This window comes from uncultured Winogradskyella sp. (assembly GCF_947496485.1).
GTDB lineage: Bacteria > Bacteroidota > Bacteroidia > Flavobacteriales > Flavobacteriaceae > Winogradskyella.
Genome location: NZ_CANMCZ010000001.1, coordinates 403,700 through 634,385 on the forward strand (window position 1 = coordinate 403,700; position 230,686 = coordinate 634,385).

Annotated in this window: 194 protein-coding genes and 1 tRNA gene (2 of these 195 cut by a window edge); 79 read left to right on the forward strand and 116 right to left on the reverse strand. The window is 33.0% G+C overall.

Annotation, left to right across the window (positions count from 1 at the left end):
• The 26 genes from Q0822_RS01690 to Q0822_RS01815 all read right to left on the reverse strand — a co-directional run.
• A protein-coding gene (locus tag Q0822_RS01690) for a 6-bladed beta-propeller (RefSeq protein WP_299119324.1) crosses the window boundary here: on the reverse strand, positions 1 to 283 show its 5' portion. It extends 818 nt beyond the left edge of the window; only the first 283 of its 1,101 coding nucleotides appear in the window; the start codon lies at positions 281 to 283; its stop codon lies off the left edge, out of view.
• Between the two features lie 15 nt (positions 284 to 298).
• Positions 299 to 1,777, reverse strand: coding sequence for a DUF1501 domain-containing protein (locus Q0822_RS01695; protein WP_299119327.1), 1,479 nt, complete (start codon positions 1,775 to 1,777; stop codon positions 299 to 301).
• Positions 1,778 to 1,796: 19 nt separating this feature from the next.
• The gene (locus Q0822_RS01700) at positions 1,797 to 4,634 is read right to left on the reverse strand and encodes a DUF1553 domain-containing protein (protein WP_299119329.1); all 2,838 of its coding nucleotides are present in this window, start codon (positions 4,632 to 4,634) and stop codon (positions 1,797 to 1,799) included.
• 53 nt (positions 4,635 to 4,687) lie between these two features.
• Positions 4,688 to 6,604, reverse strand: coding sequence for a hypothetical protein (locus Q0822_RS01705; RefSeq protein ID WP_299119331.1), 1,917 nt, complete (start codon positions 6,602 to 6,604; stop codon positions 4,688 to 4,690).
• A 137-nt stretch (positions 6,605 to 6,741) separates the two neighbouring features.
• Entirely contained in the window at positions 6,742 to 8,751 is a 2,010-nt protein-coding gene (locus Q0822_RS01710) for a T9SS type A sorting domain-containing protein (protein ID WP_299119333.1), read from the reverse strand.
• A 174-nt stretch (positions 8,752 to 8,925) separates the two neighbouring features.
• Positions 8,926 to 12,399, reverse strand: coding sequence for a glycosyl hydrolase (locus Q0822_RS01715; protein WP_299119336.1), 3,474 nt, complete (start codon positions 12,397 to 12,399; stop codon positions 8,926 to 8,928).
• Positions 12,400 to 12,504: 105 nt separating this feature from the next.
• Positions 12,505 to 14,250, reverse strand: a complete 1,746-nt coding sequence (locus Q0822_RS01720) for a sulfatase (protein WP_299119339.1) — start codon at positions 14,248 to 14,250, stop codon at positions 12,505 to 12,507.
• 205 nt (positions 14,251 to 14,455) lie between these two features.
• Positions 14,456 to 15,589, reverse strand: a complete 1,134-nt coding sequence (locus tag Q0822_RS01725; protein ID WP_299119341.1) for a glycoside hydrolase family 88 protein — start codon at positions 15,587 to 15,589, stop codon at positions 14,456 to 14,458.
• Positions 15,590 to 15,596: 7 nt separating this feature from the next.
• Positions 15,597 to 17,864, reverse strand: a complete 2,268-nt coding sequence (locus Q0822_RS01730) for a glycoside hydrolase family 3 N-terminal domain-containing protein (protein ID WP_299119344.1) — start codon at positions 17,862 to 17,864, stop codon at positions 15,597 to 15,599.
• Positions 17,865 to 17,895: 31 nt separating this feature from the next.
• Positions 17,896 to 19,239, reverse strand: a complete 1,344-nt coding sequence (locus tag Q0822_RS01735; protein ID WP_299119347.1) for a family 43 glycosylhydrolase — start codon at positions 19,237 to 19,239, stop codon at positions 17,896 to 17,898.
• Positions 19,240 to 19,328: 89 nt separating this feature from the next.
• On the reverse strand, positions 19,329 to 21,182 hold the full coding sequence (locus Q0822_RS01740) for a DUF5060 domain-containing protein (protein ID WP_299119348.1): 1,854 nt from the start codon (positions 21,180 to 21,182) through the stop codon (positions 19,329 to 19,331).
• A gap of 6 nt (positions 21,183 to 21,188) precedes the next feature.
• Positions 21,189 to 23,294, reverse strand: coding sequence for a BNR-4 repeat-containing protein (locus Q0822_RS01745; protein WP_299119351.1), 2,106 nt, complete (start codon positions 23,292 to 23,294; stop codon positions 21,189 to 21,191).
• A gap of 48 nt (positions 23,295 to 23,342) precedes the next feature.
• Complete coding sequence (locus tag Q0822_RS01750) at positions 23,343 to 26,870, reverse strand: sulfatase-like hydrolase/transferase (RefSeq protein ID WP_299119354.1); 3,528 nt, start codon at positions 26,868 to 26,870, stop codon at positions 23,343 to 23,345.
• Positions 26,871 to 27,065: 195 nt separating this feature from the next.
• Positions 27,066 to 28,478 carry a sialate O-acetylesterase gene (locus tag Q0822_RS01755; RefSeq protein WP_299119357.1) on the reverse strand — a complete coding sequence of 471 codons (1,413 nt, stop codon included), beginning with the start codon at positions 28,476 to 28,478 and terminating at the stop codon, positions 27,066 to 27,068.
• A 5-nt stretch (positions 28,479 to 28,483) separates the two neighbouring features.
• Positions 28,484 to 29,680 carry a Gfo/Idh/MocA family oxidoreductase gene (locus Q0822_RS01760; RefSeq protein ID WP_299119361.1) on the reverse strand — a complete coding sequence of 399 codons (1,197 nt, stop codon included), beginning with the start codon at positions 29,678 to 29,680 and terminating at the stop codon, positions 28,484 to 28,486.
• Positions 29,681 to 29,683: 3 nt separating this feature from the next.
• A complete protein-coding gene (locus Q0822_RS01765; protein ID WP_299119364.1) occupies positions 29,684 to 31,027 on the reverse strand; it encodes a Gfo/Idh/MocA family oxidoreductase in 1,344 nt (447 codons plus the stop codon).
• 4 nt (positions 31,028 to 31,031) lie between these two features.
• On the reverse strand, positions 31,032 to 32,402 hold the full coding sequence (locus Q0822_RS01770; RefSeq protein ID WP_299122238.1) for a DUF1080 domain-containing protein: 1,371 nt from the start codon (positions 32,400 to 32,402) through the stop codon (positions 31,032 to 31,034).
• 213 nt (positions 32,403 to 32,615) lie between these two features.
• The gene (locus tag Q0822_RS01775; RefSeq protein ID WP_299119367.1) at positions 32,616 to 33,782 is read right to left on the reverse strand and encodes a DUF5627 domain-containing protein; all 1,167 of its coding nucleotides are present in this window, start codon (positions 33,780 to 33,782) and stop codon (positions 32,616 to 32,618) included.
• A gap of 38 nt (positions 33,783 to 33,820) precedes the next feature.
• Positions 33,821 to 35,554 carry a RagB/SusD family nutrient uptake outer membrane protein gene (locus tag Q0822_RS01780; RefSeq protein WP_299119371.1) on the reverse strand — a complete coding sequence of 578 codons (1,734 nt, stop codon included), beginning with the start codon at positions 35,552 to 35,554 and terminating at the stop codon, positions 33,821 to 33,823.
• Positions 35,555 to 35,581: 27 nt separating this feature from the next.
• The gene (locus Q0822_RS01785; protein WP_299119372.1) at positions 35,582 to 38,653 is read right to left on the reverse strand and encodes a SusC/RagA family TonB-linked outer membrane protein; all 3,072 of its coding nucleotides are present in this window, start codon (positions 38,651 to 38,653) and stop codon (positions 35,582 to 35,584) included.
• Positions 38,654 to 38,697: 44 nt separating this feature from the next.
• A complete protein-coding gene (locus Q0822_RS01790) occupies positions 38,698 to 40,608 on the reverse strand; it encodes a RagB/SusD family nutrient uptake outer membrane protein (protein ID WP_299119375.1) in 1,911 nt (636 codons plus the stop codon).
• A gap of 9 nt (positions 40,609 to 40,617) precedes the next feature.
• Complete coding sequence (locus tag Q0822_RS01795; RefSeq protein ID WP_299119378.1) at positions 40,618 to 43,758, reverse strand: TonB-dependent receptor; 3,141 nt, start codon at positions 43,756 to 43,758, stop codon at positions 40,618 to 40,620.
• A 280-nt stretch (positions 43,759 to 44,038) separates the two neighbouring features.
• Positions 44,039 to 45,457: a D-xylose transporter XylE gene (xylE, locus tag Q0822_RS01800; protein WP_299119381.1), complete on the reverse strand. Its 1,419-nt coding sequence runs from the start codon at positions 45,455 to 45,457 to the stop codon at positions 44,039 to 44,041.
• Between the two features lie 73 nt (positions 45,458 to 45,530).
• Positions 45,531 to 46,856: a xylose isomerase gene (xylA, locus tag Q0822_RS01805; protein WP_299119384.1), complete on the reverse strand. Its 1,326-nt coding sequence runs from the start codon at positions 46,854 to 46,856 to the stop codon at positions 45,531 to 45,533.
• Positions 46,857 to 46,872: 16 nt separating this feature from the next.
• Positions 46,873 to 48,363 (reverse strand): FGGY family carbohydrate kinase, encoded by a 1,491-nt coding sequence (locus tag Q0822_RS01810; RefSeq protein ID WP_299119388.1) that lies wholly within the window; start codon positions 48,361 to 48,363, stop codon positions 46,873 to 46,875.
• Between the two features lie 20 nt (positions 48,364 to 48,383).
• A complete protein-coding gene (locus Q0822_RS01815) occupies positions 48,384 to 49,952 on the reverse strand; it encodes a ThuA domain-containing protein (protein WP_299119391.1) in 1,569 nt (522 codons plus the stop codon).
• Positions 49,953 to 50,269: 317 nt separating this feature from the next.
• Between Q0822_RS01815 and Q0822_RS01820 the strand changes: the two genes are divergently transcribed.
• From Q0822_RS01820 to Q0822_RS01830, 3 genes are read left to right on the forward strand one after another with little or no spacing between them, the layout of a single operon-like run.
• Entirely contained in the window at positions 50,270 to 51,169 is a 900-nt protein-coding gene (locus Q0822_RS01820) for an aldose 1-epimerase (protein ID WP_299119394.1), read from the forward strand.
• Positions 51,170 to 51,200: 31 nt separating this feature from the next.
• On the forward strand, positions 51,201 to 52,328 hold the full coding sequence (gene galK / locus Q0822_RS01825; protein WP_299119397.1) for a galactokinase: 1,128 nt from the start codon (positions 51,201 to 51,203) through the stop codon (positions 52,326 to 52,328).
• Position 52,329: 1 nt separating this feature from the next.
• On the forward strand, positions 52,330 to 53,370 hold the full coding sequence (locus Q0822_RS01830; protein ID WP_299119399.1) for a UDP-glucose--hexose-1-phosphate uridylyltransferase: 1,041 nt from the start codon (positions 52,330 to 52,332) through the stop codon (positions 53,368 to 53,370).
• A 168-nt stretch (positions 53,371 to 53,538) separates the two neighbouring features.
• Here Q0822_RS01830 and Q0822_RS01835 read toward each other — a convergent pair.
• From Q0822_RS01835 to Q0822_RS01865, 7 genes are all read right to left on the reverse strand, one after another.
• A tRNA-Met gene (locus Q0822_RS01835) sits at positions 53,539 to 53,611 on the reverse strand.
• A gap of 177 nt (positions 53,612 to 53,788) precedes the next feature.
• A complete protein-coding gene (locus Q0822_RS01840; protein WP_299119402.1) occupies positions 53,789 to 54,631 on the reverse strand; it encodes a Two component regulator three Y domain protein in 843 nt (280 codons plus the stop codon).
• Between the two features lie 131 nt (positions 54,632 to 54,762).
• Positions 54,763 to 54,945, reverse strand: a complete 183-nt coding sequence (locus Q0822_RS01845; protein WP_299119405.1) for a CPXCG motif-containing cysteine-rich protein — start codon at positions 54,943 to 54,945, stop codon at positions 54,763 to 54,765.
• Positions 54,946 to 54,957: 12 nt separating this feature from the next.
• On the reverse strand, positions 54,958 to 56,292 hold the full coding sequence (locus tag Q0822_RS01850; RefSeq protein ID WP_299119408.1) for a TolC family protein: 1,335 nt from the start codon (positions 56,290 to 56,292) through the stop codon (positions 54,958 to 54,960).
• A complete protein-coding gene (locus Q0822_RS01855; protein WP_299119410.1) occupies positions 56,279 to 59,545 on the reverse strand; it encodes an efflux RND transporter permease subunit in 3,267 nt (1,088 codons plus the stop codon). The genes Q0822_RS01850 and Q0822_RS01855 overlap by 14 nt, the downstream gene beginning before the upstream one ends.
• A gap of 3 nt (positions 59,546 to 59,548) precedes the next feature.
• On the reverse strand, positions 59,549 to 60,697 hold the full coding sequence (locus Q0822_RS01860) for an HlyD family efflux transporter periplasmic adaptor subunit (RefSeq protein WP_299119412.1): 1,149 nt from the start codon (positions 60,695 to 60,697) through the stop codon (positions 59,549 to 59,551).
• A 67-nt stretch (positions 60,698 to 60,764) separates the two neighbouring features.
• The gene (locus Q0822_RS01865; protein WP_299119415.1) at positions 60,765 to 62,675 is read right to left on the reverse strand and encodes an ABC-F family ATP-binding cassette domain-containing protein; all 1,911 of its coding nucleotides are present in this window, start codon (positions 62,673 to 62,675) and stop codon (positions 60,765 to 60,767) included.
• Between the two features lie 85 nt (positions 62,676 to 62,760).
• Between Q0822_RS01865 and Q0822_RS01870 the strand changes: the two genes are divergently transcribed.
• Positions 62,761 to 63,132 carry a DUF983 domain-containing protein gene (locus Q0822_RS01870; RefSeq protein ID WP_299119418.1) on the forward strand — a complete coding sequence of 124 codons (372 nt, stop codon included), beginning with the start codon at positions 62,761 to 62,763 and terminating at the stop codon, positions 63,130 to 63,132.
• A 62-nt stretch (positions 63,133 to 63,194) separates the two neighbouring features.
• Here the strand turns inward: Q0822_RS01870 and Q0822_RS01875 are convergent, their stop codons facing one another.
• The 9 genes from Q0822_RS01875 to Q0822_RS01915 all read right to left on the reverse strand — a co-directional run bounded on the left by Q0822_RS01875 (position 63,195) and on the right by Q0822_RS01915 (position 74,287).
• Positions 63,195 to 64,238, reverse strand: a complete 1,044-nt coding sequence (locus tag Q0822_RS01875) for an FAD-dependent oxidoreductase (RefSeq protein WP_299119421.1) — start codon at positions 64,236 to 64,238, stop codon at positions 63,195 to 63,197.
• 113 nt (positions 64,239 to 64,351) lie between these two features.
• Positions 64,352 to 65,260: a gliding motility protein GldN gene (gene gldN, locus Q0822_RS01880; protein ID WP_299119423.1), complete on the reverse strand. Its 909-nt coding sequence runs from the start codon at positions 65,258 to 65,260 to the stop codon at positions 64,352 to 64,354.
• Between the two features lie 63 nt (positions 65,261 to 65,323).
• Positions 65,324 to 66,892 (reverse strand): gliding motility protein GldM, encoded by a 1,569-nt coding sequence (gldM, locus tag Q0822_RS01885; RefSeq protein ID WP_299119426.1) that lies wholly within the window; start codon positions 66,890 to 66,892, stop codon positions 65,324 to 65,326.
• A gap of 51 nt (positions 66,893 to 66,943) precedes the next feature.
• Positions 66,944 to 67,573 carry a gliding motility protein GldL gene (gene gldL / locus Q0822_RS01890; RefSeq protein ID WP_299119428.1) on the reverse strand — a complete coding sequence of 210 codons (630 nt, stop codon included), beginning with the start codon at positions 67,571 to 67,573 and terminating at the stop codon, positions 66,944 to 66,946.
• Between the two features lie 81 nt (positions 67,574 to 67,654).
• Positions 67,655 to 69,007 (reverse strand): gliding motility lipoprotein GldK, encoded by a 1,353-nt coding sequence (gldK, locus tag Q0822_RS01895; protein ID WP_299119431.1) that lies wholly within the window; start codon positions 69,005 to 69,007, stop codon positions 67,655 to 67,657.
• Between the two features lie 159 nt (positions 69,008 to 69,166).
• Positions 69,167 to 70,333, reverse strand: a complete 1,167-nt coding sequence (locus Q0822_RS01900; protein WP_299119433.1) for a formimidoylglutamase — start codon at positions 70,331 to 70,333, stop codon at positions 69,167 to 69,169.
• Positions 70,334 to 70,339: 6 nt separating this feature from the next.
• Positions 70,340 to 72,853 (reverse strand): type I DNA topoisomerase, encoded by a 2,514-nt coding sequence (gene topA / locus Q0822_RS01905; RefSeq protein ID WP_299119435.1) that lies wholly within the window; start codon positions 72,851 to 72,853, stop codon positions 70,340 to 70,342.
• Positions 72,854 to 73,011: 158 nt separating this feature from the next.
• On the reverse strand, positions 73,012 to 73,446 hold the full coding sequence (locus Q0822_RS01910) for a hypothetical protein (protein ID WP_299119438.1): 435 nt from the start codon (positions 73,444 to 73,446) through the stop codon (positions 73,012 to 73,014).
• A gap of 43 nt (positions 73,447 to 73,489) precedes the next feature.
• Positions 73,490 to 74,287 (reverse strand): hypothetical protein, encoded by a 798-nt coding sequence (locus Q0822_RS01915; protein ID WP_299119440.1) that lies wholly within the window; start codon positions 74,285 to 74,287, stop codon positions 73,490 to 73,492.
• 170 nt (positions 74,288 to 74,457) lie between these two features.
• Between Q0822_RS01915 and miaB the strand changes: the two genes are divergently transcribed.
• The 9 genes from miaB to Q0822_RS01960 all read left to right on the forward strand — a co-directional run bounded on the left by miaB (position 74,458) and on the right by Q0822_RS01960 (position 82,132).
• On the forward strand, positions 74,458 to 75,903 hold the full coding sequence (gene miaB / locus Q0822_RS01920) for a tRNA (N6-isopentenyl adenosine(37)-C2)-methylthiotransferase MiaB (protein WP_299119442.1): 1,446 nt from the start codon (positions 74,458 to 74,460) through the stop codon (positions 75,901 to 75,903).
• 7 nt (positions 75,904 to 75,910) lie between these two features.
• Positions 75,911 to 77,176, forward strand: a complete 1,266-nt coding sequence (locus Q0822_RS01925; RefSeq protein WP_299119445.1) for a sigma-54 dependent transcriptional regulator — start codon at positions 75,911 to 75,913, stop codon at positions 77,174 to 77,176.
• Positions 77,177 to 77,185: 9 nt separating this feature from the next.
• A complete protein-coding gene (locus Q0822_RS01930) occupies positions 77,186 to 77,383 on the forward strand; it encodes a hypothetical protein (RefSeq protein WP_299119448.1) in 198 nt (65 codons plus the stop codon).
• Positions 77,384 to 77,887 (forward strand): LptE family protein, encoded by a 504-nt coding sequence (locus Q0822_RS01935; RefSeq protein ID WP_299119451.1) that lies wholly within the window; start codon positions 77,384 to 77,386, stop codon positions 77,885 to 77,887.
• A 3-nt stretch (positions 77,888 to 77,890) separates the two neighbouring features.
• Positions 77,891 to 78,817: a hypothetical protein gene (locus tag Q0822_RS01940; RefSeq protein WP_299119454.1), complete on the forward strand. Its 927-nt coding sequence runs from the start codon at positions 77,891 to 77,893 to the stop codon at positions 78,815 to 78,817.
• Between the two features lies 1 nt (position 78,818).
• Complete coding sequence (gene secG / locus Q0822_RS01945) at positions 78,819 to 79,169, forward strand: preprotein translocase subunit SecG (RefSeq protein WP_299119457.1); 351 nt, start codon at positions 78,819 to 78,821, stop codon at positions 79,167 to 79,169.
• A 169-nt stretch (positions 79,170 to 79,338) separates the two neighbouring features.
• Positions 79,339 to 79,614 (forward strand): co-chaperone GroES, encoded by a 276-nt coding sequence (locus Q0822_RS01950; protein ID WP_299119460.1) that lies wholly within the window; start codon positions 79,339 to 79,341, stop codon positions 79,612 to 79,614.
• 107 nt (positions 79,615 to 79,721) lie between these two features.
• Positions 79,722 to 81,353: a chaperonin GroEL gene (gene groL, locus Q0822_RS01955; protein WP_299119463.1), complete on the forward strand. Its 1,632-nt coding sequence runs from the start codon at positions 79,722 to 79,724 to the stop codon at positions 81,351 to 81,353.
• Between the two features lie 140 nt (positions 81,354 to 81,493).
• A complete protein-coding gene (locus tag Q0822_RS01960; RefSeq protein WP_299119466.1) occupies positions 81,494 to 82,132 on the forward strand; it encodes a DUF6090 family protein in 639 nt (212 codons plus the stop codon).
• 140 nt (positions 82,133 to 82,272) lie between these two features.
• On the opposite strand, the gene Q0822_RS01965 is transcribed toward Q0822_RS01960, so the two are convergent.
• The 8 genes from Q0822_RS01965 to xrtF form a co-directional block, all read right to left on the reverse strand.
• Positions 82,273 to 82,914 (reverse strand): hypothetical protein, encoded by a 642-nt coding sequence (locus Q0822_RS01965; RefSeq protein ID WP_299119468.1) that lies wholly within the window; start codon positions 82,912 to 82,914, stop codon positions 82,273 to 82,275.
• 3 nt (positions 82,915 to 82,917) lie between these two features.
• Positions 82,918 to 83,442, reverse strand: coding sequence for a hypothetical protein (locus tag Q0822_RS01970; protein WP_299119470.1), 525 nt, complete (start codon positions 83,440 to 83,442; stop codon positions 82,918 to 82,920).
• Positions 83,443 to 83,615: 173 nt separating this feature from the next.
• Positions 83,616 to 83,987: a heavy-metal-associated domain-containing protein gene (locus Q0822_RS01975; RefSeq protein ID WP_299119473.1), complete on the reverse strand. Its 372-nt coding sequence runs from the start codon at positions 83,985 to 83,987 to the stop codon at positions 83,616 to 83,618.
• Positions 83,988 to 84,120: 133 nt separating this feature from the next.
• Positions 84,121 to 86,355, reverse strand: coding sequence for a TonB-dependent receptor (locus tag Q0822_RS01980; protein WP_299119476.1), 2,235 nt, complete (start codon positions 86,353 to 86,355; stop codon positions 84,121 to 84,123).
• Positions 86,352 to 87,083 (reverse strand): MauE/DoxX family redox-associated membrane protein, encoded by a 732-nt coding sequence (locus Q0822_RS01985; protein WP_299119479.1) that lies wholly within the window; start codon positions 87,081 to 87,083, stop codon positions 86,352 to 86,354. Before Q0822_RS01985 ends, Q0822_RS01980 begins: the two co-directional genes overlap by 4 nt.
• A 70-nt stretch (positions 87,084 to 87,153) precedes the next feature.
• Entirely contained in the window at positions 87,154 to 87,561 is a 408-nt protein-coding gene (locus Q0822_RS01990; RefSeq protein ID WP_299119481.1) for a hypothetical protein, read from the reverse strand.
• A gap of 50 nt (positions 87,562 to 87,611) precedes the next feature.
• Complete coding sequence (locus Q0822_RS01995; protein ID WP_299119483.1) at positions 87,612 to 88,040, reverse strand: exosortase F system-associated protein; 429 nt, start codon at positions 88,038 to 88,040, stop codon at positions 87,612 to 87,614.
• Entirely contained in the window at positions 88,033 to 88,584 is a 552-nt protein-coding gene (gene xrtF, locus Q0822_RS02000; protein ID WP_299119486.1) for an exosortase family protein XrtF, read from the reverse strand. The genes Q0822_RS01995 and xrtF overlap by 8 nt, the downstream gene beginning before the upstream one ends.
• Before the next feature lie 94 nt (positions 88,585 to 88,678).
• On the opposite strand from xrtF, the gene Q0822_RS02005 reads away from it, so the two are divergent.
• Positions 88,679 to 89,137 (forward strand): GAF domain-containing protein, encoded by a 459-nt coding sequence (locus tag Q0822_RS02005; RefSeq protein WP_299119489.1) that lies wholly within the window; start codon positions 88,679 to 88,681, stop codon positions 89,135 to 89,137.
• Between the two features lie 8 nt (positions 89,138 to 89,145).
• Here the strand turns inward: Q0822_RS02005 and Q0822_RS02010 are convergent, their stop codons facing one another.
• Positions 89,146 to 90,399 carry an ABC transporter permease gene (locus Q0822_RS02010; protein WP_299119493.1) on the reverse strand — a complete coding sequence of 418 codons (1,254 nt, stop codon included), beginning with the start codon at positions 90,397 to 90,399 and terminating at the stop codon, positions 89,146 to 89,148.
• A gap of 82 nt (positions 90,400 to 90,481) precedes the next feature.
• A complete protein-coding gene (locus Q0822_RS02015; protein WP_299119496.1) occupies positions 90,482 to 91,732 on the reverse strand; it encodes an ABC transporter permease in 1,251 nt (416 codons plus the stop codon).
• 144 nt (positions 91,733 to 91,876) lie between these two features.
• Here Q0822_RS02015 and purH point away from each other — a divergent pair, with 144 nt between their 5' ends.
• The 6 genes from purH to rodA all read left to right on the forward strand — a co-directional run bounded on the left by purH (position 91,877) and on the right by rodA (position 99,152).
• The gene (purH, locus tag Q0822_RS02020; RefSeq protein WP_299119498.1) at positions 91,877 to 93,406 is read left to right on the forward strand and encodes a bifunctional phosphoribosylaminoimidazolecarboxamide formyltransferase/IMP cyclohydrolase; all 1,530 of its coding nucleotides are present in this window, start codon (positions 91,877 to 91,879) and stop codon (positions 93,404 to 93,406) included.
• Between the two features lie 170 nt (positions 93,407 to 93,576).
• Positions 93,577 to 94,605, forward strand: a complete 1,029-nt coding sequence (locus tag Q0822_RS02025) for a rod shape-determining protein (RefSeq protein ID WP_299119500.1) — start codon at positions 93,577 to 93,579, stop codon at positions 94,603 to 94,605.
• Between the two features lie 10 nt (positions 94,606 to 94,615).
• Positions 94,616 to 95,437: a rod shape-determining protein MreC gene (mreC, locus tag Q0822_RS02030; RefSeq protein ID WP_299119503.1), complete on the forward strand. Its 822-nt coding sequence runs from the start codon at positions 94,616 to 94,618 to the stop codon at positions 95,435 to 95,437.
• Positions 95,430 to 95,936 (forward strand): rod shape-determining protein MreD, encoded by a 507-nt coding sequence (locus tag Q0822_RS02035; protein WP_299119505.1) that lies wholly within the window; start codon positions 95,430 to 95,432, stop codon positions 95,934 to 95,936. The genes mreC and Q0822_RS02035 overlap by 8 nt, the downstream gene beginning before the upstream one ends.
• Entirely contained in the window at positions 95,933 to 97,867 is a 1,935-nt protein-coding gene (gene mrdA, locus Q0822_RS02040; protein WP_299119508.1) for a penicillin-binding protein 2, read from the forward strand. The genes Q0822_RS02035 and mrdA overlap by 4 nt, the downstream gene beginning before the upstream one ends.
• Positions 97,868 to 97,871: 4 nt before the next feature.
• Positions 97,872 to 99,152 (forward strand): rod shape-determining protein RodA, encoded by a 1,281-nt coding sequence (gene rodA, locus Q0822_RS02045; RefSeq protein WP_299119510.1) that lies wholly within the window; start codon positions 97,872 to 97,874, stop codon positions 99,150 to 99,152.
• Between the two features lie 18 nt (positions 99,153 to 99,170).
• On the opposite strand, the gene Q0822_RS02050 is transcribed toward rodA, so the two are convergent.
• Both Q0822_RS02050 and Q0822_RS02055 read right to left on the reverse strand, forming a co-directional pair.
• Entirely contained in the window at positions 99,171 to 100,517 is a 1,347-nt protein-coding gene (locus tag Q0822_RS02050; protein WP_299119512.1) for a gluconate:H+ symporter, read from the reverse strand.
• Between the two features lie 92 nt (positions 100,518 to 100,609).
• The gene (locus Q0822_RS02055; protein ID WP_299119513.1) at positions 100,610 to 103,246 is read right to left on the reverse strand and encodes a valine--tRNA ligase; all 2,637 of its coding nucleotides are present in this window, start codon (positions 103,244 to 103,246) and stop codon (positions 100,610 to 100,612) included.
• A 187-nt stretch (positions 103,247 to 103,433) separates the two neighbouring features.
• Here Q0822_RS02055 and Q0822_RS02060 point away from each other — a divergent pair, with 187 nt between their 5' ends.
• Positions 103,434 to 103,859, forward strand: coding sequence for a DUF1573 domain-containing protein (locus tag Q0822_RS02060; RefSeq protein WP_299119516.1), 426 nt, complete (start codon positions 103,434 to 103,436; stop codon positions 103,857 to 103,859).
• 46 nt (positions 103,860 to 103,905) lie between these two features.
• Here Q0822_RS02060 and Q0822_RS02065 read toward each other — a convergent pair whose 3' ends face one another.
• Complete coding sequence (locus tag Q0822_RS02065; RefSeq protein ID WP_299119518.1) at positions 103,906 to 105,267, reverse strand: aspartyl protease family protein; 1,362 nt, start codon at positions 105,265 to 105,267, stop codon at positions 103,906 to 103,908.
• Positions 105,268 to 105,369: 102 nt separating this feature from the next.
• On the opposite strand from Q0822_RS02065, the gene Q0822_RS02070 reads away from it, so the two are divergent.
• The 4 genes from Q0822_RS02070 to Q0822_RS02085 all read left to right on the forward strand — a co-directional run bounded on the left by Q0822_RS02070 (position 105,370) and on the right by Q0822_RS02085 (position 109,110).
• Positions 105,370 to 106,560 (forward strand): pyridoxal phosphate-dependent aminotransferase, encoded by a 1,191-nt coding sequence (locus Q0822_RS02070; RefSeq protein ID WP_299119520.1) that lies wholly within the window; start codon positions 105,370 to 105,372, stop codon positions 106,558 to 106,560.
• Positions 106,560 to 107,573 carry a UDP-N-acetylmuramate dehydrogenase gene (murB, locus tag Q0822_RS02075; protein ID WP_299119522.1) on the forward strand — a complete coding sequence of 338 codons (1,014 nt, stop codon included), beginning with the start codon at positions 106,560 to 106,562 and terminating at the stop codon, positions 107,571 to 107,573. Before Q0822_RS02070 ends, murB (Q0822_RS02075) begins: the two co-directional genes overlap by 1 nt.
• Before the next feature lie 197 nt (positions 107,574 to 107,770).
• Complete coding sequence (locus Q0822_RS02080) at positions 107,771 to 108,304, forward strand: sigma-70 family RNA polymerase sigma factor (RefSeq protein WP_299119525.1); 534 nt, start codon at positions 107,771 to 107,773, stop codon at positions 108,302 to 108,304.
• Positions 108,305 to 108,315: 11 nt separating this feature from the next.
• On the forward strand, positions 108,316 to 109,110 hold the full coding sequence (locus Q0822_RS02085; RefSeq protein WP_299119526.1) for an anti-sigma factor: 795 nt from the start codon (positions 108,316 to 108,318) through the stop codon (positions 109,108 to 109,110).
• A 70-nt stretch (positions 109,111 to 109,180) separates the two neighbouring features.
• Here Q0822_RS02085 and aqpZ read toward each other — a convergent pair whose 3' ends face one another.
• A complete protein-coding gene (aqpZ, locus tag Q0822_RS02090) occupies positions 109,181 to 109,867 on the reverse strand; it encodes an aquaporin Z (protein ID WP_299119528.1) in 687 nt (228 codons plus the stop codon).
• Between the two features lie 225 nt (positions 109,868 to 110,092).
• Between aqpZ and Q0822_RS02095 the strand changes: the two genes are divergently transcribed.
• From Q0822_RS02095 to Q0822_RS02120, 6 genes are all read left to right on the forward strand, one after another.
• The gene (locus Q0822_RS02095) at positions 110,093 to 110,296 is read left to right on the forward strand and encodes a membrane or secreted protein (RefSeq protein WP_299119530.1); all 204 of its coding nucleotides are present in this window, start codon (positions 110,093 to 110,095) and stop codon (positions 110,294 to 110,296) included.
• 6 nt (positions 110,297 to 110,302) lie between these two features.
• Complete coding sequence (locus Q0822_RS02100; protein WP_299119534.1) at positions 110,303 to 111,415, forward strand: glycosyltransferase; 1,113 nt, start codon at positions 110,303 to 110,305, stop codon at positions 111,413 to 111,415.
• Positions 111,406 to 111,951 carry a sigma-70 family RNA polymerase sigma factor gene (locus Q0822_RS02105; RefSeq protein ID WP_299119536.1) on the forward strand — a complete coding sequence of 182 codons (546 nt, stop codon included), beginning with the start codon at positions 111,406 to 111,408 and terminating at the stop codon, positions 111,949 to 111,951. Before Q0822_RS02100 ends, Q0822_RS02105 begins: the two co-directional genes overlap by 10 nt.
• 94 nt (positions 111,952 to 112,045) lie before the next feature.
• Positions 112,046 to 112,918: a lipoyl synthase gene (gene lipA, locus Q0822_RS02110; protein ID WP_299119539.1), complete on the forward strand. Its 873-nt coding sequence runs from the start codon at positions 112,046 to 112,048 to the stop codon at positions 112,916 to 112,918.
• Positions 112,918 to 113,934, forward strand: a complete 1,017-nt coding sequence (gene gap, locus Q0822_RS02115) for a type I glyceraldehyde-3-phosphate dehydrogenase (RefSeq protein ID WP_299119542.1) — start codon at positions 112,918 to 112,920, stop codon at positions 113,932 to 113,934. Before lipA ends, gap begins: the two co-directional genes overlap by 1 nt.
• Positions 113,935 to 113,964: 30 nt before the next feature.
• Positions 113,965 to 116,202, forward strand: coding sequence for an ATP-binding protein (locus Q0822_RS02120; RefSeq protein WP_299119544.1), 2,238 nt, complete (start codon positions 113,965 to 113,967; stop codon positions 116,200 to 116,202).
• Here Q0822_RS02120 and lpxK read toward each other — a convergent pair.
• Positions 116,199 to 117,200 carry a tetraacyldisaccharide 4'-kinase gene (lpxK, locus tag Q0822_RS02125; protein WP_299119546.1) on the reverse strand — a complete coding sequence of 334 codons (1,002 nt, stop codon included), beginning with the start codon at positions 117,198 to 117,200 and terminating at the stop codon, positions 116,199 to 116,201. The genes Q0822_RS02120 and lpxK overlap by 4 nt on opposite strands.
• A 129-nt stretch (positions 117,201 to 117,329) precedes the next feature.
• On the opposite strand from lpxK, the gene Q0822_RS02130 reads away from it, so the two are divergent.
• The 3 genes from Q0822_RS02130 (at position 117,330) to msrA (ending at position 120,000) form a co-directional block, all read left to right on the forward strand.
• Positions 117,330 to 118,424 (forward strand): Nif3-like dinuclear metal center hexameric protein, encoded by a 1,095-nt coding sequence (locus tag Q0822_RS02130; protein ID WP_299119547.1) that lies wholly within the window; start codon positions 117,330 to 117,332, stop codon positions 118,422 to 118,424.
• A gap of 2 nt (positions 118,425 to 118,426) precedes the next feature.
• The gene (locus Q0822_RS02135) at positions 118,427 to 119,212 is read left to right on the forward strand and encodes a C4-type zinc ribbon domain-containing protein (RefSeq protein ID WP_299119549.1); all 786 of its coding nucleotides are present in this window, start codon (positions 118,427 to 118,429) and stop codon (positions 119,210 to 119,212) included.
• A gap of 125 nt (positions 119,213 to 119,337) precedes the next feature.
• Positions 119,338 to 120,000, forward strand: a complete 663-nt coding sequence (gene msrA / locus Q0822_RS02140; protein ID WP_299119551.1) for a peptide-methionine (S)-S-oxide reductase MsrA — start codon at positions 119,338 to 119,340, stop codon at positions 119,998 to 120,000.
• Positions 120,001 to 120,039: 39 nt separating this feature from the next.
• Here the strand turns inward: msrA and Q0822_RS02145 are convergent, their stop codons facing one another.
• Positions 120,040 to 120,840, reverse strand: coding sequence for a methyltransferase domain-containing protein (locus Q0822_RS02145; RefSeq protein WP_299122240.1), 801 nt, complete (start codon positions 120,838 to 120,840; stop codon positions 120,040 to 120,042).
• A gap of 41 nt (positions 120,841 to 120,881) precedes the next feature.
• Between Q0822_RS02145 and Q0822_RS02150 the strand changes: the two genes are divergently transcribed.
• On the forward strand, positions 120,882 to 121,562 hold the full coding sequence (locus tag Q0822_RS02150) for a hypothetical protein (RefSeq protein WP_299119554.1): 681 nt from the start codon (positions 120,882 to 120,884) through the stop codon (positions 121,560 to 121,562).
• A gap of 150 nt (positions 121,563 to 121,712) precedes the next feature.
• Here Q0822_RS02150 and Q0822_RS02155 read toward each other — a convergent pair whose 3' ends face one another.
• Positions 121,713 to 122,132, reverse strand: a complete 420-nt coding sequence (locus tag Q0822_RS02155; RefSeq protein WP_299119557.1) for a (4Fe-4S)-binding protein — start codon at positions 122,130 to 122,132, stop codon at positions 121,713 to 121,715.
• Positions 122,133 to 122,239: 107 nt separating this feature from the next.
• Between Q0822_RS02155 and kynU the strand changes: the two genes are divergently transcribed.
• The 12 genes from kynU (at position 122,240) to Q0822_RS02215 (ending at position 133,016) form a co-directional block, all read left to right on the forward strand.
• On the forward strand, positions 122,240 to 123,511 hold the full coding sequence (gene kynU, locus Q0822_RS02160) for a kynureninase (protein ID WP_299119559.1): 1,272 nt from the start codon (positions 122,240 to 122,242) through the stop codon (positions 123,509 to 123,511).
• Positions 123,504 to 124,904 (forward strand): NAD(P)/FAD-dependent oxidoreductase, encoded by a 1,401-nt coding sequence (locus Q0822_RS02165; RefSeq protein ID WP_299119562.1) that lies wholly within the window; start codon positions 123,504 to 123,506, stop codon positions 124,902 to 124,904. Before kynU ends, Q0822_RS02165 begins: the two co-directional genes overlap by 8 nt.
• A 6-nt stretch (positions 124,905 to 124,910) precedes the next feature.
• Positions 124,911 to 125,315 carry a RidA family protein gene (locus tag Q0822_RS02170; protein WP_299119565.1) on the forward strand — a complete coding sequence of 135 codons (405 nt, stop codon included), beginning with the start codon at positions 124,911 to 124,913 and terminating at the stop codon, positions 125,313 to 125,315.
• 134 nt (positions 125,316 to 125,449) lie between these two features.
• Positions 125,450 to 126,496 (forward strand): hypothetical protein, encoded by a 1,047-nt coding sequence (locus Q0822_RS02175; protein ID WP_299122275.1) that lies wholly within the window; start codon positions 125,450 to 125,452, stop codon positions 126,494 to 126,496.
• Between the two features lie 5 nt (positions 126,497 to 126,501).
• The gene (locus tag Q0822_RS02180) at positions 126,502 to 127,242 is read left to right on the forward strand and encodes a DUF6090 family protein (protein WP_299119568.1); all 741 of its coding nucleotides are present in this window, start codon (positions 126,502 to 126,504) and stop codon (positions 127,240 to 127,242) included.
• Positions 127,243 to 127,283: 41 nt separating this feature from the next.
• Complete coding sequence (locus Q0822_RS02185) at positions 127,284 to 127,985, forward strand: DUF6090 family protein (RefSeq protein ID WP_299119571.1); 702 nt, start codon at positions 127,284 to 127,286, stop codon at positions 127,983 to 127,985.
• A 43-nt stretch (positions 127,986 to 128,028) separates the two neighbouring features.
• Entirely contained in the window at positions 128,029 to 129,468 is a 1,440-nt protein-coding gene (locus Q0822_RS02190; protein WP_299119574.1) for an aldehyde dehydrogenase, read from the forward strand.
• Between the two features lie 41 nt (positions 129,469 to 129,509).
• Positions 129,510 to 129,809 carry a hypothetical protein gene (locus Q0822_RS02195; RefSeq protein ID WP_299119577.1) on the forward strand — a complete coding sequence of 100 codons (300 nt, stop codon included), beginning with the start codon at positions 129,510 to 129,512 and terminating at the stop codon, positions 129,807 to 129,809.
• Positions 129,810 to 129,866: 57 nt separating this feature from the next.
• Positions 129,867 to 130,649, forward strand: coding sequence for an SDR family oxidoreductase (locus Q0822_RS02200; RefSeq protein ID WP_299119580.1), 783 nt, complete (start codon positions 129,867 to 129,869; stop codon positions 130,647 to 130,649).
• Positions 130,650 to 130,760: 111 nt separating this feature from the next.
• Positions 130,761 to 131,297 (forward strand): 3-hydroxyanthranilate 3,4-dioxygenase, encoded by a 537-nt coding sequence (locus Q0822_RS02205; protein WP_299119582.1) that lies wholly within the window; start codon positions 130,761 to 130,763, stop codon positions 131,295 to 131,297.
• Positions 131,290 to 132,375: an amidohydrolase family protein gene (locus tag Q0822_RS02210; RefSeq protein ID WP_299119584.1), complete on the forward strand. Its 1,086-nt coding sequence runs from the start codon at positions 131,290 to 131,292 to the stop codon at positions 132,373 to 132,375. Before Q0822_RS02205 ends, Q0822_RS02210 begins: the two co-directional genes overlap by 8 nt.
• Positions 132,375 to 133,016: an O-methyltransferase gene (locus Q0822_RS02215; protein WP_299119587.1), complete on the forward strand. Its 642-nt coding sequence runs from the start codon at positions 132,375 to 132,377 to the stop codon at positions 133,014 to 133,016. The genes Q0822_RS02210 and Q0822_RS02215 overlap by 1 nt, the downstream gene beginning before the upstream one ends.
• Positions 133,017 to 133,072: 56 nt before the next feature.
• On the opposite strand, the gene Q0822_RS02220 is transcribed toward Q0822_RS02215, so the two are convergent.
• The 6 genes from Q0822_RS02220 to Q0822_RS02245 all read right to left on the reverse strand — a co-directional run bounded on the left by Q0822_RS02220 (position 133,073) and on the right by Q0822_RS02245 (position 139,593).
• Positions 133,073 to 134,575 carry a S8 family serine peptidase gene (locus Q0822_RS02220; protein WP_299119591.1) on the reverse strand — a complete coding sequence of 501 codons (1,503 nt, stop codon included), beginning with the start codon at positions 134,573 to 134,575 and terminating at the stop codon, positions 133,073 to 133,075.
• 116 nt (positions 134,576 to 134,691) lie between these two features.
• On the reverse strand, positions 134,692 to 134,982 hold the full coding sequence (locus tag Q0822_RS02225) for a twin-arginine translocase TatA/TatE family subunit (protein ID WP_299119594.1): 291 nt from the start codon (positions 134,980 to 134,982) through the stop codon (positions 134,692 to 134,694).
• 98 nt (positions 134,983 to 135,080) lie between these two features.
• Positions 135,081 to 137,378, reverse strand: coding sequence for a M1 family metallopeptidase (locus tag Q0822_RS02230; RefSeq protein ID WP_299119597.1), 2,298 nt, complete (start codon positions 137,376 to 137,378; stop codon positions 135,081 to 135,083).
• 63 nt (positions 137,379 to 137,441) lie between these two features.
• The gene (locus Q0822_RS02235; RefSeq protein WP_299119599.1) at positions 137,442 to 137,948 is read right to left on the reverse strand and encodes a DUF6702 family protein; all 507 of its coding nucleotides are present in this window, start codon (positions 137,946 to 137,948) and stop codon (positions 137,442 to 137,444) included.
• A 48-nt stretch (positions 137,949 to 137,996) separates the two neighbouring features.
• Entirely contained in the window at positions 137,997 to 138,794 is a 798-nt protein-coding gene (locus tag Q0822_RS02240; protein WP_299119602.1) for a hypothetical protein, read from the reverse strand.
• Positions 138,781 to 139,593, reverse strand: a complete 813-nt coding sequence (locus tag Q0822_RS02245) for a carboxypeptidase-like regulatory domain-containing protein (RefSeq protein WP_299119605.1) — start codon at positions 139,591 to 139,593, stop codon at positions 138,781 to 138,783. Before Q0822_RS02245 ends, Q0822_RS02240 begins: the two co-directional genes overlap by 14 nt.
• 139 nt (positions 139,594 to 139,732) lie before the next feature.
• On the opposite strand from Q0822_RS02245, the gene pepE reads away from it, so the two are divergent.
• On the forward strand, positions 139,733 to 140,440 hold the full coding sequence (gene pepE, locus Q0822_RS02250) for a dipeptidase PepE (RefSeq protein WP_299119608.1): 708 nt from the start codon (positions 139,733 to 139,735) through the stop codon (positions 140,438 to 140,440).
• 1 nt (position 140,441) lies between these two features.
• Here the strand turns inward: pepE and Q0822_RS02255 are convergent, their stop codons facing one another.
• Entirely contained in the window at positions 140,442 to 140,870 is a 429-nt protein-coding gene (locus Q0822_RS02255) for a GNAT family N-acetyltransferase (RefSeq protein WP_299119610.1), read from the reverse strand.
• A gap of 153 nt (positions 140,871 to 141,023) precedes the next feature.
• Here Q0822_RS02255 and Q0822_RS02260 point away from each other — a divergent pair, with 153 nt between their 5' ends.
• Positions 141,024 to 141,797: a M48 family metalloprotease gene (locus tag Q0822_RS02260; protein ID WP_299119613.1), complete on the forward strand. Its 774-nt coding sequence runs from the start codon at positions 141,024 to 141,026 to the stop codon at positions 141,795 to 141,797.
• A gap of 45 nt (positions 141,798 to 141,842) precedes the next feature.
• On the opposite strand, the gene Q0822_RS02265 is transcribed toward Q0822_RS02260, so the two are convergent.
• Complete coding sequence (locus Q0822_RS02265; protein WP_299119616.1) at positions 141,843 to 142,238, reverse strand: ankyrin repeat domain-containing protein; 396 nt, start codon at positions 142,236 to 142,238, stop codon at positions 141,843 to 141,845.
• Positions 142,239 to 142,502: 264 nt separating this feature from the next.
• Here Q0822_RS02265 and gpmI point away from each other — a divergent pair, with 264 nt between their 5' ends.
• Positions 142,503 to 144,020: a 2,3-bisphosphoglycerate-independent phosphoglycerate mutase gene (gene gpmI / locus Q0822_RS02270; RefSeq protein ID WP_299119619.1), complete on the forward strand. Its 1,518-nt coding sequence runs from the start codon at positions 142,503 to 142,505 to the stop codon at positions 144,018 to 144,020.
• Positions 144,021 to 144,061: 41 nt separating this feature from the next.
• Positions 144,062 to 144,460: a BT0820 family HAD-type phosphatase gene (locus tag Q0822_RS02275; RefSeq protein ID WP_299119622.1), complete on the forward strand. Its 399-nt coding sequence runs from the start codon at positions 144,062 to 144,064 to the stop codon at positions 144,458 to 144,460.
• 13 nt (positions 144,461 to 144,473) lie between these two features.
• On the opposite strand, the gene Q0822_RS02280 is transcribed toward Q0822_RS02275, so the two are convergent.
• Positions 144,474 to 145,739 carry an acetyl-CoA hydrolase/transferase C-terminal domain-containing protein gene (locus Q0822_RS02280; protein WP_299119624.1) on the reverse strand — a complete coding sequence of 422 codons (1,266 nt, stop codon included), beginning with the start codon at positions 145,737 to 145,739 and terminating at the stop codon, positions 144,474 to 144,476.
• Between the two features lie 126 nt (positions 145,740 to 145,865).
• Here Q0822_RS02280 and map point away from each other — a divergent pair, with 126 nt between their 5' ends.
• Both map and Q0822_RS02290 read left to right on the forward strand, forming a co-directional pair.
• Positions 145,866 to 146,684 carry a type I methionyl aminopeptidase gene (map, locus tag Q0822_RS02285; protein ID WP_299119627.1) on the forward strand — a complete coding sequence of 273 codons (819 nt, stop codon included), beginning with the start codon at positions 145,866 to 145,868 and terminating at the stop codon, positions 146,682 to 146,684.
• 1 nt (position 146,685) lies between these two features.
• Positions 146,686 to 147,450 carry a class I SAM-dependent methyltransferase gene (locus Q0822_RS02290; protein ID WP_299119630.1) on the forward strand — a complete coding sequence of 255 codons (765 nt, stop codon included), beginning with the start codon at positions 146,686 to 146,688 and terminating at the stop codon, positions 147,448 to 147,450.
• A gap of 99 nt (positions 147,451 to 147,549) precedes the next feature.
• Here Q0822_RS02290 and Q0822_RS02295 read toward each other — a convergent pair whose 3' ends face one another.
• From Q0822_RS02295 to Q0822_RS02305, 3 genes are read right to left on the reverse strand one after another with little or no spacing between them, the layout of a single operon-like run.
• A complete protein-coding gene (locus Q0822_RS02295; protein ID WP_299119633.1) occupies positions 147,550 to 148,530 on the reverse strand; it encodes an FAD:protein FMN transferase in 981 nt (326 codons plus the stop codon).
• A gap of 1 nt (position 148,531) precedes the next feature.
• Entirely contained in the window at positions 148,532 to 148,909 is a 378-nt protein-coding gene (locus Q0822_RS02300; protein WP_299119634.1) for a Na(+)-translocating NADH-quinone reductase subunit F, read from the reverse strand.
• A 20-nt stretch (positions 148,910 to 148,929) separates the two neighbouring features.
• Positions 148,930 to 149,796 (reverse strand): DUF4846 domain-containing protein, encoded by an 867-nt coding sequence (locus tag Q0822_RS02305; protein WP_299119636.1) that lies wholly within the window; start codon positions 149,794 to 149,796, stop codon positions 148,930 to 148,932.
• A gap of 67 nt (positions 149,797 to 149,863) precedes the next feature.
• Here Q0822_RS02305 and Q0822_RS02310 point away from each other — a divergent pair, with 67 nt between their 5' ends.
• Complete coding sequence (locus Q0822_RS02310) at positions 149,864 to 150,244, forward strand: cupin domain-containing protein (protein ID WP_299119639.1); 381 nt, start codon at positions 149,864 to 149,866, stop codon at positions 150,242 to 150,244.
• 41 nt (positions 150,245 to 150,285) lie between these two features.
• Entirely contained in the window at positions 150,286 to 150,732 is a 447-nt protein-coding gene (locus Q0822_RS02315; RefSeq protein ID WP_299119642.1) for a Na(+)-translocating NADH-quinone reductase subunit F, read from the forward strand.
• A gap of 95 nt (positions 150,733 to 150,827) precedes the next feature.
• On the opposite strand, the gene nqrF is transcribed toward Q0822_RS02315, so the two are convergent.
• The 6 genes from nqrF to Q0822_RS02345 all read right to left on the reverse strand — a co-directional run bounded on the left by nqrF (position 150,828) and on the right by Q0822_RS02345 (position 156,974).
• Positions 150,828 to 152,138, reverse strand: a complete 1,311-nt coding sequence (gene nqrF / locus Q0822_RS02320; protein ID WP_299122242.1) for an NADH:ubiquinone reductase (Na(+)-transporting) subunit F — start codon at positions 152,136 to 152,138, stop codon at positions 150,828 to 150,830.
• A gap of 12 nt (positions 152,139 to 152,150) precedes the next feature.
• Positions 152,151 to 152,888 carry an NADH:ubiquinone reductase (Na(+)-transporting) subunit E gene (gene nqrE / locus Q0822_RS02325; RefSeq protein ID WP_299119643.1) on the reverse strand — a complete coding sequence of 246 codons (738 nt, stop codon included), beginning with the start codon at positions 152,886 to 152,888 and terminating at the stop codon, positions 152,151 to 152,153.
• A 63-nt stretch (positions 152,889 to 152,951) separates the two neighbouring features.
• The gene (locus Q0822_RS02330; RefSeq protein WP_185788214.1) at positions 152,952 to 153,596 is read right to left on the reverse strand and encodes an NADH:ubiquinone reductase (Na(+)-transporting) subunit D; all 645 of its coding nucleotides are present in this window, start codon (positions 153,594 to 153,596) and stop codon (positions 152,952 to 152,954) included.
• 5 nt (positions 153,597 to 153,601) lie between these two features.
• Entirely contained in the window at positions 153,602 to 154,396 is a 795-nt protein-coding gene (locus Q0822_RS02335; protein ID WP_299119651.1) for a Na(+)-translocating NADH-quinone reductase subunit C, read from the reverse strand.
• A 2-nt stretch (positions 154,397 to 154,398) separates the two neighbouring features.
• Complete coding sequence (locus Q0822_RS02340; protein ID WP_299119654.1) at positions 154,399 to 155,625, reverse strand: NADH:ubiquinone reductase (Na(+)-transporting) subunit B; 1,227 nt, start codon at positions 155,623 to 155,625, stop codon at positions 154,399 to 154,401.
• The gene (locus Q0822_RS02345) at positions 155,625 to 156,974 is read right to left on the reverse strand and encodes a Na(+)-translocating NADH-quinone reductase subunit A (RefSeq protein WP_299119656.1); all 1,350 of its coding nucleotides are present in this window, start codon (positions 156,972 to 156,974) and stop codon (positions 155,625 to 155,627) included. The genes Q0822_RS02340 and Q0822_RS02345 overlap by 1 nt, the downstream gene beginning before the upstream one ends.
• Before the next feature lie 162 nt (positions 156,975 to 157,136).
• Between Q0822_RS02345 and Q0822_RS02350 the strand changes: the two genes are divergently transcribed.
• The 3 genes from Q0822_RS02350 (at position 157,137) to apaG (ending at position 160,285) form a co-directional block, all read left to right on the forward strand.
• Positions 157,137 to 158,387, forward strand: coding sequence for a DUF5103 domain-containing protein (locus tag Q0822_RS02350; RefSeq protein ID WP_299119658.1), 1,251 nt, complete (start codon positions 157,137 to 157,139; stop codon positions 158,385 to 158,387).
• 72 nt (positions 158,388 to 158,459) lie between these two features.
• Positions 158,460 to 159,836: a pyridoxal-dependent decarboxylase gene (locus Q0822_RS02355; RefSeq protein ID WP_299119661.1), complete on the forward strand. Its 1,377-nt coding sequence runs from the start codon at positions 158,460 to 158,462 to the stop codon at positions 159,834 to 159,836.
• 62 nt (positions 159,837 to 159,898) lie between these two features.
• Positions 159,899 to 160,285, forward strand: coding sequence for a Co2+/Mg2+ efflux protein ApaG (apaG, locus tag Q0822_RS02360; protein ID WP_299119663.1), 387 nt, complete (start codon positions 159,899 to 159,901; stop codon positions 160,283 to 160,285).
• Here apaG and Q0822_RS02365 read toward each other — a convergent pair.
• Entirely contained in the window at positions 160,282 to 161,289 is a 1,008-nt protein-coding gene (locus Q0822_RS02365; protein WP_299119666.1) for a DUF6695 family protein, read from the reverse strand. The genes apaG and Q0822_RS02365 overlap by 4 nt on opposite strands.
• A 141-nt stretch (positions 161,290 to 161,430) precedes the next feature.
• Between Q0822_RS02365 and pruA the strand changes: the two genes are divergently transcribed.
• Complete coding sequence (gene pruA, locus Q0822_RS02370) at positions 161,431 to 163,056, forward strand: L-glutamate gamma-semialdehyde dehydrogenase (protein WP_299119668.1); 1,626 nt, start codon at positions 161,431 to 161,433, stop codon at positions 163,054 to 163,056.
• A gap of 146 nt (positions 163,057 to 163,202) precedes the next feature.
• A complete protein-coding gene (locus Q0822_RS02375) occupies positions 163,203 to 164,906 on the forward strand; it encodes a T9SS type A sorting domain-containing protein (protein ID WP_299119670.1) in 1,704 nt (567 codons plus the stop codon).
• An 86-nt stretch (positions 164,907 to 164,992) separates the two neighbouring features.
• Here Q0822_RS02375 and Q0822_RS02380 read toward each other — a convergent pair whose 3' ends face one another.
• On the reverse strand, positions 164,993 to 166,048 hold the full coding sequence (locus Q0822_RS02380) for an Omp28-related outer membrane protein (RefSeq protein WP_299119672.1): 1,056 nt from the start codon (positions 166,046 to 166,048) through the stop codon (positions 164,993 to 164,995).
• A gap of 102 nt (positions 166,049 to 166,150) precedes the next feature.
• Between Q0822_RS02380 and Q0822_RS02385 the strand changes: the two genes are divergently transcribed.
• The 4 genes from Q0822_RS02385 to Q0822_RS02400 all read left to right on the forward strand — a co-directional run bounded on the left by Q0822_RS02385 (position 166,151) and on the right by Q0822_RS02400 (position 171,247).
• Positions 166,151 to 166,636 (forward strand): TlpA disulfide reductase family protein, encoded by a 486-nt coding sequence (locus tag Q0822_RS02385; protein ID WP_299119676.1) that lies wholly within the window; start codon positions 166,151 to 166,153, stop codon positions 166,634 to 166,636.
• A 44-nt stretch (positions 166,637 to 166,680) separates the two neighbouring features.
• Positions 166,681 to 168,330 carry a DUF6029 family protein gene (locus Q0822_RS02390; RefSeq protein WP_299119679.1) on the forward strand — a complete coding sequence of 550 codons (1,650 nt, stop codon included), beginning with the start codon at positions 166,681 to 166,683 and terminating at the stop codon, positions 168,328 to 168,330.
• A 138-nt stretch (positions 168,331 to 168,468) separates the two neighbouring features.
• The gene (locus Q0822_RS02395) at positions 168,469 to 170,391 is read left to right on the forward strand and encodes a choice-of-anchor J domain-containing protein (RefSeq protein WP_299119681.1); all 1,923 of its coding nucleotides are present in this window, start codon (positions 168,469 to 168,471) and stop codon (positions 170,389 to 170,391) included.
• A 124-nt stretch (positions 170,392 to 170,515) separates the two neighbouring features.
• The gene (locus tag Q0822_RS02400) at positions 170,516 to 171,247 is read left to right on the forward strand and encodes a T9SS type A sorting domain-containing protein (protein ID WP_299119683.1); all 732 of its coding nucleotides are present in this window, start codon (positions 170,516 to 170,518) and stop codon (positions 171,245 to 171,247) included.
• Positions 171,248 to 171,312: 65 nt separating this feature from the next.
• Here Q0822_RS02400 and Q0822_RS02405 read toward each other — a convergent pair whose 3' ends face one another.
• Both Q0822_RS02405 and rsmG read right to left on the reverse strand, forming a co-directional pair.
• Positions 171,313 to 173,868: a hypothetical protein gene (locus Q0822_RS02405; protein WP_299119686.1), complete on the reverse strand. Its 2,556-nt coding sequence runs from the start codon at positions 173,866 to 173,868 to the stop codon at positions 171,313 to 171,315.
• Positions 173,869 to 174,015: 147 nt separating this feature from the next.
• On the reverse strand, positions 174,016 to 174,645 hold the full coding sequence (rsmG, locus tag Q0822_RS02410) for a 16S rRNA (guanine(527)-N(7))-methyltransferase RsmG (protein ID WP_299122243.1): 630 nt from the start codon (positions 174,643 to 174,645) through the stop codon (positions 174,016 to 174,018).
• Between the two features lie 143 nt (positions 174,646 to 174,788).
• Between rsmG and Q0822_RS02415 the strand changes: the two genes are divergently transcribed.
• Both Q0822_RS02415 and Q0822_RS02420 read left to right on the forward strand, forming a co-directional pair.
• Positions 174,789 to 175,883 (forward strand): acyl-CoA desaturase, encoded by a 1,095-nt coding sequence (locus Q0822_RS02415; RefSeq protein WP_299119689.1) that lies wholly within the window; start codon positions 174,789 to 174,791, stop codon positions 175,881 to 175,883.
• Between the two features lie 31 nt (positions 175,884 to 175,914).
• A complete protein-coding gene (locus tag Q0822_RS02420; protein ID WP_299119691.1) occupies positions 175,915 to 177,099 on the forward strand; it encodes a pyridoxal phosphate-dependent aminotransferase in 1,185 nt (394 codons plus the stop codon).
• Between the two features lie 65 nt (positions 177,100 to 177,164).
• On the opposite strand, the gene Q0822_RS02425 is transcribed toward Q0822_RS02420, so the two are convergent.
• The 6 genes from Q0822_RS02425 to trkA form a co-directional block, all read right to left on the reverse strand.
• Entirely contained in the window at positions 177,165 to 177,419 is a 255-nt protein-coding gene (locus tag Q0822_RS02425; RefSeq protein ID WP_299119693.1) for a hypothetical protein, read from the reverse strand.
• Positions 177,420 to 177,553: 134 nt separating this feature from the next.
• The gene (locus tag Q0822_RS02430; RefSeq protein WP_299119695.1) at positions 177,554 to 177,802 is read right to left on the reverse strand and encodes a hypothetical protein; all 249 of its coding nucleotides are present in this window, start codon (positions 177,800 to 177,802) and stop codon (positions 177,554 to 177,556) included.
• Positions 177,803 to 177,972: 170 nt separating this feature from the next.
• Positions 177,973 to 179,394 (reverse strand): DUF5723 family protein, encoded by a 1,422-nt coding sequence (locus Q0822_RS02435; RefSeq protein ID WP_299119697.1) that lies wholly within the window; start codon positions 179,392 to 179,394, stop codon positions 177,973 to 177,975.
• A 2-nt stretch (positions 179,395 to 179,396) separates the two neighbouring features.
• Complete coding sequence (locus Q0822_RS02440; protein ID WP_299119700.1) at positions 179,397 to 179,966, reverse strand: hypothetical protein; 570 nt, start codon at positions 179,964 to 179,966, stop codon at positions 179,397 to 179,399.
• Between the two features lie 56 nt (positions 179,967 to 180,022).
• Positions 180,023 to 181,516 (reverse strand): potassium transporter TrkG, encoded by a 1,494-nt coding sequence (locus tag Q0822_RS02445; RefSeq protein ID WP_299119702.1) that lies wholly within the window; start codon positions 181,514 to 181,516, stop codon positions 180,023 to 180,025.
• Positions 181,517 to 181,528: 12 nt separating this feature from the next.
• The gene (trkA, locus tag Q0822_RS02450; protein WP_299119704.1) at positions 181,529 to 182,878 is read right to left on the reverse strand and encodes a Trk system potassium transporter TrkA; all 1,350 of its coding nucleotides are present in this window, start codon (positions 182,876 to 182,878) and stop codon (positions 181,529 to 181,531) included.
• A 204-nt stretch (positions 182,879 to 183,082) separates the two neighbouring features.
• Here trkA and ubiE point away from each other — a divergent pair, with 204 nt between their 5' ends.
• Complete coding sequence (gene ubiE, locus Q0822_RS02455) at positions 183,083 to 183,814, forward strand: bifunctional demethylmenaquinone methyltransferase/2-methoxy-6-polyprenyl-1,4-benzoquinol methylase UbiE (protein ID WP_299119708.1); 732 nt, start codon at positions 183,083 to 183,085, stop codon at positions 183,812 to 183,814.
• A gap of 1 nt (position 183,815) precedes the next feature.
• Complete coding sequence (locus Q0822_RS02460) at positions 183,816 to 184,535, forward strand: porin family protein (RefSeq protein WP_299119710.1); 720 nt, start codon at positions 183,816 to 183,818, stop codon at positions 184,533 to 184,535.
• On the opposite strand, the gene Q0822_RS02465 is transcribed toward Q0822_RS02460, so the two are convergent.
• Positions 184,522 to 185,259, reverse strand: a complete 738-nt coding sequence (locus tag Q0822_RS02465) for an RNA methyltransferase (protein WP_299119712.1) — start codon at positions 185,257 to 185,259, stop codon at positions 184,522 to 184,524. The two genes, Q0822_RS02460 and Q0822_RS02465, sit on opposite strands and share 14 nt — an antisense overlap.
• Before the next feature lie 147 nt (positions 185,260 to 185,406).
• On the opposite strand from Q0822_RS02465, the gene Q0822_RS02470 reads away from it, so the two are divergent.
• The 4 genes from Q0822_RS02470 (at position 185,407) to Q0822_RS02485 (ending at position 190,815) form a co-directional block, all read left to right on the forward strand.
• The gene (locus Q0822_RS02470) at positions 185,407 to 188,004 is read left to right on the forward strand and encodes a BamA/TamA family outer membrane protein (protein ID WP_299119714.1); all 2,598 of its coding nucleotides are present in this window, start codon (positions 185,407 to 185,409) and stop codon (positions 188,002 to 188,004) included.
• Positions 188,005 to 188,121: 117 nt separating this feature from the next.
• Positions 188,122 to 189,189, forward strand: coding sequence for a class II fructose-bisphosphate aldolase (gene fbaA, locus Q0822_RS02475; protein ID WP_299119715.1), 1,068 nt, complete (start codon positions 188,122 to 188,124; stop codon positions 189,187 to 189,189).
• A gap of 220 nt (positions 189,190 to 189,409) precedes the next feature.
• On the forward strand, positions 189,410 to 190,270 hold the full coding sequence (gene accD / locus Q0822_RS02480; protein WP_299119717.1) for an acetyl-CoA carboxylase, carboxyltransferase subunit beta: 861 nt from the start codon (positions 189,410 to 189,412) through the stop codon (positions 190,268 to 190,270).
• Between the two features lie 11 nt (positions 190,271 to 190,281).
• The gene (locus Q0822_RS02485; RefSeq protein WP_299119720.1) at positions 190,282 to 190,815 is read left to right on the forward strand and encodes a hypothetical protein; all 534 of its coding nucleotides are present in this window, start codon (positions 190,282 to 190,284) and stop codon (positions 190,813 to 190,815) included.
• 57 nt (positions 190,816 to 190,872) lie between these two features.
• Here the strand turns inward: Q0822_RS02485 and Q0822_RS02490 are convergent, their stop codons facing one another.
• On the reverse strand, positions 190,873 to 191,715 hold the full coding sequence (locus Q0822_RS02490; RefSeq protein ID WP_299119723.1) for a hypothetical protein: 843 nt from the start codon (positions 191,713 to 191,715) through the stop codon (positions 190,873 to 190,875).
• A gap of 73 nt (positions 191,716 to 191,788) precedes the next feature.
• The gene (locus Q0822_RS02495; RefSeq protein WP_299119726.1) at positions 191,789 to 192,895 is read right to left on the reverse strand and encodes a sensor histidine kinase; all 1,107 of its coding nucleotides are present in this window, start codon (positions 192,893 to 192,895) and stop codon (positions 191,789 to 191,791) included.
• A gap of 191 nt (positions 192,896 to 193,086) precedes the next feature.
• On the opposite strand from Q0822_RS02495, the gene rpsO reads away from it, so the two are divergent.
• Complete coding sequence (gene rpsO / locus Q0822_RS02500; RefSeq protein WP_299119728.1) at positions 193,087 to 193,356, forward strand: 30S ribosomal protein S15; 270 nt, start codon at positions 193,087 to 193,089, stop codon at positions 193,354 to 193,356.
• A gap of 187 nt (positions 193,357 to 193,543) precedes the next feature.
• Positions 193,544 to 195,793, forward strand: coding sequence for a polyribonucleotide nucleotidyltransferase (locus tag Q0822_RS02505; RefSeq protein ID WP_299119730.1), 2,250 nt, complete (start codon positions 193,544 to 193,546; stop codon positions 195,791 to 195,793).
• A 57-nt stretch (positions 195,794 to 195,850) separates the two neighbouring features.
• On the opposite strand, the gene Q0822_RS02510 is transcribed toward Q0822_RS02505, so the two are convergent.
• Both Q0822_RS02510 and Q0822_RS02515 read right to left on the reverse strand, forming a co-directional pair.
• Positions 195,851 to 196,486 carry a hypothetical protein gene (locus Q0822_RS02510; protein WP_299119733.1) on the reverse strand — a complete coding sequence of 212 codons (636 nt, stop codon included), beginning with the start codon at positions 196,484 to 196,486 and terminating at the stop codon, positions 195,851 to 195,853.
• Between the two features lie 36 nt (positions 196,487 to 196,522).
• A complete protein-coding gene (locus Q0822_RS02515) occupies positions 196,523 to 197,014 on the reverse strand; it encodes a hypothetical protein (protein WP_299119735.1) in 492 nt (163 codons plus the stop codon).
• 138 nt (positions 197,015 to 197,152) lie between these two features.
• Between Q0822_RS02515 and Q0822_RS02520 the strand changes: the two genes are divergently transcribed.
• The 5 genes from Q0822_RS02520 (at position 197,153) to rpe (ending at position 201,921) form a co-directional block, all read left to right on the forward strand.
• Positions 197,153 to 198,151, forward strand: a complete 999-nt coding sequence (locus Q0822_RS02520) for a hypothetical protein (RefSeq protein WP_299119739.1) — start codon at positions 197,153 to 197,155, stop codon at positions 198,149 to 198,151.
• 99 nt (positions 198,152 to 198,250) lie between these two features.
• Complete coding sequence (locus Q0822_RS02525) at positions 198,251 to 199,672, forward strand: glycosyltransferase family 2 protein (RefSeq protein ID WP_299119742.1); 1,422 nt, start codon at positions 198,251 to 198,253, stop codon at positions 199,670 to 199,672.
• A 56-nt stretch (positions 199,673 to 199,728) separates the two neighbouring features.
• Positions 199,729 to 200,103, forward strand: a complete 375-nt coding sequence (locus Q0822_RS02530) for a hypothetical protein (protein ID WP_299119746.1) — start codon at positions 199,729 to 199,731, stop codon at positions 200,101 to 200,103.
• Positions 200,104 to 200,202: 99 nt separating this feature from the next.
• Positions 200,203 to 201,066: a sigma-70 family RNA polymerase sigma factor gene (locus Q0822_RS02535; RefSeq protein ID WP_094967995.1), complete on the forward strand. Its 864-nt coding sequence runs from the start codon at positions 200,203 to 200,205 to the stop codon at positions 201,064 to 201,066.
• Positions 201,067 to 201,258: 192 nt separating this feature from the next.
• On the forward strand, positions 201,259 to 201,921 hold the full coding sequence (gene rpe / locus Q0822_RS02540) for a ribulose-phosphate 3-epimerase (RefSeq protein WP_299119747.1): 663 nt from the start codon (positions 201,259 to 201,261) through the stop codon (positions 201,919 to 201,921).
• A 19-nt stretch (positions 201,922 to 201,940) separates the two neighbouring features.
• Here rpe and Q0822_RS02545 read toward each other — a convergent pair whose 3' ends face one another.
• From Q0822_RS02545 to cysD, 24 genes are all read right to left on the reverse strand, one after another.
• A complete protein-coding gene (locus Q0822_RS02545) occupies positions 201,941 to 202,360 on the reverse strand; it encodes a CBS domain-containing protein (protein ID WP_299119749.1) in 420 nt (139 codons plus the stop codon).
• A gap of 102 nt (positions 202,361 to 202,462) precedes the next feature.
• Positions 202,463 to 204,799, reverse strand: a complete 2,337-nt coding sequence (locus Q0822_RS02550) for a tyrosine-protein kinase domain-containing protein (protein WP_299119753.1) — start codon at positions 204,797 to 204,799, stop codon at positions 202,463 to 202,465.
• A 4-nt stretch (positions 204,800 to 204,803) separates the two neighbouring features.
• Positions 204,804 to 205,565, reverse strand: coding sequence for a polysaccharide biosynthesis/export family protein (locus Q0822_RS02555; RefSeq protein ID WP_299119755.1), 762 nt, complete (start codon positions 205,563 to 205,565; stop codon positions 204,804 to 204,806).
• A 67-nt stretch (positions 205,566 to 205,632) separates the two neighbouring features.
• Complete coding sequence (locus Q0822_RS02560; RefSeq protein ID WP_299119758.1) at positions 205,633 to 206,751, reverse strand: MraY family glycosyltransferase; 1,119 nt, start codon at positions 206,749 to 206,751, stop codon at positions 205,633 to 205,635.
• 110 nt (positions 206,752 to 206,861) lie between these two features.
• A complete protein-coding gene (gene wecB / locus Q0822_RS02565; RefSeq protein WP_299119760.1) occupies positions 206,862 to 207,953 on the reverse strand; it encodes a UDP-N-acetylglucosamine 2-epimerase (non-hydrolyzing) in 1,092 nt (363 codons plus the stop codon).
• Between the two features lie 24 nt (positions 207,954 to 207,977).
• On the reverse strand, positions 207,978 to 208,676 hold the full coding sequence (locus Q0822_RS02570) for a WecB/TagA/CpsF family glycosyltransferase (protein WP_299119766.1): 699 nt from the start codon (positions 208,674 to 208,676) through the stop codon (positions 207,978 to 207,980).
• A 1-nt stretch (position 208,677) separates the two neighbouring features.
• A complete protein-coding gene (locus Q0822_RS02575; RefSeq protein ID WP_299119769.1) occupies positions 208,678 to 209,880 on the reverse strand; it encodes a delta-aminolevulinic acid dehydratase in 1,203 nt (400 codons plus the stop codon).
• Positions 209,861 to 211,999, reverse strand: coding sequence for a bi-domain-containing oxidoreductase (locus Q0822_RS02580; protein ID WP_299119771.1), 2,139 nt, complete (start codon positions 211,997 to 211,999; stop codon positions 209,861 to 209,863). Before Q0822_RS02580 ends, Q0822_RS02575 begins: the two co-directional genes overlap by 20 nt.
• Positions 211,999 to 213,165 (reverse strand): glycosyltransferase, encoded by a 1,167-nt coding sequence (locus Q0822_RS02585; protein ID WP_299119773.1) that lies wholly within the window; start codon positions 213,163 to 213,165, stop codon positions 211,999 to 212,001. The genes Q0822_RS02580 and Q0822_RS02585 overlap by 1 nt, the downstream gene beginning before the upstream one ends.
• Positions 213,152 to 214,285: a glycosyltransferase family 4 protein gene (locus Q0822_RS02590; protein ID WP_299119776.1), complete on the reverse strand. Its 1,134-nt coding sequence runs from the start codon at positions 214,283 to 214,285 to the stop codon at positions 213,152 to 213,154. The genes Q0822_RS02585 and Q0822_RS02590 overlap by 14 nt, the downstream gene beginning before the upstream one ends.
• Complete coding sequence (locus Q0822_RS02595) at positions 214,245 to 215,408, reverse strand: O-antigen ligase family protein (protein ID WP_299119779.1); 1,164 nt, start codon at positions 215,406 to 215,408, stop codon at positions 214,245 to 214,247. Before Q0822_RS02595 ends, Q0822_RS02590 begins: the two co-directional genes overlap by 41 nt.
• The gene (locus Q0822_RS02600; protein ID WP_299119781.1) at positions 215,405 to 216,493 is read right to left on the reverse strand and encodes a hypothetical protein; all 1,089 of its coding nucleotides are present in this window, start codon (positions 216,491 to 216,493) and stop codon (positions 215,405 to 215,407) included. The genes Q0822_RS02595 and Q0822_RS02600 overlap by 4 nt, the downstream gene beginning before the upstream one ends.
• A 1-nt stretch (position 216,494) precedes the next feature.
• A complete protein-coding gene (locus tag Q0822_RS02605) occupies positions 216,495 to 217,634 on the reverse strand; it encodes a CapA family protein (protein WP_299119783.1) in 1,140 nt (379 codons plus the stop codon).
• Positions 217,627 to 219,549 carry an asparagine synthase (glutamine-hydrolyzing) gene (asnB, locus tag Q0822_RS02610; protein WP_299119784.1) on the reverse strand — a complete coding sequence of 641 codons (1,923 nt, stop codon included), beginning with the start codon at positions 219,547 to 219,549 and terminating at the stop codon, positions 217,627 to 217,629. Before asnB ends, Q0822_RS02605 begins: the two co-directional genes overlap by 8 nt.
• Positions 219,550 to 219,552: 3 nt before the next feature.
• Positions 219,553 to 220,578 (reverse strand): sugar-transfer associated ATP-grasp domain-containing protein, encoded by a 1,026-nt coding sequence (locus tag Q0822_RS02615; protein ID WP_299119785.1) that lies wholly within the window; start codon positions 220,576 to 220,578, stop codon positions 219,553 to 219,555.
• Between the two features lie 10 nt (positions 220,579 to 220,588).
• Positions 220,589 to 221,740 carry a hypothetical protein gene (locus tag Q0822_RS02620; protein WP_299119786.1) on the reverse strand — a complete coding sequence of 384 codons (1,152 nt, stop codon included), beginning with the start codon at positions 221,738 to 221,740 and terminating at the stop codon, positions 220,589 to 220,591.
• Positions 221,737 to 222,594 (reverse strand): UDP-N-acetylmuramate dehydrogenase, encoded by an 858-nt coding sequence (gene murB, locus Q0822_RS02625; protein ID WP_299119787.1) that lies wholly within the window; start codon positions 222,592 to 222,594, stop codon positions 221,737 to 221,739. Before murB (Q0822_RS02625) ends, Q0822_RS02620 begins: the two co-directional genes overlap by 4 nt.
• Before the next feature lie 2 nt (positions 222,595 to 222,596).
• Complete coding sequence (locus Q0822_RS02630; RefSeq protein WP_299119789.1) at positions 222,597 to 223,889, reverse strand: flippase; 1,293 nt, start codon at positions 223,887 to 223,889, stop codon at positions 222,597 to 222,599.
• A gap of 14 nt (positions 223,890 to 223,903) precedes the next feature.
• Positions 223,904 to 225,136 carry a UDP-N-acetylglucosamine 1-carboxyvinyltransferase gene (locus Q0822_RS02635; RefSeq protein WP_299119791.1) on the reverse strand — a complete coding sequence of 411 codons (1,233 nt, stop codon included), beginning with the start codon at positions 225,134 to 225,136 and terminating at the stop codon, positions 223,904 to 223,906.
• A gap of 188 nt (positions 225,137 to 225,324) precedes the next feature.
• On the reverse strand, positions 225,325 to 226,629 hold the full coding sequence (locus Q0822_RS02640) for a flippase (protein ID WP_299119794.1): 1,305 nt from the start codon (positions 226,627 to 226,629) through the stop codon (positions 225,325 to 225,327).
• Positions 226,629 to 227,549 (reverse strand): hypothetical protein, encoded by a 921-nt coding sequence (locus Q0822_RS02645; RefSeq protein ID WP_299119797.1) that lies wholly within the window; start codon positions 227,547 to 227,549, stop codon positions 226,629 to 226,631. The genes Q0822_RS02640 and Q0822_RS02645 overlap by 1 nt, the downstream gene beginning before the upstream one ends.
• A gap of 226 nt (positions 227,550 to 227,775) precedes the next feature.
• On the reverse strand, positions 227,776 to 228,564 hold the full coding sequence (cysQ, locus tag Q0822_RS02650) for a 3'(2'),5'-bisphosphate nucleotidase CysQ (RefSeq protein WP_299119799.1): 789 nt from the start codon (positions 228,562 to 228,564) through the stop codon (positions 227,776 to 227,778).
• 8 nt (positions 228,565 to 228,572) lie between these two features.
• Positions 228,573 to 229,829, reverse strand: a complete 1,257-nt coding sequence (locus Q0822_RS02655; protein ID WP_299119801.1) for a GTP-binding protein — start codon at positions 229,827 to 229,829, stop codon at positions 228,573 to 228,575.
• 14 nt (positions 229,830 to 229,843) lie between these two features.
• On the reverse strand, positions 229,844 to 230,686 hold the 3' portion of the coding sequence (gene cysD, locus Q0822_RS02660) for a sulfate adenylyltransferase subunit CysD (RefSeq protein WP_299119804.1). It continues 63 nt past the right edge of the window; the window shows 843 of its 906 coding nt (coding positions 64–906); its start codon lies beyond the right edge, outside the window; it ends in the stop codon at positions 229,844 to 229,846.

The window sequence follows — 230,686 nt, forward strand, 5'->3', positions numbered from 1 at the left end:
TGTCATAAATCAGAATATTATTCTTAGTGTTATCCCCTACCATAATTAAACGGCCTTTAGAGTCCATAACCATTTCATGGCAATTTTTTACAGGTGTTACAGCTCTATCTAAATCTCCCCATGATTTATGTACTTTATATTTAAAATCTCCATGACCTATAATGGTATCATACATTTTCGGCTTGGACTTTAAAATATTAAAATGAGGAACAATCGCTAAACCTAAACCTGCTTTTGCTGTGGTGTTGATAAATGTTCTACGACTGATTTTAGACTTTGTCATGATGATTATAAATTATTAAGCGACATTTTCTTTTGATGATTTCATTTCTTTTCCGAACAAATCTAATATAGGCTGCCCTTTTCCATCTGGTGTGGTGTAAAATGGCCTGCCTTCGATTTCGTAATGGGTTTGAGAATCGATACCCAAAGCATGATAAATAGATTGATGCACCTGATCTATAACCACTTTATTTTCTACTGAAACACATGGTCTTTCATCTGCTGTTTTTCCGTAAACCAATCCTTTTTTAACACCGCCTCCCCACATTAATATTGAACCACCATCTGTAAAATGACGATGCATTCCATAATGTCGAATATGCTCTATTTTATCTGGTTGTCTGCTTGCTTGATCTTTAACTTCTTCTCCTGGTCTGCCTTCCATAATGGCATCTCTACTAAATTCACTCGCCAAAATAACCAAGGTTCTATCCAAGTGACCAGATTCGTCTAAATCTTTTATTAATTGCGAAACAGGTCTGTCTATTAAAGCTTTCATTTGTTTTGCTCTGGTATGTCCGTTAGCATGTGTGTCCCAACCTAAAAATGGTTCATATTCTGTTGATACGCTAATAAATCGTCCTCCGTTTTCAACCAAACGTTTTGCTAATAAACAACCTAATCCAAAACGACCTGTGTTGTAGGTATCATATTTTTCTTTAGGTTCTTGAGATAAATCAAATACTTTGGCTTCTGGCGAATTTAAAAGTCGGTACGACTGTTCCATAGAACGCATTAACGATTCTCTTTGATAGTCGCTAGCTTGCTCCATCACTTCACTTTTATTGGCCAGTTCTTTATAAAGTTTGTAGCGTGCTTCAAAACGTTTCAAGGACATGCCTTGTGGTGGACGTACACTATCTAAACCCTCTGATGGGTCTGGAATTAAAAATGGACCATATTCACTTCCTAAAAATCCGGCTGAATGAAATGCTTTTAATTCTTCGGCTTCGCCCATTGTAAAACGTTGTCCCATTGAAATAAAAGGTGGAATTACAGTATTTGCTGGTCCTAATTCTTTTGCAATCCATGCTCCAATATGAGGTGCTTGAACCGATTGCGGTGGCTCATAACAGGTATGCCAATGAAATTGATGTCTTGTATGCAAAATATGTCCTAAATCAGCTGCTTTATAGGATCTTATAATAGCTCCTTTATCCATTACATTTCCAATAGATTGTAACCCTTCAGAAAACTCTAGTCCATCAACTACTGTGGGATGTTTTGGAAATGTACTTAATACTTTATTGGTCTCTAAACCTTTTTTGAAAGGTGCATACGCTTTAGGATCAAATGTTTCGGTATGTGCCATGCCGCCTGCCATCCAAAGTAAAATAACACTATCTGCTGTAGCTGCTCTTTTCTGAACTTCGGGCGAACAGGAACTTAAAAAACTTGCTAAAGGAATGCTTGTTGCAGAAGCCGCCAAACTTGCTGCAGTCATCTTTTTTATAAATTCTCTACGCGAATTAACCTTGCTATTTTTATCCTTCATAACTCAAAAGCGATTCTTACTAGTTTATAAATTGAAATTCAGGCGACATCAAAACCGACCAAATCACATCTTGTACTTGTGCTGTACTTGGTTCATTCCCTAAAGCCTTATTTAAAATCTTTTGTTCTTCAGAAGATGGGTGCCTTCCTAATAATTTCTGATATAGCGCGTCTACCATTTCATTACTATCGTTTCCATAGGTATCGCGCCATTGTTTTGCTCCTTCTTGTAAAATGCGATTGAAAAAAGCACCATTTGTAAGTTCTAAAGCTTGCAACAATGTTGCTTGTTCTTCTCTTGTCGTAGCCACGATTTCTCGATTAGGTCTTCCTAAAGCTTTTAAAAACGGATGTTGTTTAACCAAACTGGCTCTTGCAAAGGTCTCCTTATGTTCTTTAAATGTAAATTCCAACAGCTTACTCCAATTATTTGTTCCGTAATCTCGAACTTCTACCCATTTACTATCATCAAAATTTAAATATACCCAGTTACTTTGAGGTGTTTTGTTTGTACTGACCCATGTTTTATCTGAAAACACCTTGATGGTTTTTCCATCTTTAAAATTTACTTTCATAGCAAATAATATACTGGCAGGATTATCAATCTTTCCTAAGTTATTGCCCTCTATCGCAATCACGTTATTTCCCTTAGTCAAGAGTTTAGTAATATCGAATTTTCCAACATCAGCCCAATTATTGCCCTCTCCTACTGGCTTTCCGTTAATGAATAATTTATAAGCATCGTCTACAGAAATTAAAACCGAAGCTTGTATCATATCATCTTTTATGAGCTTGAATTCCTTTCTAAAATACCGTTTACCAGGTAATGGTAATACCGTGTTTGTTAAATCTTTTTCATGATGCCAAATGCGTAACGCTCGCATTTTTTCTTCATTAGGATTAAATTCTACCGCTACATAAACTGGTGCAATTACCTGACTAATAGCATCCGAAAATTGTTCCGCACTTAAGCGTCTTAAAACAGGGCCTTCAAAAACGTAATCTTGCTTTAGATTTTCTGATGATTTATAATTGACTGTAGGTAATTGATATGCCTTAGACGTTATAATTCGTTTAATTAGATGCTTTAAGTCTGTACCTGAATCAATAAAATCTGCTGCTAACCAATCGAGCAATTCAGCGTTCCAAGGTTCGTTATCCATTTCATCAACCGGTTCAATAATTCCTCGACCCATTAAACGTTCCCATATACGGTTTGTGATAGTTCTATACAAACGTCCGTTGTCTTTATTAATCATTACTTCAGACAACTTTAGTAATCGTTCTGCTAATGTTTCTGCTTCAACACTACCTAGTTCGGGATATAAAAAATTGACTTTTGCTATTTTACCAATAGGTTTATCACATCTATTAAGTTCTAAAGGCTCTTCCGCAAAAATCGAAGCAAAACCATAAGCTTGCTCTAAGGTTAGATTACTCACAAAGCTATTATGACAAGACGCACATTTTACATTGACACCCATTAACGATTGACCTATATTTTGAGCTGCTTGCATTTCTGTACGTTGACTTGAATTGACCACACCTCTCCATTGAATTCCTTTAATAAACCCTTCTGATTCTTTGTCTGGATTCAATAATTCGGTTACCATGTGGTCATAAGATTTATTATTCTTTAACGCAGTATACAACCATCCTGTAATTTGAAATCTACCTTTAGTTATAAAACCTGTACCACTATAATCGTTTCGTAGTAAATCATTCCAAAAACTTAACCAATGTTGTGTATAATTGTCGGAATCATTTAATAAGTCATCAATTAAATCTACTCGTTTATTAGAATTATTATCCGCTACAAACGCATCTATAACTTCAGGTTCTGGCAGTAAACCAATAACATCCATGTAGGCTATTTTAATAAACTTACGATCATCGATTAAGGCTTGCCAAGACACATCGTTGCCATCAAAATAATTACTGACAATTTTATCTATAGGATGCGATTCTTCAGAAACTTTTGGTAATTCTGGTTTAACTAAAGCCAATTCAGCTTCTGGAAATATTTTAATGGCTTGATCCGACCAATGTGCTCCTTCGTCTATCCAAAGCTTCACAAGTGCTATTTCATCTGACGTCAACAACTTACCCTTTGTTGGCATGACGTCCTTATGATTTGCTGGAAGCGAAATACGTTTGTAAATTTCACTTTCTTCTGACTTACCTAGCACGACTGCTAATCCTGATTTTCCTCCTTTAAAAACACCTGCTTTTGTTTCGAGAATGAGTTCACCTTTTTGTTTATTTTCACTATGACATTGGTAGCATCTATGTGCAAAAAGTCCTCTGACTTCTAAGTTTAATTTGTCTTTTTGTAATTCTGATAATGTATCTACAGTCTTAAGTTCGGCCAGTAAAGCTCCAGATTCCTTACTTGTATAATTATCTTTATTTCCAGGTAAAACTGAAGAAAGATAATCCTCTCCATGCGTTAAATTCGCACCTAAATGTCCTGCTATTGTCAATAAAACTACTGTCATGAAAAATACAATGCGATAGGCTTTTAAATTTACTGGTGATTTTTTTAAGCTTGATTTTAAAACTAAGGCTGTAATCAAAGCTAAAACTGCCGTGGCAATTCCTGTGTATTGATGATTATCTACTAAATTGCCTGTATAGTCTTCTTGAGTTTTTAAGAACCAACCAAAGAGTGCCGAAAACACAGCAAAACCTGCACCGATATATACCATAAAACTGATGCCATCTCTAAGTCCTTTTCGCTTTCCATTTAAGGTCAGTAATTCTAAAATAAACCCTGTAAATAAAAGCCCAATAGGAAAATGCACCAATAGAGGATGTAAGCGTCCAAGAAATTGAAGAATCCAATTTGAGTTTTCCATAAGTCAAGTATAATTAACTTATGATTATTTTGTATCCTGTACCTTACTGTATTTTAACTAACAGCTATTGAAATAAGCAATTCATTGACATCTTTTTCAAAGAATATTTCAAAAGGAATGGCTTCTACACCAGGTACCATATTAAATGTTCTAGAGCCTTCAATGTCTTTTATTTTTAGAGGCACGTTAGCTTTTATCGTCACTAAACCTTCTGGTTTTTGAATGGTGATTTCTGTATCGCTTACGTTAGTCACAACTTCATTATTTGGCGAGATTATAGGTAAAACAAATGCAGTTGGCTCAGTAATATCTTGTTCTGTGCTGACGCTTATTTGTATTTTATCCGCAGAACACTTGTATGTAATATCAAAATCAGAGGCCGTTTCTGTCACTTCTTCTCGATCTACATTCTTCAACTTAACATCGGCCAATAATTCAATCGTTCCATTTTCATCTTTAGAGGTTACAGTAGCAGGTAAATCGAATAAGTTTGTGTACCAAATTTCATCTTTAAAGGTTTCAATTCTCGGTGTTAAACAGATGTCTTTATTGGGCTGTACCTGTTGGTTGTTTTTTTCTACCAAAGCGTATTCTGCCATACTTGCTGCGCAAAGAAGCCCAACTTTATTATGATACAACACACCTAAAGCACCTCCTGAGGCTTGACGATAGTCGTTTTTATAATGATATTCTGCATCATAAGCACTTACGGTTCCTCTCCAATTTCCTCTCGCGAAAAGATATACATCTAAATCCTTAAAATGCTTAACACCATCTGCTATGGTTCTTGGCAGGTTATTATTTGAATTGATTTCTGGTAAATGGTCCCAATGGTCCAATAAGGCTGCTAAAGGCTTTGCATGTGTAAACGTATGGTGCACGCAAGGTGGAATACCAGCTTCAATAAATCCAGGTCCACCGTGAATTAAACCATCTGCTGTACAACGCTGCAATAATTCTGTGTTTTTTACGGCTGCGGTTCCAAATGCAGGATTGATGTGTGCCATCATCCCAAAGGCTGGTTGACTGCCATCACAAGTTCTACTTCCCCAATATGTCCATTTATACATTCTGTTGCCCCAACTATTATCCCAACCACCATCTGGTAACATAAACTCTAAATGGCTATTTAAAGATTTGGTTAGAATTTCAAGAAGCTCTTTGTCATTTTTTTTAAGCGCATACATGACTAAACTATTTAAAGTTTCTTCAACATTATACCCTAAATCAACACCGTGTAACCCTTTTTCACTCAACTTGTTAGAACTCTTTTTACACTCTCCAAATAACAAACCTTCATTTGGCGTAAAATAAGCTTTTACTTGTTGCGCCAGTTCTTTACTCTTTGCTTTAAAATCATCTCTTTTTACAACTTCTCCAACTAAATCCAGACCATAAACTGCTGTACCTGGATAATTAATATTGGTGAAATCAATGGTGAACGTATCGTAAATGTACTGTCCTGCTTTTTCTAAACGTTTTGTCCAAGCTGTTCGCGTGACTTCATCTAAAACATGACCATGATAGTGTAAGGCTTCTGCCAAAGCAATAGCTCCAAAAATAGTGATGCCTTTCCAAGATTTTGGATTTTTAATAACCGTCCAAGATCCATTGTCTTGAGACACATTATTTTCTGCCCAAAGCATAACTAATTTAGCCCCTTCAACATATTTTTCATCTCCTGTTTTGTCTGCCATATATAAAAAAGGATACACCGCATCCATACAACGACCATGAATATGCGAACAAGACGGACAACCCAAAGCACCATGTACTTCCAAATTTGACGGATTGTTAATTTGTACTTTTAACATACCATCACTCCAATCTTTTAAAAGCCCTGAAATTAAGTTTTTGAATTCTAATGAGTGCTCAGGATGGCTAGAACAAGCATTTAATAATCCTGACATTGGAAGTGATATACCAACTCCTGCAACGGTTGAAAGTCTTATAAAATTGCGTCTTTTCATTGAGATATGTAATTAGATGATATGGAAAAGTAACATTACTACAAAGAAAAACTATCCTGTTTTATCCTGTAACTATAAAAACAAAAAAGGCTCTCATATAAGACAGCCTCTTTTGAATTACTAATATGAAATTATAATTAATTTATTATCAATTTAGTCTGAACAGTTTTATTGTCATCCGTTGTAGCACTTACTATGTATAAACCAGAAGTTAAATTACTATTAGTTCTAATTTCAATTTTTCCGTTAGTCGTTGAACCCTTATAGATCACTTTTCCAAGCATATTGTATATTTTAACTTCTGCATCTCTACTATTATTTAATGCAACCGTAAAATTAGTGGTTGCTGGATTAGGATATACTTTTATTGAAGCTTCAGTTAATTCATTATCCTCAATACTTAAAGGCTCACTGGTTGGTATCGCCTCCCATACGCTTCTGAGATCTGACTCAGGAACTGGGATATGTGTTACCAACCCATTGACTTCATGATACATAAATCTACCACTAGTACCAGACTCAAATCTATAGGTATCATCCGTGTCGTTATAGTGTAAGGTCCATACTTTATCTCCAGAACTTGTTGTTGTCCCTGTGCTTAAAACCACATAAGGACCTCCTGGACCACCAGAACCTGGTGCACGTAATATGCCGTTGACTTCACTATCTATATTAACCAAAGTGCCTTGTTGCACAAATGTCCAATGTGTATTTTGAGGTTCACCTGAATCTGTCATTGTAACTGGTGTAGCTGATGCTCCTGCATCTGTTAAGAATTGGCCTGTAGCTACATTTCTGAATCTAAAAATATCGTCAGAAGGTGGTGGACCACTAGTATCTGGAATTTCTACCTTCTCATAAGTCGTATTTGCCCATCTCATTTGTGCTCTACCTCCTCTCACGCGATATGCGCCATATCTAATGCCGGATTCTGTACCTCTTTCTGGTTCTGGTATATTCCAATTGAAAGCTTCACCTCCTATTACAGCATCAGAATAATGTATTTTTAAATCAGGATCATTAGGATCTTCTCTAAAACCAACCTCCAATTCAATATCTACTATCTCGTCCTTTGCAACATTCTTAAGAAAAACCTCAGTTCTTCCTGCAGATCCAGAGCCTCCTCGAAAATTGATCTGTTCTCTCCAAATGTTAAAAGATACTTGTACTTGATTACCATTGCCATCATCACCATATACAGGTCTTGCTAAATATAAACATATCGCCGGATCATTTGGTCCACCACCACCTGTGTGCTTTCCTTTAGTCTGCATGAGATAGCTCCCAGAAGTACCAAAACTTCCAGTATCACCAACTTCTAGAATTCTTAAAGTACCTGTAAACCTGGCATAGCTTCCTACACCAGTCTCTTGAGACCTAGGTAAAGAACGCTCTATTCTAGGCTGTAAGGTACCTGGAGTATCCCAATGGTTAGAACCATCCGTTATATTATAAGCACCCCAAATTTCACCATAGACATTAGTTTCATAATAATCCGAATAACATGTTCTGTCATCAACAGTTCCTACATTAACAGCGTTTGGTATATCTACATTTCTAGTATTGTCGTTTTGGAATTCACCTGAAGCTGGACAAGTTAGATCAGGGTTTGTATCTTCATCTGGAGCTGTCTCTACAGGAATTGGTACATAAGGAACGAGTTCCCAATTACTTCTATCATCCGTTTCTGAAACGACTATATGTGTAACCATTCCATTTGCGTCATGATACATAAATCTACCACTATTGCCAGATTGGAATCTATAGGTATCATCAGTTTGATTGTGTTGTATCGTCCACACTTTATCAGCATCAGCTGCTGGTGCAGATGTAGCAGTACTAACAACTACAAAAGGGCCTCCTGGCCCACCAGCACCTGGTCCGCGTAATATTCCTAAAATTTCACTATCTATATTATAAAATGCACCGCTTTCTACAAAAGTAAAATGGGTGCTTTGATCTTCTTCACCTAAATTTGTCATAGTAACTGCTGTGGCACTTACTCCTGCATCTGTTAAAAATAGCCCAGTTTCCACATTTTTTAATCTAAAAATATCATCAGAAGGTGGCGCATCTTGCGCTGCTATGCCGAGTGAGCATAATGTAAAACAGAAAAATAATAAGGTTTTAAAAGTAATTTTTTTCATAGCTTTTGTGAATATTTGACTTATTCATATTCAAATTTTTCTTTAATATTATTCAATATAACTAAATAAGGTATCCTGAACTATGCTGAATTGAAAGATAATTACCTTTTATTTTGTTAAAAGTCAATTTTTGAGGATAAATGAAATGTCTAAAAGCATAGAATAAAGAGTCAATTAATTTAGTATTTTTATAACTACTGGTCCGATTAAACCAGAATCACCTAATTCAGTCTCATTTTTTTTAGGTGGATTAGTTGTCCAAGTTTTCTTTTTACCTTTTGGTCTTTGATTATCAAAAATGAGCTGATTTCGCCAGGTATTGGTTACTTTTATCTCTAATCGATTTTCACCATTTGTCACCAATTCACTGATATCAAAAGTAAAAGGTGGTGCCCATTTTACACCGACTTTCTTATCATTACACCAAAGCTCTGCAATATTTGAAACAGCTCCTAAGTCGATAATAGTTTGTTTACCTGAAGATTGTAAATTGAAGGTTTTGGAATATGTTGTGGTCCCTGAATAGTGTTTAACAGCATCATTCTCCAATTCGGTAAGTGATTTTAATTCTTGAATTTCAATAGACTTCGGAGTATCCCAACCGTCATTAAATAATAATTTCCAATCCGTTTGAAGTGATTGCTCATTTACTTCAATGGTTTTAGATGTTTTATTTCCATTTTGATAAAAAGTATATTCTCCTGCTTTTGAAGCAAGCAAATTATCGCCTTTCCAAGATATGCTCGGAAAATCTTCTGTATCATGGATGTTGTACCATCCTGTTTCCGCATTTAAAATAACGGCATTATCATAAGTTACTTTTGAGGCATAAGGCAATTTATCACCTTTTGAAAAAACCACAATTGTACTTCCACTTGGTGGAAAAGATAAGGTCACATTTGTTCTATCATTTGATGTACTCCAAACTTTTGCTTCTTGTTGTTCTCCATTAAAAGCATTCCATAATTGTGGATACGAATCTTTAATTCTGAAACTCAATGCAGCATCAACTGGTTCATCGTGATTTGAAGCGACAAAATAAATATGTGCGTCGGCCGTTTCTCGGTGAATCCATTTTATATCTAAATCATCTGGAACAATGACATCTTGAGAAATACGTTCAGCTTCTAAAACAGCATCAAGTGATTTTCCCCAATACACTTTTCCTTTTCCTACTTGTTTTACACCTTCAATAGTATTTCCCCATAACTCATCGGCTATTGCGGCTAATTCTTTTAAATCATTCTCATCATCCATTAAACTTGGTGAACCTAATGGTTTATCGCCAAGAATTACTGCTCCTGCCAGCACTAATTCTTTGAGTTTTTGAGCTGTAGATAGCAACATTTCTTTTGAATCTCTAAGCGTGATGATTCGATAATCTCCTGCATTCTCAACATGGATTTTACCATTTTCAACACTCAATTTATCGTGTAATATTTCAGCATTTAAATAATCAAAACGATAGCCTTTAGGAAATTGATCTAAGTCAAAAGGTGGACGCTCAAAATGGTCTCCATAGTATCGCAATACGTCTGCAACATATTCGCCTTGTTGTAAAACATACTGGTTTCGCGCTAAATAATCCGTCCAATCCTTCATATATGGCCACCAGGTTTGTTGACGTACTAATGGAAATCCAATATTACCGCCAAAACTAGAACCTGGAAACACATCAGTTTGTGGTGTATGGGAAAAGGTATGAAATACCAAATGATTGACACCCTTGGTAAAATTATAGTCGATTAAATATTTTACCGAAAATGGATGTTCATTCCATTTCACACCCAACTGTGTACATGCTTCAGCTGCTAAAACTGGCTTATTATACAGGTGTACTGCAGATGCTGCATTAAATATTGGTTTTGCATATTCTCTTTGGGCAGATGGTTCTTTAGGATACCAAAATTCGGTCATTGGAATATCACTAACGCCATAATAACGCATAGGATCAATAGGTAAAACTTCGCCTCCTGCACCTTCGGTATAGACTTCCGCGCCCAGATCGTGCGCCACCATTGCAAAATGGGTAAAGAAATTATCAATAAATACCTCATCCATGGTATGGCGTAAATCTCGTAAAAACTTAGTCGTTACTTCAGGACTTTCAACGATATAACCCATGGTTGCAGGTAAATAGGTTTTCATGCTATAACCTCTACGGTTTTCGAACTCGGCAAACATATCTTCAGAATTCATGGTCCAAGTAGGCACATGGCTTTCCCAACTATCAATCAATAATCCGTGTAATTTACCATCTCCAATTGGACCTCCATCTTTAATTAAGTTTCCAATCATACCGTTTCTTAAATGGTTTTCAATGGCAACTTTATCCAACTTACTAGATTCCCAACCCGTAGCTTCGGGCACTGCAGGTTTATTGGTTAATCGCATATTGATATGTCCAAAACGCACAATGGTCCAATTGCCTTTGGGAACGTCCCAAATTAATTGCCCTTCAGAAGTCATTTTATCAGAAAGATTAATAATTGCATTGGATCTAATAATGGTGTTTTGAGCATAATCAATTTGTATATCGTCTTTAAGACGACGCAATACTTTAGCCGCTTTAGCTTGATGATTATGAAGTTTTGGATTTGAACTTAATCGAATGAATTCTGGCGCAATGTTATGATTGCCTTGAAACGCAAATACAAATGTATTTGATGTGGTTTCTGGAATCGCCAATGTGAGATGCTTACGACGATCATTCCAATTGGCATCAGGTAGCTTTACAGTTGTAATTGTTTTTAGTTCGCCATCTACTAAGGCTTCAACTTTAAGTGCTACATCTACTTTTGGATATTGCGTACCTACAATGATGTGACGCAGTTGCGGAAAGGTAATCGTGCGTAATGTCACTGCATTATCAAAGACAGTTTTTACCCAAGAATTAGCATCGTTTACTTTTGTAATGCCTTGATTTCTATATTGTTTTAAAGGTTGATCTAAATACGTATTTTTCCGTGTAACGATGAGTTTAGAATTTGGATTAAAGATGGCTTCCCATGGGACTGCACTATTGTTGGTTTCAATTTTTGAAGGATTTAAAGATTCTAAATCATCACCTTCTGGTGTTGGGAAAGCTAATACTTGAATATCTTGATAGTCGTAATCTGGTGTTGTAAATAATGAATCTAATTCTAATACCTCATTATAGGTTTTTCCACCTGAAACTCTGTAAACTGACTCAACCATTTCACGTTGTGCCTCTTCCACAGGCACCCAAGGACCGCCAGTCATTGACCAACCTGGACAATTTTGCATAGTAAATTTTAAGCCTAAACGCTCACATTCGTCTGCTGCATGCCGAATCATATCTTCCCATTCTGGCGATAATATTTTGATGGGATCTACATTTGGGAATGGTCGTCCGTTTTTGTTAAACAGGTGTATACCTTTTAAACCAGCAGCTTTTATCGCTTCTAAATCTAAGGTTAAACCTTCCTTGCTAATGTTATTTCCGTTAATATGAAACCAAGTTTCGGGATAGTAGTTATCAGATGGTGATTTAAATTCGTTACTTAATTCCGTCAATTTTATTGACAATTGCTTATTGTCATCCTTATGATTTTGTTCATGAGATTCACAACAAATCAGGGATAGAGAAACTAAAAACCATAAAAAAAGAGGATACGAAATTTTCATATTAAAAGATTAATTACTAACGATTTTAAGGTAAAAAGATGCCTATGAAAAACTATCCTGTTTCATCCTGTACCGATTTATAAAAGAAATACTATTTAGAATTATCTATTGGATTTCAATAACTGAACTAGGCTTAAACCCAATACGATGTGCCTGTACTACTAATTTTGCACCTTGGGGTATGTCTATCGCGCTTTGATAAACTTCCCAAGATTTGGGTACTTTTTCTCCATTCTTAACCACTTTAAAACCTATAGAAGCGCCTTGGGTCTCACAGTTGATTGTCACTTTCCCATTGTCATTAGTAATGATAGGTTCTAAAGTTACAGGTTGAACATCATTGTCATACCACAATTTTTTAATCAATTCAGCTTCAGGCAAATCAGGATTATCTTCTATTACTCCAAGCCAATTATCCATTTCGGCACTCAGCTCATTTAGTTTGTCTTTATATTCGGGATGGTTTGCAAGGTTGTTTAATTCGAACGGATCAACCGAACAGTCAAATAATTCTTCTTTGGGTTTGCTTTCTCTGAACCATTGCTTTTGAGCTTCATTGAGTTTGCCTTCGTCTCGCAGTCTCAATAATTCTTGCATGGCTGGAATGCGTTCTCTATAGGTTATAGGCAGATAATAGCCTTGTTCTGGCCTGTAATTTCTTATGTATTTAAACTGTTTATCTCTTACCGCCCTGATGACATCGGTTTCGGCATCAAAACGGTCGGCAGCTGCATGAATATAATTGCGTTTCTCAGCTTTATAATCGCCTAAAAAAGATTGGCCTTGCATATACGATTTTGGTTCTTCGCCAATAAGCGACAATAAAGTTGGTGCAAAATCTACAAAACTAATTAACTGATTGTCTTTGGTACCTGCTTGCAATTTTTCAGGAAATCGAATAATCATAGGTGTGTTTAAACCTGAATCGTAGATTAATCGCTTTTCTCTAGGTAAGGGTCCACCATGGTCTCCGTAGAAAAATACAATCGTATTCTCTAGTAAACCGTCGTCTTCCAATTGTTTTAAAACTGCTCCCACTTGCCTATCCATTTCTGCAATATTATTGTAGAGTTTCCACATGTCACGTTGGGTGACCTCATTATCTGCTAGATAAGGTGGAATTTTAAACTTAGTATCCTTAGGAATATGCACAGGTGTTTCTTCTTCGGTCATACGATTATTAGCATGCGAAGCTCCTTTATTTTTCCAATTATAAGAGCTATCTCCAGCATGATACAATCGTGTTTCAATTTCTCGAAATCCATAAGGTTCAAACAAACCCGACTCATGTGTTTCGGTAAAGTTAATCACTGAAAAGAAAGGCTGATTATCTTTTCTATTTCGCCAATGCGCATAAGGACTACTCTCATCCCAAGCTGTAACTGGTGCTTTAAACTGGTAGTCGGTTTTATAATTGTTTGTACAGTAATAGCCTGCTTGTCGCAACCATTCACTTATCATTTTTACGTCGGATGGTGGCACTGCTTCATAAGCAGGTAGTCCTCTTTCTTTGGTATATGAATTCGTTCGCATGTGATTTGCTCCAATACTCGATGGATACATACCTGTTGCTATCGCTGCTCTACTTGGTGCACAAACACCAGATGTTGAATACAAGTTCGGATAAATAACACCTTCGTTTGCTAATTTACTCAGGTTAGGTGTTGCAACGGTAGTATCTCCAAAAGGCGGAATATAAGCTCCCATATCTTCGGTGACTAACCAAAGTATATTTGGGCGTTTGGGTAACTCCAAAGCGGCTTCATCCTTAATTTGTGTATTGGATTTTTCTTTTGGTTGACATCCAACCAAACAAATACATATTATTAGTAATAATTTAAGATATTTCACATTTTAACCATTTGAATAAAATAAAGAAGAGGCTGTCTGAAAAGTCAATAAAACTATAAACTGTCACATTGAGCATTGATTGAAAGCACACCACGAAGTAGACGAAATGTTTTAAAAATCAAAATTTTAGATTTCTCGACTACGCTCGAAATGACAGAACGAATTCTTTTTAGATAGCCACTTCTTTATTTTACTATTTTTCAATTTATTCTAACTTCAAAATCTCGCTTCCTGCCAATAAAAATGCACCTGTTCCAAAGTTTTGCCATGAATCTACTGAAGCTGGCTCTGGGAAAGCACCAATATTTTGTACCCAACCTACACGACCATCTTCGTGCTGGCACGCAGCCATAGCTTTCCATGCCTTTTTAACAGCAGGTGTATGTTTTTTATCTAACAGACCATTATTAATTCCCCATGCCAAAGCAAAGGTGTGGAATCCACTACCGCTAACTTCACCATGGTCGTATGATTCTGGACTTAATAAACTTGTGCGCCATAAGCCATCCTCAGGCTGAATTTCTAAAATTCTACTTGCCATTTCTTTATATAAATTCACGTAGAAATCTCTGTGCTCAAAATCTTTTGGCATATCTTCTAACAGTAATGCCAAGCCACCGATGACCCAGCCATTTCCTCTAGACCAAAATACTTTATTACCATTTGGTTCTTTCTTATCTTCATCATTACCTTTCCAAACAAAGCGCATGTCCCTTGCGAATAATTTTTCTTCTTTGTCGTACAATCTATTATAGGTTTCCATGTAGTACTTATGCATTTCGTCTAAGTACTTTGGCTGCTCTGTTTGCTTAGCATATAAATTGATTACGGGTGGCGCCATAAACAGGGCGTCGCACCACCACCATAGAATGGTTTTGTCTTCTTTACTTTTATTTGTTCCATCTTTCCAAGCATTATCTTCATAAAGATGCGTATCTAAAAATTTTTTAGTAGGTTCTAAATCTGCAAAATTTCTTCGTTTTTCATTCTCTGCAACATACAAATAGCTATACGAAATAGCAACATCATCTGCATGGTACAATCGTTCAAATGGTTCCCAATTATTTTTTACCGCTTGATTTTTGAGAGCAGCCATATACATCATATTTTTTGTTGTATGATGCGCTCGTGCAACACCTGTGTAATAGGCACCATTGGTCCAATCTGTAGGATGAATTGCAAAAATAGGATGTACTTCTTGCCATTCTAAAGCCTTTATCATTGATTTTTTAATCTCAGTTTCATTAAAAACATCCTTTTGTTCTGAGGTTGTTTTTTGAGCTTCAGAACAACTAAAAAGAATTAATGCAGCTACTACTGTTACAATTGATTTATTCATTTTAAATTTACTTTTTTAGTTTGAATGTAGTTTCTAAATAGTCTTGAGACGAGGTCCCAATTTTAACGGTATAATCACCTGCTTCTAACACTTTTTCCATTGAAATTCCTGTAAACTCTAACATTTTAGGTGTTATTGTAAAGGTGACGGTTTTACTTTCGCCAGCGTCTAATTCTATTTTTTCAAAACCTTTGAGTTCTTTATCTGGTCGTGTTACGGAACCTATTTCGTCTTTAATGTAAAGTTGAACAACTTCTTTTGCTTTCATGCTGCCCTCATTGGTTACCTTAACACTCACCTCAAGTTCTGTCTCTGGTGTTATTTCTCCACTAGAAATTGAAATATCTGAATATTCAAAATCACCATAGCTTAAACCATGACCAAAAGGATAAATTGGTCCGTCTTCTAAAAATAAATATTCTTTTTTATAGTTAATCTCTTTCATACTATAATGAAACGGTAATTGCCCAATAGACCTCGGAATTGTAACAGGTGATTTACCAGATGGTGACACCTCTCCAAATATAATTTTTGCTGTGGACTCATCTCCAAATTCACTTAAATCCCAGGTGTCTAAAATAGCATCAGCTTCCTTAGCAATTGTATTAATAGATAAGGTTCGACGATGTTTTAAAACAACGATTACAGGTTTTCCTAAGGCTTTGATTTTTTCAACAAGTTCGTCTTGCGGTCCAACTGGGTCAATAGTAGCACGGTCACCTTTAGTGCTGTTACTAAAATAGGCTTCCTTTGCTGTAAACTCATCACCACCTAAAAATAAAATAGACACATCTGCACCTTTAGCTGTATTTACCAATTTTGCAATGGCTTTTGGATCTCTATCTAACAATTTTGGCGCTCCGCCTTTTTCATTGGTTAGATTAAACCCTTTTTCGGCAACGAATTTGATATTTGAACCTGAAACTGATTCTAACATCGCTTTAGTATTATCTTTTAACAATGGCCCTAAAAGTGCCACTTTCATTGACTTTTCTTTATTTAATGGTAAGGCATCATTTTCATTTTTTAATAAAATAATAGATTCTAAATCAGATTCTTTAGCTAATGCTAAAGATGATTCTGCACGAACACCTTTTTTGGTTTCTTCTAAATCTATATAAGGGTTATCAAACAATCCTAAAATGAATTTTGTTCTTAACACACGTCTTACAGACCTATCGATAAGCTTTTCTAATTCTGGATTTTTCTTCACCATTTCTGGTAAGTAGGCATACGAATCCTCAGCATATAAATCAATATCAATTCCTGCTTCTAATCCCATTTGCGCTGCAGCTTCAGGCGATTCTGCTACACCCATAAAGTAAAATAAACGTGCAATATCGTTTGAATCTGATACCACATAACCTTCAAATCCCCATTGGTCTCGAAGTACACCAGTTAATAATTCTGGATTCCCGTGACTTGCCACACCATTTAAATCTCCGTGAGATGCCATTATACCCAAAGTTTTTGCTTCTTTTACAGCAGCTTCAAAGGGTGGATAAATTTCATCAATAAGCGTTCTTTCAGAAATTTCAATAGCTGCAAAATTAGAGCCACCTAATACTTGTCCGTAACCTGCAAAATGTTTTGCTACAGCTCCAATATGCGTTCCGTTTCCTAAGCCTTCGTAATTACCTTGAACACCAATTACAGCATTTTTAACCATCTGCGTTGTTAAGTACGTATCTTCTCCAAAAGCTTCACTCATACGTCCAAAACGAGGGTCGCGAACAATATCTGCTTCAGGTGAATGGCACATATGCATTCCTCTTAATCTTGCTTCTCTACCAACCACATCCCATTGTCGTCTTACTAATTCTGGATTGAATGAGGCCGCAGATGTCATAGGTCGACCAAATTTGGTACAGCCCTCTGCATCTACACCATTATAGGATTCTGTTACAAATAATGCTGGGATGCCCCAACGGTTGTTTTCTATAATATATTTTTGAAGTTCGTTATTTAATTTAGCGGCTGCCACAGGGTCAATATGCTCTCCCGGATTTTTGATTCCGGCAATACCTAATTTTAATTTTTCAATGACTTTATCGGAAAGTTTCAAGTTGCCATTTTCATCTGGTTTAGTACCAATATTGGCATGAAAAATTCGCATTTGTGCTACTTTTTCTTCAATGGATAACTTTGGAAGCAAAGCTTCTACGCGATCATCAATGGATAACGAAGCATCTTTATAATCTTTTTCTGCTGGTTCAGCGCAAGATAGTATCGCTAAGGCTAGTGCTGTAAATACTATGAGTGACTTTCTTTTCATTGTTGGTTAATATTAGTGTATGTATTTGTTATTACTTAAATCTAAATCTATTTATTTTTAAATTTTCTACGGAAGCAGCTTTAAATACCAGACATACTGTTTGACCATTTTGTAACTCTTCTATTTTGAAACTTTCAGTTTTAAACGCTTTGGTACTATTAGATTTGAACTTACAGGTGGCTAAAAGCTTTCCGTTTGGATTACTTTCCCTAACTTCAATCTGTGTATCTGTTTGTGATAGAAATTCAAATTCTATTGTACTTTTTTTATTTAAATTCTGAATGTTTGGATAGGTTACAAAACCATTAGTTGCCTTTGGATTTATGGAAAAACCACCAATAACGTTTTCTGTTTTATCTACATTTTCTGCCTTAAAATAATCTTCAGCTTCTATTGCACCATTATTTGCATCATACTGACCAACTCCGATACCATCGACTCTAATCGTTGCGATTTCACCATTATCCTTGTAATGCACATAACTTATAAAAGCGTCTCTAAAATAACGATTACCGGTTTGGCTAATATCACAATACACAAAATACGATTGATTATGCCACTCGAAAAAACTGCCGTGACGGCCTTGTAAAAAACCATTTGGCCATGTTGGACTATCATAGCCTTCGGTAAAACTACTTTCTTTGATAATGGTATCTACATAATCATAAGGTCCGTACAAATTATCAGATATGGCATAAAAACAGCCCCAAGATAAATAGTATTTTCCATTATACTTGTGCACAAACGGTTTATCATCCGTTGGCATATCATTATTTTTTCCATCTCTATTATAGGGTCCTCTCGGGTTATTGATAACAATCTTTTTTGGTGCTTCAGCAAGACTAATCATGTCGTCATTGAGCTTAGCAACATAATAATTCCAGACTCCAAAAAAGATATAATGGTCTCCATCTTCTTCAAAAATGGACATATCATACTCGTGCGTTGGCGTTAAATCGGAAGTTAATAATGGTTTTCCTAGTGGGTCTTTCCATGGCCCAATAGGTGTGTCACTAACTACAACTCCCGTTTGTTCGTTGCCTTCGGAAAAATACCAATAATACTTTCCATTATTATAGGCAGCATCTGTGGCCCAACATCTTGAATAATCCTTTCCAATATACGTGTCCTTTGGATGAAGTACACTTCGTTTGGTCCAATTCACTAAATCTGGTGACGACCAAACCCACCAATCGTCCATGATGAATTTATCATTCGTAATGGATTTATCGTGTGAAGCATAAACGTAAGCCGTATCATTAAAAATATGAATGTGTGGGTCATTTAACCCTTGATTTGCAACAATTGGGTTTTGAGCATGACAAAAAATGGTAACACAAAAAAGAAGTTGCGTATATATTAAACCATTTTTCAATATTCTAAATTTTGTAATAGATTTTAAAGATAAAATATGATGAAATGATGTTTATCCTGTACTATATGGTATGGGCTACTTAAAGCTTATTATTCAGATTTTTTTATCAAGATCACCCAGTCTTTTTCGGTTTCAGACGGTGGTATTCCAAGCTCAACAATACTTCCTCCTTTTAATGATGTTAAAGACCCATTTTGCAATTCTCCGCCGTTTCTTGGATCGAACCATTTTACTGTAAATTGATTGTCTGTATTACCTAAATTCAATCGGATATTTGAAGCTCCAGACTCTGTATATATAACATATATTTCTCCTTCTTTTGCTAAACAATAGGATACATCATCTGAAGTAAGGTTGTCATTAGGTGTCATTTCCCAAAACGGAATGTGATTATTAAAAAATTGAAGTGCATATCTGTTTTGGTCCCAAAATAAATCGCGACTTCTAAAATCTTGACAGGTTAAATCAGAATTTGGACTCGCATAACCAAAGTACCATTCTACACCATAGCCGCCTGCCATTAATGTTCCCCATAAAGCCCTTGAACGCGCGAAATTATGTTCTGCGTCTTCATCATCTGGAAGCAAAGCAATATTAGCTTTACCAGGTTCATCAACTGCTATTGCCCATTTTCTGCCAGTAGCATTTGATTTTTCGCGCCATTTTAAAACTCTTGGATGTACATCGTTAAATTCCGGATGACTAAGTTGTAATGACGCTCCTGTTAGTGGTGATTGGTCACCAATAAATTCTGCAAATCTATCATCCTTGTTTGGGTAGGTATGAATCACCAGATGACTGTTATAAGCATCTAATTTCGACACGTAATTCGCAACTTTTAATACCTCTGAAATAGGCTGATTATTTTCTTCACCCAAATTCCAATTCATAGATAGGTGATGGCCAAACCTGGCGATTAATTCTCGATAATATAGTTTACCTTCAATTCCGAAAATACCTTTATCCATCAAATGGTCTGTTTCGGTTTCGTGCGTTTTGAAATGTAAGAACATGCCTTTGGTTTCGGCATATTCGAAAACACGTTCCCATTGGTCTAATTTGGAAACATCAAATCTTGTTTTATGAAACATAGTTTCCCATGCTTCCTTATTCTTTTTTACACTGGCATAGGCTTCATAATCTTCAACAGGCACTTTTAAAAGATGCGGAAAAACATTTCTATCATCTCCATCTACATTGAACGTTAAGAATGAAAATACATTCAATTCTTCACTGGCTAAATAATTAATAGCACCAAGTAGATTCTTTCCTTTATTTTCTTGCCAAACAAAGGGTTCTGCAGATTCATTAAAATCTTTGGCATGCGGCTCCCATTGTTTCTGAAAACCTAATGCATTTGTAGATACATCAAAATCGGTAAATGCCAACAAATTTTCTGGTGCATCGACACCCAATTTTATAAAGTATTTCTGACTTTCGGCAAATTTTAAATACGATGCGCCAACATATTGTAAACGCCCTTTAGCGCGATTATCAATACCTGTTTTATCGGATTCTGAAATGTTGAACTTCCCTGTTTGTCCATTCATAAAACCAGCACTTTCCGCACCATCTAACGAAGCAGCAATCGCTATATTTTCACCTTTTTTAAAGGATACTGTATAGGTCCATTCTCCAACGGCATTAGGTGTAAATCGCACTTTCCAAACATTGCCTTTATCACTACTTGTTTCAGCAGCATTTCCATCAGCACCATAAAATCCTGGGATGACAAATGTATTGTCCTTGTTTTTAAACGTAACGTCTAGTCGATAATTTAAGAATGGATTGTTTTCTGCTAATTCACTAGTTTCAGGTCCTTCAAAATTAAAGGTGACTCTATGCCATTTTTTTAGTTCGCCATCAACTTTAATATCTTGTTTTTGTTTACAGGAATTAAACAATGTAAGACATAAAAAGAAAGTTGTGATATACCTGAGCATTGTATTCTATTTAATGACAATTTTTTTAAAAACTCTGTCTACTCCATTATATAGCTCTAAAAAATAAACTCCTTGAGTATTTTTAGAAAAATCTACTTTATTTTGAGACACGCCTCCTATTTCCAAAACTTGACCTTGCAGGTTAACTAATTTATATTCTAGATTATGAATGTTTGATTTTATATTAAAAACACCATCACTAGGATTAGGGTAAACTGAAATATTTTGAGCGTCAAATTCATTAATGCTTAGAGGTGCTATTAGTTCAAATTCAATTTTATCTGGTTCACTTGATAATGATCTTCGCTGTGTTAATCTTACGGTATTTAAACCTTGATTTAGCGTAATATCTGGAATTCTGGTTTCTAAATATACACTCCAGTCAAATGTTCTGGTTATTAACACATCATTGAACAAGGTTCCATTTATTTCAATATCCATAATGGAATCATCTCTATTTCTATTTGCAGCAAAAAGAATAAAATCATAAGTCCCTGCTTCAGTTACTTCAAATACGTGCTCAATAAACTGATTTGACGAAAACGAATCTATATATTCACCACCTGATGCCACAGGATTTGTACCTATATTAATATCAGTTGATGCTGTTGTAAAATCCTCTGCTTCCAACGATATATTATCAGTGGTATCTGGCACATCCTCTTCGGACAAGGTAAATTCCATAAAATATAATGGACGTTTGTCGCCGACGCCTGGTGTGTTATTACCCGTATTTTCCATTAAATACACGTACAATTTATCTCCTTCAACAAAGGCATCAAAATGTGAATAATTTATAGCGTCCGTATTGGTATATATAATTTTCCAGTCATTTTCTCCTTCTAAAGTGGTTTTAATATTTACTTTACCACCTAATAATTCCACCATAAAAACATGGTTCATATAACTATATATTTCGCCACGAACTGATGGGTGTGGAATCAAAACATCTACATTACTAGAGAAATTAGTATCAGTAGCCAACTTATAATAATGTACATTTCTATTATCAACGCGTTGTACAAAATGAATCGCGCCATTCTCAGTAACAGTCCAAGCCGGATCACTATTGCTTCTTGGATTAGTCTCCGTGCCGTAATCATCTCCTGGTTGTGCTATTTGAACAGGATCTAAATTTGGATCTATGTTATTTACTATGGGTAATGCAATAGGATTATCATCTACATCATACCACTGAGTTGACTGATTTTGTGGTATAACGTTGGTGTAAGCATAATATAGTCCACTATTTAACATATAGCCGTTGCTGGTATTTGCATCATTATTAGTAGAGTATCTTATTGAAAACCCAGAATAAAACTTGCCGTTTAAAAACCGTTCACCTCCATACATATTGTTTCTATTTGGCAATGGTAACGTCCCGTCATGGAATAACCAATTGTTAGACCATGATGTTCCATCATAATGTGCTAAAAGTATATCTCCATTACCTGATCCGCCTTTTCTATATCGAGCTATTAAACTTCCATCGTCTGCCCTATGAATCATAGGATAAGTCATCCTTTCATAATCTTGTCCGAGCTTTAAATAATTCTGTTTAGGGTTGAATAAACTCAAATTAAACTGTGCATCTGGAACAAATGCAGCATTGGCTACTGAGACAGAATAATTAAAAAAATCATTAGGCAAAGCTGCTGCAGTGTATGCGTGCATATCGTATATGATATGAATTGTATTGTCTATTGTACTGATACCTATTGCGGCTGTATTATGAGAATCGCCTCTAATACCTGTACCATTTAAAAGCTCTCCACTTTGTCCAACATGTTGATGTGGAAACTCGATAGTGACCCAACTAGAGTTTGGTACACTTAAATTTTTTCTTGATAACATTAAGTTACGCGCATCCATTCCACCTTTATACCAAGTCACAAATGCATACCCATTTACAACATCTACACAATCACCATGAGGTGAAATTCTTTGTGAGAATCTATAATTGACATCTCTAGTTCCTGCAAAGAACAAACCGCCCTCACCAGTTCCTGTTACTTCTGATAATTCTTCTAAGTTGGCTGCAAGTTGCTGTTCCTGTCCCCAATTTATGAATGAAAAAAAACACAGCATCCATATTAAGTAGCATTTTTTCATACTTTATTATAAAAAAATGCCAGTAATTATTTTACTGGCATTGATTGTTTAAAACGAATTTATTTTCAGCTGTATCGTATGCTTTCCTGGTGATAATCTAATAGATTCAAAAGCAGATGGTACTTTTTCTCCATTATGAATTAAGTCCTTTCCATCTAAACCGTTTAGAGAAAATTCGGCGACCATGTTTCCTGGAATTTCAATTTCATACGTCTGCAATCTAGCTCCATTATAAGTATATTTTCCTTTGATTGTACCTCTAACGGTTGGTACTTCAATTTCGCTCGATTTTAATTTGCTCATCTGTGGCTTTATCGTCGCAACACCAAATCCAGCCGTTTTAGGTTTAATTCCCCATAATCCGCGTGGAATTACATTTGCAGGTACAGCTCCCCAAGAATGGTTCCAATCTAAATTGTTTTTGTACTTATTGTCCCAAGCTTCTAGCGTAATCGTAGAACCGATTTTTATCATGTTATACCAACTTCTATCTGAAGTATCCGTTAATAAATCTAGTGCGTAATCAGCTTCACCAACATTATATAAACCATCCATTAAAAATTGAGCACCATATACACTACAAGCCAACCCTCTGGATTTCACATAATTTACAACAGATTCAAAATGCTCTTCTGGAACTAATCCAAAAGCTAAAGGCATCATATTAGCATGAAGCGATGCGTGGTCTGTCCCAATACCATCGACGTAGATACCGCGTTCTGCATCGAACATCTGTTCGTTCACTGCTTTTTTAGCTTTTGCAGCTCTATATTCAAAGTCCAAAGCTTCTTGTGTTTTCCCAAGAATCTTTGCAAACTCTGCCATGATTTTCATGTTCTCATAAAAGAATGAATTGATTACCGTACTATAAGGTTTAAACACAAAACCATCGCGTTCCCCTTTAGTTTTGCTTCCATTAAAGTTTGCTCCAGGCCAATCTACGATATCCGTTAATGGCTTTTTATAACCCTCTGGGAAACCTAATTTTTTCATGAACTCAGCATCAACTTTAGTCGATGTTATGAGACCATCCTCATTAGATAATTCGAATAGTGATTTGTGTTTTAATGGTTCGTAATAACGCTCAATAAGTTCGGTATTACCTGTGTACATATAATCTGCATATATTAATAACGGCACATGCTGTTGCCACTCTGTTGGCCATGTTGGGTTCTTCATGAAATACTCAATGGTACGTCTTGCCATAGCAAATTCTCTGTCCGTAGTATAATGGCTTAATTGATTTAAATACGCATCGGCTTCATAAGGAATACGTTCTCTATCACCATCTACATAAAGCCCATTAAATGTGGTAGCTTTAATTGAGTATTTACATAATTCCCAAACTTGATTTAAAATATCATTATTACTCTCAAAACTACTGGCTTCTTCATCCCAATAGGTGTGAAATGCTAGTTGCGTAAAGTCTTCTGCTTTAAGATTATTTTGAGCTCCTTCCACTTCTGCATATCTAAATGGTACTAAAGGTGGAAAACCATTTGGCAATGGTACTGCTTTATTTGCTCTTGTGTTCCGTTCATCTTCATGAACTTTAATCTGGTATTTCGTCTGACCAGGTTTTACATCCACTTTAATTTCTTGATAGCGAATATTACTTTTTTTAGGTGGTGTTCTATTTAAATTCCCATTATTATCGGCCATTTCACCTACATGTATGGTTAAGGTGTGTGGTGTTTTAGCGTTATAGGTAAAATCCATGGTTGCAAAAGCAGCCTTTCCAAAATCTATAAAATAAAAATCACCTCTTTTTTCAAACGTTGAAGGTTTAACTTCTGTAGTAACGAATTTATTTTCTGTTGAAATGATGTAACTATCACTTTTTCCAGTTGTAAATTGTTGCGCTTCGGCATAATCAACTAATCTGTTAGCTTCATCCCAAATTCTAACTTTCCAATAGTAGGTTTTTCCAATTTCTAGAGCGTTACCTTCATACTCAACATCTGTTGATTTTATAGATGCTACTCTACCACTATCCCAAACATTTCCGTTATTATTATCAATATCAGCCTTATTTGATGCTACCAAAATTTGATAAGCGCCTTGGTATTTTGCACCTAAAGGTACTGTCCACCCGAATTCTGGTTTTAAATCATAAATCTTTACATCTTTACTTGGTTCTCTTATCAATTCTACCGTTAAATCTGTTGGTGCTGCTCTGTATACATTACTGTTTTTCTTGATTAGTTCATCAGTTTTAGCTCTTAAATTATCAAGTACTTTTTTGTATTTCTTTTTACCAACTAGATTTTTAATCTCTTGTGGATCTTTCTCTAAATCGTAAAGCTCCTCAATGGACTTATCGTTTACATATCTGAAGTATTTCCATTTTTTAGTTCTTATACCTTCACTTGGAGGAATTTCACTAAAATCCCAAATATGCTCAATTAAAATGGTATCTCTTGCAATTGTATTTGTTTCCTTTTTAACGATAGGCATCAAACTTTTTCCTTGCCATGATTCTGGAGCTTTAACACCAGCCAAGTCTGCAATGGTTTGTGGCACATCAATATTTAATACCATATCATTAACATCTTGATGTGTATTTTCTCTTGGATCAAATACAATTAATGGCACACGAATAGAGTTATCGTACATTAACCATTTTCCTGCTAATTTACGTTCACCTAAAAAATAGCCGTTATCTCCCATAACTATGATAACTGTATTCTTATCAAGTCCTTTTTCTTTTAATTTTTCTCGAATTTTAGCGATTTCCAAATCGATTCCCGAAATCATTCGGTAATACCCTTTTAGACTGTGTTGGTATTTTTCTGGAGTATCGTAACGCCATGTCCAACGTAACCAATTGAATCCTTTCTTTACAATATCAGGTTGAGCATCAAAGTACTTATCGTCTCCTAATTCTGGCCCAGGAATGGTTGTGTTTTCAAGAAGTTTATCTGTAGTATTCTGCCAAAAATATTGTTCTGGAGCTCCATCATGAGCATGAGGAGCACTAAAACTTAATGACAAACAGAATGGTTTTTCATTCGTTGCATTATTATCAATAAAATCAAGTGCTTTTTGACCTGTATAGCGTGTTAAGTGAACAGTGTCATTATCTAGTGTTTTATAATAATACCCTCTTCTATCCTTATAACGGTTATTTCTGTCGTAAGATTCAAATTCATCAAACTGCTTGTCTAAATCATCATAACGCACACCATACTTACCATAAAACCCTGTGTGATATCCATTATTCTTGAGAAGTGTTGGATACGAATCATCCATGTATTCGCTTCTAATGTTTCCTGTTTGAAAGTTGAAGTTATGAGCACGCTCATGCAAACCCGTTAAAATACTCGCTCTACTTGCCGCACAAATAGGAGTTGTTACGATGGCAGAATTAAAGTACGTTCCTGATTCAGCTAGTTTGTCCATTTCTGGCGTCTCAACAAATTTGTTCCCTGCATAGCCGATAGCATCAAAACGTTGATCGTCAGTTAAAATAAATATTATATTCGGCTTTTCGCTTTTAGCCTGATTCGCTTGTGCAGAAATTTTGTTAAAACATACTAGTGTAATAAGGGCTAGTAAAAAGCTTTTCTTTTGCATAAAAATAGTCTTAGTTTGTATAGAAGAGATTTGAACTTCATAAATAATTCAATGAAATATATAGCTTATAAAGTTAAAATATATAAACCCAGAAGCTATCCTGTTGTGTCCTGAAATGAAATCTTATAAATTAATTCATATTGTAATAGCTCTAAGGAAGTATAAAAATAGAAGTTAAAAAAATCTACTTTACCACTAATCTGTTCTAAATATAGAAATTGGCAAACCCGATTTTGTTTTTAAATTACTTTCAAAACAGTCCTCAAATCCATAACGTATTGCTGCAGGATTTTTTACCTGATCACTATAAATAATTAAGGTCTTTTTGTTTTTACTAAAACTTACTTGAGCAGGATAAAACACTTTATCTTGAGAAGCTATTTCAAATCCTTTTACGTTTTCAGTTTTTAGAAAGTAATCGTTTTTTTGAAACTTAAATTGAAGTTTTATTTTATCGTCTTTAGTTGACATTTTCTTTAGGACAGCACTTTTATAATTTAAATCTTTCAACTTGTATTGCTCTGCAAGTGCCCATTTTGATAATCGTTTTGCAACTATTTCTTTCTTAGAAGGATGAATATCATTACAATCTCCTGCGTCTGTGGTGATGACTATGCCTGTATTTGGAATCTGTTGAGAAATTTTGAATTGTGCTTCTCTTATGAAATCAGCTCCCATATTTGTAGCATTTTTATTCTTAACGTAGTTAAAAGGAGCTATTTGTACAAAATAGAAAGGAAGATTTTTATCTTTCCATTGATGTCTCCATGAATCGATTAAATCTTTCATGTAACTTTCATATGTGCTAGGTTGCTTTCTATTTGATTCTCCCTGATACCAAAGTATGCCTTTTATCTTAAAATCCTGAAAAGGATGGATCATCGCATTATATAAAGCGGTTGGCTTTTTTTGTTTGTTCTGATCTGTATGTAAAGTATTAGGAATTTTGATATTCTCATACTTCAATACATTTTCTTTAGGTATCCAAGATTCTATTTTCGTGCCTCCCCATGATGATTCAATAATCCCTATTGGAACATTTAAATTTTCATAAAGTACTTTTCCAAAAATAAAGCCAATAGCACTAAATGATTTTGCAGATTCTAAATTTGATTCAACCCATTTACCTTTAACATCAAATTCAGGAGTAACACTTGCTGTTCTTGGGTTATTGAATAGTCTAATATTTTTATTGTTCGCATTTTGTAGATATTTATCTGCGTTTAAAACTTTCGATTTGCCTAAACCTTTCAAAGGCATTTCCATATTAGACTGTCCGGAACAAAACCAAACTTCTCCAATTAAAATGTTGGTTAATGTTATCACATTACTGCCTTCAATTTTTAATGTATGCATATCAAAGGAGCCTTTTTTTGTTTTAATTTTTGAAAACCAAAATCCTTCTGAATCAGCAACTGCTGAAGTTTTTTCACCCCAACTCGACGAAATATTTATAGCATTATTAGGACTGTCTTTTCCCCAAATTGAAACGGTTTCGTTTTGTTGCAAAACCATATTATCTCCAAAAAAAGCTGGAAGTTCTATTTGACTATGCAGTGTTAAACTAAAAAGAATAAAAACAGAGAAAAGACATCTTGAATGTGACATAAATATTATTCTAAAACTATTTTATTGTTCCATTTTACAATTTCATTGTTATACATGGCATCGAGTCCCATTTGCACGCAGATTGCAGTTTTTGCACCTGTAATGATATCTGATTTAGGTTGTTTATTATTTAAAATGCCTTCTCTAAAATCTAATAAGGCTTGTTTTGTTGGATTTAGGTGTTCCACATTTATTTGGTAGCCTTTCTCTTTATCCCATTGAACGGTTGCTCCGCTAACACCATCGACATCTCCAAGAACTCTATTCTTCTTTTGGCCTTCAGGATAAAACCAAGCATTTTTCATATCAATAATTATAGTGCCTTTATCTCCAATTACTTTTATTTGGTAACCATCTTTAGCATTATTCGTTAAGTACGTAAATTTTGCTTTAACTCCGTTTGGATAGCTATAAGTTAAATGCACATTATCATAAGTTTCTCTTCCATCTTTCCAGTAATCCACACCTCCAATACCCATGACTTGGTTTGGGGTTTCGTTAAGCACCCAATTCACAAAATCAATTTGGTGCGAAGCTAATTCTGCCGTAAGACCACCAGAATATTCTCGGTACATGCGCCAGTTTATAGCCTTTTCAAATTGAGGCTCAGGCACTGGACGTCTCCAGTTTCCATGTCTATTCCATTGACATTCAAAAGCTGTAATATTACCTACTTGCCCTTCTTTAATTAGGTCTACCACATGCGTATATAATCTTGAACTATGATATTGATGACCCGTTTGAAATATGTTTTTAGATTGCTTTGCTTTATTGACGAGTTGCTTTACACCATCATAGCCTTTTGCTAATGTCTTTTCGCAAAACACATGCTTACCAGCATCAAGTGCGTCAACCGCAATTTTTGAATGTAAATGAAAAGGTACTGCGACAATAACAGCATCGATATCCTTATTATCTAAAAGATTTCGGTAATCTGAATAACCTGCAACTTTTGAATTTGATTTTGCCAAACCTTTTTCTAATCGAAATGGTAAAACATCGCAACCAGCAATTACATTCACTTTATCAATAGAATTGATAATTGACATTAATCCGCTACCTCGAACCCCTGTACCAATGACACCAATATTAATCGTTTCATTGGCATTTACATAAGATAATACATTACCATACAAGTACGAAGATCCAGCTACTACTGCTGTAGCTGCGGCGGTTTTTTTAATGAATGTACGTCTTTTCAAATTTTATAGTTTAAGTTCCCAACCAGGTTCGTAAGTTCTAGACCACAATTTCATGGCTTCCCTGTTATACATTTTACCTGTTTTATCATCAATATCAAAACCATCATTAATTCTGTAGGCAATATTAGCATAATGCACCATAGCCATACTTTTACTAGCATCATCAATTGGTGCTGTTAATTTTGTTTTACCTCTAATGGTGTCAAAAAGATTTTGAACATGTTTCGTTGACGTATCTCCACCACCACCTAAAGCATTTCCTGCCTCTTTTGATGCTGAATTATATTCTTTAACTAATTTCCCTTTACGGTCATATAAGATATATTTACCTCTATCGACAAACACAGAGCCTTCTGTGCCATAAATTATGGTACCTCGTCCCCCACCATAAGTACTATAACTATTTCTAGATTTACCATCCCACTTAATGACTTTATTGTCAGCAAATTTAAACGTCGCCTCCATATCATCATACATTTCCCAACCATCATCTAAAAAATGACGCTTTTCTGCTTCAACATATACATGTTGAGGAAAATCGACTTGCAAAGCCCAACGTGCCACATCTAACTCGTGGGTTCCATTATTACCTGCCTCGGCTGTTCCATAATCCCAACCGTACCAATGCCAATTGTAATTCCATGTTTCAGAGGTATATTCTCGTCTTGGTGCTGGTCCTTGCCATAATTCCCAATCTAGACCTTCTGGTATAGCAGCACTTTGTTGAACTGGCACCTTACCTCGACCGTTGTTGTAAAAAGCTACAGCTTTATATGGTTTTCCTATGATTCCGTTATGGATTTCTTTTATAATTTCAATGGTATGACCAGACGAACGTTGTTGATTACCCATTTGAACCACTTTATTAAAGTGCTTTGCGGCTTTCACCAATTGTTCATTTTCGTGCATATTATGACTGCATGGTTTTTCTACATACACGTGCTTCCCTGCTTTCATCGCCATGATTGAACCTGGTGTATGCCAATGGTCTGGTGTCGCATTTATTAATACATCTACATTTTTATCGTCTAATACTTTTCTAATATCATTCTCTAAAGCAGGATTATAATTGATATGTTCTCTAAAGCCTTTTAAGGCTTTTAGGCGTTGGCTCTCCATAACATCACATAAGTAGAGTAATTTTGCGTTACTTTCTTTCGATGCTATTGGTGATTTAAAAGCATTTAACCGTCGTCCTAAGCCAGCTATCGCAACATTTAAACGATCGTTGGCTCCAATAATATTATTATAGCTTTTTGCAGACATGGCATTAATACCACCTGTTAAACTTACTCCAATAGCTGCTGCTGTTGTCTTTTTTATAAAATCTCTACGATTATTTCCCATTTTACTATTTCTTTATTTTTGGAACTTTGATTTTAATATTTCTGAAGGACACTTTATCTCCATGATCTTGTAAAAGAATTTGTCCTTTTTCAAGCAATCCAAAATTAGGCCATTTTTTGTATTTACTTTCTGAAACTAATTTTAGAAATTCCTCACTTCCTCTTTCGTACTCTAAAACCTTAACATCGTTAATCCAATGCTCAACATGATTATCTATTGATTTTATGTATGCGGTATTCCATTCACCAATTGGTTTAATTGGTTTTTCAGGATTTGCTTGAATTAAATCGTATAATGAACAAACCGTTCTACTGCCTTCATGAGAACCTAATTTAGCATCTGGATGCAATTCATCATCCAAAATTTGATATTCTAAACCAATCGATGAACCTGGACCCTTATTAATTTCGGTATCGACGTAATATTTAATACCACTATTGGCTCCTGGTGTTAGTTTAAAATCTACTTGTAATTCAAAATTGCTATAATCTTCTGTTGTTACGATATCACCACCTGCTTCAGATTCTCCGCCTCCAGATGCCAAGACAATAAGTTCCCCATTTTCTATGACCCAACCTTTATCAGGAAATGCATCTAATTTAGCACCTCTCCATCCATTAGTAGTTTTGCCATCCCAGAGCATTTGCCAGCCTGATTTTTGTTCATTTACAGTAAGGTTATTTTTTGTAACAACAGGTTGTAAAGTTGACTTTGTAGTATATTTAGAAAGATTTTCTGTTAGAATCTTAGCGTTCTTCCACATCACTTGCTTACCAAGTTTATCCTTATTTTTTCCTATTGAATGCACTTGTAAACCAAAAAAACCGCTAGCTGTTTTATCGTCAATTAAATAAGACGCTGGAACACTATTAATCCAAGTTTTTATAGTATCGCCTATGGCTTCAACCCTGTAGTGATTCCATTCATTTTGTTTAAAGGCCTTTTGCGCTTCTTGATTATTTTCTAGAGTATGTAGCCATTTACGTCGTTTTTCATCATAAATACCACCACTCCAAGAACGCTTTGATGGGTCTATCTCTACTTGATACCCATGAACCATTCCCTCTCTGTAATATGGTACACTATTACTGCGAATCTGAATCCCTGAATTCATGGTAGAATCGACTTTAAAATCAATTTCAAAAATAAAATCTCCATACATTTCATTAGTAGTTAAAAATGTATTTGGTGTATTCGCGGCTGTTGTTCCTATAACGACTCCATCTTCAACTATATATTTTGCTTCACCTCCTTTAATATTCCAACCCTCTAAAGAATTGTTATTGATAAGATCTACCCACGGTATTTTATCTTGTTCACTTTTACAAGAAAATAAAAAAACTATAATTAGAATACTATATTTTACTGATGCAATGGATTGTAATTGTCTCACTTTAAATTATTTTTAGTTAATACCATTTACCATTTGAAATTACTGTAAGAGAAAATGATGATTGGTATAAGATATGGCTTATTTATTATTTTTATTTAAAAAACCCTCCATTATATAGATTATAATGAAGGGCTTGATTTATTCTTAAAACTACTTAGTTAAAATTAGAGCCTATTGACTAAATACACAGAACTTTTAGTCCACTGTTAAATCAACTACAAATTCCTCAAATCTCACGTTTCTGTCTCTAATAACTAAAGTATCATTTACCTGATGATTTAATTCAAATGTTGATGTTGTTGTTGAAACTAATGAACCAAAAAAGAATTCCTGAGTGACTTCAACATCTTGTTCTACGTATTGAAAATCTAAGTAAATTACGTCTCGACTTTCCCCTCCCCATTCATCTCCATCTTCTACAAAGCTTCCTGTACCGGTTACGGTAATATTGCTATTTGGATCAGCATTAGAAACAGTAATTTCTTCATTATCGTTAAATGTCAATAGTAAAGATAACTGAACGTCAGTAGCAATACCAGGTCGTCTAACATCAATAGTAGTAGTTACTTCACTCCTTCCTGAAGTTGCTAATGGAATAAGTTCATCTTGCACAACAAATTCTGCTCTATAAACTGTAGAGCCATCTATGGTCTCTGATACTGTTTCTGTGGGATCCCCATTTTCAAAAACCGTAACCGATTCGTTAAAACCTAAAGCTGCATCCTCACCGCGTCTTAAATATATACCATCATATTTATTGATAAATTTAATACCGAAAAGCGTATAATCTTTTGGTAATGGATCCCAATCTTCATCTCTTATTTTAATAGGATTATCCACTAAAGGAACACCTGTTAAAAGCGAATCTAGTTCTTCATAATCTGTAATTCTTAAAGGAATTACATAATGCACTTCTTCAAACTCTGCAAATGCCAGGGGATCGTCAAAGAAGGCATCTGAAAGCTGTACCGGAATACGCCCATCTGTAGCACCAGAAGGAATTGTTACTGGGCTTTCCTGTTCAATAGTATAGTAAGAAGCTGGTAAGATCTTAACATTTACAGTATCTACGCCTAAAGCAGCCGCATCTATTAATTCAGGAGCTAACTCAAAATGTACTCTTCGATCTATATCATTATTGTAAACTCCTGACATGACGACACCGATTTCAAATCGTCCATTATTATCGTTATCGTTAAAACCCAAATCATACTTGCCTTGAATTAGCGTTCTTACGGGCGTTTGAAAAGGAAAATACACTGAAGTTGAGCCGAAGTCGTCAAAATCATTTTCCTGATTTTCGCAAGCTATGACACTAAAGACCAGAGCGGTTATTAATATTAATTTCAATTTTATTTTCATGTCTAATTTTTTTTAATTCTTATAAAATACACATTATCCTACCAGCCATTATTTTGCTCGAGTTCAGAAAACTTTAAAATCTCAGTATTTGGAATAGGCATATAAGTTGCAAATGGTTGATAATTTCTAACTTCCACAGATGGCAACTCAATATAATTATTTCCGTCAAAAAAATAACCTTTAGCTGGTTCATTTAACGGTAATCCCCATCTTCTGATATCCCAAAACCTATGTCCCTCAAAACTTAGTTCTATACGACGTTCATTTCTAATAAGCTCTCGCATATCCTCTTGAGATGTAATAGATGCTAGGTAATTATCTGGTTGTGAAATTCCTGCTCTATTACGTATTGCTGCTATCACATCACGAGCGGTAATACCATCAATTTGATTGTCTGGACCACCAATTTCATTAGCTGCTTCAGCTAATATTAAAAACAATTCAGTATATCTAAAATACACATTAGCATGACTTTGACCTTGAGCAGTTCCATTATTATTAATAAGAACATCTGGACGTAACAATTTTTTAAGGTAATATCCAGTAGTTGTAGACTGCTCAGGAATAGAATCTAACCTATCATTTCCTCCACCAACACCAGTATTAATTATATCGCCTCCAACTCCAAAAGAAGCGCCATTAACAATAACATATTTTTCTAGCCTAGGGTCTCTATTAGCATAAGGGTTTTGCGGATCGAAACCATTAGCCGCGGTTGCAGGAAAGCCGTCTTGCATTGGAAATGCCATTACAAAGTTATGTGTTGGATTAATCTCACCATTTCCATTCACTGAAGGTGGAAACATACGTTCTTCATAGTTAAACGTATTACCACCTATAGACCCACGCCAAAGGGATTCATTACTCTGTATATTATCATCAGATGTATAAAACTCATTACCACTTGGGTCTAAACCAGCAACACCTCCAATAGTATTTAAAACTTGAGCAGCATTAGTTGCTGCCATATCATAATAGCTTTGACTATCTAAAAACGACGGGCTCGCTGCAAAAAGTGCTAAACGTGCTTTTAATGCTCTTACTATTTTTCCTGAAAGACGTAAATCAAAAAAGTTATCATTTACTATTCCATATTTATCAAATTCAAAGTTTTCTAAATCTGAATACCATGGATCTACTTGTCCTGCGCTTAAACCATAATCTGTTGGTAATAAATTAAGTGCGGCATCAAAATCTGCCATAATAGCCTGAACAGAAGCTTCAAATGATAAACGAGGTACGTTAAAGTTACCATCTGGTTCAATAAACTCCGTAAAGTATGGAATACCGAGTAATTGTCCTGATTCACCTATACCAGCATGCGCTTGAAGCACATAATAATGATGTAACCCTCTTAATGCCAATGCTTCTCCCTTCAAGCGCATTTCAAACATGGTGTTTATTAATGCATCTCTGCTCCATTGTGTTTCTCCTGTTTCAATAACTTCTAAGAATCTGTTTACCCAGAATACACGTTCAAAACTACCCCAACGGGCTGCTGGGTTAAATTGCGCATTTAACTCACCAAGCGCCATTCGCTTATAGTTGTTATTTAAAATATTATTAACAGCATCATCAGTAGCTGCTTCAGAAAATGAATATTGATTAACCAAGCCCGTATATCCGTTTAATAACACACCTTCTGCTGCATTTGGATCCGAGAGAATAAAATCAAAATCCAACCTGTTTTCTTCAATAGGTTCTAAGGTATCACAGGCAATCATGCCAGTAAATACAGACACAATTAATATATATTTTATTAAATTCTTCATTGTATTTGTCTTAATTTTCTTATTCTATTAAAATGATGCTCTTATACCTAAGGTAAAAGTTCTAGCTAGTGGTGTTGTTCCTATCCTTAGCTGACGAATATCTCTATTTTTACCTATTTCAAACAAATTAGTTCCAGAAAGATTTAGACTTAAATCCTCAAGACCTAAATCTTTACAATAGGCATCCTCAAACTCATATGTTAACTGTGCACGGTTAATGCTAAAGTAACTCGTGTCGAACAGCCAAAACGTAGATTGTCTAAAATTATTTTGATTTGTTTGCGATGATAACCTAGGGTATGTTGCCGAACTTGCAGTTTCTGGTGTCCATCTTCCTAAAACGACTTCCGAGTATTTATCATTACCATCTACTGAATAATATTCGTTAAAACTATTATTTAACTTATTACCGTCAGCTCCAGATTGACCTACACCCAAAACAAAAAGGTTGAACCTTTTGTAATTTAAGTTAAGGTTTAGCGCATACGTCCATGGGCTACTTGATTGCCCGATTGCTCTTCTATCATCATTATCTATAATATTATCTCCATTTAAATCCTGATATTTTATATCTCCTGGTTGAACGTTACCAAATTGAGGCACAGGTAAACCAGCATTTAAATTACCATTTGTATCAAAATCTGATTCAGCATAAAAACCTTGATCAACTAATCCAAAAATTGTAGAAATCTCTCTTCCTTGTGTTTGCAGATAATCTTCAGTAAATAATTCAGATCTTATAACTCTTTCAGTTTGACTATATAGCACGTTTGCACCTACAGTAATTGAAAAATCTTCATAAGTTTTATTGAAATTCATACCGATTTCAAAACCTGTATATAAGTTTTTATTAAAATTATTATACGGTCTAAATGTATCATAAAAAGACGGGAATTGATCTTGTAAGAATGTTATTTGTTTGTCTAATTCTGTTTTAAAGTAATTAGCTTCTATCCAAAGCGAATTCATTAAATATGTTTCGAAACCTAAATTTAAATCTATACGCTCTTCAAATGTTAAATCAAGATTTTCTCCTTGTGTAATATCTATTCTTCGATTGGTATTACCATCAGCCCAACCAACATTGTTACCAAAAGAATAGTTTACATCATATAAATAGTAAGCGCTAGCATTATTATTAACAGTACCACCAGCATTAAGCGCAGTAATACCTCGATCTGACTTTAAAATACCGCCAGAAGCTTTTAACTTAAGGTAATTAATAACTTTACTATCCTTTAAAAAAGGTTCTTCACTTAAAATGTAAGCTATACCAGACGTTGGTGAAAATGCGCCTCTATTTCCTTTCGGTAGTTTTATTGAATTAATATAGGTTCCTGTAAAATCAAAAAATAGTTTCTTTTTGAAGTCATAAGCCATTTGAAAGCCTACGTGCGCATCAACATCTGTTTGAATAACATCATTTCGTCTTTGTGAATTATAAAAACCTAATAAAGTGGTATTTAAAGAATGGTCCTTAGCAAAAGAGGTATCATAGTTTATAAGTCCATAAAGACCAAAGCGAGATAAAAAACCATTGGTAGTAGTGTTTTGTTCTAGATCTTTTAAATCTATACCAAAATCAGCAAGACCTGTTATGTTATCACCATCCCAAATTGGTTCATAGGTTTTAAATTGATTCTCTGTAGTTAAATCATAAGAATCAAAAAAATCAAAACTTACATAGGTTTTAGCTGATAAGCCTTTTGCTATTCTATCTAAATCAAAATTAATGGTGTTATTAAACTGTGTAGAACGAAACACTCTATTTCGATAACCACCTGCAATAGCTAAAGCTATGGGTGCATCTGATCCAAACTGTTGAGTTGACCCTAAAAGATTTCCATTAAACGTGTTTGCCGCTAGTAATTGTCCTGCAAGTGTAGGATCACTAGTATCTATTAAATCAATTGGTAAAAATGGTGAATAAGCGTTTGGTTTTAACGTAGTTCCTGCGCTCAATAAATCGGCTCTAGACCCTTTGGTTGTGCTTATAACTGCAATTCCATCAAGACTACTAGTAATCCAATCATTTATTTTAAAATCCAAGTTACCCCTTACATTAAAACGGTTAGTTCCTGAATTTATATCTTCATTGATATCCACCCATGCATCCTCACGATTCCATCCCACGTTAACATAATATTGATTTTTATCATTACCACCTGAAAACTCAGTTATAATATTTGTAAAATTGACAAAAGGTTGAACGTATTCATTTGAATAAATATCTACATCTGGATATTTGTATATATTAGAACTTGTTCTAAATTCTTGTATAAGTGATGGTGCAAAAAAATCATCTAACCCGTCATTATTTCTTGCTTCATTAAAAAGTGTCATATACGCAGATGAACCTAAATAATTGGGCAAAGAGATAGGCGCTCTAATACCAGATTGAATATTAACATTGACTTCTTTTTTGTTAGCTTTACCACGTTTGGTATTAATAACAATAACACCATTTCTTCCTTGACTACCATATAAGGCAACAGAATTGGCATCTTTAAGTACAGTGATCTGCTCAACCTCTTCCATATTTAGAATATTAGGATCACGACCAATGACACCATCAATAACAAAAACAGCATCGCCTACACCTCCTATACCTCTAATATTATCAGAACCTCTAACCCCTAACTGGAGTCCGTTAATATAATCTCTAACCCGTTGGGTATTGTCATAAGTTAATCGGTCTTTTGTGTTAATTGAGGATACTGCACCAACAATCTCACGCCTATATTTAGTGGCAACTCCCATCTTTAATTCGTCATCTTTTGAAGCAAGGAAAGGAGATTTTTTCATGGTAATATTGCCAGTTAAATCAGACATAGTAATAATGGCTGATATGTAACCCTTTTTTTCAAGTACGACAGACTCATCATCTTGTAAGGTAATTTTAAACTGTCCGTTAACATCCGAAGATGTCTTATTTCCATTTGAGCTAAAAATATCTACTCCGCTTATGGGGTTACCTTGCTCATCAACTACAGTTGCTGTTACCTCTACACCATCAGTTTGAGCCATTGCAACATTACCAATGCAAAACAGCATTAAGCAAAATAGAGTAAGCAACCTATATAATTTATTTATCTTCATTTTTTTCTTTATATTAATTAAAGCGAATTTATCAAAGACTACCACTACCATCCTGGATTTTGAGGAAAGCCTTCGTAAATTTGTGTTTGCGCAACTGGAAATGGTAACCAATAATGCTTAGGGAACTCACAAATTCTATCTACAAGAAGTGTTTCTGTGAAATTACTTTGGTCTTGCGGAAAATCTAAGGCTAATTTTCTTCTATACTTATCTAAATGGGCTACTCCCCATCGTCTAATATCAACCCATCGATGTGATTCATAACTTAACTCTACAGATCTTTCTCTTCTTAATTCATCCATAAACTTATTGTTATCCCCGACTATAGCAGGATTTACATTAGGAATACCAGCTCTACTACGTAATAAATTAATCACGCCCTCTGCTGATAAGCCATAAGAACTAGGGATTGCTGTTGCACCGCTAGAAGCATGTAATGCTTCTGCATACATTAAATAAACATCTGTAAGTCTCATATGCATTCGTACTCCGGTGTATTGATTTATAATAGGATTCCATCTCGTATGATACTTATCGTCAACTTTAGGGTAAAATTTTGTCCACATATACCCTGTATTATTTACTATTTTAATGTTTTCAGCACCAGAACTACGGTGGACACCTTTATTACCAGAATTTTCAAACCAAAGCTGGGCTGTCTTATGCGGATCGTCAGCTCCAGGATCTATAACTTGTCCATCAATGATATGCCATTTATAAAAACGTGGATCACGGTTTGCAAAAGGCTGAGTGGGATCGTAAGTTGGTGGTCCAAAATTACCACTAAGATCATCTTCAATAGATAGCCCATTAGCCATACCAAAATTGTTATGAATAAAATTATGTGTAGGACTGATAACTTCATATCCAGCAGAATTGGTATGAATAGCTCTACTTACTCCTGATGCCATAAATCTTGTAGCCTGCCCTTGACTCCCACCAGTTGCAGAAAATATAAATTCTGTACTTCCTGGCCATGTACCAGGTGCTGGTGATCTCCAAAACACATCATCGTAGTTTTCCCAAGACGCTAATGCATAACGTCCTTGGTCGGCTAATTGAAGAATTCCTGAAAAAGCCTCGACCGCCATATCACATAACTCTGTATCATAGTCATATGGATTTACACTTACATTGTTACCTTTCATTAAGGGACTTGCGGCTAAAAGTAAGTTTTTACCTTGAAAAGCATATGCCGTACCTTTAGTAAGCCTACCTCTATTTTCACCTTGTGTTAGTTGTCCATAAGGCTCTTGATCCCAATTTACGGGTAATAATGTAATGGCTTTTATATAATCTTCATTAGCTCGTAAAGCACTTTCTTTGTAGGTCTCTGGGCGTGGTATTTCAAAATCATCTACTAAAACTCTATCAATATATGGATAACGCCCCCAAAATTTCATAATCTCATTATGGAAAAATGCTCTAAAAAAATAAGCTTGTCCAAGAATAACATCTTTTTCTGCTTGAGTGGCATTTACCATTAAATCCCTATTCTCAACATACTCAATTACAATATTAGCTTTACGGATACCACGTAAGCTGCCATCATATAACCCTGGTCTTTGTCTATTAAATGAGTTATTATTTTCTACATTAGCAGAGTTAGTACCTGTTGATCCATAATTAGAATTGTAGTGGTTATTTAAGTAACAAAAATTATCTCTAATCACATCAGTGAATCTTCCTGCATCAATATCACCACTTGCTTTTGTAGGCCTATCAACAAATCCATCATCTCCTAAAAGGAAATCTTGAAAGGTATGCGATTGCTGTTCATAAGACACTACTAAGGCATACATTTCTTCAACAAAACCTTGCGCATTTGTAAAGGTAGAAAAAACCACTTCTTCATCTATGACTGCATCTGGTTCTACATCTAAATAGTCCTGGCATGAAAACGAGAATACTAATCCTAAGATTAATACTATTTTTAGTTTATAACTTTTCATCATTTTTCTTTTTTAAAAATTCATATTAAAACCAAAGTTAAATCTTTTTAAGGTAGGATAATCCCCTCTTGACCGCGCTTCACCTGAAGTATTAAACTCTCTATCATCAGGCAAATTAGACCATAAAAACAGGTTATTTCCATTTGCAAAAATTTGAAGTTTCTTCAACCCAAGTTTTTCGCAGGTCTCTCTTGGTATATCATAAGATAAAGAAACAGCTCTAAGCCTTGTTAATGACGCATCTAACCAATTATCTCTAGGATTAGTGGCTCCCGGAACTCCAAATGATGGTTGAGTATCTGTATTATTAGGCGTATCTACGGTCCAATAATCTAAATCTTGCTCAAAAATTAACGGTGTTGAATTACTAAACGTTTGGTTACTGAACAATCTAGACGCATTTTGGGTACCATACAACTGCGCTGAAATACTAAACCCTTTGTATCGCGCGCCTAGAGTAAGGCCCCAAGTCCTTTGAGGTTGGTTTGGATAACCGAAAGGTGCATTATCGAAATTAGAATTATAAACACCATCTCCATCAAAATCTACAAGATCATAATACCCAGGACGTACTGTACTTTGATTTTCATTTAAAGGAGTTGAACTATAAATATCGTCCCAACTAGTCAATATACCTGCAGGAATCCCTGTGCTTCCTTGCCCAATATTAAAACCAGCATCATTTAGATAAGCAGCCCGCAATGCTGGATCATCTCTTACTATTACTTCATCTATAGCTTGAGTAAAATTAAAATCACCAGATAGTGTTAAACCGTTATCAAAAGTATAACTGGAACCAAGAACAATCTCATAACCCCTTATCTCAACGACACCTCTATTAACAAGCGGAGGGCTTGCTCCCACAAAATCTGGTGAAAGTTGAGTATTAACAATTACAATTTTACTACGATCTTCGGCAAAATAATCTAGCTCTCCGGTTAATAAACCATTAAATAAATTAAACTCAGCACCTATGTTATATTTAACAGCTTCCTCCCACTGAAGGTTTGGGTTTCCAACAACACTTTCTCTATAAAACGTGTAGGGCGAAAGTCCTTGATAAGCACTTGGTACTAAATATGCTGATCCACCAGATCCCCATTGCGTAAGATGATTCCATCTTCCTATTACATTACTTGCTTGGATAAAACTATCATCACCAATAAGACCATAGGATCCTCTAAATTTTAGTAAATTTAGCCAATCTACATTTTCCATGAAGGCTTCGTTTGAGAGTGTCCAACCTACTGCTACAGAAGGGAATAAGTCGAAACGAAATCCTCGTCCAAATTGTTCTGAGCCATTGTAAGCACCATTAATATCTAAAAAGTATCTTTTGTCGTAATTATAAGTGACCCTACCTACCCAATCTTCTCGGTATGTTGGAAAAGCGAAAAGCCCAGTGCCACTTGCAGCCTCCTGTCTTCTAACTAAGAACAGCCCTGTTAGGTTATGTTTTTCATTAAAAGTTTTGTTATAATTCAATGAAGCATCATAAACCATTCGACGTCTTCGTTGGTTATCCTCTACTTGTGAATTTCCTAAAGTCCATGGTGGTCGCACATAACCAAATCTGGTATTGCTATCTGGAATAAGAATTTCCTCTACACCATCACTACTGTAAACCCTATAAATTACACCTCCATCATTTAAACTTTGTTTACTTCTCTGACTATTATCTAGAGAAAATCGTCCTTGAAAAGACAAGCCTTCAGTAATAAAGTCTAATTTTTGTTTTAGTATAAAATCTGTATTGACTTGAAATTGTCTAAAAGTGTCATAACCACGAGCTGATAAAAACTCAACAGGGTTATTGTATACATTAAAATAACTAAAGGGGTTTCCATACAACCCATCTGGATATACAGGCGTGTAAAGACTTGGCGCTATTAAATAAAGTCCATTAGTTACATTACCTAAGCCACCAGGACTCTCTCTAACACCTAAAAAACCAGCTAGATTAACAGACAACTCAGTAGTATTTGTAATATTAAAATCTATGTTACTTCTAAAGTTAAATCTATCATATCGATACTCACCTAAATAGCCTCTTCCATTATCGTATCTACCACCATCAAAAATATCATTTACAGTTTGATACGCTAAACTGCCAAAATATTTAGCCGTTTTATTACCACCACGTACAGACAAATTAATTCTATAATCTTGTGCATAATCTTTCAACAATTCATCTTCCCAATCAACATTAGGATAAATATAACTTTCCTCTAAACTTGCAGGGTTACGATATCTATCTACAACAGCTAATGGTGTATAATTATTCCATGTATTGGGAGCTTGAGCTATCCCTCTTAAAATAGCACTATTTGCTTCTAAAAAAGCATCATAAGAATCTAATTTATTTGGTAATTGAGAAACGGTTTTAATGGTTGAATTAATACTTAGCGACAGTTGCGCTTTTCCTGTTTGACCTCGCTTAGTGGTAATTAAAATCACCCCATTAGCGCCTTCCACGCCAAAAACCGCCGTAGCAGAAGCATCTTTAAGCACCGATAAATTTTCTATATCGTTCATATCTATATCGTTCATTGACCTCTTAACACCATCCACAAGTACAAGAGGGTCGCCATCAGTATTCCATGAACTTTTACCACGAATATAAATCTTCAAATTATCTTCTCCAGGAACACCACTACCTTGTATAGCGGTAACACCTGGTAAATTACCTTGTAATGCTTCTTCAACATTGGCTACACCAGCAGCCCTTTCCATCAAATCCTCACCTTTTATCTGCGTAATAGCAGCTACCACACTCTCTTTTTTCTGGGTACCATAACCAATAACGACTACTTCATCTAAACTTGCCACATCCTCTTCTAAGGTTAAATTGATTGTTGTTCGACCATTGACTTGAATTTCCTGAGTTTTAAAACCTACATAAGAAAACAGTAAAATTTCATCACCCAAAGTTAACTCAAGGGAATAGTTTCCATCAAAATCTGTATATGTACCTGTAGTAGTTCCTTTTTGTACTACACTTACACCTGGTATAGGCATCCCACTAGCATCCTTTACAACACCAGAAACCGTATTCTGAGCCTCTAAATTTATAGCTGTAAAACTGGAAAACACTATTGCCAGTAGTAATGCTAACCCAGAACCAGGAAACTGCTTTTTAAATTTTTGTTTCATATATTCAGTTTAAATTTCAACGTATAGTTAGTTATATTTCATTATGATAATGCCACAAAGTCAAATCATAAAGATATGTTAACAAATTTCAACATAAAAAAAAGGTAAAGTATCCTGTACTATACTGTTAAAATTGTTTTTCTATCTATTTCTCATATTTACAATAGATTACACTAAGCGACCTTTTATTTGTTAGTATTTTTTTAATTAATGAACTGTCTTGTAAAATGAAGTTTCGACTTTGAATTTTTAAAAATCATCTTAAACTTTTGACTATATTTTATTTCTCCCAAAGACCTTCCATTTCTTCCAGTGCTTTTCCTTTTGTTTCAGGCACCAATTTCCAAACAAAAATCATCGCCAATAAAGACATAGCACCATAAATCCAATAGGCAAACCCATGATTAAACTGCTCTGTTAAATAAGTGTTATCGTCCATCATCGGGAATGTGAGTGATACTAAATAATTCGATATCCACTGAGCTGCTACAGCTATTGCCATAGCTTTACCTCTAATTTTATTAGGAAATATTTCGGACAGTAAAACCCAAGTTATTGGTCCCCAACTCATAGCAAAACTTGCTACATAAAGCATCATACATGCCAAGGCTAAATAGCCCGTTGCTCCACCATAAAACACAAATCCTAATGAAAACATGGCTATGGCCATCCCTAAAGCTCCAATGATCATCAATGGTTTTCTACCATAATTATCTACGGTTCTAATTGCTATTATGGTGAATAGAAAGTTAACAATACCAACTATAATAGTAAGTAGCAACGCACCATCTGTATTTGGATCTATATTCTTAAAAATTTCTGGAGCATAATATAGCACCACATTAATTCCAACAAACTGTTGAAAAATTGATAGTGTTATCCCAATAATAATCACCAACCATCCAAAAGATAAAAGCTTACCAGAGTGTTGTACTACAGATCCTTTTATTTCTTCTAATATTCGATTCCCTTCATCTTCTCCATTGACTTTTATAAGCACATCTAATGCTTCTTCTGGTTTATTTTTAAGCATTAATGAACGTGGTGTATCAGGCACAAAAAACAACAGTCCTAGAAATATTCCAGCAGGTATAACTTCTGATGCAAACATCCATCGCCATCCTACTTCATTTAACCAAGCGTCTGAACCTCCGCCTCTTGAAATAAAATAATTCACAAAATAAACCACCATAAAGCCACCAACAATGGCCAGTTGATTATAAGACACCAATTGACCTCTACTTTTAGCTGGTGCAATTTCTGAAATGTATAGTGGCGATAGCATAGATGCTAATCCCACACCTATACCACCAAGAATTCTATAAAAAACAAAGATTGTAGAGAATGTATGGTCTAATTCCCCTATTGGTTTGATAAACATCTCAGGCATTGCAGATCCAAGGGCAGATATTAAAAATAAAATTGCGGCAAGTATTAATCCTTTTTTTCTGCCCAGCTTTTTACTAACAAGTCCACCAGAAAGTCCTCCGATAATACAACCTATTAGGGCACTTGACACTATAAAACCTTTAAAAGCACTTGCAGCTTTTTCTGACAACCCTTTAGGAGTTACAAAAAAGCTATCCAAGGAACCTACTGTTCCTGAAATTACTCCTGTATCATACCCAAATAGCAGTCCACCCAGAGTAGCTACCAATGTTAGTTTTAAAAGATATCCTGATTTTGCAGATGTTCCCATAGTGTGTTTAGTTAGTTAGTTTTTATACTTATTTAGACCTTTCAAGTTATAAAAACCCGAAAGGTCTTCAAATTTAAATGTATTGATTAATTATGTTTTCGAACAATTCTTGCTTACCACTTTGTAATTGAAGTTCTCCGTTATCTTGCGCGATTTTATACAAATCTTGCATCGATAATTTACCCTCTTCAAAATCCTTTCCTTTTCCAGAATCAAAAGAGGCATAACGTTCTTTTCTCAATTTTTCATAAGGCGAAGACGTCATAATTTTATCTGCAATAAGTAATGCTCTTGCAAAGGTATCAGCTCCACCAATATGTGCATGGAATACATCTTCCATGTCTGTAGAATTTCTTCTGATTTTAGCATCAAAATTAATTCCTCCTCCTTGTAAACCTCCAGCTTCCAAGAATACCAACATAGCTTCTGTAGTTTCTTGAATATTGTTTGGAAACTGATCGGTATCCCAACCATTTTGATAATCCCCTCTATTGGCATCTATACTGCCTAACATACCTGCTTTGGCAGCAACTGCTAATTCGTGTTGCATTGTGTGTTGTGCTAAAGTGGCGTGATTGACTTCTATATTCATTTTAAAATCTTTATCTAAACCATATTCTTTTAAGAAACCAATGGCCGTAGCAGAATCAAAATCATATTGATGTTTCATTGGCTCCATAGGTTTTGGCTCTATAAAGAATGTGCCTTTAAAACCTTGCGCTCTTGCATAATCTCTTGCCATCGTTAAAAATTGAGCCATATGATCTAACTCTCGTCCCATATCTGTATTTAATAAAGACATGTAACCTTCTCGTCCTCCCCAAAAGACATAATTTTCTCCTCCTAATTTAATAGTGGCATCTAATGCCAATTTGACTTGACCTCCTGCTCTTGCAACCACATCAAAATCTGGATTGGTTGAAGCACCATTCATATAACGAGGATTAGAAAAACAGTTGGCTGTTCCCCATAATAGTTTAATACCTGATTCTGCTTGTTTACCTTTAATATAATCTGTAATCGTAGCCAAACGCTCTTCAGATTCGGCAAATGTTTTGCCTTCTTGAATTAAATCGTAATCGTGAAAACAGAAATAATCAAATCCCATTTTGCTTATAAATTCAAAAGCCGCATCTGCTTTATCTTTTGCAGCTTGAACTGGATCAGAAGATTGATCCCAAGCAAAATTTTGTGTTCCTGGACCAAAAGGATCTCCTCCTTGTCCGCAGAAGGTGTGCCAATACGCTATGGCGAATTTGAAATGCTCACGCATTGTTTTACCAGCAACCACTTGATCTGGGTTATAATATTTAAAGGCCAAAGGGTTGTCTGATTCCTTGCCTTCATATTTAATCTCACCGATTCCTTTATAATATTCTTTGTTTCCTATAATTGCCATTATAATTTATTTTGTGTTATACTTTATTTAATATTAGTTCTAATTCTTTTTTCCAGTTGTTGTAAGCTTCCAAATAAGGCGTCTTATCTTTAAAAGGCATAAATGTCATGACGTGGTCGTTATCCATTATTATTTTCCCAAATGCTTCAAAATCTCCTTTATGTAAATTTGAAGCTCGTGCAGCTCCAATAGCACCTGTAGTATTATAAATTTCTATTTCCTGTTCTATTAATGTCGCTACGGTATTTGTAAAAATTTCTGAACGAAATAAATTATCATTTCCGGCACGAATGACGCTTGGTTTTATACCATCTGATGTCATAATTTCCATACCATATACAAATGAAAATGCAATGCCTTCCAATGCTGCTCTGCACATATGTCCTTTGTGATGGTTGTTTAAATTCATATTGACGATTCGTGTCCCTATCTCTTTATTATCGAGCATACGCTCTGCCCCATTTCCAAAAGGAATTAGACACACACCATCCGAACCTACAGGGATTTCGGATGCCAAATTATTCATCTCTTCATAAGAACTCACTGATAGATTATTTAATAACCAACGGTATTGAATACCAGCACCATTTATGCATAACAGTTTCCCAATTCTTGCATCTTCACCTTTCTTGTAATTTACATGTGCAAAGTTGTTAACTCGAGCGCTTTCTTTTACTGATAAACTATTTGTAACGGCATAAACAACACCAGATGTGCCGCCCGTTGCAGCCACTTCTCCAGGATTAAACACGTTTAAGGAAAGTGCATTATTTGGCTGGTCGCCAGCTCTATAATAGATAGGCGTGCCTGCAGCCAAACCGCTTTCAGACTCCCCTTTTTTATCTACTAAAGATTGAATACCAAAGGTTTCAACAATGTCTGGCACAAGTTCTGTATCGAAACCATAATATTCTAAAAGAAAATCTGCTACACTATTATTTTTAAAATCCCAGAAGATACCTTCTGATAATCCAGATATTGTTGTGTTTATTGTATTTGAAAACTTGTACGCTATATAATCACCAGGCAACATAAACTTATAAATGCTTTTGTAAATGTCTGGTTCATTTTCTTTCACCCATTTTAATTTTGAAGCGGTGAAATTTGCTGGTGAGTTTAATAGTCGTGATGAACATTTATCGTTACCAATGTCTTCAAAGGCTTTATTTCCAATTTCTACGGCCCTACTATCGCACCAAATAATACTTTTGCGAAGTGGATTACCATCTTTATTAATTAAAACCAATCCATGCATTTGATAAGATATCCCAATGCCTTTTATTTGCTTCCTACTGACATTATATTGCTTTTTCAACCTTTTTATAGCATTACATACATGAAGCCACCAGTCGTTTGGTTTTTGTTCTGCCCACCCGTTTTTTTGTGCAAACATTCCCATCTCTTCATTAGGTTCTTGCACCACACCTAAACTCTTACCTGATTCAAACTCAACTAAAGCAGCTTTGATTGATGAACTTCCTATATCTAATCCTAAGTAATATTTCATTTATGGATAAACTCTAAAAATTAATTTAATTGCTTCTTAAACTTTTTGGGAATACGGTTTATAGATTTTATTTGAACATCTTTATAGTAAACCTCTGCTGCTTCAGATTGTATTTGAATACGTCCTTTTGTAAGCGGAACAATCTGGTTCTCTGCATTTTTATATTTCGAATTATATAATACCATGACTACTTTTCCATTGACCACATGTAAACTTGTTCCTTCAAAACAAATCAATTCAAGTGTATTCCACTCGCCACGGTCTTTTTCATTATCAAAAGCTTTGTTGCAATGGTTTAGAGGAAAGCGTTCTACACTAGAGTAAGGATTTAAGGTACCAGTTTTTGAATAAATAAATTCTTTTTCTCCCTCCTCTTTCTCCGAAGGAATATCTATTAACACATCCACTAACCCATAGTAGTCACCCACATCCGTTTCTTGGACTTGAAATTCTTGCGAAGCCATCCATACATTCCAAAAAGCAGTATAAGACCCATGGCAATGATATAAAATACCACTATCTCTTTTTCTTGTTAATCTTGGTTCCCAAACTTGTTCTCCCCATTTAAACTGTAATTTCAAATGGTAATTTTCATATTCTTGTTTTGAAGTTAATGCCCCATAAATTTCACCTGAAACATGAAGCACATTTTCACCATTTTCTTTTTTAAAAGTGAATACATTTTTTGGATCGTTGTTTAAACCTAAAGGCTCGGCATTTTTACCATCACTTTTCGGATCAACATGATCCAAGCCTTTAACTGAGGCGTGAGGCGCTCCAATAAAGACATCCCAATTTTTGGTGTAATCACCTTCAAGAAGATGCGTCCATTTTTTAGTTGAAAGCTTTTTTATTTGCTCCATATCTGCTGCCCAAAGTATAGCGCCTTGTATTAATTTTTCGAACCTTGAATTGTTATAAATCTCGTTAGTATGTCCCATTCCTGTATAAAACACACGTCCTCCATCATAATGATGATACCATGTAATTGGATGATTATCAGTATTCATTTTTTTTCCTTCATAAGAATCTTCATCTAAAGATGCTAAAACATTGACATGTTTGCCAACAGGTTTTAAAAAATTATACCATTCGTCTTTGAAAACTTCAGTATCCTTTAAATGATTAATTGCTGGATGTTCACTTGATTTATCGATGTAAAGTTTTGCATTTTGAACTTTAGGATGATCCTTAAAAGTAGCTCCAATCATTTCTGTAAACCAAGGCCATTGCATTTCGGTATTTGATGCCGCATGAATTCCAACAAAACCCTTACCACTGGCCATATACTTTTTTATTGTCTTTTTTTGATTTTCATCAAAGAGGTCTCCTGTAGTATTCAAAAAAACAAGGACATTATATTGCTTTAAGTTTTCTTCTTTAAAATCGTTTGAATCTTCAGAAAATGAAATTTTCCAATTATTCTTTTTAGCTAACTCGGTCATGAATTTAATTCCTGTAGGAATAGATTTATGCCGAAAAGCTTCTGTTTTTGAGAACACTAAAATGTTAGCATTGCTTTGTTGTGAATAGACTACTTCAAGAGAAAGTAGAACTAAAACGAAACAAATTAACCTTTTAAAATCCATTTAAAATAATTTGAAGAACAATGTAGCCTTGTAAATAATATATTATATCCTGTACTGTGCTGTCTTCTAAATGTTAATTATCAAATCCATACCTTGAGATATCATTTCTAATAATAAATTAGAATGGCACATAATATTGTATACTAAGAACGAAACTAATAGAATAGAATAGAATAGAGTTGAAGTAGGACAGAACAGGATAACATAATCTTTTTACAATATTAAATTTGATTTATAATCAAACAACAAGAAATATCTTAAAAAGGAAAATTAAACCATCTGATTTTAAGAAAACGGTTTAAATTAAACACTTAGGAATGTATAAAATAGAACATATAAAGGATAATCAATCTGATAATATTAAATTGATAAACACCAGAAATAACTCTTGCGCAAAAATAGTTCTAAACGATGGAGCAAGTCTACAGGAGTTATGCCTAAATAACACTTTTATTATTGAGGATTTATCTCCTTTAAAATATAAAGACACCTATGCTTCGTCTATTTTATTCCCATTTGCCAATAGAATTAAAGATGGTACTTATACTTTTAATAGAAAGAATTATCAGTTTTACATAAATCAGAAAGAAGAGAACAATGCTTTGCATGGTTTGGTTTATAATAAAACCTTTAAAATTTTGGATAAAAATAGCTCAGAGAATGAAGCTTCAATTAAATTGGAATATAATGAGGCAAAAGAATCTAAAGGATTTCCTTATACATATACGATTCAATTACAATACACTTTAAATGAAAATGGCTTAAAACTTTATGTTTTAGTAAAAAATACGGACACAAAACCGTTTCCTTTTACGTTGGGTTGGCATCCGTATTTTATAAGTGACAATTTATATGATAGTACTTTGACGTTCGACAGTGATAAAAAATTGATTTTAAATGAAAAAATGATAACAACAGGGATTGAAGATTTTAAGAACAATAACAATTTTGAAGTTAAAGACAAAAAACTAGACGACTGTTTTATTTTGAATACTAATACTATAGAATTTAAAACGCCAAGTTATAACTTGGAAATTAGTGCATCATCAAGTGAAACTTTTTTACAATTATACACGCCTCCTAAAACTAATACAATAGCCATTGAACCTACTACAGGTGTGTCGGATAGTTTTAATAATAAAATGGGATTGCAAGTTTTAGAATCCGGGAAGACTTATAGCATAGATTGGGAAATTAAAGTAACCTCAAAAAAATAGCATTTCTATTTTAAGTAAAAATTTATTAGCAATGTTGGACATTAACAGATTTAAAAGTGAAATAATTATTGAATCTCCTGGAAGAATAAATCTTATTGGTGAGCACATAGACTATAATGGCGGTCATGTGTTACCTGCTGCCATGGATAAAAAAATCATATTTAGTTTAAGGAAAAACAACAGTAATACTTGTGAAATTCTTTCAAGAAATTATAAGAACAGTTTTATCGTTGACTTAAATAATTTGCTTAGAAGTGATGTGGAATGGCATAACTATATTTTAGGAGTGTTGTTTCATATCAATAAGCTAAGACCAGGTTCTATTAAAGGATTTGATTGTGTAATCGAAAGTAATTTACCTTTAGGATCGGGAATAAGTTCTTCGGCAGCATTAGAATGTGGTGTTGCTAAGGGTGTAAATGAATTGTTTGATATTGGTTTGTCAGATATAGAAATCATCAAACTATCAAGAGATGCAGAGCACACATTTGTTGGTACTAAATGTGGTATCATGGATCAATTTGCAGTAGTAAAAGGTAAAAAGGATCACCTCATTCTTTTAAATTGCGAAACCTTAGATTATGATTTAATTGAAGCAGAATTTAGTCCGTATAAAGTTGTTTTACTTAATTCAGGCGTTTCACACAGTTTAGCAAGTAGCGAATACAATATAAGAAGAAATGAATGTAATTCTGCCCTAGAAGCCATTCAGGAAAAATATCCCAATTTTCAATTTTTAACAGAAGTACCAGCCAAAGTGGTTAAAGAATTTAAGAACGTTCTACCTGAAAAAATATACAATAGAGCCTTATATGTAACTCAAGAAAACAAAAGAACACTTAAAGCTTTTGCGTTTTTAAAAGCTAAAGATTTAAAAAATTTTGGAGAATGTTTATATCAATCGCATCAAGGTTTACAGCACTTGTATGAGGTAAGCTGCAAAGAATTAGACTTTTTAGTTAAACAAACTAAAGATTTAGATTATGTTTTAGGGTCTAGGATGATGGGAGGTGGTTTTGGAGGTTGTACCATCAATTTGGTTCATGAAGATAAGGTTGAAAAATTTATTGATAATGTCTCAGCGTTATACGAAGAAAAATATAGTATTAAATTATCATCAATTATAACCACCATAAGTGATGGTGTTAGAAAAGTATAATATGGATTCTACAATATACACTCAACCACATAGAAGATATAACATTTTAACAGATGAATGGGTTTTGGTTTCGCCACATAGAACTAAACGCCCTTGGCAAGGAAAAACAGACAAAACTGTGACTGTTAAAAAAGCGAAATACGATGAAAGCTGTTATTTATGTCCTACCAACAAAAGAGCAAGTGGAGAAATAAATCCAGATTATCCTAGCACTTATAGTTTTAAAAATGATTTTGCTGCTTTATTATCTAAAACAACAGAAAGCAATTTTGATGAAGGTTTATTAAAAGCGACAACAGAAACCGGAATATGTAAAGTAATTTGTTTTTCCCCAGAGCACTCTTTAACACTGCCATTAATGTCTGTATCAGAGATTGATGATGTGATAAGTTTATGGAAAAAAGAATATGCTGAACTTGGAGCAAATCCAAATATAAATCATGTACAAATATTTGAAAACAAAGGCGATATCATGGGATGTAGTAATCCACATCCTCATGGTCAAATTTGGGCACAACAATCTATTCCAGAAATAGTATTAAAAAAGCAAATACAACAAAAGAACTATTGGGATGCAAACAATGAAAGTTTAATATCTGATTATATTCAACAAGAAATTGAGTTAGACAAACGAATCATTCTAAAAAATAATTACTTTGTTGCATTGGTTCCTTATTGGGCCGTATGGCCATATGAAACGATGATTGTTCCAATAAAACATCATCAACATATTAGTCAGTTAAATAATGCGGAGCAACTAGCCTTTGCAGAAATAATTAAGGATTTAACAACTAAATATGATAATTTGTTCGAGACCTCTTTTCCGTATTCTTCTGGCATACATCAAAGTCCAACAGATGAAGAGCACCCAGAATGGCATTTTCATATGTCGTTTTATCCTCCACTTTTACGATCTGCAGAAATAAAAAAGTTTATGGTTGGATATGAGATGTTTGCAAATCCACAAAGAGATATTACAGCAGAGCAAGCAGCAGATACTTTAAAAGAATTGAGCAGAATACATTACAGTAAAACTAACTAGCAACATCTAAAACAACTCGAATGAATCTAGAATTTCGATAGATACCAGACTAAATCATATCTTATTATGTAGAAGATTAATAGTAAAAGTTCGTTGGACCTAAATCAGAAATTTCTACTATTTTCTGAAAAAGAAAAAACCAGACACTTTCGTATCTGGTTGTCTTTGTAGCGGGAACTGGACTCGAACCAGTGACCTTCGGGTTATGAGCCCGACGAGCTACCTACTGCTCTATCCCGCGATTTAATATCAAAATGATTGTCTTAGCTTTTAACTTTCGGTTCATAATACCGACTCAATCATTTTAGGACTGCAAAGATAATACTTTTTTTAGATTACAAAAGACTAAGTAAAAAAATAACGCTCTAAATTAATTTAAAGCGTTATTTCTTATTCAATTGATTATTGCTAAATCAATTCAATCATTATCATCTTCAGAATCTAAAGTGGCTAAAGCTCCTTTCATATTCGCTTTATCTAAATCGAAGTCCACAATATTTGGTAACTTGTCTTTTAAGACTGCATAATTTCCTTTAAATTCATTATTACTTAATAGTAAGGTTTTAAGGTTTGTTAATTGTGCCAACTCATTTGGTAAACTACCATAAAATGCATTATTAGACAGTACTAGTTCTTCTAATTGCTTTAACTCACCAATAGATGAAGGAATGGTTCCTAATAAATTGTTATCAAAAACACTTAATACTTTCAATGATTTTAAATTAGAAAGGTTTGAAGGTAACTTTCCTATTAACTGGTTACTGCTTAATATTAAGCTTTCTAACTTGGTTAGATTTACTATTGTCGATGGTATTTCACCAGAGAAATTATTATTAAATAACTCAATAGATTTTAATTGTGCTAAACTTCCGATTTGAAATGGTATTTCGCCTTTAAAATTATTAGAAAATAATTTTAACTCTTCCAAATTAGATAAGTTTACTATAGATTCTGGTAATTCACCTTCTAATTTATTGAATGATAGATCTAGTATTTTTAAACTCTTTAAGTTTGAAATTGATTCCGGTAGGTTCCCATACAAGCTATTAAAACTTAGGGTAATTGCTACAACATTATCGTTTTCTAATGTCACTCCATTCCAAGTCGAAACGGGTTGGTCTAAATCCCAAGATTTATTCCAAGAATCACCATTAGTAGCATTATATAAATCTATAAGAGCTGTTTTTTCGTCTTGCGAAACTTGAGCAAAAGAGACTACTGAAATTAAACAGAAAAATAAGGCTAGTTTTAAGTTTTTCATGATGATAGATTTTTGTGGAGGGGCACAATAACCTAACGAATATAGATGGAATGACTATAAACTGCAAATTTATTCGACGAACTACATTCTATTAATTCTTAAAAATTTAAATATCAGATGTTTAGCAATTTCTACTGTTCTATGTTTTCTGCCTGAAAATTAATAATTTCATAGTTTTCTACAGCTATAGAAACCTGAATTGGATTACAACAAATTTCACAGTCTTCTATATATTTCTGTTGACTTTGAGATGTGTCAACTAACATGGAAATCTGTTCCCAACAGTATGGACATTGAAAAAAATATTCATCCATTATGCTTTAATTTTAGAATTCAACATTCAGTAATTCTCCACTAATCTGAAGTACCTCTAACTCAGATAATTTGGCTTCAAACTTGGCTTGGTTTCTGCTTAGTTCTGCACTTAACAAATTAAGTTGTGCTTGTCTAAATTCAATAGAATTAACTTGACCAATCTTGAACTTTTCTTGAGTACGTTCAAAATTATTCTGCGCAGTTAAAATATTCTTTTCTTGAATGTCATAAATCTCTAATCTATTCATATAATTATCCCACGCATTATTAAAATCGCGCTCTATGTTAAGAAGAATATTTTCTTTTTGAAGTTTTTGAGTTTCAAGATTTATCTTGGCATTTCTTACTCTATTAATTGTTGATCCTCCATCAAATAAATTCCAGCTAAGATTTAAGCCACCTGACAAACCTGTATTTGTTGATGTAGCCACAAATGACGCCGCATTGTTATTATTTTTATTCCAACCGTATGAACCAGTTAAGCCAACTGCTGGCAAATAAGCAGATCTACCAGAACTAATATCTAGTTTACTAATTGCTATATTTTTTTCGGTTTGAAGCAAAGCAACATTTCGAGATTTTGCTTTTTCAAATAAGCTATCTTTTTGAAACTGTAGTGTAAATTGAACTTCTGTTTCAACATCAAAATCAGTGTTGTAAACTTCTCCAAGAACTAATTTTAAATCGCGCTTGGCATTTTTTAATTGCTGCTTGGTATTAATTATGTTAATACTGTCGTTGTTTATATCAACTTGAGCATTAAGGACTTCTAACTTTGTATTTTGACCATATTCAAATTGATATTCTGCACGTACCAATCTATCTTTTGTAACGTTGAGTGTTTCTTCTAATGTGTTTAAATTATCAGCTAATTGTGCCACATTATAATACACTGAAAATAGTTGTATTATAGTATTCTCAATGGTTTCTCTGGCTTGCAATTCTGATAATTGATATTGCTCTTTTAATCGCTTATAATTATAACGTCTCCCTAGACCGTCAAAAAGCATATAGTTAACATTTACACTAGCATTGTAACGTGAACTTTCTGCTCCATTTAAAATTGCGCTCGGTCTACTAGCATCTGAAAATTCTACTTCAGAATTATCTAGATTATAAGTTGCACCTGCGTTACCAGTAACTGTTGGTAAAAACCCTGTATTTAAAATACTTGTATTATTTTCTGCGACCGTTACCGCATTTTTCGCAATTTTTACGCCGTAGTTATTATCTAAGGCCAAAGCTACAGCCTGTTCTTTCGTTAATACTTCTTGTTGAGAAACCCCTTTAAAAGAAATACAGAACGTGAGGACTAAAACAATTATATTAAAACTATGCTTCTTCATTTCCTTGCGTTATAAAATGTTCTTTATTATACCTAATTCTGAGATTTTCTGATTTAATTTCTTCGTTCTTCTCTTTTATAGCGCGCTCTACTTCTTCTTTAGTAATTTCGTCTCCTGTAACTAGCCATTTAATATTCTTCTTTAAAAAGTTACTAAACGATAAGAAAATGGGCAGCACGATTAAAGTTAAAACCGTTGCGAAGCCAATTCCGTAAGCAATAGAAACTGCCATAGGAATTAAAAACTGTGCTTGTCTACTTTCTTCAAATATTAATGGCGCCAAACCTGCCACTGTGGTAATAGACGTTAAGAATATAGCTCTAAAACGAGATCGGCCAGCCTCATATAACGCATCATCAAATGCTAAGCCTTCTCTTAAATTACTATTGAATTTGCTTATAAGTACTAGTCCATCATTAACCATAATTCCTATAAGCGCTATGATCCCTAACATTGATAAAATATTTAAAGGAAAATCATGAATCCAATGTCCCCAAGCTACAGCTGGTAAACTAAGAGGAATCATTAATAATAAGAGCAAAGGTTGGCTATAGCTTCTAAAGGTAAAAGCAATAACAACATAGATTAGCATAAGCACCGTTAAACCAACAGGTGTTAATGAATTCATCAGTTTCACACGCTCTCTGTTTTGCCCTTCGTAGGATGGAGTTACTGTAGGGTATCTTGATAAAATCTCTGGCATAATATCATCTCTAATCTCTGCCATAATATCTGTAGCACTAGTCTTTTTTGTGTCTTTTATATCTGCAGACACTTGTATTTCTCTTCGACCCTCCAAATGATTAATTGCCACATCACCACGTGCAATACTATAAATTGCTATTTCTTTTAGAGGCACTTTTTGACCGTTTGGTGCCGTAATACGCATGTTATCTAAGTTGTTGATTGAAGAACGATTAGCTCTATCATAGCGCACCCACACTCTAATCTCATCTTGCCCTCTCTGAAAACGCTGCGCTTGTGCACCAAAAAATGCTGAGCGGACTTGTGTCATTACAGTTCTTAAATTTAGACCCAAAGCATAGGCACTTTCATTAAGCTCTAATCGAATTTCTTTTATTCCGGCAGGATCGTTATCTGTAACATCTTTGAGTAAGACGTTACTTTCTAGATTTTGTTTTAGCTCTGATTTAACTGCTTTTAATTCTGAAATATCGTTGCCTAATAGAGATACGGAAACTGGTAAACCCCCAAAATTACCACCACCACCATATACCAGACTCTCTATACCAATGACCGGACCCACACGTTCTCGCAATCGATTAGTAACCAAATCTGATGTAATTTCATTAGGTCGTTCTTCACCTGGCAATAAGTTAATAGTTAATGATGCTGAGGCAGAACCTGGTCCAACTCTTTTAATCATATTTTCAACGAGATGCTTATCATAGTCTTCACCTAGATATTCCTCATTAATTTCATTAGTTACTTCAATAGCTTTTGCCTCAATAAATGAAATAATGCTATCTGTTACCTTTTCATTAGTTCCATTCGGCATCTCAAGTGATACATCTATTCTATCACTTGCAATTCTTGGAAAAAATGCACCTCTAATTATTCCTCCTTGAAAACTCGCATTGGTTAACATAAAGAACACTATGAAAAACGAAATAGTCAAGAATTTATAATTTAATGCAAAACGCAATGTTGGACTATACATATTGTCACGTAACCAACGCATTATAAAATCACCGAATTTATTGATGTATCTTAATTTTGAGAACACCTTCTGAAACACATTTTGTTTTTGATCAGGATTTTGCGCTCTTAAAGCCTTAGAATGTGCTAAATGTGCTGGTAATATAATCAATGCTTCTACTAAAGAAACAAGTAGTGTTAACATTACAACTACCGAAACTTCACCAAAAAATTCACCTATTCGTCCATCTAAAAATAAGAAAATACCAAATGCTAATATTGTAGTTAATATAGCCGAGACAATAGCTGGAAGTACTTCCATTACACCATCTATTGCAGCTTCTTCAGGTGATTTTCCTTTTTCGTAATGTTGATAAATATTTTCAGCAATAACAATACCATCATCTACAAGAATACCAATAACAATTATCATCCCAAAAAGAGATAATACATTTATGGTAACATTAAAATATCCGGCAAACATAAACATTCCAAAGAATGCAACTGGCAGACCAAATGCCACCCAAAATGCTAATCGTGTATTTAAGAATAATGACAAAAATAGAAGAACTAATATCATTCCAATAATCGCATTCTCTGTAAGCAAAGCAGTACGTTGCACTAACGTAGTTGATAAATCTCTTACAACATTGAGTTGAACATTATCATATTTTTGATTAAATTCTTCAATATAGGCTTTTGTTTTATCTGCCGACGTGATTAAATCTTCAGTATTTGTACTCGTAATTGTGACATTAATAGATAAGTCTCCATTAAAGTAATTAGAATTAGGAGTTTCTGAAAACTGATCTCTTACTTCAGCTATATCTTTAAGTTGAATGGTACGACCAGTTGCATCAGCTTTTACAACTAAATTTGATAACTCATCTGCATAATATGACCTTGAGTTAGCCCTAATAAGATATTCTTCCGCATCGGTTTTAATAGTTCCACCAGTAGTAATAAGACTAGATTCATTTATAGCTTGTGCAACTTCAGAAAAAGTTAAATTGTAGGCTAATAAATTAGTTTCATTTAAAGCTATTTCAATTTCTTCATCTGGATATCCCGTTATTTGAATTTGTGAAATTCCATCAATACCTCTGAGGTCATTTTCAACCTGCCTCCCTATTTGCTTTAAAGTTGTCAATGGTATTTTAGAACCACTTATGGCAAAAGTAATAGTCGGTCTTAAAGCTTCTTGCTTTGCGACAATTAAAGGTTCCATACCAACAGGAAACGTAGGTACTCGATCCACAGCGTTCTTGACTTCGAGAAGCATAAAATCGATATCCTTCCCTTTCTCGATTTCAACATTTATATTTCCGCTGTTCTCTCTAGATGTAGATGTAACACGTTCTACACCATTTAAACCTTTGAGATTATCTTCTATTTTTAGAATTATACCTTCTTCAACTTCTTGAGGTGAAGCACCAGGATACGTAACATTAATGCTAATGTTCTTAGAATCTATTAAAGGAAAAAATGAAGATTTAAGATTTTTTGCTCCAAAGAAACCAAAAACAACAAAGGTCAAAACAACAACATTAACAGCAACACTATGTCTGATAAAAAAAGCAATTAGTTTTCTCATCGTTTAATTTGCTTTTTTAGACGATTCGGTATTTGCTTTGTCAGTAACTCTGAAAGGTTTGACCAACATACCTGCATAAGCTCCAGGAATTGGTTTAGATACCATAACGGTTCCATCGGGCACGTTCTTTAGTACAACTTTAGTATCAGAAAAATAAACAGGATTGACGTCAATCACATCTAAAATACTATCTCTAACAATAAAGATTTGATCGCCTTCTAGCACCAAACTTCTATTAACCTCAATCGCATTAGTTTCTTGTTTTGCATTAAGATTAGCTTCTAAATACATACCTTCTTTAAGTGTTTTATTTTCGACCTCTATGTATGCTGTAATAGTTTGTGTCGTTGCATCTATACTTCCATTAACACGAGATACTTTACCAGAATAAGTTTCTGTATTATCTAGATTTTTCAAAACTACTTTTTCGCCTACTCTTAATAGACTCGCGTAGTTTTTACCTAAAGCCACTTCCATTTCGTAAATAGATGGATCTATGTATTCGCCTAATTTTTGGCCACTTCTTATTAAGGAACCTTCTGTAACTAAAGCTTCAGTTAATATTCCGGGAAATGGTGCTTTAATATTGTATTTACCTAAGCGTTGTTCTAGATTCTTTACATTATAATAGTTTGAAACAATACCTCGACCTGTAATGAAATAATTTTCTTTTTCAGAAGTCATTTCGGGTAACTTAGGTGTTGTCTTATTTAAATCAAAACCACTAAGATATGTTTGCCATTTTTGAAAGATTTCAGGAAAATCTAATCGCAAATCTGGCATTATAGCAGCGATAGAATTATACAAATTACTCTTAGAAGATTGTACACTCGCATAATATTCTGAAGCATCAATACGAATCAGATTCTCACCTTTTCGATATTCTTGTCCTGGTTTAAAGAGTTTACCGCTCGTTTTGAAAACACCTTGAACTTCAGCATATAATTCTACTCGTCGCTGTGCAACTAAACTTCCATTTGCAGGAATTACAATCTGAACTGTTGAGTTTTGAACTGTATCCGTAAAGACCGTCTTTACGACTTTGGCTGGTGCTGGTCTTTTGTTTTTCTTGTTTTCGGCAATAGATTGACTTAGAAAATAAGCACCAACTATTAGAAGTATTCCTAATATAGAAAGAATAATTTTACGCATTGTGGGTATTGATGGTTGTTAAACCGCAAATTTACCCATAACTGAATGCTTTGCCGTTAAAATAATCTTAATTGTTAATGGTGTCTAATTGTTCTTGTACAGACTCCCAATCTTCCAATAATTGTTCTAATGAGTTTTTCTTGGATTGATAAGCATCAAAAAACTTAGGATTAGAAGCTGTTTTATCATAATCTGTCGCCAACTTTAAATCATCAGACTTAATATCCTTTTCTAGCTGGTTAATTTTAGATTCTATATTACTCAATTTGTTGTTTAAAGACTTTAATCTCTTTTGGTCCTCGTAACTCTGCTTGTTACTTTCTTTCGGCTTGTTTGCAATGACAGTTCGTTTTTCTGCTTCTCTTAAGTTTTCGATATTACGTTGTTCTAAATAGAAGTCAATATCGCCTAAATACTCTCTAATATTCTGATCTTTAAATTCGTAAACAGTATCTGTTAGACCCTGAAGAAAATCTCTGTCATGAGATACGAGAATTAATGTGCCTTTAAACTTTTTTAAAGCATCCTTCAACACATTTTTAGACTTTATATCTAGGTGATTTGTAGGCTCATCCATGATGAGTACATTTAGAGGTTGCAATAATAACTTTGCCAAGGCTAATCGATTTCGCTCTCCACCAGAAAGTACTCTCACATATTTTTCTGCTTCTTCTCCTCTAAATAAAAAAGAGCCTAATATATCTCTAACTTTACTTCTATTAGTTTCGTTAGCAGCATCAATCATAGTATCTAAAACAGTCTTGTTTCCATCTAAATACTCTGCCTGATTTTGAGCAAAATAACCAATTTGTACATTATGCCCTAGTTTCAAACTTCCTTGGTGCTCAATTTCACCGACTATGATTTTTGCTAAGGTGGATTTACCTTGACCATTCTGCCCTACAAATGCAGTTTTAGTGTCTCTTGCAATTGCTAAATTTACATTGTGTAAGACTTGCAAGTCATCATAATTTTTAGAGACGTTTTCGACTTCAACAACTACTTTGCCCGGTGTGATTGACACAGGGAAATTTAATGACATCACACTATTATCATCTTCATCGACTTCAATTCTATCGATCTTATCTAATTTTTTAATTAGAGATTGTGCCATGGTAGCCTTAGACGCTTTAGCTCTAAACTTTTCAATTAGCTTTTCTGTTTGCTGAATCTGTTTTTCTTGATTTTTTTGAGCTGCCAACTGTTGAACTTTCATTTCTTTTCGCAGTGCCAAAAATTTAGTATACGGTTTATTGTAATCGTAGATTCGTCCTAAAGAAATTTCAATAGTTCGATTAGTAACATTATCTAGAAACATTTTATCATGTGAAACAATAACTACAGCTCCACCATAATTTTTTAAGAAGTTTTCTAACCATATAATAGACTCTATATCTAAGTGGTTAGTTGGCTCATCTAATAACAACAAATCATTATTTTGAAGTAGAAGTTTTGCCAACTCTATTCGCATTCTCCAACCCCCTGAGAAGGTGTCTGTAAGCTTATCAAAATCTTCACGTTGGAAGCCTAATCCTTGAAGTATTTTTTCAGTTTCCCCTTGATAATTATAACCCCCTAAAATTTCGTATTGATGCTGAATATCATTTAAATCTATCATCAATTGATGATAAGAGTCACTTTCATAATCCTTACGCTCTGCTAATTGGGTATTTATATGTTCTAACTTAGTTTCACATGCTTTAATTTCTTTAAAAGCTTCATAGGACTCTTCTAAAACTGTTTTTCCAAAATCGAAGTCGATATCTTGTTTAAGAAATCCAATTTTTAAATCCTTATCTGCTGCAATTTGCCCAGAATCTGCTTCTTGCTCCTTAGATAAAATTCTAAGCATAGTAGATTTACCAGCTCCATTTTTTCCTATTAAACCAATGCGATCGCCAAGACCTAACTTAAAGGTAATCTCTTCGAAAAGATATTCTCCTTGAAATGAAATGGAAAGATTATGGATATTGAGCATATAAGTGATATAAGTTACAGAACATCAATTCTAAAAAAGTATCTTTGCTCTTTATTTTAAAAGTGCAAAAGTAAGCTATTATAGTATGATAAAAAAAGGAATGAAATTGTATAGCATTTTGTTTGGAGCTTGTCCGAAATGCCATCAGGAATCAATGTACACAAATAAAAATCCTTATGCACTTCCAGATACTTTAAGAATGAATGAAAAATGCTCTCATTGTAATCTTAAATACCAAATAGAGCCTTCTTTTTTCTATGGCTCTATGTACGTAAGCTATGGTGTCGGAATTGCTTTTGCAGTTGCTGCTTTTGTTATTAGCTATTTAATTTTTGAATCCTCACCAACTTCAGCTTTTATTGCTATTATAATTACTTTAATTGGGTTTATGCCAATTATCATGAGGTTAGCTAGAAATATTTGGATCAATCTATTCGTTAAATATAACCCATCCTAGTCTACCTAAAGAAAACGAAGAAATGCTTTCTAATATTCACATAAAATTTCTTGTTCTCTGAACTAAATAAATCGGTTTATATCAATTTCTGAGTCTAATATTTTATCATTTTCAATGAACTTGAAAAGCTTGTCTGCAACATAAGGTGCAATCATGACTCCTCTTGTTCCCAGGCCGTTTAACACATAAAGATTTTCATGTTTTGTATGCCTGCCAATTAAAGGTCTTCTATCTTTAACAGTTGGTCTGATGCCTGCGACATGATTTATAACTTCAAAATCACATTTTACAAATGTTCTTAGTTTTGAAAGTAGTTCTTCTTTTGCTGTTGCTGTAGGTGCACTTGATTTATCTTCATTGTTGTATGTAGAACCTACATTATATAAATCTTCACCGAGTGGAATAACAAATACTGATGATTTAATGGCGTATTCAATTTTTAAGTCTGGTGCTTTTATAGTCAAAATTTCACCTTTTGATCCTGTTAGAGGAATGTGGCTAAAAAATGGATTCTTCTTAACGCCAAAACCTTCAGCAAACACTATTTGTTTAGTCCTAAAATTATCATATCGAATTATAGATTTTTCTAATTGAATATTAATATGTTGAAAAGTCGCATCTTTCAGAAAACCCTTCTTTCTTAATAAATTTTTGTAACCAGAAATTAGTGTTTCGGTATCTACACGACCAGCATGCAACACTTCACCATATCCAAAAGGTGCATCAATTTGAGGATTTTTATTCTTAATTAATTGTGTTGAAAGAAATGCTTCTAGACTTGGTTTGTCTGATGCTGTAAACCATTTATTCTGCTCTTGTATTGAGTTAAGCCTTCTTAAAATTCTAAGCTTATAATCAAACTTAATGTTTAGCTCTTTTTCAATCTTTACATAAAGTGGAAGAGCAAGTGCTAATTGTTCCTTGGCTTTCCAAACTTCTGAAAAACGTTTTAATATTACTGGATTATATAATCCTGCCGCAACTATAGAAGACTTCTGCGAATTATCATCAAATACTACAAAAGATTTATTATGTGCTCTCAATTGTTCACAAAAGGCTATGCTCGCTAATCCACAACCTACAATAATATAATCTACTTCTTTCATTGTGGTAAAAATAACATATGATTAGACACGCTCAGCATGAGAATAGAACTAAATTAAACAAAAAAACGCTCACTTTTAAAGTGAGCGTTTCTATTTCTATCGATGTGTGTTAACTAGTAACTCCACATGTCTTGTTCAAAGTTTCTAATTTTATCTTTGATACGTTCTGATTCTAAAAGTTGCATTAAAGCGTTTTCAGCTACATACTCTTTTACCTCTCTATCACCATAAACATTTTCTTCTTTGTAGATTATTCCACCAAAGCGTCTGCTGTTTAATAAGTGATCAAAAGATAATGGTACTGCACTGTTTTTGTCATTAAATGCTTTAGCCTCATGCATAATATCTCTTACTTCTGGATAGAATACCCAAAACATAGGAATAGGCTCACTATTGGCGTCATCTTCAGAATCAATAAAGTTAACATCTGGTGCTGCAGGAGCAATACCCAAAATACGGTATTTTAATTCTCCTTGACGCTTATCAAAATACCAAAGACCTTTAATAAGAAATGAATTAATGTCAGCAGCTCCGATTTCTCTTCTGATAACATACTCTTCTGGTATCTCATCTTCACTCACACCGTTTTCATTCATATAGTCAATACCAGCATCAGTAATTTTAGTCATAGTTAAAGATGGCTTCAAATCTTCAAGAGTACGTTCTTCTGTAAAATACGAATCACCATACACCTTAGGTATCATACCGCTTTTAATGTTATCCATTAATACTTGGTACAACGATTTTCTGTCATCTCCTAAGTTATTCTCAATTGGAAAATACAAAGGAAAATTAACACGCTCATCTAGAACCACTTTTTCCCAGATCATTTTAGAAAATAAGATATCTCTATCTCCAACATAACCGTATTCTAATGGTTTGTCGTTATCTAGAAGTAGTTGTGCTTCTGTTTTCATGCCAATCTCTTCTGGTATTTTAGCATTAAGGACATTAGCCTGTGCAAACATGGTATTGGTTGCAAAAAGAGCCAGTCCGACATATATAAAGCTTTTAAATTTCATCTTATCTTAATTTTAATTTGGGATATTATATTACTAACGTATTTCTTATACGAAAATTATAGGTTAATTAGTTACTTCAACAATAACTGGCGATACATTTTTTAGTCTGTATGATGCGTTATTTGTTATTTTTGCCTTGATATCGAAAATAGTGATATTGTCTCCTCTACGTGCTTTTTTAATAGCTGCTTTGGCTTGACTATTCATTTTAGTACCAGCAACATTTACAGTTGGTTGTCCTGGAACTTTAATTTTGAATGACGTTACACCAATTGGTAAATCGAATACAAAATCATTTAATTCTGCACCAACAGTACCTATCTCAACATTACGCTTTGGTAATTTTACCACACCACTCTGTTTAGCAATTGTACCCGTAGGAGCTGGAATATCTTTAATTCTAAAAGTCTTTTTATCACTTGCTCTTGAACCATCATCTAGAGTAGCAGTAACATTAATAGTCACTTCTCTACCAGAACTTGGATTCATTACGTATTTACCTTTTCCTAAATCTTTAAGTCCAGTTGCGTTTGCTTTCACCTTATTATCTGGTACGCCAGCAAAAGAAATAGTCATTGGGTTTGATACACCACGATAAACAACATTCATCTTATCTGCTGAAATAGTAGCAGAATTTGGTCTTGGTACTACAACATAGTTTCCAATAATTGGAATATCTAACGGCTTACCATCTTCTAAGAAAGTAAATTTACCTTCAATATTATGCTCACCAACATTTCCAACATTAAAATCTAATTTTGCTGCACCAGTAGAATCAATAGCATTGGTTAAATCAATTTCTTGTCCCCCAACAGTTAATTTTGTTGGTGTTACATTAGCATACTTTCCTAATACTACTCTACCTTGGAATTTTTCACCTGCAAAAAATGCAGATTTGTCTGCCAATACGATAGCCTGGTATTTCTTTAAAGAAGTAGCGTCACTAACAAGATTTCCTAAAAATCCGTTATAAATATTAGTTTCAGTAGCTTTAACATCATTTTGCATAGCTGTTAATTTTGTATATGATGCAATTGCAGGAAATCCTTGGAAATGATAATCTAACCATTTCTTTTCTTTTCCTTCATTATTTTCTACTAATCCAGTATTAAAACGTTTTTCAATACTTGCAATAACTGGAAGCCATTTACCTTCATTTGGTATTACAGCTTTTAAGTCATTTTTAAATTTATCGATTCTTGCAACGATTTCATCACCTCTTTTAGTAAGACGATCTCCAGTAAACCAAAGCTCATCTAACTTATCACCTTTATCCATTTCTTCATAAGGTAACTTTCCATCTTCTAACTCATATTGTCCATTTTTCACAATATCGTTAGCTTTTACATTTTCTAAGAATTTATAAAAATCATCAGAAATAATGCTTATTTGTTTGGCCTTTTCATTTGCAGCTGCAAACTCCTCAGGCTTTTCTTCAGCTTGTGTACTTAATTGAGTAAGAATACCTTCATTTGAAGCAGACGCTAATTCATTCGCCCCTACAAATTTAGCATTCATTAAACCAAATGCCGATAAAACTTCTTTCGACATGGTCATTGCAATCATAGCAATAAATACCAAGTACATTAAGTTAATCATTTTCTGCCTTGCAGATAATTTTCCTCCTGCCATTTTAATTTAGTTTTTAAATGTTAATTAATAAATCTCGATTATAAAAACCAATTAGTTTTTGTTCATTGCAGATAACATACCACCATATACACCATTTAATGATGAAAGGTTAGATGCTAAGGATTGCATTTGCTCTTTTAATTTAGTAGCATTTTCAACAGCCTCTTCATTTATAGCTGCTTGACGATTTGCACTTTCCATTTGTACTTTATACAAACTATTTAAAGATTCCATTTGCGCTGCAGCTAATGATAATTCTTCGCTATATTTCTTTTGAGCTGTCATTGAATCCACAGTTGGTGAAATTCCTCTTGCTGCTCCTTCAAAATTTTTGATACTTGTGCCTAAGCTAGCCATAAGTTCTCCATCAATTTTAGCTTCTTTTAATAAACCATCTAATTTCTTAGACAATAAACCTTCAGCATCTTTTGGCTCTTCTTTTTTCTTTTTACCTGAAGTCTGTCCGCCAGCTAATTCAGGGTATACTAATGACCAATCTAAGTCATCTCCTTGTTTTTCAAAGGCTGAAATTGTAAATACAATTGCTTCTACAATCATACCAATAGTAAGTATAAGTGATCCGTAAGGCCAATGCTGAATCTTGAATAATGCGCCAATAATTACAATTGCCGCTCCAAGTCCATAGACCATGTTCATTGATGATAATTTCTTCTGTGCCATAATTTGTTTAGTTTTAAGTTTAAGTTAATGGATGTAACTTAAGTAGGTTAATTTAATTTGGTTATTATTTATTTTTATTTTTTAATTCGTTGCTGCATTTTTAGTGACTTCAGTTCCCATGTAATCCTGAACTGTTCTAAAGCCAATATAACTTCTTGCAGAATCTGCATATTCATAATCTCTTGAGCTTACTTGTAAGAAATAAGCAACATCTTTCCAAGAACCACCTCTTACCACTTTACGAGTGTTATCAGGATCGTTTACATTTGGATTTATTGATGAAGAATATTCATATGATGCAGGATCGTAAGAACCGTTTACCCATTCTGAAACGTTACCTGCCATATTATATAGATTAAAATCATTTGGATCGTAAGCATCTGCTTCTACAGTATATAAAGCCTGATCTGCTGCATAATCACCTCTTAATGGTTTAAAGTTAGCCATAAAACAACCTCTGTCGTTTTTAGTGTAAGGTCCACCCCAAGGATATGTTGCTCCTTGTAGTCCACCACGTGCTGCATACTCCCATTCTGCTTCAGATGGCAATCTATATGAGTTAACAGGTTGTTTACCTTTGCTTCTTTGGTAACCGTTATGGTTTAAAGTTCTCCACTGACAAAAAGCTTGAGCTTGTTTCCAAGAAACGCCAACTACTGGATAATTTCCATAAGCATCGTGCCAGAAATAATCATTGTGCATTGGCTCATTATATGAGTATGCAAAATCTCGAATCCATGCTGTTGTATCTGGATATACCTCTACTTCTTGCTGAATTACAACTTCAGAACGTTTAAGATTTCTGTTTCTAGCTGCTTTTTGGATATCCATATAAGTATATTGGAACTTAAATTGCTTAACATCCCAAGTACGTTGACCATTATATGATTCTTCAAGAGGTAAATACATACCATCCATCACTTCAGCATATAATTCGTCTGGGTAATCATCAGTATCGAAATATAAATCTGCATCACGATTAATTTTTCTTTGCTCATTACCATATGTATTTTGCATATAGCTTTCGTAAGCGTTAAGGTCTTCGGGATTTGCATCTTTATATGCAAATTCTCCAATGTCTCCATTACCAGGAGTCTTACCTTCTAAATCAGCCATTTCAGCTAACTTTAATCTTAGAACGGAATCTCTTACCCATTCTACAAATTGACGATACTCACTGTTTGTAATTTCTGTTTCGTCCATATAAAATGCACGTACAGTAGCGGTTTTTGTGGGTGCATCTTGCACACCAGCTAAGTCATCATCAGATTTACCCATAATAAAAGCTCCACCAGGAACTAAAGTCATTCCATAGGGTTTTTCTGGATGCCACGATTTTCCTTTTACACCTACCAATTGTCCACGGTCTCCAGAATTACAGCTGGCAACCAAAACTAGTACTGCGGTTAGTAAAATAAACTTTTTAATATTCATAGTAACTCGAGGTTAAATTAGTCATAATTAATTTTGAGGTCGTAAACATATTTATATATTTTCGAATAAACAACTTTTTTTACAATTTTTTTGCATTTCGTCCTAAAAATAAGCAGTTCATCGATGAAAAAAGGGTTGATAATCGATAAAACGTTCATTTTAGAAGCTATTCTTCCTGTAGGCTTTATACCAACGTTCTGGTATTTCACCTTGAGTTGCGCGTACATAATCGGCATGCATGCAAGGTAATAACGTATGCTTCTTTAATTTATTATTAACATCTGGTAAAAATGGTATCTCAATCCACCATCTACCAGTTTTTAAACTTTTATAGAAGGTAAGATCATCTTCTTCTACCAAAACATTATATTTTTGATAATGCTTTTCGTTTAAAAAATCGTCATCCTTTACTCTGCAATTTACCCCTTCCACAAAATACCATATCATTTGCGCCACCAACATAGAAGTTGCACTGTCATTTTTTGAATTATGGTATTCATATATTCCAAAAGAAGATACTTTATTGCTTATACCAGCATATCTACCAATAGCACATATCTCTTTACCAGAAAATCCATTAGGTGAATATTTTTGATTATCACTAACCTCTGCCGCTCTCACCGACTTTAAATCTACTGATACTATATGTGCATCTCGCATAAGCGGCTCTACCATATTAATGTCACTAGAAATTTCTCCTAAGCGATAAGCCTCAAAATACAACTTTTCTATGAGATCTATTTCTTCTTGGGAGTTAAAATAGGTTTGATAACCTATAGTAGAGTAATTAAACAGATTGTAAGGTTCTTCTACAATCACTTTACCAACATAACTGTTGTTCTTAATAGGGAGGTTAGCATCACCCAAATCAAAATTAGTATCAACATTTACAATATTCACCATAGGTAATACTGAATCGTATGCTCTGTAATTAGCATATGTTAAGTCTTGACTTCCGCCTAAAATAATAGGAATAATATCCTTTTCTACTAAAACTGTAATTGCTGTTCTTAAAGCAAAGTATGTATCCTCTACAGTTTCACCTGGTTCAATATCACCTAAATCAGCGATTGAGGTATACCAATTTCCAGGAAATAAAGTGTATAATGTTTTTCTTATTGAGTCGAAGCTTATTTCTGCACCTATATAATTGACATCATTTCTGTTCTCTTTAACTCCAATGATTACAATTTGCACACCTTCTAAGTCTGGAATGCCTTTTTGATGCGAATGAATTTTAATCTTTTTTCCAAGTGCTTGTTGTGCTATGAGTTCGTTATGAGCTAAAACTGCATCAGAGACAGGCGAAAGGAAATTAAAATTCATAATGTATTACTTCTTTTTGGTGGTCGTTTTTTTCTTTGTGGTTTTCTTTCTGGTAGTTTTCTTCTTAGGCGCATTCTTTTCAAGTAGTGCTTGCGCTTTTTCTAATGTCATTTTACTAACATCTACTGTTTTTGCCAATTCTACTTTTTGCTTGCCTTTTATAATATTGTGTCTTCCCCATCTTGCTTTCTCAACTCGAATACCTTCATCTTCCCAGTTATGGATAACCTTATCTATTTCTTTTTGAATCTTTTCTTCTATCAAGGTTACAATATCTTCCTCAGATAAATTATCCCAATCATACTTCTTATTTACATTGATAAACATGTTGTTCCATTTAATAAATGGCCCAAAACGTCCTTTTCCTTTAGTAACTTCTATATCCTTATATATATATATAGGAGCATCTGCTTTTTCTTTCTCCTTAATATATATGATAGCCTCATCTAATTCTACACTTAATGGATCTACTCCTTTTGGAAGCGAAACAAACTTTTTACCAAAACGTACATAAGGTCCAAAACGTCCATTATTAACTTCTACCTCATCATCCTTATAATGTCCTAAAGCTTTTGGCAACTTAAATAAGTCCATTGCCTCTTCAAATGTTATTGAGTTTAATTGCTGGTCTGGTGATAAACTTGCAAACTTGGGTTTCTCTTCATCATCCATAGTACCAACTTGTACCATTGGCCCAAATTTACCTAAACGCACACTGACTTGACGACCAGTTTTTGGATCCTCTCCAAGAATACGTTCTCCAGATTCGCGTTCGGCATTTTCTTTTACATCTTCAACTTGTGGATGGAAGCCTTTATAAAAATCCTTCATCATTTCTCGCCAATCTTCTTTGCCTTCAGCTATATCATCAAATTTATCTTCTACTTTAGCTGTGAAGTTATAATCCAAAATACTTTCAAAATGATTCACTAAGAAATCGGTAACAATAATACCTATGTCTGTCGGTACAAGTTTACCTTTATTAGAGCCTGTTTTTTCAGATAGTTCATTTTGTTTTATATCACCTTTTTCAAAGACTAATTGCTTGTATCCTCTTTCTTCTCCTTCATGACTTCCTTTTTCAACATAATTTCTATTTTGAATAGTCGATATGGTTGGTGCGTATGTTGACGGTCTACCAATACCTAGTTCTTCTAATTGTTTCACCAATGAGGCTTCAGTATATCTTGCAGGTGGTCTGGTAAAACGTTGCGTTGCTGTAATGTACTTATTCTCGAGTATTTCACCGATTTTTAAATCTGGTAAAATCCCTTCTTGTTCTGTATCTTCATCATCTGTACCTTCTAAATATACTTTAAGAAAACCATCAAAAGTTATAATTTCACCATTTGCAGTAAACTGATCGCTAACCTTATTATTAGCATCAATAGTTATTTTAAGATTTGTACGCTCTAATTTTGCATCGCTCATTTGAGAAGCGATAGCGCGTTTCCAAATCAAATCGTATAATCTCGCTTGGTCGCGTTCTGCATTTACTGTATGATTAGCAAAATCTGTTGGTCTTATAGCTTCATGAGCTTCTTGTGCTCCTTTAGACTTTCCTTTATAACTCTTCGGATTACTATATTCTGAACCAAATGCTGAAATGATTTCATTTTCAGCACCTTTTTTAGCCTCTTCAGAAAGATTAACACTATCTGTTCTCATATAAGTAATTAAACCCGCTTCGTACAAACGTTGTGCGTTACTCATAGTTCTACTTACAGAAAATCCTAGTTTACGTGATGCTTCTTGTTGAAGCGTAGATGTTGTAAATGGAGCTGCAGCTGATTTTTTAGCAGGTTTCTTTTGCAGATCTGAAACCTTATAAGTTGCACCTATATTATCGTTTAGAAATTGAAGGGCTTCTTTTTCAGAATTGAAATTCTTCGGCAATTTAGCTTTAAATGAATTTCCATCTTCATTAGAAAATTCCGCATCAACTCTATATGAGGCTTTGGCTTCAAAATTGTCTATAGCTCTTTCGCGTTCTACGATTAAACGTACAGAAACCGATTGTACTCTACCAGCAGATAACCCACCTTTAACTTTTCTCCATAATACAGGCGATAATTCGTAACCTACTATACGGTCTAAAACACGTCTAGCTTGCTGAGCATCTACCAAGTTATAATCTATACTTCTTGGGTTTTCGATCGCCTTATTGATGGCGCTTTTTGTAATCTCGTGGAATACAATTCGCTTTGTTTTTTCTTTATCAAGTTTTAAAGTTTCTGCCAAGTGCCATGCTATTGCTTCACCCTCTCGATCCTCATCACTTGCTAACCAAACCATATCCGCTTTTTTAGCTAAATCCTTTAGCCTTTTAACTACATCCTTCTTGTCTTTAGAGACTTGATACTTTGGCATAAAATCTCCTTCAACATCCACTCCTAATTCTTTAGAAGGTAGATCTGCAATGTGCCCAAAACTGGACTCCACTTTATAATCTTTTCCTAAAAATTTCTCAATGGTTTTAGCTTTTGCTGGTGACTCAACTATAACTAGATTCTTCGGCATTCTTTCTTTTTTTGAGGTTACAAATGTATATGAAAATTAAGTTACAATCCTAATTTGGTCTTAAATACGATACATTTAGTCGTGATTTTAAGGCTGTAATAAACAGAAAGAGCCTTACAAAAAGTAAGACTCTAACTAATTTTAAAAAATTTTATTTTCTAATATGAATAGGTTAATGATTCTGGAAAATCTTCAATATTTAATAGTATTTCATTCGCTCCTTCTATTCTAAGAGGTGTTAGATCGAATGATTGTTCTTTATTAAAAACTGCCAAACAAGCTTCATTATTAACCAAGGATAGTTTTAAATATCTCTGTGGAGGCAAGGACTCTGCTATATCTTCAGAATCTACCAAAGTTAATATCCAAGTACTGCCATCACAGCCACTTGAAGAGATATTCACAAGCAAACAGTCATCACTTATGTCTGCGCTAATCAAACTATAAAAAGCAGATTCTACAGTTTGGTATGTTGAATTATCTACAACCACTAAATCATCGCAGTTACTTGTTACAAGATCATCTTCGTTACATTGAAAATTCATTAATAACAAACCAAGCATTGAAAACGCTACTATTTTCCTGAAATTCATAAGGCTCTTTTATAATAAGATGTAAAAATCTAAAAAGGTTGCGCTAGAATGTTGAATTTTCTTCAATCTGTAGTGTATCAGTTTCATCATCAAAACCAACAACATCTCTGTAAATAAGATATGGAGGTAAAAATGTAAAAGACATAGTAACATATATACCTACAAAGCACATTAACATGCCTACAATACCAGCTAAGAAACCTGAAACTATCATCAAACCAAATGTTAAAAGCCATTTTCTATTGCCAAGATCAAAGCTTAATTTTATAATTTCTGAGACCGATTTATCCGGATTAAAAGCATAGACTACAAACATATAAGTCAATGGTACAAAAGCATATATTAAGGGCAAGAAACATAATAAGGCGGCAATAAGAGTTATACCTACATATGCTAAACCTAATTTAATAGTTTTCCCTAGATAATGTTTTTTAAAGAAATAAAAATAATCTTCTTTTCCCATTTGTTCTAAATCTTTCAACTTACATATTCTATAAAATCCAGCTTTCAGTCCCATTCCTAAAGCACTCATTGCCGCCATCAAGAATATATATAAAACGAACATAGAAATTGCTGCAATTGGGCTTAAGTCTGGCTGCGAGTAGGAGTTATAAGACCCATAATAATCATAAGAACTAGTATACGTATCTGCTAGCCCTAATACTAATAAAGGTATATACACAATCATTACTATTGGTATAGCTAAAACCATATTAAGTAATATAGTTACCAAACCATTTACCCAAGTTTTCTTAAATAATTCAATAGATTCATTAAATATGTTTCCGAAATCTAAATCTTTAGCATTTTGAATACGGCGTTGAATTTCTGTGATGTTCATGTTTGATAATTTTGGTTAGTACTTCAAAAGAAATCTTTTTTTATCAGATATTCAAAATTAAATAATTAAAACTGCCACTTTGTCACAATCTCTAAAATAATATTATCTTTGCATGCTTATTGAGCACAAGGTAATTTAAAGATAAAATTCTCATTTTCATGGGAAATGTTATGGAAAAAATAATAGACGAAAACAAACAAGGCGAAACCTTAATCTTAGATAAAAAAGAAGGTAATCAAAGAAAGCTTTTTATTGAAAGTTATGGTTGTGCTATGAATTTTAGTGATAGTGAAATTGTAGCTTCCATTTTATCTGAGCAAGGTTTTAATACAACTCAAAAATTAGAAGAAGCAGACCTGGTCTTAGTCAACACTTGTTCTATTAGAGACAAAGCTGAGCAAACAGTTAGAAAACGATTGCAACAATACAATGCTGTAAAACGCACCAACCCGAAAATGAAAGTTGGAGTGTTAGGCTGTATGGCAGAACGCTTAAAAACAAAATTCTTAGAAGAGGAAAAGATTGTAGATTTAGTAGTAGGACCAGATGCTTATAAGGATTTACCTAATCTACTGGCAGAAGTTGATGAAGGTAGAGATGCTATAAATGTTGTGCTTTCTAAAGAGGAAACTTATGGCGATATTTCTCCTGTGCGATTAAATAGTAATGGAGTCACCGCATTTGTTTCTATAACTCGTGGTTGTGATAATATGTGCACGTTCTGCGTTGTTCCCTTTACTCGTGGAAGAGAACGTAGTAGAGATCCACAAAGCATTATTGAAGAAATTAATGATTTATGGTCAAAAGGTTTTAAAGAAATTACGCTTTTGGGTCAGAATGTAGATAGCTATTTATGGTATGGTGGAGGACTTAAAAAGGATTTTGAAAAAGCCACGGATTTACAAAAAGCAACTGCTGTAAACTTTGCAAAATTATTAGAATTATCTGCAAAAGCGCAACCAAAAATGCGTATTCGTTTTTCTACATCTAATCCTCAGGATTTTACTATGGATGTTATAGAAACCATGGCTAAATATGATAATATTTGTAAGCATATTCATTTGCCTGTGCAAAGTGGAAGCGACCGTATTTTAAAGGAAATGAATAGGCTTCATACACGTGAAGAATATTTTGAACTTATAGATAATATTAGACGTTTGATACCAGAATGTTCTATAAGTATGGATTTAATTGCAGGTTTCCCTACAGAAACAGAGCAAGATCATAAAGACACATTAAGCTTAATGGAATACGTAAAATACAGTTTTGGTTATATGTTCACCTACTCTGAGCGTCCAGGAACTATGGCTGGCCGCAAGATGGAAGATGATGTACCTGAAGTAGATAAAAAACGTCGTCTTAATGATATTGTACAATTACAAAGACAACATAGCGAATACAGAACACGTCAGCACTTAAATACCACTGTTGAAATTTTAATAGAAAAAGCATCAAAAAAATCTGACCAACAATGGTCTGGTAGAACATCAGATAGTATAGTTGCTGTGTTCCCTAAAGAACACTATAAAGTTGGTGACTTAGTAAACGTTTATATTACGGATTGTACAAGTGCTACACTAATTGGTGAGGCAGTAGGTTATTCTAAAAAGAATTAATTATAATATGGAATCCATTCAAGCCATAAAACAACGCTTCGGCATTATAGGAAATAATCCTAAGCTTAATCGTGCCATAGAAAAAGCAATACAAGTCGCACCAACCGATATTTCGGTGTTGGTTACTGGTGAAAGTGGTGTTGGTAAAGAGAGTATTCCTAAAATTATACATCAGTTATCGCATCGCAAGCATGGCAAATACATTGCTGTAAACTGTGGTGCCATACCAGAAGGCACCATAGACAGTGAGCTATTCGGACACGAAAAAGGTGCTTTTACTGGTGCAACCTCAACACGTTCTGGTTATTTTGAAGTGGCTGATGGAGGTACTATATTTTTAGATGAAGTTGGCGAATTACCTCTAACTACTCAGGTACGTTTATTAAGAGTTTTAGAAAATGGTGAATTTATTAAAGTGGGCTCCAGTAAGGTGCAGAAAACGGATGTTAGAATCGTAGCTGCAACAAACGTAAATATGTTTGAAGCCATTAAAAAAGAAAAATTCAGAGAAGATCTTTACTATCGTCTTAGTACTATAGATATTAACTTACCAGCATTAAGAGAACGTAAAGAAGATATCCATCTTTTATTTAGAAAATTTGCAAGTGACTTTGCCTTAAAATACAAAATGCCAACAGTAAAACTTACTGATGACGCTATTAGCCTACTTTTAAAATACAGATGGAATGGCAACATACGTCAGTTGCGAAATGTTGCTGAACAAATATCAGTTTTAGAACAAACCAGAACTATAAATGCTGTTACGCTTCAAAATTATTTACCAAATACAGGAAGTAATTTACCAGCTGTAATTAATAATACTAAAGCCGAAAGTGATTTTAGTAGTGAGCGTGAGATTTTATATAAAGTTTTATTCGATATGAAGAGCGATCTCAATGATCTCAAAAAACTGACTATGGAGCTCATGAAAAATGGCAGTGTCTCTGATGTACAGAAAGATAATGAACACCTTATTCAGAAAATATACGGTGATGATAAAACCGATGATTTTGAAACAGAAGTGGAAAACTTAGAAGTTTTATCTATTCCAGAAGCTAGCGAAGTCATTGAAGAAAACAATTCAGAGATTGAAGATAAATACCACTTTGCAGAAGAAATTGAAGAAGAGGAAACCTTATCTTTACATGATAAAGAATTAGAATTGATTAAAAAATCATTGGAGCGACACAAAGGAAAACGCAAATTAGCTGCTGCAGAGCTTGGAATTAGTGAACGCACATTGTACAGAAAAATAAAACAATTTGATCTTTAAGAAAAAATTATGAAGGCAGTAGAAATATTTATGATTCGTAAATCGTTTAGACCTAATAGTTCTGAAGCTATCCGTATGGAAGCCGAAGATTTAATAAACGAAAAGCATTATAAAGGTTACCGTCTTATCAATGTAGATTTTGACGTTGCGGATAATGCTGGTTATATTTATGCTTTTATAACAATGAAAAAGCCAAATACGTATTAAATGAATAGATTCAAATATCTTTTTATCTTTCTCATTTGTCTTGCTATTACTAGTTGCAAGGTTAACTATTCATTTACAGGAATTACGGAAACACCAGAAACGTTTCAAGTTAATTTCTTTCAAAACAATGCAGATTTAATAGAACCTGGTTTAGACCAATTATTCACTAATGAACTTCAAGATCTTATTGTAAATCAAACTAGTGCACAATTAATAAATAGTGGCGGAGAAGTTATTTATGAAGGTGAAATTACAGAGTACAGAATCGCACCAATGACTGCTACAGCTCAAAACACAGCAGCCCAAAACCGATTAACTATTAGTGTAAATGTGAGATACATTAACACAAAAGACGAAGAAAAAGATTTTGAAAAACCATTTTCTTTCTTTTTTGATTTTGATGCAGACGCTCAATTAGTAGGAAGCTTAAAGGATACTGCTCACGAAGAAATTTTTGACCGTATAACACAAGATATTTTAAATGCGTCTTTAGCAGATTGGTAAATTATGCAGCTTCAAGAACTCACATATTTGTTACAACATCCCGAAGCAATTACAGCATCGCAGTCTAATGATTTAGCATTAAAAATAAATGAATATCCTTATTTTCAACCTTTAAGAGCTTTATACCTCAAAGGTTTAAAGCAAAAAGAAAGTTACAAATACAACAATGCTCTAAAAATTACGGCTGCACATACAGCAGATCGCAGTGTTTTATTCGATTACATAACTTCAGATGTTTTCAATCAAAATGAGGTCTCAGAGCAAATCAAACAAAATTCAGAGGCAATAAAATCTATAGAAGTTAATGAAGTTGATGATATTTCAGTAAACAAAAGTGTTACCATAGATGATGCTTTAAAAGCGCACATTAAAGCTACCGAAGGTGTTTTAGATCCAGATTTATTTAAGGCTAAACCCATTCCTAAACCCCAATTTGAGACACCAAAGATCGAAGACTCAATCATTGCGGTTGATGTACAAAATATTACTCCAGAAAAGAAACTTAATATTGGTAAGCCATTAGAGTTTGATAAATCTGAAAGTCATTCGTTTACTGAATGGCTAAAAATTACAAGTTTCAAACCTATTATTAGAGATGAAACCAAAATTAAAGTAGAAGATAAAACACCAAATACATCCACTACTCCACTAGAGAGTAAACTTGCCATTATAGATAAGTTCATAAGTGAGAATCCTAAAATAAAACCAATCTCAGATAATGCCCCAAAACCTAAGTTAGTTAACAATGACGATGCTATTTCTGATAGCTTAATGACGGAAACTTTAGCGCGCATATATCTGGAGCAAAAAAACTATGATAAAGCCATTCAATCTTACAAGATTTTAAGTTTGAAATATCCAGAAAAAAGTAGTTTCTTTGCAAACCAAATTAAATGGGTAAAAGAATTAAAAGACAATAACACAATATAAAATGGATACATCATTTATAGTATTTTTGGTATTAATCGTAGTCGTAGCATTTTTGCTAGTTGTAGTAATCATGGTACAGAATCCTAAAGGTGGAGGTTTATCATCATCATTTGGTGGTGGTGGCACACAACAAATGGGTGGTGTTAAGAAAACAGGAGATTTTTTAGATAAAAGTACTTGGTTTTTAGCAACAGCATTAATTGTTTTAATCTTAGCTTCTAATTTAACCATTGGATCTGGTGGAAGTACAGAATCAAAAGCTTTAGATACAGAAGAAGCTACTGAAATGCCTGCTTTACCTTCTGCAACTACTAACGAACCTGCAACAACAGAAGATACATCTGGAGAATAATAAGGTGTTATCTTTTCAATAAAAAACATAAAGCCAGCTTTTTTTAAGTTGGCTTTTTTATTCCATTTATTTGGTGGGTCTGAAACTTTGTCAGTCACCAATCATTGGCATAATTTTCGAAATACGCTTTAGCGTGAATTATTAATTAAACAACTAAAAATAAATTAAAATGGCTTTAAACATTAAACCTTTAGCAGACCGAGTTCTTGTAGAACCTAAGGAAGCTGAAACCAAAACAGCTTCTGGTATTATTATTCCAGATAATGCAAAAGAAAAACCGCAAAAGGGAACTGTTGTTGCAATTGGCAACGGAACAAAAGATGAACCTTTAACAGTTAAAGTTGGTGACACTGTGCTTTACGGAAAGTATGGAGGAACTGAACTTAAACTGGAAGGAAAAGACTATTTAATGATGCGTGAGAGCGATATTCTGGCGATTATTTAATTGTCATTCCTGCGCAGGCAGGAATCTCATCAATCAAAACTAAATTTCTAAATTAAACACAAACAGATTTCCGCTTTCGCGGAAACGCTAAAATTAAAATTTTAACGATGGCAAAAGATATAAAATTCGATATTGAAGCACGCGACGGACTCAAACGTGGTGTTGATGCTTTAGCAAACGCAGTAAAAGTAACATTAGGACCAAAAGGTCGTAATGTAATTATTGGTAAATCATTTGGTGCACCACAAGTAACTAAAGATGGTGTGTCTGTAGCAAAAGAAATTGAGCTAGAGAACGAACTAGAAAACATGGGCGCACAAATGGTAAAAGAAGTTGCTTCTAAAACTAACGATTTAGCTGGTGATGGTACAACAACTGCAACCGTATTAGCTCAGGCCATAGTAAAAGAAGGGCTTAAAAATGTTGCAGCTGGTGCAAACCCAATGGATTTAAAACGTGGTATTGATAAAGCTGTTGATGCAATAGTAAAAGATTTAGACAAGCAATCGAAAAAAGTAGGTAGTGATTCTGATAAGATCAAACAAGTTGCTGCAATCTCTGCAAACAATGATGATACTATTGGTGATTTAATTGCTACTGCTTTTGGTAAAGTTGGTAAAGAAGGCGTTATTACTGTTGAGGAAGCAAAAGGAATGGAAACTTATGTTGACGTTGTTGAAGGTATGCAGTTCGATAGAGGTTATTTATCACCATACTTTGTCACTGATGCAGATAAAATGATTGCAGATTTAGAAAATCCATACATCTTATTGTTCGACAAGAAGATTTCTAACTTACAGGAAATTCTTCCAATATTAGAACCAGTTGCACAATCTGGTCGTCCATTATTAATTATTGCTGAAGATGTTGAAGGACAAGCTTTAGCTACTTTAGTAGTTAATAAATTACGTGGTGGCTTAAAGATTGCTGCAGTAAAAGCACCAGGTTTTGGTGATAGACGTAAAGCAATGTTAGAAGACATTTCTATATTAACTGGTGGAGTTGTAATTTCTGAGGAAAGAGGTTTCTCTTTAGAGAATGCAGACTTAACTATGTTAGGTACAGCTGAAACCGTAACAATTGATAAAGACAACACAACGATTGTTAATGGTAGTGGTAAAGCTTCGGATATAAAAGCAAGGGTAAACCAAATTAAAACTCAGATTGAAACTACAACTTCTGACTATGATAGAGAAAAACTTCAAGAGCGTTTAGCGAAGTTAGCTGGTGGAGTTGCCGTACTATATGTTGGTGCTGCTTCTGAAGTAGAAATGAAAGAAAAGAAAGATAGAGTTGATGATGCTCTACATGCTACACGTGCAGCAGTAGAAGAAGGCATTGTTGCTGGTGGTGGAGTTGCTTTTGTAAGAGCTAAGAAAACTTTAGAAAAAATAACTACAGATAACTTAGACGAAACAACTGGTGTGCAAATTGTAAACAAAGCAATTGAATCTCCTTTACGTACTATCGTAGAAAATGCAGGTGGTGAAGGTTCTGTTGTCATTAATAAAGTATTAGAAGGCAAAAAGGACTTTGGTTACGATGCTAAATCTGAAAAATACGTAGATATGCTAAAAGCTGGTATTATCGATCCTAAGAAAGTAACACGTATTGCTTTAGAAAATGCTGCTTCTGTAGCCGGTATGATCTTAACAACCGAGTGTGCTTTAGTAGATGTTAAAGAAGATGCTCCTGCTATGCCACCAATGGGTGGAGGTGGAATGCCAGGCATGATGTAATGGCGAATCGCCGCAAATGAGTTATCTCACTCGTGCGAAATATAACGCGTAGATAAGTATAATAATAGAAAAGCCTTTGATGAAAATCAAGGGCTTTTTGTTTGGATTAAATTTCATAGCTTTATAAAAACTAACCCAATATGAAAAAAGAGATTCGGTACGCATTTGGTGAAATACTCATTGTTATTGTTGGTATTTCTATTGCATTCAGTATGAATAAATGTGCTGACAATAAAAAAGATGAGACTCTAAAAAATCAATATATAGAAAACATTAAAAGTGATATTAAGGTTGATAAAAAGAATCTCGAATCTAATGTTGAAAGTATAGGAAAGAAAATAGAAATTCTAAAGGAAGTATTACCTCTAATCAATACAGATAATCCAAAGAAAATGGCTGCAATTTACAAGGTCTATCCTGTATTTACCTCAACGGATTTTTTTCCTAAAGATGTGACATATCAGACAATGATAAATTCGGGGGACTTTAAACTAATAGACGACTTTGAATTAAAAGCAGCCATAGAAACACACTACTCTAATTATAAAATAATGCTCAAAGATTATGAGCGTTTAAATATTATACACAAAGAATACTTAGGTAAATACATCATTAATAATGCGGATTACGATGCTATGAGACAAGGTAAATTTGGGTATAGTAATGAAAAACTATTTAAGAATATCCTTCAAAGTATTAGCGGTGCACTAACCATTAAAAAAAAGGCTTCCGAACTTGGAATTAAAAATTGTGACAGTCTATTAAAGATTTTAGAGTAGAAATGTAGAGGTTCGTTAACAATTAGGTGTATGGTTAGTTGCGTGGTTAAGCACCTAATTTAGCAAATAAATCACAGATAGAATATTCCGCAGGAATGTTCGTAAGTCGCCAGTGACCAAGCAATTAATTATACACGGTGTTACCACACGTTTTTTATTTCCGCTTCATATTTATATGGGTTTTCTCGCTTAGTTTGGCCATCGTGGTAGATTAAAAATTCTACTTTGTTTTTATCTAAAACTAAAGTTTCTATCTTAATAATCCCAGTTACGCAAAAGTTATTTCCAAGGTTTCGTTGTTTGTCAAAAATCAAGAATGTTGATTCTGTAATCACTAAACTTTCTGAACAAGGTAAAATCCCATCATCTCGAATTTCCACGCTGTAATTTTCATTAATTTTAGATTTTACTAAAGATGGTTGGAATGGCATAGCTATTAAATACAATATTGCGATTGGTCCTTCCATAATTGGACTTAAAATTCCTAAAATGAATATAGGTATGGTTAAAATACCACTTAAATTTTTATAAAGACTGTTTTTGGTTAATCCGTAAAGCAAGATAGTTGAAATTAAAAAAACAAGTCCGATTGTTGGTATAGTATATTTTCCTTTTAATCTGAAATCAAAAAGTAAAAGTATAATACAAATAACAATTCCCACTAAAGAGTAAAATGAGATTTTTCTCATGATTTTTTCCAGTTTCGGAAAATTTACTTTCTTAATAATTAAAAATAAATTGATTACTAATGCTATTATAATTAAAACTAAAAACGTCGTCATTTCTCAAATGTTTTGGGAATAATTTTTACTTGTCTCGTTTTTAAATTCTTTATCCAATTTTTTTAATTGTTTAATTATTCCATCATTGTTGTTTTCTTTGAAATATAGTTCAAAAAGTGGTAGAACCTTATCTTTCCCAATCATAAAATGAGTTGTTGAAAAATCTTTTTCTTTTGTTTTTCCGAATATGTTTTTAATGTATTCTTTATAATGATGTCCAACAAGAAACATCTGTAGTTTTTCAGAATTGTCAGAAGTTGCATAAAGAGCAACCCATAAAATGGTGTTTTTTTTATAAACCGATATTGTCGGATTAGCTGGATAACTATCCCAATCTATATCTTTAAACTCTGTTTTAAACTTATTATAGTCTATTAGTTGCTTATCAGTAGTAGTTCCTGAATTATTTTCAAGGTCATTTGGTGCATAGATATCATAATAATACTCGTCTTTCAATTCTTTTTGTTTTTTATCATTACATGAATATAGTCCAATAACTGTTAGTATTGTAAAGATGGTTTTCTTCATTCCTTACTTCTTCTGTTTTGTTCTTCGGTTTTTTCAATGTGTGGTAACTTAGCGATATGAGTCCGCTTCAATGACGTTTCATAAAACGTTAACGAAGTTCGTTGAAAATTTTGACAACCTCAAATGTTTAAAAATAAAAAAGCCTGAATTTAAATTCAGGCTTCGCTATTAATTTAGTTTTTAGATTTCTTCTCTCCTTCATGGTCTTTTACCACATCTTTATCGCGATATCTACAACATGGATGCACAGAATCGTAAGCTTCGTCTGTTGCTTTTATATTTTTAGTATCATGGCCAACTGAAGCTATCTTTTTAGAAATCGTTTTTAAATCTGTTTTACGCTCATCATATATAAGCTTTAACTCATGTGTATCTATGTTCCAAACTGCAGATTTTACACCTTTAGTTCTAATGGCAGCTTTTTCTATGCGTTCTTTACACATACCACAGACACCATCTACTTCCATGCTAGCTTTAGCATTTTTGTTTTGAGCAAATGTTGCTATCCCTATTAATAATGTAAAAATTAAAATTATTTTTTTCATCTTTTTATTTTTTTATCATTCTGAACTTGCCTGCGCTGAATTTCTTTAAGTGCTTCAGAATCTGTTTTTATTTTAGTTTCAATTTAAGAGATTGCCACGACTTTTTCAAAGTCTCGCAATGACGTTTTGATTATTATTTTATTCTATATCGCAAACCTGCATAATACATGCTTCCAAAAATTGGACCATATACAAAGTTACTATCAAAATTTGAACCAAATGGATTATCTGCACTAATAATCGGATTATTCTGTCTGACGTTCGTTACATTTTCACCACCTAAATATACTTCAAATTTCGGAGAGAATACTTTAGTAACCTGCAAATTCAAAGTTCCTATAGTGGGCGAATAATCATCCAATTGAAATTCTGTTGGACTCAATTCTGTACTTGGAAAACGTTGAGAACCTAACCAGTTATATGTAGCGTCAAACTTCCATTGGCTTCCATTTTCTTTTTCTGAAGTTTCATAAGCTGCATTAGCAAATAGGCGGTGTTTCGGTATTAAAGGCTTTTCTAACTGACCAGAATTATAATCCGTTTTAATATCATAATGCTTATAAGCAGTCCTTAGGTCGAATCCTTCAAAAGCATTGTAATTAAATTCAAACTGAAAACTGTTAGCATAACTCTTACCGTCAAGATTGTAAAAGTTGACTTCAAACGGATTTTCCCAATCTACCACTATTTGATTTTGAAAATCAGTTCGATAAAAATCTAAAGTGATATCAGCCTTTCTTTCAAATAAATTAAATCCTTGTAAATAACTAATTCCATAATTCCATGCAATTTCTGCATCTAAACCATAAATTTTCCCACCAGAATTTAAAATGTTAATCTGGCGAGAGCTCGAAAACATATTTTGATTCTCTGCAAAAATATTAGCACTTCGTTTTCCTCTGCCAATAGACGCTCTAAAAGCGGATTTTTCCCAAGGCGAATATCTAAGATGTAAGCGAGGAGTCACAAAAAAGCCTAATCTATTGTGTTGATCTACTCTAACACCAGCTGTCATAGTTATCTTATCTAAATCATCGTAAGAATACTCAAAAAACCCTCCTACTGAGTTTTCGGTGCGCTCGTAAGCATCAGTATTTACTAGTTCATTATAATGATCGTATGTAAAACTTAATCCTGTTTTTACCTTATGGCGCGAATCTGAAATAATACTGTTGTAAACTAAATTTGAATAAAAGCTGTTGTGCTCAATATTATAAAAATTTAATCCAAAATATGAATCTTGAATATGGCGACTAAAAGCTGTTTGAAAGCCTAAACTTTGGTAAGGAATTTCAGGATTTACATAACCTAGTTTAGTGGTTACTTCAAATCTTTCCGTATTAATTTCACTTCCCCAAAAATTAGTTGTACCCTTATCTGTTTCTGGATTGAAATCAACTTGACCTGACTGCGTATTATCATTGAGGTAACGTAAATTTATGAAACTCACTATACCTTTTTCTCCATTAGTGTATTGCCAACGGTTCATAACATTAATCTGCTCTTTTAAAGGTACATCTAAAAAAGCGTCATCATTATTATCAAACTTTTGATTTCGTAAATTACCATGAAGGTATAAACCTGTACTCCACTTATCCGACACTTTTTGATTAATGTGTGTATTTAACTCTAAACGGCCATTAACGCCTGCATACGCATTCACAAAAAGTTTATCGTCTGTTGTTGGCTTTACAAGTTCTGCATTTATCTGACCTGCAATACTTTCAAACCCATTAACCACGCTACCTGTTCCTTTAGTAATTTGAATACTTTCTACCCAAGTTCCCGGAATAAAACTCAAACCATAAGCTTGGGAAGCGCCACGAATTGCTGGAATATTCTCAGTTGCTATTAAAATATAAGGCGAATTTAAGCCTAGCATCTTTATTTGCTTTGTACCTGAAACAGCATCTGCAAAGTTGACATCAATTGACGGATTGGTTTCAAAACTTTCTGAAAGGTTACAACAAGCCGCTTTTAACAATTCATCACTACTTACAAAAAGAGTATTTGTTGCTTTTAAATACGATTTTGAAGTTGCTTGTTTTCGTGAAGTTACAGTTACTGCATCCAATTCATCAGAAGGTTGTAACACATGCCTTATAAAGATGTTTGATGTTACTGTTATAGTATCTGTCTTAAAACCAACATAACTAATCACTAATTTATTATACGAGAATTTATAGGGTAGTGAAAACGCACCATCTTCTCTTGTAATTGCTCCTACCGACGAGTCTAACCAATACACATTAGCTCCTGGTAATGGCATTTCTTTGGAACTACTTGTTTCTAAAACAACACCTTCTAATTGCTCTTGAGAAAACAAATAAATTGGGCAAAATAATAGTATAATTATATATTTTCTCATGATCTCATTGTTTTAAAAATCATAATTAGAGCCATCACAATCATAATAGAATTTTCAATAAATGTCGCCTTTGTCATAGGTAGCTTTAATGCTGTTCCTAGACACGCGCATTGAATTGATTTTTTATCTAATAGCGTTTTTGTGACACCAACAGTAGTGATACTCAAAACTACAACTGTAGCAATTAAAGCTATGTCTATTTGAAACCGCATTAAAAACATTAATCCTAATGTAACTTCAATAAAAGGGTAAACCCAACCGTAAGCTGGAACTGCTTTTGCAAGTGGATCGTACATTCTAAAACTTTGTGGAAACCCTTTTAAGTCTAATAGTTTAAAAAAACTAAAAACGATATAAAACAGGCCCATAAAATCGAGCATAAATCCTTCAATATCCCAAGGATCTTTGTTGAGTAGTAAAGATGCTATCAAAATATAGCCAATTATTAAAAATAATGGAAATAGTTGTTTTAGATCATTACTTGCCGATTCCACAGAACTACTAGACTCAAAAACGTTTTTGGTCTTTTGTTCTGAAATTGCGTATTTTTCTGAAAGCGCATTTTGAAGCGTTTCTACTTCGATATGAGAATTCATTTTTATAGTTGCAATTTTATCTTCTAAATTAACTGAGATCTTTTCAACATTTGGTAATGCTAAAAGCGACTCCTCTACTGAAGCTTTGCAACTATTACAGGTCATACCTGTTAAGTTATATGTGTGTATCATTATTTTAATTTGAAATATTAGTATAAAGCATCAACTAATCAATGCTCGTTGTTCTGCAATTTCAAATACATCAAATTAAAAAGGTCTCGTCTAGAACGTGTATATCCTTAATGAGATTGGGAGGTGAGTAGTCTTTGTGCGGAATTATCGGCTTAGGTAAACTCTCAAATAAATTTGAATAAGAATATACATAAGCTACTAAAGTAATTTTTAGTGTTTGATCTAAATTTTCAAAATCAGAAATATTTAATTCATCCTGACCTTCAAAAATGTCAACAGTGTCTTTACAACATGGTTTCTTTACATATACCATATCTTCAGAATCCATACCACCACATTTTTTTGCTTCAGAAAAGATTGCTGTATCAACTAAATTTTCACCACAATAATGCTTTTCTACTTTAAATGATAATGTAGAAAACAGCACTAAAAAAGAAAGTGCAACAGAAAAAACTCTATGTGTGTATGTTGACGTCACTATGCAAAATTACGAAATAATTCAGAAGTCAAGATACATTTATAAAACTCTTAACGATTAAGTTTATAATAATAAAAAGCTGGTAACAAAACGATTAAGCCTATAGGTTGAATTAAAAAACGTCTCACGTTAAAGAATAAATAATAATCCTCTTGTTTTGGGTTTATAACAAAATACAAAAAAGGAATAAGCAACGCTATATATGCAATTGCATATAGCAGTACTGAAAATTTGATAATCGTTTTGTCGTTGAAAATTAAAAATAGAATACCTAGAGATGCTAAGGTGTTTAATAAATATCGTAATGAGGTAAAAAACACAAGCTTAGCAACCTCTCGCCTTGGGTTATCCATATATAAATAGTCGTTTTCAAAAAAAGTGAGGTATGGATCGTAAAACAGTATGTCTTCAAAAGCTCTTATAGCTACTAAAAGTAAAAACAAAATAACTACAAATATGTATCTAGTGGCTTTAGGCATTAACTTTCATGTTTTTAGAAAATCGATTAACCCAAAACATCCATAATAAAAAAACAACACCATAAATCAACATAGGAAAAATAACAGTATGTAAAATTTCTTGTCGCCAAGGGTAATGATATAGACCTACAGATAGGATTACAATTCTTATGAGATTGAAGGCGTAGATAATTATACTACCAGCAAAACCATACATGAAAGTCGTTTTAAATTGCCCAGAAAATGCTATAATAAAAGACAAGAATAGAATTATAATGCTTATCGCATTACAACCTTCAATGACTCTGGCCACAAACTTTCCGTTTATAATTATTTTCATTGATGATTCATCCGGATGCGGAATAATCTTAGCATCGTAACCAATACCATTGAGTAATGAATTTGTTTGTTTTGCAACAAGATTGGTTAAGTAATCTGGATAAAACTTAGAACCGTCAGAATATTTGAGATACAGATTATAAGCTATTGTTAGTACTGAATAGGTCACTAAAAAAATGACTATAAAGCGAATAACGAGTTTATATTTGGTTAAAAGAGCTTTCAATAAACTAGCAATATTTAGTTTGTTGTTAAATTTATAAAAACAGTATTTTAAAAACAGTGCTTTTTGAATACTTTTACCAAAAGTTTATAAACAGATGAATCTACAAGATTTAAAACCTAAAATAATATCAATATTAGCGGAACATAGCCTTATTATTGATGAGCGCCTATTGCACATTTGTAAAGTGTTAGAAGAAAACGTAGCCTATTACAATTGGGTTGGCTTCTATTTTAAAAATGGAGATAAACACGAATTAAAACTTGGGCCATATATTGGTGAACCTACTGACCATACTATAATTCCGTTTGGAAAAGGCATCTGTGGCCAAGTTGCGGTGAGTAATGAAAATTTTGTAGTTCCGGACGTGGCTGCACAAGATAATTATATTGCTTGCAGCATTACTGTAAAGGCAGAAATTGTTATTCCTATTTTTGTAAATGGTGAAAATATCGGGCAAATTGATATCGATTCTAATACGCCAGATCCTTTTACTGAAGCTGATGAACGATTCTTAGAGTTTGTTTGTAAAGAAGTTGCTAAGATAATAGTCTAGAACTATTTTTACATACCAGTTCTAATAGCTTCTACAGGATCTAATTTCGATGCAGAAATTGCAGGTATAATTCCAGAAATCAATCCAATAAATGTAGACAAGCAAAACCCGATAAACATATTCCAAAAGGACAATACAAATTCAAAATCTTCTACAAATCCGTTCATTACTATAGCTATTACCCAAACTAAAAACAAACCAACTAAGCCACCAACTACGGCTAAAATTACGGCTTCAAATAAAAACTGAAACAATATAAATTTATTTTTGGCGCCTAAAGATTTCTGAATTCCGATAAGATTAGTACGCTCTTTTACACTAACAAACATAATATTGGCAATACCAAAACCACCAACCAAAAGTGAAAATCCACTAATAATCCAGCCAATAACATTTAACGCTCCCAGCATTTCATCTATAGCATTTTGTAAACCAGAAATAATATTAATAAAAAAAGTATCTATTGTATTAGGTTTTAAGCCACGCTTGGTACGCATTATCTGAGTAACTTCAGCTTTTAAACCATCAATATCTACATTCTTTTTCGGCTTTATTATAACAATGGGTAAGTTATTTTTATTGTTATCACCAAATCTATTTCTATAATAGTTAGCTGGCAGAAAAATAGAAACATCATTACTATCTCCCAACAAACTTGAGCCTTCTTTTTTTACCACACCAATAACCGTAAATTTCTGACCATAAAGTCTAACTTTTTTTCCAATGGGTTCAAGATTACCAAAAAGTGCATTAGCTATTTCTAAACCAATAACAACGACAGCCTTTCCTGAGTTAGACTCAGACTCGTTATAAAATCGTCCTTTTTCAAATTCTAAATATTGTATGTCAGTAAATTCATTGGATACTACAACTGTATTTACACTACTAACTAATTCAGATTCGTACCTTATATTTTCACGTTTTACGCCCAACTGAAAAGCAACATGCTCAGCATCATTTAATGAAGATTTCAAGCTTTTATATTCGTTATAAGATATTTGATCAAAATTTTCTCTTTGCCAACGTGGCACAGTCGTTGGACCAAAGGATCTATTTACAAGATACATCGTGTTACTATCTAAAGAACTTAACTGAGAAGTTATCTGTTTATCTAATGAATCTACAGCAGCCAGAACCGCAATAATAGAAAAAATGCCCACTGTAACACCTAAAAGCGACAAGAAGGTTCGTAACTTATTATTACGAAGTGCGTTTATAGCGAATGAAAAACTTTCTTTAAATACTCTTAAATAAACTAACATAAACTAATTTAAATTCGAATTAAAGATACTAGCTTTTAAAGAAATTAAGACATATGAAGTGAGAAAACTCAGTTATATTAAATTACATTCCTGTCCTAATGGCTTCAACAGGATCTAGTTTAGAAGCAGAAATCGCCGGAATTACACCAGAAATCAGTCCGATTAGTGTAGAAAGCATAAAACCTAAAAACATATTACCAAAGGATAGTACAAATTCAAAATCTTCAACGACTCCATTCATTATCATAGCGATTACCCAAACTAAAAATAATCCTACTAAACCACCTACAACAGCTAATACAACCGCTTCAAATAAAAATTGAAACAGTATAAATCTGTTTTTAGCACCCAATGATTTTTGAATTCCTATGAGATTAGTACGTTCTTTTACACTAACAAACATAATATTAGCAATACCAAAACCACCAACCAAAAGTGAAAAGCCACTTATAACCCAACCGATAATATTCAAGGTTGAAATTATTGCATCAATAAAAGTTACAAGTCCAGATAATTTATTAACAAAAAAGTCGTCATCCTCATCTGCCTTTAGGCCTCTAAAAGCTCGGAACTTTTGTTTTAAAACCTGCTCAAATGCCCCAAGATCCACACCATTGGCTGGTTTAATAATAACTGCTCCAGGCAAACCGCTTATTCCACCATTCATAAAACGTCTTACAAAATTTGCAGGTACATAAGCTCTACCATCAGGAGAATCACCTAAACCTGCACCTACTTTCTTAAGAACACCAATTACAGTTAATTTTCGACCATAAACACGAACTTGTTTACCAATTGGGTTAAATGTATCAAAAAGATTCTCAGCTAAATCTGCACCCAAAACTATAACTGGTGCTCCAGTATCTGATTCTAATTCTGAATAGAAACGTCCATTTTCAACTTTAAAATCTTCTATAGTATATATTTCACTAGATACAGGAGTAATGGTAACACCAGTAACAGTTTCCGCCTGGTATCTAACAGTTTCATTACTTCCAAAAATAACGTATGCAGAAGCAGCAATATCTGGCACATTGCGTTTTATAAACTCATAATCATCATGATCTGTTTGTGGAAAATTATCGCGCTTCCAACGAGGAACATCTGTTGGTCCGAATGAAAATTTAGATAAATAAATAGTGTTTTTATCTAAACCGGCTAAATTATCTTTAATATTCTTATCTAAAGAATCTACAGCCGCCAAAACAGCTATAATAGAAAAGATACCAACAGTAACACCTAAGAGCGATAAAAATGTTCGGAGTTTATTATTTCTAAGCGCATTTAATGCAAATGAAAAACTCTCTTTAAATACTCTCAAATAGACTAACATGAGTTGGCTGTTTTAAAACAATTTAAAGATAAGACGTTTTCAACAATTCATTGTTACAAAAAACTTAAACAAACTGCTCTTACTATCAATATTTTCCTGTCGAATATGTTTATTTTTGCAACATCAAAATCACAACACAACATTATGAGCAACAAATCCATTTCATCGGCACTAATATCTGTATTTAGTAAAGATGGATTAGCACCAATTGTAAAAAAATTAAATGACCTCAACGTTACCATTTATTCCACGGGAGGCACAGAAAAATTTATCAAAGATTTAGGAATAAATGTAGTACCTGTAGAAGATGTAACGTCATATCCCTCTATACTTGGAGGTAGAGTAAAAACACTTCATCCAAAAGTCTTTGGAGGTATTTTAAATCGTCAAGATCACGATGGTGACGTTGCTGAATTGGAAGAATTTGAAATTCCACAAATTGATTTGGTAATTGTTGACCTCTATCCATTTGAAAAAACTGTAGCTTCTGGCGCAAGCAATCAAGATATTATTGAAAAAATTGATATTGGAGGTATTTCGCTAATTAGAGCTGCTGCTAAAAATTACGCAGATGTTACATGCGTATCTTCTGTTGATGATTATTCAGAATTTTTAGAATTATTGGAAGCAAAAAATGGTGAAACTTCTGATGAGGACAGAAAACGTTTTGCTGCTAAAGCTTTTAACGTTTCATCTCACTATGATTCTGCAATTTTTAATTACTTCAATAACAATCAAGAAATTGCATCTTTAAAAATTTCAGAAACACAAGGTAAAGCGTTACGCTATGGCGAAAATCCGCACCAAAAAGGATTTTTCTTCGGGAATTTTGATGATATTTTCACTAAACTTCATGGAAAAGAATTGAGCTACAACAACCTTTTAGATGTTGATGCTGCTGTAAATTTAATGTTAGAGTTTAAAAATGATGCACCTACATTCGCTGTTTTAAAACACAATAATGCTTGTGGTTTAGCGCAACGCGATACTCTGCACCAGGCATATGTTGATGCTTTGGCAGGTGATCCGGTTTCGGCTTTTGGTGGTGTTTTAATAAGTAATTCTCAAATTGACAAAGCCACCGCAGAAGAAATCCATAAACTATTTTGCGAAGTTGTTATTGCGCCTTCATTTTCTGATGAAGCTCTAGAAATTTTAAAAGGAAAAAAGAATAGAATCCTTCTAATCTTGAAAGATATTGAAATGCCAATAACTAATGTAAGAAGTTGTTTAAATGGAGTCTTAGTTCAAGATAGAAACAATGTTACTGATACACTTGAAGGTTTAAAATCTGTTACAAAAACTACCGCTACAGCAGATGAACTGGATGATTTAATATTTGCATCAAAAATTTGTAAACACACAAAATCCAACACTATTGTTTTAGCTAAAAACAAACAATTGTGTGCCAGTGGAACAGGACAGACTAGTAGAGTTGATGCTTTAAACCAAGCGATACATAAGGCTAAATCCTTCAATTTTGACTTAGAAGGAGCGGTTATGGCGAGTGACGCTTTTTTTCCTTTTCCAGATTGTGTAGAGATTGCTGATAAGGCAGGAATTACAGCTGTCATTCAACCTGGAGGTTCAATAAAAGACGAATTAAGCATTACTTATTGTAACGAAAACAGTGTGGCAATGGTCTTTACAGGTACGCGTCATTTTAAGCATTAAGTCGCTCTGAAAAAGAGAATCTTATAAATCTCTTGTTTATGATCAAAAAACAACTTCATAAAAAAGCAATAAGAAAACGTCTATAATCGTTGAAATATCGTATAATTTATTACATTTACGGATAGTCGTAAAAAGTTGACTTGAATAACCCAAATAATTAAGAATAGCACATGGGATTTTTTGATTTCCTAACGGAAGAAATAGCCATTGATTTAGGAACCGCAAATACACTGATAATCCACAATGACAAAGTTGTTGTTGACAATCCATCGATAGTAGCCAGAGACCGCATCAGCGGAAAAATTATTGCAGTTGGTAAAGAAGCCAACATGATGCAAGGAAAAACGCATGAGAATATTAAAACAATACGTCCATTAAAAGATGGTGTAATTGCAGATTTTGATGCTTCTGAGCAAATGATAAGTTTGTTTATTAAAAACATTCCAGCATTGAAAAAGAAATTTTTCAATCCTGCATTGCGAATGGTGGTTTGTATACCTTCTGGTATTACTGAAGTAGAAATGCGAGCTGTAAAAGAATCTTGTGAGCGTGTTAACGGTAAGGAAGTTTACTTAATACATGAACCAATGGCTGCAGCAATTGGTATTGGTGTGGATATAATGCAACCTAAAGGAAATATGATTGTAGATATCGGTGGTGGTACCACTGAAATTGCTGTTATTGCACTTGGAGGTATTGTTTGTGATAAATCTGTAAAAGTTGCTGGTGATGTATTTACCAATGATATTATTTATTACATGCGTACTCAGCATAACCTATATGTTGGAGATAGAACTGCAGAAAAAATAAAGATTCAGATTGGTGCTGCAACTGAAGATTTAGATTTACCACCTGAAGATATGAGTGTTCAAGGTAGAGATTTATTGACAGGAAAGCCAAAGCAAGTTAATATATCATTCCGCGAAATTGCGAAAGCTTTAGACAAGTCAATTTTACGTATTGAAGATTCTGTTATGGAGACCTTATCTCAAACACCTCCTGAATTAGCAGCAGATATTTACAACACAGGAATTTATTTAGCAGGCGGAGGATCAATGTTAAGAGGATTGGACAAACGTTTATCTCAAAAAACAGATTTACCTGTTTACATTGCTGAAGATCCATTAAGAGCAGTAGTTAGAGGTACAGGAATTGTACTAAAAAACTTATCTAAATATAAAAGCGTATTGATTAAATAAGCTATAGATAATGCAACAAATTTTCAATTTTGTTATAAGAAACAAAACCTTTCTGTTGTTTTTATTACTCTTTAGTATTGCGCTCGCTTTAACCATTCAATCACATTCGTATCACAGAAGTAAGTTTATAAATTCTGCAAATGGACTAACCGGTGGTGTTTACGGCACGTTTAATTCCATAGATCAGTATTTTAATCTTAAGGATGAGAATACTATGCTTTCAGAAGAAAATAAACGATTAAGAGAGCAGCTGTTCAATTCTGTAAATACTTCAGATTCAACTTATATTGATTCGTCATATTCAATAGGAAAATTTAGAGTTACAACTGCAGATGTCTTTAAAAACAGTTATTCACTTACCAATAATTACCTCACGTTAAATAAAGGCAGAAATGATAGTATTAAAGAAGATTTTGGTGTTATAACATCTAAAGGCATAATTGGTATTATTGACAATACATCAAGTAATTATGCTACAGCACTGTCCATTTTAAATAAAAATAGTCAAATCAATGCCAAGCTTAAATCCTCTAACCATATTGGTTCTTTAACTTGGAATGGCGAATCACCAGAGTTCACTCAACTTGTAGACGTGTCAACATTTGCACCTGTAAAAGTTGGTGATACCATCGTAACTGGCGGGCAATCTGCAATTTTCCCAAAAGGTATTGGAATTGGTACTATTGATAGTTTTGAAACTGACATTAGTGGAGACACTTACAACATTGAAGTTAAATTATTTAATGACATGACTAATGTGGGCACAGTATATATTATAGAAAACCTTGATAGAACAGAAATAAAAGCTTTAGAGAATCGTGTAAATGAATAATATTGCTGCAAGAAATATCATTAGATTTATCACACTACTCTTAGTGCAAGTTATAATATGCAATAACATTAATTTTCTTGGTTATATTAATCCATATATCTACATCATTTTTATCTTTTTATTTCCAATAAGAGAGAATAGACTTGTTTTTTTATTAGTGAGTTTTTTGTTGGGTATGTTAATAGATATGTTTTCTGATTCTGGAGGAGTGCATGCTGCAGCTGCTGTTTCCTTAGCCTATGCTAGACCAATACTTCTAAAAACTTCTTTTGGTATGCTTTATGAGCATCAAAGTATTAAGTTTAGCAATACAGAAATTGGTAGCTTAATTACTTATATCTCTTTTGGTACTGTACTGCATCATTTCATCTTATTTTCTCTAGAAATTTTTAACATTTCTAACATACTTTCAATCTTACAAAAGACGTTATTTTCTAGTATTTTCACTATAATACTTAGTATATTAATTATAATTTTATTTAGTCGAAACCAAAAATGAGAAAACTGCTACTTTTAACGACTGTTGTTCTAGTTGGCCTCGTTTTTATTGCACGTTTATTTTATCTACAAGTTTACAGTAGCTCTGGCTATGATATTTTTGAAGACAATGCTATTAAAAAAGAATACAACTATCCGAAACGTGGCTATGTATATGATAGAAATGGACAACTTTTAGTTGCCAATCAACCTTCTTATGATGTTATGGTTATACCTCGAGAAGTTGCTCCTATGGATTCTGCTACAATACAGGAATTTTGTAAGTTATTAAAAATTACAGAAGAGGAGTACGACAAAAAATTAAGAAGAGCTACAAATTACTCACCAAGATTATCTTCGCCATTTGTTCAACAGCTTTCAAAAAATGATTATGCTGTACTTCAAGAAAAAATGAGAAAATTTGAAGGTTTTTACATTCAAAAACGATCACTCAGGTCATATCAAACTACTATTGGCGCTAATGTTTTAGGTGATATTGGCGAAGTAAATCGTAAAATTATTGCCGACCAACCTTATTACAGATTAGGAGATCTTATTGGTAAACAAGGTGTTGAGAAAACCTACGAGCAAACTTTGAGAGGTGTAAAAGGCATTAAGTTTATACAAAAAGATCGCTTTAATAAAAATATCGGACCATACAAGGATGGTATATTCGACACTTTGCCTAAACCTGGAAAAGATATTACGCTTACTATAGATGCAGAACTCCAAGCATATGGAGAATTATTAATGAAGCACAAGCGTGGTGGAATAATAGCTTTAGACCCAAGCTCTGGTGAAATTTTAGCCATGGTTTCTGGTCCATCCTACAATCCAAACTTACTCGTAGGAAGAGATCGCTCTAGAAATTTTTCAAAATTATACACCGACACTATAGCCAAGCCATTATTTGATAGAGGTCTACAAGCACAATATCCACCTGGTTCGCCATTTAAAGTTATAAACGCGCTTATTGGTCTTCAGGAAGGAGTTGTTAATACTAATGAGAGATTTACATGTAGAATGGGTTATTATTATGGTAGTAGACGACTAACTGGCTGTCATCATCATAGAAGTCCTGTAGCTATGAATGATGGTATTGCTCAATCTTGTAATGCTTATTTTGTAAATGTATATCGTCGTATTATAGATAAATATGAAGATCCTGGAAAAGGCATGAACACATGGGCAAATCATGCTAAAAGTTTTGGTCTAGGTAATTATTTAAACAATGATTTATCTGTAGGTTCTAAAGGTAGAATTCCGGATGGAGATTATTATGATAGAGCTTATGGTGATAATCGCTGGGGTTCAACATACATCGTATCTAATGCTATTGGACAAGGAGAAGTTGAAGCGACACCAATTCAATTAGCAAATATGGCAGCTGCAATTGGCAATCGTGGTTATTATTATACTCCGCACATTATAAAAAACATTGAAGGAGAAACTATTGACCCTAAATACACCACACCAAAATATACAACAATTGACAAACAATATTTTGAACCTGTAGTACAAGGCATGTTTGACGTTTATAATAAGGGAACAGCTGCTACTTTAAGAGTTCCAGGTATTGATATTTGTGGAAAAACGGGTACAGCTGAAAACTTTGTTAGAATTGATAGTTTAAAAACTCAACTTACCGACCACTCCATTTTTGTAGCGTTTGCTCCAAAGGAAAATCCAAAAATTGCAATAGCTGTATTTGTAGAAAATGGATATTGGGGAAGTCGCTTTGCTGGTCGTATGGCAAGTTTAATGATTGAGAAGTATATAAAAGGTCACATCACCAGAACCGATTTGGAACGTTGGATCTTAACCCACAGCTTAGAAAATGAATATGCAAAACCATATTCTGGTGAGCCTTTTAAAATTAATGGTGAAACTACACTTCAAGTCATAGATAATTACGCTATTGAAAATTCTAATCAAAGCAATTTAAAACAATAAGTAAATGCTGAGAGAAAATCAAAGACGGTTTAAATTCGATTGGATTACCATCATTCTGTTTTTGCTACTTGTTGGTTTTGGATATCTTAATATTTTGTCAGCCTCGCATGTTGGAGAGGTTACGAATTATTTTGACACATCAGAGCTTTATGGTAAACAACTCATTTTCATAGGTCTAACATTTGTACTTATCGTCTTAATTCTATCATTTGAGGCAAAATTTTATGAACGTTTTGCTAGCATTATTTATTTAGTTGCCATTTTAGCTTTAATTGGTCTATTTATTTTTGGAAAGGATGTTAATGGTGCGCGTTCTTGGTATGGTATTGGTAGCATGACTATTCAGCCCAGTGAGTTTGCAAAATTTGCTACATCACTGGCCGTAGCCAAGTATATAAGCGACCTACAGACTAACATGCAAACTCTAAAGGATCAGTTGAGAGTCACTGCTATAATTTTTATTCCAGCATTATTAATTTTACTTCAAAATGATGCAGGTAGTACTATTGTTTACCTAGCATTTTTCTTTGTTTTTTACAGAGAGGGCCTACAACAGGTTTATTTAATAATAGCATTATCACTCATTATACTTGCTGTTCTTGGTCTTAAATTTGGTATTGCAGTCACTGCTGTAATTGCTTCTATAATTATTCTTAGTACTTATTTTCTGCGAAAGAAAAAACGAGGTTCAATACTCCAATATATAGTAGTACTTGTAGTTAGTATTGGTTTTTCCTATGGTGTAAAATTATTCTATGAGCATGGGTTAAAGGCTCATCAACAAAATAGAATTAGTCTTTGGTTACGATTAGAAAAAGACCCAGCCAAATTAGAAAAAATGAAGAAAGAGGAAGCCTACAATCTTATTCAATCAGAACAAGCAATTAGCTCTGGTAGTTGGACAGGAAAAGGTTTTCTTCAAGGTACCAGAACCACAGGTAAGTTTGTACCAGAACAGGAAACCGATTACATTTTTAGTACTGTAGGTGAAGAATGGGGCTTTTTAGGTAGTAGTTTTGTTGTGATTTTATTTGTGCTTCTTATTATTAGGATATTATATCTCGCCGAATCCCAAAAATCGCAATTTAGCCGTGTATATGGTTATGGTGTAGCCTCTATTTTATTTATACACTTTACCATAAACACAGGCATGGTTATGGGTTTAATTCCAACTGTTGGTATTCCACTACCTTTCTTTAGCTATGGCGGTTCAGGGCTCTGGGGTTTTACTATTTTGTTGTTTATTTTTATTAAACTGGATAGTAATAAGATTAATGAGTGGTAGTTAAAAACTAAGGTTTAGTTAGAAAAAAAGTGATAATAAGAAAGTCGCTAAGAAACCTATAATTGCCAAAATAGTTGTCATTACTGTCCAACTTTGAAAAGTTTGCTTTTCAGTAAGGCCTAAGTATTTTCCAACCAACCAAAACCCACTATCATTAACATGAGACATTATGCTAGCTCCTGCAGCGATTGCAATTACTAATAACGCCTTCTCTGGTTCAGATGTATTAACAAGAACTAACGGAGCTGTTAAACCTGCTGCAGTTATCATAGCTACAGTAGCAGAACCTTGCAATACACGAACAATAACTGCCGCTAGAAATCCAAATAAAAGTAGGCTTATGCCTTGTTCAGCAAAATAATTTGCCAACATTTCACCTGTACCTGTATTCACTAACATTTGTTTAAATACACCTCCTGCACCAGTAATTAGAATAATAATTCCAGCTGGAGCTAAAGATTTAGTACTTATATCTAATAACTGTGTTTTTGTAAAACCTTTTCTAATTCCTAGTAAATACCAAGCAATTAAATTTGCAATCAATAATGCTGAAAAAGGATGTCCTATCATTCCTATCCATTCCAATAGCTTTTTAGGAATATTAAAATCAGCCATAAAAGGGCTATTTAGTAAGGTGTTCAAAACAATCATAATAATTGGTATTGCAATTATTATGATAATGGAACCTACAGGAGGTAACTTCTTAAAGATTTGATCATTTATTGTTAATTCTGGGGCTACAACATGAATTCTTTTCGAAATATATTTTCCAAATAATGGTCCACAAATGATAGCTGTAGGAACACCTACCAAAAAACCGAATAGAATTACCCAACCTAAGTCTGCCATCAGTATCTCAGCAACAGCTATTGGACCTGGTGTTGGTGGTATAAAACTGTGCGTTATTGCCAAGCCTGCTAGTAGAGGAATACCATATAATAAAAGAGACTTTCCTGTTTTGCGCTGTAAAGCATAAATCATAGGAATCAGAATTATAAATGCTACATCAAAAAACACTGGAATTGCAACAATAAATCCTGTAACCATAAGTGCCCATGAAGATTGTTTTTCGCCAAACTTATTTAGCATAAAAGCAGCTAATGCCTCAGCACCACCAGAACGTTCTAGTATAGCACCAAATATAGCACCTAAACCCACCACGACTGCGACGAAACCAAGGGTGCTACCCATTCCCTCTTCAATGGTGTTTATTATCATCTTAGGAGGCATTCCTGATAAAACTCCAACTAAGATACTTGCTAATAATAAAGCTATAAAGGCCTGAACCTTAAACCTAAGAATTAACGTAATTAATAGAACTACTCCAGCTAATACAGAAAATAAAAGTGAAAAATCTATTGTCATTAATTCAAATATTTATGAGAAAACTCATTTTAAGATTCATCAGTTTTTTTTTAACCGCTATGAGCGCAAAAAGAGAATATAATACATCAATACTATATACTTAGACTTGCTAAGCTCCCTTTAATAGTCTCAATTTTAGCCAAAGCATCAGCTTCTTTTTTCTTTTCTGAAGCCACTACTTGCTCTGGCGCGTTATTTACAAAACGCTCGTTTGAGAGTTTCTTTTGTACAGATTTAAGAAAACCTTCAGTATAATTTAACTCTTCAGTAAGTTTCTTAATCTCCCCTTCTACATCAATACTTCCTTCCATAGGAATAAAGTATTCATTAGATTTTACACGATATGTCAATGCTCCTTCTACAGGAATATTTACATATTCGAAAGTCTCAAGATTTCCTAATTTTGAAATAACTTCATCAAAAGTAGTGGCAACATTTTCATTATTGACTACTGAAAAACCTATAGTATCTTTAAAAGCAATATTCTTATGTTTTCTTATGTTTCTGATACCAGAAATTACTTCCGAAGCAAAATCAAATTCAGAAATCAAAGTCTCATTAATAGGTTTAGCTTCTGGCCATTTTGAAATAATTAAGGCTTCTTCTGGTGAACGCTCTTTTATATAATGCCAAATTTCTTCAGTTAAGAATGGCATAAATGGATGTAAAATCTTAAGAATATCTTCAAATATTACATTAATACTTTCTAAAGTTTTTGCATCAATAGGTTTCTGATAGGCTGGTTTAACTATTTCTAGTAACCATGATGCAAAATCATCCCAAATCAACTTATAAGTAGCCATAAGTGCATCACTTAATCTGTACTTACTAAAATGATCTTCAATTTCTAAAATCGTTTTCTGAAACTTAGACTCAAACCATTCAACAGCTATTTTACTAGAATTTGGCTGACTAATAGTATGATCAACTTCCCAACCTTTTACCAACCTAAAAGCATTCCAAATTTTATTAGCAAACTGTTTGCCCTGCTGACAAAGATCTTCATCAAACATTAAGTCATTTCCTGCAGCAGAACTTAATAAAAGTCCAACACGTACTCCATCGGCACCATATTCTTCAATTAATTTCAAAGCATCTGGTGAGTTACCTAATTGTTTAGACATTTTTCGTCTTTGCTTATCTCTAACTAATCCTGTGAGATATACATTTTCAAAAGGTTTTTCGTTTTTATATTCGTAACCGGCAATAATCATTCGTGCTACCCAAAAAAATAAAATATCCGGACCTGTTACCAAATCATTTGTTGGATAGTAGTATTTAATTTCTTCGTTTTCAGGATTACGAATACCATCAAAAACAGACATTGGCCATAACCATGAACTAAACCAAGTATCTAAAGCATCAGAGTCTTGTTTTAAATCAGTAATCTGAAGGTTAGAATTAGAAGTCTTCTCTCTCGCGAGTTCAACCGCTTTCTCAATTGACTCTGCAACTACAAAATCTTCTTTTCCTTCACCATAGAAATACGCAGGAATTTGTTGTCCCCAAAGTAATTGACGAGAGATATTCCAATCACGAATATTCTCCATCCAATGACGATATGTATTTTCAAATTTCTTTGGAAAGAGTTTTACCTCACCAGTTTTTAAAACAGCATCAATAGCTGGTTTTGCTAAATCCTCCATTTTAAGAAACCATTGGTCACTTAATCTTGGTTCTATAACTGCTTTTGTGCGCTCAGAAGTTCCTACTTTATTAATATAGTTTTCAGTTTTCACTAAAATGCCAGCAGCTTCTAATTCTTTAGTAATTGCTTTTCTAACTGCAAAACGATATTGCCCTTCATAATGCAGTCCAAAACTATTTAAACTAGCATCTTCATTAAAGATATCAATAACTTCAAGTTGATGTTTATCACCTAAAACTTTATCATTTTCATCATGAGCTGGTGTTACTTTTAAACAACCTGTGCCAAATTCTATATCTACATAGTCATCTTCAATGATAGGAATCACTCTTCCACATATTGGAACAATAGCCTTTTTACCTTTTAAATGCGCAAAACGTTCATCATTAGGATTAATACAAATAGCAGTATCTCCAAAAATGGTTTCTGGTCTTGTTGTGGCAATCGTTAATTTTTCATGGCTACCTTCAACTTTATATTCTAAATAGTAAAGTAAACCTTGTTTTTCAACATGAATTACCTCCTCATCAGACAAGGTTGTTTTAGCTTCTGGATCCCAATTAACCATTCGGTAACCTCTGTAGATTAGACCTTTGTTATATAAATCTACAAATACCTTAATGACAGCTTCAGACATGTCGTCGTCCATGGTAAATTTTGTTCTATCCCAATCGCAAGAACATCCGAGTTTTTTAAGTTGCTCTAAAATAACTCCACCATATTCCTCTGTCCATTCCCAAGCATGCTCAAGGAATTCTTCACGCGATAAATCATTTTTATCGATACCTTGTGCTTTTAATTTGGCAACAACTTTAGCTTCTGTTGCGATAGAAGCGTGATCTGTACCAGGAACCCAACACGCATTCTTACCTAATAAACGTGCACGACGAATCAATACATCTTGAATTGTGTTATTCAACATATGTCCCATATGTAACACTCCAGTAACATTGGGAGGAGGAATCACAATTGTATAAGGCTCTCTCTCATCTGGTTTAGAATGAAAGTAATTATGCTGCATCCAGTAGTCATACCACTTGGTTTCTACTGACAATGCGTTATATTTTGATGGAATTTCCATGTTTTGGTATCGTTTTTGTAATGTAACTGACAAAAGTACTTATAATTCCTTTTTCGAAAAATTATTAGTGTAAGAATATGGGTTCAAATACCATAAATTCTGTTAAATGGAGTGTATTACGTCTAATAAATTTTGTTTGGAATGAAAAAGTAACTAGTTTTGAATAATCAATTTTAAACTTAAAATGATGAAAAATTTAATAATTATTTTGTTTGTAGGACTAATTAGCATTGGAGCTTATGCGCAAGAGAAGGTAGCTAAGATCGAATTTAAAACTGATGTCATAGATTATGGCACTGTTGAAAAAGGGGCTAATGGTGTTAGAACTTTTGAGTTTACCAATACTGGTAATGCTCCTTTAATTATTTCTAGCGTTAAGTCTACTTGCGGTTGTACGGTACCTAAGAAACCAAAAGGTCCGATTATGCCAGGCGAAACAGGTACAATAGAAGTAAAATACGATACTAATAGAGTAAATCCTATTAGAAAAACTATAACTGTTATTTCTAACGCAGATACACCGACTGTAGCATTAAAAATTAAAGGTTTAGTAATAGACCCTAATAAAACAAGTGTATTAGAAAAAAAAGAGAAAAGTATGATTGAGCAATAAGTCTTAATCTTAATCAATTTTTATAGTGAGCTCTCATTTTGAGGGCTCATTTTTTTTTGAAGGCATCATCAAGTTTGAATTTAAATAACATATTAACACCTCTTCGTAGTATTTTTAACCTTAGAGATTTTCCTGTTTTGTCATGAAGAATCTTATTGATTTCAGAGAAACTATATTCATATGTAGGCTTGCCATTAATACTTATTACTATATCCTCTACTCTTAATCCAGAAATATATGCATTCGAAGATTTTCTAATTTCTACTACTTTATAAATTGGTTTTATCTTTACTCTATGATTGATATAATAATTTACGTGAACTGAATTGCTACTGGTATTATTTACAGAATTCTTATTAAATTGGGTAGGTACTCTTATTTCTTCTTTCACAAACATAGTTCCGTTATGCTCTAATACAATACCACTATTGTTATATGTAAATGGGTCTTTAAAATGACTATTCCTTTTTAGATATAATTTCTCATTTGTATAATCAAAAAAGAGATTGAATCGTTTTAAAATATCACCTCCTAATAAACCGTTTCGGTCTTTATGAACTTTCGTCATGTCAACTGACGACGAATCTGGAAATGCAACATTTACATCCTTTAAACTAAAGTCATTGAGCTTAAAACTAGATACCTTAGAGCGTTTTCCATAAATAGTTCCACTTAAACCTTTGCCTAAATAATCATTAAAACTTAAATCCTCATTTGGCGTTAATCCTATTTCCTTATCTTCAAATAACCATAACGCATCACTACTACCAGTATCTATAAGTAATTTTGTTGATTCATAAGTACTATTGATTGCAACCTTTGCATCTAAATAAGGCTTTTTGCTCATAATATTTATAGGCATGATTTTCCATTTTTTTGAAGAACGAGGTTTAAAACTATTATGTTTATGTAATCTAATATATTTTGAATTGTAATTAATCTCAACAACAAAATCTTTGAATATATCATAACCTATAATTCCGTGCACAACAACACCAAGTCTTGGTGTGAAATCTATAGTTTTATCATAAACTACAAATAGGTCTTGATTAACACCTACTGCATCTCCTATTTTTAATTTATTATGACTAGATCTTAACGCTTTTATTTTTCCTTCGGAGCCCAAACCATGCAAATAGAATGTTCTAGTATTTTTCAAATCTACTGAATCACTTTCAGATAAATTGAAGAGAATTGGCTTACTAACACCGGTATCTAAGATAAAAGATAAAGTAACATCATTAATTTCTAATGGTATTATTATGAGATTGCTAACAAACTCGAAATTAATTTTTTTACTTACACTGTTCTTTAAAAAAAAGCTATCTTGAGCTGGTAAGCTTAAACCATATAAACACAAGTAAACTAGGATAAAATATCTAGGTAATAATTTCAATTTTTCTAACATATTTGAAGAAGTTACAAATCTTTATCTTACAACATATTTTAAGTGTTATTTTTTAAATAAATTTTAAGAAATTTCAGAACTTAGCACTTTAAAAATTATTATATGCCAACGATATCAAAAAAAGGTATGAAAATGCCAGAATCACCAATTAGAAAATTGGTGCCTTATGCAGAAGAAGCTCATAAACAAGGAAAAACAGTTTTTTACCTTAACATTGGTCAACCAGATATAAAAACGCCAAAAGTAGTATTAGATGCCTTAAAGCAACACACTTTCGACATTTTGGCGTATTCACGCTCAGAAGGTTCAGAAAATTACAGAATAAAAATTGCAGAATATTATAATCATAATTCCATAGACGTTACACATAATGATATTATTGTAACTACTGGAGGGAGTGAAGCCTTACTTTTTGCATTTGGAAGCATTATGGATGAAGATGATGAAATTATAATTCCTGAACCCTTTTATGCTAATTACAACGGTTTTTCTACTGCATCTGGCGTAAATGTAGTTCCAGTAATTTCAAAAATTGAAGACAATTTTGCCTTACCTCCAATTGAAGAATTTGAAAAACTCATCACTCCAAAAACTAAAGCGATTTTAATATGTAATCCAGGAAATCCAACAGGATATTTATATTCCAAAGAAGAAATAAAGAAGCTGGCTTCTATTGTAAAAAAACACGACTTATTTCTAATTGCTGATGAAGTTTATAGAGAATTTGTCTATGATGGCATTTCGCATTATTCAATTCTTCAAGAACCTGGTTTACAGGATCATGCTATAGTTATTGATTCCGTTTCTAAGCGATATAGCATGTGTGGAGCGCGTATTGGCTATTTGGTTTCAAAAAACAAAGGAGTCATAAAAACTGCCTTAAAATTTGCTCAAGCAAGATTGAGTCCTCCTACCCTAGCTCAAATTGCTAGTGAAGCGGCTTTAGGAACACCACAAAGTTATTTCGATGACGTAAAAGAGGAATATGTAAAACGTAGAGATATATTAATCGAAGAATTAGAAAAAATTGAAGGAGTAAAAGTAGCTAAACCAAGTGGAGCTTTTTATTGTATTGCGGAATTACCTGTTAAAAATTCAGATAATTTTGCAAGATGGCTACTAGAATCTTTCGATTATCAAAACAATACCATTATGGTGGCGCCTGCGGCCGGATTCTACTCGACACCTGGAGTTGGTTTAAACCAAATTCGGATTGCATATGTATTAAATGAAGAAAGTTTAAAAACATCTGTCAAAATATTAGCGGAAGCACTTAAAGCATATAAAGATTAATGATATTAGCTAAAAACATTTCATTAAAATCTTTTAATACGTTTGGTATTGACGCTAATGCTAAATTGTTTTGCAATATCACATCTGTTGAAATTCTCCACAATGTTTTGCTAGAACAACACGAAAGTTCGCTTTTTATATTAGGAGGTGGAAGCAACATGTTGTTGACCAAAGATATTGACGCTTTAGTTTTACACATCAACTTAAAAGGTATTGAAGTTGTTAATGAAACTGAAAGCACGGTAACTATTAAAGCAATGGCTGGTGAAAACTGGCATGAGTTTGTACTTTGGTGTCTGAAACATAATTATGGAGGTTTAGAAAATCTATCACTAATTCCAGGGAATATTGGAACAGCACCAATTCAAAATATTGGAGCATATGGTGTAGAATTAAAAGACGTTTTTGTGAGTTGTGAAGCTGTTCATATAAAAAATCAGACTACTAAAACGTTCTCAAAAGCTGACTGCAATTTTGGATATAGAGAGTCAGTTTTTAAACAAGAATTAAACGGTGATTATATCATTACTAGCGTAAACCTTGAGCTTACAAAAAGCAATCATAGTTTACATATGGATTATGGCGCTATTAAAAATGAGTTAGAAGCTTTAAAAATTAAAAAACCCACTATTCAAGATATATCAAGAGCTGTAATCGCCATAAGACAAAGTAAATTGCCAGACCCAAAAGAAATTGGCAACAGTGGTAGTTTTTTCAAAAATCCAATTATTTCAAGTAGGCAATTCAATCAGTTACAAGAAAATTTTCCAAATTTGCCTTACTATAAAATTTCAGAGGAGGAAGTAAAAGTTCCGGCAGGTTGGCTCATTGAAAAAGCTGGATTTAAAGGTAAACGTTTTAATGATTATGGTGTGCACAATAAACAGGCTCTGGTACTTGTTAATTATGGCAATGCAAATGGTAAAGACATTTTTGAATTAGCACAACTAATTAGAAAAACCGTAAAAAGAATTTTTGATATAACTATTGAAACCGAAGTGAATATTATATAAAACAAAAGTCACAATTTAGATTGTGACTTTTGAATTTAGAATAATTTTATTTGAAAATGCTATTAATCAACCTCTTAAGGAGTTAAAACCATTCTAATAATATATTGTGAGCACCTCTATATGGTGTATTTAATTATATTTACGTTTACAAATCCATTTTGGATGTTTTAAAAATAAAAAAATAAGATTTTAACATTTTGAGTATAACTCCTACAGAGCAAAAAATAATCGACTTTCTTCAAAAAGGAGATAAACGTGCGCTAAATTTACTTTATGAAAACTATTCTAACAGTCTTTATGGTGTTATTTTAAAAATAACGATTAATGAAGAAATTGCTCAAGATGCCTTACAAGAAACCTTTATTAAAGTCTGGAAAAATGCTTCAAAATATGATGCAAGTAAAGCTAAACTTTTTACTTGGTTGTTCCGGATAGCTAGGAACACAGCCATTGATAAATTAAGAAGTTTTAATAATCGTTACCAAAAAGAAGTCCAAATTGATACTTCTAACGTATATATCTTACCAACAAGCAATATAAATCAAGATGTATTAGACATTAAAGAGCATGTTGGGAGATTAGATGAAAAGTATCAAATTGTGTTAGATGCCTTGTTTTTTCAAGGGATGACGCAGCAAGAAGCTAGTGACGAATTAGATATTCCGCTTGGTACTATTAAATCTAGATTAAAAATAGGATTACGTGAGCTTAAGAAAGTTTATAATCCTTAAATTGTTTGATTATGGATACAAAATTACATAACTTTTTAAAGTCTAACATACTCAATAAGTATTTGTTAGACGAAACTTCTATAGAAGAAACTAAAGAAGTAGAATATTTTATTTCTAACTACCCTGAAGCAGCAAAAGCATATGCAACGCTTCAAGATAACTTAGAAATTATTGCAAAAGCTGGAGCAGTGGATGTGCCTAATAATATCTTAAAAGATATTTTAGTGTCACTTGACGAAAAGAATGACACTAAAGTGATTCAGCTTGTTCAGAATAGAAAAACACCATGGTATAGTATTGCCGCGAGTGCAGCTGCGGTATTATTTGCAGCCACTTCATTTATGTTATATCAAAAAAATCAGAATTTAAACAAAGAGAATAACATCGTTATCGAAGAAATTTTTGATTTGAGAAGTGATATTGAGAATAACAATTCAAAATTAGATGAACTCTCTAGAGAGTTATTGAAACTGAATAATCCAGATTCTAAAAAATATGTTTTCAATGGTAATGAGCGTGCTAAAAACTTAAAAACTGTTGCATATATTAATCCAGTGGAAAAAACATCTATGATTGATGTCATTACTTTACCTCAATTACCAAAAGATCAGCATTACCAAATTTGGGCAGAATTGCAAGATAGAATGGTTAACTTAGGTATTCTTGACGAAGCAGATCGTAAATTGAAACAAATTCCATATATGGAAGATGCGTTAGCATTGAGCATTAAAATAGGAAAAGATGGTGATACTGCCAATGAAAATAATACTGAAGTTGCGGAGATATCTTTAAAAAAGGAAGAATAAAACATTTATTATACATAAAAAAGAGGCACATTAATTAATGTGCCTCTTTTTTATGTATAAGTTTTTAAACTTATTCTTTTTCAAATAATGTTTTGTGGATAATTCCACCGATAATAGCACCAACAATTGGAGCTACCCAAAACAACCAAACTTGAGCCAAGTGACCTCCATCAGAAAATAATGCCTGACTTAAAGATCTCGCAGGATTTACAGATGTATTTGAAATAGGAATACTGATTAGGTGAATTAAAGTTAATGCTAAACCAATAGCTATTGGCGCAAAACCTTTAGGAGCTCTAACATTTGTACTTCCTAATATAACAATTAAAAAAAATGCAGTTAAAACAACTTCAGCAACTAATACAGACATCATACTGTAACCATCTGGTGACAAAGCATCATAACCATTTGAAGCAAAACCGCCTACAGATTCAAATCCAGCTTTACCAGAAAATATAAGATAAAGTACACCCGCCGCAGCAATTGCTCCAACAACTTGCGCAACAATGTAGCCAATTAAATCTTTGGCTTCAAATTTTCCACCAGCCCAAAGCCCAATAGACACAGCTGGATTAAAATGTCCTCCAGAAATATGCCCAACAGCATAGGCCATAGTTAATACAGTAAGACCAAATGCTAAAGCAACGCCTACAAATCCAATTCCTAATTCTGGAAATCCGGCAGCAAAAATTGCACTACCACAACCACCAAACACAAGCCAAAATGTTCCGAATAACTCTGCGAATAATTTTTTCATAATTGATTAATAATTTAGTTAGTAATAAATGTTTTAATAATAATGTGACACAAAATCAACAAGTTAAGTCACAATTGAATTAATAAGAAAATAAATGTAAAAGCATTACCTTTGTATCAGATTAAGGGATTAAAATGAAACATTCTTGTTTAAAAACTAAAATATTAAAGAAAAATATTTTTTGAATGTTCCATCTGGCAACTAAACAACAATAGATATCAGCAGATGAAATTACTACTACTCACATTAGGGTTATTGGCATTAGGAATAGCAGGAATTGCCATAAAAATATGGGCTAAAAAAGACGGCAAATTTGCTGGTACCTGCGCTAGTCAAAACCCAATGCTCAACAAAGAAGGAGAAGCTTGCGGTTTTTGCGGAAAAACACCAGACCAATACCAAGATTGCAACGAACCACAACATTCATAAGCCTTAATGATTCTTCCCTCAATACTATTCTATACATTTGTAGGAATTGTTAGTATTCAAGTTACTTATTACCTTGGTTTTCTTTTCTCTTTTGCCATAAAACGTGCTGAGACAAGATTAAAAAAGAATATCCCAATTTCTATAATTATCTGTGCAAAAAATGAAGCGGAAAACTTAAAGAAAAACCTTCCTTTAATATTAAGTCAAGAGTATTCAAATTTTGAAATTGTTTTAGTTAATGATAGTTCTTCAGATAACACATTAAAAATAATGAAAGAATTTGAGGCCAAGCACAATAACATAACGCTTGTAGATGTAAAAACAAATGAGACGTTTTGGGGTAACAAAAAATATGCTCTAACACTTGGTATAAAAGCTTCAAAATATGACTTTTTAGTATTTACAGATGCTGACTGTTCCCCAAACTCTAATAAATGGTTAGCACATATTAGTGGCAATTTTTCTAATCAAAAGTCTATAGTTTTAGGTTATGGATCTTATGCTAAAAAACGATTTTCTTTTTTAAATAAAATCATAAGATTTGAAACTGTAATGACAGCCTTACAATACTTTTCATATGCTAATTTAGGTTTGCCATACATGGGTGTTGGAAGAAATATGGCTTATAGAAAAGAATTGTTTTTTAATAATTCTGGTTTTAATAATCATATGTCAATAAAATCTGGAGATGATGATTTATTTATAAATGAAGTTGCCAACAAAACAAACACTTCTATATGCTTTACCAACGATAGTTTTACAATTTCAGAGCCTAAAACTTCTTTTAGAGCATGGATTCTACAGAAAAGGCGACATATAAGTACCGCAAAATATTATAAAGTAAAACACAAATTTTTCTTAGGATTATTTTATACCTCTCAATTGTTATTCTGGATTTTAGGCACAATACTATTAATGTTTAGCGACAATTGGCCATGGATTTTGGCACTAATAGTACTACGATTTTTTATTCAATTACTGTGTTTTGGTTTTACATCAAAAAAACTTGGTGAAATTGACCTCATCATATTTTCGCCTATTCTAGAATTATTTTTAATTACTACGCAATTAAGTATCTTTATTGCTAATCTTATATCTAAACCCAAACATTGGAAATAAACGAAGCCATAAATAAAGCCAAAAAGAATGATCAAATTGCTTTCAATTTTTTACTAGATACCTTTTGGAATGACGTATATGCATTTCAACTAAAACGAACAGAAAATGAAAACGATAGTGAAGACATAACTATACAGACATTTTCTAAGGCTTTTGATAAGATTAACACCTATAACGAAGATTATAAGTTCAAAACGTGGCTAATCACCATTTCTAAGAATATTCATATTGATTTGGTCAGAAAACAAAAAAAGTCAATTAGAAATACATCTAAAGACAATGAAGACAACTATTTCGATATTGTTGACGACTCGCCTACTCCTGAGGATAAAATTATTACGGAACAAAATCTCGCAAAATTGCTGCGTGATATAAAAAAACTAAAACCACACTATCAAGAAGTAATTAATTTAAGGTATTTTCAAGAATTGAGTTATAAAGAGATTTCTGAAGAATTGAAAGAACCTATAAACAATGTGAAGGTAAAACTACTTAGAGCTAAAAAGCTACTTGCTGAAATCATTACCAAAACATAATATTTTTATTTAATTATTGTACCTCCTATCTCACCCTGCTTTGATTAATTTTAATTTTTTACTTCGTATCTTCGCATTCCGAAATTGAAACTGCATGGAAACCAAAGTTGCTTCAAATATTTTACCAGAGCGAAAACCTAAATGGCTGAGGGTAAAATTACCAACAGGTAAAAAATATACTGAACTAAGAAGTTTAGTAGATAAGTACAAGCTTAATACGATTTGCACTTCTGGGAGCTGCCCAAATATGGGAGAATGTTGGGGAGAAGGTACAGCTACTTTTATGATTTTAGGAAATATATGTACGCGTTCTTGTGGGTTTTGCGGTGTAAAAACCGGACGACCGGAAACTGTGGATTGGGATGAACCAGAAAAAGTAGCACGTTCCATTAAGCTCATGCAAATTAAACATGCCGTTTTAACAAGTGTAGATAGAGATGATTTAAAAGATATGGGAAGTATCATGTGGTCAGAAACTGTGAAAGCAGTAAGACGTATGAATCCTGAAACTACGCTTGAAACTCTAATTCCAGATTTTCAAGGTATAGAGAAACACATCGATCGAATTATAGATGTAGCTCCAGAAGTGGTTTCCCATAATATTGAGACGGTTAAAAGACTAACTCGAGAAGTTAGAATACAAGCCAAGTACGATCGTAGTATGGGAGTTTTAAAATATTTAAAACAACAAGGACAACGAAGAACTAAATCTGGAATTATGCTAGGCTTAGGTGAAAAAAGAGAGGAAGTTATAGAAACCCTTCATGATTTGCGCAAAAATGATGTCGATGTTGTTACAATAGGTCAATACCTCCAACCTAGCAAAAAGCATTTACCAGTAAAGCAATTTATCAATCCAGAGCAATTTGATGAATACAAGGCTATCGGTTTAGATTTAGGCTTTAGACATGTGGAGAGTAGTGCTTTAGTAAGATCTTCTTATAAAGCTCAAAAACACATTAATTAATGATTTCGGTTGCCATAAACGGATTTGGCAGAATTGGTCGTCGTGTTTTTAGACTAGCGCTTCAACATCCACATATACAAATCGTTGCTGTTAATGATTTAGCAGATGCTAGAACATTGAGTCACTTGTTAAAGTATGATAGTATACATGGTGTTTTAAAAGAAACTATTTCATTCGATGACAATCACATTATCGTCAATAATACTTCTATTCCGCTCTATAACCAATCGCATCCAAAATCCATTGATTGGTCAAAAGAAAAACCCGACTTCGTTATAGAATCTACAGGGAAATTCAAAACTAAAACTGATCTTCAATATCATATAAAAAATGGAGCAAAACGTGTTATATTATCTGTTCCATCATTAGAAGATGATATTAAAACTATCGTTTTAGGGGTCAATGATAATTTAACGGATGGTACGGAAAAAATTCTATCCAACGCATCTTGCACTACCAACAATGCAGCACCAATGATTGCTTTGATTAATGAACATTTTGGAATTAAACAAGCTTACATTACAACAATACATTCTTATACAACTGACCAGAGTCTTCACGACCAGCCACATAGAGATTTAAGACGTGCCAGAGCAGCAGGACAATCCATAGTACCAACAACAACAGGAGCAGCAAAAGCATTAACTAAGATTTTCCCAGATTTAGCAGAGGTTATAGGTGGTTGTGGTATTAGAGTTCCTGTAGCTAATGGCTCTTTAACAGATATCACTATAAATGTTGAAAAATCAACTTCAATAAAAGAAGTCAATTCAATTTTTAAAAACGCAGCTTCATCAAGATTAGAAGGTATTTTGGAATATACTGAAGACCCAATTGTATCTATTGATATTGTTGGTAATCCACACTCTTGCATTTTTGATTCACAGATGACTTCCGTTATTGGTAATATGGTAAAAATAGTAGGTTGGTACGATAATGAAACAGGCTATAGTACTAGAATTTTAGATTTATTATGCAATTTATCGGACAAAAAAGCACTTTTGTCGAATAAATAATTATATTTGTTCAAATTAAAGTGAGCTGAAATGTCCCAGGTCAAATATTATATATTTGTTTTTTTAGCATGTTTTTGTAGTCTGGCTTTTACACAACAAGATAGTGTAGAGGACACAGAAAGGCTTACTGTGAAGTTGCAGGAACATCTTAATCAAGCTAAGTTAAACAGTGATCGCGGTGATTATTATGATGCAAAAAACGATTTACAAAAAGCTTTAGACATTGCCATAAAAATTAAAGATAGGTCTAGCGAAGGCAAAATCTATACTAAAATTGCAAAAGTTCAATTTCTTGTTAATGAACAAGATCAAGCCAATATTTCACTCACCAAGGCATTACAGATTCAACGTGAAATTGATGATTATGGTAATCGCGCCATAACCTATAACATTAAAGGTGTAATTCACAGTACAAAAGAAGAGTACAAAACTGCCTTAGAGTATTTTAATTCAGCAAAAAATTTATTTGAACAAGAAAATTTAGACGAATACATTTCTGAAGTTACACTAAATGAAGCTAAAGTATATATTGCACTAAAGCGTTACGAAGAGGCTAAAGCCAAGCTCGAAAAAACCATAATAATTGCTAAAAAATACGATCAAGAACGCCGACTTAGTAGTGCTCTAATACAGAGTGCAAAAGTGTCTAGTGCTCTAAACAATATAGAATTAGCCCTTTCACAAGCTGAAGAAGGTTTAGAAATAGCTAAGACTTATAAAATTTTAGAAAACGTTAATGAAGCCTACTTAACATTAAGCGATATTCATGAAAAAAATAATGATTATAAGAGCTCTTTAGACTATGTTAAAAAGCATCTAATTTTATCCGATTCTATATTAAATGTTAAGCGCGAAAACCTAGCACTAGGAATTACAGGTCAATTTATTAGTAATTATAAAGATGCTGAAAATGCTCAGTTAAAAGCCCAAGTGGAGGAAGTTACAGCTGAGAGTGCTTTTACAAGAATTACTACTATATTAAGTATTGCTTTAATTACTATTCTATCTTTATTAACCTTATCCTTATACAAAAACAATAATATAAGATTAAGAACCAATAATATGCTTCATATAAAAAATGATGAACTTATTGTTGCAAAAGAAAAAGCAGAGTTAGCATCTAAGACAAAAGCTAATTTCTTATCTACAGTAACGCATGAGTTGCGTACTCCGTTATATGCAGTTACAGGACTTACAAATATGCTATTAGATGAAAAACCGAAAGATCATCAAATACCACATTTAAAATCATTAAAATTTTCTGGAGACTATCTATTAACTTTTATCAACGATATTCTACAGATAAATAAAATTGAAGCTAATAAAGTTGAATTAGACCCTGAAGAATTCAACCTCAAACACAAACTAGAAAATGTAATTTCTGCCCTGAGTAATTCAGCTAACGATAATAACACCAAATTACATTTTGAGTATGAAGACGGTTTACCAGAAACATATATTGGTGACCAATTAAAGATTTCCCAAATCTTAATTAACCTACTTGGAAATGCTATTAAATTCACAAAAGATGGAGACATCTGGGTGAGAGCGTGCAAAATTGATCAAAAAAACAATGTGTACAATCTTCGCTTTGAAATTGAAGATAATGGTATTGGTATTACAAAAGAAAAACAAGACCACATGTTTGAGAGTTTCTCTCAAGGCTCTGTGCAAATTAACAGAAAGTATGGAGGTACTGGTCTAGGTCTATCTATTGTAAAAGGACTAATTGAAATTCTTAAAGGAAAAATTTATCTAAAGAGTGAGCTTGGAAAAGGCACAACATTCTCTTTTGAAATTCCTTTAGAATACACTGAAATTGTCGAAAAACCTAAAGTAGAAGAAACTAAAAAATCTAATAAGATGGAAGATTTGGACTTAAGCAATGTTAAGATTCTAATTGTAGAAGACAACAAAATCAATCAGATGATTACCAAAAAGATTCTAAACAAAATGGATCTGTATTGTGATGTGGTTGACAATGGCGAAGACGCTGTTGAACAAGTAAAAGAAACTACTTATGATGTAGTGCTAATGGATATTCACATGCCAGGTATTAGTGGATTGGAAGCGACAAAAATTATAAGGACTTTTGATAAAGAACTCACCATTTTTGCACTAACAGCTGTTACTTTAGAAGACAAAATGCAAGAATTTGGTGAAGCTGGTTTCGATGATATTATTTCAAAACCTTTTAAGCAAGAAGATTTTGAAAAGAAATTATATGCTGCCCTTTCTGGTGAAAAAATAGTATCTAGCTTTTTTTAGTCAATAAACGACTTAACAGCAGCATCAAAAACTTCTGATTGGTCTATTGCTATTTGAATTGGTAAGAAATACAATTTATCATTTAATCTTCCATCATTTGATAAACGTACATAATCCTTTTCTGTAGTAATTACTAATGGTTTAGTTGCTAAGAATTCAATATCAGAGGTTTTGAAATTATAATGATCGTTGTATTCTAAATGATCAAAATGTAATCCTTTATAAGCTAAAAAATCAACTAATGGTTTTGCATCTGCTATACCTGTAACAAGGGTAAACTTAGGAAGAGTAGCAAGTTCTAAAGTATCAAATTCAGACATTACAGTTTCGGCATATTCAATATAACTAAAAAATACTTTTTGAGTATTTCTTAGTTTCAATTCTGAAATTATCTTACTTTTTTCCACTTCCGAAAGATCCTTTCTGCACTTGGTAACCACAACAATATCCGCTCTTTTCGCACCAGATTGAGGCTCTCGCAAATTGCCTGTTGGCAAAACTATATCATTATAATAGAGATTATTGTAAGCTGTTAGCAAAACATTAAAACCTGCTTTTACTTTTCTATGCTGAAATGCGTCATCTAATAAAACAACTTCAGGTTTAGGATCTAAACTTCTAAGTCTAACAATACCATTCTGACGATTAGAATCTACAGCAACACTTATTTCATTTTTAAACTTATTATAGAATTGAAACGGTTCATCACCAATAGAGTCGGTTGTTGCATTTTCATCCGCTAGAATAAACCCATCTGTTTTTCGTTTGTAACCTCTACTTAATGTGGCAAGTCGCTTTTCATCCTTTAATAATCGGATCAAATATTCAACCATAGGAGTTTTTCCGGTGCCACCAGTACTGAGGTTTCCAACACAAATAATAGGAAAATTATATGATTTTGAAGACTTTATTTCAGCATCATAAAGTTTATTTCGTAACCATGTTACCAAATAATAAATTGGTACAATTGGGAATAATATGATTCGGATCAACTTCACAACTACGAAATGAGTAACTAAAGATTAAATATTAAACAAATATATGAATGACGAATTACATCTGACCTATTTAATAAAATAAAGAATTACAGATGAAAATATACTATTTTTGATACAAATTGATACTTTATGATTGTTCAAGATGTTATAAACCACTTACAAGACTTAGCTCCATTAGCTTATGCCGAAGATTTTGATAACGTTGGTCTTTTAGTTGGAGACAAAAACCAATCTGTCTCTGGTATTTTAGTAACACTAGACACACTTGAAACTGTTGTTGAAGAAGCAATTGAGAGTAATTGCAATCTCATTGTTAGCTTCCACCCTATCATTTTTAAAGGCCTAAAAAAACTAACTGGAAAAACCTATGTAGAGCGTGTAGTCATTAAAGCCATACAACATAATATTGCTATTTTCTCTATTCATACAGCCTTAGATAATGCTATAGAAGGAGTTAATTCAATTATTTGTGACCAATTAGGATTAAAAAACAAGAAAATCTTAATACCACAAGCTGCTACTATCAAAAAACTACAGACTTATGTTCCGAAGGCTAATGCCCAAGAACTAAGGCAAGCACTTTTTAATGCAGGAGCAGGAATGTTAGGAAACTATGAATCTTGCAGTTTTAATGTAGATGGAGAAGGCACCTATTTAGGTAATGAAGACTCAAATCCTGCAATTGGAGAAAAAGGGCAATTACATACTGAAAACGAAACCGCCATATCAGTAACCTTTAAAAAACATTTAGAATCAAAAGTTTTAAAAATGCTTTTTGAAGCACACCCATATGAAGAGGTGGCTTATGAAGTTTCAACTTTAGAAAACACTAATCAGCATATAGGCATGGGAATGATTGGCGAACTCCAAAGCGAAATGAGCGCAAAAGATTGTTTGCTATATATTAAAAATAAAATGAACACTGAGTGTGTAAGACATACAACATTATCAGAAAAGCCAATTAAAAAAATTGCCGTTTTAGGAGGTTCAGGTAGTTTTGCAATTAATGCTGCAAAGGCTAAAGGAGCTGACCTTTTAGTGACCGCAGATCTAAAATATCATGACTTTTTCAGTGCAGAAAATGATATAATACTAGCAGATATTGGGCATTATGAAAGTGAACAGTTCACAAAATCGTTTTTAGTAGACTATCTCTCGAAAAAAATTACTAATTTTGCAATCATTTTATCAAAGACAAATACAAATCCGGTAAAGTATTTATAATTATGGCAAAAAAAGCTGAAGTTTCTGTTGAAGAGCGATTAAGAGCACTATATGATTTACAATTAATTGACTCTAGAGTAGACGAAATAAGAAATGTCAGAGGTGAGCTTCCTTTAGAAGTTAGAGATTTAGAAGACGAAGTTGAAGGACTTAACACAAGAATGGAAAAGCTAAATGATAGCCTAGCTATTATTGACGATGAGATTAAAGGGAAAAAGAATTTAATTGAAGAGGCAAAAGCTTTAATCAAAAAATACAGTGAGCAACAAAAGAATGTTAGAAATAACAGAGAATATAACTCATTGACAAAAGAAATTGAATTTCAAGAATTAGAAATTCAATTGGCAGAAAAGCACATCAAAGAATTTAAGGTACAAATAGATCAGAAAAAAGAAGTTATTTCTGAAACTAAAGACCGATTAAAAGATCGTAATGCGCACCTCAAACACAAAAAAGGTGAACTTAACGCTATTTTAAAGGAAACTGAAAAAGAAGAAGAAGCCCTTTTAGGGAAATCTCAAGAATTTCAGAAGAAAATTGAAGAGCGTTTGGTAAATGCGTACCATAGAATTAGAAACAACGTTAAAAATGGTTTAGCAGTTGTTGCTATTGAGCGTGGTGCATCTGGTGGATCATTCTTTACTATTCCACCTCAAGTACAAGTAGAAATTGCTTCTCGTAAAAAAGTAATTACTGATGAGCATAGTGGACGTATCTTAGTTGATGCTGCTCTAGCTGAAGAGGAAAAAGTGAAAATGGGTAAATTATTTGCTAAACTAAGTAAGTAATTTTTCAACATAATTTAGATTAAGCCTTCACGATTGTGAAGGCTTTTTTATTTAATAAAATTTTAAAACAATTCGGTTTAAGGAATTGTAATTTTACACGTCTATTAGAAAAAGAAAATATAATCATGAAAAAATTACTTTACGTTTTAAGCATTAGTTTATTTTTTAGTTGTCACAATCAAGCACAAGTCAATGAAAAACAACAAGCTGTAATTGATGCAGAACCTGTTGTTGTTCCATTAGAAGATGGTAAAGCAAGAGCTTATTTTGCCAGTGGTTGTTTTTGGTGTGTTGAAGCGGTTTACGAGAGCGTCAAAGGTGTTGACGAAGTTATAAATGGATATTCTGGTGGATATACAGAAAAACCAACCTATGAAGCTAGTAATACAGGTAGAACAGGACATGCAGAAGCTGTAGAAGTTATCTATGATCCAGAAGTGGTGACCTTTGCAACATTAGTAGATGTGTATTTTGGTTCTCAAAATCCTACGCAAGTTAATGGACAAGGACCAGATAGAGGTTCGCAATACCGCTCCATAATCTTTTATCAAGATAATGATCAAAAGAAAATTATTGAAGACAAAAAAGCTGCTTTAGCAAAAGAGCTAGATGCTACAATTGCAGCGGAAGTATATCCATTTCAGAAATTTTGGGTTGGCGAAGATTATCATCAAAATTATGAACGTCTTCACCCTAATCAAGGTTATATTAGAAATGTATCAGTACCAAGGCTAAATCGATTTAAAGCTAAGTTTCCTGAGTTACTGAAAGAAGAAGAAAAACATTAAATAAAAAAAGCCTGAAATTAATTTCAGGCTTTTTTTATTCTACTTCTTAGTCGCTTTCAGTTCAAACAACATAGGAAAAAGTTGATCTTTCATCTTATACATTCCGTTATCAAGCTTTACTAAATCAGGAAATACATCATAAGGGCTTTCATCATATTCATTGAGATAGTCTATCTGTAATCCTGCTTCAATAAGAGAATTCAAAACTTCAGCTAATCCATGATTCCAGCCATATTCTTTACTTACCATTTTTGAAGATTGATTGGCATAAGTACCTTCGTACTCTTCATAAATAGCTTCTTTTCTATTATAATGGTATTTCATTTTAGATTCTCCATCTACATAATCAAACATCCATAAAATAGGATGGAACTCAACTATATAAAACGTTCCTCCAACTTTAAGACGCTCAGCAATCATTTTGGCCCAAGGTTTTAAATCTGGCAACCAACCAATAGTTCCATAGCTAGTAAATATAATATCAAAAGTTTCAGAAACATGCTCAGAAGTATCTAAAACATTGCAACAAACAAATTCAGCATTAAGTTTTAATTCGTCATTTAATTGTTTTGCTAATTTTATGCCTTCATCACTCAAATCCACTCCAACTGCCTTTGCTCCCATTCTACTCCAACTCAAGGTATCTTGCCCAAAATGGCATTGTAAGTGCAGTAAAGATTTACCACTAACATCGCCTAATGCTTTCAATTCATAAGGCATCAAAGAAGTTTCACCAGATTTGAAAGCATTCATTTTATACATTTTACTTTCTGCATGAATACCAACTTTTTGGTTCCAAGTATCTCTATTTACATCAAAATAATTAGTGTGCTCTTCCATCATTGATTAATTTTGAACGTAATTTAAAACATCTTTTTAAAATGAAGTCATTATATCTTGGTTTGATTTGCTTATTACTAGTTTCTGCTTGTAAGTCTGACAAATCTGAAACACCAACAAAAAAAGAGCCAAAAGAAATTACTGTGGCACAAAAAATAGCCAACGCTCATGGTTTTGAAAATTGGAAAAACGTATCAGAAGTAAAATTTACGTTTAAAGTCGATAGAGATACTATAAAAGGAAAAGGCAGATCTTGGGTTTGGAAACCCAAAGAAGACAGTGTAACAATGACGGCTGGAGAAACAACAGTTAGTTATAATAGAAGCCAGATGGATAGTACACATATTAGAGCAGATAGAGGCTTTATTAATGATAAATATTGGTTACTAGTCCCTTATCAATTGGTTTGGGATAACTCAGCAGAAATCTCAGTTCCTAAATTTTTAGAGGCACCTATTAGTAAAACTAAAATGAATATGATAACATTAACATATCCTGAGGAAGGAGGTTACACACCAGGTGATGCTTATGATATTTATTATGACAACAATTTTGAAATTAAAGAATGGGTATTTAGAAAAGGTAATTCTGAAGAACCATCTCTAACTACAACTTTCGAAAATTATAAAGATTTCAACGGCATTAAAATTGCCATAGACCATAAGCAAGAAGGTGGTAACTGGAATTTAAACTTTGCTGATGTAAGCATAACATTAGAGTAATACTAAATTCAATTTTTGGCATTACTTTTGTAATCTATAATGTAAGTTTCACGTCTGTCGTTTTGACTTAAAACGTATAGCTTACATTTTCCGCCTTTTGGCGCCTATATATATCCAAGCACTTTATCTTACTAGCTAAAGTGCTTTTTTCTACCCTCTAAAATCTTCTTTTACATGTGCTCCATCACAATAAGGTTTATTTTGTGAAGCTCCACAACGACAAAATGCAGTTGTTCTATTTTTAGTTTCTTCATTTCCATCCTTGTGAGTTACTTTTAAAGTACCATAAACCAAAAGCGGTCCATTTTCTAAAACTTCAACTTTTGTTTCCAAAGATTCAGATGTTTGGTCATCTTCATTGTTCATGTAATAACTCAAAGCACCACTAGGACACTTTTTAACTGTTTCAATTAATTCATCTGTTGAAGCTGCATCAATCTTAATCCAAGGTCTTTCATTAGGTTTAAATACATTTGGTAAGCCTTTAACACAAATACCTGAGTGTATACATTTTTCTGCTTCCCAAACTACGTTTACCTCTCCGTTTGAGTATTCTTTTGTCTTTCCCATAACTTAATTGTTTCTTTAAAGATAATTAAAATTCTTATCGAATGAAACACCTTTAATCCTTCGCTTTAAATCCTTATTTTTGTTAGCAACCGATAAATCAATTCAAATTGTCCAATTATAAACTTGGTCTTAATTACGCTAAACAACAAGACGAATTAGACGAATTATCTAGCTATAGAAAACAGTTTCATATTCCAAAAGATAAATACGGAAATGAACTAATTTATCTCTGTGGAAATTCATTGGGCTTACAACCAAAATCTACAAAAGCATATATAAATCAAGAGTTAGAAGATTGGGCAAATCTTGGTGTAGAAGGTCATACACATGCTAAAAACCCTTGGCTTCCATATCATGAGTTTTTAACTGAAGCTTCTGCAAAACTGGTTGGAGCAAAACCCATTGAAGTTGTTACTATGAATTCGTTAACAGCGAATCTTCATTTTATGATGGCGTCGTTCTATCAACCGACGAAAGAACGTTATAAAATTCTTATTGAAAGTGATGCTTTTCCATCAGATAAATATGCTGTAGAATCCCAATTACGACATCACGGTTTTGATGATAAAGAAAGTCTTATTCTCTGGTCACCTAGAGAAGGAGAAGAATTATTAAACTATCAGGATTTAGAAGACATTCTTAAAGCACATGGCAGTGAGATTGCGTTAATAATGATTGGTGGTGTGAATTACTACACAGGTCAGTTTTTCGATTTAAAACGCATTACCAAACTAGGGCATAGCCTCGGTTGTATGGTTGGTTTCGATTGTGCCCATGGAGCAGGAAATGTAGATTTAGATTTACATAACTCAGGTGCTGACTTTGCAGTTTGGTGTACGTACAAATACATGAATTCTGGTCCTGGAAGTTTGTCTGGTTGTTTTGTCCATGAGCGACATGCTTATGATAAAGATCTAAATCGATTTACAGGTTGGTGGAGTCATAATAAAGAAACACGTTTTAATATGCGTCATGAGTTTGATGTGTTACCAGGAGCCGAAGGTTGGCAACTCAGTAATCCACCTATTTTATCCATGGCTGCAATTAAAGCCTCTTTAGATATGTTTAATGAAGTTGGCATGGATAAGCTTCTTAAAAAGTCGAAAAAACTAACAGGCTACTTTGAGTTTCTATTAAAAGCACTTGGTGAAGACGTTATTAGAATTATCACACCAGAAAATCCTGAAGAGCGTGGATGCCAATTATCTATACAAGTATTAAACGCAGATAAATCATTACATAATCAATTAATGGAAGCTGGTGTGATAAGTGATTGGAGAGAACCCGATGTTATTAGATGTGCACCTGTACCACTATATAATTCATTTGAAGATGTCTATCAAATGGTTGAAAAAATGAAAGCGATTTTAGATGAGTAATAAACAACAAAACATATTAATTATAGGAGCAGGTCTCTGCGGAAGTTTACTAGCCTTAAGACTAGGACAACGAGGCTACAACGTAACCGTTTATGAAATGCGTCCAGATTTGCGGCGTACAGATATTTCTGCTGGTCGTTCAATTAACTTAGCATTTTCAGATCGCGGTAATAAAGCCATGAAGATGGTTGGCATTGAAGATAAAGTCAAAGCGCTCTGTATTCCTATGAATGGAAGAATGCTTCATGACAAAGAAGGAAATACATTTTTATCAAATTATAGTGGTCGCGAACACGAATATATTAACTCAATATCTAGAGGAGGCTTAAATGCTCTGCTTTTAGACGAAGCCGAAAAACACAAAAATGTAAAGATTCATTTCAATAAAAAATGTTTATCTGTAGATTTTGAAAAAACAACAGCGCTGTTTCAAGATTATAATACAAAAGACGAATTTATTGAAGATGCTGATTGCATCATTGCAACCGATGGAGCAGGTTCTGCATTACGTCAAAGTTACTTTTTAGAACGTAAGTTCTTATTTAGTTTTTCACAACATTGGCTAACACATGGTTACAAAGAGTTAAGTATTCTCCCAGCAGATGATGGAGGTTATAAAACATACAAAAATGCATTACATATTTGGCCTAGAGGAGACTTTATGGTTATCGCATTACCAAATTTAGATGGTAGTTTTACAGTTACACTATTTTTAAGTTATGACGAAGGCGAATACAATTTTAATAATCTTACCACTCCAGAAATCGTAACTGAATTTTTTGAAAAAGAGTTCCCAGATACTTTAGAATTAATGCCAAACCTTGTTGAAGATTTCTTCGAGAATCCAACTGCACCTTTAGGAACCGTTAAATGTTCACCTTGGAATTATAAAGGAAATACGTTATTAATGGGAGATTCTGCTCATGCTATTGTTCCTTTTTATGGACAAGGGATGAATGCTTCTTTTGAAGACGTAGTAGAGTTTGATACTATTTTAGACAAATATGAAGGTAATTGGGAAACCGTCTTTTCGGAATACGATAAAGTAAGAAAGAAAGATACTGATGCCATTGCCGATTTAGCTATTGACAATTTTCATGAAATGAAAGACCATGTTGGTCAGGCAATATTTCAAGAGAAACGAAAAATAGAAATGGCTCTCGAAAAAGAATTCCCAGAAGACTATTCTTCAAAATATAGTTTGGTTACCTTTAATGAGCATATTGGTTATAGAGAAGCCATGCTTAGAGGAAGAGCACAAGACAAAGCGATTTTAAATATGTTATCAGATGGAGTGATTTCTACAGATGATGACATAAAAGATATTTTAGACAAAGTAAAAATGGAAACTGAAGCGATTTTAGAAGATGATAAAATTGCTGGATTACATTAAGATATTATGAGTGATAAAATAGTTACACCAAGAGGAGCCTATCCACATGTGAAACAAGTAGGAGATTTTATTTTCGTCTCTGGTACAAGTTCTAGACGACCAGACAATACTATTGCAGGAGTTGATATTATTGACGAGATGGGCACAAAAAAGCTTAACGCTTATACCCAAACCCAAGAAGTTTTAAAAAACATCGATGGTAATCTAGCCAAAGTTGGAGCGTCTTTAAAAGATGTAGTAGATGTCACTTCGTTTTTAGTAAATATGAATGACTTTGCCGATTACAATAGAGCCTATGCAGAATTTTTTGATAAAGAAACAGGACCAACCAGAACCACAGTTGCTGTTCATCAATTACCACATCCAGATTTGGTGATAGAAATAAAAGTGATGGCATATAAGAAATCGTAATTGCCATTCCTGCGAAAGTAGGAATCTTATCGTGTTTCAAATTGCTTTGTAACATATCACTATATTTAAACACCAATAGTTAACCAACCTCAACTACAACCATCAACCTAATTTACTTTCAACCAAGAAAGTAAATGATAAAATTTTTTCGACGTATTCGTAAACGTCTTCTTACTGAAAACAAATTCAGTAAGTACCTACTCTATGCCATTGGCGAAATTATCCTTGTGGTTATTGGAATATTGATTGCGTTACAGTTTAACAATCGCAATGAGCAACGTAAAAATTTAGAACTTATTAGCGAAACCCTAATTACGCTAGAAGACGACCTCTTGTATAATTTTGATAATGCCAGTTTTACCCTTAATTTTTATAAAACGCAAGACAAAATCTGCAAACAAGTACTTTTTGATGGGTTAACGCTAAACGACTACAGAAGCAATGATTTAATTGGTATCGTTACTGCAAATTGGGAAATCACTACACCAAAAACTGAAAACATATCTGTTGTTTTGGATAACGAAAAATCAGCTGACAAAAAGCTTCGTCCTATCATAAATGCAGTAAAAAGATTCGTTCATAGAAAAGACCTGATGGATCAGCAATGGAACGTTCTTTATAATAATATTCAGGAAAATATAGAAACACTAACCAAAAAGGTATCCTTAGTTAGACTAGACAGTACCTCTAAAGAAGAGCGATTTCAATACATGTTAACAAATAAGGATTATAAAAAAACAGTTGAACTGTACTGGATTAATATTCAAAATTATTATGATCAACTTTCAAGATTCAGAGCAAGCAACATGGCATTGTTAAGCACCATTAAAATGGTACAAGAAAATTATGATAAAGCAGCGTTAGAAACCCTATATAAAAGTAAAGGCATGAGCGCTTTTATACCAACAGATTGCAAACAACACCAAGCAAGTAAAAATGACGAGCTGCGATTTAGTTATTTAATAGGCAATTTAAGCACCAAAGACATTAAGCTCAATATGATAAATGACGGTAAAATTGGTGGCTCATATCTACTAAAACCCAACGAATTTAGAGTGTCGAGACCAGAATTTGCAGGTTTAGGTGGAGATTACACCGTTATTGCAGAACAAATAGATACTGATGGTAATTGCTTACAGAAATTTATCGCTGTTAACAAAGGCTATTTACTAATTGAATAAAACCAATGATTAAATTCTTCCGAAAAATCCGTCAAAACCTACTCATGGAAAACAAAACAGGCAAATACTTCAAATACGCCATTGGCGAAATTATCCTTGTGGTTATTGGGATTCTCATAGCATTACAGATTAATAATTGGAATGAAACACGATTAGAAGGTATACAAGAAAAAATCACGCTTGCAAACCTTAATGAAGAGTTTCAAGACAATTTAAAAGACTTAGACTCAATAAATCTAGATCTGTTGAAAGTGACGAATAAGATGGAACTTATTTTTTCAATGTTTAAAGAAGAAAACAGTACTGATAATATTAAAAGTTTAGATAGTATAATAGGTAGCATTTTAACGAGTCCAACTTGGAAACCTAGCGAGTTTGTTTTAAATGATCTTAAAAGCTCTGGTGGATTATCCAAATTAAAAAGTAACAGACTAAAAAAACTATTATTCAAATGGACACGTTTTTTTAATCAAATGAAAGAGACAGAAGAGCAAATGGAGAATACAAGTAAGGATCTTATAAAATTTATAAAAGCTAATGGATCGCTAAGAAATATTGACGCTACAGCAGAAACTTTTAACTATAAGCCATCTCAATTACCAATTAGCAATCTAGGCTTGCTGCAAAATCCAGAATTTGAAAACCATATTGACGACAAATTATTTGTGCTACATGAGGCGAAAGCACAGTTTGAAATATCAAAACAATTAATATCTCAAATACTAGAAGAAACTTCTGCTGAATGACTATGATAAAATTCTTTAGACATATACGCCAAAACTTACTTATGGAGAATAAAACAGGTAAATACTTCAAATACGCTATTGGCGAAATCATACTTGTTGTGATTGGTATTCTCATTGCACTTCAGATTAATAATTGGAATGAAAACAGAAAGGAAAGCTTAGAAGAAAGTTCTATACTACAGAACCTCTATGATGAGTTTTCTGAAAACAAGAAATTATTTGAAAAAAATATGTCCGCAACAAAAATTGCAAAACAAACAGGATATACCATAATGAATCTTATAGGAAAACCAGAGGAGGAATTAAAAACCAAAAATATAGATAGTTTATTATATATGGTTCTCGAACCTGGTGAGTTTCGACCAAGTGAAAACACGATTAATGACCTTATACAATCTGGTAGATTAAGATTATTGAAAAATAAGAAACTTAAAACATTACTCTACAATTGGCAAAGCGAACTCAAAGACGTACACGTTGCTTTTGAACGTGCGGAATTAAAAATAGACAATGAATTAATACCATATCTGTCACAACATTATGCATTAAAAGACATAGATAAATATGGAGCATTAAATTGGAAAGAAAACACAAACCTTAAAATAGATAAGTATGCCATTTTTAATGATATTGAGTTTGAAAACATTACTGACGATTACCTTTACAGAGTTGTGGCAGCTAAGAAAAGTCTAGAACGAATAGGAAAGACTATAGATACCATTTTAGAAGAGACGAATGATTAAGTTCTTAATAAGTAATATGCCAATAAATCTTTAAATTGCAGTAATGAATATTTTAAACTTCATCAACGGAAAATTTGTAAATCCAATCAATAATGAATGGCTAGAAAACTATAACCCATCGAGTGGTGAGGTTTATAGCCAAATACCGAACTCATCCAAAGAAGATGTTGAAGAAGCTTATAAAAGTGCCAAATCTGCCTTTATGCAGTGGTCACAAACTACTTTTGAAGAACGAAGTCGTATTTTAATTAATATTTCAGAATTACTAGAAACCAACTTACAACAGTTTGCAGAGGCTGAAAGTCTAGATAATGGAAAACCAATTAGTTTAGCTAAATCTGTTGATATCCCAAGAGCTGCGAGTAACTTTAGATTCTTTGGCAATGCTATTACGCAGTTTGCTAGTGAAAGCCATGAATCTGTTGGGCAAAATGCTATAAACTATACTTTAAGACAACCGATTGGAGTTGTAGGCTGTATTTCACCATGGAACCTTCCACTCTATTTATTTACATGGAAAATTGCACCAGCGCTTGCTGCAGGTAATTGTGTTGTAGCTAAGCCAAGCGAAGTCACACCAATGACCGCTTTTCTTTTAGGAGAAATATGCATTGAAGCGGGTTTACCTAAAGGTGTTTTAAATATTGTTCATGGCTTAGGCACCACAACTGGTCAAGCCATAATTGAACATCCAGATATTAAAGCTATTTCTTTTACAGGTGGCACAGGAACAGGCGCACATATTGCCAAAGTTGCAGCACCAATGTTTAAAAAACTATCTTTAGAGTTAGGTGGTAAAAACCCAAATATCATCTTTGCAGACTGTGATTATGAGGATATGCTAAATACAACCGTACGTTCGTCATTCGCCAATCAAGGTCAAATTTGTTTGTGTGGAAGTCGCATTTTTGTAGAAGCTTCAATCTATGAGAAATTTAAAGCGGACTTTGTAGACAAAGTGAAAGCACTAAAAGTTGGTCATCCTTCAGAAAAAGACACTAATATTGGAGCACTAGTCTCTAAACCACACTTGGAAAAAGTAAAAGCCTATATTACAATTGCAAAAGAAGAAAACGGAACTATTTTGTGTGGCGGAAATGAAGTTACTGTTCAAGGTTATGAAAACGGTTATTACCTAGAGCCAACCGTTATCGAAGTACCCAATGATGAATGCAGAGTGAACCAAGAAGAAATTTTTGGCCCAGTCGTTACCATTATGCCTTTTAATACTGAAGACGAAGTCCTTCAAATGGCAAATAAAGTCAAATACGGTTTATCAGCTACATTATGGACAAACGACTTAAAACGCACCATGAGACTAAGTAATCAACTTCAAGCTGGTATTGTTTGGGTAAACACTTGGATGATGCGTGATTTACGCACGCCTTTTGGCGGTGTAAAAGCATCTGGTGTTGGTCGCGAAGGTGGTTTTGAAGCCTTACGTTTTTTCACAGAAGCCAAGAATGTTTGTATAAAGTATTAACCAAATTCCTACGGTAGAAGGAATCTCATAATAAAAAAGACGTGCCAATATTACATATCAATAGAATTTCTGAATACGAAAATAGAGCTAGAAAAATCAAAATAGAGGTTAATGGAAAACTAATAACTAAAATAAAAAATGGTGAAAATCTCGAACTAGAACTTACACCTGGCAAACATCTTATACAAGCAAAAATTGATTGGTGTTCTTCAAATTTATTAGAAGTAGAAATGGAAGAGCAGACAGAAACCAATGTTGAATTAAAGAAAGGTGAAGGATCAGCGATTTATAGAATTACTTTTGGATACAAAGAGTATTTAAAATTAATACTAATAGATTAATTACAAAACATATTATTATAAACCTAAAAACAAATTCCTGCCTTCGCAGGAAATATTATGAACTTAGAATTAAACAATAAATACGCATTAGTTTGCGGAAGTACTGCAGGTATAGGTAAAGCAACAGTGTTAGCATTAGCAGAAGAAGGAGCTGTAATTACTTTAATTGCTCGCAATGAAGACAAGTTAAAAGCTACTTTAGCAGAATTACCAAAGCATCGTAATCACGATTACATTGTTGCGGATTTTTCTAATTCTACAGAGTTAAAAGAAAAAGTTGAGGACTACATTAGTAAACATCATGGCTTTCATATTCTGATTAATAATACTGGAGGACCAGCTGGTGGACCTGTATTTTCTGCTAAAATTGAAGAATTTGAAAACGCATTTACCCAACATTTAAAATGCAATCATGTCTTAGCACAAACTGTTGTTCCTTTTATGAAAGACCAAAACTACGGGCGAATAATAAATGTAATTTCAACATCTGTTAAACAACCCTTAGATGGCTTAGGCGTTAGTAATACGATTCGTGGAGCTGTCGCTAATTGGAGTAAAACTTTAGCAAATGAACTAGGGCAATTTGGTATTACCGTAAATAATGTATTACCCGGAGCCACAGGAACTGAGCGTTTAACTGAAATCATAAAAAACAAATCTGCTAAAACTGGTAAATCTGAAGAAGAGTCTGCCAACGCAATGAAAAATGCTGTACCAGCAAAACGTTTTGCAAAGCCTGAAGAATTAGCTGATGCGATTACATTTTTAGCTAGCGAACGTGCTAGTTATATTAATGGAATTAATCTTCCTGTTGATGGTGGTCGTACAAAAAGTTTGTAACTTTATACAAACCTACAATTAATCGGTTGTCATCCTGAACTTGATTCAGGATCTCATTAAATTAGATTCCGCATCAAATGCGAAATGACAAAATTTAAAAAGTATCATATCATGAGTAAATTATTTCCGCCCATAAATTTCAAAGCTTGGATTGAAGAAAATCGTCACTTATTAAAACCACCAGTTGGTAATAAAGTCGTTTGGAAAGATGGTGATTTTATCGTAATGGTTGTTGGAGGTCCTAATAGTAGAAAAGATTATCACTATAATGAAACACCTGAATTTTTCTATCAGGTTGAAGGAGACATTACTTTAAAGGTTATTGACAAAGGCACTCCAAAAGATATTCATATTAAAGAAGGTGAAATTTTCTTATTACCACCAAAAGTTCCACATTCACCTCAGCGAGGTGCTAATACTGTTGGTTTAGTTATTGAATATCCAAGAGAAAAAGGAGTGCAAGATGCTTTACTTTGGTTCTGTGAAAATTGTACTACAAAGTTGTATGAAGAAGATTTTACTTTAGATAATATTGAAACAGATATGCCAGCTATATTTGATAAATATTATGGCGATAAAGATAAACGTAGTTGCCCTAATTGTGGTGAAGTAATGCAGCCACCTAAAAAGGTTCAACTAGATGAGTAAACGAAAACTAAGAATAAACGGTCACTCTCACCTCCTTCCCTATCCTGAGGAAATTCCTCAGTTTATGAAAGATAAAGGCATTTTTTGGGTAGACAAAGACCGTAAATTTATGCTTCAAAAAGATTGGAATCGTCCAATTACAGATTCGAGCTTCTTTTTAAATGAAAAGTTAGCTTGGATGGAACGATTTAAAATTGATCATGCGGTAGTTTTAAACTTATCTCAACTTTATGGTAACGGATTGCGAGTTGAGGAAATGAAACAAGCGCTGCGTTTTCAGAATGATTTTAATGCTAAAGTTCAACATGAAAATCCTAGTAAATTCACTTGTGGCTTTGTTGTACATCCAGGATTTGTTCGTGGTGCTTGCTGGGAAATAGAGCGCTGCGTTGAAGAATTAGGTATGCAACTTTTATGCTTGCCAACGCATTACATGGATACTATTGGAACTTGGCGTTGCATTTTTGACGAGGAAAATGAACCCATTTTTGAATTGGCAAATAAATACAACCTTGCAGTAGAGGTTCATCCTTATGATGGCGAAAAATTCATAAAACTAGAAAACACCTCTTGGCGTTTTCATCTCATTTGGATGTTAGCACAATGTGCAGATGCCTACCATTTTTTAACTTTAAATGGATTACAAGATAAATTCCCAAATATGCGAACTTGCTTTGCTCATGGCGGACAATTGGCACAAATAAACTTAGGAAGACGTATTCAAGGTTTTGATGGAAGACCAGATTTATTTGAAGGTAAAAGCCATCCAAGGAAAGCTGTTGGTCATAAAAATATATTCTTTGATACTTTGGTACATGATACTGGAGGATTAGAATTACTGATAAAAAATCAAGGCTCAAAACAAGTCCTAATGGGATTAGATGATCCTTATCCTCTCGGAGAAATGGAAAGCGAAAAACAATCCTCTTATCCTGGTAAAATATTAGATTTGGCTATGGAACAAGAAATCATAACTGCTACTGAACGTGATGCTATTTGGGAAGATAATGTTATACAATGGTTGTGTGGAGATGATGACGCTGCAAAAGATAAATTGATAAAACGAATATTATCATAGTGCATTTTTTACCTGAAAAATTAGACGAATACGTTGTAAATCATTCTGAACAAGAACCTGAATTACTGCAACAATTAACCAGAGAAACGTATCAGAAAGTACTACAACCTATTATGCTTAGTGGATCTTACCAAGGTAGAGTTTTAAGTATGATATCTAAATTAATACATCCTAAAACCATATTAGAACTAGGAACTTTTACAGGCTATTCAACCTTATGCCTAGCTGAAGGACTAAAATCTGACGGTGAAATACACACTATAGATATCAATGAAGAGCTAGTTGACTTTCAACGTAAATATTTTGATAAATCTGATTACGGACAACAAATATTTCAATATACAGGAAATGCATTGGATATTATTCCAACTTTAAATACAACTTTTGATTTGGTTTTTATTGATGCAGATAAGCCTAATTACAGTAATTACTTCCACTTAATTATAGATAAACTAAATTCTGGAGGCATTATACTTTCTGATAATGTGCTCTGGCATGGAAAGGTTATTGAGCCTCTTGATGAAAAAGATATATCTACAAAAGCTGTTTTAGATTATAATACACTTCTAAAAACTGATAATCGTATTGAAACTGTATTGCTACCTATACGAGATGGATTAACTATTAGTCGAAAAAAGTAAACGTAAAAAACCTCTTCATTTGATGAAGAGGTTTTTATTTGAATTCAATGACTTATTTACTGTACAGCTTGTAATGCATCAATGTTTCCATAACCGAAGCTGCTGCTTTTACTTGGATAAAAATCAGAAGACTGTTTTAATCGATTTAAGACTTGGGTTCTACTCCAAGAAGGATACTTAGACCAAATTAATGCCGCTATACCTGCAGTTGTCGCTGTTGCTACAGAAGAACCACCTGTATAACGACGTTGACCATTATAAAACCCTAAAACTGGTGGAGCTTTACTGGTATTGTTATCACCTTCCATAATTATGGTAAAGTCAATTTTACTTCCACTATGACAAGTATCACATCTATCATAATTTGGACCATCATCAACACCAGTAACCGCGACTGTTTCACTCATTGTTGCTGGAAAAATAACACCAAAACCATTAGTAAAACTTGTTGATGTTCCACCTGCCGCAAAAATCAATTTTCCTTTACTGTAAGCATATCTTACAGCATCCTTTATGTTGCCAATGGACCAAACATAACCGATAGACATAGAAATAATCTTCACATCACTTCTGTTTCCTAATTCAGTTAATGCTCTAGAAACCCCTTTACGCTCGTGATAATCATTTAAAAGCACATCTTCGGTAGCCCTATAAGCAACTAAATTAGAATTATAAGCTACACCAACTGGCATACCATTATCATTTCTTGGTGACGCCATTGCAGATGCCATAGCTGTACCATGTCCGCACTTATCGTGTGGACCATCATAATTACTAGACCACCACCAACGAGAATCTATGAATGTACCATACTTTTGTACAAAGCGGCCGTTAGAATAACCATCGTTAATCCCGCTAGAATTAAGTAAACTTTGTGAGGCTGATACTCCTGTGTCTATTAAACCAATAGTAACACCAGCACCTGTACTATAATTCCAAGCTTGTTGAATATTATGCTCATTAAAATGCCAAGATACTTGGGCATTATTGGGTGATGTTGTTGTATAATGTGATGAATTAATGGTGTCTGCATTTTTATCGCACCCAGAACTGCTTTTAGCAACATTATGAGTATAACTGTTGTAGCCATTCGGTTCCAAATAACGAACACCAGTATTATTTCTAAGTGCAATTATGGTTTCTATATTTTTTACTTCAACATCTATTACAGTTATAATTTCGTGCTCAACTCTAATAAGTTTCTCATCAGCTACTTTTTCATTCTCGATAACTATATTTAGAATGTTATTCTTCTTTTCTTCTAACTCAGGATCGTAGTTTTCACTAAAACTTTGGCCTTCGTTTCCATATCCAATTGATAAGATATTCTGCCCGTTTACAACTGCACTCCATAAAAAATGTGCGTCAACTTTACTCCAGTCAAAGTCTCCTGTATTATCTATAGTTTCGGAGATTTTAGTATTTATTTGTTCAATAGTAAGTGGATCTTTGGGAAATTGAATAGTCTCTGATTGTGACTCAATAAAAGTGTCTTCTTTAGTACAAGAAAGAATTGTGATTGCCATTAAAAATAGCAGTTTAACATGTAGTTTTCTCATTTAATATGATTTAGATTAGTTAATGATTTCCTAAATATATTAAATAATTGATATTTTTAATCGCTATTATTTATGTTTTTAATAAAATTAGTGATGTAGTTTTAAAAATTCAGTAATTACAATTTTCGTTTAACCGAACCTGTGAAATCTTCGAGGTCGTCTTTAATTGTATTGATTTCTTTTTGAATATCCTTAGCAGCGTCTGTGTCTATAATATTACTCTCTTTTGCACTCTTAGTAACCTCGTGCTTAATATCATTGGTTGCGTCTTTTAATTGACGCATTCCTTTTCCAAGGCCTCTTGCTATTTCAGGTAGTTTATCTGCACCAAAAACCAATACTACAATAAATAGTATAAAAATAATTTCGGTACCACCGATAAATAATAATGTAGCTAATTGTATCACTTTGCAAATATAGAGTGACTTTGTGAATAATACCACTACTATATTAAAAATAAAAAAGCCGACTTCAATAAAGTCGGCTAAAATTATAGTTATAAGATTTAATCTTTTACTTTATTCTTAAACTTGTCAAAATCGCTTTCTTTAACTTCTATTGGCCAAGTATTATTAGACGTATCAATATCTGCCGTTTCTAATTCTGGGTCTACTATAATAGAAACAATCTCTTTATCACTAGCTACCGTTCTACTCACTTCCTCATCGTTAAATCTCCAAATTTGAGCAGGATATGTTACTTTTTCCTTAGTTCCATCAGCATATTTATATTCTACGATTAATGGCATCACTAATCCTCCTGGCTTATCAAATGTAACTTGATAGAAAAACTTAGGTGCTTTTTTCATTGCCTTTTGTTCTTCTGGAGTAAAATTATCCATAATGTACTCCTTTACTGTAGGTACATTTTCAATAGAAGTACCTTCCTTCATTGCCTCTTCATAACCTTCAGCGCCTTCTTCTACAAAATAGACTAAGCTATTAGGATCTCTATTGTATCGTTCAGCCAATTTTTTTCCATTTTCGTTTGGTGTACCAGTAACAGCAAATTTCTTTACTTCTTTAATTCCAATATCTGTATAATCAGTAGTGTAGAACCAACCTCTCCAGAACCAGTCTAAATCAACTGCTGATGCATCTTCCATTGTACGGAAAAAATCTTCTGGTGTTGGGTGCTTAAACATCCAACGATTAGCATACTCTCTAAATGAATAATCAAACAATTCACGACCCATAATAGTTTCTCTCAAAATATTAAGACCAGTCGCTGGTTTACTATAAGCATTGCTACCAAATTGATATGTGTTTAACCCTTTAGTCATAATTGGCGCAATAAAATCTTGATCTCCTCCCATATACCTTACGATATTTTTAGCAGGTCCTCTTCTTGATGGATACTTATCGTGTCCTGGAGATAGCGCCGTTGGGTTCCATTCTCCAAAATCTTGTTCCGCAACATACTGAACAAACGTATTTAAACCTTCGTCCATCCACGTCCATTGGCGTTCATCACTATTCACAATCATCGGAAAGAAGTTATGACCAACCTCATGAATAATTACACTTATCATTCCGTATTTAGTTCTATCAGAATAATTACCTTCTTTATCAGGACGACCAAAGTTGTAACATATCATTGGATACTCCATTCCCATTGGTGCATGTACAGAAATTGCTTTGTGGTAAGGGTAATCAAACGTCATACGAGAATAAGATTTTAACGTACTGGCTACGGACCTTGTAGACCATTGTTCCCATAATGGGTTTCCTTCTTTAGAATACATTGATACAGCCATGACATCTCTATCACCAATTTTAACAGCCATCATATCCCAAAGGAATTTACGAGATGTTGCAAAACCAAAGTCTCTTACCATCTGTGCTGAAAGCTTCCAAGTTTTTTTATCCTTACTCTTAGTTTTCTCTGTTTTCTCAGCTTCAGCTTGAGTTACGATCATAACTGGCTTATCATATGACTTCTTAGCCTCCTTATAGCGTTTCATCATATCTTTAGAAAACACCTCTTCTCTATTAATTAAATAACCTGTACCATCTAATATATGATCTGCTGGTACTGTAATATTTACATCAAAATCTCCAAATGGTAAAGCAAACTCATCTCGTCCCCAAAATTGAGAATTTTGCCATCCTTCCACATCATTATAAACAGCCATACGCGGGTAGAATTGTGCCATTACATAGATTCTATTATCGTTTTCTTCAAAATACTCATATCCTGAACGCCCACCATCTTTCACGTGGTCATTAATATTGTACCACCATTTTATTTTGAATGAAAACTTATCACCTTTTTTCATTGCTTTTGGCAATTCTATGCGCATCATAGTGCGATTAATCATGTGCGGTAAATCTTTACCATTGACATCTTTTACATGTTCAATATTGAAACCACCATCAAAACGCTCTTTTAAATATGTTCTTACTGCTCTTGAGGAAGACGTTGCCGGACCAATACCTGAACCGCTTATAAGTGGAGTTTTAGAATCCTTGGCACGCATATTTTGATCTAACTGAACCCAAAGATATTTCAATTCATCAGGAGAATTATTTGTGTAAGTAATGGTTTCATCTCCATATAATTTTGCATTTACATCATCGATTTCGATGTCCATTTTGTAATCTGCCTGCTGTTGGTAATATGCTGGGCCAGGGGCACCAGAACCAGTTCTAAACATATTAGGTGTAGCAAATTCATCATATAACTGTTTGAATTTGTTTTGGTTAGTGTGACCAGGTTTACGCTCTGGTTTTATTTCGTTCTGAGCAAATGTACTCGCGGAAACAAAAAGAAAAGCGCATAAGAAATACTTTAAAATTTTCATAGTAATTTTTGTTGTTAAAAAATGATGCCTAAAATAGCAATTTAAGATGGCTTTAACAGGTTTTTAGTTAAAGTTTAACATGCATTTATCATTGTATGGTTGAAGTAAAAAACTCTTGTTTTTATCAAGTAATTTAAGCCTTACAATGTTTTGTTGTTCTGGTAAAATATCGAATAGAACTCTATTTGTAATCTCAATAGATTTTATTTCAGAAACATTTTCAATTTCGAGATAACAATATGTAATATCATCTTTGTATTCTTTACCTATATATTTGAATTTTACAACACCATCATTCACCTTAATTTTTAACTTATCAGCTAAATAGCGTTGCATATATTTTTCTATTAACTTGGAATCACTATCTGGCGCAAGTTTAATATTTTGGTCATAACGCTCTTGCAATAACTTTTCAAAATCATTTATAAAGATTTGACTTATAATCTGAAGTGATTGTTGTTCTTCAGCATATTTGATTTCTGTTACACTAACATAGTATTCGTGATCAACCTTATTCAAACTGAATAATGGAGTTATCAATAACGCAAGTATTATATATAATGATTTCATGTTTTATTTAAGGTAATTTTTCTGATGAATCCAAAAAGCATTCCAAAGTTAATCTTTAGTTACGGATTCCCTATTTTTCTTGTAAGCTTTTAACTTTGTTTGCAGAAATTCAATAGCTTTTAAATCATTATTTTCTTCACATAAAGCTCTAAACCCTTCATCTTCTTGGCAAAAATAGAAATATTCATTCTTTAAACTATCGGCTAGAGTATCCGTTTTAAAGATGGCTTCTTCATATTCTCGTCTAAGTCTTTCAATACAATTGTCTTCTTTATCTAGTGCAACGATTTCTTTTAATTTTTTAGTTCTTCCACTAATTCTATTCAACAACTTATGTAAATTAACACTTCCGCCCAATCCAATATATCCCATTGGCCCAGCGTCTGCATCGTGTAATTTTCGTTCGTTTTGTGTTAATGGTTTACCTTTATAACCTGGAATACCTAAATCGTAAAAATTAATTTCTGTTTTGGCATCAGAATTTTCGAGATCAGATTCTAAACTACCTGTTAGAATTTTACCAACAATAACCTCATCTAATTCGTTTATTTTTTCAATTAATTGTACGCTAAAACTCCCTAAATCCATTATAGATTGTGTAATTATTAGCTCTTGATTTTCGTACTTTAAACCCGAAATAAATAAGGTGTCTAGTGCTTTCGCAGGAATAACAAAACTACCATCTTCATTTGATACTGTATATTTAGCTGATGTCTTATTGAGGATATGCAGACCTTCAACTTCATCATCTGCAATGAGTTGACCATTTAAGTCTTTAGTTTGCGCATTCGAAGTTAATGCTATAATAAAAACGACAAAAAAGAAAAGTACATTAGTCTTTTTCACCTTGCAATTTTAAGAAAGATTCGCTGAGTTGAGTAATCCGCTCTAAAAACTGCATTTCTTTATCTTCTTTTAATAGTTCATCATCCACACCTTGAACCTCAACATAATCAATAAATTTTTCTACTTGGTCTAATGGTATTTTAAAATTTGAATGAATATAATTAATACTGTATTTATCCAAAGCTTCTTTAAACGGTGTTTTCTTTAATCCCTTTTCATCTAAAGATTTATTTTTATCAATATCAACAACTTGACTTACAACAAAACCAGCAAGATTTACAATGTTAAGCATATTGCCAACTGTTGGATTATATTCATTAAAAGCCACATTTTCTACTTCAGATTTATAATCTACAGAAAATTCAAAATCCTCTATATGATCTAAACCAAAATAGACGTAGTCCAAACTCACATTATAGGTCCTTACATTTTCCAAATCTGCATTTAGGTTACCTGTGAGCCCAAATGGCAATAATACCACTTCATCTAATTTATTGACTTCTTCTACTAAAATTACAGTCAATTGCTTCGATTTAATAACATCTTCTGTAATAGTAACACTAAAATCTTGAAACTGAAGCGCACTAAATTCTATAATATCATTAACAGTTACATCAATTTTAAAATTTCCATCTTTATCAGTTGCTGTACCTTTATTAGAAGATGTGTTGTAAACAGCAACACCTTCTTTATCATTTGTAGGCACTATAATTCTGCCATTTACAGAAATTCTGGTAACCTCTTGACTAAAAGCCATTAAAGTAAAAAGACTAAATAATGCGAGTAGTATTTTTTTCATATTTTTAATTCTTGTAATAAAGTTCGGATATATTCTTTAATTGTCATAAAATTGGCTTGTAAATGTTTGTTAAATGATAAATCTATATTTTTAAAAAGTATAACCTTAATGGGAATAAAATCACTAAATAAATAAAAAATTGAAATCTATACTAATTGCAAGTACCTCTACCGTTCACGGAAGCGGCTATTTAGAATATTTATTGGATGAGCTTAAGCTTCATTTTAAATCAGCACAGGAAATTTTGTTTATTCCTTATGCGAGACCTGGAGGTATATCTCATGATGAGTACACTAAAACTGTATCAAAAGCTTTCGAAAAAATAGAGAAAACTGTAAAAGGTTTGCACGAGTATGAAAATCCTAAAAAGGCCATTCAAAACGCTCAAGCTATTTTTGTTGGTGGTGGCAATACGTTTGTTTTAGTCAATCAGTTATACAAAAATGATGTTTTAACAGCTATAAAAAGTGCCGTTACCAGTGGAACACCATACTTAGGCACGAGCGCTGGCAGTAATATATGTGGCTTAACTATGAACACTACTAATGACATGCCTATTGTTTATCCTCCAAGTTTTAAAACCTTGGGTTTGGTGCCATTTAATATCAATCCGCATTATTTAGATCCAATTCCAGGCAGCACTCATATGGGTGAAACTAGAGAAACACGGATTAAGGAGTTTCATGCTTATAACACACAACCAGTTATTGGATTACGAGAAGGTAGTTGGTTAGAAGTAAAAGATGATTCATTAAAATTAAAAGGAACTCTGGACGCTAGAATTTTTGAATTTGGAAAAGCTCCTTATGAAATAGAAACTAATACTGATTTAGAATTTTTAAAATAAACTAAAACTTCTTTAGGAAGTGATATCCAAGAATTTCGAAACCTTCGTTATAATAAAATTTATGTGATGGGTAATTTTGAACATAAGTGTTTAATTCTATTGAATTACAACCTTTTTCCGTCTTAACATAATTATGAATCCATTCCATAAATTGTTTCCCCAATCCTTTTCCTCTGTACTCGGGTTTAATATAAACATGGTCTAACTCTACAGATTTACCTATGTAATGCCTCGTACAAAACCATAAACCCGTAACGCCTATTGGTTCTTCATTGTAAAAAATCGTAGCACATTCATAGTTTTGATATTGCATCTCATCAAAACGTGATTTAAGCAGTTCTTCACTTACTTTAGCATCATTTAGCTCGTAAACCAAAGGAATAATTTGATCTAAAGTATCATTCGGAATAATTTTAAATTGATAAGTCATGGTTTATTTTATTGATATAAAAGTAAATCTTTTAGAGTATTCTTTACAATTAAAAAACATTGAAAAATCAGAATTCTTATAATTAAACAAATGACTTTTGGATAAATATTGTGTCAAACTTTTGTAAATTTATCACACTAACACAAATCAATTATGAGAAGAGGTAGTTTCAAAATCCGAATTTTAATATTTGTAGCTATTGCTGCATTTGCATTTTTAAGAAAATGCAGTCAAGAAGAAGTGAACCCATACACTGGCACAAAACAAGCGATTTCATTATCTCCACAAGAAGAAATAGCCATAGGCCTACAAAGTGCACCTGGAATGGCCCAACAACATGGTGGGTTACATCCAGACAATAGAGCACAAGCTCTTGTCGATAATGTTGGCAATAAGCTTGTTAACAATAGTATTGCAAAAAACACACCATATAAATATGAATTTCATTTACTAGCGGACGAAAATACAATCAACGCCTTCGCATTACCAGGCGGTCAAATTTTTATTACATATGCTCTATTTTCTCAGTTACAAAATGAAGACCAATTAGCTGGAGTTCTTGGACATGAAATTGGTCATGTCCTCGGAAAACATTCTAATGAGCGTATTACGAACGCCAATTTTTGGAAAACCTTAGCTATGGGAAGTGCTGCAATAGATATGGGCGGAGTTGCTCAGCAAATTGGTAATGGATCGCTTCTTAAAAATGGAAGAGGTGATGAATTAGAAAGTGATGTACTCGGCGTACAATTTATGATAGATGCAGGCTATAATCCAGAAGAATTGATTGGTGTAATGGAGATTTTAAAAGCTGCAGCTGGTCCAAATCGTGTTCCTGAGTTTCAAAGTTCACATCCAGATCCTGAAAATAGAATTGAAAAGATAAAAGAAGCCATTAGAAATTATAGAAACAGAAATGCGTCTTAAATAAGACGCATTTACTAACTAACTAACTCAAATAATTGCCTACGCTTAGGCAGTCTTCTTTTTAAAACGCTTTAAAAAAAGTTCAGCGTCTTTAGCTTTTGATTTTTTTGCATGTCCTAAAGCTGTATAGCCTAAATCACATGGCTTATGAATTTCAGAACCTGCTGTGATTAAAGCTTTAATAATTTCTACGCGATTGAATTTTGCTGCGTAATGAATTGGCATCATACCATTAGACTTTGCATTTACATCTACACCAGCCTTAATAAGCTTGTTTACTTCTTCTAAATTGCCAGTTGCAACTGCCTTACATAAAGGACTAACTTCAACTGTTTTTACAGTGACTTCATTTACTTCTGAAGTTAAAATTTCGTTTGATGCATTTAAATTACAAATTGAAAAGCCCAATGCTAAGGCTAAAACTACTACTGATTTTTTCATGATGAAAGATTTTAAATTTAATTGATTTGTTTTTCGATTATATTAAAGAGACGACTTATGATCTAATCTGTTACACAAAAAAAAGTTATATAACATTTATTTAACGCTTTGAAAACAAATATGTTAATGTCATCATAAAACACAAGATCAACTTTTACGTCGGAATATTAAAACTTAAAACAGACTTAATATTACAAATTTTTCAGTCCATAAATTTGTTATAGAGTTGTATATGTTATCTTTGAAATGACTAAAAAATTAGAAATGAACAAAAAGGTAATTTTAATGATTTTAGATGGTTGGGGAAAATCACCTGACCCTAAAGTTTCTGCTATAGATAATGCTGAGACACCATATATAGACTCACTTTATACTAAATATCCAAGTGCAAGTTTAAGAACTGATGGTCTCCATGTGGGTTTACCTGAAGGACAAATGGGAAATAGTGAAGTCGGACACATGAATTTAGGTGCTGGAAGAATTGTTTATCAAGATTTGGTTAAAATTAACTTAGCCTTAAAAAACAAAACACTTCGTGAAGAACCTGTGTTAAAAACGGCTTTTGAATATGCCAAAACCAACAATAAAAATGTTCATTTATTAGGTTTAGTGAGTGATGGTGGAGTACACTCACATATTAATCATCTTTTTGGTTTACTCAATGCTACCAATGATTATGGCCTAGATAAAGTTTTTGTTCATGCCTTTACTGATGGTAGAGACGTTGACCCAAAATCTGGTTATGGATTTATTTCTGACTTAGAGGAACACACCAATAAAACATCAGCAAAATTGGCAACTGTAACTGGGCGATATTATGCAATGGATAGAGACAAACGTTGGGAACGTGTAAAATTAGCTTACGATGCCTTAGTAAATGGTGAAGGCGAAAAAACTCAAAATGTTTTAAAATCCATTCAAGACAATTACGAAAACAATATTACCGACGAATTTATAAAACCTATTATCGCAGTTGATACTGAAAATAATCCTGTAACAACTATTAAAGATGATGACGTTGTCATATTCTTTAACTTTAGAACCGATCGTGGACGTCAATTAACTGAAGTATTATCTCAAAAAGATTTTCACGAGTATAACATGCATAAGTTGAATCTTTATTATGTTACATTAACTAATTATGATGATAACTATGAAGGTATAAATGTAGTTTTCAATAAAGATAATCTTTCTGAAACCCTTGGAGAAGTTTTAGAAAAATATCATAAAAAACAAATTAGAATAGCAGAGACAGAGAAATATCCTCATGTCACATTTTTCTTTTCAGGAGGACAAGAAGAACCTTTTGAAGGAGAAACAAGAATATTAAGAAATTCGCCAAAAGTAGCTACTTACGATTTAAAACCAGAAATGAGTGCATATGAACTTAGAGATGCCTTAATCCCAGAATTACAAAGAGGAGATGTCGATTTTGTATGTTTAAATTTTGCAAATGGTGATATGGTTGGCCATACAGGAGTAATGGAAGCTGCTATAAAAGCTTGTGAAGCTGTAGATGAATGTGTAAAAGATGTTGTAAACACTGCATTAGAAAATGATTATACAACAATCTTAATTGCAGACCATGGTAATTGTGAGACTATGATAAATCCTGATGGTTCACCACATACAGCTCATACAACAAATCCTGTCCCGATTATTTTAATTGATAAGGATTTAAAACACATAGAGGATGGAATTTTGGGTGATATCGCTCCCACTATTTTAAAACTAATTGGAATACCAAAACCAAAGGCAATGACACAACATAGCCTTGTATAAAACCCTTAATATTGTACCTTTGCCCTACAATTGACAATAGCATGAATTTTCAAGATAGATTAATAATAGCAGTAGATTTTGATGGCACCATCGTAGAAGACGCTTATCCAAAAATTGGTAAAACACGCATCTTCGCATTTGAAACTTTAAAACGATTACAACAAGATAACCACAGATTAATTCTTTGGACTTATAGAAGTGGATCTAAACTACAAGAAGCCGTTGATTTTTGCCAAGAAAATGGTATTGAGTTTTATGCAGTAAATGCTAGCTTTCCTGAAGAAAAATTTGATAACACTAGAAGTCGAAAAATCCATGCAGACCTTTTTATAGATGATAGAAACATTGGAGGTATTTTGGGTTGGGGAGAAATTTACCAAATGATTACCAATGAAATACCAGATATAAAAAGAGCACAAAAAAAATGGTGGCAATTCTAATTATCTTGCATAATTAAACCATTTCAAAATAGGCCTTATCAATAGATTCTCTATGGTCAGGATGGGCAATATTAACCAAAGCTTTTACACGCTCTTTTATCGTTTTTCCATATAAATTTGCAACGCCATATTCCGTAACTAAGTATTGCACATGAGCTCTGGTTGTTACAACACCTGCTCCAGTCTTTAGTGATGGCACTATTCTACTTACTCCATGTCTTGTAGTAGATGGAAGAGCAATAATAGCCTTACCACCTTCACTTAAGGAAGCACCTCTAATAAAGTCCATTTGTCCTCCAACACCAGAGTACATTTTAGAGCCAATAGAATCAGCACATACTTGTCCGGTAACATCTACCTCCACTGCAGAGTTAATTGCAACCATTCTTGGATTCTGTTTAATTATTGATACATCATTTACATAATCTGAAGAACGCATCTCAACGTAAGGATTATCATTTACATAATCGTACAAACGTTGTGATCCCATTAAAAAAGTGGCCAAAGCGCGCCCTGGATTTACACCTTTATAATTACCATTAATTACATCTTTAAGAATTAAATCAATAACACCATCAGAAAACATTTCTGTATGCAATCCTAAATCTTTATGATTATGTAGTCTTGATAAAACGGCATTAGGAATATTTCCTATTCCCATTTGCAAAGTACTTCGATCCTCAATTAAGTTTGCAACATAGTCACCAATTTTGGTTTCAATTTCTGTTGGTGCTGTTACAGGATGTGTCGGTAATGGTTCATCACATTCAACAAAAGCATCAATCTCAGTAACATGGATAATTCCGTCTCCAAAAGTTCTAGGCATTTGTTTATTAACCTGTGCAATAACATAATCTGCATTATCAATAGCTGCTAAAGTTGCTTCTACTGAAACACCTAATGAGCAATATCCATGCTTATCTGGAATAGAAACATGAATTAGAGCTACTTGTAAATCCACAATATTTCTTTTAAACAACAAAGGCACTTCACTCAAAAAGACAGGAGTATAAGAACCATTTCCTGCATGCAAAGTGTGACGTACATTCTTCCCAATAAAAAATGAATTTACATGAAAACTATCTGCTAATTCTGGATTAGCATATGGAGCTGGACCTTCGGTATGCAACTGACAAATCTCAACATTTCTAAGTTCTTTATGCCTATCAGTAAGAGCATCTATCAGTACATTTGGAACTGCAGCAGCAGCATGGAGATATATTTTATCATTAGATTTTACAATTTTTAGAGCTTCTTCTGCACTTACTACTTTGTACATAATATATTAGTTTTAAGGTTATAAAATTACGTCAGAAAACGTTCAGAAAAACTGTCTTTTATCATGTTTTAGAAACATTTTAAAATTGTTATAATTACCTATCTTTGTTCCCTCAACATTAGAAACATGATTATAGTAAAAACGGCAGAGGAAATAGAATTAATGCGTCAAAGTGCTTTAATAGTATCTAAAACCTTGGGCATGCTTGCAAAAGAAACAAAAGAAGGTGTTACTACTAATCGCTTAGATGCTATTGCGGAAGAATTTATTAGAGACCATGGTGCTTTACCTGGTTTTAAAGGACTCTATGACTGCCCTTCTACACTTTTATGCAGTGTTAATGAAGCTGTAGTACATGGGTTACCTACAGATACTCCATTAAAAGATGGAGATATAGTATCTATAGATTGCGGAGCACTAATGAATGATTTTTATGGTGACCACGCTTATACTTTTGAAATCGGTGAGGTTGGTGAAGAGACCAAAAAATTAATTAAAATCACCAAAGAATCTCTTTACATAGGTATAGAACAATTAAAAATTGGAAACAGAGTTGGTGATGTTGGTTATGCGATTCAGCAATATTGTGAAGCAGAAGGATATGGTGTTGTAAGAGAATTAGTTGGTCATGGTTTAGGACGAAAAATGCATGAAGACCCAGAAATGCCAAACTATGGAAGACGTGGTAGAGGAAAGAAATTTATTGAAGGTATGGTTGTTGCCATTGAGCCTATGATAAATATGGGTACTCATAAAATAAAACAGCTCAAAGACGGTTGGACCATTGTTACCCAAGACGGAAAACCAAGTGTACATTTTGAGCACGATGTTGCTATCGTTAATGGGCAACCAGAAATACTCTCAACATTTGCCTATGTGCATGAAGCTTTGGGCATAACTTCTGATGAAGAAGATAAATTTCGACAAAAAGCTCTAGTGCTTTAAAATGAAATCACTTTTTAAATTTTTTCTAAATACAATACCAAGACCTATATTAATTAGGTTGAGTTATCTGGTTCGTCCGATTTTAGCCTTTTTTCTAAAAGGAGATAAATTCACAGATCCAATAGATGGTAAAAATTTTAGAACCTTTTTGCCTTATGGCTATGGCAAACAAAGACCGAATGTACTATCTCCTTCCACTCTTTCTTTAGAAAGACATCGATTGTTTTGGTTGTATTTAAAAAATGAAACAAACTTCTTTTCTGAGCATCTAAAAGTATTACATTTTGCACCTGAGCAATGCTTTCTAAAGCGTTTTAGAAAATTAAATAACTTAGATTATACAACAACAGACTTATTATCACCAATTGCAGATGTAAAAGCTGATATATGCGACTTGCCTTTTGAAGATAATAGTTATGATGTCATTCTATGTAATCATGTTTTAGAACATATACCTGATGATACAAAGGCTATGCAAGAATTATATAGAGTAATGAAACCTGGTGGTTACGGTATACTTCAAATTCCCCAAGATTTAAATCGTGAGCTTACTTTTGAAGACGATACTATAACCGATAAAGCAGAACGTGCAAAAATCTTTGGGCAGTACGACCATGTACGTATTTATGGTAGAGATTATTTTGACAAACTACGCTCAATAGGTTTTAAAGTTGAAGAAGTTGATTATACTTCTCAACTTTCTGATTCTGAAATTGATAAATATCGCTTAGCCAAAGGCGAGATCATTCCTGTAGTTTATAAATAAAAAAAGCTACATCAAACGAACAAGATGTAACTTCTTTTAAATAGTGATTAATAGCAATTATAAGACCCACAATATAAATGTAGGTCACATTAAAAGTTACTATTCTGGAAAATTATTTAGAGTTAAAGTTCTAAGCTCTTTATTTTCAGACTCATATATAAAATAAACCTTTAACTCCGGATGCGAGTTTAAGAACCAAGTTACTTTTTCGATTCCCATAGCTTGAAATGCAGTCGCATAACCATCTGCAGTCATACAATCTGGCGCAATAACTGATACACTTAGAATATTAGTTTTTGTAGGATAACCTGTTTTTGTGTTAATTATATGAGCATAGCGATTTCCATTCTCGTCAATTCTAAATTTTCTATACGTACCAGAAGTAGCCATGGCTTCATCTTTCAAGGTAATAACTTTAGAGTATGATTGTCTACCATCAAAATTTGGATCATCTATGCCAACGGTCCACCCCTTTTTACTTTCGAAATTAATTCCAGATGTTCTTAAATCACCACCAATATCAACTAAATAGTTTTCTATTCCTTTAGATTCTAGAAAGTTAGCTATAACATCTATACCATAACCTTTAGCAATAGCATTAAATTCTAAATAGGTTTCTTTTGGTTTTTTAATATGATTATCTATAAGTCCGACTCTGTTGAAACCTACAAATTGCATGAGACTATCTACAGTTGTACTATCCGTTAAAAATTTATTCTTCTCTGCACCAAAATTCCATGCATTAACTACATTACCAATAGTTGGGTCAAAAACACCTTCGGTTAGTCTATAGATAATTTTTGAAGCTTTAAATACATTTTCAAAATGATTGTCAACTTTAGTAGTTTCGTTTCTATTAAGTTGAGATATATCAGAATTTGGAATATAAGTCGATAATGATTGATTGACGACATTAAATAAACTATCAAACTGCTTTTGATAATTTATAAGATCTTCAGAATAGTATTGAATATTAAAACCTGTGCCGAAAACTGGACCTGAAAGTTTAATGTTTTTTGGTTCTTCCTCAGAGCAGGATAAAAATATTATAAGAGTTAAAACACTAATTATTTTTTTCATATCAGTTCAAATTCATTTCAATCACTTGAATACCATTATATTCAATAAGGTATTCTTCGTCTAAATAAATAGGTAAATCTTCTCCTTCAGGATTTCCCAAACCAACTCCTGCATATAAAACTTTAGCATCCTTTTCATAAGCATGCTTTTTGAAGGTTTCCATCCAAACGACGTCGTAATTATTAGGATTTTCTGGTAGAATTACAGCTCTAACTACAACAAAAAAGTATTGGCTATTTTTGTCTATACATACAAATTGTGGATGGCGCTTTAACGTACTGTTAATAGCTACAAACTCAAAACCACGTGCTTCTAAATCCTTACCAACATGATTCATAGCTAGATTATGTATTTCTTGAGGTGTAAGAGGTTTGCTCATTATGCAAAGATAAGAAGTTGCTATTTAAACCTCACAAATTTTGAGCTACTAAATGTATAATTTGAAACAGGTATAACAGTAGCATCCTCCAATTGATACCATGGAGAAATAGAAGCGTCTTCTAGATTTTTAACCAAATGTACGCTTTGAGCAGGAGTATTACCTTGAAATAATAAAAATAGCTTGTCACCTTTCGCGTCAATAACCTCATCACAAATCATAACAATATGGCCAGGTGAACCGCCTTTAATGAGCATATCTCCTATTCGTAGGTCTTCTGCATCAACAGACTCTAATTCATTATAAAGTGACAAGGTACCAGAATACATATAGATTAAATTTAAGTACTTATAAAAATTATCCTTTGAAGTATTAGCACTTGCTGTTTTATGGAATGTTACTTTATTATCACTAATTTTAGGACGATACCCGTCAGCATATTTCTTCCAGGAGCAGTAATGTCCAGATGTAAATTTAAAACCTATTTCGTCTTTTCTATTGTTGTCCCAAAGGTATTCACTTCTAATTCTAATTAACGCATCTGCACATTGTTGCAAGCCATTTTTAGGCACTGGAATATCTAAAATTCCGATATGACCTCCTTGCCAGAAGTATTCTGAATCATCATAGTTTATTATTTTACTTCCGAAGGTTTTTAGTTTATAGTTTCTAAGGTAATCCTCAAAATTGCCTTTAGCATAATCTACTCTCTCATACCCATCAGGAACATTGACTCTAGATTTTATAGTTAAACTATCCTTATTAATTAGACTCGGTGTTTCAATAATAGCGGTTGCAGCCTCAATAACTTTGTTTATCGGTTTAAGTTGAAATGCTAAAAGCAAAACAATTGATAATCCTAGTAAAACAAATATGCCTTTCTTCATAAAGAATGAACGTAAAAATCTGAGGTTTTCTTATATAGATTATAAATTTATGTAACTTTAAAATCTTATGACTAAAAAATATATACTTCTTTTTTTTACTCTTGGGTTAGTTGTTCTTATTTCTGGATGTAAAACTAAAAATTCATTACCAGATCCATTAGAAGCTGGTTGGAAAGGGAATACTGTCTGCGAAGTTTTGCAAGATAATAAAGAGTTAAGAATACTTAAATGTACTTTTGCGCCTGGTGTAGGTCACGAAAAGCACTATCACAATCCACATTTTGGTTATACATTAGCTGGAGGGAAATTTAGAATCACAGACACTACTGGTATTAGAGAAATAGATGTACCAACCGGTTATAGCTTCAGTAATGAAAAAGTCACTTCTCATGAGGTTTTAAATATTGGAAAAACTACTGCAGTATTTTTGATTATGGAATACAAATAATTTTTTCTTATCTTTTATCTTGAAAAAGAAAATAAAAAATTATGCAAACTTCAGATCGTTTTGACAGTGCCATTAACAAATTATATATAGCCTTTCACAACAACAGCTTAAATCCTGAGGACTGCAAACAATGTGCTGTAGGTAATATATTAGACAACAAAGATAGTTGGAAACATATGACCGATTTGCATGGCTCAGTTAGACTGAACTATGTTGGTTTGGTACATCAAAACTTAGGAAGAAAGTTTAATGGTTACACACCTCTCGAACTTCTTAAAATTGAGGAGTCATTTTTAAAAGGGTGTGGCTATCGTTTAGGACAAAATTATTGTCATAAGCCAGACTATTTCAAAGACAAAGTCATTTTGTTTAATGGTTTATGTGAAGTGGTTTCAACATTGTGTAAATTAGACAATAAGAAAGATATGATGGATTGTAGCTTATTATTTGAATTTAAGAAATTCGACACTAAGATAGAACTAGTTTAGAGATAAAAAAACCAACGTAAATACGTTGGTTTTCCTTTTATTTAAGATTCTGAAACAAGTTCAGAATGACAAATCTGCCAAATATCCCTTAGCGACTAGCCGCCAAAGTCATCAAATCTAATATGCTCATCTGGGATTCCGAAATCTTCACCCATTTTCTGAACGGCTTGGTTCATTAATGGTGGACCACAGAAGTATAATTCTATATCTTCTGGAGCTTCATGATGATTCAAATAATTATCAATTACACAATTATGTATAAAGCCTACAAACCCATCACCAGATTCATCGTTGATGTCTGTTTTAACTTTCCAGTTATCTTCTTCCATAGGCTCAGAAAGTGCCATGTAGAATTTAAAGTTAGGGAAATCTTTTTCTAGTTTTCTGAAGTGCTCTATGTAAAATAACTCACGCTTAGAACGACCTCCATACCAATACGTCACTTTACGACCAGTTTTAATAGTTCTAAATAAGTGATATAGATGCGAGCGCATTGGTGCCATACCTGCACCTCCACCAACGTAAAGCATTTCACTCTCAGACTCATTAATGAAGAATTCACCGTAAGGTCCAGAAATCGTTACTTTATCACCAGGTTTTTGAGCAAAAATATAAGATGATGCTACTCCAGGATTTACATCCATCCAACCGTTTTTAGCACGATCCCATGGTGGAGTCGCAATACGAACGTTTAACATAATCTCACGCCCTTCTGCTGGATAAGAGGCCATTGAATATGCTCTCTCCACAGTTTCTGTATTTTTCATCACTAAAGGCCATAGTCCAAACTTATCCCATTCAGCTTGAAACTTATCTGGTGTTTCATGTTCTTCTGGATGGGCAGTTATGTCTATATCTTTATAGTTAATTGTACATTCTGGAATTTCAATCTGAATATATCCACCTGCTTTGTAACCCATATCTTCTGGAATTTCAACAACAAATTCCTTAATAAATGATGCTACGTTATAATTTCTAACAACAGTCGCTTCCCACTTCTTAATACCAAAAACCTCTTCTGGAATGGTAATCTCCATGTCTTGCTTTACTTTTACTTGGCAAGCTAAACGTGCTCCGTGTTGCAATTCTTTTCTTGAGAAGTGAGGTGTTTCTGTTGGTAAAGCTTCACCTCCACCTGATAATACATGACACTCACACTGAATACAAGTTCCACCACCACCACAAGCAGATGGTAAAAATACTTTGTTACTACCTAGTGTGTTTAAAAGTGTACTACCAGAAGCTACTTCAATTTCACGCTCACCATTAATCAAAATCTTTACTGGACCAGATGGCGATAATTTTTGTTTTACGACTAACAATAATGCTACCAACAAAAGCGTCACCAATAAAAAGGCTGCTACTGTTGCTACTATTGTTCCAACTGTATTTGCGGCTAATATCATCATACTCATCAATTACTTGTTTGTATTTTCGGCTATTTCTAAGTCAGACTTAAGTTTAGCTTCTTCTTTTTTAACGTCTTCTTTTATTACTTCAATTGTAGCAGCTTGGTCTTCTGACTTTGCTTCCTCATCACCTCCTGTTAGCATACCACCAAAACTCATAAATCCGATTGCCATTAATCCAGTAATGATAAAGGTAATACCTAAACCTCTTAAAGCAGGTGGTACATTACTATATCTAATTTTTTCTCTAATAGCAGCAATGGCTAAAATTGCTAGGAACCATCCGATGCCAGAACCAATTCCGTAGTTTAATGCTAAACCTAAAGTTTCAATCTCTCTAGATTGCATAAATAATGATCCACCTAAAATAGCACAGTTCACAGCAATTAATGGTAAAAAGATACCTAGAGAATTATATAATGATGGTGAGAATTTCTCAACAACAATTTCTACCAATTGTACCATAGTAGCAATAGTAGCAATAAACATAATAAATGATAAGAAGCTAAGATCATAACTGGCATATTCTGGCCCCAACCAAGTTAAAGCACCAGGCTGTAAAACATATTGATCTAACAACCAGTTTAAAGGTACTGTAATTGCCAATACAAAAATTACAGCAGCACCAAGACCAACTGCAGTTGACACTTTTTTAGATACAGCTAAGTATGAACACATCCCTAAGAATGTAGCAAATACCATATTGTCTATAAATATCGATTTAAAAAATAACTCTAAGTGTTCCATTTTTTATAAGTTTTCAGTATCAGTTTCAGTTATCAAATGATTACTAACCAACTGAAGAGGATTTTAATCCTCAATTAATGCTTTATTTCTACTACGTTGTACCCAAATAATGATACCTACTACAATCAATGCCATAGGCGATAATAACATAAAACCGTTATTTTCATAACCTATTGAATATAATCCTGTTTTTTCAATTGGGTCTCCAAGTACTGGAATACCTAATAAAGTACCAGAACCTAAAAGTTCTCTGAAGAACCCGACTATAATTAATATAACCGCGTAACCAAGAGCATTTCCGATACCGTCTAAAAATGATCTCCAAGGACCATTTCCTAAAGCAAACGCTTCAAACCTTCCCATGATAATACAATTGGTAATGATTAGCCCAACGAAAACTGAAAGTGTTTTACTTAGTTCATAAGCAAAAGCCTTAAGCACTAAATCAACAATAATTACCAAAGTAGCCACAACTATTAATTGCGCAATAATTCTAATTTTTGAAGGAATAATGTTACGCATCAAAGAAATAACAACATTACCAACACCCATTACAAATAATACAGAAATAGACATTACAATAGACGCTTCAAGCTCTGCTGTAATTGCTAATGCAGAACATATACCAAGTACCTGAATGGTAATTGGATTATTATCCGCTAATGGGTCTGTAATTAACTTAGTATCTTTTTTTGAAAGAAGTCCCATATTGTTTATTTAGTTTTTAAATTATCAAAATAAGGCTTGTAAAGCTTCAAGTCATTTTTAATCATGGCCGAAACTCCATCACCTGTAATTGTAGCACCAGCAATGGCATCTACTTCGTTATCTTTCTTATCATTATTCTTTGGATCTGCATTTCCTTTAGCAACTGTGATACCTTTAAAAGCACCATTTTCAGTTAACAAATGTTCTCCGTAAAAATCGTCCATAAAATAGCGCTGCTTGATATTGGCACCAAGTCCTGGTGTTTCTCCCTTATGGTCAAAATAAGCACCTTGTACTACCATATTTTCATCCATAGCTACATAACCCCAAATTGCATCCCATAGTCCTTTACCGTAAATCGGCGCAACATAAACTGTTTTTCCATCAGCATTTTTACCAACAAACAACGGTAATTTTCTTTCTCCGCCATCTTTTGCACTTGCTTGCTGCTTCTTTACATCAATTAAATAAGGCTCTTGATTAGTTTCTTCAAAATACTCGTCACGTGTTTGTCTTTTAACAACTTTACCATTGGCATCAACTGTAATAACAATTTGGTCTGCTACATTTTCAGTAAATGCTTCAGGAGCTTTATCTGTTGAAATAAAAACAGCACTGGTTTCATCATTATCATTAATACCCATTGCATATAGGATATTCTGCTGTTTTTCTAATCTTTGGTTCTCACTTATTCTTGGCTTAAGTGATGATGCTAAAAAAGCCAACAAAGATCCCACAACCAATACCATTCCTATTGCAAATATGATGGTATATGAATTTTTATCCGTTCTCTTTTCCATAATTAAGCTACTTTAACTTTTGCACGTTTTAAACGACGTTTTACATTTCCTTGTACTACATAATGGTCAATGGTTGGTGCAAATACATTCATTAGTAAAATGGCTAAGAATACACCTTCTGGATATGCTGGATTGAATACACGAATCATAATGGATATGAAACCTATTAAGAAACCATAAATCCATTTTCCTTTATTTGTTTGTGATGCTGTTACTGGATCTGTTGCCATATAAACTGCACCAAATAATATACTACCTATGATTAAATGTTGCCAAAACGGAACACTCATTAAGCCATAAAACTTACTGGTACTTCCTATCCAACCTGCATCTACAACACCATTAAAAATTAATCCCATTGCTAAAGCACCAATCACAGTACTTAACATAATTCTCCAGCTTCCTATCTTGGTAAAGATTAAGAATAATGCTCCTATTATGATTAAGAATTTAGAGGTCTCACCTACTGAACCTGGTATAATTCCCCAGAACATATCCCAATAATCAATTCCTGCTAAAGAACTATTTTGGGCATATGCACCTAAAAGTGTCTCACCAGAAATGGCATCCACATTTTGACCTGCTGCTATCATTTGATCGCGTTCTACTGCTCCATGAACCCAAACCTTATCACCAGACATCCAAGTCGGATAAGCAAAGAATAAAAATGCTCTAATTGTTAATGCTGGATTAAGAATATTCATTCCTGTACCACCAAAAACTTCTTTACCAATTACTACACCAAAGATTACTGCAACAGCTAACATCCATAATGGAATATCTACAGGAACAATTAAAGGCACTAACATACCAGTCACTAAATAACCTTCTTCTACTTCGTGACCTTTAATTATTGCAAATACAAACTCAACCGCTAAACCAACACCATAAGAAACTACTACCAAAGGTAAAACTGTCCAAGCACCAACTATAAAGTTATCGAGTGTCCAAAATGAAGACCCTAAAAATCCTTCTGCAGATTCTATTAAACCTTGTGCAAGATAATGCTGATAACCTGCATTAAACATACCGAATATTAAACATGGTACTAATGCCATGATTACTGTATTCATTGTACGCTTTAAATCATCTGCTGCCTTTATGTGAGTTCCGTTATGAGTTGTCTCATTTGGCATGTATAAAAACGTAAAGAGTGCATTAAATCCTGGCAACCACTTTTTGTCTTTATTCTTTTCTTTAAAATTATGTAAATTACTTTTTAAACCCATTATCCTATCTCTTTTAGCATTAAGTCTAAACCTTCTCTTATAATTTTTTGATGTGGCTGTTTAGAAACACATACAAATTCTGTTAATGCAAAATCTTCTGGTGCCACTTCATACATTCCTAAAGCTTCCATTTCGTCTAAATCTTGATACATACAAGCTTTTAAAATCTGCATCGGGTATATATCTAAAGGAAATACTTCTTCGTAGGTTCCAGTAGTTACAAATGCACGATGCTCGCCATTTGTATTTGTATTTAAATCAAATTTCTTTTTTGGAGTCAACCAAGAAAATGTCAGAGCTCTGGAAGTAGAAATCTTATTAAAAACTGGTTTATTCCAACCAAAGAATTCATAATCATCACCCTCTGGAATTACAGTAATCACATTACTATAATAGTCTAAAAAACCGTCAGGTTGCACATGCTTTCCAGATAATACATTACCTGAAATAATACGATCGTTACCGTCTTGCTCAACACCATTATCATAAACCATAGTTGAGATTTCAGAACCTATCTTAGTTCTAAAATATCTTGGTTTCTTAACTGATGAACCAGCCAAAGCAACAACACGCTCAGCATTAAATTTACCAGTTAATAAAAGTTCTCCAATAATCACTAAGTCTTGCGCATTAACCGTCCAAACAACTTCACCTTTATTTACTGGACTTACTTTGTTGATTAAAGTACCAACGTTACCCGATGGATGTGGCCCAGAAACTTTATAGGTTGTCGTATTATCTAAGTTCGCTAATGGAGAATTTGTACCACCAACTGAGATATGAACTCCACCATCAGTTAATTTTGATAATGCGGTAACAGCAGCTTGTAATTCTGCCTCTTTGCCTGCTAAGGTATAATCTAAATTAGCTGCTAAAGGTGCACTTGCGTAACCAGATACAAAAATTGCTTTTGGCTTACTATTTCCTTTTGCCACAACATCATAAGGACGTTGTTTAATAAAAGCCCAACAACCAGAAGCAAGTAAATGTGACTTTACCTTCTCTTCATCAGAAGATAAATCAAATTTACCATGATCTACATGTGTTTGTTCCTTGTCCGCTGTTATTTTTATGGCGTCGATACGACGTCTTGGTCCACGTTGTACTTCAGTTACTTCACCAGAAACTGGGGAAACAAACTTCATTGCTTCATTATCTTTATTGTAAAACAAAGTTTCACCCGCTTTAATACGTGTACCTTCTTTTGCAACAAGTTTTGGGATAATACTGTGGAAATCTTCGGGTCTTACAGAATAGAAGTTGCTAATGATAGCATTTTCGGTAGTTTGTTCGGCTTCACCGACTAACTTTATATCTAAACCCTTTTTAATTCTGATGTCTTTTGACATATACTTTAAAGATTAGTTATCTAAAAATCCGTGCAAATTTACGAATTAATGCTTAAATAATTTTCATATTAAAACATCTTTTTTATTTATAGTGATTATAAATAAGTTAAATACTTTAGGGCACAGATTTTGATTATCTTTATGCACTACAGAATTTTTATAATGAAAAATAACTTTTATACCCTCTTATTAATTTTACTTATACCATCATTTTTACTATCACAAGTTGAGGAAGTGAGTCCACCAAACTTTATAAAAACTATTACGTTTAAAAGTAATACCACTCAAGGTCAGTTACCAGTTTTAAAACTTGGAGAATCATTACAATTAGAATTTGATGCCTTAAATGGTAACGAAGAAGACTTTTACTACGTTATAGAACATTTTAATTTTGATTGGACACCATCGAATTTAGTAAAAGGTGAATATCTTAAAGGCTTAGATAACCAAAGAATTTTGACTTATGAGAATTCATTTAATGCTTATCAAATTTATTCACACTACGATTTAACAATACCTAACTCTCAAACACGAGCATTATTAAAGAGTGGTAATTATATGATTTCCATTTACGATGATTATGACGAACTGATGTTCAGCAGAAAGTTTATGATTTATGAAGACATTGTTAATGTTGGTGTTAAAGTAAAACGATCAAGAGATGTAGAAGTTATTGCCGAAAAGCAATCAGTAGACATTGTAATCAATACTAATAGCATTAATTTCAATAATCCATTGGATACTGTTAAAACACTCATCATTCAGAATAACAACCTTAATACAGCAATTTCAGATTTAAAACCTCAATACACATTAGGTAATGAGCTTATTTATAGATATAATACAGAATCTGCATTTTGGGGAGGCAATGAATACTTATATTTTGAAACTAAAGATATAAGAGCTGCTAGTATAGGTGTGCAATTTATAGATTTAAAAGAGATATATCATAATTATTTATTTACCAATATATCTCGAAAAGATAGACCTTACACCTATAATCCTGATATTAACGGGAATTTTCAAATTACAGCCATAGATAGAACAAATGTAGATTTTGAAGCTGACTATTCTATGATTCATTTCTCTCTGTTACATGAAGAATTAAAAGATAAAGACATACATGTTTATGGCAATTTTAATGCTTTCACAATTGAGCCACTTACTAAAATGGAATTTAATCCTGAGAGTGGTAAATACGAAAGTATGATGCGTCTTAAACAAGGATTCTACAATTACAAATTTGTTGCAGTCGATAAAGATACGCAAGAGCTAGATGAAGGTGCTATTAGTGGAAACTTTTGGCAAACCGAAAACAACTACAAAGTACTAGTATATTACCGAGACCTAGGAGCAAGGTTCGATAGGCTAATTGGTTATGGTGAAGCGTCTTCTGTAGACATTTCAAATTAAACCAGTTAAGATTTTTAACCGAAATAGATTAAATTTCTTTTTATCTTTCACCTCAATTAAACATTTTCAAAGATGCAGAATGATATTGCCCTATTTTCTGAATTATGTGATATACTTTTTGAAGCTGAAAAACATCAGCCAGTAGCAGAACCTATTACTACCTCTCAGTTATATAATCAACTGAATTTGTCACTGAATGCGGAAGGCACATTAGATGAAGATTTAAAAACAACATTAAAACAGATTATTAAAAGCACTCCAAAAACAGCTTCTAAATCGTTTTTTAATCAATTATTTGGAGGTAGAATTGGTAAAGCTTCACTAGGTGATTTGTTGGCAGTAATGCTAAATAACAGCATGTATACTTACAAAGTTGCTGGTCCGCAAGTAGGAATTGAAAAGCAGGTATTGAAGAACATATGCGAATTGGCTGGCTATAAAAAAAACAGCGACGGTACTTTTGCTCCAGGCGGTTCTATGAGTAATATGATGGCTATGATTATGGCTAGAGATTATGAAAATGGATCTATAGGAACTCATGGTTTAACCAGGCTAATGACTATATACACTTCAAAAGAATCTCATTATTCAATTTCTAAGAATGCAGCGTTGATAGGTATTGGTAGAAATCAGGTGCGGTTAGTAAACACTAATCAAAAAGGAGAAATGCTTGCTAATCATTTAGACCTATTGGTTCAAAAAGATATAAATGATGGTTATGAGCCTTTCTTGGTTAATGCTACTGCAGGAACAACCGTATTAGGAGCTTTTGACGATATTGAAGCTATAAGTAAAGTCTGCAAAAAGCATAAATTATGGTTACATGTAGATGGAGCCTACTGTGGTGGAGTTATTTTTAGCAATAACTATAAGCACTTAGTAAAAGGTTTAGAGCACTCAGATTCATTTAGCGTCAATGCTCATAAAATGTTAGGTACGCCTCTTAGCTGCTCCATTATAATAACACAACATAAAGCGCAACTACGTCAATCCTTTTCAAACGAAGCCGAATATTTATACCAAACAGATGGAGACGATTTCAACCTAGGTAAAACTTCGATGCAATGTGGAAGACGAAACGATGCCTTAAAGATTTGGACACTTTGGAAATCTATAGGCACAAATGGTTTAGAAAAAATCGTCGATAAGCAATTTGAAATGGCAAATATTGCGAGAGCATACATTATGAAAAATGATGATTATACACTATACAGTTTTGATGATTCTATCTCTGTTTGTTTTAACTATAAGGATATTCCGGCTAATGAATTATGTACAGCACTTTATCAAAATTCGGAACTGATGGTTGGCTTTGGAAAATTTAATAATCAAGAATTTGTTAGAATGGTTACCATTAATAGTGTTTTAGAAAAAGAAGATATTTTAGCATTTTTTGAAACCTTAGAAGCCTTCGCTACTAAACATATGTTAAAAATAACGACCTCTTAACCTAAAAAATAGTGTTGCATTCAAAATTTATGCTATTTTAGCGTACAGTTTTAAAGTCATTGATGGTACAACAAGTTACAAGCGGAATTAAAATTTCTGTAGAAACCAATTTTGAAGGCACATTTTATAAGAATTATAAAGTGCACTTTGCCTTTGGCTATAAAGTAACTATTGAAAACCAAAGTAAAGACTCAGTTCAGCTTAACTCAAGATACTGGAAAATTCTCGACGCCCTAAATAATGAAGAAATTATTGAAGGTGAAGGTGTTATAGGTAAAAAACCTGTTTTAAAACCCGGCGAATCTCACACCTATAATTCTGGTTGTTTATTAACATCGCCTTTTGGAGCTATGCAAGGTCACTACAATATGGTAAACTTTACTAAAGCTAACAAATTTAAAGTTTACATTCCTTCTTTTAAATTGAGTGCGCCTTTTGCACTTAATTAAGAATCAAAATGCTTCACAAATTCGAATCTAAATTGTATTGATTGTTGTTCTATATGAAAGAATAAACAATTAGAGTAATGTACAAATTGATACTTTGAAGTAATATCAAAACCTTCTTTATCGATTATGTAAATACCGTCACTATCAATATTGCCATATGGAGAAATCCTTCTAAATCTAAACTCAAAAGTGTCTTCTAAATTATAAACTTCAAACCATGCTCCGGCAGCAATACCACCTAACCATTGCGCATGTTCAGCTTTTTCGCCATTATGCTTTGGTTCTAATGTTCCTTTCAAGCTTGGATTATACCCTTTGAGCGTGTCTAAAAACAACTTTCTGTTTTCTTTACTTACAGTAGATTTAAATTCTTGAATCTGCCCTTGTTCTGAAACCAAATAGACATCATTTTCAGTATCAGCAATAACCACATTTCCAATAGTGCTTGGCGTAAACCATTTAGAGTTTTGTAATTTCTTTTTGATTTTTGAATCTGTAACAGAAGCAATTAAAGTATCCGTAACAAAGCGTGCACAATTACAAGCATCTTTTATGAAAGCCGCATACCTAATAAAATGACGATGTTGCATTTCAGAAATATGAGTTCTTGCCAAGTCATAGTTAATGGCATTGCAAACAGAGGCATATAAATGGCCATCACCATGAGTAAGTTTTGGATGAGTAGCTAAAAACTTTAGAATATCTTCTAGGTTTTTGATTATATCATTTTCAATTTCAGCCTTGATAGGAAAATTCAGTTCAAAGTCAGTTTCCCTTCCTCGGACTCTGCCATTTGGAGCAGCTGTGATATACCGACCAAAATCATTGTATTCTAAAACACCTGTTTCTTTTTCAATAAGCACCAAAGCTGCATGACCTGCCCTCACGTGTTTTTTACTTCCGACAAACAAGAATCTCAAAAATGGCGAATACCATTCTTCGGCATGTGAGACTATTGTTTCAGGATAAGCAAGGGTTAAAATAAAAGCATCATTTTTCAACATAGTTAAGCTCAGAAAATTCAAATGGCAACTTACAAAATTATCTATTAATCTTCACACAACTATAACATTTCAAACAAACGATATATCATAAATATTGTACCTTTGCACTTTCAAAAATAAAACTAAAAACTAAAATATATTATGGGAAAAGGATTCTTTAATGTACCTGTAGCAGTCAATGAACCTGTAAAGTCTTATGCACCTGGTTCACCAGAACGCAAAGCGGTAGCTGAAACTTATAAAGCTATGTTTAACAGTAAAGTTGAAGTCCCGATGTACATAAATGGAAAGGATGTTAAAACTGGAAATACCAGAACAATGTCTCCTCCGCACGATCATAAACATATAGTAGGCGAATATCATTTAGCAGAACAAAAGCATATTGAAGAAGCTATTGCAACTGCTTTAGAAGCTCGAAAAGAATGGTCACAAATGCCATGGGAACAACGTGCTGGCATCTTCTTAAAAGCGGCCGAATTAATTGCTGGTCCTTACAGAGCTAAAATTAATGCTGCAACTATGATTGCACAATCTAAAACGATTCATCAAGCTGAAATTGATGCTGCTTGTGAGTTTATAGATTTCTTACGTTTTAATGTTCAGTTTATGACTGACATTTACATGGAACAGCCTGAAAGTACAAGTGACGCATGGAATAGAGTTGAATACAGACCTTTAGAAGGTTTCACTTACGCTGTAACACCGTTTAATTTTACTGCAATTGCTGGAAATTTACCAGCGTGTATGGCCTTAATGGGTAATGTGGTCGTATGGAAACCAAGTGATAGTCAAGTCTACTCTGCAAAAGTGATTATGGATGTTTTTGAGGAAGCAGGTGTACCAGCTGGAGTTATTAATGTTGTTTTTGGAGATCCAGTAATGATTACTAACACTGTAATGTCGAGTCCAGATTTCTCTGGTCTGCATTTTACTGGCTCTACTTTCATTTTTAAAGAATTATGGAAACAGATTGGAAATAATATTCACAACTATAAAACATACCCAAGAATTGTTGGAGAAACTGGCGGGAAAGATTTTATTGTTGCTCACAAGTCAGCAAATGCTAAACAAGTAGCTACCGCGATTGCACGTGGCGCGTTTGAGTTTCAAGGTCAAAAATGTAGCGCTGCATCCAGAGCGTATATCCCAAAAGGTATTTGGGCTGATGTAAAGAAATATCTTTTAGCAGACCTTAAGTCTTTTAAAATGGGATCTCCTGAGGATATGAGTAACTTTATTACAGCCGTAATTCATGAAGGTTCTTTTGATAAACTTGCAAAGTATATTGATGGTGCAAAAGCAGATAGTGATGCCGAAATCATTGCAGGAGGTGGATATGATAAATCTAAAGGTTACTTTATAGAGCCGACGGTTATTGTAACTTCTAATCCAAAATACACTACAATGTGTACTGAGTTATTTGGACCAGTAATGACAATATATGTTTACGAAGACGATGCATTTTCTGAAACTTTAAAACTAGTTGATGAAACCAGTGAATATGCTTTAACAGGAGCCATTTTATCTACAGATAGATATGCAGTTGAAGAGGCTACAAAAGCACTTCAAAATTCTGCTGGTAACTTCTATATTAATGACAAACCAACTGGTGCAGTTGTTGGTCAACAGCCATTTGGTGGTGCAAGAGCATCTGGCACAAATGACAAAGCAGGAAGTGCTCAAAACTTATTACGTTGGGTATCTCCTAGACTAATCAAAGAAACCTTTGTAACTCCAACAGATTACAGATATCCTTTTTTAGGATAACACACATAATAAATTGAAAACTAAATCCTTAGAAGTTAAAATACTTTTAAGGATTTTTTTGTTTGTAATGGAAATGGTGTTAAAAAAATTTAATTTCATAAGTAAACTTTGTATCTTTTGAAGATATTAACTTAAGTAAATTCCCCATGAAAAAGTATTACTTCACTACACTATTACTTTTACCCATTTTAGTTTTTGCCCAAACTTCTTTTACATCTGCCATAACACCAGATTTATCTGCTTATGGTGAAGCCATCAATTATCCTGGAGAAGGAGAGTATCAAATATTTTTAAGTACTGATAACATTTTAGATAAGCCCATTATTGTTGTTGACGGCTTTGACCCTGGTGACACAAGAGACATTGCAGGATTATATAGTTCATTAGACTTCACAGGAACAAATGGATCACAAAATTTAGCTGATCTATTAAGAGTTGAAGGTTTTGATATTGTGATTCTAAATTTCCCGACCTATGTGAGAGCTTCAGATGGTGAAACAATAGATGGTGGAGCAGATTTTATGGAACGAAATGCTTTGCTACTTGTAGAATTAGTAAATATTATCAATACAGATAAAGCCGCAAATAATCCAGAGCAAAATGTAATTATAGGTCCAAGTATGGGAGGCATAATTTCTCGTTATGCTTTAAATTACATGGAAGCTAATATGCTTGATGCAGACACGAGATTATACATCTCTTTTGATTCCCCTCATCATGGTGCTAACGTACCAATTGGATTGCAACATCAACTAAATTTTTTAGCCAACAATCCATTAAGTCCAGTTGCCGAATTAGAACCTCTTATTGATGGTCTACTTAAATCACCTGCTGCAAGGCAATTATTGATAGATCATTTTGAAGCCCATTTATCTGGTGCAGATGCATTTACTTTCGATCCTGCATTAACATTACCATTAGAGCATCCGTATAGAACTACTTTTGAAACTAATATAAATAGTTTTACTACAAGTGGATTTCCTGAAAATGTACGTAATGTGGCTATAATTAATGGTAGCGGAATAGGAAGTCCATATTTAGCAAAGGATGGCATTACACCAATAACCGATGGTTTTTCTATAATTGATACAACGCTACCTGTAGATTCCCCTATTGGAAATATTGATGTAGATATAGAAATTAATATGACACCCAGTGCAGGAACACCTCAGCTAGTTAGTCGTTTTTTTGCACCTCTTTTCCCGCCAATAATTCCAAATGTTGAATCTATTGCAAATTCTGGTACTACAAATTTTGATGGAGTTGATAGTGCTCCAGGTGGATTATTCGATTTATCTGCGTTAACTGGAGATATTGGAGCAGGAGGAGGAATTGCTTCAGATTTCTTAGCGGCATTACAAATTGACAAATTTAGTTTTATACCTTCAGTTAGTGCTTTAGCTCTGACAATTACAGATGAAGCCTCTGATGACAATATAAATTGGCATCATGATATTAATATTGCTAGTAGAGGGACCACAGATTTAACTCCCTTTGATAATACTTATCTACCAGACGACAATGAACCTCATGTTCAATTGACTCAAGGTAATGTTACCTTTGCTCTGAATGAAATACTAACTCCACCATTGAGCATTTCAAATGAAGCAAGGATCAATATTCAGCTAGAGCGTAATCCTATATCCAATCAATTAGTTTTACTTTCTTCAACTAATATTGAGGCCAATATTAGAATTATTGATTTAACTGGAAAAATAGTTTATACCTCCAATACAACTTTGAATAATCGCACTACTATTTCTCTAGATTTAGCTTCTGGATTTTATGCATTGAATGTAACAAGTGAAAATAATTCGGAATTTAGAGCCAAGTTTATTGTGAACAAATAAACGTTACAATAATATAGCTATAAAAAAACCTGAACAAATAATGATTGCTCAGGTTTTTTCAATTTAAAAATCGTTTTTACAAACCCTTATTCATAAGATTTATCATCCCCTATATGAGCATATTGCGAATTTTTAGCTGTATTATTTTCATCTACAACCATTGCCACAATACTTAGATTTTCAATTACATAATTTGAAGGCACATTAATTGTAAATGATCTTACATATTCAGTTAAAGAAGGCGTACTTGGTATAACATCACCTAATACACCAGACAACGAATTTCTCAAAACTTCATTGTGCTCAAAATCTGGTATTGGATCACCCATTTGGTAAAATTGACTTGTATTATCGTCGTTATAATAATTAACTTGGTCATTAATAATACCATCTTCAACTAAATAAACAACCAATTTATCTCCTTGAACAGAACCTTCCTCATAAACCACATTAACCTGAACTAATAATTCATTTCCTGTTAATTCAGAATTGATTGCTAAAGCTAAGTTGGTATCCAAACCAGCAATGCTAGTAACATCACTATTAGGATGTGGTGTTTGCCAATTTACAGATCTATTGATTCTTGCAGCAGGAAATCCTTCTACTCCAAAAGCATCTTTTAGTAGCTGAACCTGACTAAAATGCATAGGGTCTGGAAAACTATTAGCGGTTTCATGAATAGCAACAACTGTAATATCATCTGTTTCTTCATGCAAAGATTCTAAAGCACCAGATACTCTCGGACAAAATCCACACCATGTACCTGTATAATCTTCAACTACAATTTTTCGTTTAGGTATAATAACGCTAAATGATTCTGTGTTTGTTGTAATTTCTACACCATCTTGCATATAAACTCCATAAACTTCAAATTCTCCAATTGTTGGAGACACGTACGAAGTACCATCTACAGGCTGGCCATTTACGTAAAATGTTGCTAATGATGTTACATCTTCATCCTGTTCATTAATAATTTTAAAAGGAATATTTTGGTTAATCAATGATGCTTTTCTAACTAACTTATCTACAGTTATTTCGGCGGTCGGAGGTGTTAATGGCACATTCTCTTCTGTTTTACTACATGCAACGGTAATTAACACTATTAAGAACAGAAGTAACTTTGGCATTTTTTTTGAAATCATAGCAATTGTAATGTTTTTTGCTAAATTAATTAATTTTTAGAACAACACTAAATTTGAAAATAATTTAACTAATATTGTGAAACTCAATCTCGAAATTTTATTATGAAAAAACTAATTTTTATACTTTGTATAGGGCTTTTCAGCATCTCTTCTACAGCTCAAAACGATTTACCAAATATTGATTTAACTTCTATTGATGGTAAAACTGTGGCGCTAGAAGATGTAACCAACAAAGATGGTATCACCATTATTTCTCTTTGGGCTACCTGGTGCGTTCCTTGTCTAAAAGAATTAGATGCTATAAGCGATATATATGATGAATGGCAAGACGAAACCAATGTAAAACTACTTGCTATTTCGGTTGATGATAGTAGAACAGTAAAAAGAGTAAAGTCTATGGTTAACGGCAAAGATTGGGATTACACAGTGCTTTTAGACAAAAATAGTGATTTAAAACGTGCGTTAAATGCGTCAAGTATTCCGCTTACAATTTTGGTAAAGGACGGCAAAATTGTTTATGAACATTCTGGCTATAGTCCTGGTGCCGAATTAGAACTTTACGAAAAAATCAAAGAATTGTCTAAATAGTAAAGCATATTCCTCACTTATTACTACTAACAACCAAACTTAAAATGAAAAAATTACTTTTTCTAACTACTCTATTGTTTTATATCTATAATATAAACGCTCAAGAAAATGGGAGTTTTTATGGCGGATTAGAATCTAATTCCCAATGGCTTCAAACCGATGAAGGTATTAATTTCCTAGCACCTGAAGATCAATTTAGAGCTAACAATTACTTATTGCTAAATTATAATCTTGGCAAATTTACGGCTGGTGTACAATATGAATCTTATTTGCCATCCGCATTACTTGGATACGACCCAATTTTTGATAACAATAATAACGTCGCAACGTATTATTTTAACTATAAAGATGAAAAAATAGATGTTACTGGTGGTTATTTCTACGAGCAATTTGGCAGTGGCTTAATATTGCGTTCTTGGGAAGATCGACAATTGGGACTTAATAATGCAATGAAAGGACTTAATATAAAGTTTAATGCCACAGAAGATTTAAGCTTCAAAGCTGTTTTCGGAAAACAACGCTATGGGTTTGAAGAATCTGAAGGCACTATTCAAGGTATAGACGCTGATTTAAGTCTAAGTGGTGCTCTAAATATTGAATCTGTAGATGTACAAATGGGACTTAGTTATGTAGGCCGAAATCAAAACACTAATGGAAATGAAGCGCTTCCGACCAATGTTGGTGCCTATGGTGGTCGGTTGGATTTTATAATCGATAATTTTTATGCTGGTGTAGAAGCCATTATTAAAGATCCTGATGCTATTGCAAATGAAGGTCAACTAGCATCTAACAAATTATACGACGGTACAGCACTTCAGGTCAATGCTGGATACGCAAAAAAAGGCATAGGTTTCAATGCTACTTTTAGAAGGCTTGAAAATTTTAGTTTCTTCTCTGACCGATTGGCTGAAGGTAATATCTTTAACCAACAAGTCATTAATTATGTTCCGGGTCTTACTAAACAACAAGATTATTTGTTAACCAATATCTATGTTTATAATCCGCAGCCAAGGTTAATCATAGAATCTTTTGATCAACGCGCTGGAGAAGTTGGTACACAATTCGATTTATTCTATTCTTTCAAAAAAGGAAGCTCTTTGGGTGGAAAGTATGGTACTAAATTAGCAATGAACTTTTCATATTGGGGAGGTTTAGATGCTGAATATAATATTGAGAACAGATGGTATAAAGCAAAATTCATTGGTAGTGGAAAGCAATTATTTAGAGATATAAATCTTGAAGTAAAGAAAAAATGGTCAAAAAATTGGAGTTCAGTTTTTACCTATCAAAATGTTTTAATTGATAAAGGTATTGTTGAAGGAGGTCCTTTAGGTAATTCTTCAATACTTGCAAATATTGGAGTGATAGAATCGACAAGACGATTTGAAAACGGTAAAGCACTTCGACTAGTCGCTCAGCATCTTTGGAGCGAAGATGATAGAAAAAATTGGGCTGCTGCTGTCGTAGAATATAATTTCTCTACAAGTTTTGCGATATATGCTGCAGATAATTGGAATTATGGTGGCCTAAACGAAATACATTATTACAGTTTAGGTGGAAGTTACAGTAAAGGCAATACAAGATTAGGAATTAATTATGGACGCCAACGTGGTGGACTAATTTGCATTGGTGGTGTTTGTCGTTTTGTACCAGAAAATACTGGACTCAGTGCAAATCTCACTGTGGCTTTTTAAGTTTATCCGACAAACTAGTATTTAAACGATATTTACTTATAAATATCGTTTTTTTTATATCATAACTTTGCGGGAAATAACTGTTTAATTATATTCAGACTTATTTTTTAAGAAATCTTTAACTAATCAACTAAAAACATGATGAAAAAAATTACTCTCTTAACTATGCTTAGTTTTGCTTTTGTGCAGTTGACTATGGCTCAAACAATATTAACTGAAGGTTTTGAAGGTGCTACTTTCCCTCCAACAGGTTGGACTACCTATATTGGTACAAATGGACTAGGAACAGCTCAAAATTGGATTCAAACTAGCACATCAAATACTGGCAGTGGTGCAGCTTTTAACCGATATGAAAATGTTTCTGGTGGCATAGCTGAAGATTGGCTAGTCACTAGCCAAATTGATTTAACAAGTGCCACAAACGCAGAATTGTTGTTTTATTCGGCACAAACCTATGGAACTAATTATGGTTCTAATTATGAAGTTAAGGTTTCTACAAGTTCTCAAACTACTCATTCGGATTTTACAACGGTAGCCAGCTATGATGAAACTAATGTTGGTGGTGCATATACATTACAAACTGTAGATTTATCTGCTTATGATGGTATGATGATATACATCGCGTTTGTTCATTTAAACGATGATGGTGACAATTGGTTCATCGATGATATCGAAGTGAGATCACCTTTAAGTTTAGATGCTAAATTAAATGGCGTTAATCTAAATAGATATGCACTCACTTCTACAGATAATCAGTTATCTACAAGAGTCAATAATAACGGGCTTTCAACAATTACATCTTTAGATATTACCTGGAATGATGGAACAAACAATTATTCGGAAAACTTCAATGTAAATATTGCACCTGGAGAAACCCAAACAATCGTACACTCATCTCAAGTAAACTATAGTTCCGTAGAGGAAAAAACTATTACGGTGACTATTGATAGTGTTAATGGAGGAGCAGATGGTGATAGTTCAAATAATTCAATAAATACAAATTTTAATACAATGACTCAGTCTGGTACGAAAGCTGTTCTTATTGAAGAATCGACTGGTACTTGGTGTGGTTGGTGTCCGAGAGGAACTGTAGGCTTAGATTATATGACTACTACATATCCTAATAATGTTGTAGGAGTTGCTGTTCATTACTCAGACCCAATGACTGACACCGAGTATGATACAGGGCTAGTAAATCTCATTGGTTCAGGTTGGCCTAATTCAGGAATAGATAGAAATCTATTAGGTGTAGATCCTGGACAGGCATCTTTACAAAGCGGTTATGATACTCAAATCACTCAAGTTGTTCCTGTTGATTTATCTTCTGGAGCCACTCAGGTTGGAAACACATTAACTATTTCAGCTCAAGCAAGTTTTTACACCTCTTTTAATAATTCAGACTTTAGATTAGGAGTAATAATTACTGAAGATGGAGTAACAGGTACTGGAGATGGAACTAATGTTAATAATTCAGATTATGATCAGGTAAATTATTATGCTGCTGGTAGCGGAAATGGTGTAATGGGTGGCTATGAAAATTATGGAGATCCAAAGCCTGCTACTGATATGATTTACAATCATGTAGGTAGAGCCATATTAGGTGGATTTAATGGGCAAGATGGTTCCGTACCAACTATTATTAATGTTGGTGATAATGTGTCTTACGACTTTACTTACGCAATACCAGCGACTAGTGATGTTAATAATATGAATATCGTAGTTATCTTAATTGATGGAACAAATGGAGGCATTGTAAGTGCTCAACAAAGTTCTGTAGCACAAGCATTGAGTGTTGAAGAAGTCTCAGGAGCTTCTTCTATTAAAATTTATCCTAATCCAGCAAAAGACAATATTAATATTGCTTTACAAGATGGAAATGGTGATTATAATATAACTGTAACTGATATGTTAGGAAGGACTGTAATTAATGAATCTTATAAAGATTTATTTGGGAATCAAAATGTAGCTTTATCAGTTGCTCAATTAAATGCAGGACATTATATTATGAATATCAATGATGGTAATGCATCTTACAGCACTAAATTTATTGTAACAAAGTAAAACGTATAGATATATTAAAAGGGAAGTTCACCACGCGACTTCCCTTTTATATTTACTCTAAAAAATATTATCTTTGATTAGATACTAATCGATTTTGAAGAAAAAAGAATTAAAACCAAATACTATGAAGAAAAAACTACTTTTTATGAGCTTAATATTAGCTTCATATATGTCATTTGCACAATTTGAAGTTAGAGACAAAAGCGACGATAGTATCGTTACTGATGGTCAAACAATTAGCTTTTCAGAAGCTGGCTGTGGTTATTCAGATCCATGCAACTGGAAGTTTGATGTAACAAACACTACAGCAGAAGCTATTTATATGAGAATTTTTGTAGACAACTTAACAAATACTGATGGTTCAAATTTTCAGTTATGTTTTGCTGGAGTTTGTTTAAACAATGTAACATTAAATAGCGGTTATCCTAATACAGCAGCAATGATAGGTCCTGGTGCAACAAATAGTGCTGGAAATAATTTTTGGAATCAAAACGATCCAACTACAACGACACCTATGACTTGGACACTTAGATTTCAAGCCTTTGATGCTGGTGGAACTGAAATAGGTACACCATTAAGTGTTACTTACAATTTTGACCCAAGTTTAAGTATCGATGATTCTGAATTAACATCTGTTGAAATTTTCCCAACACAAGTTAAAAATGAGCTTAACGTTTCATCTAACGAAGATTTAACAGCCGAATTTTATGATATTTTAGGTAAAAAAGTGAAACAAGTAAAAGTGGCTTCTGGTGAATCAACTATTAACGTTTCAAATTTATCACCTCAACTTTATGTTATTCGTTTTTCGAATAACACTGGAAAAACCTTAGTGAGGAAAATTGTTGTAGAGTAAACATTTTAATCATCTAAAAAAAGCCATTAGAAACTCTTCAAATGGCTTTTTTTAGAGATTTAACTCTAATACAAGGATTCAGGTGTTAAATTGTCAATATAAAGATTTAACTTATTAATGTATTTACTCACATAACCTTTTTCTAAGTTTTCTTCAGCAAAGAACACAACATTATCTTCATGGTTTTTCATAGTTACTGAAATTTTGTCCTCTTGTTTATTTAAAATAACATAGGCAACACGTTTATCATAAGTATCTCGTGAGGTCAAGTAAACTATACCAGATTCTAACTTATTATTTTTAAACATTGCTCTATGCTGTTCTTTACCATTTTTATCATATCTGATGACTTCACCATTGATATAATAATTGCCAACTTTATAACTCAGTCTTTTTTTATCTGAATTTTCGTGATAAGCAATAGTCTCTGTTTCTTTTCCATCCTTATATTTAGAAACTCGTTTACCATTGTCATCATAAGATATACGTTTTGTAATAATACCATTACTATATGTTTCTTCAATGGGTTTTTTATTATAACCAGACGAAACTATTTTAGTTCCTTCAAACGGATCACCATTTTTATAAGTTAAAGTAGATATTTTCTTTTCATCTTTATCATAATAACTAGTCTCCCCATTTAATTTATCGTTTTTATAAGTCTCAATGGATTCTAATTTACCTATGTAGCTATATTTTTTAACAATACCTTCTTTTTTATCATTTACAAATTGTCCCTTCTCATAAATTTTTTCTTGATTATAATCAAATACCTCATAAGTACCATTTCGCTTACCTTCTTTTATAGTAAACTTAGTTTTAGTAGGCTGATCGTAGATCGTTCCTTCCCAAGGTTTTCCGTCTTTGTAAGTCGCCTCAGTAAATATGTCTCCGTTTCTATTATAGGACTTTGAACAGCATGATGCATCTATCTCTTCCATTAAGACAGCATCAATATCACCATACTTTCTATAGGGTCCATAATCGTAACGCTTTAGTTTAGAGACAACTCCATTGACTTCTGTCATAACTAAGCTAATCACATCAGATTCTGGAAAAAACTCATACAAAGTACCATCTTTTGCTACATAATCATAATTACCAATAAGTTCATCTTTCTCATTATAGAATTTACCTAGCATTTTATCATAGCCTTTATATTCAATATCACTTTGTTTAGATCCGTTACTGTAATAGTCTATTGCTCTTATTTTATTGTAACCGTTGTCTTCGTAATACTCAGTACGTTTATAATCTACCTTTTCTTTTTCACTTTTCAGTTTCGTTCTAAAGGTAGTTCGCTCTTTTAAAAATCCTTTATTATAAGTTTCTATGCTAGAAATATCAGAATCATACCCTGCATAAAATCGCTTACCTTTAATAGGCTTTGCATATTTATTTTGATAATCTATCTCTAAAGTTCCTAATACATTTCCTTTTTTGTCGAAATAAGTTTCTTTTTCTTTAGTTACTTCACTAAAAACTATCTTAGTATTTGAGTAATAGTTGGTTTCTTTAATGAGTTCACCGTCCTTGTAAGTAGCTTTTTTATTTCCTGTAATTTCAGTACCAGTTAAAGGATAATAATTCTGATATACCATTCGTGCAATCTCTTCGCCTTTTTCATTGTAGCTAATCTGAAGTTCTTTTACATTATCTTTATATGTAGTTACAGATTTAACTTTACCATCAGTGTATCGTAGTTCTTCTTTTACTAATTTACTATCATTATAAGTTCTTAGGGACACTACTGTGTTAGGCTCTGTATCTTTATAGCCATAAGAGAAAAAATACTCAGTCCCATTATTTGGTTTTAAATAGTCATAGTCCATGAGGTAGGTTACACTTCCTAGTTCAATACCTTCATTAGAATAAAAGGTCTTTTTATAATCGGGCTCATACTCAAATTCAGTTCTTATCTGCCTATTGGGATAGTAGACCGTCTCGCCTAACAGACGCTCAAATGGATAATATCTTATTTGTCTTATTCTCATAGGCTCGTAATAATAAAATACCTCTTCCCCTTTTGTATAACCATTATCCAAAATTTTGAGCTCACCTATTAATTCACCTTTTTCATCGTAATATTTAGATAAAAATCTCCCTTTATTAACCTTACTATAGTTTTCATAACGTACTCCATTTATATCCTTATCAAAAATAATCTCTATAATAGTGTCATTTTTTATTTCTGTATAATAGTTGTTTCGCAGTTGATTTCTATATTGAGTACCACCAACTAAACGGCCATCTTTATACATTGCGACTAGTTTCTCAGTGTTATAAAAAGTAACAAATTCACCATCAAGTCTGCTATTTACATAATTGCCCTCTTGAGACAATTTTCCATCTTCGGTATACCAGCTCACTTTGCCTTGCCAAACAGATCTATCTGCCTTTTTAGATAAGCCACTCATCTGTAATTGACCTGAAGCATAATAATCCTCTACACGAAATAAATCGCCTTCTTTTTTCACTGGCGGACGAAAAAAAGCTGCACTATCTTTTACAGTTTCTTTCCAATTTAAATTATAGTATAGAGTATCCTGTTGTGATTGTGCTTTTATAGATATAAGGCAAATCATAAAAAAAAATAAGGTCAAGTAGTGTCTTAATTTCATTGGATATAGGTTTAAATTTTGATAATAAATTCTTCTATTTTATTATTAGCAAACTATTTTTTGATGGTACAAATTTCTAATAAATTTTGATACAAGACCACCCTGTTTTCAGGGTTTTCACAACTACTGAATTAAGCATATAAAACATCATGCTTTGAATTTTAAAGGTAAATAAATCACCTTCTTCGTGTCAAAAAAAACTTCTTCAAAATAATCTGAAAGCAGAAATGCTTTAACATTTGTGTATTGTTTTAGTTCTTCGGTTAAATCACCTCCTTTTAAGTAGAGAATACCATTTTTTAGTTCATTTTTTTGTTGCTTTTTTACCTTTCTCTTCACCCACTTTGTAAACTCGGGCATTGCAGTTACAGCTCTACTTACAATAAAGTCAAAAGTTTCATCCATAGCCTCTACTCTACTGTGTGTAGTTTTCACATTTGTTAATTCAATAGCTTCACACACAGCATTAATGACTTTCAACTTTTTGTTTATACTATCTACCAAGTGAAATTGACAATTTGGAAACATAATAGCCAGTGGTACGCCAGGAAAACCTCCACCTGTACCAACATCTAAAATTGAAGAATTATCAGCAAACTGAATCACTTTGGCAATTCCCAAAGAATGAAGCACATGTCTTAAATATAATTCATCAATGTCTTTACGAGACACAACATTTATCTTCGCGTTCCAATCTTTATATAAGCCCTCTAAAGCTTCAAATTGTTTAATTTGAATTTCTGTTAAATTTGGGAAATATTTAAGGATTAAATCCATCATTTTTACTTTTTTCAAAAATACTTAATTTTATGTGTATAAATTATTGTATTCTCATATGTTCGATTTTAATTATTAACTATCTTTGCTACTCTTATAATGTATCTTATTCCCAAACGTTATAGCATAAAATATATAGACTAATGGCACAACAAACCTTAAAGTTCTCTAGAACAGATTCTGCGAAATTTTTCAGAACGCTAAACAAACGCGTTAATAATTACTTCAAAGAAAACAATATTAAAAAAACAGGAAACTGGAAACTATATATAAAAGCCATAATAATGTTTACATTATTACTTGGCCCTCTTGTATTATTATTAACAATTGAGTTACCAACTTGGCTTCAAGTTATATCTATGATGGTTATTGGTATTGGCATGGCGGGAGTAGGAATGAACGTTATGCACGATGCAAACCACGGTTCTTTTTCTAGTAAAAAATGGGTTAATAAACTAATGGGAAGTAGCATACATATATTAGCTGGTAATGATTATAATTGGAAAGTACAGCACAATGTATTACATCATACATATACAAATATTCAAGGCCACGATGAAGATATTGATGCAGGAAGAATAATTCGCTTTTCTAAACATTCTAAATGGTTAAAAATTCATAAATATCAAAAATACTATGCGTTTCTATTATATGGTTTATTAACTGTTAATTGGGCCATTACTACAGACTTTAAGCAAACATACCAATACCTTAAAAGAAAATTATCTTATGGCGAATTCCCTAATCCTGCTACACAATGGACCAAGTTAATTATTGGTAAGATAATATACTATTCTATTTGGGTGGTTCTACCTCTTGCTTTGGGTTACACCTGGTGGCAAGTTTTAATCGGGTTTCTAATTATGCATTACACTGCAGGAATGATTTTAAGTGTTATTTTTCAATTAGCACACGTAATGCCAAATACCGATATGCCTTTGCCAGATGAAGAAGGAAACATGAAAAATACTTGGGCAATTCACCAACTATTTACGACTTCTAATTTTTCTCCTAAAAGTTGGATTGTAGAATTTTACACTGGTGGCTTAAACAGACAAGTTGAGCATCATTTATTCTCAAATATAAGCCATGTCCATTACAAAAACATAGCAAAAATAGTAAGAGAAACTGCTAATGAGTTTAGTTTACCTTATAATGAATACAATTCAATTTGGACAGCTATCTCAGAGCATTATCAGCAACTAAAAGAATTAGGTAAAAAGCCAAGCATGGCATAATACAATTCGCCGATTAAAATAATCAATTACAATGAACCAACTATCAGATAGAATTAATAATCTATCGACTTCAGCAACCCTTGCCATGGCAGCAAAAGCCAGAGAATTACGAGCAGAGGGAAAAGATATTATTGGATTAAGTTTAGGTGAACCAGACTTTAACACTCCAGAATTTATTAAAAAAGCAGCCATAGAAGCTGTAAATCAAGACTATAATAGCTACACTCCAGTTGATGGCTATGTAGAGCTAAAAGAAGCTATCATTACTAAGTTTAAACGAGATAATAACCTCAACTATACTTTACCTCAAATTGTAGTATCTACAGGTGCAAAACAAGCTTTATATAATATCGCTTCTGTAATGCTTAACAAAGGAGATGAAGTTATTTTACCTTGTCCTTATTGGGTAAGTTATAGTGATATTGTAAAACTTAATGATGGTGTTTCAGTAGAAGTAAAAACATCTATTGACAATGATTTTAAAATGACTGCAGCTCAGCTTGAAGCTGCTATTACGCCAAAAACAAAGATGATTTGGTACAGCTCCCCTTGCAATCCAAGTGGATCTGTTTACAGTAAGGATGAACTCAGAGCATTGGCTGATGTTTTACAAAAACATCCTAACATTTATGTTGTCTCTGATGAAATCTATGAACACATTAATTTTGTTGGTGGACATTATAGTATGGCTCAGTTTGATGATATGTATAACCGAACGATTACTGTAAACGGTGTTTCTAAAGCATTTGCAATGACAGGTTGGAGAATCGGATATATTGGAGCCCCAGATTGGATAGCCAGAGCCTGTAATAAAATACAAGGACAAATAACAAGTGGAGCTAACTGCATAGCTCAACGTGCCGTAATTACTGCATTAGAAGCACCAGCATCTAGTGTGCAATATATGGTAGACGAATTTAAAGTACGTCGTAAACTTATTTTAGACCTACTAAGTGAGATTGATGGTTTTAAATCTAATGAGCCAGAGGGAGCGTTTTACGTTTTCCCAGATGTATCGGCTTATTTTGGAAAAACCATAAAAGGAAAAACCATTAATAATGCGACTGATATGTCATTATTTCTATTAGAAGAAGCATTGGTTGCAACGGTAACTGGTGAAGCTTTTGGTAATCCAAATTGCATTAGAATTTCTTATGCAGCATCTCAAGAAAATATTAAAGAGGCAATTAAACGTATTAAAACAGCGTTAAGCTAATATAATACATCAATCGCCTTTTTTAAGAAAAGCTATAACGTGATTTTTGCGTTATAGCTTTTTTATTATGATGCAAAAAATAGCCAAACCAAAGCTATACTTATTACAATCGTTAATCCAATGATTTTCACCCAAAGGATTTGATTTTCTTTTTTTAGTTTTTTTCTTATATCTCTTAGTTGCTTTGGCGTAGCAGTAGGGAAATCATATTCTGGTTTTTTGTTTTTCCCATATCCACCTAGCGTCTTTCTAAACTTAGTACGTTTACCCAACATTCTTTCATTATTCTTAAGTATAGTAATCATTGTTTGAGCTCCCATAAATTATAAGTTTTAAAAGTTGAGTAGAGGCAATAGTAACTGCGTCGACATATAATGAAACATGTCATTAAAATTATAAAAGACACTTTATAAAAGTGTCAGTTAAAGATCAAAAAAGTCAATTGTCTATTCTTTTAGAATAAAGCGACTAATGCTATGGCAAAAACTGATAATTTCAAGATTACAGCAGTATGGTTTACCATATTGAATTGTGAAGATTTTAGACGTTGTCTAATTCCAAATACTGATTTTGTAGTAGACTTACTAAAGTTTTGCTTTACAACTGATTTGTAATTAGAATTTAATAATCCGTTGGTTGTAAAATGAGTCACCTCAGCGGGTTCTGGTACAAATTCTAATTCTTGTTTTAATACTAATTCCATGATTGATATTTTTAATTGGTTATACAAGTAAGACGCACAAGAATTAAAAATGTTACAGCCTGTGTTGCAACTATAGCGTGAGATTGACCATGTAAATTCCAAAAACAACCAGTAGAAATATAGGCTAGCTATATTTTAAAAAAAAATAAAAAAAAGTTTAAAATCATCACTTAATGAGCTCTGCCAAACACTAAATTAAGGCCAAATTGTAGCGATACACTTTGTGCTTTTGCCAAATTTTGATAGTCTAATAAATTATCTGCTAATAAATAAAAGTTAACAGGTCCTATATCTGTTGACATGCCTAATCCAATATTTGTATATGAAAAAGAATCTAACGTATAAGTTACTTTCATTCTTAACCCTTTAAAAACTCTCCTGTAATAATATGCGGTTAGTGCTAGTTGTGGTTGTTTGGGCCTATTCACAGCATAGAGCTGTGCTCCAATAGCGTTTATATAACCACTATCTTTTGTTAAACAATTACAGTCTTTACTAACTTTTTTACCGAAAGCGTAACGCAATGCTGCATTTAATTTTAAAGGTCTCCATGTGGTGTATTTTGCAGTTATAGAATCGACCTCAAATAAATCTTCGAAATTATCTGCAACTTCATTCCAGTACTCTTCCGCAGTTTGTCCGTCATCAACTTCAGGAAAAATCGGATTTATACCTTCGTAAGTATATTTTCCCTTAACACTATAACTCTCAATATCTTTTGTATGTCTTATAAAACCAAAATCTTGCAAACTGGCTTCGAATTGTAATTGATCTGTGGCCTGATAGGTTAGACCTAAATCGAGTCCTAAACCTAAATTACCGCCTAAGAGCAATCTTTTTCTAATCGCTTTTATGTCATCTGAAACGTCAGAATTAGCATCTTCAGTAAGACTTCTAATTCCCGATGTTTGCACACTGAGATCCAAATCAAATATATGCTCTAAAAAATTATTATCACCTTCTTGAGTTATGAATGATCCTCTATTTTTTGTTGAATTCACATTAAAAACACTAGAGTAAATCTTACCTCTCGCACCAATGGTCAATTTATCATTGACTTTTTTAGTAGTACCTAAATGTAATACCGAAACCACTTCTCCTGTAGCATTTAAATCGCCTATATCAAAAATACGGCCTATGTTATTAGCATTTCCCTCATAAGCTAATATCGTGTAATCTTTAGGATGGTATGCAATAATGTCTGTCTCGAGATACATTCCAAAAGACAAATAATTATCCTTTTCTATGCCTTTACCATAGGAAAAACCACCTGAAAAAATATCGAGTTGTTGATTAAGGGTGAAAAAATCATTTTCTTCTAAACTAAAAATTACATCTCGTAGCTTAGAATTAAAGTCTCTACCATCATCTGCAAACAAATCATATGCACTAACACCAGAGCTACCTGCATTAGAATGTATATGTGAAAGCAACGGAAAACCAACATACCACTTATTATCTAAAGTTGTACTTGGATTAATCAATACTGACTGCGGAATATCATTAAATCCAAATAATAGCTGTTTATTTTGTGCATTGACAACACAAAGCATATTCATGATTAATAAAAATGTCAGCCTTTTGTACATCATGGCTAAACATCTATATCAAAGTAAAATATACCTTTTGATTTTAAAGAAATTTTTTCTGAAGAGTTTTCGTTTAACATAGAGCCATCAGAACTAGGGTATAATGTTAAGGTAATTATCATTTTAGTCACTAACTTGAGATTTTCTAAACTATCATCTTCAAAAATTTCGATATATTCAGTGACCACCTCATTACCAGCAGAAGACGCTAAGGCATCAAATGAAACTGTATGCTGTAACTCATCTGTATTATTTAAAAAATCTACTTGCAGATTAAATGTTCTGGGAATAGTATTAGTGGCTTCAAAAATAAATTCTGCTCTTATTAAATTATCTTTAACAAATTGTTCTTCGAATATTTCAATATTGGCAATAGAATCTCTTATTATTTCTATTTCTACACCATTAAGCGAAAATTGAGAGGCTTCTACTTCTGTATAGACAATGCTAGCCTCCAATGCAGGAGTTAATGAAAAATCATTTGCTTGATCAAAATCAACATCTTTAACACAAGAGAGTAATGAAATCAATAAAATGATTGTACAAAGTATCGCTTTTCCATTAATTTTTAACATATTACAAATCTTAATTACTTACTAAAGTAACGATTATGCTAAAAACATATTGCCAATTACCTGTTTCTCCAAAAGAAAGGGGTCAATAAGATAAGAACTGTAAATAATTCTAATCTCCCAATAAGCATTAAAAAAGATGCCCACCACTTACCTAAAGATGGTAAAGCAGCATAATTGTTAACTGGTCCGAAATCACCCAGGGCTGGACCAACATTTCCTAAACTAGAAGCTGAAAGCCCTATTGCCGATATAAAATCTATTTGAAGCATAGAGAAAACTAGAGCACCAATAATAAATGACAACATATACAGAATAAAGAAGCCTAGTATGTTAAAAACAATATCTCCCGAAATGGATTTTTTATTATAACGTACAGGTAAAATAGCATTAGGATGTAAAGCGCGTTTAAATTCTAAGAAACCGTTCTTAATTAAAATTAAATGACGTACTACCTTTACACCACCAGATGTACTACCTGCAGAACCTCCTAAAAACATCAGTCCAAAAAAGAAAACGGTTAAAAAAGGCGTCCACATTGTATAGTCCGCTGTTACAAAACCAGTTGTGGTAACTATAGCTAAAACCTGGAATAAACCATGTCTTATAGCACTTTCACCCTCACCAAAAACCATAAGATGTGTAATGGAGGATTGAGAAACATCAGCTCTAAAATAAATTAAAAGGGCAGCAACTATGGTAAAAGCAGCAATGAATCTAAAGTAAAGTTTGAATTCTTCGTCTTTTATTACTTTAACCACATTACCCTTAAATATAAAATAACTCAATACAAAATTTGTTCCTGCCAAAAACATAAAAAATATGATAATGTATTGTATCGCAGGATTGTCGTTCCAGTGAGCAATACTAGCATTTTTTGTAGAAAAACCACCTGTTGAAAGCGTACTTAGTGCATGATTTATAGCATCAAAAAATGACATTCCAGCAATCTGAAGTAAAATAGTTTCAGCAATAGTGTAACCAACATAAATTAGCCACAAACGCTTTGCAGTATCTGTTATTCTAGGATGTAGTTTATCTCCCCCAGGACCTGGTGCTTCTGCTGCAAACAGTTGCATACCACCTACTCCTAGTAAAGGTAATATGGCAATTGCAAGGACAATAATTCCCATACCACCAATCCAATGTGTAGTACTCCGCCAAAACAAGACACCTTCTGGTATTATTTCAATATCGTTTAGAATACTGGCACCTGTAGTGGTATAACCAGAAATGGTTTCAAAAAATGCATTTGTAAACGAAGGAATGGATTCTGTTGCCAAATAGGGTAAGGTTCCTGTGAGTGACATCACAATCCAGCCAAAGGCTACTACCACATAGCCTTCGCGTTTATTCATTTCCTTACGATGATTTTTAGTTGCATACATTGCAACACCTCCTAAAAGTAAAGTGGCTAAACCAGCTAAAAATAATTTAAAAGTAACGCCATCTTTGTAAATAAGACTAATCAATGTAGCTACCATCATAAAACCACCATTGAATAATAATAGTAATCCGAAAAAATGGAATATAATTTTATAATTAAGCTTCATCTGTTTTATAAACTATGCAAAAAATGCTTCAACTTCAGAAATAGAGCGTGGCAGACAACAAACCACAACACGATCACCTGCCTCAATTTTAAAACTTCCAAGAGGAATCATACCCTTTCCATTTCTTATAACACCACCAAAAATTGCCGATCTTGGAAAACTTAAATCCTTTACCACTTTGTTGGTGATTTTTGAATTTGGCTTAACAACAAACTCCAAAAGTTCTGCATTCATATTGGTAAGTTTGGTCATAGCAACGACCTCACCTTTTCTAATATATCTAAATATATTATTAGCAGCCAATAGTTTTTTATTAATCAATGTATCTATACCTATAGATTGAGATAACTGATAATAATCCATATTTTCTACTAAAGCTATGGTTTTCTTTACTCCTTTAGATTTTGCTAAAAGACAAGACATAATATTAGTTTCAGAATTACCAGTTACAGCAATAAAAGCATCCATGTCTGAAATATTTTCTTCGTCCAATATTTCAACATTTCTTCCATCACCACATATTACAAGAGCATTAGGTAAGCGGTCTGCAAGATCTTCTGCAACTGGTTTTCTACTTTCAACTAATTTAACATTGAACTTACTTTCACATAAATCTCTCGCTGTTTTATATCCAATTTTGCTTCCACCAAGAATCATAACATTCTTAATTTCAGATTTTACTTTACCAGACAATTCAAACAATTCGTCATCACCACCTTTCGAAGTCATAAAAACGACTTTATCACCTTCCTTAAATTGCGTGTCACCTCTAGGTATTATAGTATATTGAGTTGCATAACGTTGAATCGCAATAGGAATAAAATGCAGTTCTGAGTATATTTCTGCTGCTTCCTTAACCGTTTTACCAACAAATGTTGCAGTTCTAGACAATCGTAGACCTAACATTGTTAAGGCTCCTTCTTCAAACTCATACGTATCATTAAATCCGTACTGATTTAATAATAATTCAATTTCTGAAGCAGCTAAGGATTCAGGAGAAATTAATTCGTCTATTCCAAATTTAGAAAACCCTATAGTTTCTTTTTCATCAATGAATTCGGTGTTAGAAATACGAGCTATAGTGCGCTGTGCACCTAACTGTTTAGCAATTACACCAGCTGTAATGTTAGTGGTTTCTGAAGATGTAACTGCAATAAAAAGTGCTGCAGTATCTATTCGCGCTTCTCTTAAAATAGAAATAGATGTAGCATCCCCTTTTATGGTTTTTATATCTAAATGTTCACCTGCATAAGCTAAGCTATCCTTTTTGGTATCAATAAGAGTTATTTCTTGCGACTCATAGGACAATAGTTTTGCTAAATGAAATCCTACTTCTCCAGCACCTGCGATAATTATTTTCATCCTTAATTGTTGAAATAAACATGCAAATATACTAAGAAGTTATAAGTTAGGAGGTTTCTATATTATTTAAAGTATCATTTACATACTTCATATTAATATCAACTAATTATTTCTTTATATAATAATAACTTTCCTAGTCTTAACTTTAAATATTTACAACTTCAAGTACTTATAACTAATCCGTATATTTGCCAAAAATTTTTAATGGCTGAAAAAGTAAATCCTTACAAAGACAGTGACCAATCCAAAAAGATTCAGGTGACCAAAATGTTTGATACCATTTCTAAAGAATATGATGGCTTAAACCGTATCATTTCTTTTGGTATTGATGTAAAGTGGAGAAATAAAGTTGTTAAAATTGTTTCTGAAAAACAGCCAGAAAATATTCTGGATATTGCTACAGGAACTGGTGACTTAGCCATTAATCTAACTTCGACCAATGCCAAAGAAATTATTGGTTTAGACATTAGTGATGGAATGTTAGAAGTAGGAAGACAGAAAATTAGAACTAAAAAATTAGATGGTATTATATCTATGGTAATTGGTGATTCTGAAGATTTACCTTTTAAAGACAACACCTTTGACGCTATTACTGTTGCATTTGGAGTTCGTAACTTTGAAAATTTAGAGAAAGGATTAGCTGAAATATTAAGAGTCTTAAAACCCAATGGTGTTTTTGTGATTTTAGAAACTTCTGTTCCAACCAACCCAATCTATAAAGCAGGATATAAGATACACACAAAACTTATTCTACCAGTTATCGGCAAGCTTTTTTCAAAAGATAAAGTTGCATATAGCTATCTTAGTGAATCGGCTTCTGTTTTCCCATATGGTGAAGCTTTAAACAATATTTTGAGAAAAATTGGGTTTATTAATGTCGAAGACAAACCACAAACCATGGGTGTGGCAACAATTTACACAGCATCTAAAGCATAACATGAAGAGAATCTTAATCTTTTTAGCATTTTTTTTAGTATTTCAAAATGCATCCGCTCAATTATTTACCAAAGAAAAAGTAACTAATAATCCAGACCCAAAGGATGAAGAGCTATTGTCTTGGGGTTATTTTCTTGGTTTAAATAGTTATGACTTCAAGTTTAATTATAATGAGGATATGGAAGACATTTTGGTGGATGACGACACGTTTGGATTTCACTTAGGACTTGTCGGTGACTTACGAATTAATAATTATTTGAATTTGAGACTTGAACCTGGTGTATTTTTTACTACGAGAAATCTACGTTATAAAGAAAGTTACTTTGCTGGTATGGAATTTAATGACTCTGATTTATTGAGAGAAGTAAAATCGACATACATACATGTACCATTATTGTTAAAAATGTCAACTAAGCGCATTAATAATTTCAAACCATTTGTTGTCGGAGGTGTTTCAGCTGCGATTAATCTTTCTAGTAATGAAGACAATCCAAATGACAATAGTTCTGGAGAGTTTAGAATGACTAAAAACACATATTTCTACGAAATTGGTTTTGGTATAGACTTTTATTTACTCCATTTTAAGTTTACACCATCTATTCGAGGAATTTTCGCTATAAATGATGAGATTATTAGAGATAATGACCCAAATAGTCCATGGACAGGTAATATTGCAAAAATGCAAACTAGAGGTGTTTTTATCAACTTTACATTTCAGTAATAGTTCGTCGCCTAAATTCGCTTAAAATGATTCCTGTGGCATTAGCCACATTTAAACTTTCAGTAGACTGTTTTTTTCCAAATTGTGGAATTGTTATTCTCCTTTCAACTTTAGATGAAATCGCTTCAGAAATTCCATTAGCTTCATTCCCTAATATTACAATACCTTCACTTGGCAAACTAGAATTATAAATATTTTCACCATCCATGAAAGCTCCAAAAATATTGGCTTTACTAGATTCTAAATAATCCTCTAAATCTAAATATGTAACATTTACACGAGCTAGCGAGCCCATTGTAGCTTGTACTACTTTAGAGTTATAGCAATCTACAGTATTGGTGCTACAAACTAAATCTTTAACTCCATACCAATCACAGAGACGAATAATAGTCCCTAAATTACCTGGATCTCTTACGTCATCTAGTGCTATAATTAAGCCTTCATTTTTTAGTGATATTGACTTTGGAGTTTTAAAAACAGCTAAAGCCGTATTAGGATTTTTGAGCGTTGATATCTTTTTAAGTTCTATTTCAGAAATCTCAGTGACTTGGTGATTTACTATGTCAAAAATTCGTTTTGTAGTATAGAGATTTTCTAACTGAAAGTCTGAATTTAGAAACTCATTAATTCCTTTTATGCCTTCAACAGTAAACAAGCCTAATTGCTGTCTATTCTTTTTTTGACTTAAACTTTTAATTAACTTTATTTGATTCTTTGATAACATTAAAATCTCTTTACATTTGTTTGTAAAATACAAAGTAAACCTTTTTACCCTTATTATTTTTCTAATTTTATTTAAGTACTAATATTTAAAGACATAAATGGTATTATTTTTGTTTCGTACAAACATTATCAAAATACAATACAGCTTTTGAAATTGTCAAATCGTAATTCTTGCTTAGGTAAAAACTACAAATCACTTTGTATTGTTTTGGTATTGGCTGTATTTGTTCTATCTATTAGTTCTTGTAATGTTGTAAAACGTGTTAAAAACAATGAGCATCTCATTACTGAAAACACAATTATTGAAGACGGAAAAATAAATAATGAAGAACGCATCAACAATATCGTAATTCAAAAAGTGAATACTGGCATGAATGGTTTTTTAGGTATTAAACTACCTCTTAAACTAGGAATTTACAATTTAGCTCGACCGAATATTGACTCAATTCTTGAAGCTAAAGTTCTAAGCGATTCTTCTAAAGTAAAATGGAAAACTAAATTACTCTCAAAAAAGCAATTTGATAAAGAGATACAAACCAGAAAAAATTTCAACAATTGGTTAAAGCGCACAGGTGAAGCTCCAACTATTCTTAATGAAGATAAAACCATTAAAACAACTAATAACCTAAGAAAATACTATTACAGCAAAGGATGGTTTAACAATCAGGTAGCATACGAAGTAAAAAGAGATAGTAACAAACGTGCTCAAGTAACATATAAGGTTACAAAAAACAAACCTTACAAATTAGATTCTGTTACCCCAATTATAAGTAGTCTTGCAATTGATACACTCTACGATAAATTCAGCAAAGCATCATTACTAAAAAAAGGTGAGCAATATGACGAACTAAATTATGAAAACGAACGGGTACGCATAAACACCTACTTACGTAATGCGGGTTTTTATTATTTTGGACAAGATTATATAAGTTTCGTAACAGATACTATAAAAACAAATCACAAGGTAAATACAGAATTATTTATTGCCAACCGTACCATTAGAGGTGACGATTCTACTACTACAGTACCGTTTAAAATCTATAAGATTAAAGAGGTCAATATTTTTACAGACGACAATTTTGACAACCGGTTTAAGACCATCTCAGATACTACAATTTACAAAGATTATAACCTATATAGTAAGGAGAAATTACGATTTAGACCAAAAGCGATAACTGACGCTGTATTTATTAATAAAGGAGACACTTATAGTGATTTAGCCAGAAGCAGGACTTCGCGCTATCTAAATGATTTACAGATGTTTAGATATCCCAGTATCGATTATGTTGAAAATGAACAAGACACTACCTTAACAGCAAACATCTATTTAGAGCCCAAAAAAAAATATCAGTTAAGTTTTGACCCTGAAATAACTCAAAGTAATATTCAAACCATTGGATTTTCATTCAGTGCCGGATTAAAAATACGTAATGTCTTTAGAGGTGCAGAAACGTTAGAGATCAGTGGTATTGCGGCAATTGGTGCATCAGATGATAATAGTACCGATGATGAAAGGTTTTTCGATATTAACGAGTTTGGAGGAAATATCAGACTAACTATTCCGCGTTTATTCACACCTTTTAATACAGATAAGGTCATACCCAAATATATGTCACCAAGCACAGTGATAAATCTCTCCGCAACTAGTCAACAAAATATTGGATTAGACAAACAGACCTTGTCTGGTGTGCTAAGTTACAATTGGTTTCCTTCAAAAACAGTAACTAATAATTTAGATCTTTTTAATGTACAGTTTGTAAAAAACCTTAATACTAGTAATTATTTCGGAGTTTATACAAACTCATTTGGCAGATTAAATACTATAGCTCAAGATATTGGTTATATAGGAGGTGATGAAACTTTAGAGAATCCTCTTGTACAAAATGATTTTTCTCCGGCAGACCAGTTTATTGATGATGTTTTGACTGAACAGACTAGTCTAATGCCTGGTGCTGCTGATTTTGCCACTGTAAATAATATAAAAGAGCGTAAAGACCGACTCACAGAAAACAACCTTATTTTCTCTACAAGTTTTGACTATAAGAAAGACAGGAGGCAGAATATATTCGATAATGATTTTTCAGTTTTTAAATGGCGAGTAGAATTGGCTGGTAATTTACTATCTAACCTATCAAGACTCACTGGAGCTTCTAAAAACGAAAATGGTAATTATGAAGTTTTTGGCGTGGCATTTTCACAATATTTTAAAACCGAAATCGATTATGTAAAATATTTTGATTTAGGAAGAAAGAACGTTTTTGCTTTCAGATCTTATGCTGGTATAGCTATCCCTTATGGCAACTCTAACAGTATTCCTTTTGCCAAGAGTTTCTTTGCTGGTGGACCTAATGATAATAGAGCTTGGACAGCATATAACCTTGGTCCTGGAAGTTCTAAAACCACTAACGAATTTAATGAGGCAAACTTTAAAATTCACTTTAGTGCAGAACAACGTTTTAATCTATTTGGACAATGGTATGGTGCATTATTTATTGATGCAGGTAACATTTGGAATGTACTAGATAATGTAGAGGATGAAGATGCAACCTTTACTAATTTTAGCTCATTAAAAGACATAGCTGTTGGCTCTGGTTTTGGTATACGCTATGACTTCGATTTTTTTGTATTACGTTTTGATACAGGCTTTAAAACTTACGATCCATCACAAAGTGAAGGTAACCGTTGGTTTAAACAATATAACTTCAGAAATGCAGTTTTTAATATTGGAATTAATTATCCTTTTTAATTCAATTTTTCTTAAGTTTCAGCTATATCGTTTTCGTTATTTTATAACAAGTCGACCTTCATAAATACTCAAAATTTACGTATTTTTGATATCTAAATTTTTCAATCCAAAAAAATTATGAGTCATAATATCAAACCTGGAGTTGCAACAGGAAGAGAAGTACAAAATATTTTCAAATTAGCAAAAGAGAAAGGTTTTGCCTTACCAGCTGTAAATGTTATTGGATCTAACACTATAAATGGTGTTTTAGAAACTGCAAAAGCATTAAATGCACCAGTGATAATTCAATTTTCAAATGGTGGTGCACAATTTAATGCTGGAAAAGGCTTAAGTAATGAAAATCAGAAAGCTGCTATTGCAGGTTCTGTTGCTGGTGCAAAACATGTGCACCAAATGGCAGAAGCTTACGGAGTACCTGTTATTTTACATACAGACCACTGTGCCAAGAAATTATTACCTTGGATAGATGGTTTATTAGATGCTAGTGAACAACATTTTAAAGAAACAGGAAAACCTCTTTACAGTTCGCACATGATTGATTTATCTGAAGAACCAATCGAAGAGAACATAGAGATTTGTAAGCAATATTTAGCTCGTATGAGTAAAATGGGTATGACTTTAGAAATTGAACTTGGTATTACAGGTGGTGAGGAAGATGGTGTAGATAATAGTGATGTTGACGCTTCAAAGTTATACACTCAACCAGAAGAAGTTGCTTATGCTTATGAAGAGTTAAGTAAAGTGAGTGACCAATTTACTATAGCTGCAGCCTTTGGTAATGTCCATGGTGTATACAGACCCGGTAATGTGAAATTAACTCCAAAAATCTTAAAAAACTCTCAAGATCATATCACTGAAAAATACGGTGTTGGGCATAATCATATAGATTTCGTATTTCATGGAGGATCAGGTTCAACATTAGAAGAAATAAGAGAAGGTATTAGCTACGGTGTTATTAAAATGAATATTGATACTGATATGCAATGGGCTTTTTTAAGCGGTGTTAGAGATTATATACAAGACAAAAAAGACTACTTACAAACTCAAATTGGCAATCCTGATGGTGATGATGTCCCTAACAAAAAATATTATGATCCGCGCGTTTGGTTACGTAAAGGTGAAGATGCCTTTGTTGAGAGACTTAAGAAGGCTTTTGAAGATTTAAATAATGTTGACACTTTATAAAAAGTATTCGAATTAATAAAACCCATTACAACTCAAAATCAGAGTTTTAATGGGTTTTTATTTGTCCTAAAATTTTGCTTTCTAAACCTATTATACATTTTTGGGTTTAATAATAAAGTAGTAATTTTATATGTTTTACATTTGCACCCTAACAACTAACTAAAACCTCCGGTTAAAGATTTTTATATCTTAAATCGTGAATTTAAAACTGTAAATCAATATGGCTTGGTTTAAAAGAAAAGATAAAGGCATTCAAACCTCTACTGAGGAAAAAAAAGACACTCCTAAAGGTCTTTGGTATAAATCTCCTACAGGAAAAATAATAGATACTAAAGAACTCGAACAAAATTTTTACGTAAGTCCAGAAGATGGATACCATGTAAGAATTGGAAGTGCAGAGTATTTTGAAATTCTATTTGACGACAATAAATTTAAAGAGTTAGATGCTAATTTGTCTTCTAAAGATCCATTAAAGTTTGAAGACACAAAAAAATATCCAGACCGATTAAAAGCAGCACAAACAAAAACGCACCTCAAAGATGCGGTAAGGACAGCAGTGGGTAAATCCAATGGACAAGACTTAGTAATTGCATGTATGGATTTTGCCTTTATTGGTGGTTCTATGGGAAGTGTTGTAGGCGAAAAAATTGCGAGAGCTGCGGACTATGCTTTAAAAAAGAAAACACCATTTATGATTATCAGTAAATCTGGTGGAGCACGTATGATGGAAGCTGCCTTATCCTTAATGCAATTAGCTAAAACTTCAGCAAAATTAGCACAATTAGCAGATGCTAAAATACCATACATATCACTTTGTACTGATCCAACTACAGGTGGTACAACAGCATCGTTTGCGATGTTAGGAGATATTAATATTGCTGAACCTGGAGCTTTAATTGGTTTCGCTGGGCCACGCGTGGTTAGAGACACTACTGGCAAAGAATTACCTGAGGGTTTTCAAACCTCAGAATTTTTATTAGAACATGGTTTCCTAGATTTTATAACACATCGTAAAGATTTAAAAAACAAGATTAATCTATATATTGATTTAATAAAAAATCAACCTCTTAGAGTTTCATAAAGCTTTTAAAAATGAGACGTTATAGCCTTATTGTTATTACTGTAATATGTTGTCTAAATCTTATTTCTTGTAAGCAAGATGATGGTATTACTCTAACGCCTATAACTGACGATTTTTCTGCAATTGTCAATATAACTTCTACAAGTTTTTTAGATGAAGATCAGCGCTTCGCTAGCTACGCTCCTTTAGATATCAGTATCAATGATACGATAGAAGAAAATCAAGATTTTATAATTGAAGCTAGGTTAAATAAGCTTTCCTATGAAATCACTAATTATAATGGTGATTCTCAAACTACCCTAACTGATGCCGTTATAATAATTGGAGGAATATCTATTGAAATTGACGATTTAGTTATTCAAAATAATCTTAATACGGAAAATCATATAGTTGATAGATATCTTTTAAACAATATAGCTTACAATTTTGAAAATAGTACTTCAATTAATACTTTAATTACTGGACAGCTTAGTGACACATCAGTAAGTTTTGATGTTATTATTAGGATGAACATCACTGTAGGTATTGACGATTTTGATGATTAATAATAAAAAAGCGAGCCTTTTGGCTCGCTTATCACTCCAATCAACCAAAACTAATAACTAATTTAAAGTTATCGGTATTTCTGTGCCATTATTAAAAGTAAATGTTGCTTGGTTATCACAATCACCATCTCCAAAATCAAATAAACCTCCAAAGTTAGTGCGTTGTACATCAAAAGTTCCACTAACAAAATAAGTGCAAATTACTTCTCTACGTAAGGGTATAATAACTTCATAGGTATGTGTATTTCCATTTACAAAAGTAGCTGTCCAGTTACCTGTAATTTCAAAAACATTATCACTAAAAATACCACTACCAAAACCTTCAATCCATTCTCTAATTCTCGTACCTTCTCTAGAAGCTTGCACACCGTTTGGCCATATTACAGTAATATCTAAGCTATGTGTAAATTGCGGATTACCATTTTCGTTAGATAGTTCTTTAAGAATAGAACGACTGGCAATAATATTTTTAGCGTCAAAATAAAAATCTATCAAATTATAGTTAATCATAATTTGCTGCGCTTCAGGATCTCTTGTGTAATCGAATACGATTTGTCCTTTCAGTAAGTGGCCACGTACAATACAACCATCAGCACCAAAATCTATAGTAACTTGTCTGTAACCTTGCTCGGCAACAACTGTAATTGTAACACAATCTGGAATATCTCGGCTTTGAGCGCTTCGATTCGCCAAATTAGATTCTTCTTCCTCGTAGGCTTCAATAACTAGTTCTCCTAAAACATTGTCAATCTCGTCAATCTCAGCAGAACGCTGTACTTCTTGTGTGTCTTCGAGCTGATTCTCTGTTTCTGTAGTGTTATCCTCACTACAAGATGTAAAGATTAAACCTAAAACCAAAAGGCTTAAAACTGCACTTTTAAATGAATTAAAACTTTTCATGATTACTTTTTTTAATGTTAATATAGTGTTAAGACCACTGTATCTACAAAAGGTTTAATCATGAAGAAAAAAATTATCCTTTTTTAAAATAAATTGAAAACTCTGTACCTACATCTACTTGACTCGAAACCTCGACTCTGCCGCCTAAAGATTCAATATGGTTTTTTGTTATAAAAAGTCCAATACCAATGGCATCTGCATTAGAGTGAAATGTTTTGTAGATCTCAAAAAGCTTATCTCCAAACTTGTCTAAATCTATTCCCAAACCGTTATCTTTTATTTTAAGTACTACAAAGTCATCCTCAATACGAGAAGTCAACTCTATAATGGGTATTCTTTTTTCAGATTTATACTTAATGGCATTGGTAAGAAAGTTAAGAATAATACTATCAAGATAAGCTGGGATTGCTTTAACAGAAATATTTTCATCAATTTCGTTATATATTGTAGCCTCTGCATTCTGAGCCATTGCGATAATGTTGTATGTAGCTTTTTCTACATAATCATATAAATTAAGGATTTCCATTTTAGAATCTTCAATTTCTTTGATTTTAGCAACTTGCGTTAAATGCGAAACCGTTTCTTGTAAGTTTTCAATAGCTTTTTTTAAAAGTTGAAAGTTTTCATTTGTGTTGAGATTAGAAAAATCTTCTTCTAAAAACTCTGTAAGTGAAGATAAATTACCTGAATGAGATCTCAAATTATGGGTTACTATATCAGCAAAAGATGTCAATCTTTCATTTTGCTCCTGAGCAACACTAAGCATAGCTTTCAATTTGTCTTGGTTCTTTTGTCTATTGGTAACATCAGAAAATTGCCAAATCATATGAGGTCTGTCCTCTTTAAAATAGACTAAAGAAACATAAATTAAAACCCAAATTATAGAACCATCTTTATGAAAATACCTTTGTTTAACACGATATTTATCAATCTCGCCGCTGATAAGCTTTTCATATTTTTGTTCATGAACACCGAGATCTTCAATAAAAATGATATTATTAATATCCATATTAAAAAGCTCCCACCTTGAGTAACCAAAAATTTCGCAGACACTTTCATTTACTTTCAGCCAATCACCATCTAAATTTACAATAGCTATACCGTTGTAAGTATTGTTAAAAATTCGTTCTAGAACGTCATAGGCGTTAAAGAAGTTACGTTGCGGTTTCGTTACTTTCATACATACAATTTAACAGGATTAATTAGTGATAGCTATTAAATTCGTATAGGGTTGGTTGAATAAGAATTATTTTTTATCTCATTCAACATCAAAAAGTTACGAAAAAAATCGCAAATCACAAAAAAACACTATATTTGCCGCTCGAAAGAAAGGCTTTCGTGTACATAACAATCATTTACAATAATATTAGCATGTATTTAGACTCAAAAGGAAAAGAAAAACTTTTCAAAAAACATGGTAAAGATGCAAAAGATACTGGTTCTGCTGAAGGACAGATAGCATTATTTACTGCAAGAATTAATCACTTAACAGAACACTTAAAAAGAAATCGTAAAGATTATAACACTGAGCGTTCATTAGTAAAATTAGTAGGTAAGCGTAGAGCTTTATTAGACTACTTAACTAAGAAAGATATCTTAAGATATCGTGCCATAGTAAAAGAATTAGGATTAAGAAAATAATCTCAATAAAAAGACCACGTTTTTTAGCGTGGTTTTTTATTTTATATAACGCAATCGAAAGCGTCTAAAATTCGAATTATGAATAAGCAGATTCTGATATAAGTTCAGAATTAATAGTTTTTCATTGGTCATACAACTACTACACAACAACACAACGACCATTGTTTAATTAGAATTAAAAAAATTTATGATTCCAAAGACATTTAGAGAGGTCATTGACCTAGGTGATGGTAGAGAAATTTCTATCGAAACCGGAAAATTGGCAAAACAAGCGCATGGAAGCGTTGTTGTGCAATCAGGAAAATGTATGTTATTATGTACAGTAGTTTCCAATTATAGACAAAGTCCAGTAGACTTTTTACCACTTACGGTAGATTACAGGGAAAAATTTGCTGCTGCTGGTCGTTACCCAGGAGGTTTCTTTAAAAGAGAAGCAAGACCAAGTGATGGTGAAGTATTAACAATGCGTTTAGTGGACAGAGTTTTACGTCCATTATTCCCAAAAGATTACCATTCTGAAACTCAGGTGATGATTCAATTAATGTCTCATGATCCAGAGGTTATGCCAGATGCTATGGCAGGATTAGCAGCTTCTGCTGCGATTCAATTATCAGATTTTCCATTTGAATGTCCAATATCTGAAGCAAGAGTTGGTCGTATTAATGGAGAGTTCATAATCAACCCAACACTTTCGCAATTAGAAGAATCTGATTTAGATATGATGATTGGTGCTTCTGCCGATTCAGTAATGATGGTAGAAGGTGAAATGGATGAAATTTCTGAAGAAGAAATGGCAGATGCAATTAAGTTTGCACACGAAGCTATTAAAGTACAATGTGCTGCTCAAGTGAGATTAGCTGAAGCATTCGGAAAGAAACAAGTTCGTGAATATGAAGGAGAAAGAGAAGATGAAGATTTAGCAAAGAAAATTCACGATATGGCTTACGATAAAGTGTATGCTATTGCAAAAGCTGGATCTGCTAAACATGAAAGAAGTGCTGCTTTTGAAGAAATAAAGGAAGAAATAAAAGCCACGTTTTCTGAAGAAGAATTAGAAGATTTTGGTGATTTAGTTTCTAAATATTACCGCAAAGCTGAAAAAGCTGCAATTAGAGATTTAACCCTAAATGAAGGTTTACGTTTAGATGGTCGTAAGACTACTGAGATTAGACCAATTTGGTGTGAAGTAGATTACTTACCATCAACACATGGCTCTTCAATCTTTACGCGTGGAGAAACTCAAGCTTTAGCAACTGTAACTTTAGGAACATCTAGAGATGCTAACCAAATAGATATGCCATCTCAAGAAGGTGAAGAGCGTTTCTATTTACATTATAATTTCCCTCCATTTTGTACTGGTGAGGCAAGACCTATCCGTGGAACATCTCGTAGAGAAGTTGGACATGGTAATTTAGCGCAACGGGCTTTAAAAGGAATGATTCCTGAAGATTGTCCTTACACAGTGCGTATAGTATCTGAAGTTTTAGAATCTAACGGTTCGTCTTCTATGGCGACAGTATGTTCTGGTACTATGGCATTAATGGATGCTGGTGTACAAATGAAAAAACCAGTTTCTGGTATTGCCATGGGATTAATTTCTGATGCTGATTCTGGAAAATACGCTGTATTATCTGATATCTTAGGTGATGAAGATCACCTAGGAGATATGGATTTTAAAGTAACTGGTACTGCTGATGGTATTACGGCTTGCCAAATGGATATTAAAGTAAAAGGATTATCATACGAGATTTTGGTGAATGCACTAAAACAAGCTCGTGATGGTCGTTTACATATCCTAGAGAAATTGACTGATACTATTGCAACACCAAATGCAGATGTAAAAGATCATGCTCCTACTATGATCACAAGACGCATTCCTAACGAATTTATTGGAGCCTTAATTGGACCTGGTGGAAAAGTGATTCAGGAAATGCAAAAAGAAACTGAAACTACTATCGTAATCAATGAAGATCCTGTAACTGAAGAAGGTATTGTTGAAATTTTAGGTGTTGGTAAAAAAGGTATTGATGCTGTAATGGCAAAAATTGATTCTTTATTATTTAAGCCTGAAGTAGGAAGCGTTTACGAAGTAAAAGTAATTAAAATGTTAGATTTTGGAGCTGTTGTAGAATATACAGAAGCACCAGGAAACGAAGTTTTATTACATGTAAGTGAATTAGCTTGGGAACGTACTGAAAATGTATCTGATGTTGTAAACATGGGAGATGTTTTTGATGTAAAGTACTTCGGAGTAGATTCTAGAACACGTAAAGAGAAAGTTTCTCGTAAAGCAATTTTACCAAAACCAGAAGGTTATGTAGCAAGACCACCAAGAGATAATAACAATCGTGGTCGCGATAACAGAGGTAGAGATAATCGTGGACGTGATAATCGTAGAGACGATCGTAAGCCTAGAGAAGATAAGAAAGAAGACTAATTCTTTTTAAATCTAGAAAAAAACTGCTTCATAAAATGAAGCAGTTTTTTTTTCTAGTTATTCATTTACTATTCTGTATTGAATATTGTTTTCAGTATCATCAAACCCAATTATACCTTGATTAAAATCATAATATATTTTATCTATTGTTGACTCATCATAAAACAAAAAGTTTTCTTCTGTTTCAAAAACTTTTACACTATCGTAACTAACATTTCCAATACTCATGCTTTGCAATTCAATATATGGTGATAAAGAGGGCAAACTGATTCTTGAGCAATAGTTACTGTAGGAAGGAATTTTTAATATAGTTTCTGTTGTCCCATCACTTCTTTTTTCAATTGTGATATGAATCTGGTCGCAATAACCATCTCCTATTTCGGGGAAATTAACATCCATCAAATCTAGCCATATAATTATCTGATCAGTATAATATAAGTCTGTTGATGCACCTCCTGCCCAGTTCCATCCACCATTAGACTTTTTGTTTTTATTATAACCCTTTACTTCAATTTTAACTTCTTCACTTTGCTGGTTCTTGAATGTGATTATTCTATCAATATCTTGATATACAGTTGGAATAAATTTATAATCATTTTTACTGAATCGATAATACTTTATGTCATCATCTAGGTTAATTTCACAACTACAAATGACTAGTGTGAGAATACAAAAAATCATATTTTTTTTCATAATTCAAAGTGTTAGTTATACATCAGCTTTTACTTTTTATTCATTATTTTTTAATATTAAATCTTTAAATAACCCCAATTTTGTTGAGTCCCCATTAATTTCATAGCCTTTAGAATTTTTAAATAATCCTGTAAGTGTACCTATCACTGTGCCAAAAAATCCACCTAAAATTGTTCCTATTAATGCTCCCTCTGGAGGAGTATAGCTCAAAAAAGATGAATTATTAGGTGCAGATGCTGCTCCAACAATTGCAAGCGAAGTTCCGCCAATAGCTGCACCTTTTACAACATTATTTCCAAAAGAACGCTTGGTTCTAATTTTACCAATATCATCTAAAGTGACCTTTATTCTTTTATTCCTTCTAAATAATGTAATTGACTTTTCGGTAATAAAAAGCAGCTTACCTTTTGCTATTTTCTTTCCTTCTAAATTATAAATCCTTATAAAAACATCCTTGTATTTGGGTTCATTTTGAGAGTACATATTTACACTTATCAATAATACAATTGCGATAAATAAAGATTTCATGGTTAAAAAATTTTTAGATTAGCAACTTAAAATTACTTGTAATATTTAAGTTTAAATAAACAATAAAATCGAAATTCAAATATATTATTTGTATTTTTTGCAAATATCATAGACTTAATCTTAATTATTTATTGATTTATGCAAAAACAATTTATACAATATTTAAAAGAAAAGAGTAATCTCAATTCTTCTTTTATAGATGAAATAGCATTAGTTTTAGATATTGGATATGATGCTGCTTACAGAAGAGTAAATCTTAAAACTAATATAACATTAGATGAAAGTATCAAACTCGCAAAACATTTCAATGTATCGCTTAATAAGTTGTATGAAGTTGGAAGCCAAAACACTATTCTTACCGAAACATCTCCCGTTATAACTAATGAAATTCAGTTAGAATCCTATTTCGCAAAGTCTATTGAAAATTTAATCCCATTATCGAAACTTAAAAGCGCATCTATATTATATTCCGCAAAAGACATTCCTTTATTTTATACTTTAAAAGACTCTTATATAACACGTTACAAGATCTATGTTTGGTTGAAACTTACTGATAAGGAAATGACCAAAAACAAAGTATCATTTGATGAATTCATGACAACTATTCCTAAGTCTTTATTAGAAAAAGCATTTGAATTAGGACAGACATATAATTATATTAATATTACTGAGTTCTGGAATGATAATACTATCAATGGAACACTTGAACAAATTATTTACTTTTTTGAGTCTCAACTACTTTCTAAAAACTTGGCCTTAAAAATATGCGATGATCTTGAAGACATTGTAAATCATGTAGAAAAGCAAACCATCCAACAAAGCATTATAAACTCACAAAATAATGCATCTTATAACTTATATAAGAGCGATTTATTGACTATGAGTAATATCATTATGGTAAAAACAACGCTTAAAAAGATTTTTTTTGTTCCATATACTGTTTTAGAATATCTAAAAATAGAACATCAAGATACTTGTAATATTATGGACGACTTCTTTTCTAGACAAATGTCTAATTCAAAACTCTTAGTGCATTCAGGAGAAAAAGATAGAGTCTTATTCTTTAATAAAATGATTCAGAAAATTGACAAGCTGAGAAGTAGAATAAATTTAGAAGAGTCCTTTGGATTTGAATAAAAATAAGAATCTTAATGTTAAATAAAAATAAAAAAAATCCAAACTCAATAAGACAACGTACATCTATTATCAATTAATTATTTAATCATAAATAGATATATGTCCCCAAAAAAAATTGCTTCAAACAACTTTATATCCAATACAAAACGCAAATCTAAAAAACTTTCAAGTGATCTTAATTTCTTTTTAACTAGTAAAAGTAAAATCGAAAGTCCGTATAATAAAATTGTTCTGTTCAGCTCTTTTTTACTCCTTATTATCGGAATTTATTTCCTCTCTGTATTTCATAATGATTTTGAACAATTAAAAGTCGATAAAGCAAGTTCTACTTTAGGTTATACTTTTATAGTATTAGCTACAAGCTTATTTGGGTTTAAAGCCACCTTTTTTCTATACAAAGCTTATAATTACTATAAATATAAACCTATTGCATCTGTATCAGATAGTGAATTACCAACGTGTACTGTAATTGTGCCTGCTTATAATGAAGGGAAACAAGTGTGGGACACTTTAATGAGTCTAGCAAACAGTAATTATCCTGAAGAAAAAATTCAGATTATTTCTATTGATGATGGCAGTAAAGACGATACATGGAATTGGATGCTTGATGCTAAAACAAAACTTGGTGATCGCTTAGAAATTTATCAACAACCAAAAAATAAAGGAAAGCGCCATGCTCTTTATCGCGGATTCAATTTAGGAACAGGAAATGTATATGTTACTGTAGATAGTGATTCTATTGTTACAGAAGATACACTTAGAAATTTAGTGAGCCCTTTCGTAAAGAATGAAAAATGTGGTGCAGTCGCTGGAAATATTAGAGTTTTAAATAACAAAAAAGAAATGCTCCCAAAAATGCTTGATGTAAGCTTTGTAATGAGTTTTGAATTTGTGCGTTCTGCCGAGAGTAATCTGAATTCTGTTTTATGTACACCTGGTGCATTAGCAGCTTACAGCAGTACTGCTGTTCATAAATGTTTACCACAATGGATTAACCAGACATTTATGGGAAAAGCATCTGATATTGGTGAAGATAGAGCAATGACAAATATGATCTTAAAACAAGGTAAACACGTTTTATTTCAAAAAAATGCAGTAGCATATACTAACGTACCAGAACAATATTTAGGATTATACAAAATGTTTATTCGTTGGGGACGCAGTAATGTGAGAGAAAATCTTGAAATGGCAAAATATGTTTTTACCAATTTTAGAAAAAAAGGAAAGACAGGAGCTCGAATCCTATTTATAAGTCAATTCCTAAAAATATTGATGAGTTATCCTTTGTTGGTTTCAATGTTGTTCTTTGTTTTAGTCCATCCTTTACTATTTTTAGGATCAACATTGGTTAGTATTTTAGTTGCCTCCACATTTTCTGTATTATTTTTTGCAAATCAGTACAAAACTACTGAAGGTATTTGGGCATATTCCTATAGTATTTTATATACATTCGCTTTATTTTGGATTACGCCTTACGCTATAGCAACTGCCAGCAGAAGAGGTTGGCTGACCCGTGGTTAAACAACTAATAATATAGAAATTTGGTGTTTTCTCTAAAATTCACTACATTATTAGCTATGATAACACAGGACAAGAGTAAGTACACAGATGAGCTAAACCATTCAATTCAATACCTTGAAAATTTAGGATATAACAATATTAAAGCAGATATTGAAGGTTATGAGTCTCCTAAGTCTTACCACAAAAAAGGTAGTGATATTGATGTAACACCAGATATTGTTGCAGAAAAAGAAGGAAGAAAACATATTTTTGACTTGAGTTTAAAATCTGAAAAACCTAGATTATTAAAATCTAAATGGCTCTTTCTAAATACTTTAAGCCAAATAAAATCATATCGCTTTAGATTAATAACAACTCGTGGTCATTATAAATTTACTGATGAAACCATTGATGATATTAATCTTGATACCGTTAAACTCTTAAAGATTTAAAAGTTTTTTTTTAATATTGTGTAACATTCACATGCTTTTTTACGTATAATAAACAGCAACACGTTGTTGCAGAGTAATTGCACAAATCTTAAAAATTAAATGAGACAACTTAAAATTACCAAGCAGGTTACCAATAGGGAAACTGCATCGTTAGATAAGTATTTACAAGAAATTGGTAAGGTAGATCTTATTACAGCAGACGAAGAGGTAGAATTAGCTCAACGTATTAAAGCTGGAGATCAGATTGCATTAGAGAAACTAACAAAAGCGAACCTACGTTTTGTTGTTTCCGTTGCTAAGCAGTATCAAAACCAAGGTTTAACATTACCAGATTTAATAAATGAAGGTAATTTAGGTTTAATTAAAGCCGCACAACGTTTTGATGAAACACGTGGATTCAAGTTTATATCATATGCCGTATGGTGGATTAGACAATCTATTTTACAAGCATTGGCAGAACAATCTCGTATAGTACGTTTACCGTTAAACAAGATTGGTTCTATAAATAAAATTAATAAAACATTTGCTTTTTTAGAGCAAAGCCATGAGCGACCACCGTCTGCAGAAGAAATAGCAAAGGAATTAGATATGACTATTAACGATGTTAAGGAGTCCATGAAAAATTCTGGTCGTCACGTTAGTATGGATGCGCCTTTAGTTGAAGGCGAAGATTCTAACCTATACGATGTATTGCGCAGTGGTGAATCACCAAATCCAGATAAAGATTTATTACACGAATCTTTACGAACTGAGATTGAACGTGCACTAGAAACCTTAACACCTCGTGAAGCAGATGTTATTCGCTTGTATTTTGGATTAGGGAATCAGCATCCAATGACGTTAGAAGAAATTGGAGAAACTTTCGATTTAACTCGTGAACGTGTAAGACAGATAAAAGAAAAAGCGATTAGAAGATTAAAACATACTTCTAGAAGTAAAATATTAAAGACATATTTAGGTTAGGATTTCGTATATTTAACGACCAACCTAATAAAGGTAACAACAGTTACAAAACATAACTGTTCGTTTTTTGATTGATGAAAGAACCCACGGCTGATTACCGTGGGTTCACTTTTTTAAATATCTTATCAATTCAAAATAAAAGAAACTTCATTTTTTATTTACCTTTGAGCAAATCAAAACACTATACAAAAAATGGCTTCAAAAATAATCGCACCTTCAATGCTAGCTGCTGATTTTGGCAATCTGCAACGTGATACAGAAATGGTAAATAACAGTGATGCAGATTGGTTTCATATCGATGTAATGGATGGTCATTTTGTTCCTAACATATCATATGGTATGCCAGTAATAGCAGCAATAAAAAAGCACGCAACTAAACCTTTAGATGTCCATTTAATGATTGAAAAACCTGAGCGTTATATTGAAGAGTTCGCCAAGGTGGGAGCGGATATTATAACAGTTCATTATGAATCTACTGTACATCTACACCGAACTCTAAGACAAATTAAAGATGCTGGTTGTAAAGCTGGGATTGTTCTAAACATAACTACCCCAATTTCTGTTTTAGAAGATATTTTACCTGAATGTTATATGATTTTGCTAATGTCCATAAATCCTGGATTTGGTGGTCAGAAATTTGAAGAAGTAACTTATAAGCGCGTAAAAAAACTACGTCAAATGATTGATGCGCAAGGCTTAAATACGCGTATTGAGATTGACGGCGGTGTAACAGACAAGAATATTGACAAACTAGTTGAAGCTGGGGCTAACACATTTGTAGCCGGCAGTCATATTTTTAAAAGCGCAAACCCTACTGAGACTATTAAGAATTTAAGGGCTTTAGCTAATTATTAAGAGAGGCCATTATTCAATTTCACAATTTCTTTAATAGATAATTGATTAAGTCGGTAGTTGTAACAATGCCAACTAAAAGACCGTTATCTACTACAGGTAAAGCATGAAATTCTTGTGTAGCTAAAATTTTCGCAACCTCTTTAATTGTTGCAGTAGAACTTACTGTAACTATGTTTTTAGCCATCACTTGATCAATGGTAAACATATTATAAACTAAGGTATCAACTTCTGTTTCTGTATCATCTACGGCATCAGCGAAGCTTATTCTTAATAAATCCGTATAACTTAACATCCCGATAACAACTTCCTCTTTTACTACAGGAATGTGTCTAATTTTATTTCGTTTGAATAGCATTTCTGCTGTTTCAAGATCATCTTCTCTATTGAGTGCAATAATATCGGTAGTCATTATTGCCGAAATAGGTTCTATATATTTCATGGCTTTTAGTTTTATAATTCACTATTAAAAGTACTTTATAAAACCATTTCAAAGTATGATAAATATCATGCGGTTTTTCGCAAAAAACGATTATACTAAAGGTTAATTCTTATTACCGTACCCATAATTATAACCATAATTATAACCATAACCATAAGATTTACTTGCACCAACGCTATTAACAACATACGCCATATTCTTTAGTCTTCCGGCTTCAAATAACTCTTTTGAAAATTTTAATAAATTCTTCTCAGTATAATTAGCTCTAGCTAAATAAATGGTGGCATCAGCCAAAGGAGATATAAGCATTGTATCTGTTACTAAAATAGTAGGAGCTGTATCAACAATAATATAATCGTACTCAAGTTTTGCTTCTTCAATGAGTTTTGTAAATCGACCATTAGTTAATAATTGAGCTGGATTAGGTGGAATACTCCCAGACAAGATTATCTGATGATTTGGATGTTTATCAAATCCATTTATTAAGGAGTCTTTCCAATTATAGTTTATATCATGAAGATAATTTGATAGCCCTGGTTTATGTTTATCTTGATTAATATGAGTATGTATTTGCGGATTTCTTAAATCTGCACCAATTAATAAAACTTTCTTATTTATACTAGATAGTGCTAAAGACAAATTGAGGCTGATATAAGTTTTCCCCTCCCCTTTTATGGTAGAAGTACAATAGATTACTTTGGCTTTGCTATCATTACTTACAGGTAATATATAATCAACATTAGAACTCAATATTCTAAAAGATTCGGCCAATGCAGTTCTTGCATTTGGGTCATCAAAAATAATATCTTGCTTCTTTTTTACATCAGGTATTTCGCCAATTACTGGAACTTTCGAATTTATTTTAGTAATATCTTCTTTACTATGCAATTTTGTATCAAGCATAAAAATGAGATATAAAATGCCAAATGGAATTAATAACCCGCCTAAAATTGCACCAGCATAAATAATATTTGATTTTGGAGAAATTGGATTTGAACCTGATAGAGCATATTCTACAACCTTAATAGAAGGTTCTGTAATGGCCAAATTAATTGCAGCCTCTTCACGTTTTTGAAGTAAGAGCACATATAGACTTTCTTTAATCTTCTGTTGGCGCACAATGGCTCTAAGTAAACGTTCTTTTTCAGGAATTTGAGCCACCTTACCAGAAAATTGACGATTTCTATTTCCCAATTGCTGTTGAGATGCACTTAGCTGATTTATATAAGCATTTAGAGACCTGTTGATATTATCTTTCAAATTTTCAACCTGGGATACTACTTGCTTAACTCTGGGATTATTAACTCCACCACTATTCTTTAACTTATCCCTATTAATGACAGCATTATTATAATCTGAAATAAGTCCATTTAGACTTGAATTATCAATACCAATATTAGAGGGCAATAAATCGGACTGTGAATTATCATTTAATGAACTTTTTAATAAACGTGATAGGGTTAATTGATTTTCTATTTGAAATACTTCTTCTTCAGATTTTGTACGCTGCTCTAAACCTAATTCGGCATCTGCTGTAATATTTACAAGATTATTTCTTTGTTTAAAGTCTTGATAACTTATTTCCACAGAATCCAATTCTCTAGCTAAAAACACCATACGCTCATTTATAAAATCTTCAGTACGTATAGAAATCAACTGTCGATCATAAATTCCATCATCGTTAAAAACATCCATTAGTTTGTTCAATATATTTTCTGAAAGTTCTTTGCTTTCACCTTTAATAGTTAATTTAAGTAAGTCACTCAACTCGCCAATTGATTCAACTTTAATTTTTGATTTTAAACCTAGAGCGACACTTTTAATTGTTTTAAATTTTATAATATAATTCCCACCAACAAATTTTATCCTTGAACCTTTATCTGAATCAATTTTTACATTAAATGGTAAACGATGCTCTTTAGTATAGGTCGAAAATTCATCAAAAGAGAATACTTTGTCTGTGTTGATGTTGGTAATTTCAAATCCCTTCTCTCTAACTTTAACCTTATAAGTCAGACTTTCAACTATACTATCTGAATTTATGATTTGCTGGAACTCGAATGGTAACGCATCGATTTGAGAAGTTTGGATAGTGCCTTCCTCATAAAAAATAGTATTTAAATTTAACTCCCTTACAACGCGATTCATTATTAAGTAGGACGTTAAAATTTCAATCTCGTTTTCTAAGTTAATATTTGTTCGCTTAAATATAAATGCAGAAGTTGGCAATTCTAAACCATCAGACTCATCTAATATTTTTACTTTAGAATATGTTTGATAAACTTGAGGTGTATAACGTAAATATAAATATGCTGCTAATAATGAAATTACCAAGGTTAAAGCAAACCATGGCCAATAACGTATATATCGTCTAATCTCCTGTTTTATATCTATGTTATCTTCTTCTTTTAAAGAAAAACTAGTAAATGAATTATCCATAAAGCTATCTTGACAATAAAATTGTTATACTAAGTGCTAATGACGCTATTGTTAATATTGTACCAACATCCTTAACAAAACCAGCGTTTTTTACTCTAGGATTATTCTGATTGACGATTATAAAATCATTAGGTCTAACAAAATAAAATTCACTATTCATAAATTCTGCAGACGTTAAATCTATACGCGTTATTTTACGGATACCATCAACTTCTCTCGTCATTAATATATCATCTCGTTTTCCATTTATAGTTAGATCACCAGCGTAACCAAGAGCCTGGATAAGCGTCATATTCTGATCAGTGTAATTAAAAGTTCCAGGATTATTAACTTCACCCAAAATGGTGACTTTTGCGTTGATTAATCTAACATTAACTCGCGCTTCTGTAAGATGACCTTCAGAGATTAATTTTGAGGTAATAATTTCTTCTAGCTGCTTTGTAGTTTTATCTTGAGTAATTATTTCACCTAATACAGGTATTGTTATTGTGTGACTTAAGGAAACTACATAACCATCTAACTTCATAAGCTCTAAATTCTGAGGCTGAGCCCCCAAAGATATACCTTTATTGTAAGGTAATGCCGCTTCAGGCTCAAGACTACCAATAGTTACTTTAAGAATATCGTTAGGCTGTATAGTCGCTGATTGATAAGGTATTGAACTCGCTTTATTCACTTCGATATCCTGTAAATACAATACTTCTTTTTTAGAAGCACAAGACGCTAAGAAGAAAAGGCAAAAAAAGCCTAATATTTTAAAATTCATTGAGATATCTTTTTTATAAGAGGCAAATATAACTGCAATTACAGTATTAGCAAAACCTAAAGCGCAATTAACGCACTTCCTTTTCTGCAATTTTTGAGTTGTTTTTAAATTTACGAAACCCAAATGGTAAAATATATAAGACAGAACCATAAATCAAAAGGCAAATTATCTGAGTATTTAAATTAAGATGTAATAAGTTGAAAGCAATGCAGACAATAACGAAGTTAATTCCACATATTAAAACTGTTGTCATTAAATGACTGTAACCTATTTCAATAAATTTATGGTGAATATGATTTTTATCTGCTCTAAAAGGGCTTGTTTTTAGAATCACAATTCTAATAAAAAAGATGCGCAGTGTATCTAGTAAGGGATAAAACAACAAAGCAAAGGCTAAAGCTGGTGATGCCCTATAATAATCTGATGTATCATCAACTTGAGCAATATTAATAAAGCTTATGGTGAAAAATGCCAGCAGAAAGCCAACTATCATGGAGCCAGTATCTCCCATAAATATTTTATTATTTTTTGAAAAATTCAATCTAAGGAATGCTAATAATACTCCACATAGTGCAATAGCTATGGTTGCCAAACTTAAATCATTTGCATTTACAAAGAGATATACGAATATTGCACTAACACTCATGGCTATTGTTCCTGCCAAACCGTCCACACCATCAATAAGATTATAAGCATTGATAATTAAAATATAGACAAACAAGGTAAACCCTATTGAAACCCAATAAGGCAATGTATAAACATCCAAAATACTCGAAAAACCGATAATACGAGTATCCGTAAAAACAATCAGCAAAGTTGCCGCAAAGAGTTGTCCTATGAGTTTTTTACCTGGCGACAGCACAGTAAGATCATCTTTTAAGCCTAAAAAAAACAAAATTGTTAAACCTCCCATTACTAGTAACAATACTTTGGTGTTTAGAAAGGCACCAACAATTGTCATTACAACTATTAATCCAAGAAAAATGCCAATACCTCCTAGTGTAGGTGTTTTATTAGAATGTACGCTTCTACTATCTGGCTCATCCATTAAATGTTTTTCCTTAGCTACATATAATATTGTTGGAAAAGTTTGCCACGCAATAATAAATGCAATCACAAAAGCGGCAATTAACCATAGAATAGCATTATTTTCTGGGTTAAAATTGTCTAGTAGTGTTTTAATCATAAACAAGAAAAATATTACGGACCTACTTAAAGGTTGTTGCAAGTTACAATTTTATAACTTAGATTCTAAGCTTAATAAAAGCAATGTCACTGATTCATTCGACAATTAATTTAACACATTTTTTTCAAAGTTTCAACAATTCGTTCGGCTGTCTTACCATCCCATAATGGAATATAATTTCCTATTTTCCATTTTCCTGCAAATAATTTATCAAGAAATGGTTTAAGATTTTTAGGGTTTGTGCCTACTAACTCGTTAGTCCCCAAAGTAATGGTCTCTGGCCGCTCTGTATTGTCACGTAAGGTTAAGCACGGGACTCTCATTATAGAAGCTTCTTCAGTTATACCACCTGAATCAGTAATTACCGCTTTTGCTCTCTCCACTAAATAATTGAATTCTAAATAACTCAAAGGCTCAACCATATGTAGCCTAGAATGATTCACGTTGAGACGTTTTAAAATTTTCGCAGTTCTTGGGTGCACTGGAAAGACCAAAGGTAATTCTTGGGTATTCGCAATAATTTCGTCAATCATATCCTTTAATTGCGATTCTTCATCTACATTTGCAGGTCGATGCAATGTCATTACAATATAATTCCGTTCTTTTAATCCCAATTCGTCCCAAACTATAGGTTGAGTAAAGTTGGGGCGTTGTTTTAATAAGGTATCTATCATCGTGTTTCCGACAAAGAAAATCTGATCGTCTTTTACTCCACTGTTTTTCAAATTAGCATTTGCAGATTCAGATGTGGTGAAAAAGTAATTAGTAATGCTGTCCGTTACTAAACGGTTAATCTCTTCTGGCATTGACCAATCATCTGATCTAATACCACCCTCTACATGTGCTACTTCTACATGTAATTTTTGAGCGACCAGAGCACATGCCATAGTAGAGGTAACATCACCGACAACAAGTACTAAATCTGCAGGATTTGTCATTAATTCTTTCTCAAAACTGATCATAATTGCTGCTGTCTGCTCAGCCTGTGTACCACCACTACATTCTAAATTAACATGGGGTTTAGGAATTTCTAACTGTTCAAAAAAACTACCAGACATATTTTTGTCATAATGTTGTCCTGTGTGTACTAATCGGAAATCGATTTCGAAATTCTCTTCTTTTGCTTTTTGAATAGCATGAATAATTGGTGCAATCTTCATAAAATTAGGACGTGCACCAGCAATTATTGTGACTTTATACATATTTAAATAAAATTGAAAACCGGATTAATATCGATTTAAATGCAAATTAACGAAAAAACGAACTAAATGAATCTGTCTTTTTATTCTTGATGGTTGACTTAGTAATCTATACGTCCACTCCATATTATTCTTAACCCACCATTCTGGAGCACGTTTTACATTTCCTGTATAAACATCAAAACTGCCTCCTAAGCCCTGATATACGGCTTTGTGCTCCTTTTGAATACGTTCCATCAATAATTCTTGTTTTGGTGAGCCCATAGCAACAAAAATAACATCTGGGCTATGCTTTTTTATATCTTCGATTAAAACAAGTTCTTCTTCCTCAGTTTTAATATATCCGTTTCTAAAATTAACAATATTAATACCATTAAACTCAGACCTTAATTTTTTAACTGTGGCATCAATTATCTCTTGTTTTCCCCCTACTAAATAAAAGGATTTTGTTTTATAATAATTCTCAACAACATCTAACCAAAGCTCACAACCTGGAATTTTAACCACCTTAACAGCACCTTTTTTCTGTAAGGCCCAAACTGCACCAATCCCATCTGGATACCCTAGGTTTCTATTAATTAACGCTCTACTTTCATCTGTTGCGTGCAAAATCTTTTCAGCATTAACCGCTACCATTATTTTATGGTTATCAAAAGCATATTGCATCAATTCTTTTCGAGATGTAGGAGCAAATGTCATTACTCCGTTTAAGGATTTAGCTTCCATTTTATTTCGAATTTGTTTCTAGCAAATAATGGGCCATGGCATTAAACATAAAGGCATTACTCCATCGCATATATGAGATTTTAGAACTCATTCCCTTTCTATATTGATAGTAAAAATAGCCTTTCTTATGTTGCATATTATTTATAGTCCATTGTAAAACCTTTGAAAGTAAAGCCTCGTTAGCTTGAAATGCCTTCATTTTTGATAAGGTAACAATAACTTGCGCCGGACAGTGAATATCAATAGGAAAAGTTTTATCGTGATAATATTTAGGCATACCATCAGCTTCAAAGAAATTTTCTAAATAGTATTTTAACCCTTTATCTAAATATATTTGAAAACTTTGATCTCCAGTATTTTGTTGATAGGTTTCAATAGCATCTAAATTAAACCCTGTGTGAAAACTGTCGATCCAAGATTGTACCGTCAGCAAACCGTAGATCCATGAACCGTCTTCATTTTGTAAATCGCAAGCTGCACTTACTGCCTTTTTTGCTAATTCTAAATGCTCTTGACTCTTAGTGTACTTATATGAATAGCTTAAAATCTTCGCACCTAACAAAGATGCATTAATAACTGTATTATTTCCATCTTCTACGCTATAAGAAAAAATAATTCCTCTTTGATGTTTTGTTCTTGACAGATCATTTACAACAAAATCTGCAGCAGTTAAGGTTTCTTTTAAAACCCTTTCATCTTTAGTTATTTCATAGCTTTCTAGTAGAGCTTCCACACAAAAGCAAGTTGCAACAACTGTTGGAGTATGTTTCTTAAAAAGAAATAGTCGTCTTGCTTGCCAATCAAAATTATAACCCCAAGCTGAGCCCGAATACCCTTTAGATCTTAATGTTAACAATAAATCAGAAAGTTCATTGATACGTTGCAATATCTCTTCTTTAGTACCGAATTCATCATTTCCATTTTTGGCTAATTGATACAAACGACAATAGCCTAAAAGGAATAATGAAACACCTTTTGTGTTGTGTTCTTTAGGGACTAAAAGTATCTTACGAAAGTTAATTGGACTTCGTTTAAATCCTTGAATCCAAGCTAGTCTCGCTAAATCCCAATGCTTTAATGGCAAAGCCTGAAAAACCTTAGAGTTCATCCCATCATAAGGATCCCAACCTTTAAAGTTTTCAGCTTCACAATAGCTTTTAAGCCTTTTAAAATTGGATGCAATATTAGATTTCAACTTGCTCACCTCCGCGTTTTACAGATTCTAAAACTTTAAATGATGCTTTTGTAACGGCAACAATATCGTCAAAAGGAATTGGTGCTTTGCCATCGGTTAACAACCCACTTACAAAAGCTTCAACCATTTCTTTCTGACCTTTATTTTGATTAAAAATCTTATCCTTTTTAGGTTTTCCTTTTCCGTAAATTTTCAATTCTTTAAAATCATTCAAGGTTGCTGAAAGTCCGGCAGAAAACACCTCCACATATTCTTTAGTCATGGATTTAGAACCGTTAGCATAATAGGCTACTACACCGGAAGACCCATTTTCAAATTGAATTAATATGTTTAATGTGTCATTTAAATTATTAGCGTCTGGAAGTGCCGATGCCGACACTTTAACTGGAAGACTTCCGTTGAGATAAGTCAAGTAATCAATGAAATGACAGACTTCACCTAATACACGGCCACCACCAATTTCTAAATCCTGTATCCAATTATCACCAGGAATTGAACCTGCATTAATTCTATAAAGCATGGTCATAGGGTTATTACCTAAGGCTTTCTTCAATTTTTTAGTTAGCGGAGAAAAGCGTCTGTTAAAACCTACCATCACGGCTTTATTTGCTCTAGATTGTGCTTCAATGATTTCGTTCAATTCAGATTCTAATAGACATAAAGGTTTTTCAACAAAAACATTTTTGTTGGCTTTTAAGCTTTTTAAAACATATGATCCATGTGAATCGTGACGGGTTGCCACAAAAACCGTATTGGTTTTCTCATCTAAGACATCGCCTTCGTTTGTAGCACAAAATTGAAACTTAAATTTCTCGGCTACTCGTTTAGAGGTCGTTCCAGTATTTGTTAACACACCTACTCTGCCTACATCATTCGAATCAGGTATATTTGGTAATAAATTTCCTTGAGCATAACTACCAGCTCCAATGAATGAAATATTGATTTTCCCTAATTGCTCAGTTTCAGAAGTAATGATTTTAGATTTATTAGCCGTTTTTTCTGTATTGTATTTTAAAGCAATACCTGTAAATGGTTCAGCTTTGGACACCACTAAATCAAATGCTTCTTTTGCATTATCAAACTCAAATTCGTGAGTAGTTAAATAACCAATATCTATTTTCTTAGTTGCAATTAAATTCTGAAAGGCTTCCATGTTGCGTTTTTCTGTCCAACGCACATAAGGTAATGGATAATCGATACCCTTTTCCTCATAATTTAGATCATAACGTCCCGGACCGTACGAACACGCCATTTTCAATTCTAGTTCTTTTCGGTACCAATAAGGATCGCGCTCAAAACCTGTAGGTACAGCACCTAAAACAACAACTTTTCCTTTTTTACGGGCTATTGCTCCTGCAAAATTTATAGGATCTAAGCTATTTGTTGCTGCCGCTATAATTACGGCATCAGTACCATAACCATTCGTTAAACTTAAAATCTGTTCTTCTACTCCTGCCGCGTTTCTGGTTAAACCTAAATCAACCACTTTATGGTCAACAGCTTGCTTTACTGCGGCTTCAGATACATCTACACCTATGACAGTGACTCCAGAAGCTTTTAAAATTAAAGCTGCCAATTGTCCTAATAATCCCAGACCAATAATAACACAAGATTCACCCAATCGTAAATCTGCTTGACGTACACCTTGCATAGAGATTGCTCCTAAAGTGTTGTACGCTGCATCCTTTAAATTAGTGTCTTTATCTAACTTAACACAAAGATTTATTGGCACTGAAACAATTTCTGCATGATTTGCATAACCTGCACCTGCACAGGCAACTTTATCACCCACTTCAAACTCGGTAACCCCTTCTCCAACTTCTATGACTTCTCCTGCACAGCTGTATCCTAATGGTGAGTAGGCATCTAGTTTTTTCATTACAGCTCTGTAGGTTTGAACTGGACCTTGTTTTTTAAAGGTGTCTATAACTTGCTTTACTTGTTGTGGCCGCTCCTTTGCTTTACCAATTAAGCTTTTACGTGCTGCTACGACTGTAGACCCCTCTGTACCTGCACTAATAATGGAATAATGGTTTTTAACGATTACCATTCCTTTGCCTAATTGAGGATATGGCACATCCTGAATTATCATATCGCCAGATCCTAGCTTTTGTGTAAGTTGTTGCATTATGCTATAATATCTTTAATTTTTTTATGTAAAATATTTCTTGAAAAATTATCTCTTATTAACACTACTTCATTCTTTTTTGATTGAATTTCCTTTGTGTTTAAACTTTGCAAAAGTACATCCAAATCTTCTGAATTAAAATTACATTGCCAACCAATATTATTTTCTACTACAAAATTAGAGCTATCATTATCTCCTAACACAATAATAGGTAACATTGCAGCCATATAATCAAATATTTTATTTGGTAAAGATGATGTAATCATTGGTAAAATTCCAATGTCTTTATCTTCCAAATGTTCAACCATTGCATTTCTCTCAATTTTACCTAAAATCTCGATATTTTGAATATTATGAGTATTTATATAATTAATAACTTCCTTGTATCGTTCACCTGTTCCATCCTCTCCAAGAATTGTTAAATGCAGTTTGTCATTCTTCCTAAGAACTTTTAGTATTGGCATAATATCTATCTGGTGTTGCAATTGTGCAACGCATACCAATTTTAAAATAGCACTTTCGTGATGCTCTTTTGATTTAACATCGATCCATCTTTCGTTCTCCCATCCAAGTGGCACAAGACTAGAAGGAGTATTTTTCGCATATCTTCTTAGCCATAATTTGAATGAAGGAGCTACGTGCAATGATCCTGAATAATATTTTAAAGATGGCTTTAAATAGATATTACAATAAATTTCGAAAATCTTTTTCTTTCTTTTATTTTCAATATCTAAAGCATCTGGCCATATATCTTGAATATCTAAATAAATTTTTACACCTCTTATTCGTTTCAGCATAGCCATAAAAAAAATAAGTTCTACTGGTCGAGATGGTAACAGTATTCTATCTTGCTTCGAAACTTTAAAAAGTAAAATGAAGAATAACCGTAAAGAAAATAAAAAATTAGATATCACACGTCTTGGTGAAACATTAGAGTAATAACCTAATACACCTAATACGTTTAAGTCGTACCCTAAATTGAAAGTTGCTGCTTTAATTTCCTGCTTTGAAAAAAAACGTTTTTCAGCATGATAAAAATTTGAAGTGTAGTAAGTTATTTCTTCTCCTTGTTCAATAAAAAATTGTGCCATATTAGGAAATCTATTACCACGTTTTGTGAGAATAGATTCTGTTGGACCTATTAAATAAAGTTTATCTTTTTTCAATTAAAGAGATGTATTTAGATTCAAATAGTTTTGTTATTTGATGAATATCAAATGTATTAGAATATAGTTCAGCATTTTTAATTTTATTTTTATTAAAATTCTCATTGTTTGCACAATATTGTAGTGCTTTTAATAAATCATTCGAATCCTTAACATTTACAAATAATCCATTTTCTTTTGGAACAATTAAATCTGAAAGCGCTCCGACTCTTGTTGTAATACAAAATAAACCTGAGGCTAAGGCTTCAAGTAAGCTATTCGGACAACCTTCAGTATAAGAAGGTAATACATAAACATCATTATTCGCATATAATTGATATTTGTTGCTTCCTGTAACTCTTCCTAAAAAGGATACTTTATCCATCGGGACATTACTTCGTTGTAGTTTTTCTATTAATGTGTTTGTATAACCTGTTTTATTTTCGTGACCAACAATTGTAAAATTATAACTATCTAGTTGATTGTCTTGATGAAGCAAAATAATAGCATTTATTAATTCTTCAATGCCTTTTAAATCTTGAATCCTTCCTAGAAACAAGACCCTTACATTTTTTAAATTTGAAGAAGTTTTAGGTTCAACTATTTCAGTTTTATCAATGGCAGTTGTTGTTACTAAAATATCGGTTGTGTGTTTAGGTTTAAGTTGTTGTAAATTATTTCTAAAAGAGGAAGCTAAAACAACCTGGCGGGTATTTTTTTGAAACACAAAATTGAAGAGTTTTCTTAGAACATTACTTTCTACTAACTTATTGAAAGTAGGTAGTTTCCAACCTCTATAGAAAACTACTACTTTTTTGCCTAAAAGTTTTGCTATTACAACCAACAGTCCATCTCTTATTAAAGGTACTGGAATAAGCGAAGGGCTTACTTGCACAATCTTTATTTTGCGATCAAAAATCAATTTAAAAACATAAATAAAAACATCAAATAAATAGTAAAACGGATATAATAATCGTTTAAGTACAGGGTAATAAAACAAATAGGCTCTAGAGCCTATTGATCCATGTTTTAGCAGCATAACATCCGATTCAAAATGCTTAAAAAATAAATTATAATAATTAACTACACCACCTTCGTGATTAAGTGGGTTGGTTAATATAAGTACTTTGTTTAAGGGCATCTCTTCTTAATTGTAAATATGGCAATAATGCAAAGAAATAAATTGCATCAGTTGTTCTAAACATACCTGAATAAAAGTTAACTAAAACTAGTATAGCGAATAAGGACAAAATAATAGCGGAATTCTTCTTATCATATTTTCTATATGAAAAATAGAATTTTATGACTTTGATATATAAGATTAATATTAAAATTATTCCCAAGATTCCATGATTATATAGAAATCCAAATATATCACTATGTGCATGGGTTCTGCGTCCTACGTTTCGGTGTGAATCCTCTTGATTTCCAAATCCAAAAAAATGATTATCTGAATTATACCAAGATTCATATAATCTTGTGTACATACCTACACGCCCGGATCCAGCTTTTTCATTATCCGGATCAAATTGCTCTTCACTAAATCGATCTTCTATCGTGTCTTTTTGGCTTTCAAAAACATATAAGCCAGTAAATCCTAAAGTTAAAAAAATTAAGATTCCTGTAGTTAATTTTTTGAAGCTAAAATCATTCTTTAGATTCCCTAGATAATACACAAAATTACCTAAAGCAAAAGCAATCATCGCTCCTCTTTTAAGTGTAATAAGTATGGCTAAGGCTGAAATTGCAACGAAAAATTTATTTTTACTATAGCCTTCCGTACTCAACAAAATTAAAGGATACATAAATAAAACTAAATAGGATGCAACATTATAATCCGTTTTTATATAACCTGATATATAAAACATAATTGTAAACACAAAAGCAACAACTACTACTTTCTTTACAACTTCAATAAAATCGGAAAGTGTAAAAACATTCTTAAATCCATAAACAAATAAAACATTGATACCTAAAATCCAAAATAGCATTTTAGAATAAATCCAAAACCCTTCGAAAAAATCTCTATCCGTAAACAAGTATAAAAATAAAACTATCCCAAAAACTAAAAAGTATCTGAAAAACTTGAATTTTTTTATAATATTATAGTGTAAAACATTCTCCTTAACTATTAGAACTAACATTACTAATCTTAGTGCCCTCGAAATATTTAAGACTATGGCACTATCAAGTAGTTCTGAACTTAAATCAGTGACAAGCAATAAAGGAAAACCCCATTTAATAAGAAATATTAATAGCTTCAATTGGCAAGCGTTTTTATCATTTCTAAAACTCTTAAGTTGCATAAGTTATTCCTACAAAACTCACCTTTTTCAAAATCCCAAGTTTTAGTTATTTCGTTATATCTCAATCGCCCAGATTCACCATCGATTTGTAATAACTCTCTATCATCTTTCTGTCCGAAATAAGGTTGAATTTCATTTATAAGATATTCACCTTCTTGAGTTACAAAAATATCTACATCTACATATTTAAAATCGTAAGTATCTGTAACATGCCTCGTCATATCTAAGCAGGTCTCTGGTGGCATACCATAACCAAAATTTTGTGAGCCACTATGAAATTCGCCATTTTTTATTTTTTCGAAACCAAAGTAATAATCTCCAATTCTTATGATACGCCATTCTTTTACATTGTTCAAATAATCTTGAAGAATTACGGAACCATGCTCTTTATCTAACTTATGTTTCCGATAGCTTCTAATACCAGAATTAAAGGCTTTTTTAGCGACACTTTTTAACTGTGACGGGGAATTTAAGATTTTAACTCCAGACGCACCAGAACCACTACTAGCTTTATACACTATTGGATAAGAACACTTTGAAGCGAATTCTGTTAGTTCTTTGATATCATAAAAAATATATGAATTAGGATGCGGAAGTTCATTAACCTTTAACCAATCTAAAGTTCTCAACTTACTTTCCCAAATCCATAATTCGTCATAATTTGGATAAATGGGAACATTAAAATTATCCTTTAATAACTTTAATCGGTTATCAAACATATCTTTCCAAGGTGTATATTGGACGGATGGTCTTGCAATTAAAAAATCAATTGGTTTAGATTTTAATTGATTAAACCAATCTTTGGAAAAGAAATCAATAACGGTATAAGAAATTTTTAATTCATTACAAGCCTTAATATAGTTACTATGTAAATACCACTTTTCTTTTAAAATCCCAACTGTATATTTAGATTCTACAAATGCTTTTTGTTCTTGTTTTGTTATCTCAAGGACAGACTCTATAGCCTTTTTACCTCTATAATTAAACACGTTAAAATGATAGTAAATAAATTTCTTGAGTCCCAAAATGAATTTGTCTTTCATACTATTTATTTTTTAAAATAGTTTCAACAATTTCGCGATGGGTCTCACACGTCACTATATTTTTAAGCACTAATTTCCTATCATTTTTATATATGGATTTCAACCAAGAACTTTTCTCGTTCAACTTACGCATTAGACGTCCATTTCCATTTAGAATACTAAAATAAGTGTTCTCTAAGGACTTTGATAATTTAATCCATTCTTCTTGAATATATCTAGGGTTTTTAATCATCTTTTGAGATTCCTTGTTGATGTAATCTAAAAACGGCTGAGACTCCTCTTTACTCATTTTTCTTATTCCAATTTCATCCTTATAAAAACTTTTATGGATGTAAGGAATAAATTTAAAGGCAGTAGAATTATCATCATGTAAAAGAACTTCGATTAAAAAACCTTTATATAGCCAGTCCTTTTTTAAAGGGTAGGGATCGAATACAAAATTTCCTTGTCCGTAAAAGATACTTCCATTATTATATTTTTCGTAAACACCCGCTGAATGAGAGTGTTGACAAACCACCATATTGACGCCTTGATCTATATAAAAACGACATAATTTTTGTTGCTTTGGTGAAGGTAAATGATAATTCTCTTTACCTCCATGATAAAGTAAAATTATAAAATCATTGGTTTCTTTAAGTGTTTTTATTTTGGTCACAAAATCTATTACATCAACTGGATTTGCACCTGACTTACCGTGTTCGGCTATTGAAAACTCATGCTCAGTGTAACTTAAAATTGATATTCGTTTACCTTTAATTGTAGTGGAAAAGGGCTCTGAAGCAGCCTCTAAAGATTCACCTGCACCAGAATAGCTGAATTCCAAGCTTTTTAGTGCTTCTAAAGTGTTTTTTAATCCTTTTTGACCATGATCTAAAATATGGTTATTTGCTAAATTTAAAAATGAAATTCCACTTCGTTTAATCGCATTTAACATTTTAGGAGAATTTCCAAATACGGCTCCACTTTTTTTAATAGGAGTCGATTCAGAAATTAAAGGTGTTTCTAGATTTGCAATAGCTAAATCTGCAGCTTTAATTTCTGGTAACATATCATCAAATAAGAGTGACGCATCTCCTTCTAAAAAAGCATTTTCGTCTCTTTTAGTTGCACAAATATCTCCTCCAATTATGATTTTAACCATTATACGTACCGTCTACAAATGTTTGTACCCAAGTTTCAAAAGCAAAAAACATCCATAAATTTTTTATATCACTTTTAGAAAAACCGTTATTCTTTTTATTCCAGATTTTAGAGACTTCATCATAATTGAAAATACCCCTACTTTTTAATCCTGGCAATAATTGATCTTCAATGAGTTCATGCATTCCTGTTTTCAAAAATAAGTCTTTAACAGGCAATGGAAATCCACTCTTCTTTCTGTAAACAAAATCTTTGCTAAATCGTTTTACAGCAAGCTCTTTTAATATGTATTTCGTGTAATTATTAGACTTATTAATATGCCTTAAATCATTACAATTTTTGACTAATAATTCACTAGGCAAAGTCATTACTAATTCTACCATGTTTTTATCTAAAAACGGGACTCTATTTTCTACAGAATGAGCCATGGTCATTTTATCTTGCCGGTTTAATAAATCGACCATATAGGTCTTTAAATCGTAAACAGATGCTCTTTTAATTAAATCGCCTTCGTTTGGAAATAGCTCTTTTCTTTGTGCCAAAACACTTTCAAGCGTATTATTTAAACTAAACTTACTAAAGTCTTTTATACTCATAGCAGAACTACTCATAATAAAAAAATCTTCTGGAGTTTGTTCTAGGTTGTATTTGCCTTGGATTTTAGTACCAATAATAGGGACTTTAGCATAGCCCTTGAGATTCATATTAAATCTACAAGACAAGTCGTGATATCTTGAATACCCTCCAAATAATTCATCTGCGCCTTCACCACTCAATAGAACGGTTACGTTTTCTTTAGCGCGTTCTGCCAGACGTTTAATTCCTAAAGTATTAGGAATACTTATAGGTTGGTCTAAATGCCAAGTTGCTTTAAAAAAGTTTTCATAAGCATATTGATTTGAATATTGATATCTGTGAGAATCTGAGTTGGTATGATTAGTAACATAGTTTATAAACTCTTCTTCTGAATATTTTTCGTCCGAAAAGACAATGGAAAACGTATCCATATTGGCATTAAAAAATTCGCGAGCATAAGTGGTTACTATAGAAGAATCAATGCCTCCAGATAATTGACAGCCTACTAGCACATCACTCATTAGCTGAGATTTAATGCTGTCTTTAAAGGTGGCATCGAGTAACTCAATAGCATCTTTTTCATTGATATTTTTATCCTGACCCAGTTTATAAGACCAGTATTCTTTAACTTCAATATGGTCTTTGGAAATTTCATAATAGTGACCTGGTGGCACTTGTTTTACATCTTTATAAAGCGTTCTATCATGTGCACAATATCGAAATAGCAGATATTCATCAATATGATCGGTATTAAGTTCTGCTTTAAATTCTGGATGTTTTGTAAACGATTTTATTTCTGAAGAAAACATCAACACACTTGGAGTATTATAAATATACATCGGTTTAATACCTAGCTGATCTCTAACAATAAAACTTTTTCGTAGTTTTAAATCTACAATAATAAAAGCAAACATGCCGTTGAGAAGCTCTAAGGTTTTCTTTATCCCGTATTCAATATAAAGGTAAAGGATGACTTCAGAATCTGTTCTACTTTGAATAGGATGCCCTTTGTTTATTAATTCATCTCTAAAAGACAATGCATTATAAGTTTCTCCATTATAAGCTAAAATATAATTTCCACAAGCTGATAGCATTGGTTGGTGTCCTCTTTTAGATAGGTCTAAAATAGATAATCTATTAAAACCAATTCCGGCATGAAGGTGACTAAACTCAGTTGTTTCATTATCTATAACATTAACTTTAGGGTCTTTGAACAACGAAAAACCAACCATCCCTTGGTCATCAGGTCCTCTATGTACCTGAATATCCGTCATCTGTTTTAAAACATGACTTTTAAGCGGTTGTTGATTTAAATTAATAAAGCCTGTAAAGCCACACATAAATTATATGATTTTATGAAATTTGTAAAACGCTTTTATACGCTCGTCTGTCAATAAAGGCTCATGGCCTTGCAATACATCTGGATCTGGATGATGATTACCTTCAATAGCTACCAATCCTTTATTACTTAAAACAAAATCCCAGCCAACACATTTTAACATAGGCAGTCTATTGGCAGTTTGAATGATTTCTTCCTTTATAGATTGCCAATTTGGAATCGCTACTCCTTCAATTTTGATATTAGTATCTGGATGATGTGTATAGCGATTGTGTTCTTTTGTTTTAGGATGTCTTGTACAATCACTTAATATCCCAGTTTCTATATTAATTGCTGCACTTAAGCCACCTTTAGTAAAATTATCTTGTGGTGCTGATGCAGCTACTCCAATTCGCTGTACTGCTCTAGCTATAAATGCTCTATTTGTTATAGGATCTATTAATGTAATGATGCGCATGGTATTTACAGAAGCGGCATTTAAGGATTTAGAAAAATCACTTGGTTCAATAAATTCAGTAAAAATATAGTTGTTTAATGATGTAAAAAACTCTAACAGTTCCTTAGAATTATAGGATTTTGTATTATTTAAAAGAAATTCGTCATTGTTCTTATTTTCAATAATATGTACTCCTTTTCCACCTCCTCCTGATACTGTTTTGACTACAAAAATGTCAAATTGTATTATGAGCTCGTTTAGCGTTCTATTATCATTTGAGAAAAACTCACCACTTACAAAAATACCAAAGGTTTTTGGCACCTTAATATGTTTACCAACGCACTCTGAAAAGATTAATTTATTGGTTAACAATTCGTTAAAAGGTTCATTTATCCACCTCGCCATTGCTGCATGGTAATCACTTAAATAGTCCTTATAGTTATTCTTATCTAATTGATATAATGTGTATTTTTCAGCCAAAAATCCTTTTCTCCATAGGTCTATTTTCTTAGAAATTCCTAAAGGGAATTTATCCTTTAGGTCTTTCTTTACAATATTAATTTTGGTTCTATATTTATAGTAAGTAAACTTCATTCTACTGCTACTATTTTAAAACAAATGTTTTAATCGCATATAATATATTTGCGAAAATATCTATAAGATTTGAATTTCTAGGCACGTCTTCATTCAAATATAGATTTTTATACCTATCAACTCCATTTTCTACATTAAAATGAGTGTCAAACCAAGGTTTCGATGGAATTCTATTCTTATCTTTTATATGTCTATATATAAGCTCTAAATTAATGTTCTCGTTAAAATCTTTAACCTGTGTTCTTGGAGAAAAATTAGTCGCAAAAATAGTTTCAAAATTAGTGTTTGTAACCAATAATGGATAATCTGAATCTTTATAAGGTACCAAAAGCATTTTATTTAGGCTCGATGCCTCCATAAAATTGCGACCAGTTCCAATTATACAATCACCCACAGCTAACAGTTCACTAGCATTATGTGTAAACAGGTCTGATGGCTCTAATATGACGTCATTTTCTAAATCTTTAGACTTTATATCTTCTAAAATAGCATTGTATATATCTTTACTCTGAATGGTTCCAATAATAACAAGTCTTACATTTAGTTCTTTAGACTTTAGCCATTTTACTAAATTTATAGCTTGATTAATGGACTTGTGATAGTGTTTACCTATTCTAGCAATTCTTAACAATGAATATTCTGCTTTTCCGTAGGTTCTATAGAACAATTCAACACGAGAATCATCTATTTGAACAGGTTTTACCCGATTAGGAATTACTGCTAAATTAGTATTTGCATAACGCTTATTGTTTAGAAAATAGGCTTCATTTTCCTTACTAAATAAAATTAAATTATTCGAAATTGGGAAATATTTTTTCGGGTTTGGTCCTCCACATTTATTTAAATATGATGCTTGATTTTTTCCTTTTGAAAACAACCTGCTAAATGCAAATGACTCAACATCAAAAGCATGTATAGCATCAGGATTTAGTTGCTTTAGTAGTTTTTTAATTTTAATGTAAGTCGACAAAAAATTAAAACCATTAAAACCAATATACTTGAATTCATAGTTGGTTTTATTTAAAACTGTTGAGGGTTTAAATCCAATATTTACAACAAATACATTTTCTGTCTTACCAATCTCATTAGCTATTGTATTTAAACTATGAAAATGCCCTCCCTTTCCGTGACCAACTGTAGTAATTAAATAAACAATGTTCATATAATACGTTGTTCTACTTCTAGATTAATATTAAAATTTTCATTTACTTTATTTTGAACATGCTTTATGACATTTAAAATGTCTTCTCCAGTGGCATTATTTACATTTACAATGAATCCGCTATGCTTTTTTGATACTTGAGCACCACCAACGGTAAATCCTTTTAATCCTAATTCATCTAACATTGGACCTACAAATTTACCAGGAGGTCTCTTAAAAACACTACCACTATTTGGATATTCTCTTGGTTGTTTGGACCATCGTCTATCTTTAGATTCATTCATTATTTTTCTAATTTTCAATGAATCGCCAGATGTTAACTGAAACCAAGCCTTTAAAATAATTTTGTCTTTTTGTTTTTGAAACATACTATTGCGATATTCTAAATCTAGTTCCTCATTTACTTTCTCTTTCACTGACATATCCGTAAGGTCTAGATAACGAACCTTTTTTAGAATATTTTTCGTTTCTCCTTCTTTTGTTCCAGCATTCATTACTACTGCTCCACCAACAGAACTTGGAATATCATAATAAAACTCTACACCTGTTAAGGCATTTTGTTCTGCAATTTCACTAACTTTTAGAATTGTTGCACCAGCTTCTGCAATTATAACATTTGCTTCTTTATTTACTTTAACCGAGTTGAAGTTGCCATTAAAAATTAAAAAATTACAATCATAATAATTTTTTGAAAGTATAACATTATGACCACTACCTAGAAGTATGAAGTTTTTTTTTGAGCTAAAAAGATCTATAACATCATCTTCATTTTCAGGAAAATAAGCTGTTTTGCATTTAGATTTTAATCTATATGAATTATAATTTGTCAAGTCAAAATCGTTATAAATTTGCATTATTATTGTTTTAACTTTCGCAATAATTGGACAATAGGTTGAAAATCTGATGCTTTATATTTCACCATAACTGAAATAGGAATCTTTGTTTCTTTGCTGTAAAAAAATATAAACAGTATGGCTGCCAGACTATAACTAATGGTTGACGCCAGGGCAGCTCCCACAGCACCAAATTTTGGTATAAAAACAACATTTAATATAATATTAATAATAAGTGCAGGAATCATAGCTTTTAAGGATACCCATGGTTTTCCTTTTCCTGATAAATCCATATTAATAACTTTAAATATAGTTAATAATAGCACTCCTGGCAATAATGTGTTTAGTACCATAACGCTCCCAATAAAAGCCTTTCCATACATTAAAACAATAATAAATTCAGACAATAAAATTAAAACTAATGCAACCAACCCAATGGCTAAGAATGATAATCTTAGTAACTGGGCTACTTTTAATGAAAATGCGCTATCGTCTTTAGACACCGCACTTCTTGCAAACACAACAGTACTTAATAACATAGGTATTTGCCATAGATATTCAGTAATACTAACTCCTTTTGAATAAATACCAGTTTCAAATTCAGTACTCAGATTATCTAATAGAATAACATCAATTCTATAATTTAGGTTTATTACCAATAAAGCAATTGCGTAAACTACACCTAGTGATAGCATTCTTTTTATTATGCCCCAATCACAATTGAAACTAAAAGCATTAATAAACTTGTTTTTAAATAGTAGAATCAAACTAATGAATATAGGACCTGCGGCAAGTGCTACGAGGTAACCAGAAATTCCATAGGATAACCATAGAACCAAAATTGCAGTAATCACAAAGACAATTATAGTTGGTATCCAATTAATTTTATTGAATGTCCCTATTTGATTTTTTCCTAAAAAAATACCAGAGTTGTATGTATTAAATAGAGCAAAAGGTATTGGTGATAAAGCTAGAATAACCAACCATATGTTTTCTCCAGATTTACTCAAATAACGCATAAGAAAAAAACATACTGCTATACTAAACACTGTAGTAAATAACCATATCTGCGTTATCGCTGTTTTTATTTGGTCTTCAGTAAAAATTTCTTTTCCCAAAAAATAAGTTGTCGATTGTCTAATACCTAAAGAACCTATCGACATAAAAAGTGAAGGATAAACTAACAAAGCGGCAATGACACCATTCTTCTCGGGTCCCAAAACTCTTGCTATTATAATAGATGTTGTCAATCCAAATACAATTATGAGTATTTTGGAAACCCCAACACTAAGAACGTCTTTTATAAAAGTATTCAAAATACTATTTCGTATTATATGGTAACTCCTAAGTCTTTCAATTTACCTTCTAGGTTTTCGTAACCCCTACCTATTTGCCAAGAGTCTTCTATTTCAGTTACTCCGTCAGCGGTCATTCCTGCCAATAATAATGCAATTCCTGCTCTTAAATCTAAAGCTTTAACCTTTGCTCCTTGCAATTTATTACCACCATGAATTTTTAATAGTCCTCCATCTATTTCATAATCCATTCCCATTTTTGACAATTCTTCTGCATAGCCGTAACGTCCAGGAAATCTTAAATCTATAATACGAGATTCCCCATTGGATGTTGCGCCAAAAACAGCAAATAAAGGCTGCATATCTGAGTTGATACCTGGATAAGGACCTGTGCTAATATCTATAGGAAAAGCTTCACCACCTCTAACAATAAGCGAATTCTCTCCTCTATAAAATTTCATTCCACTTTCTCTTAAGTGCACCAAGGGCACTTCTAAATGTTGAAAAGGAAAATCTAATATCTCTACATCTCCTTTGGTGACGACAGCACCAATTGCCCAAGTCAAGGCTTCCATATTATCTGAAATGACTTGATGTTTAACACCACGCAATGAATCAACACCTTCTATTACAATACACTTTTGACCATATACTTTAATCTGAGCTCCCATTTTATTGAGCATTGAGATTAAGTCTATAATTTCTGGTCTTATATGTGGATTCCATATAGTTGATATTCCGTTTGCCAATGTGGCACATAAAATCGCATTTTCGGTTGCTCCGGTAGAACGAATCGGTAAATGGATTTCACAACCTGTTAATCTACCTTCACTTTGGGTACATAGATAACCATCTTCCTCCCATAGTTTTGCCCCAAATTTCTCTAATAGCATTATATGAAGATCATACTTCCTGTCACCAAGTGGACATCCACCTGGGAGTGGTACTTTTCCATTTCCAAATCTCGTTGTTAATGCACCTAAAATTAAGAGAGAATTTCTAATTGAACGTTCATCCCAAAGTAATTCTGTATTTAATGTATTCTCAGTAATTTTCAGATATCTATCTCCCTCAATACAAGTTTTACCCATCTGGTTTAGCATTTTAATATGCACTTGCATATCTAAAAGTCCATTTGGAGAATTAAAAATTTCAACAGCTTCATCAGTAAGTACTGAAGCAGTTAAAAGTTTAAGCGCGCTATTCTTTGCACCACTTAATCTTACTTGCCCATTTAGTTGAGATTTTTGTATTTTAATATTCTTCATTTCCTTTATTAAGATTCGGCTGCAAATCTAAACACAATCTCGCTCTAGCACAATTATTTCAGTAAAAACTTATTTAGACTTCCACAATTACTCTAAAATTATAATTAATAATTTTTTAATTATATGAGTCATTATAAGTGTATAATTAGAATTTGAATTCTAATTTAACTTCGATTTTAATATTGTTATTATTCTTTGCTATAAAATTTGATTTTTTTTAACATGCTAATTATTGGGTCAAAATCAGATTTCTTATAACTAAACATTTCTTTCAAACTAATTTTTGAAGACAAACTATAAAAATGAAAAAAGAGAACGATTGCTAAGCAGTAACTTAGTGAAGATGCAAAAGCAGCACCTATAGCACCATATTTTGGAATCAATACTATATTTAGAATAACATTTACTATTAATCCTGGAATCATTGCTTTCATAGATACCCAAGGCTTCCCTTTGCCTGCTAAATCTTGATTTAAAATTTTAAAAAGTGTAAGAAAAAGAACACCAAATAATAAATAATTGAGGACCATAGCACTTTCTTTAAATTCTTCTCCAAACATAAAAACAATAATAAAGTCTGAAAGTAAAAATAGAACTATAGCTAAAAATAAAATCACTAATGAAGTAATTCTTAAAAGTTGACATACTCTTTTTGAAAACTCGATACCGTCTTTAGAAATTGCGCTTCTTGTAAAAACAATTGTATTTAACATCCATGGGATCTGTAATAAATAATTCCCTACAGAATACCCTTTAGAATATATACCTGTTTCATAATCCGTACTAACCCAATCTAAGATAATTATATCTAATTTTGCGTTTAAGCCTATAAACAAAAGTGCTATGGCATAAACACTTCCTAATTTTATCATAGGCAATATGACTCGCCAATCGAATTTAAGATTAAAAGAGCGAATAAATTTATTCTTAAATAGTAATAAAATAGATATGAACATTGACCCGCCAATTATTGCGATGAAATAGCCCTTAATACCCAATGCACATATAATTACAAGTACCAAGGTTAAAACCAAAGTAATAAGTGGAGGAATCCAATTCACTTTATTAAATTCCTTTATTTGATTTTTTCCTAAAAAAATTCCTGAATTATAAGTGTTAAATAACGCAAATGGAATTGGTATTAAAGCTAATAGAACTAATATTTTATGGTCACCTGATTTACTTAATTGAGTCATCAAAAAATAACAAACAAAAACGCTAATTATTGAAGTAAGGAACCAAATTTGAGTAATAGCTTTTTTTATCTGGTTTTCAGCAAAAATTCTTTTTCCTAAAAAATAAGTAGTAGATTGTCTTACACCTAATGAACCAATTGACATAAACAAAGAAGGGTAAACCATTAATGCAGCAATTATACCATTTTTTTCAGGTCCTAAAACCCTAGCCAATACAATAGAAGTTGTCAGCCCAAAAATTATTATAGCAAATTTTGAAACAACAACACTTAATACATCTTTAATAAAGCTTATCATTATCTTTTCTGAAATTTCTGAATTAGATAATTATTTTCTCTAAACTTAAGCGTACTAAATTGCTTCATTAAATTATGATTAGATACTTTAATTTCATCTATGCTTTGTTCATTAGTTATAAAGAAGCTTCTTTTTTTAAAAAACTCAAATTTAGATTTTAAGAGAAATTGTCTTAATATTTTATGAAAAATGATACCTAAAAACAGAAAAGGTTCTTTTGGACTTTTAGTAAACTTATTAAAAAACCTCATGATCGGAACATTTCCGCCTTTAAGCGATGGATTAACTATTTTGCAATTTATTGGAGAAAAATCAAATTTCGTTACACTTTCATTTACGAAAGAATCCAATTCTTGCAATGTGCTTTGCATATCATTTACAAATTCTTCAAACAATAATATTTTCAACTTGCGTTGTCCAATTTTCAGTCTAACATAATTAAGATATTTATCATATTTTAAATGATCGATATTAAATATTAATGGGTATCCATTAGAACTGATGAAATTCTTAAAACTTGCAGTTCCTCCTGTCTTAATATATTGCTTGTACAAGCTATCTATTAAGGGTTGTTGATTTCTAATAAAAATAATAACATGTAATGCATCTCCAAAAACTTCAACCAACCTGTCTATATTTCGTTTCCTATCTAAAACACCCATAAATGGATTACCATAAAATTCTTCATCAGATAACACAACACGGTCACACACCTTGTGCTTTTCCACTATAGAATTAAAAATTTCACGAGCCTTTGTTGCTTGAAAAGCGAAATCATCAGTCCGAAGAATATAAGTTTTAAATTCGGCCAAACTGGATCGATTTATATATACCGTTTTATCTTTATATAATGAAAAAAACTCTTTTTGTAAAAAGGTGGAACCTGTTTTTTGTATTCCTAAGTGTATGTAAATTTTCATTTATACTTTTTTCGGCTTTTGGCTTTAAATTTACCTTTAAGGCTATACAAATCTAGTCCAATTTATTCTTAATTTGAATTTTAGCAAATCCATTTTACTAATATAGATGTCTATAAAATTGATTAACAAATTTTCTATTTAATCTTTTAACTTAAGTAACAGCTTTATAGAACAATTTTAAAAAACAAGAATCCCCTTCTATCAAATATCAAGAAATAGGTGTTAATTATTTAACTAAAAACCAAGAATTCAACAATTCTTCACGATTATAAAGCATCGATTCTTTAGTACACCAATCAATCACCTTAAAACCGGCATGTTCACAAATTGCCTGACCAGCTGCAGTATCCCATTCCATAGTTGGTGCAAACCTTGGGTAACAATCAGCTTGACCTTCCGCAACTAAACATAATTTTAATGAACTGCCTTTGGATACTAAAGTAACTTCCCCATGCTTTTGACGCATTTCATTTATATAAGTCACAGTTTCTGGTGACATATGAGAACGGCTAGCTACTATAGTAAATGTCTTGTTATCTTGATTTAAAGGCAATTTCCCAGCATGTATTAATAAAGAGTCTACATCATAATCCTTAAGATTTACCAAAACTTTATACGATCCTTTTTCTCTTAAAGAAAAATAAAGTTCACCAGAAACGGGCACAAAAATAACCCCAAGTATGGGTTTCTGATTTTCAATCAAAGCAATATTAACTGTAAATTCACCATTGCGCTTTATAAATTCCTTTGTACCATCGATTGGATCTACAATCCATAATAGATTCCATTTTTTTCGTTGAATGTATGGAATAGATTTACCTTCTTCAGAGAGTACTGGAATGTTCGTGGAACTTAAGTGTGATAATATTTTGTTATGTGAGGCTAAATCTGCCTTGGTTAATGGCGAATTATCAGTCTTTAGTTTAACTTCAAAATCATCAGAATGATAAATTTCTAAGATAATTTTTCCAGCTTCTAAGGCAGCTTTAATTGCAGTTTTTAAATTTTTATTCATTAGAAGAATTAAATTATCATACCTGCACCAATGGTTTCATTCGTTTGTTCGTCGATAATAATAATACTACCTGTTTGTCGATTCTTTTTATAGGAATCGTAAAATATTGGTTTTGCAGTTCTTATAGACATACGTGCAATATCATTCATTTCTATACGATCAATATTTTCAATACGATGCAGTGTATTGATGTCTATTTTATACTTAATTTCTTTAATCATTCCAACACTTTCATTAGTTGTATGTCTAATAATAACTTTAGTTCTGGATCCAATTGGTTTTGTGCTCATCCAAGTGACTAACACTTCTAAATCTTGACTAATTACTGGCACATTATTTTCGCGAACTATCATATCACCACGGCTGTTATCTATCTCATCTTCTAAAGTCATGGTTACCGACATTGGTGCAAATGCTTCTTGAATTTGTTCACCATTAAGTTCTATTGTTTTTATGGTAGAAATAAAACCCGAAGGTAAAGATTTTACTTTATCACCTGGTTTAAAAACACCGCCATCAATTCTACCTGCAAATCCTCTATAGTCTTGGTTGTCTAATGTATGTGGTCTAATTACAGATTGAATAGGAAAACGACAATCAATAAGATTATGGTCGCTAGAAATGTGCACCGTTTCTAAATGATACATTAGAGTACTTCCATGATACCAATCCATATTATCAGATCGGTTTACAACATTATCACCATTTAAGGCGGAAATAGGAATAAACTGAATATCATTAATACCTAACTTAGAAGAAAACGCATTAAAATCTGAAACAATCGTATCATAAACTTCCTCACTATAATCGACTAAGTCCATTTTGTTTACACAAACTATAGCATGAGGAATGCGCAATAATGAAGCAATAAAGGCATGACGATGTGTTTGTTCTAACATTCCTTTACGTGCGTCGATAAGTATAATGGCCAAGTTAGCTGTAGAAGCTCCCGTTACCATGTTGCGCGTATATTGAATATGACCTGGTGTATCTGCAATGATAAATTTTCTCTTCGGTGTGGCAAAATAACGATAAGCTACGTCTATAGTAATCCCTTGTTCACGCTCTGATTTTAATCCATCTGTAAGTAATGATAAATCCACATAGTCGAATCCTTTGGTTTTACTCGATTTTTCCACAGCATCTAATTGATCTTGAAATATGGATTTACTGTCATATAATAAGCGTCCGATTAATGTGCTCTTTCCATCATCTACACTGCCAGCTGTTGTAAATCTTAATAATTCTATATCTTGATATTTCATTTTATCGAATAATTTTAAAAATAACCTTGTTTTTTGCGATCTTCCATCGCTGTCTCAGCACGTTTGTCATCTGCTCTTCCACCACGTTCTGTGGTTCTGGTGGTTGCAATTTCTTCAATGATTTTTTCTAAGGTATCTGCCTCAGATTCTACAGCTCCTGTAATTGGCATATCACCACATGTACGATAGCGAATTGTCATGTTGGTTACTGTTTCGTTTTCTTTTAATTTAATGAATTCAGAATTTGCCAATATCACTCCATCTCTTACAACACATTCACGCTGGTGAGTAAAATAAAGTGATGGTAGTTCTATATCTTCGGACTTAATGTATTCCCAAACATCCATTTCTGTCCAATTAGAAATAGGAAATACTCTAAAATGCTCACCATAGTTCTTACGACCGTTGAATAAATTCCAAAGTTCAGGTCTTTGATTTTTTGGATCCCATTGCCCAAATTCATCTCTATGAGAAAAGAACCGTTCTTTTGCACGTGCTTTTTCCTCATCTCGTCTAGCTCCACCCATCGCTGCATCTACTTTATGCGCTTCGAGTGTATCTAATAATGAGACAATCTGTAAAGAATTACGAGAAGCATCTGCACCAGTTTCTTCTTTAACACGACCTTCATCAATAGCTTCTTGTACTGAGCCGACAATGAGTTTAACACCTAATTTTTCCACCAATTCATCCCTAAAAGCGATAGTCTCTGGAAAATTATGACCAGTATCTATATGTATTAATGGAAAAGGGATTTTAGCCGGAAAGAATGCTTTTTTAGCCAAATGGGTAAGTAATATCGAATCCTTACCACCAGAAAATAATAATGCTGGATTTTCAAATTGTGCAGCAATCTC

Bases quoted from the DNA above. Each gene is read 5' to 3' on its own strand.
- Q0822_RS02520 (WP_299119739.1), top strand. From the start codon at position 197,153: ATGCAAAAACAATTTATACAATATTTAAAAGAAAAGAGTAATCTCAAT.
- Q0822_RS02430 (WP_299119695.1), bottom strand. From the start codon at position 177,802: ATGGAATTAGTATTAAAACAAGAATTAGAATTTGTACCAGAACCCGCT.
- Q0822_RS02395 (WP_299119681.1), top strand. From the start codon at position 168,469: ATGATGAAAAAAATTACTCTCTTAACTATGCTTAGTTTTGCTTTTGTG.
- cysQ (WP_299119799.1), bottom strand. From the start codon at position 228,564: ATGAATAAAAATTTAAAAACTGCAATTAAAGCTGCCTTAGAAGCTGGA.
- Q0822_RS01765 (WP_299119364.1), bottom strand. From the start codon at position 31,027: ATGGGAAATAATCGTAGAGATTTTATAAAAAAGACAACAGCAGCAGCT.
- Q0822_RS01975 (WP_299119473.1), bottom strand. From the start codon at position 83,987: ATGAAAAAAATAATTTTAATTTTTACATTATTAATAGGGATAGCAACA.
- Q0822_RS01870 (WP_299119418.1), top strand. From the start codon at position 62,761: ATGATAAAAAAAGGAATGAAATTGTATAGCATTTTGTTTGGAGCTTGT.
- Q0822_RS01725 (WP_299119341.1), bottom strand. From the start codon at position 15,589: ATGAATAAATCAATTGTAACAGTAGTAGCTGCATTAATTCTTTTTAGT.
- Q0822_RS02655 (WP_299119801.1), bottom strand. From the start codon at position 229,829: ATGAAATATCAAGATATAGAATTATTAAGATTTACAACAGCTGGCAGT.
- Q0822_RS02085 (WP_299119526.1), top strand. From the start codon at position 108,316: ATGGATACAAAATTACATAACTTTTTAAAGTCTAACATACTCAATAAG.
- Q0822_RS02525 (WP_299119742.1), top strand. From the start codon at position 198,251: ATGTCCCCAAAAAAAATTGCTTCAAACAACTTTATATCCAATACAAAA.
- purH (WP_299119498.1), top strand. From the start codon at position 91,877: ATGAGCAACAAATCCATTTCATCGGCACTAATATCTGTATTTAGTAAA.
- Q0822_RS01785 (WP_299119372.1), bottom strand. From the start codon at position 38,653: ATGAAGATAAATAAATTATATAGGTTGCTTACTCTATTTTGCTTAATG.
- Q0822_RS01715 (WP_299119336.1), bottom strand. From the start codon at position 12,399: ATGAAAATTTCGTATCCTCTTTTTTTATGGTTTTTAGTTTCTCTATCC.
- Q0822_RS01875 (WP_299119421.1), bottom strand. From the start codon at position 64,238: ATGAAAGAAGTAGATTATATTATTGTAGGTTGTGGATTAGCGAGCATA.
- Q0822_RS01775 (WP_299119367.1), bottom strand. From the start codon at position 33,782: ATGAAAATAAAATTGAAATTAATATTAATAACCGCTCTGGTCTTTAGT.
- Q0822_RS02460 (WP_299119710.1), top strand. From the start codon at position 183,816: ATGAAGAGAATCTTAATCTTTTTAGCATTTTTTTTAGTATTTCAAAAT.
- aqpZ (WP_299119528.1), bottom strand. From the start codon at position 109,867: ATGAAAAAATTATTCGCAGAGTTATTCGGAACATTTTGGCTTGTGTTT.
- Q0822_RS02600 (WP_299119781.1), bottom strand. From the start codon at position 216,493: ATGAAAGACAAATTCATTTTGGGACTCAAGAAATTTATTTACTATCAT.
- Q0822_RS01845 (WP_299119405.1), bottom strand. From the start codon at position 54,945: ATGGATGAATATTTTTTTCAATGTCCATACTGTTGGGAACAGATTTCC.
- Q0822_RS02310 (WP_299119639.1), top strand. From the start codon at position 149,864: ATGACTAAAAAATATATACTTCTTTTTTTTACTCTTGGGTTAGTTGTT.
- Q0822_RS02375 (WP_299119670.1), top strand. From the start codon at position 163,203: ATGAAAAAGTATTACTTCACTACACTATTACTTTTACCCATTTTAGTT.
- murB (WP_299119787.1), bottom strand. From the start codon at position 222,594: ATGCAAATTTATAACGATTTTGACTTGACAAATTATAATTCATATAGA.
- Q0822_RS01965 (WP_299119468.1), bottom strand. From the start codon at position 82,914: ATGACGACGTTTTTAGTTTTAATTATAATAGCATTAGTAATCAATTTA.
- xylE (WP_299119381.1), bottom strand. From the start codon at position 45,457: ATGGGAACATCTGCAAAATCAGGATATCTTTTAAAACTAACATTGGTA.
- Q0822_RS01815 (WP_299119391.1), bottom strand. From the start codon at position 49,952: ATGGATTTTAAAAGGTTAATTTGTTTCGTTTTAGTTCTACTTTCTCTT.
- Q0822_RS02385 (WP_299119676.1), top strand. From the start codon at position 166,151: ATGAAAAAACTAATTTTTATACTTTGTATAGGGCTTTTCAGCATCTCT.
- Q0822_RS02290 (WP_299119630.1), top strand. From the start codon at position 146,686: ATGAAATCACTTTTTAAATTTTTTCTAAATACAATACCAAGACCTATA.
- Q0822_RS02190 (WP_299119574.1), top strand. From the start codon at position 128,029: ATGAATATTTTAAACTTCATCAACGGAAAATTTGTAAATCCAATCAAT.
- Q0822_RS01910 (WP_299119438.1), bottom strand. From the start codon at position 73,446: ATGAATTTCAGGAAAATAGTAGCGTTTTCAATGCTTGGTTTGTTATTA.
- Q0822_RS01820 (WP_299119394.1), top strand. From the start codon at position 50,270: ATGTATAAAATAGAACATATAAAGGATAATCAATCTGATAATATTAAA.
- Q0822_RS02185 (WP_299119571.1), top strand. From the start codon at position 127,284: ATGGAGAATAAAACAGGTAAATACTTCAAATACGCTATTGGCGAAATC.
- Q0822_RS01730 (WP_299119344.1), bottom strand. From the start codon at position 17,864: ATGAAAAGAAAGTCACTCATAGTATTTACAGCACTAGCCTTAGCGATA.
- Q0822_RS02010 (WP_299119493.1), bottom strand. From the start codon at position 90,399: ATGTTAGTTTATTTAAGAGTATTTAAAGAAAGTTTTTCATTCGCTATA.
- Q0822_RS02580 (WP_299119771.1), bottom strand. From the start codon at position 211,999: ATGCAACAACTTACACAAAAGCTAGGATCTGGCGATATGATAATTCAG.
- Q0822_RS02635 (WP_299119791.1), bottom strand. From the start codon at position 225,136: ATGAAGAATATTAAAATACAAAAATCTCAACTAAATGGGCAAGTAAGA.
- Q0822_RS02335 (WP_299119651.1), bottom strand. From the start codon at position 154,396: ATGGAAAAGAGAACGGATAAAAATTCATATACCATCATATTTGCAATA.
- apaG (WP_299119663.1), top strand. From the start codon at position 159,899: ATGGTACAACAAGTTACAAGCGGAATTAAAATTTCTGTAGAAACCAAT.
- galK (WP_299119397.1), top strand. From the start codon at position 51,201: ATGTTGGACATTAACAGATTTAAAAGTGAAATAATTATTGAATCTCCT.
- xylA (WP_299119384.1), bottom strand. From the start codon at position 46,856: ATGGCAATTATAGGAAACAAAGAATATTATAAAGGAATCGGTGAGATT.
- Q0822_RS01970 (WP_299119470.1), bottom strand. From the start codon at position 83,442: ATGAAGAAAACCATCTTTACAATACTAACAGTTATTGGACTATATTCA.
- accD (WP_299119717.1), top strand. From the start codon at position 189,410: ATGGCTTGGTTTAAAAGAAAAGATAAAGGCATTCAAACCTCTACTGAG.
- Q0822_RS01930 (WP_299119448.1), top strand. From the start codon at position 77,186: ATGAAGGCAGTAGAAATATTTATGATTCGTAAATCGTTTAGACCTAAT.
- Q0822_RS01695 (WP_299119327.1), bottom strand. From the start codon at position 1,777: ATGAAGGATAAAAATAGCAAGGTTAATTCGCGTAGAGAATTTATAAAA.
- Q0822_RS01935 (WP_299119451.1), top strand. From the start codon at position 77,384: ATGAATAGATTCAAATATCTTTTTATCTTTCTCATTTGTCTTGCTATT.
- Q0822_RS02620 (WP_299119786.1), bottom strand. From the start codon at position 221,740: ATGAACATTGTTTATTTAATTACTACAGTTGGTCACGGAAAGGGAGGG.
- Q0822_RS02060 (WP_299119516.1), top strand. From the start codon at position 103,434: ATGAAAAATTTAATAATTATTTTGTTTGTAGGACTAATTAGCATTGGA.
- Q0822_RS02300 (WP_299119634.1), bottom strand. From the start codon at position 148,909: ATGAGCAAACCTCTTACACCTCAAGAAATACATAATCTAGCTATGAAT.
- Q0822_RS01925 (WP_299119445.1), top strand. From the start codon at position 75,911: ATGGAATCCATTCAAGCCATAAAACAACGCTTCGGCATTATAGGAAAT.
- Q0822_RS02065 (WP_299119518.1), bottom strand. From the start codon at position 105,267: ATGTTAGAAAAATTGAAATTATTACCTAGATATTTTATCCTAGTTTAC.
- Q0822_RS02070 (WP_299119520.1), top strand. From the start codon at position 105,370: ATGCCAACGATATCAAAAAAAGGTATGAAAATGCCAGAATCACCAATT.
- Q0822_RS02235 (WP_299119599.1), bottom strand. From the start codon at position 137,948: ATGAAATCATTATATATAATACTTGCGTTATTGATAACTCCATTATTC.
- Q0822_RS02275 (WP_299119622.1), top strand. From the start codon at position 144,062: ATGAATTTTCAAGATAGATTAATAATAGCAGTAGATTTTGATGGCACC.
- Q0822_RS02390 (WP_299119679.1), top strand. From the start codon at position 166,681: ATGAAAAAATTACTTTTTCTAACTACTCTATTGTTTTATATCTATAAT.
- Q0822_RS02605 (WP_299119783.1), bottom strand. From the start codon at position 217,634: ATGGTTAAAATCATAATTGGAGGAGATATTTGTGCAACTAAAAGAGAC.
- Q0822_RS02255 (WP_299119610.1), bottom strand. From the start codon at position 140,870: ATGACTTATCAATTTAAAATTATTCCGAATGATACTTTAGATCAAATT.
- gap (WP_299119542.1), top strand. From the start codon at position 112,918: ATGATTTCGGTTGCCATAAACGGATTTGGCAGAATTGGTCGTCGTGTT.
- Q0822_RS02145 (WP_299122240.1), bottom strand. From the start codon at position 120,840: ATGGAAGAGCACACTAATTATTTTGATGTAAATAGAGATACTTGGAAC.
- Q0822_RS01860 (WP_299119412.1), bottom strand. From the start codon at position 60,697: ATGCGTAAAATTATTCTTTCTATATTAGGAATACTTCTAATAGTTGGT.
- Q0822_RS02305 (WP_299119636.1), bottom strand. From the start codon at position 149,796: ATGAAGAAAGGCATATTTGTTTTACTAGGATTATCAATTGTTTTGCTT.
- Q0822_RS01915 (WP_299119440.1), bottom strand. From the start codon at position 74,287: ATGAACATCACAGAAATTCAACGCCGTATTCAAAATGCTAAAGATTTA.
- Q0822_RS02150 (WP_299119554.1), top strand. From the start codon at position 120,882: ATGAAGTCATTATATCTTGGTTTGATTTGCTTATTACTAGTTTCTGCT.
- Q0822_RS01995 (WP_299119483.1), bottom strand. From the start codon at position 88,040: ATGCCTAAAGCCACTAGATACATATTTGTAGTTATTTTGTTTTTACTT.
- msrA (WP_299119551.1), top strand. From the start codon at position 119,338: ATGAAAAAATTACTTTACGTTTTAAGCATTAGTTTATTTTTTAGTTGT.
- Q0822_RS02490 (WP_299119723.1), bottom strand. From the start codon at position 191,715: ATGAAAAGTTTTAATTCATTTAAAAGTGCAGTTTTAAGCCTTTTGGTT.
- Q0822_RS02055 (WP_299119513.1), bottom strand. From the start codon at position 103,246: ATGGAAATTCCATCAAAATATAACGCATTGTCAGTAGAAACCAAGTGG.
- Q0822_RS01840 (WP_299119402.1), bottom strand. From the start codon at position 54,631: ATGAAAAACTTAAAACTAGCCTTATTTTTCTGTTTAATTTCAGTAGTC.
- Q0822_RS01740 (WP_299119348.1), bottom strand. From the start codon at position 21,182: ATGCTCAGGTATATCACAACTTTCTTTTTATGTCTTACATTGTTTAAT.
- Q0822_RS01985 (WP_299119479.1), bottom strand. From the start codon at position 87,083: ATGATACACACATATAACTTAACAGGTATGACCTGTAATAGTTGCAAA.
- Q0822_RS02555 (WP_299119755.1), bottom strand. From the start codon at position 205,565: ATGAATTTTAAAATATTAGGCTTTTTTTGCCTTTTCTTCTTAGCGTCT.
- Q0822_RS02015 (WP_299119496.1), bottom strand. From the start codon at position 91,732: ATGTTAGTCTATTTGAGAGTATTTAAAGAGAGTTTTTCATTTGCATTA.
- Q0822_RS02165 (WP_299119562.1), top strand. From the start codon at position 123,504: ATGAGTAATAAACAACAAAACATATTAATTATAGGAGCAGGTCTCTGC.
- Q0822_RS02560 (WP_299119758.1), bottom strand. From the start codon at position 206,751: ATGATTAAAACACTACTAGACAATTTTAACCCAGAAAATAATGCTATT.
- Q0822_RS01795 (WP_299119378.1), bottom strand. From the start codon at position 43,758: ATGAAACAAAAATTTAAAAAGCAGTTTCCTGGTTCTGGGTTAGCATTA.
- gldN (WP_299119423.1), bottom strand. From the start codon at position 65,260: ATGAAATTTAAAAGCTTTATATATGTCGGACTGGCTCTTTTTGCAACC.
- Q0822_RS02175 (WP_299122275.1), top strand. From the start codon at position 125,450: ATGATAAAATTTTTTCGACGTATTCGTAAACGTCTTCTTACTGAAAAC.
- rsmG (WP_299122243.1), bottom strand. From the start codon at position 174,645: ATGGATTTAATCCTTAAATATTTCCCAAATTTAACAGAAATTCAAATT.
- Q0822_RS02155 (WP_299119557.1), bottom strand. From the start codon at position 122,132: ATGGGAAAGACAAAAGAATACTCAAACGGAGAGGTAAACGTAGTTTGG.
- Q0822_RS02530 (WP_299119746.1), top strand. From the start codon at position 199,729: ATGATAACACAGGACAAGAGTAAGTACACAGATGAGCTAAACCATTCA.
- Q0822_RS02200 (WP_299119580.1), top strand. From the start codon at position 129,867: ATGAACTTAGAATTAAACAATAAATACGCATTAGTTTGCGGAAGTACT.
- Q0822_RS02245 (WP_299119605.1), bottom strand. From the start codon at position 139,593: ATGAAAAAAATACTACTCGCATTATTTAGTCTTTTTACTTTAATGGCT.
- Q0822_RS02330 (WP_185788214.1), bottom strand. From the start codon at position 153,596: ATGGGACTTCTTTCAAAAAAAGATACTAAGTTAATTACAGACCCATTA.
- Q0822_RS02025 (WP_299119500.1), top strand. From the start codon at position 93,577: ATGGGATTTTTTGATTTCCTAACGGAAGAAATAGCCATTGATTTAGGA.
- gldK (WP_299119431.1), bottom strand. From the start codon at position 69,007: ATGAATATTAAAAAGTTTATTTTACTAACCGCAGTACTAGTTTTGGTT.
- Q0822_RS02265 (WP_299119616.1), bottom strand. From the start codon at position 142,238: ATGAAAAAATCAGTAGTAGTTTTAGCCTTAGCATTGGGCTTTTCAATT.
- Q0822_RS01865 (WP_299119415.1), bottom strand. From the start codon at position 62,675: ATGCTCAATATCCATAATCTTTCCATTTCATTTCAAGGAGAATATCTT.
- Q0822_RS02550 (WP_299119753.1), bottom strand. From the start codon at position 204,799: ATGGATAATTCATTTACTAGTTTTTCTTTAAAAGAAGAAGATAACATA.
- Q0822_RS02380 (WP_299119672.1), bottom strand. From the start codon at position 166,048: ATGATTTCAAAAAAAATGCCAAAGTTACTTCTGTTCTTAATAGTGTTA.
- nqrE (WP_299119643.1), bottom strand. From the start codon at position 152,888: ATGGAACACTTAGAGTTATTTTTTAAATCGATATTTATAGACAATATG.
- Q0822_RS01710 (WP_299119333.1), bottom strand. From the start codon at position 8,751: ATGAAAAAAATTACTTTTAAAACCTTATTATTTTTCTGTTTTACATTA.
- Q0822_RS01950 (WP_299119460.1), top strand. From the start codon at position 79,339: ATGGCTTTAAACATTAAACCTTTAGCAGACCGAGTTCTTGTAGAACCT.
- rodA (WP_299119510.1), top strand. From the start codon at position 97,872: ATGCTGAGAGAAAATCAAAGACGGTTTAAATTCGATTGGATTACCATC.
- Q0822_RS02100 (WP_299119534.1), top strand. From the start codon at position 110,303: ATGATTCTTCCCTCAATACTATTCTATACATTTGTAGGAATTGTTAGT.
- Q0822_RS02315 (WP_299119642.1), top strand. From the start codon at position 150,286: ATGCAAACTTCAGATCGTTTTGACAGTGCCATTAACAAATTATATATA.
- Q0822_RS02295 (WP_299119633.1), bottom strand. From the start codon at position 148,530: ATGAAAAAAATAATTAGTGTTTTAACTCTTATAATATTTTTATCCTGC.
- nqrF (WP_299122242.1), bottom strand. From the start codon at position 152,138: ATGATATTAGCCGCAAATACAGTTGGAACAATAGTAGCAACAGTAGCA.
- miaB (WP_299119442.1), top strand. From the start codon at position 74,458: ATGGAAAAAATAATAGACGAAAACAAACAAGGCGAAACCTTAATCTTA.
- Q0822_RS02280 (WP_299119624.1), bottom strand. From the start codon at position 145,739: ATGTACAAAGTAGTAAGTGCAGAAGAAGCTCTAAAAATTGTAAAATCT.
- Q0822_RS02005 (WP_299119489.1), top strand. From the start codon at position 88,679: ATGAATCTACAAGATTTAAAACCTAAAATAATATCAATATTAGCGGAA.
- Q0822_RS01830 (WP_299119399.1), top strand. From the start codon at position 52,330: ATGGATTCTACAATATACACTCAACCACATAGAAGATATAACATTTTA.
- murB (WP_299119522.1), top strand. From the start codon at position 106,560: ATGATATTAGCTAAAAACATTTCATTAAAATCTTTTAATACGTTTGGT.
- Q0822_RS02505 (WP_299119730.1), top strand. From the start codon at position 193,544: ATGATTCCAAAGACATTTAGAGAGGTCATTGACCTAGGTGATGGTAGA.
- Q0822_RS01940 (WP_299119454.1), top strand. From the start codon at position 77,891: ATGCAGCTTCAAGAACTCACATATTTGTTACAACATCCCGAAGCAATT.
- Q0822_RS02230 (WP_299119597.1), bottom strand. From the start codon at position 137,378: ATGAAAATTTTAAAGTATTTCTTATGCGCTTTTCTTTTTGTTTCCGCG.
- Q0822_RS02355 (WP_299119661.1), top strand. From the start codon at position 158,460: ATGCAGAATGATATTGCCCTATTTTCTGAATTATGTGATATACTTTTT.
- map (WP_299119627.1), top strand. From the start codon at position 145,866: ATGATTATAGTAAAAACGGCAGAGGAAATAGAATTAATGCGTCAAAGT.
- rpsO (WP_299119728.1), top strand. From the start codon at position 193,087: ATGTATTTAGACTCAAAAGGAAAAGAAAAACTTTTCAAAAAACATGGT.
- Q0822_RS02510 (WP_299119733.1), bottom strand. From the start codon at position 196,486: ATGAAAAAAAATATGATTTTTTGTATTCTCACACTAGTCATTTGTAGT.
- Q0822_RS02570 (WP_299119766.1), bottom strand. From the start codon at position 208,676: ATGGAAGCTAAATCCTTAAACGGAGTAATGACATTTGCTCCTACATCT.
- Q0822_RS02495 (WP_299119726.1), bottom strand. From the start codon at position 192,895: ATGAAAGTAACGAAACCGCAACGTAACTTCTTTAACGCCTATGACGTT.
- Q0822_RS01790 (WP_299119375.1), bottom strand. From the start codon at position 40,608: ATGATGAAAAGTTATAAACTAAAAATAGTATTAATCTTAGGATTAGTA.
- rpe (WP_299119747.1), top strand. From the start codon at position 201,259: ATGGCTTCAAAAATAATCGCACCTTCAATGCTAGCTGCTGATTTTGGC.
- mreC (WP_299119503.1), top strand. From the start codon at position 94,616: ATGCAACAAATTTTCAATTTTGTTATAAGAAACAAAACCTTTCTGTTG.
- Q0822_RS01755 (WP_299119357.1), bottom strand. From the start codon at position 28,478: ATGTCACATTCAAGATGTCTTTTCTCTGTTTTTATTCTTTTTAGTTTA.
- Q0822_RS02135 (WP_299119549.1), top strand. From the start codon at position 118,427: ATGGCAAAAAAAGCTGAAGTTTCTGTTGAAGAGCGATTAAGAGCACTA.
- Q0822_RS02260 (WP_299119613.1), top strand. From the start codon at position 141,024: ATGAGAAGAGGTAGTTTCAAAATCCGAATTTTAATATTTGTAGCTATT.
- Q0822_RS02095 (WP_299119530.1), top strand. From the start codon at position 110,093: ATGAAATTACTACTACTCACATTAGGGTTATTGGCATTAGGAATAGCA.
- pruA (WP_299119668.1), top strand. From the start codon at position 161,431: ATGGGAAAAGGATTCTTTAATGTACCTGTAGCAGTCAATGAACCTGTA.
- Q0822_RS02645 (WP_299119797.1), bottom strand. From the start codon at position 227,549: ATGAAAATTTACATACACTTAGGAATACAAAAAACAGGTTCCACCTTT.
- Q0822_RS02120 (WP_299119544.1), top strand. From the start codon at position 113,965: ATGTCCCAGGTCAAATATTATATATTTGTTTTTTTAGCATGTTTTTGT.
- Q0822_RS02465 (WP_299119712.1), bottom strand. From the start codon at position 185,259: ATGTTATCAAAGAATCAAATAAAGTTAATTAAAAGTTTAAGTCAAAAA.
- gldL (WP_299119428.1), bottom strand. From the start codon at position 67,573: ATGGCACAGAAGAAATTATCATCAATGAACATGGTCTATGGACTTGGA.
- Q0822_RS01960 (WP_299119466.1), top strand. From the start codon at position 81,494: ATGAAAAAAGAGATTCGGTACGCATTTGGTGAAATACTCATTGTTATT.
- Q0822_RS02035 (WP_299119505.1), top strand. From the start codon at position 95,430: ATGAATAATATTGCTGCAAGAAATATCATTAGATTTATCACACTACTC.
- fbaA (WP_299119715.1), top strand. From the start codon at position 188,122: ATGAGTCATAATATCAAACCTGGAGTTGCAACAGGAAGAGAAGTACAA.
- Q0822_RS02345 (WP_299119656.1), bottom strand. From the start codon at position 156,974: ATGTCAAAAGACATCAGAATTAAAAAGGGTTTAGATATAAAGTTAGTC.
- wecB (WP_299119760.1), bottom strand. From the start codon at position 207,953: ATGTATAAAGTCACAATAATTGCTGGTGCACGTCCTAATTTTATGAAG.
- Q0822_RS02640 (WP_299119794.1), bottom strand. From the start codon at position 226,629: ATGATAAGCTTTATTAAAGATGTATTAAGTGTTGTTGTTTCAAAATTT.
- Q0822_RS02485 (WP_299119720.1), top strand. From the start codon at position 190,282: ATGAGACGTTATAGCCTTATTGTTATTACTGTAATATGTTGTCTAAAT.
- Q0822_RS01780 (WP_299119371.1), bottom strand. From the start codon at position 35,554: ATGAAGAATTTAATAAAATATATATTAATTGTGTCTGTATTTACTGGC.
- Q0822_RS02340 (WP_299119654.1), bottom strand. From the start codon at position 155,625: ATGGGTTTAAAAAGTAATTTACATAATTTTAAAGAAAAGAATAAAGAC.
- Q0822_RS02220 (WP_299119591.1), bottom strand. From the start codon at position 134,575: ATGAGAAAACTACATGTTAAACTGCTATTTTTAATGGCAATCACAATT.
- ubiE (WP_299119708.1), top strand. From the start codon at position 183,083: ATGGCTGAAAAAGTAAATCCTTACAAAGACAGTGACCAATCCAAAAAG.
- lipA (WP_299119539.1), top strand. From the start codon at position 112,046: ATGGAAACCAAAGTTGCTTCAAATATTTTACCAGAGCGAAAACCTAAA.
- Q0822_RS02420 (WP_299119691.1), top strand. From the start codon at position 175,915: ATGAACCAACTATCAGATAGAATTAATAATCTATCGACTTCAGCAACC.
- Q0822_RS02400 (WP_299119683.1), top strand. From the start codon at position 170,516: ATGAAGAAAAAACTACTTTTTATGAGCTTAATATTAGCTTCATATATG.
- Q0822_RS01810 (WP_299119388.1), bottom strand. From the start codon at position 48,363: ATGAAATATTACTTAGGATTAGATATAGGAAGTTCATCAATCAAAGCT.
- Q0822_RS02170 (WP_299119565.1), top strand. From the start codon at position 124,911: ATGAGTGATAAAATAGTTACACCAAGAGGAGCCTATCCACATGTGAAA.
- Q0822_RS01850 (WP_299119408.1), bottom strand. From the start codon at position 56,292: ATGAAGAAGCATAGTTTTAATATAATTGTTTTAGTCCTCACGTTCTGT.
- Q0822_RS02535 (WP_094967995.1), top strand. From the start codon at position 200,203: ATGAGACAACTTAAAATTACCAAGCAGGTTACCAATAGGGAAACTGCA.
- topA (WP_299119435.1), bottom strand. From the start codon at position 72,853: ATGCCGAAGAATCTAGTTATAGTTGAGTCACCAGCAAAAGCTAAAACC.
- secG (WP_299119457.1), top strand. From the start codon at position 78,819: ATGGATACATCATTTATAGTATTTTTGGTATTAATCGTAGTCGTAGCA.
- trkA (WP_299119704.1), bottom strand. From the start codon at position 182,878: ATGAAAATAATTATCGCAGGTGCTGGAGAAGTAGGATTTCATTTAGCA.
- Q0822_RS02130 (WP_299119547.1), top strand. From the start codon at position 117,330: ATGATTGTTCAAGATGTTATAAACCACTTACAAGACTTAGCTCCATTA.
- Q0822_RS02405 (WP_299119686.1), bottom strand. From the start codon at position 173,868: ATGAAATTAAGACACTACTTGACCTTATTTTTTTTTATGATTTGCCTT.
- asnB (WP_299119784.1), bottom strand. From the start codon at position 219,549: ATGTGTGGCTTTACAGGCTTTATTAATTTAAATCAACAACCGCTTAAA.
- Q0822_RS02435 (WP_299119697.1), bottom strand. From the start codon at position 179,394: ATGATGTACAAAAGGCTGACATTTTTATTAATCATGAATATGCTTTGT.
- Q0822_RS02545 (WP_299119749.1), bottom strand. From the start codon at position 202,360: ATGAAATATATAGAACCTATTTCGGCAATAATGACTACCGATATTATT.
- Q0822_RS02445 (WP_299119702.1), bottom strand. From the start codon at position 181,516: ATGAAGCTTAATTATAAAATTATATTCCATTTTTTCGGATTACTATTA.
- Q0822_RS02210 (WP_299119584.1), top strand. From the start codon at position 131,290: ATGAGTAAACGAAAACTAAGAATAAACGGTCACTCTCACCTCCTTCCC.
- Q0822_RS02425 (WP_299119693.1), bottom strand. From the start codon at position 177,419: ATGGGAGCTCAAACAATGATTACTATACTTAAGAATAATGAAAGAATG.
- Q0822_RS02180 (WP_299119568.1), top strand. From the start codon at position 126,502: ATGATTAAATTCTTCCGAAAAATCCGTCAAAACCTACTCATGGAAAAC.
- Q0822_RS01750 (WP_299119354.1), bottom strand. From the start codon at position 26,870: ATGCAAAAGAAAAGCTTTTTACTAGCCCTTATTACACTAGTATGTTTT.
- Q0822_RS02415 (WP_299119689.1), top strand. From the start codon at position 174,789: ATGGCACAACAAACCTTAAAGTTCTCTAGAACAGATTCTGCGAAATTT.
- Q0822_RS02590 (WP_299119776.1), bottom strand. From the start codon at position 214,285: ATGCCCTTAAACAAAGTACTTATATTAACCAACCCACTTAATCACGAA.
- Q0822_RS02615 (WP_299119785.1), bottom strand. From the start codon at position 220,578: ATGAAGTTTACTTACTATAAATATAGAACCAAAATTAATATTGTAAAG.
- groL (WP_299119463.1), top strand. From the start codon at position 79,722: ATGGCAAAAGATATAAAATTCGATATTGAAGCACGCGACGGACTCAAA.
- Q0822_RS01700 (WP_299119329.1), bottom strand. From the start codon at position 4,634: ATGGAAAACTCAAATTGGATTCTTCAATTTCTTGGACGCTTACATCCT.
- Q0822_RS01900 (WP_299119433.1), bottom strand. From the start codon at position 70,333: ATGAATTTTAATTTCCTTTCGCCTGTCTCTGATGCAGTTTTAGCTCAT.
- Q0822_RS01705 (WP_299119331.1), bottom strand. From the start codon at position 6,604: ATGAAAAGACGCAATTTTATAAGACTTTCAACCGTTGCAGGAGTTGGT.
- Q0822_RS02350 (WP_299119658.1), top strand. From the start codon at position 157,137: ATGAAAAATAACTTTTATACCCTCTTATTAATTTTACTTATACCATCA.
- gldM (WP_299119426.1), bottom strand. From the start codon at position 66,892: ATGGCAGGAGGAAAATTATCTGCAAGGCAGAAAATGATTAACTTAATG.
- Q0822_RS02515 (WP_299119735.1), bottom strand. From the start codon at position 197,014: ATGAAATCTTTATTTATCGCAATTGTATTATTGATAAGTGTAAATATG.
- Q0822_RS01855 (WP_299119410.1), bottom strand. From the start codon at position 59,545: ATGAGAAAACTAATTGCTTTTTTTATCAGACATAGTGTTGCTGTTAAT.
- Q0822_RS02205 (WP_299119582.1), top strand. From the start codon at position 130,761: ATGAGTAAATTATTTCCGCCCATAAATTTCAAAGCTTGGATTGAAGAA.
- Q0822_RS02050 (WP_299119512.1), bottom strand. From the start codon at position 100,517: ATGACAATAGATTTTTCACTTTTATTTTCTGTATTAGCTGGAGTAGTT.
- Q0822_RS01745 (WP_299119351.1), bottom strand. From the start codon at position 23,294: ATGAAAAAATGCTACTTAATATGGATGCTGTGTTTTTTTTCATTCATA.
- Q0822_RS01980 (WP_299119476.1), bottom strand. From the start codon at position 86,355: ATGAGAAAATATATAATTATACTATTATTTTGCCCAATTTATTTGTTT.
- Q0822_RS02440 (WP_299119700.1), bottom strand. From the start codon at position 179,966: ATGTTAAAAATTAATGGAAAAGCGATACTTTGTACAATCATTTTATTG.
- gpmI (WP_299119619.1), top strand. From the start codon at position 142,503: ATGAACAAAAAGGTAATTTTAATGATTTTAGATGGTTGGGGAAAATCA.
- mrdA (WP_299119508.1), top strand. From the start codon at position 95,933: ATGAGAAAACTGCTACTTTTAACGACTGTTGTTCTAGTTGGCCTCGTT.
- Q0822_RS02365 (WP_299119666.1), bottom strand. From the start codon at position 161,289: ATGTTGAAAAATGATGCTTTTATTTTAACCCTTGCTTATCCTGAAACA.